The sequence below is a fragment of the Nocardia heshunensis genome (assembly GCF_054782115.1).
In genome coordinates this window covers 397,571-621,722 of record NZ_BAAGTC010000007.1, presented here as the reverse complement: position 1 = coordinate 621,722, position 224,152 = coordinate 397,571, and the positions used below count along the sequence as shown (strand labels likewise).

Below are 224,152 nucleotides of genomic sequence, written 5' to 3'. Positions count from 1 at the left end.
GCTGGTGTCGGCCGCGGCCGGCGCGACCGGATCCCTAGCGGCCCAGATCGCGAAAGCCATGGGCTGCAATGTCATCGGTGTCGCGGGCGGATCGAAGAAGTGTTCCTGGCTCACCGACCACGCGGGCTTGGATGCCGCCATCGATTACAAGCACGACGATGTCGACACCAGCTTGACTCGCCTGGCCCCCGACGGCATCGATGTGTTCTTCGACGGCGTCGGCGGCAGCATCCTGGAGCACGGTCTGGCCCACCTTGCGCGCAACGCTCGCGTTGTCCTCGCGGGCGCCATCTCCTCGGGCTACGACGGCTCCGATCCGCCATCCGGCCCACGCAACTACATGCGGCTGGCCCTCGACCGAGCACGGATGGAGGGGTTCATCTTCCTGGACTACCTCGACCGTTTCCCCGAGGCGTTCGCCGCCTTGCGTGATTGGCATGACCAGGGGAAGCTCACCGTCGCCGAAACCATCAGCAGCGGACTCGAATCCGCACCGGACGCGCTGCGTTCGGTCTTCGAAGGCCGCAACCTCGGCAAGCAGCTGGTCGAGATCGCCGATTTCTGACGCCCCGGAGGGGCGGCTCCGGTCACGAGATCGACCGGAGTCGCCCGTGGGGTTGGCGGAGCTGTTCGACGACCCGCTCCGTGTGTTCGTCGGTCGGATGGAAGACGACGAGTTGTTGTGCGTCCGAAGCGAGTTCGAGTGTCTCCCGGAGCAGCCGAAGGGTATGGCCCGCGGGGTGCTGGAGGCGGAGAACGCCCCGTCGCGGCACCGTGTGACGGTTCAAGCGGTCGGTGAACTCGGAACCGGCGACCGGCGCGAGTTCGGCGGTCAGCCATTCCAGGTTCTCGATAGACGGTGCGAGCCACAGATCGAAGGTCTGCTCGTCGGCGATGTCGTCCCAGTCGAGAAAGAACGTCCGGGCCCGGGGGTCGGTGAAGACGTAGCGGGTGAGATTCGGGACGACATCGTCGAGCACCCCCGTTCCGTCGGTGATCGACGCGAAAGTGCTTGTGTGAGCGAGGATATCGCCCAGCCGATTGGTCACGACTGCGATGCCCGGCTCCAGGAGGACGAGCGTCTTCAGCACCGCGGGCCGCACCTCCCGCGAAGGCGGTTCGGGCCGCACCTGGATGGCGCACACGCCACCGGTGATCTTCGCGAGATAACTCAGGTGGTTGCGTTCCGAGGAATCGAGCACGAGCGCGTCGGCGATCGCGGTGACCACGGCGGGCGACGGATTACGGTCGCGGCCTTGCTCGATCCGGGTCAGGTATTCGACGCTGACGTCTGCCCGGGTCGCGAGATCTTGGCGGCGCAGACCCGGTGCCCGGCGGCGGCCGCGACTCGGGAGGCCGAGGGACTCCGGCTGGATTCCGTCTCGCTTGGCCCGAATGAAGTCTCCCAGTGGCGTCCCCATGTCCTGCAGCATAAGACGATTCGTCGCCAGGGCCGCCGCGCATAGCGTGGCCCTCCGGGGGCCAGCCTGAGCATGGCCTGGTTGGCGGCCCGGTGCGGCTCGATCGTGATGGGCATGGAGAAGTCGAAGTCGTATTCCGGCCGTGCATTAGTGGTGTGGGGCCTCCTGGTGGTGGCGGCCAATCTGAGAGCGAGTCTGACCGGTATCGGGCCGTTGCTCGATCGTCTGCAGGCCGATCTGCACTTGTCCTCGGGCGCTGCCGGCATGCTGAATACGCTGCCGCTGTTGGCATTCGCGGTCCTGTCCCCGCTGGTGCCGCGTCTGGCGGCACGGTGGGGATCCGAGCGGGTTCTCGGCGGCGCGCTTGTCGTACTGAGCCTGGGGATCGCGGTGCGGTGGCTGCCGTCGGCACTCGGTCTTTTCGTGGGTACGGTGCTGATCGGGGCGGGCGTCGCCGGGGGAAACGTGCTGCTGCCCAGCCTGATCAAGCGTGATTTCCCGGCCAGGATCGGCCTGCTCACCAGTGCCTACGCGACCGTGATGGGCGGTGTCGCGGCGGTGGCTTCGGGGGTGGCGGTACCGATCAGCCAGCATGCGCCGGGCGGTTGGCATACCGCACTGGGCTTGTGGATCCTGCCCGCGTCGATCGCCATCGTGCTGTGGCTTCCACAGATGCGAGCGCCGCGGACGGTGCAAGGCACGGTGCGCCGACACCGGTTGCCGTGGAGATCACCGGTGGCGTGGGCGGTCACGGCGTTCATGGGATTGCAGTCGCTGGGTTTCTACGCCGTCGTCACCTGGTTGCCGCAGGTGTTCCAGTCCCACGGCGTCAGCGCGACCGCGGCCGGGTGGCTGCTGTTCCTGTTCCAACTGGTCGCGGTGCTCACCAGTCTCGCGATGCCCGCGCTGATGCGTAGGACGCGCGATCAACGCGGGCCAGCGGCTGTTGCCTCCGCGGTCCTGCTCCTCGGTTATCTGGGGCTGTTGGCGGCACCGGGCTGGGCATTGTTGTGGAGTGTCGTGCTTGGGCTGGGCGGCGGCGCATGCCTGGTGCTGGCGTTGGCTTTCCTCAGTCTGCGCGCCGAGGATGCGGCCGGGGCGGGCGCGCTCTCGGCGATGGCACAGTCGATCGGCTACCTGCTGGCTGCTGCCGGTCCGGCGCTCTTCGGCCTGCTGCACACGCTCGGTTCCGGTTGGCGCGCACCCATTCTCATGCTGTGCGCCGCAGCGGCCTGCCAGATTGTCGTCGCGCTGGTTGCGGGCCGGGGGACGGTGCATACGCCCGAGGACCGAACCTCCGACTACTCGGCGGGCGGAATCACCCAGCGGGCGTAGGTGTTTTCGGGGCTGACGGTGATGATGTCGGCGATCTCGACGAGATCGTCGGGAATCCGACCGCCGAGGTGGGCGAGGCTCGGCACGATCACCGCGTCGGCCTCGAGGCGCGAGAGCACGGTGCGCACACGCAGCATCGGGCGATCGGTCTCGGGGCCGAAGATGAGGGTCTTGCACAGGTCGTAGCCGAGGCGGCGGGCCAGATGTTGAATCTGGGCCTCGTCCCACTGCTGTTGCGCCCCCGACACGTCGTGCCGGAGAAATCCGATGGCTGCCGGTTGTGGCCGCATCTCGCCGCTCTCTTGACTGATCCGCTTCGCGCCGATGTCAACGCTACGGCGAACATCTCGGGCGCATAGGCTGATCCGCGGAGAAATTCGGTGTCGCAAACGTGTCGCGAACCACGTGTCCCACGTCACCACCCGGCCATTCGCAGCGAAAATTATTGGTATGCAATGCATTACCTAATTTCGGTGAGCCTTTCTTTGCTGGCGGGAAATCGTGTGAAGCATTACCGTTCCCCTGGTGAGGGACGATTTCGAGGGGTCGGTGGCCATTGCGCATCCGGCCGAGCCGCATGCCATGGGACTGGCGACGCGATTGAACTGGCTACGCGCCGGCGTATTGGGAGCGAACGACGGAATCGTCTCGGTGGCGGGCATTGTGGTCGGTGTGGCGGCGGCCACCAGCAATAGCACCGCCATCATGACTGCGGGCGTGGCGGGGCTCGCGGCAGGCGCGGTGTCGATGGCCCTGGGCGAGTACGTTTCGGTGAGCACGCAGCGTGACAGCGAACGCGCTCTGCTGGAGACCGAACGCCGTGAACTGGCCGAACAGCCGGAAGCCGAATTGGCGGAGTTGGCCGCCATCTACCGCGCGAAAGGCCTGTCGGCCGCGACCGCACAGACCGTCGCGGAGGAGCTCACCGCCCGTGACGCGTTCACCGCGCATGCCGAGGCCGAACTGGGCATCGACCCGGACGAGCTGACCAATCCGGTGCATGCCGCGTTCTCGTCGGCGCTGTCGTTCACCCTGGGTGCGTTGCTGCCGTTGCTGGCAATCCTGACGCCGCAGGCGATTCGGGTGCCGGTGACCATGGCGGCGGTGCTCGCCGCGCTGGCGATCACGGGAGCCGTGGGCGCGCACCTGGGCCAGGCGCCCGTCGGCCGGGCGACCGTGCGGGTGCTCGCGGGCGGTGCGCTGGCGATGATCACGACCTATGTGATCGGTCATCTGGTCGGCGTCGCGATCTGAACCGTTGTCGCGGAGCGACTCTCAGCCGATCGGCGTGGGGGAGTCACCGGCGAGCAGCACCTGCGGCACCTGCGTGAAGTTCCAGCCCGCGCCACTGCGGGTGAAGACGTAGACGATGTCGAAGCGATCATCGGGCCAGGACTTGGGCGGGGTCGGGGTGACGGTCCCGAGCTGACCGATGATCGCCCCGATGTTCTCGTGCTGCCAGCTGATCAGGACCGGCCCGGCCGCACCCCCGAGGGCCGCGACCAGTTGCGCCTCTTGACCTTTGGGATAGCGGCTGTCGATCGTCAACTCGAGCGCGGCGGCCAGTGGCGTCACCGTCTGTCCGGGTCGCTTGCTGCCGTGGCCGCCGGGATCGGACGCGAAAATCGTGGCGGGCTTCGACAGTCCGGGCCGCAGCGCGGTGGGTTTGCCGTCGGAGCCGCGCGGGTCGAACAGGTCGACCAGCGCGCCCGCCCGTGTCCAGCCCCGGACCGTCAGCGATTCCTCGTCGCGTTCGCCGTCCTCGGTGATGCCGTACGGCTTGCCCGAGCCGGTGGGCTTCTCGGCATGACGGATGATCATGACCGTGTCGGGCAGCGGCCCGCCGGTGGGCGGCGGGGCGGCCGGGGCCGTGGTCGGCTTGTCGTGCTTCTTCTTACCGCCGCCGCACGCGGTCAGCACGGCACTCACCGCGACCGCCGAACCCAACCCCAGCAGTGATCGTCGCCCCAGCTCTGCATCCACAAGAGTCGAACATACGGGAGATGATCACCAAGGCAGCGGACCGTTGATGTCGAAGTAGCCGCCGGTCGGTCCGTCCGCGCCGATCTGAGCCATCCGGACGATGATCTCCGCGGCCTCCTCGACGGTCTGGTGACCGCTGTTCAAGTTCAGGTCGGTCTTGGTGTAACCGGGCTCGACCGAGTTGATCCGGAACTTCGGGAACGCCTTGGCGTACTGGATGGTCAACGCGTTGACGACGGTCTTCGAGGCAGGGTAAGCGATACCGGGGTAGCGGTGCGCGGAGGTTCCGGGCTGCGCAGTCAGCGACAGCGACGCCAGTCCGCTGCTCACATTGACGATCACGGGCGCGTTCGATTCCTCCAACACCGGCACGAAGGCGTGCAGCACCCGAACGGTCCCGAATACATTGGTCTCGAAGGTATTCCGCATGATGTCCGCGGTGAGATCCGCCGCCCCGATCACCGCCGCATCCGCGCTCATCTCCGCCTGAATGCCCGCGTTGTTGATCAGCACATCCAGCCCGCCCTCGGCCCGGATCCGCGCCGCCGCCGCATCCACCGAGGCGTCGTCTTCGATATCGATCTGAATAGCCGTGGCCCCCAACTCCTGTGCGGCCTGCTCGCCGCGCCCGGCATCGCGGCTGCCGAGATAGACGGTGTGCCCCTCGGCGATCAACCGCCGCGCGGTCTCGAAGCCAATCCCCTTGTTGGCTCCCGTAATCAAGATTCTGCTCATCCCTCAACCGTAGATTTTGGAGTGCACTCCAGGTCAACCCCCATTTTGTGGGGCAGGCGCCGGGAACATCCGGCGGTGTTGGCTGGTTGGCCAGACGAAGAGTTTCCGACTGTGAAGGTGTCTGATGAGTGTCGATTCGACGGTGTCCAATGTCCGCTACGACCGCGGCATGGAGTTGCTGCGCTCCGTGGGCGGTGAGACGGCCGACGCGGTGATCGACGGTCTCGCCGAGATCGCCCCCGACCTGGCCCGCCTGACCGTCGAATTCGGTTACGGCGACATCTACCACCGGCCCGGTCTCACCCTGCGTCAGCGTCAGTTGATGAATGTGGCGGCCCTGGCGGCGATGGGTACGGCCGCGCCGCAGCTGCGCTTCCACATCAACGGCGCATTGCATGTCGGCGTCACTCCCGCCGAGGTCGTCGAGGCCATCATCCATATCAGCATCTATGCCGGAATCCCCGCCGCGGTGAACGGATTGACCGAAGCCAGAACGGTTTTCGCCGATCACCCCGAGGCGGCGAGCCCGGTGCTGGTCGCTCCCGTCGCTGCCGACGAGACCGCATCGCAGCGCTACAGTCGCGGCCTCGCAGCCCTCGAGCGGATCGACGGCGAGGCGGGCCACCAGGTCATCGCCGCCCTGGCCGATATCGCCCCCGACCTGGCCCGCTACATCATCGAGTTCTCCTTCGCCGACGTGTACTCCCGCCCCGGTCTGGACCTCGTCACCCGGGAACTGGTCACGGTCGCCGCCTGCACCGCCCTCGCCACCGCCGGACCTCAGCTTCGCGTGCACCTGCACGGCCTGCTGAATGTCGGTGGCACCCGCGAAGAAGCCATCGAAGCGATCACCCAGATGGCCGCCTATGCGGGCTTCCCCGCCGCCCTCAACGCCATCACCGCCGCCCGCGAGGTATTCGCCCTCCGCGACGCCGAGGGCAAGGCCGTGTAACCGTCACCGCCCCTGCGGAATCGGTGTGGTTCAGCGCTCGCTGACCGCCTCGGAGGTGGTCAGCGAGCGGTGCCGCCGTTGCTCGAGCTCGATGAATCCATCGATCAACGTCGTGTAGGCCCGCTCGACGATGTCCGGGTCTGCGCCGTTCTGCACCGCCAGTCCGCGCAGCCGGTCCATCATCTGCGCGCGGCGCTGCGGCGCCCGCACCTCTTCCTCGTTACGTTTGAACGCGGCCGCGCGGATCACCAATTGCTGTCGCGCTCCGAGCAATTCGACGATCCGGGCGTCGATCCCATCGATCTCGCGCCGGATTTCTTCCAAAGACATGTCCTCGACCCTATCGGCGCGGCACCTGGGATGGCACGGGGTGGTCGGGATCGAGTGCGGGCAGCCCGTCGATGCTGCGCCCGTTGTCGCCGATGATGCGGCCCGCGAACTTCTCGTCGGGCTGTTTGCCTTGGTGCGTATCCAATACCGGGCGTTCGCCGACGAATTCGTAATAGGGTACCGCGTATCCGCAGGCATCGGCGATGCGCTCGAGGTGGATCACAATCACCGCGCGGATGCCCGGATGCTCCAGCCCGAAATGCGTTCGCAGATCCATGAATTCAGCGTCATCGGGACGCACCACGCGCCCCGTGCCGAACAGGCGCAAGATCCGGGAGTTGCGGGTGAACGAGCAGAACATGAGGGTGATCCGGCCGTTCTCACGCAGATGCGAGATCGTCTCGACGCCGCTGCCGAACAGATCGAGGTAAGCCACGGTCCGATCGTCGATCACCGCGAACGTGTCTTGATATCCCTTGGGCGACACATTGACTCGCCCGCCCGTGGTGGGTGCGGTGGAAACGAAGAACATCGCCTGCGCCGCGATGAACCGCCGCAATCCCTCGTCCAGATGCGAGAACTCCTTGGCCATGGGCTCCCCTTCCCAATCGCTACACCGTCAACTCAACCATGTCGGGAGAGGAGGATGTCATCAAGTGGGACCGATGTGCCGGGACTCACGCCTTCCTCGGCGAACCATTCCCAGCGAAGTAGTCGAGCCTGGATCGGTGGGGGAATGCGGCGCAGAGTGCGGGCGATCGTCGCGAAACGGCTGTGGACCGGCCTGGGCCAATTTCGCCAAAGTTCCGCCGGTGAGGGTGATCTCGTCGTCAGGGTGGGCATGCAGGGCCAGTACTGTCGCCATGTACCCAGTTTCGCGCTAATTGGGATTGATGACCTCGTTGGGGAAGTCTCGGTCCGGGGTCACGGTGTGACCGTCCGCGCCCAGGGTGAGGGTGACGACCACTGGTCCGCCGGTGGGGCAGCAGCTCGGATCTTTGGACCCCAGCCAGCGGTATTGCACCTGCACGCTGCGATCGGACGAGCCGACGATCTGCGTGTAGGCGGTCCAATGCTTGGTCGCTGTGCCCAGGAATCCGGCGTGGTTGAACAGCATGACGTGCCAGGGTGAGCTGGCGGTCCCGCCCTTGGTTTCGGCCAGCACCCACATCAGCGCGGGACACGAGCCTACGGCCGCGTCGGTTCCGCTGTACGCGACGAAGGCATTGCCGCCGACACTCGGACCGATCTTGGCCAGTGCTGCCGTGACCACGGAAGACTCGAGGTCCACGCACTTCCCGTTGCCCGCTGTGGCGGGCGCGCCGTCACCGACCGCAGTGGTACCCGGTGCCTGCGTGACAGCGCTCGGCTGTGCCGCCGCCGGTGGTGCCGCGGTCGTAGTCGTCCCCCCGCCGGACTGAGGCACCGACGCGCCGTCCTGGCACCCGGTTGCCAACGCCAACCCCACAGCCGCAATCAACACTCCCGCGACCCGCTTCATGAGCTTTCCTCTCCCCGTGCCTTCCACGAGTAATTCGCGAATCGGCCGCAAACCGTTGCACTCCGCGCCGTATCAGCATCACACCAATTGCAGCTCCGAAAGCCGAAACCGGCTGTACACGCGGCTGGCCGTCACCATCGGCGCGTTCGAAGGACGCCGGTCAGCATCAGGAGGGTGAACTCGCCGGTGGCTGTCTCCGGACGGCCCGCCAGGAAAGCACGGATACGACCGAGCGTGACCTCGCGCTCCCGATCGGGCATCACCAATATCCCTGCGCGCGTGGCGATTGTCGCGACGAGGGAGTTCGCGGTGCGACGCTGCGCGTGCGCGAACTCGGCCTGCTCGGCCCCGCCGAACCGGGTCGCACCCGAGCTGGGAAGGTGCAGGCCCGCCGTCGCGCCACGCCAGCTACGGAAGGTATCTCGCGGGCCGATCGCAGCAGTGCCACCGACGCGTTCGAGCTCACCGACCCAGTCGATCCGATCGTCCATCAGATTCCACAAACCGGCCAGAACGCCACCCGGCACAAGGACTCTGGCGATCTCGGGCCCGGCCACCGCCATATCGAACCAGTGCAGAGCGTTTCCGGCCAGAACGGCATCGACGGAGGCACCCGGAAGCGGTATCGCCTCGGCACTCCCAGAGAGACCGCGAACAGTCGGCAGCGCGCGGCGTAACTCGCTCAGCATCGCAGGGTCTGGCTCGACGGCGATGACATCGGCAGCCAGCGAGATCAGCCCTGCAGTGAGCTTGCCCGTCCCGGCCCCGAGGTCGAGTACTCGCCGACCCGGTGCGGATTCCAACGCCCAGTGCAGCGCCTCGGGCGCGTAATCCGGTCGATGTGCGGCGTAAGTAGCCGCCGCCGCGCCGAACGAGGACGAATGACGTTGCCGCGCATCCCTGTCCATGCATTCACGCTACGACGGTGCGGTCACCTTCGGGTCAGCCGGAGGGGTGGGCCTGCCGAATATTCGGTCCCAGATGATGAAAACGCCGCCGTAGTTCTTATCCGGGTAAGGGTTCTTTGCGCCGTGGTGAACACGGTTGTGGGCAGTGATCTCCAAATATAAGGGCCCGCTGCGGATTCGCAGCGGGCCCGGGGCGGTCGGGTTAGTGGGTGAAGACTGAGGCGTTCTTTGCCAGGTCGAGGAGGGGTTGGGGGTAGATGCCGAGGACGAGGGTGGCTGCGGCGGTTATCGCGATGATGGTGCTGGTCATCGTCGGGTAGACGAGGGTTGGTGGGGCGGTTGGGGGGTCGGTGAAGAACATGAGGACGATTACTCGGATGTAGAAGAAGGCGGCGATGGCGCTGGAGATTACGCCGACGATTACCAGGGTTGCGGCGTCGCCGCCGGTTGCTGCGGCGAAGACGCCGAATTTGGCGATGAAGCCGCTGGTGAGGGGGATGCCGGCGAAGGAGAGGAGGAAGAGGGAGAAGATGGTTGCCAGCCAGGGGGAGCGGCGGCCCATGCCTGCCCAGGAAGACAGGCCCGTTGCCTCGTCACCGTTTTCGTCGCGGACCAGGCTGACTATGGCGAAGGCGCCGAGGGTGCCGAGGCTGTAGACGACGAGGTAGAACAGGACCGAGGAGACGCCTGCGGTGGTGGCCGCGACCAACGCGGTCAGGATGAAACCGGCGTGGGCGACAGAGGAATACGCGAGCATGCGCTTCATATCGGTCTGGGTGACGGCGAGGATCGCGCCGACGACCATGGTGGCGATGGCCACCGCCGCGAGCACCGGGCGCCAGTCATTGCGCAGATCCGGGACCGCAATGTACAGCACCCGCAACAATGCACCGACTGCCGCGATCTTGGTGGCGGCGGCCATGAATGCGGTGATCGGGGTGGGCGCGCCCTGGTAGACGTCGGGCACCCAGGACTGGAACGGCACCGCGCCGATCTTGAACAGCAGTCCGACGGCGAGCATGGCGACGCCGAGAATGGCCAGGATGTGCGAGTTTCCGGCGTCACGGGTCACGGCCTCGGCGATGCCTTCGAGCCGCACGGTGCCGGCGTACCCGTAGAGCAGCGCCATCCCGTAGAGGAAGAACGCCGACGAGAACGCCCCCAGCAGGAAGTATTTCAGCGCCGCCTCCTGCGAGAGCAACCGGCGACGCCGCGCCAGCCCGCACAGTAGGTACAGCGGCAGCGACAGCACTTCCAGCGCCACGAACATGACCAGCAGATCGTTGGACGCCGGGAACAGCATGAGCCCGGCGATGGCGATCAGGGTGAGCGGGAAGACCTCGGTGGTCGCGACTCCCGCTTTGGTGGCGGCGATTTCATCGGAGCTGCCGGGTGTCGAGGCCGCCTGCGGGGCGAAGGCGTCCACCCCGCCGCGCGAGGCGGTCAGGCTCCAGGTTCCCGGTCCTTCGCGCCGCACCGGCATGCGGTCGGCGCGACGTTCGGCGATGAAAAGCAGCCCGAGGATGCCCACCACGAGGATGGTGCCCTGCAGGAACAGTGAAACCCCGTCGATGGCAACGGCTCCCACCACGGCGGTATCGCGCACATCGCGCAGCCCGATCACCGCGCCCAGCGCCACGGCCAGTCCGCCGAGACCCAGCACCAGGTGCGTTCCGTACCGCAAGCGCCGGGGCGCGAACGCTTCCACAAGTACGCCCGCGACGGCGACCCCGAACACGATCAGCATCGGTGACAGGTACCGGTACTCGATACTCGGTGCCGGGACTGTCGCGGCGAGCAGCAGACCTCCACTCATTTGTGGGCACCTCCGGTGTTCGTCTGGGCGGCTTCCGGCTGGACGGCCGGGGCCGGATTGTGCTGGCCGATGGTGGTGAGCGTCTTGGCGACGGCCGGATCGATCCGGTCCAGCACCGGTTTCGGGTACGCGCCGAGGAACAGCAGCGCGACGATCAGCGGCACCACGACCACCATTTCGCGCGGCAGCAGATCGTAGAGGCGCTCGTTGCCCTCCTTGACCGGGCCAGTCATCATCCGCTGGTACATCCACAGGATGTACAGCGCCGCCAGCACCAGCGCGGAAGCCGCGAAGATGGCCGCCACCGGGTAGCGGGTGAATGTGCCGATCAAGACCAGGAATTCACTGATGAACGGCGCGAGTCCGGGCAGCGACAGCGTGGCCAGGCCGGAGATGAAGAAGGTGCCTGCCAGGATCGGCGCGACCTTCTGCACACCGCCGAACGCGGCAATGGCGCGAGATCCGCGGCGCGACACCAGGAATCCGGCGATGAGGAACAGCGCCGCCGTGGAGATGCCGTGGTTGACCATGTACAGCGTCGCCCCGGTCCCGCCCTGCGTGGTGAGCGCGAAGATCCCCAGAATGATGAACCCGAAGTGCGAGATCGAGGTGTAGGCGATCAACCGCATGACATCGGTCTGCCCGATGGCCAGCAGCGCCCCGTAGATGATCCCGATCACCGCGAGCACACTGATCAACGGCGCGTAAGTGGCTGTGGCCGAAGGGAACAGCAGCAGGCAGTAGCGTAGCATGCCGAAGGTCCCGACCTTGTCGACCACCGCCATCATGAGCACCGCACTGGCCGGTGTCGCCGCGACGGCGGCGTCCGGCAGCCAGGTGTGCAGCGGCCACAGCGGAGCCTTGACCGCGAACGCGAACATGAAGCCGAGGAACAGCGCGTTGAGCACCGCCGGTGTCGCGCCCAGGTGCCCGGAGTTGGCGGCCTGCATGACGGTCCGGAAGTCGAAGGTGCCGCCGCCGTCGCTGCCCAGCTTCTCGCGCGCGGTGATGACGTACAGCCCGATGACCGCCGCCAGCATGATGAGCCCGCCGAACAGGTTGTACAGCAGGAACTTCACCGCGGCCCGAGACCGCTGCTGCCGCACCGCCGGATCCCCGGTCTTGGGACCGAATCCACCGATGAGGAAGTACATCGGGATGAGCATGACCTCGAAGAACACGTAGAACAGCAGAATGTCCAAGGAGGTGAACGAGATCAACACCATGGACTCGACGACCAGGGTCAGCGCCACGTAGTAGTGCGCCACCCGCGGCCCGCTGCCGACCTCCCGCTCGTCCTGCCATCCGGCGAGCAGCAGCAGCGGCACCAGTCCGGCGGTCAGCAACACCAGAACCAGTGCGATGCCGTCCATTCCGAGCGTGTAGCCCGCCCCGAAGGCCGGGATCCATTCCCGCTTCTCGACGAACTGGTACTGCTCGCCACCGCTCTTGAACTGTGTGGCCAGATAGATCCCGATACCGAGCGTGCCGACGGACACCAGCAGCGCGAAACTCCGCACCCCCGTACGCCAGCTACCAGGGAACAGCAGTGCCAGCGCGGCCCCGGCCAGCGGAACCGCCCACAGCACAGTCAGCCAAGGAAAGTCGCTCAAAACAACCTCACCGCCAGCAGGGCGGCGACCACCAGGGCCGCGCCGGTGAACATGGACAGGGCGTAGGAGCGCACGAACCCGGTCTGCACCCGCCGGATTCGAGCGGACAACCCGCCGACGATCGCGGCCGTGGTGTTGACCAGACCGTCGATGCCGCGGTTGTCGACGAACACCAGCGACCGGGTCAGATGCTGACCGGGCCGCATGAACGCGGCCTCATTGGCGGCGTCACCGTAGAGGTCACGACGTGCGGCCTCGACGAGCGGCGATGCGGCGGGCGCGGTTTCGGGGATCGGGCTGCTCGCGTACTGGTCGTAGGCGATCCAAATGCCTGCTGCCACTACGGCGAGAGCGAAGAAGGTGATCGCCCAGGCCGGGATGAACGGTTCGCCGTGGTCCACGCCGACGACCGGGGCCAGCCAGTTGGTGAGCGAGGAACCGTAGGCGAACAGCATGCCGGAGAACACCGAACCGAACGCCAGCAGAATCATCGGCCCGGTCATCGAGGCGGGTGACTCGTGCGGATGTGTGCCCTCCCGCCAGCGCTTTTCACCGAAGAACGTGAAGATCATGACACGGGTCATGTAGAAGGCCGTGACGCCCGCACCACACAGCGCCGCGATCCCGGTGACGATGCCCCCGAATCCGCCGTGCGTGAACGCCGCCTCGATGATGCGGTCCTTGGACCAGAATCCCGCGAACGGCGGAACCCCCAGGATCGCAAGGTATCCGAGCCCGAAGGTGGCGTAGGTGACCGGCAGCAGCTTGCGCAGCCCGCCGTAGCGTCGCATATCGGTCTCGTCGTTCATGGCGTGCATGACCGAGCCCGCGCCGAGGAACAGCCCGGCCTTGAAGAAGCCGTGGGTCAGCAGGTGCATGATGGCGGCCGCGTAGCCGACCGGCCCGAGTCCGGCGGCGAGCACCATGTACCCGATCTGGCTCATGGTCGAAGCTGCCAGCGCCTTCTTGATGTCGTCCTTGGCGCAACCGATGATCGCACCGAACACCAAAGTCACTGCACCGACTGCCATCACGGCAGCCTGTGCGCCGGGCGCGAGATCGAAGATCGGATTGGACCGCGCGATCAGATACACACCGGCGGTGACCATGGTGGCCGCGTGGATGAGCGCCGAAACCGGTGTCGGACCCTCCATCGCGTCCCCGAGCCAGGACTGCAGCGGCACCTGCGCGGACTTACCGCAGGCCCCCAGCAGCAGCAACAATCCGATGGCCGTGAGGGTTCCGGTGCTCGCGTGCCCGGCCGCCCCGAACACGGTCCGGAAGTCGATGGACCCAAAGGTCGCGAACATGATCATCAACGCGATGGCCAGCCCCATGTCGCCGACCCGGTTGACCACGAACGCCTTCTTGGCCGCCGTTGCGGCGGAAGGCTTCTCGTACCAGAACCCGATCAGCAGGTAGGACGCCAAGCCGACGCCTTCCCAGCCCAGGTACAGCACCAGGTAGTTGTCGGCGAGGACCAGCACCAGCATGGCGGCCAGGAACAGGTTGAGGTAGGCGAAGAACCGCCGCCGCCCCGGATCGTGGGCCATGTAGCCGACCGAATAGATGTGGATCAGCGATCCCACCCCGGTGATCAGCAGCGCGAAGCAGATCGACAGCTGATCCATTTGCAGGGCGAAGTCGATCTTCAGCCCGTTGACCGGAGCCCACTCGAACAGCGTGTAGTGCACGGCCCGTTGCGCATTCGACCGGCCGAGCATGTCGTTGAACGCCCACGCCGCCACCCCGAACGAGGCCAGCGCCATGAGGGTCCCGAGCAGGTGCCCCCATTTGTCGCTGACCTTGCCGAGCAGCAGCAGGACCACGGCACCCGCGAGCGGCAGCGCCGGCAGCAGCCACAACATCATCTGCGAGGTGTCCACGTCAGTACCTCAGCAGACTGGCGTCGTCGACCGAGGTCGAGCGGCGGGCACGGAAGATGCTCATGATGATGGCCAGGCCCACCACGACTTCGGCGGCCGCGACCACCATGGTGAAGAAGGCGAACACCTGACCGTCGAGGTTGCCGTGCACGCGCGCGAAGGTGACGAACGCCAGGTTGACCGCGTTGAGCATGAGCTCGATGCACATGAACACCACGATCGCGTTGCGCCGCACCAAGACTCCCGCCGCGCCGATGGTGAACAGCAGCGCCGAGAGGTACAGATAGTTATCCGGGTTCACCGCAAGCCTTCCTCGGGGGAGTCGTTGCCGTCACTGTCGTTGTCGCCGTTGCCGTCTCCGACGGTCAGCACCACGGCCTCGGTGTGGGCGCGGTCGCGGCGGTGCCGCAGAATGCTGCTGACCGACAGCTCCTCGAAGGTGCCGTCCGGCAGTCGCGCGGGCGAGTCGACGGCATTGTGGCGGGCGTACACGCCGGGCGTCGGCAGCGGCGTGACCCGGGTGCCGACGCGGAAGCGTTCCTTCGACAGCGTGCGCTGATCGGTTGGGGGCCCGAACCTTTCGCGGTGCGCAAGCACCATCGCGCCGATGGTGGCGGTGATGAGCAGCGCACCGGTCAGCTCGAACGCCCACACGTAGCGCACGAAGATGAGCTCGGCGAGCGCACCGATGGTGTCGTTGCCGCCGAGGCCGGGCCCGGTCTCGGCGACCGACTTGCCGCGGACACCGCTGGCGATGCCGCCGATGAGCAGCATCCCGAATCCGATGCCCACCACGATGACCGCGAGCCGCTGCCCGCGCAGTGTCTCCCGCAGCGACTCCGCGGAATCCACGCCGACGAGCATGAGCACGAACAGGAACAGCATCATGACCGCGCCGGTGTAGACGACGATCTGCACGATGCCCAGGAACAGTGCGCTCTGTGCGATGTAGAACGCCGACAGCGTGATCATGGTGGCCGCCAGGCACAGTGCCGAGTGCACGGCCTTGCGCGCGCAGACCATGCCGAGCGCGCCGAGCACCGCCACCACGGCGAGGATCCAGAACTGCACGGCCTCACCGGTGGAGGTGTGGGTGACGATCTGCTGACCCTGCTGGGCGATGTTGGTAGCCAACGGATCGATCATTTCTTCGTCCCTTCGGCTCCGGCGAGTTCGCTGGGCGCACCGGGGACTTCGCCGCGGTAGTAGGAGCCCTCGTCCGCACCTGGGTACATGTCGTGCGGCGCGGCGACCATGCCCGGCTCCATCGGCGCGAGCAGATCCTGCTTCTCGTAGATGAGGTCGGCCCGGTTGTCGTCGGCCAGCTCGTACTCGTTGGTCATGGTCAGCGCCCGCGTCGGGCACGCCTCGATGCACAGGCCGCAACCGATGCAGCGCAGGTAGTTGATCTGGTAGACGCGGCCGTACCGCTCACCGGGCGAGAAGCGTTCGTCCTCGGTGTTGTCGGCACCCTCGACGAAGATGGCGTCGGCCGGGCAGGCCCACGCGCACAACTCGCAACCGATGCACTTCTCGAGACCGTCGGGATGCCGATTGAGCTGGTGCCGCCCGTGGTAGCGCGGCGCGGTCGGCGTCTTGACCTCGGGGTAGAGCTCGGTATTGGGCTTCTTGAACATGGTCGACGCGGTGACATAGAACCCGCCGAGGGGTTCCAGCAGACCGGGTTTCGGCGTGGCCGCCATCGGTTCGGCGGGCATCGGCGGCACCGGGAAGTCCGAGTACGCCTTGGTGGAGTCGGGATCCGGCGACGCCTTGGAGCGATCGTCGCCCGCGTGCCCGGCCCGGATCACCAGACCCAGCATCACGACCGAGACGACGATGCCGCCGATCACCATGCCAGCCGTCTGGATATGGGTCCCGTTGTCCTGCAGCACCTTCAGGGTTGCCACGAACATAACCCAGGCCAGCGACACCGGGATGAGCAGCTTCCAGCCCAGGTTCATGAACTGGTCGTAGCGCAGTCGCGGCAGTGTGCCGCGCAGCCAGATGAATACGAACAGGAACGTCCACACCTTGGCGACGAACCAGATCATCGGCCACCAGCCGGAGTTCGCGCCCGCCCACAGGCTGATCGGGAACGGCGCGTGCCAGCCGCCGAAGAACAGCGTTGTGGCCAGCGCGGAAACCGTTGCCATGTTGATGTACTCGGCCATCATGAACATGGCGAACTTGAGCGAGGAGTACTCGGTGTGGAAGCCGCCGACCAGCTCGCCCTCGGCCTCGGGGAGGTCGAAGGGCGCGCGGTTGGTCTCACCGACCATGGACACCGCGTAGATCAGGAACGACGGCAGCAGCAGGAACACATACCAGGTTCCATACTGCGCCTTCACGATTCCCGAGGTGGACATGGTGCCCGAGAGCAGGAACACCGCCGCGAAGCACAGCGCCATGGCGATCTCGTAGGAGATGACCTGCGCGGTGGAGCGCAGCCCGCCCAGCAGCGGATAGGTGGAACCCGACGCCCAGCCCGCGAGCACGATGCCGTACACGCCGACCGAGGCCATGGCGAGGATGTAGAGCACACCCACCGGCATATCGGTCAGCTGTAGCGGGGTGCGGTGTCCGAACATGGTCACCGTCGGCCCGAACGGGATGACTGCGAATGCCATCACGGCCGGGATCAGCGAAATGACCGGCGCGAGAATGAAGATCGGCTTGTCGACGATCGCCGGGATGATGTCCTCTTTCAGGAGCATCTTCACGCCGTCGGCAATCGACTGCAGGCTGCCGCGCGGCCCGACCCGGTTGGGTCCGACGCGCATCTGCATGAACGCCACGATCTTGCGTTCCGCGTACACCGCGAGCATCGGGATCAGCAGCAGGAAGACGAAGATGCCGATCGATTTGACCAGCACCAGCCACCACGGGTCGTGGCCGAACATACTCAGATCACTCACGGTGGTCCTCCCGTCGGATGCGCACAATGTGGCCGGGCGTGGTTCCGAGCTGCACCAGCACGTCGGAGCCGGGGGAATTCATGGGCAGCCACACCACGCGGTCGGGCATCTCGGTGACGACCAGTGGCAGCGTGATGTGACCGTGGTCGTTGCCGACCGTCACCGGATCGCCGGTGGTGACGCCGATTTCGGCGGCGGTGTGCGAGGACAGCCGGACCACGGGGGTGCGGGCCGTCCCGGCCAGGTTGGGTTCGCCGTCCTGCAGTCGACCGCGGTCGATGAGCATGCGCCAGGAGGCGAGCACCGCGGTGCCCGGATTCGGCTGGGCGATCGGGTGCGGGCGGTGCACGGGGGTCGCGGCGGCCGGGCCGTCCCAGACCCCGAGATCGGCCAATTCGGCACGGGCACTGGCCGCGTCGGGCAAGCCCAGGCGCATGCCCATGTCCGTGGCGATGGCGTCCAGGACCCGGTATTCCGGCATGGGCGCGGCCTCGCGGCGCACGGTGGAGTCGCGCAGTGCGGCATCGAACTGCCGGTGACGGCCCTCCCAGGTGAGGAAGGTGCCCGCCTTCTCCATGGCCGAGGCCACCGGGAAGACGACATCGGCGCGGTCGCTGATATCGCTGCGGCGCAACTCCATCGACACCACGAAGGAGGCGGCGTCGATGGCGCGGAGCGCGGCGTGCGGGTCGGGCATATCGCCGACCTCGACACCGCCGATGAGCAGCGCGCCCAGCGTCGGTGCGGCCGCCAGGATGGCGGAGGTGTCGCGGCCCGGGGTCATCGGCAGGTCACCGATACCCCAGGCGTCCTGAACCTGTTTTCGCGCAGACGGATCCGCGACGGGACGGCCACCCGGCAGCAGCACCGGCAGTGCGCCCGCCTCCAGCGCACCGCGCTCACCGGCGCGACGCGGAATCCAGGCCATGGCCGCACCGGTTTCGTCGGCCAGGCGGGCCGCGGCGGACATGCCACCGGGGATACCGCCGAGCCGTTCGCCGACCAGGATGAGCGCGCCCGGCTCCCGCAGCAGCGACGCCACCTCGCCGAGGCGGGTGTAACCGGCTGTGGTCTCGTCGGTGACACCCGTGCGGATGGATTCGAGCACGTGCGGCTCCGCGCCGGGCGCGGTCAGCAGCAGCGTCCCGGACATCCGCTGCAGGCCGCGGGTGACGTACGGGGCCAGCGAGTAGATCGGAGTTCCGTTGCGGCGCGCGGCTTTCCGCAGCCGCAGGTACACCATCGGGGATTCCTCTTCGGCCTCGAAGCCGACCAGCAGCACGAACGGCGCGCGTTCCAGGGCCGCGTAGTCGACCGTGACGCCCTGTCCGGCAATGCGGGCGGCCAGGAAGTCGGCCTCCTCACCGGAGTGCTCGCGGGCGCGGAAGTCGATGTCGTTGGTGTTCAACGCGACTCGCGCGAACTTCGAGTACGCGTAGGCGTCCTCGAGGGTGACGCGGCCGCCGAGCAGGACACCCGCATTGCCGCGCGCCGAGGCCAGCCCGCGCGCGGCCGCATTGATCGCCTCCGACCAGGACGCGGATTGTAGCGTCCCGTCCTTCCAGCTGCGCACCATCGGGGTGGTGAGGCGGTCGCGTTCGGTGACGTAGGCGAACGCGAAACGGCCCTTGTCGCAGTTCCATTCCTCATTGACCTGCGGATCGTCACCGGCCAGGCGACGCATCACCTTGCCGCGGCGGTGATCGGTGCGCTGCGCGCAACCCGACGCGCAGTGCTCACACACCGCCGGGCTCGACACCAGGTCGAAGGGCCGCGCACGGAAGCGGTAGGTGCTGCCGGTGAGCGCGCCGACCGGGCAGATCTGCACGGTATTGCCGGAGAAGTAGGAGTCCATCGGCTCCCCGGCGGCGATCCCGACCTGTTGCAGCGCACCGCGATCCATCAGTTCGATGAACGGGTCACCGGCCACCTGCTGCGAGAACCGGGTGCAACGCGCGCACAGCACGCAGCGCTCACGATCCAGCAGCAGCGCCGACGACAGCGGAATCGGCTTCGGGTAGGTGCGCTTCTCGCCGTCGAAACGGGATTCGGCGCGACCGCTGGACATGGCCTGGTTCTGCAGCGGGCACTCGCCGCCCTTGTCGCACACCGGGCAGTCCAGGGGGTGATTGATGAGCAGCAGCTCCATCACCCCCTCCTGAGCCTTGGCGGCGGCGGGGGAGGAGAGCTGGGTGTGAATCACCATGCCCTCGGCCACGGTTTGGGTGCAGGACGCGACCGGCTTGCGCTGGCCCTCGACCTCGACCAGGCACTGGCGGCACGCACCGACCGGATCCAGCAGGGGATGGTCGCAGAAGCGCGGGATCTGGGTGCCGATGAGTTCGGCGGCCCGAATCACCAGCGTCCCCGGTGGCACGGAAACCGTTGTGCCGTCGATGGTTACGGTCACCATGTCGGAGGGCGTCACCCCGCCGCTGGTACTGGAGCTCACTGTGGATGTCATCGCGCTCCTTCGGCCCAGACGGTGGAACGGGCCGGATCGAACGGGCAGGCGCCGAGGCGGATGTGCTCGGCGTACTCGTCGCGGAAGTACTTGAGGGAGGAGAAGATCGGGCTGGCCGCACCGTCGCCGAGGGCGCAGAAGGACTTGCCGTTGATGTTGTCGGCGATATCGGCGAGCTTGTCCAGGTCGGTCTCGTGGCCCTGGCCGTGCTCCAGCCGCTCGAGCAACTGGACCAGCCAGTAGGTCCCCTCACGGCACGGCGTGCACTTGCCGCAGGACTCGTGGGCGTAGAACTCGGTCCAGCGCAGCACCGCCCGCACCACACACGTGGTGTCGTCGAAGATCTGCAGCGCCTTCGTGCCGAGCATGGAACCCGCCGCCGACACTCCCTCGTAGTCGAGCGCGACATCGAGGTGCTCGTCGGTGAAGATCGGGGTGGACGAACCGCCCGGGGTCCAGAACTTCAGGGTGTGGCCCTTGCGGACGCCGCCCGCGTATTTCAGCAACTCCCGCAACGTGATTCCGAGGGGCGCTTCATACTGGCCCGGTCGCGTCACGTGACCCGAGAGCGAGTAGAGGGTGAACCCCGGCGACTTCTCGGTGCCGAAGGACCGGAACCACTCCACGCCGTTGGCGAGGATGGACGGCACGGACGCAATGGATTCCACATTGTTGACCACGGTCGGGCAGGCGTAGAGGCCGGCGACCGCCGGGAACGGAGGGCGCAGGCGCGGCTGACCGCGACGACCTTCCAGGGAATCCAGCAGTGCGGTCTCCTCACCGCAGATGTAGGCGCCCGCGCCGGCGTGCACCACGATCTCGAGGTCGAAGCCCGAACCCTGGATATTGCGGCCGAGATAGCCTGCGGCATAAGCCTGTTGGACCGCGGCCTGCAAGCGCCGCAGCACCGTCACGACCTCGCCGCGCACATAGATGAACGCGTGCGAGGCGCGAATCGCGTAGGCGGCGATGATGACACCCTCGATGAGGGTGTGCGGGGCCGCCAGCATGAGCGGAATGTCCTTGCAGGTACCGGGTTCCGACTCATCGGCGTTGACCACCAGATAGTGCGGCTTGGTGACGCCGTCCGGGCCGGGACCCTGCGGGATGAAGCCCCACTTCATGCCGGTCGGGAAGCCCGCGCCACCGCGTCCGCGCAGACCGGAGTCCTTGACGGTGGCGATGACGTCGTCCGGCTGCATCTTCAAAGCCTTGGGCAGCGCCTTATAACCGCCCTGACGGCGGTAAGCCGCCAGTGTCCAACCGTCCGGATCGCCCCAGTGCTTGGACAGGACGGGTGTCAGAGCAGTCGTCACCGAGCACCTCCGGTCGAATCCTGTTCGGAGACCTGCAGACCGGCGAGCGTGGCGGGTCCCGCCGCACCGTCGGTGGCTCCGGGCCGCTGGTCCTCGTAGCCCGCCAGAATGCGTGCGGTCTCCCGGAAGGTGCACAGCGGAATCCCGCTGCGCGAGCCGGTGACCTGTTCGCCGCGCCGCAGCGCATCCACCATCGCCTTGGCCGACTCCGGCGTCTGGTCGTCGAAGAACTCCCAGTTGACCATCACGACGGGCGCGTAATCGCAGGCGGCATTGCACTCGATGTGCTCGAGGGTGACCGCGCCGTCGGCGGTGGTCTCCCCGTGCTTGATCCCCAAGTGCTGCTTCAGTTCCGCGAAGATCTGATCCCCGCCCATGACTGCACACAGTGTGTTCGTGCAGACACCGACGTGATAGTCACCGGTCGGCGTGCGCCGGTACATCGAATAAAAGGTCGCGACCGCCGTGACCTCGGCATCGGTCAATCCCAGCTGCTCGGCACAGAATTCGATGCCGGTCCCCGAGACGTACCCCTCCACCGATTGCACGAGATGCAAAAGGGGAAGCAGTGCCGAACGCGAATGCGGATAGCGTTCGATGATCTCCTGGGCCTCGACTTGCAGCCGGTCGCGGACCTTCTCCGGGTAGGGGATGGGCCGCACGGTCAGGTTGAGCAGGATCTCGGTCAACGGTCGACACCACCCATCACCGGGTCGATGGAGGCGACGGAGGCGATCACGTCGGCGACCAGGCCGCCCTCGCACATTGCCGCCACCGCTTGCAGATTCGTGAAGGAGGGGTCGCGGTAGTGGACCCGGTAGGGCCGGGTGCCGCCGTCGCTGATCATGTGCACGCCCAGCTCACCGCGCGGCGATTCGACCGCCACGTACACCTGGCCGGGCGGGACTCGCAGGCCCTCGGTCACCAGCTTGAAGTGGTGGATGAGCGCCTCCATCGAGGTCCCCATGATCTTGCCGATGTGCTTGGGCGAATTACCCAGGCCGTCCGGCCCGAGCTGCAAGTCGGCAGGCCATGCAATCTTCTTGTCCGCCACCATGACCGGGCCCGGCCGCAGCTTGTCGAGGCACTGCTCGACGATCTTGACCGACTCCTTCATCTCGTTGACGCGGATGAGGTAGCGGCCGTAGCAGTCGCAGCCGGTGTCGACCTGGACGTCGAATTCGTAGTTCTCGTAACCGCAGTACGGCTGGGTCTTGCGCAGATCGTGCGGCAGGCCGGTGGAGCGCAGCACCGGACCGGTGATGCCCAGCGACATGCAGCCGGTCAGGTCCAGATACCCGACATTGCGGGTGCGGGCCTTCCAGATCGGGTTCTCGTTGAGCAGCAACTCCATGTCCCGCAGCCGCTTCGGCAGCAGATCGAGAAGTTCGCGAACCTTCTGCACGCCGTCGTCCGGCAGATCCTGGGCGATGCCGCCGGGGCGGATGAACGCGTGGTTCATGCGCAGACCGGTGATGTTCTCGAAGACGTCCAGGATGAGTTCGCGCTCGCGGAAGCCGAACAGCATCGGGGTGAGCGCACCCAGTTCCATGCCGCCGGTGGCCAGCGCCACCAGGTGCGAGGAGATGCGGTTGAGTTCCATGAGCAGCACGCGAATGACGCTGGCGCGCTCGGGAATATCGTCGGTGATGTCCAGCAGCTTCTCGACCGCCAGGCAGTACGCCGTCTCGTTGAAGAACGGCGACAGGTAGTCCATGCGGGTCACGAAGGTGGTGCCCTGCACCCAGCTGCGGTACTCGAGGTTCTTCTCGATGCCGGTGTGCAGATAGCCGATGCCGCAGCGGGCCTCGGTGACGGTCTCACCCTCGATCTCGAGAATGAGCCGCAGCACCCCGTGCGTGGAGGGGTGCTGCGGGCCCATGTTCACGACGATGCGCTCCTCGGCAACGCCGTCGAGCGCACTGCGAATCTCGTCCCAGTCGTTACCGACGACGGTGACCGCGCGTTCGGGTCGTTCCTGTGTGGCCGGCTGGGACTTGGTGTCGATGTCATTCATTACGAGTACGACCTCCGCTCATCGGGCGGTGGGATGCGCGCGCCCTTGTATTCGACCGGGATTCCGCCGAGCGGATAGTCCTTGCGCTGGGGGTGGCCACGCCAGTCGTCGGGCATGGCGATGCGGGTCAGCGAGGGGTGGCCGTCGAACAGGATGCCGAAGAAGTCGTAGGTCTCCCGCTCGTGCCAGTCGTTGGTCGGATAGACCGAGTACAGCGACGGCATGTGCGGATCTGCGTCCGGCACCGAGACTTCCAGGCGCACTCGCCGGTTGTGGGTGATGGAGAGCAGGTGGTAGAGCGCGTGCAGTTCGCGCCCGGTGTCCTCCGGATAGTGCGCGCCGCTCACCCCCAGGCACAGTTCGAAACGCAGGGCCTCGTTGTCGCGCAACGTCTTCGCCACTCGCACCAGATGCTCGCGGCGGATGTGCAGGGTCAGTTCGTCCCGGAAGACGACGATCTTCTCGATCGCCTCCTCGAAGGTCTTGGCCAGCGCCAGCCGCAGGTGCGCGATGATCTCGTCGAAAGCCGGGCCGTAGGGCGGCGGCGTGCTGCCGGGCATATTGATGGTGCGCACCAGGCGGCCGTAGCCGGAGGTGTCGCCGGTGCCCGAGACCCCGAACATGCCCTTGCGCACGCCGATGACTTCCTCGGCGGGCGCGGTGGGTTCGCTGGATTCTGTTGTCCCTGCGGTATTTTCGGGTGGTTCCACGGCCGCCTCCGGGGGGCTCTCCGTGCCGGTGGGTGCATCGAAACTCATCGCAGCAGCCCCTTCAGTTGAATGGTCGGGGTGCTGGCGAGCGCCGCGCGCTCGGCCTCGCGAATCGCTTCCTCACGATTGACGCCGAGCGGCATTTCCTGAATCTTCTCGTGCAGCTTCAGGATCGCGTTCAACAGCATTTCCGGCCGTGGCGGGCAGCCGGGCAGGTAGATGTCGACCGGCACGATGTGGTCGACGCCCTGCACGACGGCGTAGTTGTTGAACATGCCGCCCGAGGATGCGCAAACACCCATGGCGAGCACCCATTTGGGTTCGGTCATCTGGTCGTAGACCTGGCGCAGGACGGGAGCCATCTTCTGGCTGACCCGCCCGGCGACGATCATCAGATCGGCCTGACGCGGGGAGGCGCGGAACGCCTCCATGCCGAAGCGGGCGATATCGAATCGCCCGCCGCCGGTGGCCATCATCTCGATCGCGCAGCAGGCCAGGCCGAACGTCGCCGGCCACAGCGAACTCTTGCGCAGATAGCCGGCCATATCTTCCACCGTGCTCAGCAGGAACCCGCTGGGCAGTTTCTCCTCGAGACCCATGTCGGACTACATCTCCCGGATCGGGACGCCCCGGCGAGGCCGGGGCGTCTTGAGTGAATTGGCTTTTGCGCCAATCAGTCCCAGCTGAGCCCGCCGCGCCGCCATTCGTAGGCGTAGGCGACGGAGACGTTGAAGATGAACAACGCCATCGCCGCCAGCCCGAACACTCCGAGCGCATCGAAGTGCACGGCCCACGGGTAGAGGAACACGATCTCGATGTCGAAGATGATGAACAGCATGGCGGTGAGGTAGTACTTCACCGGAAAGCGTTGGCCCGCAGCATTTCCCGGCCCGCCGCCGACGGCGTGGGGCGTGGGTTCGATGCCGCACTCGTAGGCTTCGAGCTTGGACCGGTTGTAGCGCTTGGGGCCGATGAGGGCCGCCAGGAATATCGAGAACACCCCGAACGCGGCGGCAACCGCGCCGAGGACAAGGGTCGGCACTTCTATGTTCACAACAGAACTACCCCTCCTGCGAGCTGGACAACGCACGAACGGATGGCAGCAGCGAGTGAGGCGGCGGCGTCATTGATACCGATGTCCATTGATACCGAGGCCCGCGCTCGTGTGAGCTACGGCACAGATTACAACCCGGACCAGAAGATACATGACGATTGGCGATTGCGTTTGATCGAATTCGGAACGGTCTTTTATGACCGAATCGACGCAATCGCCAATGTCACGTGACATGGAAACGCCCTGATCACAGGGCGAAGGAAGATCGGCCTGTGATCAGGCCGCGAAGCTACTACCGAGCACACCCAGCACGGCGTCGGTCAGCCGGATCGGATCGATGGGGTGCGAGACCGCCGCCTCGGCGCGCGACCAATTGGCCAACCACGCATCATCGGGGCGGCCGGTGAGCACGACAATCGGTGGGCAGTCGGCGATTTCGTCCTTCAGCTGCTTGGCCAGGCCGAGACCGCCGGTCGGGGCCGACTCACCGTCGAGGATCAACAGATCCAACCCCCCGGCGTCCAGGCGCTCCACGACGACCGGACCCGTGGCCACCTCGACGTACTCGATGGGTGGCAACTCGGGGTGCGGCCTTCTCCCCAGCGCCAGCATGATCTGGCTCCGAGTATCGGCGTCATTGCTGTAGACGAGAACCCGCACCGCGGCGGGACGTTTGGCATCGGCCACGTTCCGCATGCTACGTGCCTGGTGGGGGACCGCGGGTCAGCTTCGCCCGAACTGGTGCGCGCGTCGCCTCGTCGCCTGTCCGGCAATAAGTCGATGGCAGTCGATCGGTAAGACGTGACCGGTAGCATCCCGCGAATGAGGGGAGACATCACGCAACGCCTCATCGAAACCGACGTCTGGACTGACGAATTGGTGGGGCAGGCGGGGATTCCGGTGATCGATGTGCCACTGGTGACGGTGGGCAGCGGGCTCGGATCGTTCACGTTGTTCGACGCGTTGCGGATCTACGGGGTACCGGGACAGGCGATGGCGGTGCTCGGGCCGCAGGAGGTGCCGTGGGGGTCCTACGAATACCTGACCCGGGTGTCGCAGATTCCGCGATCGGAACGGCTGCGCAGTGATTCCGGGGGGATGCCGGACAATCTGTGGGGGTTTCCGTCGTATGCGGTCAGAGAGGCGATAGCGGACAAAACGCTGAAACCACTGTGGAATGTGTTGGTGGAGCCCGTTTTCGCCGAGTTCTACACGCCGCGCGCGGGGCAGGTGTTCACCGCGTTGGAGCGGGAGTTCCATCGGGTGGACTTCGCGCGATCGTTGCATCGAGGGCAAGTACGCATGGTGCGCAGGCGTTACGGCGGCGGCTACTTCACCATCCTCACACCGCCGGAGGGGCGCTCGGCCACCAAGCGAATCGCGTTCCGCAGCAGCTACGTTCATATCGCCGTCGGCTATCCCGGGCTGCGGCTGTTGCCGGATCTGCAGGAGTACCGCGAGCGCTATCGCGATCCCACCCGGGTGGTGAACGCCTACGAACCGCACGAGCACGTGTACGAGGCGCTGCAGCGGCGGCCGGGCACGGTAATGGTGCGCGGCAGCGGCATCGTTGCCAGCCGGGTACTGCAAAGGTTGATCGACGACCGGGACCGGTTGCGGCTCAATACCCAGATCCTGCATCTGTTCCGGAATTTCGTCTCGGGGCCGCACGGTCCCGCCGGGCTCGCGCGCCGACCGGGCGGCGACGGGTGGGCGTATCAGGCGTTCAATTTTCCCAAGGCCAGCTTCGGGGGTCAGCTCAGACAACGGCTCCGCAATCTCGAGGGACGCGAGCGGGCCGAGGCGCTGAAGACCATGGGCGGCACCACGACACCGCCGCACAAGACCTGGCAGGCGCAGCTGGCGCGCGGGCGGGCGCAGGGGTGGTATCAGGTGATGGTGGGGTCGGCGCGCAACCTGCGGCCGGATCGGGGCAGGCCCGGCGTGGTGACGACGGTGGTGCCGGAAGTCGATCCGACGCTGCGGTTTCCGCTGCCGGATCGTCCGATCGACACGCACGCCGACTACATCATCGACTGCACCGGACTGGAAGCCGACATCCGCGAGCATCGGCTGCTGGCCGATCTGCTCGATCACGCAGGTGCGGGGCGCAATCCGCTCGGCCGGTTGGATGTGGACCGGACCTTCGAATTGCACGGCACGCGTAGTGGCAATGGACGCATGTATGCCTCCGGCAGTGCCACACTCGGCGGATACTTCGCCGCGGTCGACTCGTTCCTCGGCCTGCAATACGCGGCACTCGAGATCGCCGACGATCTGGCGGCGCTCGGTTTCTGCGGGCGGCTGACGGCCTTGCGGTCACTGCGGCAGTGGTGGCTATGGGTCAACAATCGAAAGATTCCGGCATGACCCCGACACTCAGCGGCCGCATCCAGACCCGCGTCCTGGTACTCGCGATCATCGGGGTGCTGGTGGCGCTGCTCGTGACACCGCTGCTGCCGATGGGGCGGATGTCGCTGCTACAGGGTTACCGAGTCACCCTGACCGTCCTGATCGCGGTGATACTGGTGGGTGTGGGGTGGGAGCTGCTGTATCACGCGCTGCAGCAGTTCCGGTGGGACAAGGACTGGCCGACGCTGTTCGGTCTCGTGACCATCGTGAACGAGGGGCTGCTCATGTGGGTGCTGGTGCGCTACACCGGGATCGTGTTGCCACACGGCCTGCGGCCGTCCGCGCTCGCCTTCGGCATCGACTTCACACTGACCTGGCTGGTGTTCTGGCTGTTCGTCAACGGCCCGATCCGGGTGCTGCTGCCACGCTGGCGGTTCCGCGGGGGCCGGGTGATATGACCGGTCGGGTGGAGGTGGTGCCCGGGCGGCACCTGGTGGCCAGCATCGACGGGGTGGTCGTGGTAGTCGCGCACCGGGATTCGAGCCTGCTGACCGCCGACTCCGACGCCGTCGCGGTGCTGGACAAGATTCTCGAAATGGTCGCCGAGGCGGCGTCACGGGAGACACGGCGGACCGGGCGCACCTTCGCGCGACTCGTCAGCACCTGGCTGATGGCCCGCGAGGACGAGGAACGGGTGGAATTCGGGGTGCTCACCCCGGGCAATCGCGGCCTCGCGGTGTTCCTGCACGGGCAGGTGACCGCCGTGCTCGAAGGCAGTGAGTATCGCGAGGTATTGCGCGGGCGCGACGCCGGATTCACCGTCGACCGGGTCGTCAGTCCGGGCCCGGCGCGGGCGGCGGCGCTCTTCGTCGACGAGGAGGGCGCGCGTGACGACCTGCCACCACCGGGCGTGTGGTCGCTGCGCGACGGTCGGATGCCCGGCTCGGGAGCGGTGATGTGGCTGGGCGAGCGGGCCGAAAACCCGTCCCGCCCCAGCGGATCCCCGCGGCCGGAGCCCAGGCGGCGACCGACCGACCGCCGAAACGGCCGCGCGGCACCCGATTCCGGCATGAACCGCAAAGTCGCAGCGCCTGCAACACCCAAGACCGAGGTCGTCGTGCACGGATTCAAATGCGCCCGTGGCCATCTCAACGACCCCCGCGGTTCCTTCTGCACGGTCTGCGGAATCCGCATGGAACAGATGACCTGCGTGCTCACCGAAGGCGTCCGCCCACCCCTGGGCGTCCTCCTCCTCGACGACGGCACCTCCTACGTCCTCGACACCAACGTGGTCATCGGCCGCGAACCCGAACGCTCCGAACACGTCCGCCAGGGCGCCCACGCCATCCGCATCCCCGACGCCTCCGGCGGCATGTCCCGCGTCCACGCGGAGATCCGCTTGATGGAATGGGATGTGCTGGTCATGGATCGGGGCTCTGCCAACGGCACCCACATTCGGCCACCCGGCCGAACCGACTGGGTCCGAGTCGACCCCGGCCGCCTCACCGTCCTGGAACCGGGCACCCAATTGCTCCTCGGGGGCCGAGTTTTCACCTTCGACTCGCAGCACGGTCGCTGAACTAGTCTGGGGGCGGATGGGAAGCGGCGTCCGCTGGACGTAGCGAGGGGAGACGATCCGATGGTGCAATTGCCGAGTGTCCTATGGCGCGATCCGGAGCACAGAACCATCGTGCCGCCCACTGCGACTCTTGTTTCCGACCTGAATCTCGAACGCATCTTCGCCGAGATCGCGGTGCCGGGTAGCAGCGCATCGGTCGACCGCCTCCTGCGAGCGCCACTCCTGCACAGCGAGGATGTCGAGTACCGGCGAGAGGTCTTCGAGGATCTTTCCTCGCCGACCCTGCGCACGCCGCTGGAGTCGTTTTCGCGGGCGATCAGCGAGATCCGGCAGCGCCTTACCGAACTGTCGATGGTCGACCACTCGATCCTCAGGTGCAGGCGTCGTCTTGATGTCTTGAATACCTACTGCCAGACGGTGTTGGCCCTGCATCGGAGTCTGGATGGAATCGCACCCGAGTCGCGCGGGCTGAAATCGTGGCGAGACTACCTGAACACCTACGTCGACCGAGCCGAGTTCCAGGGACTTGTCTTGCAGTGCAAGGAAACCCTCGCCGACCTTGGAAGAATCCGTTACTCGATGCGGATCGACGACCACAGGATCGTGCTCGACGAGGCCAGCGGCGCACCCGATTACACCGCGACGGTCGAGAATCTGCTCGCGCCTTTCACGGACGGCTGGACACCGCCCGAGCAGGACAGCATTCCGTGGTCAACGAGCGTGCACCCGGTCGAAGAGCGGGTTCTCGACGAGCTCGCTCAGATGTTCCCACTGCCGTTCGGCCGAATGATGAGGCACGCGGACTCCGGTAGCGGATTCATGGATCCGGTGATCGAACGTGTCGCGGATGAACTCCAATTCTATTTTTCCTATCTCCGACTGGTCGACAGATTGTCGGCCCGCGGCTTGGAATTCTGCCTTCCCGAGGCCACCGACTCGTTCGAGGGCATTCGAGTGCAGGGTGCGTATGATTTGGCGCTCGCGGTGAAGCGTGCCGACGAAGGAATCCTGCCCGTCACCAATGACTATCGGCTCACCGGCAATGAACGCATCATTGTCGTCACCGGACCGAATCAGGGCGGCAAAAGCACCTTCGCCCGAATGTTCGGTCAGGTGGCTTATTTTGCGGCACTGGGCTGTCCGGTTCCGGCAAGACAGGCCAGGGTCATGCTCGCCGATGGAATAAGCACTCACTTCGAGAGGCGTGAACACTCTTCCGACGCCGCCGGCAGGCTACAGAGCGAACTGGCGGCGATCAGTGAGACACTCGAGCACTCGACAGAGCGCACGATCATCATCCTGAACGAGAGTTTCAGCTCGACCACGTCCGTGGACGCTCGGCAAATCGGGGAGAAAGTCTTGCGCCGAATCTCGGAACGGAAATCCATCGCCGTCTTCGTGACATTTCTCGACGAACTCTCGAGGCTCGACGGCATCGTGAGCATGGTCGCGGGCATCGGCGGCGATCCGACGCTGCGGACCTTCAAGCTGGAACGAAAGCCCGCGGACGGCAGGGCATACGCGGCAGCCCTGGCAGATCGGTTCGACCTCTCCTACGACGCGATCGTCGGCCGGGTGACGCGGTGAGGGTGAACCTGCTCGGTCCGGACGGATGGGGTTCGTCCCCGGTTGGAGACAATGGCACAACCGTCGCCGACGATCTCGAATTGTCAATCATGTACGGCGCGATGGCAGGTGGTGACCAGTTCATCCGGACCGTCGCCGCCGAGGTCATTCCACGATCGTCGAACGACCCCGATGTCATCGCCTACCGGCAGCGAGTGGTGGCCGATAGCTGCGCGAATCCGGCACTGGTTCGGGAGCTCTACGCCATTGCCACCCAAGCCGCGGGCACGCGACGCTGGATGGTCGGTCGCGACCGCGGGGCGCGTGGAAAGCTTTACTTATCACTGGAACCGCTCACCAAGCTGATCGGTTTCCTGCGTCGGTTGCGGACCACGTGTGAGCTGCATTCCTCGAACTTCAACTCGGAGGGATTCTCTGGGTTGGCGAAGAGGCTGACCGACACATTCGGCGAAGAGTATCTGACCGAAGTAGAGCGTCATCTGGAAGTCCTTCAGTTCGAACATGGATACGCGATCAGCGCAGAGCTCGGATCCGGCGGCGGAATCGCCAACCCCGTCTTGCACGAACCGCCAACGCCCTCTGGACTCCGGCAATCGGTCTTCGGCGCCCGCGGACGGCGTGTCGTAGCGGTCTCCGACACCGACGAGAGCGCGAAGAAGTACCTCTGGCGTCTCGTCGGAAACAGCCTCGATCGCGTCGCCGACGTGGTCTCCCACGCCACCGAGACGATCGACCGTTTCTTTCGAGATCTACAGACCGAACTGGCCTTCTACGTCGGTTGCGCGAACCTCTTCGAGCGCCTGCAACGGGACGGGTATGCCGTCTGCTTCCCTAAGCCTTTGCCGCAGGGCAGCGGTGCATCGTTCAGCTTCCGCTCATTGCGCGACCCGGCGCTGTGTCTGTCGGCCGTCTCGGTGGTGGAGGCAAACTCGATCGACGGTCGGGGCAAGCTGCTGACCATGATCACGGGCGCCAACAGCGGCGGGAAATCGACCTTCGTCCGCAGCCTCGGCGCCGCCCAGATCATGATGCAGGCGGGCATGTTCGTCGTCGCGGAAGCCTATGAAGCAGACATCCGCGACGGAATTTTCACCCACTTCCGCATCCCGGATGACTCCTCGATGACCTACGGCCGGTTGAACGAGGAGTTGGTGCGGATGCGCGACCTGACGGGTCGGATCACACCGACATCCCTGGTGCTGTGGAACGAGCCCTTCTCCTCGACCAGCGAGCGGGAGGCCGCCGACATACTGACCCCGATCACCGAGGCGCTGCTCGACTCGGGCGTGAAAGTCGTTGTGGTGACCCACTTGTACGATTACGCCTCCGGACTGTCGGAGCGCCGGCGATCCACCGACCTGTTCCTCCGTGCGAAGCGACTACCCGATGGCTCGCGCACCTTCCGACTGGAAGTCGGTGCACCCGCAACGACGAGTCACGCCATGGATATCTACCGGCAAATATTCGATCGATCGACACCGGTGAGCGGCAGCGGCACGGATTGATGGCAGCATCGGCACGGAGTCCGAGCCGTACAACGAAGGAGAGCGTGTGCCTGCCGAATCCGTGGACGTCGTGGTGATCGGGATGGGGCCCGGCGGTGAGGATGCCGCTACTCGGCTGGCTCGGGCCGGGCTTTCGGTGGTAGGGGTCGAGGGGCGGCTCGTTGGCGGTGAATGTCCTTACTACGCTTGTGTGCCCACCAAGATGATGGTGCGGGCGGCGGGGTTGGTTGCCGAGGCGCGGCGGGTGGACGGCATGGCGGGATCGGCGACCGTGCAGGCGGATTGGCGGCCGGTGGCGGATCGGATCCGGGACGAGGCCACCGATGATTGGGATGACACGGTCGCGGTCGAGCGGTTCGAGAAGGCGGGCGGCACCTTCGTGCGCGGGTGGGGGAAGCTCAGCGCGCCCGGTGAGGTGACGGTGACGACTCCGGACGGGGAGCGGGTGTTGCGGGCCGGGCGGGGCATTCTGCTGAATCCGGGGACGGCTCCGGCGATTCCGCCGTTGGACGGGCTGACGGGGACGCCGTATTGGACCAATCGGGAGGCGGTGACGGCCACCGAGGTTCCCGAGTCGCTGATCGTGCTCGGCGGGGGCGCGGTCGGCGTGGAGTTCGCGCAGATCTTCGCGCGGTTCGGGGCTCGGGTGACAGTGGTGGTGCCGCGTCGGCTGTTGCCGCAGGACGAACCCGAGGCAGGGGAGTTGCTGGCCACAGTGTTCGCGGGCGAAGGGATCGAAGTGCGTAGCGGGGTGCGTGGTACCGGAGTGCGGTACGACGGGCAACAGTTCACGCTCGCGCTCGACAACGGTGACTCGGTACGCGGCGCGCGGCTGCTGGTGGCGACCGGGCGGCGAAGCGAGCTGTCGGCGTTGGGAATCGGGGCGGTCGGGCTGGACGAGAGTGCCAAGTCAATCCCGGTGGACAACCGGATGCGGGCGGCCGACGGGGTGTGGGCCATCGGGGATGTCACCGGCGCGGGCGCGTTCACACACGTGTCCATGTATCAGGCGCGGATCGCGGCGGCCGACATTCTCGGCGAGGGGTCGGAGGTGGCGCAGTATCGCGCGGTGCCCCGGGTGACATTCACCGATCCGGAAGTCGGGGCGGTCGGTATGACCGAGGCGCAGGCCCGCGCGGCCGGGCTGAACGTCCGCATCGGATACACCGAAGTGCCCGCCTCCGTGCGCGGTTGGATCCACAAAGTGGGCAATGCCGGATTCATCAAACTGATCGAGGACGCCGATCGCGGGGTGCTCGTCGGGGCCTGCTCGGTCGGCCCGCAGGGCGGCGAGGTGCTCAGCGCGCTGGCCGTCGCGGTCCATGCCGAAGTCCCGACCGCTGTACTGCGACAGATGATCCTGGCCTACCCCACCTTCCACCGGGCGATCGAATCCGCCCTGGATGCCCTCGCTTCCAGTTAGGCATCCGTTCGTAATCTTTGCTGTTCACGCTCGGGTATCAGCGGCATTCTGGTAACCATCTCTGGTCCCGAGCTTGGGCGGTGGACATATGCGGATCTCGGAAATCCTGCGCCGTAAGGGCAGCGGCGTCGTCACTATTGCACCGGATGCCACGGTGCGTGAACTGCTCAGAGTCCTGTCGGCACACAATGTGGGCGCGGTGGTGGTGTCGGCCGACGGCGCCGCCATTTCCGGCATCGTCTCCGAACGAGACATCGTGCGCCGGCTACACAGTCAGGGTGCGTCGCTGCTCGACGCCCCGGTTTCATCGATCATGACCGCCGCGGTCCACACCTGCTCCCCGGACGATCAAGTGGAAACCCTCAATGCCACCATGACCGAGCACCGCATCCGGCACCTGCCGGTGCTGCAGGACGGCCGGATGGTCGGGGTCGTGAGCATCGGCGATGTGGTCAAGAGTCAGATCTCCGAACTGGAGACCGAACGCGAGGCGCTGGTGCGTTACCTGCACGGTTAACATCCCACTGTGGAGTCCGAAAACCTAACGCCCGATGACACTCTCGCCGATTTCGACCGGCGGGTGATCTCCCTCGAGGGCGACGACAAGACCGTCTACGTCGCGGGTTCCGGCCCCGCCGTCATCGTCATGCCCGAGATGCCCGGCATCAGCCCCGACGTGCTGCGGTTTGCGCGGTGGGTGCGCGATGCCGGGTTCACCGTCTACGTCCCGTCCCTGTTCGGAGTCGACGGCGCCTACCCGACCCTCGAACTGGGTGAGCCGATCGCCCGGAAGACCTGCGTCAGCAAGGAGTTCCGCGCCTTCGCGGGCGGCGGCACGAGCCCGGTCGCCGTCTGGCTGCGCGCCCTGGCCCGCCTGGCGCACGCGGAATCCGGCGGACCCGGGGTCGGCGCGGTGGGCATGTGCTTCACCGGAAACTTCGCGCTGACAATGACCCTCGAACCGGCCGTCATCGCCCCGGTCATCAACCACCCGTCGCTGCCGCTCGACGACCCGGCCGGGCTGGAACTATCCCCGGAGGACGCGAAGGCGATCGCCGAGCGCTTCGAACGCGACGACCTGCGCGCCCTCGCCTACCGCTTCGACAACGACAAATGGTGCACCGGTCAACGTTTCGCCGCCTACAGCCAGTTGCTCGGCGACCGCTTCGACGGCCGCGTCCTCTCCGGCGAGCACGCCAACCCCAAGCCGCCGCCCTTCTTCGAGCATGTGGTGCAGACACCACACAGTGTGGTCACCGCCCACCTGGTCGACGAGGAAGGCCACCCCACGATGCAGGCCCGCGACGAGATCCTTGCCTACCTCCGCGACCGACTCCAGACGGATCAGATGGTCCAGTCGATCGGATAGTCGACGATGGGGGCGAATGTCAACGCACCGAGCGCGGTGAACTCACCGCGCGCGGTTTCGACCATTTCCTTCAGCGTGCCCATCTGTTTGGCGTGTTCCTCGGTGTCCCAGATGCTGATGTTCACGATGGAGCCGATCGGCGAGACCGCCGTGAACCAGTGCAGCAGGCCCGGCAGAGCCTCGATGGCCGGGATCAGGTAGTCGGCCTGTTTCGTGGCCAGGGCGTCGACCTCCGCGAACCGGATCGGGTCGAAGCTACCGCGAGCGACATGGATGACCGCGGGCGACGTCGACTCGTTCACGGTGGGTTCGATGGTCCAGTTGATGGGGTAGTTGATGATCGGGCGCTCGAAGATGCCGCCGATCGCCTCCATCTCCCCGCGGGCGACGACCGCCATCTGCTCGAGCGTGTCCATCTGCTTCGCGTGGTCCTCGTTGTCCCAGATGCTGACCTGGACCGTCGTGCCGTCCGGCGAAACTCCTGTGTACCAATGCCGTAGGCCCGGCAGTTGCTCGATGGCCGGGATCAGGTAGTCGGCCTGCTCGGTGATCAGGGCGTCGAACGCCGCGAACCCGGCCGGATCGAAGCTGGCGCGGCCGACGCGGATGACCGCGGTGGACGGCAAGGACTCGGTCATGGTGATTCCCTTTCACGGAACTGTTCGAACTCGCGTGAGGATCCTCGACCGGGCTGGCAGTCCGGCCGAGGACGCCGCACGGCGACGCCCGTGTTCGACATACCCGGCCGATTTCTCATCGCAGGAAACTAAGGTGAACATGATCGGGTGAAACGTGTTGTCTGGCAGGGACGGGTAGGTCGCGGGGTTTGAAGTCGGAAACGAAACACTCGTTCTCGCGCAGCACGTTCCTGCGAGGTGCGCTCGGAATCGCGGTCGCGGGTGTCGGTTTGGCCGGGGCGACCCGGCTGTCGGCCTTCGACACGGCGGCCTCCGCCGCCGGTGCGGACCGCAGGCCTCCGATCGCCCCATCCCGGTCTGCAGGCGGCGAGCCCGACTGGGCCGGGCTGCAGGGCAAACTGCGCGGACGCGTGCTCACGCCCGCCGACCCGCGCTACGCGGATGCGAAGCAGGTCTTCAACACTCGGTTCGAGGATCTGACGCCGACGGCGGTCGTGCAGGTCGCCGACGCCGAGGATGTGGCCACCGCCTTCGGGTTTGCGGCGGACAACGATATGCAGGTGGCGGCGCGCGCCGGTGGGCATTCCTATGCCGGGTTGTCCACCGCGACGGGCACTCTCATCATCGACGTGCGCGGGATTCGCGGGGTGACGGCCGACGCCGGACAGGCCGTTGTCGCGCCGGGCCATACCCTCTACGAGGTCTATCAGGAGCTCGACCGCAGCGGGCAGAGCCTGCCGACGGGCATGTGCCCCAGCGTCGGCGTCGCGGGCCTCACCCTCGGCGGCGGCTACGGCTCCGACGCGCGGGCACACGGACTCACCTGCGATCGGCTCACCGCCGCGACCCTGGTGCTGCCCGACGGGACCATCACCGACGTGTCCGCCGCCAACCGCCCGGACCTGTTCTGGGCGCTGCGCGGCGGCGGCCCGCTGTTCGGGATCGTCACCTCGATGACCTTCGACACCATCCCCGCATTGACCAAAGACGTGGTGCGCCTGACCTTCTCGGGCGATGACGCGGGCAGTGTCATCAACGGCTGGCAGCAGTGGTTGCGCGACGCGCCGCGCGAGCAGTGGGCCGATGTCAGCGTGGACGCCAACGGCGAGGGCGGTCTGCACTGCTGGATGCAACTGGTCTGCCCGGAGGGCACCGCCGACACCGTCACCGCCGCACTCCTCGACGCGATCGATGTCGCACCGATCGCCACCGACCCCCGCACCCTGACTCACCTCGACACCGTTCTCTATCTGGCGGGCGGCACCGCCGATCAGCCGCGCGCAGCCTTCACCAACGGCTCCGACATCGTCTCCGCCCTGACCCCCGACACTGTCGGCCGCATCGTCGATGCCGTGACCCGCTTCTCCAGCGTCGGCGGCACCGGGTGGGTGCAGCTCAACACCCTCGACGGCGCGGTCCGCGACAAATCATCCGCGGCCACCGCCTACCCCTGGCGCAATCACGCGGCCATGGTCGAATGGGGTGCCTACGAACCGATCCCGCACTCCGCCGCCCTCGACTACTTGGCCGACGCCCACGCCGCCCTCACGCCCGAATCTGTCGGCGCCTACGTCAACTACCTCGAGCCGGGCGACCCCGTCTCTCGCTACTACGGCACCAACCACACTCGTTTCGCCGCCCTCCGCAACCGTGTGGATCCGGATAGCCGGATCCACACGGTGCTGAACGCCTGACGAGGCCATCACCACCAGCTGTCACCGCCGTCGTCGAAAACATCCTCGAGGACATCGGCGGCCAGGATGCCCCCGCCGATACCCACTGCGATCTGCGCTGCCCCGGAAAGGAATTCACCCACCCCGGATCCCGACTCCGCACGGTTTCCACGCTGTTGGAGACTGGCCAACTGCTGCCGCAACTGCGAATTCTCCTGCTGTAGCTGGCCGATCAGCTGATCCTGCCGCCCGACCCGCTCCATCAGCGCGCGAACCGTCTGCTGCGTCTGCGAAGTATCCATTGCCGATTCCTTCCGTGTATTCGATGGCCGCTCATCCGGCCCGAGTACACGGTCGCGCGCTCCGCTGACACCGCACCGACAGCCGACCGACATGGCGCTGTCAGTGGTTGCCATGCTTTCCCGGTGCAGCACTGCCTTGGTACTCACCCAGATCCGAGACCAGTTGGGCGACTTCGGGGTAGTTGTCGTAGCGCCGCTGGTGCAGCGCGGCGATCTTCGCGCCCAGCTCGGGGTCGGGGTCGTCGGTGATGTCGAAGGAAACGAACTTGTCCACCAGCGGGAGGCCGATGTGATCGGTGTGCAGGTGGGCCGGGTGAATGAGGTACTCCCAGTAGCCGTCGAGGTCATCGATGACATACGTGGCGCCATAGTCGAATTCGCCGCCGTGGTCCGGCCCGACGATGAAGTGCCGCACCGAGGGGATCTGGCGGCCCTGGTTACGCAGGCTTTCGAGTGCTTCCGCGAGCTGATCGGCAGGGGTGCCAGGCTTGATGGTGAAGCGATTGCCGTGGTAGATCATCGTTTTCAACCTTTGCGAATGATGTTGTGGCACTTGACAGAAGAGAGTGTGTGACTGGCCAATCACTCAACATGAGTGACTGTACACTCACCACCATCCGGCAACAAGAGAGGGAGCTCTCAGCGCGGGGAATCGGACGAAATTCCGCGGTGAGAGCTCCCTGATCGTGGAGCGCTAGTGGTCGAGGGCCTCGATGAGGGTGTCGAGGCCGGATTGCAGGGCTTCGCGTTGGGTGGGAGCGAGGTGTTCCATTGCGGCGGCGAAGCGTTGGATACGGGCGGAGGTGAGGCCGGTGACCAAGTCGTGGGCCGCGGCTGTCGCCGTGAGGAGTTGGGCGCGGCCGTCTTCCGGGTCCGCGCCCCGGGTGAGGTAACCGGCCTTCTCGAGGCCGGTCACCATGCGCGACATGGTCGGAGCGCTCACCCGCTCGAGGTTCGCCAGGTCGCCGAGGCGCAGCGGGCCCGAGCGGGCGAGCGAGGCCAGGGCCGAGGCGGCGCCGGGGCTCAGGGAACCGAGATCACCGGAGTGGCGCAGCAGGCGCAACAGGCGGCCGATGGCGTGGTACAGGTCGGCGGCCTCGGTGAGCTGGTCGGGGTCGGCGACGCTCGTCGGCTCGGGCAGGACGATCTCCTCCGTTCAGATTCCCTCGCGGGCGGCTTCTCGCAGTTCGGCGGCTTCGTCCGCAACACGCGGGCGACCGGCGAACCAGGAGGCCACCGCGCCGATCAGCATCATAATCGCGGCTCCTAGGAAGACCACGACCAGACCCGAGTGGAACGGCCCGGAGATCAAGTGCGGGAAGAACTCCTGACCCGTGAGGGTCTCCTTCTGCACGCCGGGGTGGTCGAGGATGCCGGTCGGACCCAGCAGCGCCTGGATCGGATTCACGCCCAGGAAGGCGGCGAACAGGCTACCGACCGGGGGCAGACCGGAGATCTCCCCGGCGACGTTGGCGGGCACACCCTGCGCCTGCAGACCCGAATTCATCGCGCTGGGCAAGGTATTGGACAGACCGATGATCATCAGCGAGAAGAAGACGCCGATCGAGAGCGCCATACCGCCGTTGAGCAGCGTTCCGCGCATACCCGACGCAACACCGCGCTGCGACGCGGGCACCGCGGACATCACCTCGGCGGTATTGGGGGAGGCGAACATGCCCGAGCCCAGCCCGTTGAGCGCGATGACCACAGCGAAGGCCCAGTAGGAGAAGTCGACCGGCAGCACCACCAGCAGCACGAACGTGACCGCGGTGATCGTCATGCCGAGCGTCGCGAACAGACGCGGGCCGTATTTGTCCGACAGCTTGCCCGAAACCGGTCCCGCCACAAGGAATCCCACCGTCAGCGGCAGCAGGTAGATACCCGCCCACAGCGGCGTCGACTCGTAGTCGAACCCGTGCAGCGGCAGCCAGATGCCCTGCAGCCAGATGATCAGCATGAACTGCAGACCACCGCGACCCAGCGACGACATCAGACCCGCCAGGTTGCCGAGCCCGAACGCGCGCACCTTGAGCAGCGACAGATGGAACATCGGCTGCTCGACCCTGGTCTCGATCCAACAGAACAGCGCCAGCACCGCGATGCCGCCGAACACCGCGGTCAGCACCCACGGGTTGGACCAGCCGGTATTCGAATTGCCGTAGGGCTGAATGCCATAGGTGATACCGGTCAGCAGCGCGGTCAGGCCGACCGCGAAGGTGACCGTGCCCGGAACGTCGAGCGAGCCCGCATTGCGCTGGCCGTTGTCGTGCAGCGACCGGTACGACCACACGGTGCCGAGAATGCCGAACGGCACGCTCACCCAGAACACGGCCTTCCAGTCCCACTGCGCGAGCAAGCCGCCCAGCAGCAGACCCAGGAACGAACCGGCCACCGCCGCAACCTGATTGATGCCCAGCGCGAATCCGCGCTGCTCGGCCGGGAACGCGTCGGTGAGGATCGCCGCCGCATTGGCCATCAGCATGGCGCCGCCGATGCCCTGCACCACACGCCAGCCGATCAGCCAGACCGCGCCGCCGCCATGCGTGAACGGATCGAACGACAGCAGGATCGCGGTGATCGTGAAGATCACGAACCCGTAGTTGTAGATCTTCACCCGCCCGACCATGTCGCCGAGTCGCCCGAACATCACCACCAGCACCGCGGACGCGAGCAGGAAGCCCATCATCATCCACAGCAGGTAGCTCACATTGCCCGCCGCCAGCGGGTTCAGATCGATCCCCCGGAAGATATCCGGCAGCGAGATGATCACGATCGACGAGTTGATCGTCACCATGAGCATGCCCAGCGTCGTATTCGACAGGGCCACCCACTTGTAATGCGGATGATCGTGCTCGATCCGGAGCCGCCTCCGAATGGTCTGGACATCACCGGGATCCACGCCGGTGGTTGGGGCCGCAGCCATCAGAGCCTCCCACAAGTCAACAAAAGAACAACGTGCACAAATATAGTTGCATGTCGCTAACTAATGAAATCGTGGGATGTGCCACTCAGCGGACTTCGGCGAGCCAATCGGTGAAGATCGTGACGTCACGGGGACGAAGACCGGCCACGGAATCGACCTGATACAGGAGAGCCGGACCGTCGTGATGGCCCGATACCCAGGCGCGGTCGTGGTCGCCGATTTCATCGTCGACCCAGATGAACGGGCGGCCCGCCGCCCAATCGACCAGGGTGCGGGTCTTCCAATGCAGACCGAACCAATCGTCGATCTGGGTGTCCGTGCGATCCGGCCAGTCCACGACCGGGAGGGGAGGCAGGCCCAGCACTGGACCGATGGAACGGTTCGCTTCGTGGGTCCAGGTTGTCGCCCACACCAATTGGCAGGGCAGGGCCGACAGCAGGGGGCCGAGGGTGGGGTCGAGTCGTGGCGTGCCGAAGGGGATCAGTGGGCCGTCGATGTCGAGGAACAGCAGTGGGCGGGAGTCGAGCACCCGCACAGCGTAGGAGTGGTGTGGGAACTATCGGTCGATATGCGTTGCCGCGGCTTGATATTCGGCGTCGCTGACGTGGGCGGACCAGGTGACGTCGTCACCCTCCCAGAGGGCGAGGTGGCTCATGAAGTTCTCGGGTGCGGCACCGTGCCAGTGTTCTTCGCCGGGCGGGGTCCAGACGGTGATGCCCGGGCGCAGAACTATGACGGTGCCGTCGCGGCTGACCACCAGGCCGAGGCCCTCGGTGACGCACAAGGCTTGACCCAGGGCGTGGGTGTGCCAGGCGGTACGCGCACAGGGGGAGAAGCGGACGATGTTGAGGCGGGCTCGAGAGGGTTCCTCGCCCCGGAAATGGACGTCGAACCAGACGTCGCCGGTGAACAGCGCTGCCGGGCCCTTCGTGGTGGGCGGCTTCTGGATCGACTCCATGGTTCTCCTCGGAAGTGCGGTGCGGCGGTGCGGGTTTCGATCAAGGCAACAGTAGTGCCTTGATCGCGCGGCGTTCGTCCATGGCGGCGTAGCCTGCGGCGACCTGGGCGAGGGGGAGGGTGAGGTCGAAGACCTTGCCGGGGTTGATGTGGCCGTCGAGGACGCGGCCGATGAGGTCGGGGAGGAAGCGCCGGACGGGGGCGGGGCCGCCGCGGAGGCCGACGTGGGTACGGAAGAGTTCGCCGCCGGAGATCTCTACGCCGTGTGGGACGCCGACGAAGCCGACCGTGCCGCCGACCCGGGTGGAGTGGCGGGCCTGGATCATCGACTCGTTGGTGCCGACGCATTCCAGGACCGAGTCCGCGCCGATGCCGTCGGTGAGGTCCTTGATGCGGGCGACGCCGTCATCGCCGCGTTCGGTGACGATGTCGGTGGCTCCGAAGTCCAGCGCGAGCTTCTGCCGGGCCTCATGCCGACTCATGGCGATAATCCGCTCCGCCCCAAGCTCTTTGGCGGCGAGCACGCCACACAGCCCGACCGCACCGTCGCCGACCACGGCTACCGTCGAGCCCGCCCGCACCTCGGCGGCCACGGCCGCGTACCACCCGGTGCCCATGACGTCGGAGAGCGTCAGCAGGCTGGGCACCAGCTCGGCGTCCGGCTGCTCGGGCAGTGCGACCAGCGTGCCGTCGGCCTGGGGGATACGGATCAACTCGGCCTGGCAGGCCCCCATGAACCCGCCGTGCAGGCACGCGGACTGAATGCCGTAGCGGCAGTTCGGGCAGGTGTTGTCGGAGTAGGCGAAGCCGCCGATGACGAACTGACCGGGCCGCACCGAGGCGACCGCCGGGCCGACCTCCTCGACGATCCCGACATACTCGTGCCCGATCGGCCGCGCCTCGGTGACCGGGTTGACGCCGCGATAGTTCCAGAGGTCGGAGCCGCAAACACAGGTCGCGGCGGTCCGCAGAATCACATCCGTCGGCTCCTCGATCCGAGGATCGGGCAACTCTTCGAACCGAATATCGAACGGGGCGTGTAAGACGGTGCCGCGCATGAGATCTCCTGTTCTCCGTAATGCGGACGGCGGAAGACACGCCCCCACCATCGTAGCTATTGATTAGCTACCTGCGGTTACGGGTTGGCATCCAACCACCGCAGCACTTCACTCGCGTGCCGGTCGGGCGGGAACACCGGATAGAAGACATGCTCGATGACGCCATCCCGAACGATCAGGGTCAGCCGCTTGTAGAGGGTCAGACCTGCGGCTTCGAAGGTCGGGAGCGACAGCTCGGCGGCCAGTCGCAGCTCCGGATCGGACAGCATGGCGAAGGGCAGGTGAAGACGGTCGACTACTTCGCGTTGATAGTCCGAGTCCTGACTGGAAAGCCCGAAGACCGCGGCGGCTCCGGCGGCGAGCAGTTCGGCGTGATGGTCGCGGAACGCACACGCCTCGGGAGTGCAGCCCCGGGCGCCCGGGATCTCATTCCAACCGGACGGAACGTCGGCATCGGGTCGACCGGTCAGCGGATAGGCGTAGAGAACGGTCCGGCCCGCCGGAAGCGCCGAGAGGTCGACGCCGTCTCCGCTGGTGGATTCGAGAGTCAGCGCCGGTAGCCGCAGGCCCGGAAGATGCTGGGCCGCACCGTCATCGGCAGGTTCCGGCAGGTCCGAGGGCAGGGTCACCAGGTTCACGCTCCGACCGTAACCGGTCCCCCCGGGTCAAGGTCAACCCGTTCACACACCGCGGAAGGCTTTGTCGCCGACCCTTTCCGGGTCGGTGATGTGGGAGAGGAAGAGGCGGGCGGTGGGGGTCGGGGTGCGGGTGGTCACTACGTGCCAGGGGCGGGTGAGGGGGGTTCCGTCCACTTCGAGGATTTCGAGGTGGCCCGCGGCCAGGTCGGTGGCGACGGCGTCGGAGTGGATGAGGGTGATGCCCAGGCCCTCGCGGGCGGCGGCCAGGGCGGCGCCGTGGGTGCCGAGAGTCAGGGTGGGTGGGCGGATTTGGAGGCGGTCGAAGAGGGCGAGGGTGGTGTCTCGCGTGCCGGAGCCCTTGCCGCGCAATAGCCAGGTGGCCTCGCAGGGGTCGGGCCAGGTTTTGGGGGAGCCGACGACGACCAGTTGGCAGGGGCGGCGGGCTCGGGTGATCAGGCCCGCGTCGCGGGGTGGACGGCCTGCCACCACGAGATCTGTTTCGTGGTGGGTCAATTCGAGGAACAGCACATCGCGGGGCTGGATCGAGAGGCCGAGTTCGATGGCGGGGAAGCGGTTGTGGAAGGAGGCGAGCAGGCGCAGCAGCACGTATTCGCCCGCGGTGGCCACGACTCCGATGCGCAAACGGCCGGTCTCGGCCTCGCGGACGGCCGCGTGCGCCTCCTTCATCAAGCCGAGGATGCTGCGGCAGTAGTCGGCGTACACGCGTCCGGCCTCGGTGAGCGCGATGCCGCGCCCCGATTTGGCCACGAGTTTGGCCCCGAGTTGTTTCTCGATGTGTGCTACGGCCGCCGAGGCCGCCGCTTCGGTGATGTGCAGCTGTGCGGCGGCGCGGCGAATGCTGGAGTGTTTGGCAACGGCGAGAAAGGTTTCCATGCGCACCGCGCTCACCGTACCCATACTTCACGGTAGCAAACTCGACGAAAAGGTTGAGCGAGACGAGGAACAATCGAATTGTTTGTCGTTAACGACCCCGTCATCCTGGGAATCGCAAGTAGCCCAACCCGGTTCGCAGGAGGAAGAATGGCCGGATCTGTCGATGATCAGCGCAGCCGGTGGGATCCGGGTGTGCAGTCGTACGCGTCGATGGGATACTACGCGCCCGACTATCAACCCAAGGACACCGATGTGCTGGCGGTTTTCCGGGTGACACCTCAGCAGGGTGTGGACCCGGTGGAAGCCTCGGCGGCGGTGGCCGGCGAATCCTCCACCGCGACATGGACGGTCGTCTGGACCGACCGGCTCACCGCACACAACCGCTACCAGGGCAAGTGCTACCGGGTAGAGGAGGTGCCGAACCGGCCGGGCGAGTACTTCGCCTATGTCGCCTACGATCTCGACCTGTTCGAGGAGGGCTCGATCACCAATCTCACCTCCTCGGTCATCGGCAATGTCTTCGGCTTCAAGCCATTACAGGCTTTGCGCCTCGAGGACATGCGTATTCCGGTCGCTTATGTCAAGACCTTTCAGGGGCCTGCGCACGGAATCGTTATGGAGCGCGAATATCTCAACAAATACGGCCGCCCGTTGCTCGGCGCCACGGTAAAACCGAAATTGGGGCTTTCCGCGCGCAACTACGGCCGGGTGGTGTACGAGGCCTGCAAGGGCGGTCTCGATTTCACCAAGGACGACGAGAACATCAACTCGCAGCCGTTCATGCGCTGGCGTGATCGATTCCTGTTCGCCATGGAGGGCGTCAACCGCGCGACCGCCGAAACCGGTGAATTGAAGGGGCATTACCTCAATGTCACCGCTGCGGACATGGAGGACATGTACGAGCGCGCGGAGTTCGCCAAGCAGCTCGGCAGCGTGATCATCATGATGGACCTGACGGTCGGCTACACGGCCATGCAGTCCATGGCCAAATGGGCACGCCGCAACGGCATGCTGCTGCACCTGCACCGGGCGGGGCATTCCACCTACACCCGGCAGAAGACGCACGGCGTGAGCTTCCGGGTACTGGCCAAGTGGTGCCGCTTGATCGGCGTGGATCACGTGCACGCGGGCACCGTCGTCGGCAAGCTGGAAGGCGACCCGCACACGGTGCGCGGCTTCTATGACACGTTGCGCGACGGCTACATTCCGATGAATCCGGCCAACGGCATCTTCTTCGATCAGGACTGGGCCAGCCTGCCGGGCGTCATGCCGGTGGCTTCCGGCGGCATTCACGCCGGGCAGATGCATCAACTGCTGGACCTGTTCGGCGACGACGTGATCCTGCAGTTCGGTGGCGGCACCATCGGCCACCCGATGGGCATCGCCGCCGGCGCCGAGGCAAACCGGGTCGCGCTCGAAGCAGTCGTCAAGGCGCGCAACGAAGGTCGCGATCTGCTCAAGGAGGGCCCGGACGTGCTGCGTCGTGCCGCCGAGATCTGCCGCCCGCTCGATGTCGCGCTCGCCACCTGGGGTGATGTCACCTTCGACTACACCTCCACCGACGCCCCCGACGCCGTTCCCACGGCTACTCGCTGAAAGTCGAGGAACTACCGTGCATTTGCGCCAAGGCACCTTCTCGCACCTGCCGGATCTCGACGACGCCGAGATCTCCGCCCAGGTCCGCTACGCGCTGCTGAACAACTGGCCGGTGTCGATCGAGTACACCGACGACCCGCATCCGCGCAACAATTACTGGGAGATGTGGGGCCTGCCGCTGTTCGATCTGGACGAGCCCGACGGGGTGCTCGCCGAGATCAACGCCTGCCGGGCCACCTTCCCGCGCCACTACATTCGGGTCAACGCCTACGACGCCTCCTACGGGCGGCAGACCACGGCGTTGAGCTTCCTGGTGCAGCGCCCGGCCGACGAGCCCGGCTTCCGCCTGGACCGCACCGATTCCGACGATCGCCGTCAGCACTACAGCCTGCACGCCTATGCGCTCGACGACCGTCCGGGCCAAAGGTATGGCGGCTGAACGCCTTTCGGAACGGGAGGATATCGTGAGCGCGGAACACCCCGCGGTACCGGGCGGCCGGCAACCTGCTGCCGACCGCCCGGCGGGCGGGTTCCAGATGCATCGACCCGGGGTCACGAGCCCCGCGTCGATGCGCGGTACGGCCGTCGATGTTCCTCCCCGACCGGAGGATGCGGCGGCCGACCACCTGAACCCGCTGGCCGATGACGCATTGCTGGATCTGTCGACCGATGTCGCGGGCAAGGACGTCGAGGACACCCTGTCGCGGCTCGACGCGGAACTGGTGGGTTTGGCGAATGTGAAGCGCCGCGTGCGGGAGATCGCCGCGCTGCTGCTCATCGATCGCGCCCGTCAGCGCTTCGGGCTCCAGGCTACGCGCCCGACCATGCATATGAGCTTCACCGGCGGGCCCGGCACCGGCAAGACCACCGTCGCGCTGCGCATGGCGGAGATGCTGCACGCGCTGGGCTACATCCGGAAACCCAAGGTGCACACCGTCACCCGTGATGATCTGGTCGGCCAGTTCATCGGGCACACGGCCCCCAAGACGAAGGAGGCCCTCGCCAAGGCCGCCGGGGGAGTGCTGTTCATGGACGAGGCCTACTACCTCTTCCGCCCGGAGAACGAGCGTGATTACGGGCAGGAGGTCATCGAGATCCTGTTGCAGGAGATGGAGAACGAGCGCACCAGCCTGGTGGTCATCTTCGCCGGATATCCCGATCGCATGGAGACGTTCTTCTCCGCCAATCCGGGCCTGTCGTCGCGGGTAGCGCACCACATCGAATTCCCCGATTACACCCACGGCGAGCTGATGGCGATCGCCGAACTCATGGTGTGTCAGGAGAATTTCCGCTTCGATCCCGCTGCCGCCCAGTCGTTTTCGCGCTATCTGGAACTGCGCATGGCGCGCCCCCGCTTCGCCAATGCCCGCAGTGTGCGCAATGCGCTCGACCGCCTCCGGCTGCGTCAGGCCAAGCGCCTGGTGGAGCTGCACCGCCCGGTGGGCCGCATGGATCTGATCACCCTGACGGACAGCGATGTCCTCGGCAGCAGTGTGTTCGCGGACGCCCCCGCTGACGAGGGGGCAACTCCATGACGAAATGAGAGCGATTGTGCCCGAAGGACTGAAGACCCTCACCCGCTACACCATCGAGTCGGAGCATCGCCAGCCCGGCGCGTCCGGAGAGTTCTCGGCGCTGCTCAACGTGCTCGCCACCGCCACCAAAATCATTGCCAATCAAGTCACCCGGGGTGCGATCGTCGGCTCCCTGGGCGCCTCGGATGCCGAGAATCTGCCGGTCACCGTGCACCGCAAGATGGATGCCATCGCCAACGACATCATGGTGGCCGAGAGTCAGTGGACGGGGCCGCTCTCGGCGCTGGTGTCCGAGCAGATGCGCGGCTGCCATCCGGTGCCGAGCGAGTACCGGCGCGGGAAGTATCTGCTGGCCTTCGATCCGCTGGACGGATCCAGCAATATCGACGTGAATCTGCCCGTCGGAACGATTTTCAGTGTGCTGCGCGCACCCGAGGACGGCCGGGAGGCCACGGGCGACGACTTCCTGCAGCCGGGCGTGCAGCAGGTGTGCGCGGGTTTCACCCTGTACGGGCCCGCCACCATGCTGGTGCTCACCACCGGTAGCGGGGTCGACGGATTCACCCTCGATCGGGAGGTGGGCGCGTTCGTGCTCACCCATCCGCGCATGCGAATCCCCGACGACACCTCCGGTTTCGCCATCAATGCCGCCAACGAGCGGTTCTGGGAGCGCCCCGTGCGCCGCTACGTCCACGAATGTCTGCAGGGCCTCGACGGCCCGCGCGGTCGCGATTTCAATATGCGCTGGGTCGCCTCGCTGGTGGCCGACACCTTCCACATCCTCACCCGCGGCGGGCTCTACATGTACCCGCGCGACACCCGCAATCCCGAACGCCCCGGCCGGGTTTCGCTGCTCTACGGCGCGAATCCCATCGCCTTCATCGTGGAACAGGCCGGGGGCGCGGCCATCACCGGGCACGAACGCGTGCTGGATGTGCGGCCCGAGGAGCTGCATCAGCGGATTCCGTTCATTTTCGGATCCCGCAACGAGGTCGAACGGATCGAGCGGTATCACCGCGAGCCGGACGAGGGGCCGAGCTTCGATGCCTCCCTGTTCGGTTCGCGGTCGCTGTTTCGCGCGGCCCGCCATTGATGAGCTTCCCGATACTGAAGAGAGGTGCCATGTCGGTCAAACATCCCGTGGTCGCGATCACCGGGTCGTCCGGTGCGGGGACGACCAGCGTCACGCGGACCTTCCAGGAGATCTTCCGCCGCGAGGGCATCAATGCGGCCATCGTGGAGGGGGATTCGTTTCATCGCTACGACCGCAACGAGATGAAGCTGGCGATGGCCGAGGCCGAACGGCAGCGCAACGAGACGTTCTCGCATTTCGGTCCGGAGGCGAACCTGCTCAGCGAGCTGGAGTCGCTGTTCCGCGAGTACGGGGAATCCGGGGTCGGCGGGGTGCGCCGCTATCTGCACGATGATGACGAGGCCAAGCCCTTCGGCCAACCCGCGGGCACCTTCACGCCCTGGGACGAACTCGCACCCGGCAGCGATCTGCTGTTCTACGAGGGCCTGCACGGCGCCGCGGTGTGCGAGGACATCGATGTGGGCCGCTACACCGACCTGCTGGTGGGTGTCGTGCCGATCATCAATCTGGAGTGGATTCAGAAGGTGCACCGGGACAAGACCGAACGCGGCTATTCCAGCGAGGCCATCATCGACACCATCCTGCGGCGCATGCCCGACTATGTGAAGCACATCTGCCCGCAGTTCTCGCGCACCTATGTGAATTTCCAGCGGGTCCCGACGGTCGACACTTCGAATCCCTTCACCGCGCGCACGATTCCGACCGCGGACGAGAGTTTCGTGGTGATCCGCTTCGCCGATCCGAAGGTGATCGACTTCCCGTATCTGCTGTCCATGCTGCACGATTCGTTCATGTCGCGGCCCAACAGCATCGTGGTGCCGGGCGGCAAGATGGATCTGGCCATGCAGTTGATCTTCACGCCGCTGATCCTGCGGTTGATGGACAAGCGACCCAAGCGGCTGCGTTGAAAGTCATTCTCCAGCAATAGAAAACGGCGACCGCCCAGAGTGGGCGGCCGCCGTCGGCTATTGCGTTGTCAGACGCCGGTCGGGACGTTCTTGGCGTTGCTCTTGACCTGGAAGGCCGAGATCACCTCGAACACACCGATCGCGATCAGCCAGCAGCCCACCACCACGACCAGCGCGGTGATCGAGCGGAACGGCTCCACGATCAGCAGACCGCCACCGACGATGAGCAGGATGCCGAACAGGATCTGCCAGCCGCGACCCGGGACCGCATCCGACATCGCCGCCACCAGCACCGCGGTGCCACGGAAGATCCAGGTGATGCCGATCCACAGCGCCAGCAGCCCGATGGCCTGGAACTCATTGCGGAAGCAGAAGAATCCCAGGATGAACGACAGGATCGCGGTGATGAAGCTCAGCACCCGCATCCAGGTGCTGACATGTAGCCCGAAGGCCGCGATCAGCTGGAAAACACCCGACACGAGCAGATAGATGCCGAACAGGACACCGGCGACGACCAGGGTGGGTCCGGGCCACACCAGCACCAGGATGCCCAGCACCACCGAGAGAATGCCGGTGACCAGGATCGACTGCCACGCACTGCGGGCCAGCGCATGAACCGGCCCTTCATAACCCTCTTTGGTGGTTGTCATATTCAGCAGAATAGGACCGGTTCGGGGCATTTGCGCTTAATTAGCCGAGTGTTGCGCGGCTGTGACGTGACTCAATCCTCGGCCGCGCCGACCTCGATCTCATTGGCGCTGCGCCGGACATGGCGCCGCACCCAGCGAATATCGGCGCGCCAGGTGTAGCCGGCCACCAGCAGTGAACCCATGAATGCGGCATCGAGCATGTAGGTGCCCGAGACCAGCAGCGACACCACGCCACCGATGACCGCGCCCAATGCGAACGAAAAGTATTGCACCGCATAGCCGAGCCAGTCGCGGGCATTGCCGCCCCCCGCGATGTGCCGCTCCACGCCCTGCGCGAATTTCACCAGCGTGCCGGTGACGTAGGTGACCGGCACGGACACTTCGCCGTTCTTCACGAACGAGGTGTTGATCGCGCCCATGCCGATGGCCACGAACAGGATCGGAATCAGTCCGATGCCACGCTCACCCAGGATGTTGTCCACTGCCGCAGCCACGAACAGGGCTCCGGTGGTGAGCATGGTCGCGCCGTGCGGGTGATTGGTCCACCAGTAGCGCCGGCACAGTGACGCCACGAAAACGCCTGCCAGGAAGCAGCCGATGATCGCGGCCGCACCCAGGGCCAGGGTGTGGTCGCCGACGAAGTGGCCGAGGATGGCGCGCTCGGTATTACCGGTCATGAAGGTCACGAAGTAGCCCTCGGAATGGGCGTACGCGGCCGCGCCGATGAATCCCGCCAGCACGGACAGCACCGCGGACAGCCGCATCTCGAGATGCCAGAACGGTTCGTGGTTCGGAGTGCTGGTCGCGGTCACAGCAACAGGCTAGCAATCTGAATCACGGTGTCTGGGAGGTGAAAAAATGCGCGGCTGACGGGCGCGCCTCGGTGCGGTACAGTGCTTATGTTAACCGCAATTCACCTTTGGTTTGCATCGTGAGAACAAGGAGAAGTCATGACTTCCGCTGTCGTCGTCGACGCCGTGCGCACTCCGTCCGGAAAGGGTAAAAACGGTGGCGGCCTGTCGGAAGTCCATCCCGCAACGCTGCTCTCCGGGGTCCTGGAGAGCCTGGTGTCCCGCACCGGGATCGATCCGGCGCTGATCGATGATGTGATCGGCGGTTGCGTCTCGCAGAGCGGTGAACAGGCATTCAATATCTCGCGGACGGCGGCGCTGGCGGCCGGTTTTCCGGAATCCGTACCCGCCACGACCGTCGATCGGCAGTGTGGATCGTCACAGCAGGCCGCGCACTTCGCCGCCCAGGGCGTGATCTCCGGGGCCTATGACATCGCCATCGCGTGCGGTGTCGAATCCATGTCGCGGGTGCCCATGTTCTCCAGCGCCCAAGGGCAGGATGCCAATCGGGGTCCGCTTGCGCACCGCTATCCGGACGGCCTTATCCAGCAGGGCATTGCGGCCGAGGTGATCGCGGCGCGCTGGAAGTTCGACCGCGCCGCCCTCGACGAATTCGCCGCCCGCTCCCACCGATTGGCCGCGGCCACCGCCGCTTCCGGCGGCTTCGACCACGAAATCGTGCCCGCCGGGACGCTCACCGCGGATGAGACCATTCGTGCGAGCACCACCGTCGAGGGGCTCGCCGGGCTGCGGCCCGCATTCGTGGATGCCGAGTTCAAGGCGCGCTTTCCGGAGATCGAATGGTCGATCACGCCGGGCAATTCGTCGCCGCTCACCGATGGCGCGTCCGCCGCGCTGATCATGAGCGAGGAGAAGGCCACGCAGCTCGGTCTGCGGCCGCGCGCCCGCTTCCACTCCTTCTCGGTCGTCGGTGACGATCCGCTGCTCATGCTCACCGCCGTCATTCCGGCCACCCGCAAGGTGCTCGCGCGGGCGGGCCTGACCATCGACGACATCGATGTCTACGAGGTGAACGAGGCGTTCGCGCCGGTGCCGCTGGTGTGGGCTCACGAAATCGGCGCGGACCCGGCCAAACTCAATCCGCGCGGCGGCGCGATCGCCCTGGGCCACCCGCTCGGCGCATCGGGCACCCGCATCCTCACCACCATGCTCAACCACCTCGAGCAGACCGGCGGCCGCTACGGGCTGATGACGATGTGCGAGGCCGGTGGCCTGGCCAACGCCACCATCATCGAACGGCTTTGAGCGATGGCCTGCGACATCGCGGGTTGTGTCGGACTGCGGCTTTAAGCTGGTCGCGGTCTCGCGGGTGGCGCGGGCCCAGGTGTGGGAGGCGCTGTGCGGGTTTCGTGGGAGCAGGTGTTCGGCTGGCGGGTGCGGCGGCAGTTCGTGGATCCGCGCACCTCGGGGGATACGGTTGCCGTGGTCGAGCGGCTGTGTGGCGTGCAGGCGCAGGTGACCTCGGCCGCGGAAACTGCTGTGGCGCTGCGCCGTTCGGCAGGGCAGCCGGGGGCGGTCGGGGCGGCGCTGGGGGAGGGTGCGCTGATGAAGACCTGGGCCATGCGGGGGACGCTGCATGCGCTCACGCCGGGGTTGGGGGCCGCGGCGCTGTCGCTCATGGGGTCGGCGCGGACGTGGGAGAAACCGGCCTGGACCAAGGCGGCCGGGGCCACCCCGGACGATGTTGCGGCACTGGTCAAGGCGGTCGGCGAGATCCTGGACGGGCGGGTGCTCACCCGGGACGAGTTGGTGCGCGAGCTCATCGCCGAACCTCGATTCCAGCCGTTGGAGGCGCATCTGCGGTCGGGCTGGGGTTCGATGCTCAAGCCGCTGGCCTGGCAGGGAGCCCTCTGCTATGGGGAAAGTCGCGGCACCGCAGTCACATTCACCCATCCGACACACGTGATCCCCGGTTGGTCTGGCATCCCGGACCCGGATGTCGCCGCAGCCACTGTCATCCGCGCGTACCTCGGCGCCTACGGTCCGGCGACCCCGGAGATCTTCAACAACTGGCTGACCCGCAATTTCTTGAGCAAACCCACTGTGCGCCGCTGGTTTTCGGAACTGGGCGACGAGCTCACCACCATCGACGTCGAAGGTCGCACCGGCTACTTCCTCACCGAACACCTCGACGACCTGGCCGCCACCGAGCCCAGCGCCGCGGTCCATCTCCTCGGCCAGTTCGACCAGTACGTGCTGGGTCCCGGGACCGGCGACGCCGCACTGCTGCCCGGCGACCATCGCGCCAAGGTCAGCCGCACCGCGGGCTGGATCTCCCCGCTGGTCCTCATCGGCGGCCGCATCGCCGGAACCTGGGAACTCGACAAGGGCGATCTGGTGGTCGCGATGTTCGACGGCGCGCCCGTGCCCACCGCGGAGATCACCGCCGAACTCGCTCGTATCGCCGACGCCACCGGTCAGGCGGTGAAGGCCGTGCGCCCGGCGTGAGGCCGATAAACCACTCGTCCCACCAACGCTTTTGGTGGATTATCGACGCGTGCAGTCACGCCGGGGGGCGGTCGTCGCGCGACGTCGGCCGAATAGAATAACGTCACTACGCCAACCAGATACGACTCGAACGCGATTTCGCCGGGTCACCCACGCGTGTGTCAGCTGGGGCGGCTGGTCGAGGCTGGCGTCGATCACGACCACGATCGCCGCGGTCACGGCCCTCTGGTTCACCAGCCAGTCCCTGCACGCGACGAATGATCAGTACGGTCTCGCCCGGCAGACAGCCACCACCGAACGGTATGCCAAAGCCGTTGAGGAGCTGGACAATCAGGGCTTGGATATTCGGCTCGGCGGAATCTATCTGCTGGAACGCCTGGCCAGCGATTCGCCACAGGACCGCTCGTCCATCTTCGAGATACTGAGCGCTTTCCTCCGCACGCATTCACCGAATTCCGGCGACTGCGGCCGAGACCACGACCCGGGCCTTTCCGCGGATGTTCAAGCCGCACTGCGCGTCATCGCGCGCCGTTCCGCCAGTGGACCGGAATCCATCGACCTGCGGGGTACGTGCTTGGCCGATGCCGACCTCACCCAGGCCAACCTCCAGGGCGTCAACCTGGAACGCGCCAACCTCATGAACACGAAGCTGGACCGGGCGAATCTGCGCGGCGCGAAGCTCGAATTGGCCAACCTGAACAATGCGTCCCTGCGTGAAACGGATCTGACAGGGGCGGTACTCGCCAAGGCCAGTCTCGTCGGCGCGGACTTGACCAGCGCGCCCTAACGCTTGCCGGGCAGGAGGTTCGGGTCGTGCGCGCCCGGTCCGAGTTGCAGCCGCATGTCGTGATAGCCGAGCTGGTCACCACATTCGTGGCAGACCGGCTGCACGGTCGTGACCTGACCGCAGCCCTTGTGCACGGTCTCCACCGGCGGGCCGTCGGGGGCGGCCCATTGGTCGCCCCATTGCCGCATGGCGGCCAGGATCGTCCAGAGTGAGCGGCCCTTGTCGGTCAGCAGGTAGTCGTAGCGGACCGGGTTGTCCTGGTAGGGCGTCTTTTCCAGGAACCCTTGGGCGACAAGGTGTTCCAGACGCTGGGTAAGGACGTTGCGGGCGATGCCGAGGCGGGAGCGGAAGTCGTCGAAGCGGGTCACGCCGAAGATGGCGTCGCGGACGATGAGCAGGGTCCACCACTCGCCGACCACCTCCAGGCATTGGGCGATGGAGCAGTTCATGTCCTCGTAGCTGGTTCGCCGCATGCACCCAGCATAGTCGGTTGCTTGAAGGGACTCACTACCCTATGGTCCGTCCTATGAAGCAACTCACTTGGCGGGAATGCGGCACTATCGGGGGAGCGCGATGAGTGTCGATGTCGCACAGCAAGAACGGCGGAGCGTCGATTCTCGGGTGGTGCTCGGCATCGTCGCGGTGGCGGTGCTGTTGTCGAGCCTGGATCTGTTCATCGTCAATGTGGCGCTGCCACGGATCGCAGTGGACTTCTCCGGTGCGCGGATATCGGGGCTCTCCTGGGTGCTCAACGCGTACTCGATCGTGTTCGCGGCATTGCTGGTGCCCGCGGGACGGCTCGGGGATCGCAATGGGAACAAGGCCACCTTCCTAGCCGGGCTCGGCATCTTCGTTCTCGGGTCGGCGCTGTGCGCGGTGGCGTGGAATACCGGTGCGCTGGTGACCTTCCGGGTGGCGCAGGCGGCGGGCGCGGCGCTGTTGACGCCATCCTCGCTGGGGCTGCTGCTGGCGGCCACGCCTGCCGAACGACGCGCGACCGCGGTTCGACTCTGGGTCGCCTTCGGTGGTCTCGGCGCGGCGCTGGGACCGGTGATCGGCGGTGTGCTCGTCGAATTCGATTGGCGTTGGGTGTTTCTGGTGAACGTGCCGCTCGGCCTCATCGCGATCGCGGTGGGACTGCGCCTGCTGCCGAAACCGGCAGGCCACGGTGGAGCCCTGCCGGACGGAGTCGGCGCGCTCATGCTCATCGGCGCGGTGGCATCGCTGATCCTGGCGGTGGTCAAGGGCCCGGATTGGGGGTGGGGCTCGGCGGGGGTGATCGGCGCGTTCGCCGCGACGGCGATCTTCGCGATCGCATTCGTGGTCTCGTCACGCAGCCACCACAGCCCGGTAGTCGATCCCGGCCTGCTGCGGGTGCCGAATTTCGCTCTGATGCTCGGTAATTCGCTGCTGTTCAATATCGCCTTCGCGGGCATGCTGCTGTCGGCGGTGCTGTGGATGCAGAACGTGTGGGTGTGGTCGGCGCTGAAGACGGGGCTGGCGATCGCACCCGGTCCACTGCTGGTGCCGATCGTGGCGGTGTCGGCGGGCAAGCTCATTGCCCGGGTCGGTGCCGGGCCGGTACTGGCGCTGGGCGGACTGTCGTTCGCGGGCGGAATCGCCTGGTGGGCACAGGCGGTGACGCTGCATCCGAACTACGCGGGCGGCATGCTGGGCGGGATGCTGCTGACCGGGCTGGGTGTCGGGCTGACCATGCCGACCGGTGTCGCGGCGGGTACCGCGGGGCTGCCGCCGCAACAGTTCGCGACCGGGTCGGCGGTGCTGAGCATGGCGCGGCAGATCGGAATGGCCGTCGGCGTGGCGGTTCTGGTGGCGACCCTCGGGTCACCGACGAGTCCGGGTACGACGCTGGACGCGTTCCATCACGGGTGGTACGTCATCGTGGCGGCCGCGGTGGCGGCGGGCGTGCTGGGCCTGATCACCCGATCGGGCGCACCCACACCCACCAGCCGCTCTCGGCAACCGTGACATCCAGCCGCTGTCCCCGCACCCACACCTGACCGGCACCGGGACGGTCTCCACGACCGTAGGCGTAACGCAGACCGTCCCAGTCCTGACCACAGCCAAGGAAATAGATGGCGTCATGATCCTCGGGCACGATGGAACCGCCTGCGCCGGAGCTCATCCCGGGGACCCACCGGCCGTCCGCTTCGCGGAACAGCTCGTCGATATCGACTTCCACACCGTCACCATTGGTGTCCACGAGCGCGAAGGCCACCGCACCGTTACCCGCGACCGCGAGTACCCGGGCATAGCGGGGACTCCAGCGGCCGACTGCGATCACGGTCTCCGGATCGGGCGACATCACCGTCGTGCACGCTGCCGCAGGGGAGTCCAGCCCATCACCGAGAACACCGCCACCGAGGCCAGCGTGGCCACCGCGAACAACTGACTCCAGTGCTCGATATGGTCGAAGTTGATGATGTAGCTGGTGGCGCTGGCCAGCAGGAGCAGCACCGAAACACCTATGGCGACCAGGGACCGCCAGGTCCAGCCCGATCGGCGTACGTCCGTCACTCGAACCCCCGAAGTCTTTGAACGGGAAACATTTCCGCCCCTCACCGAATCTTACCGATTGTCGGGGTGGATTCTCAGGGATGCTCTCAGGGGTTGTCCGGATGTCCCGGACGGGTGGTCGTCCCTACCGTCGAGGTATGCGAATCGGGCTGATGGCGGCGGTGCTTGCGGTGGCGGGGACGGCGGGATGCGGAACGGTGAGTAGCACGACTCCGCAGCCGGTTTCCACGACGCCGATGGCGGTCTCACCGCAGCGGGTCGAGCAGATCCGCGACGATATCGACGGCCTGGTCCGGGGCGGGACCACCGGGGTGATCGCGACTCTCACCGAGAACGGGCAGACGGTGACCCTGACGGCCGGGGTCGCCGACCGCGCCACGGGCGCACCGATTCCCCTGTCCCCGGCACAGCAGGTGCGCATCGGCAGCATCTCGAAAACCTTTGCCGCGGCGATGATCATGCAGTTGGTGTCGGAGGGCAAGGTGCGGCTCGACGAGCCGATCGACACCTACCTGCCGAGCCTGCTCACCGGCAACGGTGTGGACGGGCGCGCGATCACCGTGCGACAGATCCTGCAGCATCGCAGTGGATTGCCCGAGCTGTCGGAGGATCCCGAACTCGACGAGGTGAAGGCCGCCGCCGACCATCGCACCTTCACTCCCGCCGAGGAGATCGCCATCGCGCTGCGGCATCCGGCGCAGTTCCCACCGGGGCAGCGGTTCCAATACACCAACACCAACTTCATCGTGGCAGGCATGCTGGTCGAAAAGGTGACGGGCAGAGCGTATTCCGAGGAGCTCGCCGCCCGCATCACCACCCCGAACCGTCTCACCGACACCTACCTCCCCGGCCCTGGCGAAGTCGACTTCCGAGGCCCCCACCCCCAGGGTTACACCACAGTCGACGGCCACCCCACCGACGTCACCCGCTCCGAACCCTCGATCCCCTGGAGCGCGGGCGGCCTCATCTCCACCGGCCCCGACCTCAACCGCTTCTACATGGCCCTGCTCTCCGGCAAGATCATCACCGCCGCCACCTCTCACGACATGCTAGCCACCCAACCCGAATCCCCCGCCAACCCCCTCGAATACGGCCTAGGCATCGGCTACACCCAACTCTCCTGCGGCGCAAAATACTTCGGCCACACCGGCGGCATAGCGGGCTACACCACCATCTCCGGAGCCACCCCCGAAGGCCGAGCAATAACCCTCGCCCTAACCGACTCCACCGACATCCCGAACTACCCCACCCTCCTAGCCCACGCCCTCTGCCCCTAACCGCCCCACGAGAATGCACTGACGCAGACAAACGCCGAAAGGCTATCTGCGTCAGCGCATTCTCGCGGCTGGCGGGGGTGCGGAGTTTCCGATCGGGGTGTGCCACGCGGGCGGGATGGGGAAAGTGGCGGCATGGGGATCGAAGAGTTGATCTGCGGGAGCAGGGCGGTGCGGGACGGCAGGGTGAGCAGGCACGAGTTGCGGATGGATTATCGGCGGCTGCACCCGGACGTGTACTTGCGCAAAGGGGCGGTATTCGATGCACAGACTCGTATGCGCGCGGCCGCGTATTGGGGCGGGGATGACGCTGTCCTGGTTGGATTCTCCGCACTCGTGATGCACGGGGCCGAGTGGTTCACCCATGAACCCGCCGAGGTGGCCAGGCGTGGAATCACCCGAGCGCCTGTGGGAATCATTGCGCGCCAGTACGACCTGTGGCCGGAAGAGGTCGACTGGATTGACGGGGTGCAGGTGACCTCGGCAGTGCGGACCGGGTATGACCTGGCGCGTCTACTCGGGGTGGGGCGGGCGGTCGCAGCGGTGGATTCGCTCTGCCGGGTAACCGGGCTGGATACCGCGGCGATCATCGCGCTCGGTGCGGACCATCCGGGGGCCAGGGGAAGTCGCCGACTTCGGGAGGTGCTCGACTTCGTCGATCCTGGAGCCGAGTCACCGCAAGAAACGGCGACGCGCCTGCTCCTGGTGGCCGCCGGATTTCCGCGTCCCGCGACGCAGATCCCGGTCTTGCGCCGCGACGGCAGCTTCGTGGCCCGTCTGGACATGGGTTGGCCGGAATGGAAGGTGGCCGTCGAGTACGACGGCGCTCAGCACTGGACGGATTCCGGCCAGTACGCCCGTGACATTGATCGCCACGCCGAACTGGCCGCGATGGGCTGGGCGGTGATTCGGGCCTCCGCCGCACACCTCCGCTCCCGTCGCCTCACCCTCCTCACCCGCACGGCCGCCGCACTCCGCGCCGCCGGTGCGCCCATCCCGGATGAGAATGCGTTGCGGCAGGCAAACGTCGCGGGGTCACCGAGAATGCACTGGCGCAGGTGAACGCCGAGAAGCGTGCTGCACCAGTGCATTGTGGGGATCAGGCGGGGGTTAGGTGGGTGTGGTTGCGGCGGATGGTGGTGGCGGCTATCAAGGCGAGGGTGAGGAGGGTGGTGGCGAAGGTGGTGGCGGCGGTGGCGAGGGTGGTTAGGTCGCTCAGGTAGCCGGTGGCTACGGGGAGGAGGCCTGCGGGGATGTAGCCGCCGATGTTGAAGGCGGCGTTGGCTTCTGCGAGGCGGGCGGTGGGGACGGTGGCGCTCAGGAGGGAGAGGCCGCCGAGTTGGCCTAGGCCCTGGCCTGCTCCGGCTAGGAGGGCCGAGGTGATCAGGAGGATCGGGGAGTGGGAGTACACGGCGATCACCAGGGTTGTCATGGCGAGGGCGGTCGCCGTCGCGGAGACGGTCATGGTTACGGCTCGGGGGAGGGTGCGGGCGGCGAACTGGACGGCGGTGGCGGTGAGGAACATGGCGAAGGCCATGGCGCCGGCGATGATTCGGCTGGTGGTGCCGAGCAGGGTGGAGAGCAGGGTCGGGCCGAGAGCCAGGACGAAGGAGGTCGCGGTGATGCCGGGGGCGAAGACCGCGATGCCGAGCAGGAGTTGCCGACGGTTCTCGGCGGGGACGCGGGGCACGCGGATCCAGGATCCGGCACCGCGGTCGGCGGGCCGGGTGACGGGCATGCGCAGGACCGTGATGAAAGCGGTTGCGATCAGGGCAATCTCGACAACGAAGACGGTCACCGTCGGAGCCGGGGCGGTCTCGGAGAGAACACCCGACAGCAGCGGACCGACACCCGCGCCCAAGACCATGGCGGTCGAGGCGAACAGTGCGCCGAGATGCTTGCGTTCGGCCCCGGCGACGTCTGTCACGGCCGCCATGCCCGCCGATACCGCCGCGCCGACCGCGATGCCGGTCAGCAGTCGGGCGATCATCAACGCGATCACGTTCGGCGCGGTCGCGAAGATCAGGCACGCGGTCACCGCCAGCGCGAGCGCGGGCTGCAGGATCGCCTTACGGCCCAATCGGTCCGACGCGATGCCGGAGACCAGCAGGGAACCGAGCAGCCCGACGATATAGAACGCGAAGACGACCGTCATGGTGCCCTTCGAGAATCCGAAGTCCCGCTGCCACAGCCCGTACAGCGGTGTCGCCGCGTTCGAGAGCACGAAGATCGCCGTCACCGGCCATGCCGCCAGCAGAATCCACCACTTCGGAGCCACCCGTGACGGGCTCGCGAGGTCGGCCGTGTCCACCGGACGGGATTGTGTCGCAACCACTTCCACTACCTCCACTCATAGTTCGAACTAACTCGAACTAGTACGAATGAAGTCGAACATAGCATGCTGTACGATCAAAGTCGTACAAGTGCTGACAGTGAGGAGTCCGACATGTCGACCAAGGTGCACCCCGCGCCGAAGTTCACGCTCCTGCCGGAACCCGACGCCGTCCCGGAACCGCTGCCCGAACCCGACATCGACGACCTGCGCCTGGAAGCCGTCATGGGCGCACTGAGCGACCCGCTGCGCCTGTTCATCGTGCAGAAGTTGCTGCTCGACTCCGAGGCCTACGACCACCCCTGCGGCTGGTTCGGCATCGACCGCCCGAAATCCTCACTGACACACCACTTCAAGGCCCTGCGCGAGGCGGGCGTCACCCGCCAGCGCCAGTACGGCCTCGAACGTCGCAGCCAGGTCCGCATCGAGGATCTACAGGCACGCTTCCCCGGCCTGCTCGACCTCGTCGCGGCGTGGCGGCCCGCCGACTGAGGCCCGCTAGGCTGCGCGAATGCGGACGGAGCGCGAGCAGCGACTGATCGACACGGTGGCGTGGGTGCGGATCGAGGACGGCAAGATCCTGTGCGCGCGACCGCGCGGCAAGGACGTCTTCTATATCCCGGGCGGCAAACGCGAAGGCGCGGAGACGGATCTACAGACCCTCGTCCGCGAGATCCGCGAGGAACTGACGGTCGAGATCGCACCGGAATCGGTCGCGCACGTGGGCACCTACGAGGCCCTGATCCCCGACGCGGTCGTGCGCATGGCCTGCTACACCGCCGAATACTCCGGCACGATCGCGGTGAGCAGCGAGATCGAAGAGATCGCCTGGTTCACCTACGCCGATCGCCCGCACGTGCCCCCGGTGGATCAGCTGCTGTTCGACGATCTGGTGGCCGACGGCCTGCTCGCAGACTGACACGCTGCGGAAACTGAAACATGTACGCAAACCGTACTCGCCGGTAATCATACACACCCTGGTCAATTTGTAGAACGTGTTCTAGTGTGGTGAGCACAACGTTTCCAGTGCCGGAAAGTTCAGAGGAGCCCACCACACATGCGTACCGAGATCTGTGATCGCCTCGGCATCGACGTGCCCATCTTCGCCTTCACCCACTGCCGCGATGTGGCCGCCGCGGTCAGCAATGCGGGCGGTCTGGGTGTGCTCGGCGCGGTCGGTTTCACCGCGGAGCAGCTCGAGGTGGAGTTGCAGTGGCTCGACGACCACGTGCAGGGCGTCTACGGCGTGGACCTGGTCATTCCCTCCAAGTACGAGGGCAAGGGCGTCGAGGGCCTGAGCCCCGAGGAGCTGGAAGCCCAACTGGCCAAGCTGGTTCCGCAGCAGCACCGCGACTTCGCGGAGAAGATCCTCAACGACCACGGCGTGCCGCACCTGCCGCCGGAGGAGAAGCACAACCAGCTGCTGGGCTGGACCGCCACCACGGTCGCCCCGCAGATCCAGGTGATCCTGAAGCACCCCAAGGCCAAGCTGGTCGCCAACGCGCTGGGCACCCCGCCCGATGACGTGATCAAGGAGATCCAGGACTCCGGCCGCCTGATCGGCGCGCTGTGCGGTTCGGTCAAGCACGCGCTCAATCACAAGAACGCCGGGCTGGACTTCGTGGTCATGCAGGGCACCGAGGGCGGCGGCCACTGCGGCGAGATCGCCTCGATGGTGTTGTGGCCGCAGGTCATCGACGCGATCGGCGATATGCCCGCCCTCGCCGCGGGTGGCATCGGCAACGGCCGTCAGGTCGCCGCCGCGCTGGCCATGGGCGCGGCGGGCGCGTGGACCGGTTCGCTGTGGCTGACCGTCGAGGAGGCGAATGTGCCGCCGGCACAGATGCAGACCTACATCGACGCCTCCAGCTCCGACACCGTGCGTTCGCGGTCGTGGACCGGCAAGCCCTGCCGCATGCTCAAGAACGACTGGACCGAGGCGTGGGAAGCGCCGGAGAACCCGAAGCCGCTGGGCATGCCGCTGCAGATGATGGTCGCGCTCGACGGCGTGAAGCGCGGTCACCGCTACCCGGAGCAGGCCAAGGACGTGAACTTCAACCCGGTCGGCCAGGTCGTCGGCATGATGAACAAGATGGAGCGTTCCGCCGACGTGGTGCAGCGGCTCATCGCCGAGTACCTGGAGTCCTGCGAGCGGTTGAACAAGCTCAACAACGGCTGACAGACAGCACAATTCGGCGCGCCGGGCAGGGCTACCCCGGCGCGCCGAGTCGTATCCGGGGTGCGGCACGGGCCCGTCGGCTACCGGGTCGGACGCTCGACCAGGGTTAGTGTGGGGGCATGGGCAAGGTCGAGCGGGTGCTGCGGTCGGCGTACTTCGCGCTGCTCTCGCTGCAGGTTGCCTTCGCGCCCACCGGGGTTCGGGCGCGCGTCATGCGACGGATGTTTCGCGCGCCGTTCGAACTGCGGGAACCGGGACCGGTCCGCTCGGCCGTCCACACGGTGCTGGCGGCCGCGGTCGCCATGGTCGCCTGGTTCGCCGCCTTCCTCATGATCATGGCCGCCGTGCGCGGCATCTTCTACCCGCTGATCGCGGCGCACGACTATCAACACTCCTGGGGCGGGCCGACATTGGCGGGCGCCTGGGCGGTCCATTTCGCCGGGGGCGCGCTGCCGATGCCACTGTGGGTGCTGCTGATCGCCGGACTCGGCCTGCTCGAACAGCGTCTCGCCCAACGGTTGCTGGCCCGCACCGGCCCGTGGTGGCCGGTGCCGGTCGCCGTCGTACTGTGCGCGGGCGGCGTCGCCTTCTTCATAGCCTGGTGGCATCAGATCTGATACGACACCCGCGACGCGCCGGGTTTCGGCCGGAACTGCCTGCACCGTCGTTGTTTTCGATCTTGCCGCGCCTCAGCATGGAAGAGCGGAGTGTGACACCCGTCTCCGAAACCCTCCTGTGGCTTGCTGTTTCGGGCCACCGATTGCCAAGGTTTGCGGGATATGTTGCAGAAGCTACGTTCGTCTCCCGCGCTACGCCGCGCGCTGAAAGCGGCGCTCTCGCTCCTGTTCGTGATCGCGCTGGCCGTGGTGACCGTGCTGCTCGAAAAGCACACGGGCACCACCAAACCGGAGTCGAACGGACCCCCGGCCCCCTCCGGCCCCGTCCAACCGGCGGGCTCGGCGAAGGAGATCAGCGCCCTGCTGGGCAAGCTGAAGGTCGCCGACGAATTACCGATGACCGGCTATTCGCGCGACCGATTCCCGCACTGGGACACCGAGAAACCCGAACACGGATTCGGTGACGCCTTCGCGCAATACAGCCGCTGCACCACCCGCGATGTGGTGCTGCTGCGCGACGCCACCGGACCGGTGAAACTCGACCCCGCCTCGTGCAAATTGAGTGTCGGCAGCAATGGCGGCTGGCACGACCAGTACGGGGTCATGGACAAGAAGACCAATGCCCTCAAGCCCTACAAGTGGACCACCGATTCCTCCGCCCTCGACATCGACCACATCGTGGCATTGGCCGAGGCCTGGCGCTCTGGCGCGTCGAAACTCGATGACGACACCCGGCGGCACATCGCGAATGACGCACTGAACCTGGTGATTTCCGATCCCACGGCCAACCGCTCCAAGGGAGACCAGGATCCGTCCACCTACATTCCGCCCGGGAATTTCCGGTGCGCCTATATCGGGCACTACATCCAGGTGAAAGTAAAGTACGGATTGAACGTCGATACCAAGGAGCAGGCCGCACTGCAGACCGCGGTGCAGGATTGCGTCACCAAGGGAGGCTTCACATAGTAGCCATCGTCGAAATCCGCAGCGAGACAGCCGTCATGACCCGGGAAGAGGGAACGGTCTCCGGGGATCTCGATGTGACGCTGGATTATTCGGGGCACGGGCTGGTGCGTTATCGCGGCACCGCCACCTGGTACACGATCGGCAATTTGGAGGATGAGGAACCGCGCAGCTGGAGCAGCGTGCAGGACCTGGTCACCGCCATCGAAACCGAGAGCGGTGACCGCGACGCCGCCGGCAATGTGCAGCCGTTCGAGGCGTGAACGCTAGTCGCGCACGGCCTTCAGGGCCTCGGCCCGCGTCTTGACGGCATTGGTCATACCCTCGAACCCGGTGGTCAACGCGCTGCCCAGCAGTCCGGAGACCACCGGGGCGAGGGGACCGTTGAGCTGGAAGTGCGACAGGTAGCGGGTGCGACCGTCGTCGAGTGCGGTCACGGTGTGCGAGCGCTCGCTGCTGAGCAGGCCCAGCGGCGCCGGCTTCATGGCGTAGCTGAATTCCACGCCCGGGGTGTGCGTGCGGATGAATTCGCGCTGCTGCTTGGGTTTCGGACCGACCAGCCGCACCTTCATGTCGATCGGCGAACCCGGTTCGAGGGTGGTCTCGCACTCCAAGCAGAAGGGATTCCATTCCCCGTACTTGTCCACATCGGTGAGCACTTGCCAGACCAGCTCGGCGGGTGCGTCGATTTCCACGGTTCTGTCGATGACGAAGGCCATGGGAGAACCCTACTGAAACCCGTTCTAGAACGTCGGATCGGGCGTCGGATCGGCTCTCCCGCTACCGTCGACGCATGACGCTCGCCGACCGCTATCCGCTGCTGCACGCCCCCGCCCGCTGGGAGTGGGGCGGCCTGGACGTCCAATTCTCCACCGAACTCCCGCCCGACGAGCTCGTCACCAATATTCACGTCGTCTGCTTCGTCGGCGACCGCATCGTGCTCTGCCGCGACGCCCGCGACATCTGGTTCCTCCCCGGCGGCACCCGCGAAGCGGGAGAATCCATCGAGGACTGCGTAATCCGCGAACTCATCGAAGAGGCGGGCGCCGAACTCACCGGCCCCATCCATCCGATCGGCGCCCACTACGCCACCACCGATCACCCCACCCCTTACCGCCCCTGGCAACCGCATCCCCACAAGGCCTGGCTCTGGTGCACCGCCGACGTCGAACTGACCGGTCCGCCCACCAATCCCGATGACGGCGAGACCATTCTCGAAGTCGGCCTGTTCACGTTGTCGGAGGCCCGTTTGCGTGCCGCCAGGGATGGGTCCTATGTGCCCGATCTGATCGCGTTGGCCGCCGAGTTCCACCGCCCATGAATTCGGGGGGAGAGGAATTGGGGGGACCGGAATCGAGCGGGCGAGCGAAGACGGTGCTTAACTCCCCACAGGATGAAAGCGTTTCGTTTCAGTGTATTGACCCTGGCCGCCGCCGCTTCGATCAGCGTGACCGGAACGGGTGCGGCGGCTCCGGCCGACGGTAAAGAACTTGTGGTGCTGGGCGATTCGTTCAGCGCCAATGCCTGGATGGTCGATGATCACGCCGTCGAATGTCGCCACGGTGACACCTCGTGGCCCACGCGATTGAGCACGCTGATGGGCGTTGCGGGCACCCCGAGTTATGCCGACCTGTCGTGTCCGGGCGCATCCCTCGACACCCCACCCAGCTACACCGCCGCCACGGAAGCCCAGCAGGCCGATCAGGCGGGCGCCTTCGGGTCGCGAACCAAGCTGGTGGCCTTGCAGTTCGGATTGAACGACCGGTGGGGCACCAATGACGCGACCATGTGGTACTCGCTGCAACACTGCGTGCTCGATCTGATCGGTGGGTGCGGGACCGATGCCGCCGCGCAGAACCGGCTCGCGGACTCCGATGCACTGACCGGTCAGAAGTACGCCGAACGCCTGCGCAGTGTGATCACCTACATCAAGTATTACGCGCCGAACGCCCGCATCGTGCTCGTCGGATATCCGGAATTCTTCCCCGCCGGGCAGGACTCGGTGTGCTTCAACGCCTTCGGGGTGGTGCGATTCGTCCAGCCGCGCGGACAGGCGGCCATCGATGCGATGGATCGCCTCGACCGGGCCCAGCGGGAGGCCGCAGCGCTGCTGGGCGTCGAGTTCTTCGACTCCCGCGCGGCGACCGCGGGCCACGGACTCTGCACCGACGAGCCCTGGCTCAACAACTTTCAGGATCCGCGTGATCCGAATGCCATTCCGTTCCATCCGACCGCCCGCGGGGACGAAGCGGTCGCCACGGGAATCCGGACTCAGCTCGGCGGCTGACGGGTCGGGATCGCCTGGGCTATCAGGAGGTCCACGGCGCGGTGAACGCGGGTGGTGTCATTGGTGATCCACCAGTCCTGAATGAGGCCGCGCATGCCGGAGATGAGGAGGGTGGCGGAGGCTTCGGGGTCGGGGAGGGTGGGGTCTATTCGGGTGAGGGAGTTCGTCATTGCGGTGACGAGGACTTCGATGGCCTCGGTGGCGTAGGTCTTGAACGGGCTGTCGGGGATTGTCGCGGCGCCCAGCACCTGCAAGAGGACCGGGAGGCTGGTGGCGAAGCTGCCCTCGGTGTTGATGGCGAAAGACGCCGAGAGGCGGGCGCGGAGAACTTCGCCGGAGTCGATACCGGAGAACAGGGCGGGGATGTCGGGGCGCTGGGTTTCCAAGGCGGCGATCAGCATTGCCTCCTTGGTGCCGAAGTAGTGGATGAGCATGCGGGAGCTGGTGCCCAGATACTCGGCCAGCGGGCGCAGCGAGAGTTCGGCCAGGCCGTATTCGGCGATGTAGGCGATGACGCCCTCGAGGAGTTGGGCGCGGCGGGCATGGTCGAGTGGGCGGGGCACGGGTTGACTGTAGCGGGTGCTACAGGTATCCATGTCGACATGAGTGTAGCGATCGGTACAGAAACTCGGCGGAATGTCGTGGTGACCGCGATGGCGGCCACCACCAGCCTCGGGGCGGACCTCGAGTCCACCTGGATGCGACTGCTGGCGGGGGACAGCGGGATCGGCGTGCTGACAGACGATTTCGTCACCGAGCACGAATTGCCCGTGCGGATCGGCGGGCGACTGGTCGCGCAGCCGGGGGAGCAGCTGACGCGCATCGAGCAGCGGCGGATGTCGTTCGTGCAGCAGCTCGCGCTGGTGCTGGCGCGGCAGGTTTGGCGGGAGGCGGGGACGCCGGAGGTCGAGGCGGAGCGGCTCGCGGTGGCGGTCGGCACCGGGCTCGGCGGCGGGGAATCGCTGGTGCACGCGGTCGACGTGATGCGGGCGGGCGGGTACCGGAAGGTGCCGCCCATGACGGTACCCATGGTCATGCCGAATGGCTCAGCCGCCACCGTGGGACTCGAGATCGGCGCGAAAGGTGGTGTCTACGCACCGGTTTCGGCGTGCGCGTCCGGTGCGGAGGCGATCGCGCACGGCTGGCGGCTGATCACCACCGGAGAAGCCGACGTGGTGGTCGCAGGCGGCGTCGAGGGCCACATCGACGCGGTGCCGATCGCCAGCTTCGCCATGATGAGGGCCATGAGCACCCGCAACGACGAACCCCAGCGGGCCTCACGGCCTTTCGACAAGGACCGCGACGGATTCGTCTTCGGCGAGGCCGGTGCGCTGCTGGTGCTGGAATCCGAGGCGCATGCCCGCGCCCGGGGTGCCGAAATCCTCGGACGCGTACTCGGTGCGGGCATCACCTCCGACGGCTACCACATCACCGGCACCGCACCCGACGGCGACGGCGCGGCCCGCGCCATGCGCAAGGCCCTGGCCACCGCCGGATTGAGCGGCGCGGAGATCGATCACATCAACGCTCATGCCACCGGCACCCAGGTCGGGGACGCTTCGGAAGCCAAGGCGATCATGGCCGTCGCCCCACATGCCTCGGTGTACGCGCCCAAGTCGGCGCTGGGCCACTCGATCGGCGCGGTGGGCGCATTGGAGGCGATGCTCACCCTGCGCACGCTCAATGAGCAGATCGTTCCGGCCACACTGAATTTCGAGACCCCGGACCCGGATACCGATCTCGATATTGTCGCCGACAAGCCCCGCCATCAGGAACTGCGCTACGCGCTGAGCAATTCGTTCGGCTTCGGCGGCCACAATGTGACCCTCGCGCTCGGTCGCGCCTGAAACCTGTTGTGCCGCAGCTGCTCAGGGCAGCTTGTCGGTCTGCACCCGCGGATCCAGTTTGCGCAGGGTATCGGGCCGGTCGGTCAGGCAGGGCCAATCCCGGCTCACCGCTTCGAGAGTCGCGTGCCCGGCCGGGATGAGCGCGTCGGCGTCGGGCCGATCGGCCAGGGTGTCGCCGAGATGGTCGCTGGCGGGGCGGTCGAGGGGCTGGATGACCGTATTCGGCAGATCCAGCAGCACCGAGAGAATGTCGAGGCGGCCCGGGGGAATCAGCGCGCGGGCCGCGGCGAGGGCGGTGGCGGGAACGATGATGGTGTGCCCGGCATCGGCGGTCGCCCAGACGACGGATTGCACGTAGGCCACGCGGTGGGCCCAGGCGGTGAGCGCGGCCGTGTCGAAGACGACGCCGCCCAGCGACGGGGCGGCGGGGCTCATGCCGCGCCGGCGCGGTCGCCGGGATCCTCCTCATCGGATAAGGGTGGCAAGCCCTGCACGGCACGAGCGCGATTGATCAGATCCAACGGTGGCCTCCCGCCGAGCGCGTTCTCGAGCCGGGCCAGGGATTCGGCGCGGTCGACACGGGCCTTGACGGATTCGGCGACGAAACCGGAAATCGAGGCGATGCGACCGGAACTGCGCCAATCGTCGAGGGTGGCGGCTATCTCCTCCGGCATCGTCACGGTGATCTTGCGGGTGCGACGCTGTCTAGCCATACCAGGAGGGTAATCCGGTATGGCCGCGGGACGCGAGCTGACAACGCCGAGGCCGCATTACCGTCTCCGCGCGCATCCCGGGCGGAAACCGGGCTATTCGGATTGTGCTGATCCGAAACCTGCCGGTCAGGCGTCGATCCGGGTTCGATACGGTGGAGTGTGTCCACGGCCGTGGGCGCTGCCGCAATTCTTCAGTCAAGAGGACACAAATAGATGGATCAGAGTTCGATCGCGTGGGCCGACGGTGCGCTCGTCACCATCGACCAGCGGGCGCTGCCGCATGAACTGCGGGAGCTTCGGATCACGACGGTCGACGAGGTCATCGAGGCGATCAAGACATTGGCGGTGCGCGGGGCGCCCGCGATCGGGGTGTGCGGTGCGTTCGGTGTGGTGATCGCGGCGCGGGCCGCCACGACCGACGACGTGGTGGATACCGCGCGGGTCGAGGCCGAGGCCGCCCGGATCGCCGATGCCCGGCCGACCGCGGTGAATCTGGCCTGGGGTGTGCAGCGCACGCTCGCCAGGCTCGCCGACGGGGTGGCCGCGATGGAGGCCGAGGCGCTGGAGCTGCTGGCCGAGGACGGCCGCGTGAATCTGGCCGCCGCCACCGAGGCCGCCGATCTGATTCAGCGGCTGTGCGGCGATCGGCCGCTGCGGCTGCTCACCCATTGCAATACCGGTCGGCTCGCGACCACCGCGTGGGGCACAGCCATCGGTGCGCTGCGGGTGTTGAAGCAGCGCGGCGCGCTGGCCGAGGTGATCGTGGACGAGACCCGGCCACTGTTGCAGGGTGCACGGCTGACCGCATGGGAGATGGCCGAGGCCGGTATCCCGCATCGGCTCACCATCGATTCCGCCGCGGCCTGGGCCATGGCCACCGAGCAGGTGGACGCCGTCGTGGTGGGCGCGGACCGCATCACCGCGGACGGGGCCGTGGCCAACAAGATCGGCACCTACATGCTGGCGATCGCCGCACGGCATCACGGGATTCCGTTCATCGTGGTCGCGCCGGAATCGACGCGCGACATCTCGACCGCGCGCGGATCCGACATCGTGGTGGAGCAGCGGGCAGCGTCCGAGGTGACCGGATTCGGTGGCGTCGCAACGGCTCCCGAGGGAACCAAGACGTTCAACCCGGCCTTCGATGTCACTCCGGCCGAGCTGGTCACCGCCGTGGTCACCGAGTACGGCGTGCTCGCCGACCCGGCCACCGCGCGCACCTCGGCGTCGGATCGCTTCACCGAGCCGTCGGCACTCACTGCCGGGGCCGAGATCGCGGACATCGCGCGCGGCCTGTACGCCAGCGGCTGGATGCCCGGCACGGCGGGCAATATCTCTGTGCGCCAGGGCGATACGGCCGTCATCACCGCCAGCGGGCTGTCCAAGGGCGAGCTCACCGCCACCGATATGGTCACCGTCGCGGTCGTCGATTCGAAGCGGGTCGACGAGTCCGGACGCAAGCCGTCGGCGGAGACCACGATTCACACGGCCGTGTACCGGACCCGTGGCGCGGACGCTGTCGTGCACGTGCACCCGCCGCACGCGACCGCCTCCTCGATCAAGACCGCTGGATCCGGTGTCACCACCGCACGTTTCGCGGGCTATGAGCTGATCAAGGGTCTGGGTTCGGCCCGCCCGGATGTCATCGATATCCCGGTGTTCCCGAATCACGCCGACGTGCCGCAGATCGGCGCGGACATCGAGAAGTACCTGACCGAGCATCCCGATGCCCCGCCCGTGCTGTTCATCGCCGGGCACGGCATCACCGCCTGGGGCGCGACCCTGGCGCAGGCGCGGGACCGGGCCGAATGCCTCGAGGCCATGTGTGAACTGACCACCTTGACCGGACACCGTGAGATTCCGTTGCGCGACAACTAGATCCGAGAAAGGATCCCCCCTATGACTCTGTTGCAGATCATGTCCGACAAGGACGCGAGCGATGTCGTGCTGCGCACCTCCGATGACGCGGTGATCGCCGCCGAGCTCGGTAAGCGCGGCATCACTTTCGAGCGCTGGCCGCTGCTGGAGGGCTTCTCCGCCGCGACGACCACCGACGAGCTGCTGGCCGTATACCGGTCGCGCATCGACGAATTGAACACCGACGGCCGTTACAAGTTCATCGACGTCGCCCGCATCCACCCCGATGACGCCGACCCGGAGTGGCCGGCCAAGGCGGTGGCCGCGCGCACCAAGTTCCTCGACGAGCACCGCCACGCCGAGGACGAGGTCCGCTTCTTCGCCGCCGGTGCGGGCTGCTTCTACCTGCACCTGGGCGATGAGGTCCTCGCGACCGTGTGCACCGCGGGCGATCTGGTGTCGGTCCCGGCGGGCACCCTGCACTGGTTCGATATGGGCACCCGGCCGGAGTTCGTGGCCGTGCGCTTCTTCGAGGAGGAAGACGGCTGGATCGGCGACTTCACCGGCGACAAGATCTCCGGTGGCTTCCCGACCCTCGACGAGCTGCTGGCCCCGGCATGATCAAGGTGGTCGTGCTCGATATCGAGGGGACCACCAGCCCGACCAGTTCGGTGCGGGAGGAGCTCTACGGCTACACCCGTGACCGGTTGCCCGGCTGGCTGGCCGAGAATCAGGGCGGCGCGGCGGATTCCATCATCGCCGCCACCCGCGCCCAGGCCGACCGGCCGGACGCGGACGCGGCCGAGGTGGCGCAGATCCTCATCACCTGGCTCAACACCGACGTGAAGTCCGAGCCGCTCAAGGCGGCGCAGGGCATCATCTGCGCCGAGGGCTTCCGCAGCGGCGCGCTGCACGGCGAGTTCTTCCCGGACGTGCCACCGGTGCTGCGCGCCTGGCGCGACGCCGGACTCGAGCTCTACATCTACTCCTCGGGTTCGGTTCGCAACCAGAAGGATTGGTTCGCCTTCGCCCGCGGCGGCGACCTGTCCCCGCTCATCAGCGGCCACTTCGACCTGTCGACCGCGGGCCCGAAGCGCGAAGCCGCCTCGTACGAGAAGATCGCGAGCGCCATCGGCGTTCCCTCGGAACAGATCCTGTTCCTGTCCGATCACCCCGACGAGGTGGACGCCGCCGTAGCAGCAGGCTGGAACGCCATCGGCGTAACCCGCCCCGGCGAACCGAACTCCGCGCGCGGACCGCACCGCTGGATCAGCGATTTCGCGGACGTCGAACCCAATTGATTACTGCGGCAAGCCATTCCGGCTGAAGCCCGCATCGCCCCGCCGAATCTCATGTTCGGCGGGGCGATGTCTTTTAACCCGCCCGGCGGTATAGTCGAAGTCGACTAGCCGACTTCGACTATAGGGGCAGAATGGCGCCGCGCATGTTGCGAACTCCGGTGACGCTGGCCGTGCTCGGCCTGCTGGCGGAGCAGCCGCGTCACGGGTACGAGATGCGGGCGGTCATGCGCGAACGCGGACACGACGCGGTGCTGAAGCTGAAGAACGCGTCGATGTACGACGCGCTGCCGCGGCTCGCGGCCGCGGGCCTGATCGAGGCGGGAGCGGCTGCGCGGGATGGGAATCGACCCGAACGCACGGTGTATCGGATCACCCGGTCGGGGCTCGACGCCCTCACGCAGTGGCTGCGGGAGCTGATGAGCGACCCGGTCCACGACCACGCGGCCTTCACCACGGCCCTGCTGTTCATGTTTGCCCTGCCCGAGCCGGAGGTCATCGACCTGGTGACGCTGCGGGCGCAACGGATCGACGGCCGGATCACCGCGATCGACGCGGCCGTCGCGGCCGCCGGTGACGTCCCGGCGATCTTTCTGACCGACCAGACCTACGGGCAGACGCTGCGCCGCGCCGAGCGCGATTGGCTGGTCACCTTCGCGGACGACCTGCGAACGGGTCGTTTGATCTGGCCGAAAGGGATTGATTGACATGGCTATCGAGGACACCAACCGGCTGCTGGCCCGAACGATCAATATCGGACTCGAGCTGGGGGCCGACATCGAACAGGGGTGGACGATCCCGGTCGGGGAGCGCGAACTCGACCTGTGCCGGGACGCCGGATTCACGGCCGTCCGGCTGGGGGTCTGCTGGGCCGCCCACACCGGGCCCGAGTTCCGAATCGACGCGGCGGCGCTGGATCGGGTGTCCGCGCTGGCGGAGCTGGCCACCGCGCGCGGACTCGCCTTGGTGGTGACCAACTTTCTCGATCCGGACCTGATGGCCGACCCGCCGCGGCATCTGGACCGGCTGCTGTCCATCACCGGCCAGGTCGCCAGCCGGTTCGCCGAACATCCCGGGTCGATCGTGCTGGAGCCCATGGCCGAGCCCCGCGGCGCGCTGGACCCGCTGTGGAACGATTACGTCGTCCGCATGCTGGCGGTCCTTCGGGAGGCCGATGCCCAGCGCGGCGTCATCATCGGTCCCGGCGCCTACAACAACGCCCGCACCCTCCCGCAACTCCAATTGCCCGCCGCCGACCGCGATCTCATCGTCACCGTGCATCAGTACTGGCCGCTCACCTTCACCATGCAGGGCGAGGAATGGCTCGGCCCGACACCCTTCGGCGAACCGAAGTCCTGGCTGGGCAACACCTGGGACGGCACACCGGCGCAGCGGGCCGAACTCACCGCAGGCTTCGACGGGATCGCCGCCTGGGCCGCCGCCGCGGATCGCCCCGTCTTCCTCGGCGAATTCGGCACCTCGGTGCACGCCGATACGGCCTCCCGCGTCCGCTGGACGGCCTTCAATCGCGCGCTGGCCGAGGAGCGCGGGTTCTCCTGGGGCGCATGGTCGTTCGGTCCGACCTTCGCCCTGTACGACGCGTCCTCCGGTGGCTGGAACAAGCCGCTGCTCGACGCGCTCACCGGTGATGTCCGGCCGAGCCCGACTCGACCGGCACCTGTCGGACCCGGCCGCTAAGGTCGCGCATGTGACCGATCGCGAGACCTTCGCTCCACTGGTGTTCTTCGAATACGACCACAAGCCGGGCCACTTCTGCCTGCTGCTGTCGGACCATCACATGCTGGCCACCGAACCCGTCTTCGCCGAATTCGGCTACGACGGAAACGGTTACGGCTGGGCCGGAGTCGCCCGCTCCGTGGTGGCGACCCAGGAGATCGGATTGTCGGAACGCCTCAACTACGACCCCGAGGCCGGAACCTTCGTCGCCTACGGCGAAGACCCCGAGGCACTGCGCCGTCTCGGGACATTGCTGCACGAGGCGCTCCAGGATCCCGCCATGCTGCGCAGACTCATCGCGGCGGGCGATCCGGAATGGTTCGACTGACCTGCCCTCGACGAAACGAGAATCGCGCCCGTCCGGACATCCGGGCGGGCGCGATCATCGTTGGGGGAGTGGCGAATCAGACGCGCGCGGCACCGGTCGATGCGGCGCGGTCGATCAGGTACTCGACCAAGGTCATGAGGACGTTCTTGCACGAGGCGCGGTCTCGGGCGTCGCAGAGCAGCACCGGGATGCGCTCGTCGAGGTCGAGGGCGTCGCGGACCTCCACCGGCGTGTAGAGGGGCGCGTTCTCGAAGCAGTTCACCGCCACGGTGAAGGCAACACCGCGGCGTTCGAAGAAATCGATGGCGGCGAAGGAGCTTTCGAGGCGGCGGGTGTCGGCGAGGACCACCGCGCCCAGGGCGCCGCGGGCCAGTTCGTCCCACAGGAACCAGAAGCGGTCCTGGCCGGGGGTGCCGAACAGGTAGAGGACCAGGTTCTGGTCGATGGTGATGCGGCCGAAGTCCAGGGCCACCGTCGTGGTGGTTTTACCCTCCACGCCACGCAGATCGTCCACGCCCGCGGACAACTCGGTGATGAGCTCCTCGGTGCGCAAGGGGGTGATCTCGCTGATCGCCCCCACCATGGTCGTTTTGCCCACGCCGAAGCCGCCTGCGATGAGAATTTTCACCGAGGCGGCCATGGGCTGGGCGGTATCAGAGTTTTCGAATGCCATCGAGTACCGCTCGCAAAATGTTGAGGTCACCGGGCACGGTCTCAGGCGAGGCCGGGGCCCGGAAGTTGAGTATGTTGTCTGAAATCAAATCCCCCACCAGGATATTGGTCACCGCCAGCGGCAGCCGCAGGGCGGCCGACACCTCGGCCACCGACAGCGGTAGCCGGCACAACCGGACGATTTCCGTGTACTCCGGTTCGACACGTCGCAGCGGCGGCGCCGCATTGGGCACCACTACCACCGTGAGCATGTCCAGATCGTGTCCCGCGCCCATGGTTCGACCACCGGTCCGCGCGTACGGGCGTACGAGCGGACCGGCAGCGTCATCGAACCACTGTTCCCCCGGCCCCGGCATCATGACAGTCGGGGGTTGCCTTGTCCGGCCAGGTTCTGGCGGGGCGTGGTGGACAGGTAGTTGCCGACGCGCTGCACGGTCAGGTTCATCTCGTAGGCGACCATGCCGAGGTTGGCCTGTTCGGTGGCCTGCAGCGCTAAGCAGGCGTGGCTACCGGCGGCGGTCACGAACAGCACCGCCCGCTCGAGTTCGATGACCGCCTGGCGGACGCCGCCGCCGTCGAATCGCCCACCCGCACTGCGTGCCAACCCGTAAAGGGTGGAGGACATGGCACCGAAGTGCTCAGCGTCCTCGCGGCTCATGGCGGAGGAGCGGCCCAGCAGCAGCCCGTCGGTGGAGTGCACCACCGCGTGACGGACGCCCGCGAGCCGGTCGACCAAATCATCGAGTAGCCAGTTGAGATCACCAGCGTTTGAGGTGGTCACCGTCGCCTTCCTGTCGTTCCGATGCTCGTTCGTAAATAGCCTGCGACTCGGACGCGAACGAGCCGGGGTCGGCCTGGCGACCCTGTCTGGTTCCGTTCTCGATGGCGGAGAAAAGGTCTCGGGCCTGCTCGGCCGTCCGGTTGGCCGGGACCGACGACTCGGCCGTCGCCTGTTCCTGCGCCAATTCCGGTGCGAGACTTGCCTGCCGACGCCGACGCGGGAGCGCGGGCCGGATGTCGGAGCCAGTGTAATGGGAACGTCCGAAATCGCGACCCCGGAAACCGTTATCGCTCGGCGGGATCTGCTCGGCGGGCGGCACCTGCCCGTTCGCCGGGGCCGGGCGCGGGTTGGTCGGCGGATCGAACGGCGTTGCGGCGCCGAAGGACATCACCGGCGGGACGAACGACCCGGTCGACGGCCCGAACGGCTCCGGCTGCTGTTGCGGCGCGGGCGGCGCGGCCGGGGTGTACGGCGCGGCGGGCGGCTCGGGTGCGGCCGGACGCTCGTAGGACTCATAGGACTCGTAGCCGACGATGGGCAGCTCGTAGTTCGAGATCATCGACGGCGGGGTGGCCGGGGCCGCCGGGAGCTGCGGCAGCGCGGCCACCGCCAGGGCCGCGGCCGACGGCTCGCCGTAGCTGGCGGGCGCACCGGTGGGAGCGTCGAGTTGCCGTGTCACGATCGGGATTTCACCGGTCCGGCCGGAGGCGGCCACGGTGAGGCTGGTGGGCACCAGCACGATGGCGCGCACGCCGCCGTAGTCGGATTCGGTGAGCCGCACCGAGATGCCGTTGCGCGCGGCCAGCTGGGCGACCACGAAGCGGCCCAGGCGGAAGTCGTCGGGCAGCATGCTGGCACCGAAATCCGGTGCGTCGCGCAGGATCTCGTTGATCCGCGCGAGCTCGTCCTCGGGCATACCCATGCCCTGGTCGATGACCTCGATGGCGACGCCCTTGCCGACGATATTGCCGCGCACCTCCACCTGCGACTGCGGCGGGGAGAAGTGGGCGGCATTGTCGACCAGCTCGGCGAGCAGGTGCACGAGGTCGGCCACGGCGCTGCCCGCGATGGACACCTCCGGCAGCCGGGCGATCTTGACCCGGGTGTAGTCCATGGTCTCGCCGACACTCGAGCGCACGATCTCGAGCAGCTGCACGGGATTGCGCCACTGCCGTCCGGGCTGTCCGCCCGCGAGAATGATCAGGTTCTCGGCGTTGCGGCGTTCGCGGGTGGCGAGGTGGTCGAGGCGGAAGTAGATGTCCAGCAGCGCCGGATCCTCCTGCTGCGACTCCGCGGAATCGAGGATCTCCAGCTGCCGGTGCACGATCACCTGGCTGCGGTGGGCGATATTGAGGAACATCGCCTTGACGCCCTCACGGGTGCGGGCCTCGGTGACGGCGGCGGTGACCGCGGCGGCGTGCGCGTGGTTGAACGCCTTTGCCACCTGGCCGATCTCGTCGCTGCCGAAGTCCAGCACGGAGGCCATGGCGACCGGATCGACCGGCTTGCCCTCACGCAGTTGGGCCATGATCTCCGGCAGGCCCTCGTCGGCGAGCACCAGCGTCTCGTTGCGCAAGCCCTTGAGGCGGCGGATGATCCGGTTGGCCAGGACCAGCGAGACCAGGAACGCCAGGCCCGACACCGCGAGCATGCCGCCACCGGCGAGCGCGGAGTCGCGGGCATTGCGGTCGCCCTCGGCACCGGCCAAAGCCTCGTTGTGCTTGCTCATTTCCTCCCACAGGTGCAGGACCTGGGTGTTGAGCCGGTTGACGGTGTCGCGCCATTCCTGCGCGGTGAAGGTCAGCGGCGCCTGTTGCAGCGGGGCGCCGGGCTTGCTGGGCGGAATCGTGATCGGATCCAACGCCCGCGAGATGAGGGTGTTCTCCATCATGACGATCTTGGTCCAGTCGGGATCGTTCATGAGGGCTTGCATGTCCTTGTCGCCGGTGCCTCCGTCACCACCGGCCAGGACGCCCAGGTTCACGCGGTATGTGCCTGCCACACGGGAGAATTCGATGGCCAGCTCGGGCGGCAGCGTGCCGCCCGCGATCAGCACCTCGGCCGCGGCGGCCTCGCGCGACAGCATGTCGGAGGACTGCACGACCTGCAGGCCGTTGGCGACCTCGAGCGCCACCTCGGACGTCGGCGCGTTGTCGGCGACCATGCGGGTGCCGATCCAGACGACCTCGAGCAGCTTGCCGTAGAAGTAGTAGACATCCGCGACGGGGATGGCATTGGAGTCGACCTGCGTGCGCAGACTGGCCAGCTGGGTGCCGAGGGTGTAGACGCCGCCGACATTGTCGCCGATCCCGGAGGGGCCGAGCTTGGCCATGGTCGGCGCGATCGCCGACAGGCCCTGGAAGGCCTTGTCGAGCCGAACCCGCGCCTGCGCCAACGTCTTCGGGTTCGCGTCGTCGCTGCCGGCCATCTGGGCCATCGACAGCTGCCGTTCCTGCTGGACGGCCTCGATCAACTCCATGGAAACCGGGTTGGCGTCTTTCAACGCTTCCGCCCAATCCCGTGCGTGCTTGCCCTCGACCACCAGGTACCCCGCGCCACCCACACCGATCGCGAGCAGCGCCAAGCTCGGGACGAGTGCGATGGCGAGCACGCGGGTTCGGACCCCGAGCCTCGCTCTGAACATCGGGCAAAGGTAACGGGACGTAGGTCACATACGCCCCACGGGTTCCGTTGAGCGGGACTGGGATTGACGAGACGATTCATGTATGCATGCGGTGACGCGGAGCCGTCGACAGAAACGAGCCCACCCGCTGCACCGTCAGGTTCATTTCGTAGGCGACCATGCCCAGGTTGGCGTCCGCGCCGGATTGCAGTGCCAGGCAGGCGTTCGCGCCCGCGGCGGTGACGAACAGGACCGCGCGATCGAGTTCGATGACGGCCTGCCGCACCCCGCCCGCGTCGAATCGATGTCCCGCACTGCGGGAAAGCCCGAACAGCGTGGAGGACATCGCGCAGAAGTGCTCGGCGTCCTCGCGACTCATGCCGGCCGATCGGCCCAGCAGCAGCCCGTCGGTGGAATGCACCACCACGTGCCGCACGCCCGCGAGTTTGTCGACGAGATCGTCGAGCAGCCAATCGAGATCACCAGCGTGGGAAGTGTTCACCGTCGCCTTCCTGTCGGGATGGACCGGCCGGGGGCGTGCCGGGATCGGCGAGGCGTCCCTGCCGGGTGCCGTTCTCGATGGCCGAGAACAGGTCTCGCGCCTGCGCGGCGCTGCGGTCGCCGGACGGTGCGGGGGCGGATTCCCCGGCGGTCGGCTCCGCCAATTCGGGTGCCAGGCTCTCCTGGCGACGTCGGCGCGGCAGTTCCGGCCGCGCGTCGGCCGGCTGGGCCGGTTCCGCGACCGGGTCCGGTGCGGCGGTCGGTTGCGGGCGGCGGGGTGCGGTCGCGGCGGCGATCTCGTGCGCGCCGGTGTGGTGTGCGGCCCAGTCGTCGAAGCTCGCGGCGGGGTCGGTGCGGGGTGCCGGTTCGAGGGCCGGAGGGTGGAAGTCGTTGTCGCGCTGCGGTACCCGGTTGTAGGTGCGGGTGTCGGCGACGCTCAGCTCGCCCTCGATGACCGAGGAGGGGATGAGCACAATGGCGCGGACACCGCCGTAGTCGGAGTCCGACAGGCGCACCGAGATCCCGTGCCGGGCGGCCAGCCGCGACACCACGAACAGACCCAGGCGCGAGTCGGTGGACATGCTGGTGACGGCGAAATCCGGTGGGGCGCTCAGCAGCTTGTTGAAGCGTTCCAGGTCGTCGGGTGGAATGCCCATGCCCTGATCGCCGATCTCCACCGCCACCCCGCGACCCACCGACGCGCCGGAGATCTCCACCCGCGACTGCGGCGGGGAGAAGCTCGCGGCATTGTCGATCAGCTCGGCCAGCAGGTGGATGACGTCGGCGACCGCCAGACCGGCGATGAAAGCCGAAGGCAGACGCGCGGTTCGGACCCGGGTGTAGTCGGCGGTCTCACCGACCGCGCTGCGCACCAGCTCGAGCAGCGGGACCGGATTGCGCCACTGCCGTCCGGGCTGTCCGCCCGCGAGAATGATCAGGTTCTCGGCGTTGCGGCGTTCGCGGGTGGCGAGGTGATCGAGGCGGAAGTAGATGTCCAGCAGCGCCGGATCCTCCTGCTGCGACTCCGCCGCGTCGAGGATCTCCAGCTGCCGATGCACCACCACCTGGCTGCGGTGGGCGATATTGAGGAAGACCGATTTCACGCCCTCGCGGGTGCGGGCCTCGGTCACCGCGGCCGAAACGGCAGCCGCGTGGGCGTGCCCGAAAGCCTCGGCCACCTGACCGATTTCGTCCCGGCCGAAGTCCAGGGCGGGTGTCTCCACCTCGATGTCGAGGTGCTCGCCCGCGGCCAGCCGCCGCATGGTCTCGGGCAACTGCTCGTCGGCGAGGGCGAGGGTGCGGTCGCGCAAACGCCTGAGCCTGCGGATGATCCGATTGGCCAACGCCAGCGCGACCAGGATCGCGATCACGGCCACCACCACCATGCCCGCCCCGGCCCACAGTGAATTGCGGGTGGTGTCGGAGGCGGCGGAACTGGCCAGGTGCTGTGCTTCGGCGTTCTCCGACTGCCACAGTTCGGCCAAACCGTGGGTGACCTCGTCGGAGCTGCGCTGCCAGTCGGCGACCGAGATCGGCAACGGCTGCGAGGCAGTCCGTTTCGCGGTGTCGGTCTGCGGCAGGGTGCGCTGGGCCAGCACCGGTTCGATCACCCCGAGCCGTTGCCAGGCCGGGCTGGAGACGAGCGCCTTCGCGGCCGCGGACTGCTGCCGGTCCGGCGCGGCGACGATGGTGTCGATGCGGGTGCGGTAATAGCCGACCAGGCTGAGGTATTCGGTGCCGAGTTCGGGGGAGAGGTTGTCGCCGTCGATCAGTGATGCGCCCAGGGCGTAGGCGCGGCTCATGGCCTCCAGGCTGTGCAGGACATCGGCGGCCTGGGTCAGTTCCACCGTGGTCGCGGCATCGGGTGCGGTCTTCTCCGCGATCTCCACGCCCGCCATCACGCTCTGCGGGATGCGGTTGTAGAAGGCGTAGGCGTCGGCAAGGGCGACGGTGCCGGCGTCCACGCCGGTGCGCAGTTCGGCGAGGTGCTTGCCCACGTCGCTGATGGCGTCGGTGGCCTGCCCCATGGATTCCGGTCCCATCCGCGAGAGCGCGGACTGGGTCGGGGCGAGCACGCGCAGCGCGCTGTCGAGCCGCTGCCGGGCCGAGGTCAGTTGGCGCACATCGACATCCATGCCCGCGACCCGCCACAACGTGAGCTGACGTTCGGCCTGCACGGCCTCGATCAGTTCCCGGGTCGGCGCGATACCGGCCTGCATTTCGTCGGCCCAGTTGCGGGCCTGATGGGAGCGGTCCACCAGCGTTCCGGCCGCACTGACACCGAGGATTGCGAGCGCCAGGCTGGGGACGAGCGCGATGGCCAGGATCCGGGTGCGGACCCCGAGCTTCGGAAAGCGCATCGCTGCAACGTAACTGCGGTCCGGCTGCAGCCGCGCTACGAGTCCTTTTGTGCGGGACGGGATTTGACACCTTCGATCGAATTCCCGTAAGCCGGGTAGTTGCCGGACTTCTTCCATCCGAAAATAGTTACGTTCACCTGCGAGTCGGCTGGGAGTTTCCTGTGAGTTGCATGCCAGCAAACCTGTAGCACTACCTTCGGCCCCGCCCGGGACAGCGGGCCGCACCCGGTGCCCCGGGGAGCGAGGACGGAGGAGACGAAGTGCAGAACGGAAAGCGCGCCTGGTTGAGCGCGATCGCGGCCGTCACGGCCGCCGTGGCCGGAGCGTCGCTGGTCGCCGGATGCGGCTCGGACAAGAAGGCCGACAACGAGGTTCGCAATGTGATCTATCTGCTCGGCGACGGCATGGGCCGCACCCATGTCACCGCGGCCCGGCACCGTTTCCTGGGCGCGAACGGCCGCCTCGCCATGGAGCAGCTGCCCTATGTGGGCGCGGTGGCTACCTACGCGGTCGAGCCGGGCAGCGCCAAGCCGTCTCTGGTGACCGACTCGGCCTCGGCGGCGACGGCCTGGGCCTCGGGCGTGAAGACCTACAACGCCGCCATTGGCGTGGACGCCTACGGCAAGTCGGTGCCGACGCTCATGGAGCAGGCCAAGGCGGCCGGCTTCGCGACCGGCAATGTCAGCACCGCCGAGATCACCGACGCCACCCCCGCCGCCATGTTCAGCCACACGCTGCTGCGTGGTTGCCAGGGGCCAACGTTCAGCGAATCGTCGTGCCTGCCCAAGAAATCCGACGGCAGCTTCGAGGCGCAGCCGTCGGACAAGACGCTGGTCACCCCGATCGCCGAGCAGATCGCCCGCAACGGCACCGCCGACGTCATCTTCGGCGGCGGTCTGGCGCGCTTCGAACCTGACGACCAGAAGGCCATGCAGGACAACGGCTATCAGGTGCTGGGCAGCATGGGCGATCCGGCATTGAAGGCGCAGACCCCTGAGAGCCAGAAGGTCGCGACCGCCGCGGATCTGAAGTCGGTGACCGCGTCCAAGGTGATCGGCCTGTTCAATCGCGGGAACCTGACGGTCACCAATGCCCGCAACGCGCTACCGGATTCGGCTCCGCAGAAGCAGGAGCCGACGCTGGCCGACATGACCACCAAGGCCATCGACCTACTGTCCGCGCGCAAGGACGGCAAGGGCTTCCTGCTACAGGTGGAGGGCGCGCAGATCGACAAACGCTCGCACGCCAACGATGCCGCCCAGACCCTCGACGAGGTGAAGGCCTTCGACGACGCGGTGGCCGCGGCCACCGACTTCGCCAAGAAGGACGGCCACACCATGGTGATCGTGACCGCCGACCACGAGTGCGCGGGCTTCAACATCATCGAAAAGAGCACCTTCACCAACGCCGAAGCCGTTGCGGGGCCGACGAATGTGGATGCCACGAACCCGGCCAACACCGGCAAGCCGTTGCGTGAGGCCAAGGACAATGTGAAGGATCCGGCGCGCTCGACCGGGCCGCTCAATGGTGCGGGACAGGCGGATCCGCGCAACTTCGCGCCCGCGACCTTCCGGACCCCGGACGATCCGGCCGAGGTGAAGGACGGTTCGCCCGAGGCCAGCCTGTGGCTGACCTACCTGTCGGGCAATCACACCGGCGCGGACGTGATGATCTACGCCTACGGTCCGGGTGCGGACGTGTTCGCGGCCAGCCAGGACAACACCTCGCTGTACACCAAGATGCACAAGGCCCTGCTGCCGTGAGGTCACGGGCCGGGGTTCTTCTCGCCGGGGCGGTGATCGTCGGTCTGGCGGCGATCGTGGGGTGTTCGTCCACGCCACCCGCATCGGCACCCGTGCAGACGGCACTGCCAACAGCCACGCCTCGGGCGGTTGAGGCGCCCGCCGCAACGGTGGCGGTCACGCCCGGCGAGGTGCGGCTGACGCCCGGCCCGTTCACCGATCGGGTGCGGCTCAGCGGCACCCGGCTCGAGGGCGCCACGGTCAGCGGCACGGTCGCGGTCACCTCGGATGTGAGTGATCTGCTGGCCCTTGAGGTGCGCGCGGACTTCTACGACGTGAGCGGCCATTTGGTCGGCAGCGGGCGTTTCGAGCACGCCGACGGGGAGTCCGCCGCGGGCAGCCATGCGGGCGCCGGTCACGTACCGAGCAATGACGGAGTCGCGTTCACGATCACCTCGGCTCCCACCGACGCCACGATCACCGCGGCGGTGCTGTCGATTCCGGTGCTGGTGAACGAATAGAGCTGGGCCGCTCCGGATTCCGACGATTCCGGCAATCCCGCATCCGCACCCCTCGTGCGGATGCGGGATCGTGGCCGGATCTCTCGGCGCTGCCGTCGCCGCCGGATCCCTGTCCCGAGGTAGTTCTGGCTGTTTGTCGTCACACGGGCCCGATCGGTTACAGAATTCGCAGCTAGAAGCCCAAATTGCGGCAATAAGGGCAATTCCCCGACGCCCCTCGGGCCGTGCCGCCCGGGGATCTGGCAGCTATCGCCACCCGGCTGTCGGAAAACGTCGATGCCCGCGAACCGGGTGCCGCCTAGCGTCTTCGACTGGGCGACATCGGGGTCGACCTGCACGGTCCTGCCCCCGCGCGCGCGGCGCGGGGGTAGATTGTGTGTACCCGCAAGTTACTCGTAAGTAGGAGGCGATGATGCCGGTGCCGGCTGCCGCGGTGTTCGAACGACTGCGCTCGTTCGCGGGCGTGGATTCCACCCAGGACCATGCGACCCGAGCGATCACCGAGGTGTTCACCGGGGAGACCCTGGGCGAAGTGCCGGTCGGAACCGCCGCCGATGTCGCCCTCGCCATCACCAAAGCCCGTGCCGCTCAGGCCGAATGGGCCGCCCGCACGCCCAAGCAGCGGGCCGAGGTGCTGGAGCGCTATCGGGCGCTGGTGGTCGAGAACCGCGATTTCCTGATGGACATCGTGCAGGCCGAGACCGGCAAGGCCCGGTGGGCGGCGCAGGAAGAGATCATGGGCCTGATGTTCGCGGCCCGCTACTTCTCCCGGGTGGCCCCGCAACTGCTCGCCCCGCACAGCGTGCCGGGCGCGTTCCCGGTGCTGAACAAGGCTTCCGTGCGCGCGGTGCCCAAGGGTGTGGTCGGGGTGATTGCGCCCTGGAACTACCCGATGCTGCTCTCGGTCGGTGACTCGATCCCGGCGCTGCTGGCCGGTAATGCGGTGGTGGTCAAGCCCGACAGCCAGACCCCGTACTCCTCGCTGGCCAATGCCGAGCTGTTCATTCGCGCGGGACTGCCGCGCGATCTGTACGCGGTGGTGCCCGGTCCCGGCACGGTGGTCGGCACGGCCATCGTCGAGGACTGCGACTACCTGATGTTCACCGGTTCCTCCGCCACCGGCCGCACCCTGGCCGAGCAGTGCGGTCGCCGCCTGATCGGCTTCTCCGCCGAGCTGGGCGGCAAGAACCCGATGATCGTGGCGCGCGGGGCCGATCTGGACAAGGCCGCCAAAGCCGCTGTGCGCGCGTGTTTCTCGAACGCCGGGCAGCTGTGCATCTCGATCGAGCGCATGTATGTCGAGCGGTCCATCGCCGCGGAGTTCACCGAGAAGTTCACCGCCGCGGTCAAGGCCGCGAAACTCGGTGCCGCCTACGATTTCTCGGCCGATATCGGCAGCCTGATCTCCGAATCGCAGCTCGAGACGGTCAGCAAGCATGTGGCCGACGCGGTGTCCAAGGGCGCGAAGGTGCTCGCGGGCGGCAATGCCCGCCCGGACCTGGGCCCGCTGTTCTACGAGCCCACCGTGCTCGCCGATGTCACCGACGCCATGGAGTGCGGCCGCAACGAGACCTTCGGCCCGCTGGTGTCCATCTACCCGGTCGACTCGGTCGACGAGGCCATCACGCGTGCCAACGACACCGAATACGGTCTCAATGCCAGCGTGTGGGCGTCCAGCAAGGCCGAAGGCCAGCGCATCGCCGAGCAATTGCACGCGGGCACAGTCAATATCGACGAGGGCTACGCGCCCGCCTGGGGTACCACCGGCGCTCCGATGGGCGGCATGGGCATCTCCGGCGTGGGCCGCCGTCACGGTCCCGACGGCCTGCTCAAGTTCACCGAGCCGCAGTCCATCGTCATCACCCGCATCCTCAACCTCGACCCCCCGTCCTTCCTCCCGCAGGACAAGTGGCAGCCGTTGTTGATGACGCTGGCGCGCGCGTTCCGGTTCCTGCCCGGCCGCTGAGGTCCCCGGTTCGACCACCCGGCCCGGGTGCGTACGCTGTACCCGACGGAAGGGTGGTCGAATGCCGGAGAATCCGCTTGCCGCGCCGGGGGCGTGGGATCAGGTCGCCGAGGGATACGACGCGGTCGTGTCGGAGATGATGCGGCCGTTCGCAATTCACGCGTTGAACATGGCCGAGTTGAACGGCCGCGACCGGATCATCGACGTGGCCGCCGGGACCGGGGTGCTGGCGCTGGCCGCCGCGCCCCGGGTCCGTGAGGTGGTCGCTGTCGACTTCTCTGCGGACATGATTCGACGGTTGCGGCTGGCGGTCATGCAGGGCGGCATCGGGAATGTACTCACCGGCGTGGGCGACGGGCAGCAATTGCGGTATGCGGCAGGCACGTTCGATGCCGCGTTCTCGATGTTCGGGGTGATGTTCTTCCCCGATCGCGACAAGGGGTTCGCGGAGTTGTACCGCGTGGTGCGGCCCGGCGGCACCGTGGTGGTGTCGAGTTGGGCTCAGATCACCGAATCACCGTTGATGACGCTGCTGTTCGAGGCGTTCCAGGCCGGTATTCCGGGATTTCCCGCACCCCGGCCGAATCCGGAGAGCCTCGAGAATGCGGACGTGTTCGAAAAAGAAATGCTCGCCGGGGGATTCGAGGATGTCGCGGTGCACGCGCACTCGGAAGCCTTCGCCTACGACAGTGCCGAGCAGATGTGGGACAAGCTGACCCGGGGGAGCGCGCCGCTGCAGGCCACGCGGCGCAAGACCGACAAGGACGTGTGGGCCGCGCAGGAGCAGGTCATGATCGAGTATCTGCGCGAGCACTACGTGCCGGGCACCGAACTGTCCACGACCGCCTGGATCGGCACGGGACGCGTTCCGCAGTAAGGCTTTCACCTCGACAAGTTTTGCGATGGCGCGGCCGACCCGGAGAAACCGGCCGCGCCACCTTCCTTCATCCGGCCAGCTCGTTGCCTCGGCGCGGAGCGGGAGCCGCTTCCAGCACCGCAGCCTCGGCATCGGTGAACAGGCGTGACCGGATGACGAATCGGACTCCCTCGGGGGCTTCGAGGGAGAAACCACCGCCGCGGCCGGGGACCACGTCGACGGTCAGATGGGTATGGCGCCAGTATTCGAACTGGTCGGCGCTCATCCAGAACGCCGTATCCGGGAAGATGCGGCCGACCAGCACATCGGCTGCGCCCACCCGGAATTCGCCGAGGGGGTAACACATCGGGGAGCTGCCGTCGCAGCAGCCGCCCGATTGATGGAACATCACCGGACCGTGGTGGTCGATGAGCCGTTGCAGCATGTCCGCCGCGGCTTCGGTAATGGTCACTCGGGTGACGGATCCTGCCTTCATCACGCTCCTCGCAGACTTGCGGCTCGTCTGATCTGGGAAGGGCTGGTGGTTCAGTAGAATCCGAGCTTCTTGGCCGAGTAGGAGACGAGCAGGTTCTTGGTCTGCTGGTAGTGGTCCAACATCATTCTGTGGTTTTCGCGGCCGATACCGGACTTCTTGTAGCCGCCGAACGCCGCGTGCGCCGGGTAGGCGTGGAAGCAGTTGGTCCACACCCGGCCGGCCTTGATGGCCCGGCCCATCCGATACGCGGTGTTCCCGTCGCGACTCCAGACGCCCGCACCCAATCCGTAGAGGGTGTCGTTGGCGATGGTGACCGCTTCGACCTCGTTGTCGAAGCGGGTCACCGCTACCACCGGACCGAAGATCTCCTCCTGGAAGATCCGCATGGTGTTGCGGCCCTCGAAGATCGTCGGTTCGATGTAGTACCCATTGGGGAAGCCCTCCACCTTGCGCATCTCACCGCCGCTGAGCACCTTCGCGCCCTCTTTGCGGCCGATGTCGATGTAGGAGAGGATCTTTTCGTACTGGTCGTTACTGGCCTGCGCGCCGATCATGGTCTCGATATCGAGCGGATTGCCGCCCTTGATCGCCTTGGTGCGTTCGATGGCCAGGGCCATGAAGTCGTCGTAGATGGACGAGTGAATCAGCGCCCGTGACGGGCAGGTGCAGACCTCGCCCTGATTGAGCGCGAACATCACGAAGCCCTCGACTGCCTTGTCCAGGAAGTCGTCGTCGTGGGCCATCACATCCGGGAAGAAAATGTTCGGGCTCTTGCCGCCCAGCTCCAGCGTCACCGGGATGATGTTCTCGCTGGCGTACTGCATGATCAGGCGGCCCGTGGTGGTCTCTCCGGTGAAGGCGACCTTGGCCACCCGCGGGCTCGACGCCAGCGGCTTGCCCGCCTCGACGCCGAATCCGTTGACCACGTTGACAACTCCGGGCGGCAGCAGATCGGCGATGAGCTCGATCACCAGCAGCAGCGAGGCCGGGGTCTGCTCGGCGGGCTTGATCACCACGCAGTTGCCCGCGGCCAGCGCGGGGGCGAGCTTCCAGGCGGCCATGAGGATCGGGAAGTTCCACGGGATGATCTGGCCGACCACGCCGAGCGGCTCGTGGAAGTGATAGGCGACGGTGTCGGCGTCGATCTCGGAGATGAAGCCTTCCTGCGCGCGCACCGCCCCGGCGAAGTAGCGGAAGTGATCGACCGCCAAAGGCAGGTCGGCGGCGAGGGTTTCGCGCACCGGCTTGCCGTTCTCCCAGGTCTCGGCGACTGCCAGCTGCTCCAGATTCGCCTCGATCCGGTCGGCGATCTTGTTGAGGATGTTGGCACGATCCGTCACCGACGTGGCACCCCACGCCTCGGCCGCCCGGTGCGCGGCCTCCAATGCCATATCGATATCCGCGGCACTCGAACGCGCTACTTCGCAGAAGGTTTCGCCGTCGATCGGCGAGGGATTCTCGAAGTATCTGCCCTCGATCGGCGCTTTCCAGTCACCACCGATGAAGTTGTCATAGCGGCGGTCGAAGCTGACGATGCTGCCGTCGGTGCCGGGTTTGGCATAGATCATGGCGCGGCTCCCCTGATCGCGTACTGCGGTGACGGGGGTCACTATGAACCGGGAAGGTTGGCGGGAGGTTGGCGTCCGGTTGGCGAAACGTTGCTGAGTCACTGCCTGCCGATTCGGCTGTAGGACAGGACAATCCAGCCAGATCCGGTGCGTTGACCTTACGCGTGCAACGCGGTGTGCAGACGGCCCGTCGCCAGGGCTCGGCGGCTGTCGCCGTGCGGCAGCAGGCGCAGGGCGTGCTCGTGAATCTCGATATCGTCGGGGCAGCGCTGGCCGAAGCGCAGCGCATGCTCGGGGTTGCGGTCGGCCAGCACGGCGGTGCGCAGGCAGACGTCGAGTTGCTCGCGCCACTGCACGATGCCCGGGACATCCGAATCCGGCAGCAGCGGACCGCGATACAGGCGCACGGCGGTGGTCAGATCGCCCGCCTCGAGCGCGGCCAGCAGTTCGGCGGCATCGCAGGCGAGGGGTTCGGTGAGCATGTAGCGGCGGTCGGCGATTTGGCCGTCCGTGGCGGCGCGCAGGCGCGAGACATCGGCCTTGAGGGTGCTCGAGGACACCGACCGCTCGCCATAGATGGCCTCGTGCAGGCGTTCCGGGGTGAAACCCTCCGGCTCGAGCGCCAGCAGCGTCAGGATCTCGATCTGGCGCGGGCGCATCGAGACCTGTTTGCCCGCCTTGTACAGCCGTGGCACACCCAGCGATTCCAGCCGGGTATTACTCGACGGGCGGGATTGTTCGAAGTGCACTCGGGCTTCGATGGCAGTCACCAGGGCTCGGACCGTCGTGAGGATGAGGGGGTGTGAGCGATCCCAGTACGTCGATAGATCCAGCACGCCCAACTGGCGGCCGTCGGCGGCCCGGATGGGCGCGCAGTAGCAGACCCAGCCGTGCAGCGCCTCGACGAGATGCTCTGCGGCCCAGACCGAGGTGGGTCGACCGCTGTGCAGTGACAGTGCCACGCCGCTGGTGCCCATGTACGGTTCGTCCCAGCAGCCGCCCGGGGCGAGGTTGACCGATTCCGCCCGCCGCCGGACCGACCGGTCGCCACAGCTGAACAGCACCGTCCCGGTGTCGTCCGTGACCACCGCGACCATGCCCGAGTCCTCGGCCAGCGCCCGCAGTTCACCCGCCATCTCGGTGATCGGGGTGCGCAGCGGCGATTCGGCCCAGCGCGAACCCAATTCGTCACGGTCGGTGGCGGGGGCGACGGCGCGGGCCGGATCGACCGTGCGCAGCGACCGCTCCCAGGACTCCACCACCTCGTGCCGCAACACCACCTCGGCGTTCGCGGGAGCCGGTCGGGAGCCGGAAGTCCAGCGCGCCCATGCCTTCTCCAACTCCGCACGCTGATGCGCCGGGGCGGGCAGCTTCGTCATGGCGCAAACTCCTCGCGGTGCGTCCGGACCGAGCGATATCCCATGATGGCGCGCGGTTCCGTCGCGCGGGCCGCATTCGCCGCAGTCCGTGCGTTAATTCATTCCGTGCGGGTTCGCAGCCTTCGCCGCACGCCGGTTCCGTGCCCTACGACGGTCCGGATTCCACTGGTAGACAAGAACTCATGGTCCTCCCTTTCCGCTTCGGCGTGAACCTCATGGCACCGTCCTCGCGCACCGAATGGATCGAGAAATGCCGTCGCGCCGAGGCGCTCGGCTACGACGTCATCGCCGTCCCCGACCATCTGGGGCTCCCCGCACCGTTCCCGGCGCTCATGCTCGCCGCCGACGTTACCGAGCGGCCACGGCTGACCACGTTCGTGTTGAACACACCCTTCTACAACACGGTGCTGCTGGCCCGCGACGTCGCCGGACTCGATCGGCTCACCGGGGGACGATTCGAGCTGGGACTCGGCTCGGGCTATGTGAAAGCCGAGTTCGACGCCGCCGGAATGCCGTTCCCGTCCGCGGGCAGCCGGGTGACACATCTGGCGGAGACGGTCGCGACATTGCGCCGCCTGTTCGTGGATCCGGAGTACCGGCCGCAACCGGCCCAGCCGGGCGGGCCGCCGCTACTGATCGCCGGATGGGGCGAACGCGCGCTACGTCTGGCCGCCGAGCACGCCGATATCGTCGCCTTCACCGGCGCGGGTGCGGCCGAGAGCGGCCTGCTCACCCTCGCCGACGCGGCGACCACCGCGAAGAAGACGGACTACGTGCGCGGGCTACTCGGGAACCGGGCCGGGACAGTCGAATTCAATCTGCTGGTGCAGGGCATTGCCGCGCCGTCGGAGCGGGCGGCAGCGGCGGCCTACCTGACCGATCATCTGCCGTTCGACTTCGGCGGTGACATCGAGGACCTGCCCGTGATCCTGGTCGGCACCACCGCGCAACTGGCCGACACCCTCCGGGAGCGTCGGGAACGCTTCGGCTTCAACTACATCACGGTCCTCGAGCACAACATGGACAAGCTGGCCCCGCTCATCGAGCTGCTGCACGGGGAGTGATCAGCTGGTGGGCGGTATGGCATCCGGCGCGATGAACATGTAGCTCTTCTCCTCCACCCGCTGCTGGATGCGCCATTCGCCGTCCACCCGCTTGAAGGTGTCGTGGTACCACAGCCCACACAGCATCAGCCGGCGGCTGCCGTCGCTGGAGGTGACCAGCATCGGGTTGTGGCACATGGTCCGCGCGGTGGCGTGGTCGCCGTCCACCCGGATCGAGGAATTACTGATCATGTGCTGGAACGCCGAGAAATTGGGCATCACGGTGGCGAGGAATTTCTTGGTGGATTCCACGTCACCGGCGGGCCCGCCCATCGCGGTGTAGTCGATATGGGCGTCGGTGGTGAAGAGCTCGTCCAGCAACTCCCATTGGTGGGTGTCCACGGCGTGGGAATACCGGACCATGAGGTCCTCGATTTCCAAGCGGTCCGAAATCTCCTGCAGGGAAAGCATGGTGCCTCCGAGTCGTGCCGATAACTGTTCTGGGACGGTGGGCCACCGTACAGCGCAGCAGGCTTTGATCTTGCCGTTTCCGAAAACTATGGGGATGCAATAGATCTCGTTCGGACCGGTTCGTCAGCACCGGACCCCGAAAACGGGGTCTGTCCAGGTCACGCGACCCGGCCGTCGATTCGGTAGTCCTTGGCGGCAATAGTGCGTGCCACTTTCTGCGGTGCACCGCCGATCAGGCCCCGCCACGGCAGGTACGGCAGCAGGCGCACATTCAGATTCCGGAAGGCGATCATGGCCTTGCTGTTCGGGGCGTACCACCCGCCGACGCCTCTTGCGAACTGCTGACAGGCGTCGACCATCGGCCGCATCTCGTACTCGTACCGGGCGAAGGCCACGGTGTGATCGCCTGCCGCCGCCGCCAATTCACCCGCGAGCACGTACGCGCCGACCAGCGACAGATCCGCGCCCTGCCCCGAGAGCGGGGAGGCACAGTATCCGGCGTCCCCGACCAGCGCGACGCGCCCCTTCGACCAGGAGTCCATGCGAATCTGGGCCATCGCGTCGAAGTAGAAGTCCGGAGCATCCGGCAGGGCCGCGAGCAGTCGAGGCGCTTCCCAGCCCTCACCAGCGAAGGCATCGGCCAGGATCCGGCGCTGAGCGTCAGCGTCGCGGTAGTCGTAGTCCAGCGGCTCCGAGGCCCACGCGAAGATCGCCTTGGCCTCGGTGTTGTTCCGCGCGCTGTAACTTCCGGCGATCTTGCCCGGGCTGTTGTAGTCCTGCTCCCAGTGATCCAGGTGCAGCAGGTTCGGGGTCGTGAAGATCGAGATGTAGTAGCCCATGTGATGCAGGAACTCCGCCTCGGGCCCGAAAACCAGCTTCCGCGTGTGGGAGTGGACGCCGTCCGCGCCGATGACAAGGTCGAAGGTGCGGGCGGGGGAGTGCTCGAAGGTGACGTGCACACCGTTCTCGTCCTCGACCAGCCCGGCGATCGAGTCACCGAAGAGGTACTCGACGTCCGCTCGAGTCGCCTCGTAGAGCACCTCGGCCAGGTCGCCGCGCTGAATCTCGGTGTCGCCGTTCTCCCCGACGCCGTTGAATACTTCGCTCGAAATGCTGGCGCGGACCTTGCCCTTCCCGTCCACATACGAGGTGCCGCGCTTGCCGGTGCTGCGAGCGTGCACCTGCTCCAGCAGCCCCATGCGGCGCACCACCTCGGTGGCGGTGCCGAGCACATCGATGGCCTGCCCACCGGGCCGCAGGGTGGGGGACTTCTCGACGACGGTCGGCTCGAATCCGTAGCGCTTCAACCAGAAAGCGAGGGCCGGGCCCGCGATGCTCGCGCCGGAGATCAGGACGGTCTTGGAGCTCATCTGCTGCATGTCCACAACGGTACGACCGAGTTGGGCAAATGCGCAAGACATACGTCTCAGGCGTATGCGCTAGAGTGCTGGACATGGGAAATCGTGAGGATCTGCTCGCCGGAGCCCGGAAGTGCCTGTTCGACAAGGGCTATGCGCGCACCACCGTGCGCGATATCGCCACCGCGTCTGGCGTGAGCATGGCGGCCATCGGCTACCACTTCGGATCCAAGGAGGCACTGCTCACCGCCGCCCTCGCCGACGCGACCAGGGAATGGGGCGAGGAACTCGGCGGGGCCCTCGGCGAGGCGGACGACCGGGATCCGGATCCTTTGCGGCGCTTCGCCTCCCATTCGGACGCGATTCGCACATCCGTCGTCGGCAATCGCGGCGTGTGGGCGGCGACCTTCGATGCGCTCGCGCATCCGGAGATGCGAAATCGACTGGCCGCCCAGAACGACGAGTCCCGGGCGGGGCTGGCCCGGCTGTTCGAGGGAGCCGAGGAGGGGGATGCGGAGGCCGGTCGGACCGTCGGTGCGCTCTATCAGGCGCTGCTGATCGGGATCGCGGCGCAATCGCTGATCGATCCCGAGAACGCCCCGACGGGAGCCGAACTCGCGGAAGGGCTGCGGCGGGTCGGTGGGATGCCCGCGGCGTCCGCATAGGGTGGGGCGGTGCCCAGCATTGTCTTGGACCGAGTGAGCCTCGGACACGGAGCGACATCGGTGCTCAGCGACGTCGAGGCCACCTTCGCGACTGCACGGTGTACCGCCGTGGTCGGGCCCAGCGGGGCGGGCAAGACGACTCTGCTGAGGCTGTTGAATCGGTTCGGGGAACCCGACAGTGGGCGGGTGCTGTTCGACGGGACACCGGTCACCGAAATGGATGTGCTGGCGTTGCGGCGGCGAGTAGGGCTGGTGCCGCAACGGCCGGTGTTGCTCACCGACACCGTAGGCGAGGAAGTCGTAGTGGGGCGGGCGGTGAGCGCGGAGCGGGTCGATGAGCTGCTCGCGGTGGTCGGGCTGCCGGACGGATTTGCGGTGCGGCGCTGCGGTGAGCTGTCCGGTGGTGAGGCGCAACGGGTTTGCCTGGCGCGGGCGCTGGCGGTCGAGCCGGAGGTTTTGCTGATGGACGAGCCGACCTCGGCGCTCGACGGAGCGTCGGCGGTGGCGATCGGCGAGTTGATCCGCGCACATGTCGGATCGGGCGGGAGCGTGGTGCTGGTCAGCCATGATCCGGGGTTCGTGGCCGAGGTGTCGGATGAGGTGTGGACATTGGCGGGTGGACGGCTCACCCGGGGTGCGGAAGCGGGGAAGTAGCTATGACACAGGGGCTTTCGGTTCCGGACTGGACCGGCGTCGGCGCGTCGCTGATTCTGGTGGCGTTGGCGGCAGTGATCGCATACCGGCAGCAACTGCATTTGACGCGGGAACTGCTGATCGCCTCGGCACGGGCGGGAGTGCAACTGATCGCCGTGGGCGCTATTCTGCTGATCCTGTTCCGGCACACCGGATTGCCGGGGGCGCTGGGGTGGGTGGTGCTGATGGTCGTGATCGCCGGGCAGGTGGCGGGGCGGCGAGGAGCGGGGCTGCCGTATGCGCAGCGGTCGGCGACCATCGGGGTGGCGTTCGGGGCGTCGATCACCTTGGGGTCGTTGATCGTGCTGGGCATTATTTCCACGCAGGCGCGGGTGGTGGTGCCGGTGGGCGGGATGATCGTGTCGTCGGCCATGCAGTCGACCGGGATCGCGTTGCGGCGGCTGGTGGAGGATGCGCGGCGGGCTCGTGATGCGGTGGAAGCGCGGCTGGCGCTGGGGCTTTCGGCGCATCAGGCGTTCTTGCCGAATCAGCGCTCGGCATTGCGGACCGCGCTGATCCCGGCCATCGACTCGACCAAGGTGGTCGGTCTGATCAGTCTGCCGGGGGCGATGACGGGTTTGATTCTGGCGGGGGTGGATCCGCTCACGGCCATCCGCTATCAGATCGTGGTCATGTATATGCTGCTCGCAGCCACCACCCTGGCGGCGCTGGCGGCGACCCGGGTGGCCGAGCGCACGCTCTTCGACGGGGCGCAACGGCTTGTCCCACTACCGAATTGACGACCGACCAGCCCGCAGAATCCTAATGAGTGAGATTTCAGATGCGAGCGCAACCGTCCGAAATGCCGTTATCGCTACGATGTCCCCGATACGATGGCCGGGGGATAGGTAGTTTCGTATGGAAGCACTCGACATCTTCATGCCGTTCGATGCCGCGGGGCTCAACCCCGCGGAATCCGAAGCCGAAGCGGGCGTTTGGTCCTGGTTACAGGCCTACAACCTGATCCCGACCGAACCCACCCGCCGCCGCATGGAGCGTACCCGGCCACACCGGATGTACGCACTGTGGTGCCCGCGCGCAGGCGCGGCGGAGCTGACCTTGCTGAGTCAGTACACCGCCTGGGCTTTCACGGTGGATGATCAGTTCGATATCGAAATCCCCGATCCCCGGCGGTGTTTGGCGGCGATCACCGCCATCGAAGCCGTACTGGACGGTATCGCAACACCTTCCGGGGTGCTGGCGGTCGCCTTCGCCGACCTCTGGAAGCGACTGTGCGCCGGCCGCTCGACGGCCTGGCGGGAATGCGTGCGCGGCGAGATCCGCGACTGGCTCTGGACCTACTACACCGAAAGCGTGGGACGGCTCTCCGGCGATCTGCCCGACCTCGAGACCTACCGCGCGCATCGGCGAAACGGGGTGGCACTGTACGTATTTCTGGATATCAGCGAACGCGCCGAGGGCGTCGACCTGCCCGCCGCGGCCCGCAACCTGCCCGCCATGCGTGGGCTGCGCGAAGCCGCCGTGGAGCACATGGGTCTGTTCAACGACGTGATCTCGGTAGACTCGGACGAGGCCTCCGGGTACCTCTACAACTCGGTTCTGCTCGCGCAATTCCATCACGGGCACAACCGAGCTCAGGCCCAGCAACTGGTCAACGGCATGCTCTCGGACTGTGTGCGGCGCGTGATCGACGCCGTCGAGCGCCTGCCGACCGAACTGACCGACGCCGGAATCACCGGCCGCGAGCGTGCGGACATCCTGGCGACCGCCCGGAACTACACCGTCTACATGCGCGCCAACCACGATTACCACTATCAGGCGGCCCGCTACATGAGCGCACCCGTGGAAGCGCTCGAGCACGGACTGCCTCTTACCTGAAGAAACGAAACCCGGCGCCGTTGCCGAACTGGAATCCGCAGGCAACCCCCAGGTTTCGGGTTGTGATGGGACTATGAGCTTCTTCTAAGCATGGCTGCCGAGCTTCCCACCAGGTGGCTGTGGCATCCGTGTCCGAGAGAGCGGGGCCGATTATGCGAGCGTCGAAACCGATCAAATTCACCGTCGGACAACATCTCGAGGGCAGACGGCGGTGGGGGCTGTCGCGCCCCGTCGCGACCGCCCTGGCCGGGCATGACGAAACCTGCGCCCGCGCCACCGAATCCATCTCCCGACCGCTCGACGCCCCGACCGAACGAAGAGCCCGCCGCCGCCTGACCGAGGCCAGATCCGCCATCGAACCGGTGCTGCGGTCGGCCGTCGGATCGCTGGCGGACCCCCTGGACCGGATGGCGGGGTACCACTTCGGGTGGTGTGATCCCGACGGTGTGGAAATAACGGGTGTGCAGGGCAAAGCGCTGCGACCTGCCTTGACCTTCGCCGCCGCGACCGCGTGCGGGGGTGACGTCACCACGGCGGTGTATGCGGCGGCCGCGGTCGAGCTGCTGCACAACTTCTCGCTGGTGCACGACGATGTCATGGACACCGACCCGTTCCGGCACGGCCGCCCGACGGTGTGGCGGGTGTGGGGCGAGACCAATGCGACGCTCCTCGGTGATGCGCTGCAAGCCCTCGCGCTCGGCGTGCTGTGCGACGGCGCGCCCGAAAGCGTGGCCTCCGAGGCGGTCATCCGCCTGTCGCGGGCCACGGTGACCCTGTGCCGCGGTCAATACGAGGACTGCGCCTTCGAAACCCGGCCGACCGTCAGTGTCGACGAGTACCTCACCATGGCCGCGGGCAAGACGGGTGCGCTGCTGGGCTGCGCCTGCGCGCTGGGCGCGTTGTGCGCCGGGGCCGATCATCGGGTGGTGTCCGCGATGCACACCTTCGGTACCGAACTCGGCCTGGTGTTCCAGCTGGTCGACGATTTCATCGACATCTGGGGCGATCCGGAGATCACCGGAAAACCGGCCCACAGCGACCTGATTCACCGCAAACAGTCGTTCCCGGTGGTGTGTGCACTCGAATCCGAGACCCCGGCGGGCCGGGATCTGGCCCGGCTCTACCAGTCCCGCCATCCCATGACGGCGGCCCGCGCGGCGCGGGCGGCCGACATGATCGAGCAGGCCGGTGGCCGCCAGTGCACGCTGCATCGTGCCTCGACGGCGTTGGACGCGGCGTTCGAGGCGCTACCGGACGAGGACGTCGCCATGGATCTGGCCGCCCTCGCCCAGTTGGTCGCGCACCGGGATCACTGAGGACCCCGGATCGCCGCACGACACAAGCGGTTTCACCGCTCGCACCGGGACGTCAGCCCGACGTCACCGGTGCGGTCGTGGGGCTGTCGGAACTGCCGAACCGAATTCCCTTGGCCTCCTTGCCGATCGAGGTGAGGATGGCGACGGCCAGGAACACCGGCACCGCCGTCACCGCCAGCGCGAAGGGGTAGCCGTGCGATTCGGCCAGGCGCTCCTGGATCGGCAGGTTGAGCGAGGCCAGCAGATTGCCGAGCTGATAGGTGACGCCCGGGTAGAAGCCTCGAATCGCATCCGGCGACATCTCGGTGAGGTGCGCAGGGATCACACCCCACGCCCCCTGCACGGCCACCTGAATCAGGAACGACCCCAGGCAGAGCATGCCGGCGGTGTGGGAGTAGGCCCACAGCGGCACGATCGGCAGGCCCAGCAGCGCACAGAAGATGATCGTGTAGCGGCGGCCGTACTTCTGCGAGAGGCTGCCGAAGACCAGACCGCCGATGATCGCGCCGATGTTGTAGATGACCGCGATCCACTTCGCGGCGACCGTGGACAGGCCCGCACCGCCGTGCTGGGTGGCGGACAGGAACGTCGGGTACACGTCCTGGGTGCCGTGGCTCATCCAGTTGAAGGCGGTCATGAGGATCACCAGATAGATGAACCGACGGACGATCGCGGGATTGGTGATGATGTCGCGGAACGAGGTTCGCGTCGAGCGCAGCCGCTCCCGGGTGGATTCCCAGACCTCCGACTCGCGCACGCGCGCCCGCAGAATCAGGATGATCAGTGCCGGGATGATCGACAGCGCGAACAGCCAGCGCCACGACAGGCCGAGCCAGTTGCTGACCAGTAGTGAAGCGAGGGAGGCGAGCAAATACCCGAAGGAGTAGCCCTCCTGCAGCAGTCCGGAGAAGAATCCGCGGCGTTCGGCGGGGATCTTCTCCATGGCCAGCGCCGCGCCCAACCCCCATTCACCGCCCATGCCGATGCCGTAGATCATGCGCAGGATCACCAGCACGGTGAAGTTCGGCGCGAACGCGCACATGAAGCCGACGACCGAGTAGAGCGCGACGTCCACCATCAGTGGGATGCGCCTTCCGATCCGGTCGGCCCACAACCCGAAGATCAGCGCGCCCACGGGTCGCATGATCAGGGTGGCGGTCGTGATGAAGGCGACCTCGCTCTTCTGCATATGGAAGCTCTTGGCGATGTCCGCGTAGACGAACACCACGAGGAAGTAGTCGAAGGCGTCCATCGTCCAGCCGAGCTGCGCGGCGATGAACGAGTTGCGCTGGTCGGGGGTGAGTCGGGTGCGTATCGCCATGATGCTGCGATCCTGTCCTCGGGAAACCGAACCGGCTGCGCTCGGCGGCGAGAACCCGACCGGTCCCCACCCGGCGCAGCAAGACAATCAATACTGCGCGCCCGGTCCTGATCTCTGTGCGGATTTGAGGCAATTCCATGATCGGCGCAGGTGTTTCGGCTCCTCGCGAACGAGCGCGCCGATGACAGGGCAGGCCCGTACGCTCTCACGAATGAGTACGCCCTCTGCCGCGGCCACATCTCCGTGGACACCCTTGCGCATCAATACCTTTCGCGCATTGTGGATCGCGTCGATCGCGTCCAACATCGGATCGTGGATGCATCTGGTCAGCGCGTCGTGGCTGATGACAACGCTGACCGGGTCCGCGGCACTGGTGGCTCTCCTGTCCACGGCCAGCGCATTGCCCAGCTTCGTGCTGGCCCTGCCCGCGGGTGCGCTGGCCGACATCCTGGATCGGCGGCGGCTGATTCTGTTCACGCAGGCGTGGCAGCTCGTGGTGGCCGTGCTGCTCGGCGCACTCACGTTGGCGCACACCGTGAATCCCGCACTGCTGCTGACAGGGACCTTGCTGCTGGGCATCGGCGCGACGCTGGGGATGCCCGCCTTCAGCTCGATCACGCCGGAACTGGTGCCGACGTCGGAGTTGCCGGCGGCGATCAGCCTCAACTCGGTGGCAATGACGGCCTCCCAGGCGATCGGTCCGGCCATCGGGGGTGTGCTGGTGGCGGCGGTCGGATCCGGGGGCGTTTTTCTGCTGAATGCTGCGTCATTCCTGGGAGTGCTTGCGGTGGTGTACATCTGGCGACGCGAACCCACAGCGAGCAACCTTCCGCCCGAGCATTTGACCACCGCGATACGCACGGGTCTGCGCTATGTCGCCAATGCGCCGGAATTGCGTGCCGTGCTGATCCGTGCTGCGGGGTTCGTGTTCTGCTACGCCGCGTTGCCGTCGCTGCTGGCCGTGGTCACCCGCGTCCGTTTGCATCAGACGGCCTCGACCTACGGCCTGCTGCTGGGAGTGCTCGGGGTCGGCGGGGTGTGTGGTGCGCTCGCGCTGCCACGGGTCCGCAAACGCTTCTCGCCCGATCGCATCGCGCTGGTCTTCAGCCTGGTCTACGCGGCCTGCCTGATAATTCTTGCCCAGTTGACCGCTTTTCCGCCCGCGTTGCCGGTGCTGTTCATGGCTGGAATGGCGGGGATGGGTGTCATGTCGACGCTGAATATCGGCGCACAATCGGTGCTGCCCAGCTGGATTCGCGGACGTGGCCTGGCGGTGTTCCAGTTGGTGTTCCAGCTCGGGTTCGCCATCAGCGCCGCAGGATGGGGTGCGGTGGCCAGCGGTGCGGGGCTACCGGTGGCGCTCACAGCGGCCGGTCTCGCGCTCGCGGCGCAGACGGTGCTCGGAATCTGGTTCCGGCTCTCGGCGGCCGAACTGGTCGATGTCCAGTCGGCACATGTGCTCGAACCGTATGTACCGATCACGTTGGCCCCCGATGACGGGCCGATCATGCTCACCGTCGAGTACCGCATCCCGGGCGAGAGCCTGCCGGAGTTCCATGCGGCCATCCCGGACCTGCGCCGGTCACGCCGCCGTGACGGTGCCATGCACTGGGCGATGTACTCCGATCCGATCGATCCGGGCAAGCATGTCGAGACGTTCATCAGCCCGTCGTGGGTGGAACACGAGCGGCTCAGCGAGCGCACCACCGGGACGGATGCGGTTGCGGTGCAGCGGATTCGGGCGTTGCACGTCGGGAACGAGGATCCGACGCTACGCGCCCTGGTGAGCGATCGGGTGCGCCGGGGCTGAAAACAAAAGTACCTGTAACCGGCGGTTACAGGTACTTTGTCTTTTCGAAAATATTACTGATGAGGTAGCCGCACTCTATCAGAGCCTCCGGATGCGTGCCATCCAAGCCGCGACATCGACCAGGCCGGTCTCGGACACGTCGAGAGCGGCGGCCTGATCAGCGACAACCGAGGTGACGCGGCCGCGGTAGCGGGTGGGTTCCAGACTCTCCAATTCCCAACCGTCGCTGAAGGATTCCCTGATCACCGAGTCGCTGATACGGGGCCCGAAGCCGGGTTCGACGTCCGAGAGGGCGAGCACGTGCACGATGCCGCCCGGCTTGCACACCGCGTGCAGGCTGCGGACGTAGGCGGCGCGGGCTTCCGGCACGGTGCCGAAGACGTGGAACAGGGCGCTGTCGACGACGGTGTCGAAGGCTGCGGTGAAGTCGGCGTCGTCGCCGAGGGTCAGGGCGTCGGCAACCTGGAAGCGGACGTTGGGGACATCATGGGATTCGGCGTTCGCGCGGGCGTAATCGATTGCGCTGGGGGAGAAGTCGACGCCGAGGACGTCGTAGCCGAGTGCGGTCAACAAGATGGTGTGCTCGCCCGCACCACAGCCGGGTTCGAGGACGCGGCCGCGGATCTCGCCGGCGCGTTCGAGCGCCACGATCGCCGGTTGCGGTTCGCCGATCACCCAGGGGGCGGTGTCTTCGTCATAGACGGTGTTCCATACTTCTGCCGGTCGAGTCATGGATTCAGCTTGCAACCTCGAGTGGGCTCGAGGTCAATCCCTCGATTGATGTCAACCCGGGCAGGCGGAGCATCGACAATGTGGGGATGCCCCAGTCTTGTCTGCTGTTGCAGCTGCGACCCGAGCAAGCGGCCTCCGATCAGGAGTATCAGGCGATCCTCGACGCGGGCGGGCTATCCGCCGCAGAGGTGACCCGTGTCGAGATGAATCACGGCATGCCGGACGTCGACCTCGACGACCACTGGGCCGTCATCGTCGGCGGCGGACCGAGCAATGTCAGCTATCCCGAGGCCAAGAAGTACGACTATCAGCGAGTGTTCGAGCCGGAGCTCAAGAAGCTGCTCATCGAGATCGTGCGGCGAGACTATCCCTACCTCGGAGCGTGCTACGGACTGAGCATGCTGGCCGAGGCGTTGGGCGGGGTTGTCAGCACCGAGCGGTACGGCGAGACAGCTGGCGCGACGACCATAGAGCTCACCGAGAATGCCGCGAAAGACCCTCTGATGCACGGGCTTCCGGAGTCATTTCGGGCATTCGTAGGCCACAAGGAATCCTGTCAGGACGTCCCGCCGGGTGCTGTTCTCCTCGCCCGCTCAGCCGCTTGCCCCGTGCAGGGTGTCCGCGTCGGTGAACACGTCTACGCAACCCAGTTCCATCCCGAACTCGACGGACACGGACTGGCGCTTCGGATCGAAATCTACCGCCACGAAGGCTATTTCGATCCCAACGAGGCCGATCTACTCACCGAGCTCGGCCACCGGGAGAACATCACCGTGCCGCAGGAGATCTTGCGACGGTTCGTCGAGCGTTACCGGCCGGCGTAGCCAAAGACAAAGAGCCAAAAGATNCTTCGTCGAGTGGCACATCCTGGAGGACAAATCGCCCACAGCCCTCCAGGATGTGCCACTCGACGGTGAGGAGGGTGGGGTGGTGGGGGAGGGAGGCCGGTTTGGGGGTCTTTTGTCGTTGTTGTGTTGTTTTGGTTTGTCGTTGAAGGTGATGCGTGTGGTCCGTGGGCTGGGATCGGCGGGTGCGGCTCCCGGCTTGGCGTCAGCCCAGGTCCGGTAGGGCAGGCGGCGTGCCCCCACTTCGTCGTTTGCTCTGCGCACGCCCGGGATACACGAGCGGTCCGGGTCAGGCCGCGCGGGGACCCCACTCCCGGCAGCGTGCGGCGATGCTAGTGGCGACCAGCGGCCCGACGTGATGTTTGTCGTTGACGCGCACCGTGCCCGAGGGATCAATCACTGTGGGCGCGATCCAACCCACGCGGCCGCGATGGGGTGAATCTTTGCCGAGCATCACGGTTTTCCAGCCCTGGGGGCTGTCGTTGACGAGCGCGTGGTGGTGATCGCACACCAAGGTCAGGTTGGTGAGGTCGGTGGGTCCGTTGTTGGCCCAGTCATTGACGTGGTGTACCGCGCACATGCTCGGTGGCGCATCGCAATCGGGGTGGGTGCAGCCTTTGTCGCGGGCAACCAAAGCGATGCGTTGGCCGGGGGTGGCGAGGCGGGGGCCGCGTCCGAGGAACAGTGGGGTGCCGTCGGTGTCGAGGACGGCGATGTAGGGCTTGGTTCCGGCGGCCATCTTCAAGGCTTCGTTGATGGAGACGTGCCCGCCGGTGGCGGTGGTGGCGATCCCGGTGCCGCGCTCCATATCCGCGACATCGATCGTGAACAGCACACCCACGGGCAGACCACGGTGGGTGCCCAGCTTGGCGAAATCCACACCCGGCTGCAGCATTGCGGCGAACGCGTCGTGCACGCGCTGTCCGGCGTCGCGACGGTCACGACGCGCGGCAGCCTCGAGCACGTCGGTGTCGATGACCGGCGTAGTTGCGGTCGGGCTCTCGGCGTCGTCCGGGTTGCACATGCCGGGGCGCGCGAACTTCGCGAGGAACGCGTCGAGCAGAGCGCGCAGTTCCGGGGTGAGCCAGCCTTCGATCCAGCTCATGCCGTCCACGCCGGGACGGCCCAGCACAATGCCGCGGCGACGGCGACGGTCGGCGTCGTTGAAGACGGTGCCATCCGGGTCGACGCGGGCCATGATCTCGCGCCCAATCTTGGGCAGGTCATCGGGAAACAAACCTGCACACGACTTCTCGACCAACAAGGCCTCGGCCTCCGCGCGTGCTTCAGCAGGGATGTCGGCGGGCAGGTGCTTGACGATGTCGACGATATTGCGGGCATGATCACGCGAGATCTCGCCCGCCTCGAATGCTTCGGCGGTCGCCGAGAGTGCGGCGGGGCGCAGGTGTCCCGTCGGTTCGGTGAACTCCCCGCACTCGCGGGTGATCTTCACCCGCACCGACGCATCATGTGCCGAGAGTCCGAGGGTGTGGCGCAGGAACGGGATCAGCTTGCCCGCACCGGAAGTCTCGGGCAGCGAGCGATCCGACGCCTCGACGATCAGCTTCGAATCCAACGCCGACAGCTTGCGCTTGCAGGTCTCCAGCTGCTGCATCAACGCCACCACATCGGCGTCGGCGAACTGGTCCAGCGAAGCGTGAGCGAGGGTTTCCGTCAGGGAGTCCACCGCGGCCGCCAGTCCGGCGATGCCGCAGTTGTCGAATGTCACTCCAATCGAACCCATGTGCTAATTTTATCAATAACTTCACCCACACGGAAGTGAATTACTATGTTGCACAACGGTATTCAGACTCATTGCTGGGTCTGATCCAAACCGTGTGCACCGATGGTGGCGGCCTGGGCCGCCGCGAGGCGAGCGAGGGGGATGGCCTCCGTGGTGACGCCTTGGTTCGCGGCCACCCACGCACGCGCCAGGTTCGCCTGGGATTCGAAGAGCCCGACGGGATTCGCGACGGCCTCGAAATTGGCCAGCTGTCGCAACGCCTCCTCGGTCTGCCCGGTTTGCGCCGCGGTGATGAGGTCGATGTAGGCCACGATGACGCTGGCCCCGGCTCATCGCCTCTTTCGAGCGCATCCTCCTCCACGAGTCATGCCAGCAGTTCGAGGTCGAGGGGTTCGCCGACGGCGAGGACGTCCACCACCTCGTGTAGTTCCGTCGACAACGTGCCCATTCGGGTTTCGATCCGTTCGCGCAGGGTGCCCGAGACGGCGGGGCCGTCCGATCAGCTCCACAGCTCGTCCCGTTGCGCCAATCGCCCCGCGTCGAGTTCTTGATCGACGAGGGTGCCGCAGGTACAGGACGTTGCCACGGGTCAGATTCCAGAGTTGTTGTGCCGCATTGGGATCGACCCGACCTCCGAGGCCGAGGCGACTGCGGTTCGAATTGTGTACCGAGATGGCAGTGCCGCCAAGGCTTCTCGGGCCAAGCGGCTCTTGCCCACGCCGGGTGGCCCGGTGAGCAGGATGCCCGCCGAATCGGATCTTGCCTCTACCGCCTGGCCGATTCTGTCGAGCTCTGCGGCGCGGCCGGTCATCGGCCACACGTTCACCATTCGCTGATGGTAAAGCTGCCGGTTACCCCAGACGTGCGGAGAGGGTTTTCGCGGCGGCGTTCACGGCCAAGCCGAATTCGGGTTCGGTTTCCGGGGTGAGGCGGCCGATGGGGAGGTTGACGCTGAGGCTGGCGATGGGGGCACCGTCGGGGTCGAGGACGACCGCTGCAACCGCGCCGACGTCGGAGCGCCATTCGCCGCGGTTGACGGCGAAGCCTTGGGCGCGAACGAGATTCAGTTCGGTGCGGAGGGCTTCGGGGTCGGTGATGGTGGTGTCGGTGTAGCGGGGGAGATCGTCGCGCAGGAGGTGGCGGAGGGTTTCGGGTGGGGTGTGGGCGAGGACGGCCTTGCCGTTGGCGGAGGCGTGGTAGGGGAGGGCGTGGCCGAGGGCCATGCTGGTTCGGACGGGCTTGTCGGTCTCCAGTCGTTCGATCAGGACCATCTTGCCGTTCTCGGGGATGGTGAGGTGGACGGTTTCGCCGGTGAGGCGGCGCAGGTCCTCCAGGACCGGGAGGGCGGTGCCGCGCAGGCCGAGGTCGCCGCCCGCACTGCCGCCCACCGCAAGGGCTTTCGTGGTGATGACCCAGCGGGTCACCTCGCCGGCGGCGGGGCGGATCCAGCCTGCCGTGTCGAGGGTGACGAGGGCGCGTTGCACCGTGCTCTTGGGGAGGTCGAGGACGCGGGCCAGTTCGCCGACGCCGATGGGCTGGCGAGCAGCCACTTCCTCCAGAACTCGCAAGGTATTCAAGACATTTCGCAAGGTATTGACTCCTTCGTGGCGCATCCCTACCCTTGCTGCACCTTTTCACGGCACAGTGTGCCATATCACGGCACAGGACGGAAGTTCCAGCTATGACAGCCCACAGCGGACGGCATTTCCTGCAGATTCCCGGCCCGACGAATGTCCCGGATCGAATCCTGCGGGCCATCGCGCAACCGACCATGGATCACCGCGGACCCGACTTCGCGGATCTGACAAAGGATCTGCTGCAACGGCTGGAGCCGGTGTTCGGCACCAGCGGGCCGGTCGTCATCTACCCGTCGTCGGGCACCGCGGCCTGGGAGGCGGCGCTGGTGAACACGCTGTCGCCTGGTGATCGCGTACTCGCCTTCGAGACAGGGCATTTCGCCACGCTATGGCGGGAGATGGCGCAGCGCCTGGGCTTGGAGGTGGAGTTCGTGCCCGGCGATTGGCGGCACGGCGCGGACCCGGCGGCGGTGGCCGAACACCTCAGCGCCGATACCGCGCACCGCATTTCGGCGGTCATGGTGGTGCACAACGAGACCTCCACCGGCGTGACCAGCCGGATTCCGGAGATCCGGGCGGCCATCGACGTGGCCGAGCATCCCGCCCTGCTGTTCGTCGACACCATCTCCTCGCTGGGATCGATCGACTATCGGCACGAGGAGTGGGGTGTCGATGTGACCGTGGGGTGCTCGCAGAAGGGTTTGATGCTCCCGCCGGGCCTGGGCTTCAACGCCATCAGCGAGAAGGCGCTGACCGCCTCCCGCACGGCCAAGCTCCCGCGCTCCTATTTCGAATGGTCGGCGATCCTCGACGCCAACGAGCACGGTTTCTTCCCTTACACGCCCGCCACCAACCTGCTCTACGGCCTGCGTGAAGCCTGCCTCATGCTCGAAGAAGAAGGTCTGGCAAACGTTTTCGCGCGCCACGACCGGCATGCGATGGCCACCCGCGCGGCGGTGCGTGGCTGGGGCCTCGAAGTTCTGTGCGCCGATCCGCGCGAATACTCCAGTGCCCTGACCGCCGTCCTGGTCGGCGGCGCGCACGATGCCGACAAGGTGCGCCGCATCATCCTCGAACGCTTCGACATGTCGCTGGGCACCGGCCTGGGCAAGCTCGCCGGGCGGGTATTCCGGATCGGGCACCTGGGCGACTTCAACGATCTGACGCTCGCCGGAACCCTCTCCGGCGTGCAGATGGGTCTCGAACTGGCGGGCGTCACGGTCGACCCGAGCGGCCTGCAGGACGCCCTGGCAGTGCTGCGCGGCGAGTGACTCGCCGACCACCGAAGTTCTTTTCTTTCCTCATCTTTTATTCGCTCCCTGCGCAGATGCTCCGCTCCGAGCGATTTCCTACGAGGAGGTAGGTCGTGATCGAGCGGACTTCCCCTGTCCGACGTCTGTCCCATATGAAGCGCTGGACCTATATCTTGCCGGTCGTCGTCTTCATCTACGTCATCTGTTATATCGACCGCACCAATATCAGTTTCGCACTGCCACACCTGAAAACGGATATGCATCTCACCGGTGCACAGCAGGGTCTGGCCAGCGGGATCTTCTTCTGGGGCTATCTGCTGTTGCAGATTCCCGGCGGATACATCGCCGAACGGTGGAGCGCTCGGCAGTGGATCGCCATCCTCATGGTTTTGTGGAGTGTGGCGGCCATGGCCTCCGGCTTCACCCATTCGGTCGGGCAGTTGCTGCTGGCGCGGTTCCTGCTCGGGGTGGCCGAGGGCGGGGTGCAACCAGCACTGATGACCACCATTCGCGCCTGGTTCCCGTTTGCCGAAAGAAGCCGGGCCTTCGCGATTTTCAAGCTGTACACCCCGATCGCCGCGATTGTCGCGGCGCCGTTCTCGGGCGTCATCCTCACCTATTTCGACTGGCGATGGATGTTCATCATCCAGGGTGGCGCTCCGCTGATCGTGGGACTCGTCGCCTGGCTGGCGATCGTGCGCGACACCCCGGCCAAGGCAGGCTGGCTCTCGCAGATCGAACGCGACTACATCGAGAACGCCCGCATCCAGGAGGGCGAGCAATTGCAATCGCGCGGAACGTTCAAGGCGGCCTTCACTTCTCGGATCGTGTGGCAGTTCGCGCTGATCTACACGCTCACCCAGATGGGATTGCTCGGCTTGACGCTGTGGATGCCGAGCGTGCTGAAGAAGGCATTCCACACCGATCTGACGGTCGGGCTGGTCGCGATGCTGCCGCAGCTCGCGGCCGGTGCCGCCATCATCCTGGTCGGGCGGTCGGCCGATCGCCGCGGCGGGCACGTCGCGCACATGTCGGTGGTACTCGGCTCGGCAGCGCTGATCCTGGCGGGCGCGAGCATGGTGTCGGCACAACAGAAATGGCTCGTGCTGCTGGCGATGATCCTCGGCACCGCAGCCTCGATTGCGTGGTACGGGCCCTTCTGGGCGACGGTCACCAAGCTAACGCCGGTGGCCGCGGCCGGGGCGGGCATGGGATTGATCAATGGCGTCGGCAATCTGGGGAGCTTCTTCGGACCGTATATCGGCGGCTGGCTCAGTGATCTCAGCGGCGGCGGATACGCACTCACGCAGGTCTTCTTCGGGATCGTGTTCGGCATTGCCGCGCTGCTCGTGCTCACGCTGCGCAAGCAGTTGCGGATAGCGACCCAGGGTGAGCCGGTCGTGGCGCAGCCGCCGATGCACCCGATAACTGTGGACAACAAGGACTTTCAATGACCAGAACATTGACGATGGCGGACCGGCTCGAGGAAGCCCTACGCACGGTCATGGAGGGCGAGATCGCCTTCGACGACTACAGCCGGCATCTGTTCTCGCGGGACGCCAGCATGTACTCGATCATGCCGCTGGGCGTGGCGTTTCCCCGCCACGCCGAGGATGTGGCGGCCGCGGTCGAAGTCGCGGCGGAGCTCGGGGTGCCGGTCGTGGCCCGGGGCGCAGGGACGAGCCTGGCCGGGCAGACGGTGGGACCCGGCCTGGTGCTGGACATGTCGCGCCACATGAACCGGATCATCATCGACGCCGAGAGCCGCACCGCGCTCGTCGAGGCCGGCGTCGTGCAGGATCAGCTCAACAAAGCCGCGGCCGCGCACGGGCTCATGTTCGGGCCCGACACCTCGACCAGCAATCGGGCCACCATCGGCGGGATGATCGGAAACAATTCCGCCGGAAGCGGTTCGCTGACCTTCGGCATGACCATCGATCACGTGCGGGTGCTGGACGTAGTGCTCGCCGACGGGTCGCGCGCCCGTCTGGAACCCGTCGACGAGACCGAGCGGCGGCAGCGCGCGGCGGCGGACACCTTGGAAGGCAGGATCTATCGGGAACTGCCGAAGCTGGTCATCGCCAATGAGGAGGCCATCCGGTCCGGGATGCCGCTGTTCTGGCGGCGGGCGGGCGGCTACCGGCTCGATCGGCTGGTCGGGTTCGGCAAGGGCCAGCCGTTCGATCTGGCCAAGTTCGTGGTCGGGGCCGAGGGCACGCTGGTGATCGCGACCCACGCGCTGGTGGATCTGGTGCCCAGACCCGCGCATACCGTCTATGCCGTAGGACATTTCGACGATACGCACAGCGCCATCGCAGCCACCACGGACGCCCTGAGCTGCGATCCGCATCAGGTCGAGTTGATGGATCGCACGATTCTCGAACTGTCCCGGCAGAAGATCGAATACGCCGAACTCGGCAACATCCTGGTCGGCGATCCGGGTGCGCTGCTGTTCGTGTCCTTCAGCGGGGACAACGAGGCGGCGTTGGTCACCAAACTCGAAGAGCTCGAGGCGCGTTGGCGGCGCGGCGGGCACGGCTATCACATTCTGCGCGCTGTGACGCCCGCCGATCAGAAGGCGCTGCTCAAGGTCCGCAAGTCCAGTCTCGGGCTGCTCATGGCCGCCGGTGAGGGCACCAGAAGGCCGCTGGCATTCGTCGAGGACACCGCCGTCGATCCGGTGCACCTGGCCGCATACACCAAGCGGTTCAAGGAGATTCTCGACGAGCACAAGCTCGAGGCGGGCTTCTATGGGCACTGTTCGGTCGGATGCCTGCACATCCGGCCGTTCGTGGATCTCACCGATCCCGAACAGGTCGTGAAGATGCGGACGGTGGCCGAGGCGGTCAAGGATCTGGTTGCCGAGTACGGCGGCGTCAACTCCAGCGAACACGGCGACGGACTGGCGCGCAGCGAGTTCAATCGCGAGATCTTCGGTGACGAACTCTACGAGGCCATGCGAAAGGTCAAGCGGCTCTTCGATCCCGCCGGGATCATGAACCCGGGCAAGATCGTCGACGCGCCGCCCATGACCGAGAACCTACGCGACCGCGACGCGCTGCCACCCGCGCCGACGCTGAAGACGACCTTGAAATTCGAGGTCGTCGGCGGCATGCGGGGCGCGGCGGACAGGTGCATGAATATCGGTCTGTGCCGCAAGGCCGGGCCGGGGGTGATGTGCCCGTCCTACATCGCCACCCGAGAGGAGGAGCATGCCACCCGCGGCCGGGCCAACGCCCTGGTGAAGGCGCTCTCGGAACCGGATCCACATGCGGCGCTGGGCGATGAACGCCTGCACGAGATCCTGGACCTGTGCCTGATGTGCAAGGCATGCAAGAGCGAATGCCCCATGAGCGTGGACATGGCCTCGCTGAAGGCCGAGGCACTATCCCATCACCACGAGATCCACGGGACGCCGTTGCGGTCACGGCTTTTCGGCTCGATTCGCGTGCTCAACCGGCTCGGCTCGGCGACCGCGCCCCTGTCGAATGCGCCCGGCCGGATCTGGCCGCTGCGGCGGCTGCTGGACCGGACCCTCGGTATTGCGGCGGCCCGTCCACTGCCGGTCTTCCAACGCATCAACCTGATTCGCTGGTTCGGTAGACGCGACGTCGTCGGCCTGCCCGCGCCGCTGGGCACGGTGAACTGGCTCGCCGACTCGTTCACCACCTTCACCGAACCGCATATCGGCCAGGCCGCCATCGAACTGCTCGAGCAGGCGGGCTGGCATGTGGAGCTGGCCACCGGTGGCTGCTGCGGCCGCTCGAGCATGTCGAAGGGCCTACTCGACGACGCCCGGAAAAAGGCTGCCACACTGGTGAATTCGCTGAACGAGACCACGGTGCCGGGCTCGCCGATCGTAGGTTGCGAGCCGTCGTGCCTGTTCATGCTGCGCGATGAGAACACCGCGCTGCTACCCGACACCTGGGCGGCGACCGCCGTGGCCGCCCGCGTCCGGCAGGTCGAGGAACTGCTGGTCGAGGCCATCGACGCCGGGCGGCTGCGATTGCGCGAGGATTCACCGTTCGCGGAGCGGCGCATCGTGTTCCACGGGCACTGCCATCAGAAGGCCGAGGTGGGCACGGCCGCCACCATGGCCCTGCTGCGCCGGATTCCGGGAGCCGTGGTCGAGGAGATCGACTCCGGCTGCTGCGGCATGGCCGGTTCCTTCGGGTTCGAATCCGAGCACTACGACATGTCACTCGCGATCGGCGAGGACCGGCTGTTCCCGGCACTGGCGGCTGAACCTGCCGACACGGTGGTGGCGGCTACCGGGGTGTCGTGCCGTCAGCAGATCTTCCACGGTGCCGGGCGCACCGCATGGCATCCGGTCGAACTGATCAGGGAAGCACTGGCCGACGGTTAGGCAGGCGGCGATTGGGTCATGACTCGGCGAAAACTCGTGAATCGGACTGGACATCGTGCTCCATTGGATTGATGACGGTCAGGATTCTGCGAGCCACGATCCGGACGACGGTGGGGGTGATCCTGTGCGCGCTGGCCAGTATCACCACACCCGTGGCGCGGGCCGACGGTCCGCCCCTCGATCAGGTCGCGCACCTCGATCACGTCTCGTGGATGGACGCGAACCAAATGACCGTCGGTGTCTATTCGGCGGCCATGGATCGAGTAATCGAGCAGGACGTGCTGATTCCCGACGGCGGTAGTGCGGGCCGCCCGACCGCCTATCTGCTGGTCGGTGCGGCTCGCGACGATCAGATCGTCTGGCAGACCATGACTGATCTACCGACGTTCGCGCCGGGGACCGGGGTCAATGTCGTCATCCCGCACGGCGGTGAGTCCAGCTATTACACCGATTGGCAGCGCGACGATCCGGTGCTCGGCCGCAACAAGTGGGCCACGTATCTGACCTCCGAACTGCCACCGATCATGGACGCTGTGCTGCATGCCACAGGCCGCAATGCGATTGTCGGGCTGTCGATGTCGAGCACGGCGGCGCTGGCGCTGGCCGAGGCCGCACCCTCGCTCTATCAGGCGGTCGGTGCGTTCAGCGGATGCGCGGAGACCAGCAAACTGCCCGGGCAAGCATACGTTTACGTGGTCACCGACATCCACGGCGGCGGCAATGTCGAGAACATGTGGGGCCCGTTCGGCTCTCCCGCCTGGAGTGAGCACGACCCTTATCTGCACGCCGATCGACTACGCGGCCACACCCTCTACATCGCCAGCGGCACCGGATTCCCCGGCACCCACGACAATCTCGGCGATTACCGAGTCGGCGGCGACGTTCCCACCCTGCTGAACCAGCTCATCCAGGGCGGCGCGATCGAGGCGGCGGCAAGCGATTGCACCGCCCACCTAGCGGCCCGACTGGCCGACCTCGGCATCCCGGCCACCTATCGGTCATATCCGGGCACGCATTCGTGGGGCTACTGGCAGGACGACCTACACGATTTCTGGCCCGTCATGGCAGCGGCCATCGGAGCCTGATCGAGGCTGGGCGAGGGTGGTCGCAACGCGTTATTCGATGGTGTAGACGCGGTAGGCGATGTGGGTGCGGGACATTTCGGCGAATCCGACATTGACGGTGCGGTTGAGCCAGGCGTAGCGCTCGGCTCCGGTCTCGAAGACGGGCAGGGTCCGCGCGTGAATGTCCGGGCCGCGCAGGGTTTCGCCGTCCAGATACCGTTGCAGCGCAGCGGGATCGGTACGGGTCGCCCTCACCAGGCTGGCACGCACGTCGAGCCGACATCAGATAGAGGTATTCACCGTCGTCGGTGCTATAGCTAGATGAGTTGCGGCTCGGAAGCCCTCTGCTCGGTGCGCAGCCGGAGCGCGATCGCCGCGAACAGGGCGAGGGTCAGCCAGATGTAGGCGTTGTGATCCAGCACCGCGAAGTGTCCGGTGGTCGGGAAGTCGAAGACGCTGCCGTAGTGCAGGTCGAACAGGTCCATGACACCGCCGGAGGTCACGGCGGCGACGATCAGCAGGCCCGTGATCGTGATCGGATCGCGGTGGCGAATTGCCAGGTGCACCAGGTAGATCAGCAGCGGAGCCAGCCACACCCAGTGGTGGATCCAACTGTAGGGGGAGATCACGGTGCTGGTCAGGCCGCACAGGGTGACGGCGGGCAACTCCCGGCCGGTGGCCCACAGGCGACGGGCGAGCAGCAGGCAGGCTACAGCAATCGCGATAGCGGCAGCCAGCCACAGCAATTGCAGGCCCGCGCCCGCCCCGAGGGTGCGGGCGATCATGCCGCGCAGCGATTCGTTCTGCGGATTCTCCGGGACACCGACCCGGGCCGGATCGGCGAACGCGCCGCTCCAGAAGGTCAGCGAATCCTTGGGCAGCACAGCCAGACCCACCACCATGGTGGCGGCCAGCGCGCCGAACGCGGTGGCAGCGGCCCGGAATCGACGCGTCACCAGCAGATACAGCACGAAGAACACCGGCGTGAGCTTGATTCCGGCCGCAATCCCGGTCAGCGCGCCCTTCCACCGCGACGAGTCGGGCAGCGCCATATCGGCCAGCACCAGCAGAAGCAGCAGAATATTGACCTGGCCGAAGCCCTCGGTCTCGCGAATCGGCTCGCACAGCAGCAGCATTGCCGCGATCGAGGGACCCATGAGCAGCAGGCGACGATCGTGGCGATAGCCCAGCACCGACAGCGCCGCCCACACCGATCCGGTGAGCAGCGCGAAGTTCACCAGCCCGCCGACCCAGGTGAACACCGCACCGTGCATCCAGGCCAGCGGCAGGAACATCAGCGCGGCGAAGGGCGTGTACACGAATTCGAAGACACCGCGCGTGTGCCCGCGCAGCGGACTGTCGTAGACCGAGACGCCGTGCGCCACCCGATCTCCCGCGACCTGATAGGCACCCAGGTCGACCAGGTGCATCATCATGCGCGGCGCGGCCGCCACCTGGCCGATGTAGTACCAGCCCGCGAGCGCGCCCAGTACCGCGACGGTCCACACCACCGGCAGTGGGATGGAACGCCGCGGCGGCGCACCCTGATTGGTGACCGATATCTGACCGAGTGCCGTCACCGGCATGCTCACCCCCACACGTTGGGCTTCCCGATTGCCCGCCCCACCGTAGTGACCACGCCCTGCTATCGCCACTCCGACGACCTGCGCGAACCGACCGGTCCTGGCGTTATGGCCGCCGATCATGTTGCCGCGCAATGGTTTTCAAGTGTTCGATCATCGACGCGGGCACAATAGCGACAATGTACGAGTATCAGCTCGATTGGAAATACGCCGCCGCACCCGACAAGCGTCCGCGACCGCAACCCTGCGGATACCTGGTCGCCTTGCAGGTCGACGCGAATACGAAACTCAGCCCGGACCTCACCTTTCCCGCCACGTATGTCGGCAACCCGCAGTACCCGGGCATCGGAAAGGCATACGATCCCGCCAATCAGCAGATGCACGTCTGCGGAATCATCGAGAGTCTGCGCTGGGACGGCGGTCTCGAATCGCCGATGCAGGCGAGCTTCTACGTCAGCCAGCACAGTCAGCAGCAGCTGGAAGATGTCCTGCACCGCACCAGGGAGCTGACGATCGAGGACTTCAAGTTCTGGATCGTCGGCTACGAATATCCCTCGCAGTCCGGCAAGCCCGGCGTCTGGTACGAGGCCGCGTATCCGATCGGCCCGACGGGCAGGGGTATCCCGGGATCCGTGCGCGGCCCGATCACCTCCCGTGGCGCCACGTTCGATTTCACGGTCTCCGACATTCCGTCCCCGATCGAGCCCACCGGGGTGAAGGTGTTCGAGTGCACCATGCGAATGGCGCCCGCGAGAGACGAATCCTTCACCCTGTTCAAGGCGGACTCACCGACCGACAAGCAAGTCCAGCCCTGGGGCGTCCACGTCGGGTGATCGGCTACTTCGCGCCCACCCCGTCCTTCAGGAAGTCGCCGAGCTGTTCGCCGAACGGTTTGGCGATTTCCTGCTGATAGTCGTCCCAGCCCTGCTGCTGGGCCTGGCGCAGCGAATCCGGTAGCGCCTGATGCAATTCGGCATCGACTGCCGCATCGTGCAGGCGGCTCATCCGGTCGTGCAGATCACCACCGGCCGCCGCGATATTGTCCAGTTCCAGCGCACCGTCGCGGGTCGAGTAGTCGTAGAGCTCGAATTCCTCCTGCTCGCCGGCATCGATGCGGGCCGAACCCGGCACCCAGTGCGAGTAGCGCACGTACTTCGCGTCGGGGGTGCGCAGCGCGATCAGGTGGCCCGGGGCGTCGGCATTGAACCGGACCGCCGCCTCCTCGATCGAGTGCTCGTCGGTGGTGTGGAGAATCCACGGGCGGCCAGGCGCATTCGCGTCGCGGGCGATCGCGGCGATATCGTGCCGACCGGCGAGATGCGTGTAGCGGTCCGCACTACGCCAGGCGTTGCCGCCGGTGGCGAGGGTGAGCAGTAGGGGCGTCATGTCCACGCTGGAGGTCATCTGGTCGCGGGTGCCGGGTGCGGGCGTGACCTGGCCGCGCGGGTCGTGGATATAGAGCGGGACGCGGATCGCCTCGTCGTAGGCCGCGCCGCCCTTGCCGTGCAGGCCGTGCGAGCCCGCGTAATCGCCGTGGTCGGAGGTGAACACCACCACCGTGTTGGCCGCGACATCCGGATGCGTCGCCAAAGTGTCGAGCACCCGGCCGATCTGGATATCCACTTGCTGCTGGAACCACAGGTAGAGGTTGCGCATGTCGATCCATTCCCGGTCGGCCTCGGGCGTGCCGTAGGGAGCGAGGCCGAAGGTCAGTGCCGACACCTGCACCAGCGCCGTCTGCAACTTCGGCTTGCGCGCGAGCTGTTCGAGCGTCTCGTGATTGCCGGGTAGGTCGTCGATCCAGCGCGGAATATCATTGACTGCCAACGTGCGTCGAGTGAAACGCGGCCACCACTGGATATCGTGCGGATTCACCAGCGACACCGTCGTGCACCACGGGCCCTGCGCCGCATCGGAATCCAGCCAGCCCACGAACTGGTCCACGATCCGGCCGTCCATCTGCAGGCCCTGCGAGGGCGCGCCGTTCGGCGACGGGTAGGTGCCGCCGTCGAAGCCGAAGCGGTCCAGGCCGCCCGGGTTGGTATCGGCGTCGTGGCCCAGATGCCATTTGCCCCACCAGCTGGTGTGGTAGCCCTCCTCACGCAGCAGGGTGCCCCAGGTCGGGAAGCCCGCCGCGAGTTGCGAAGTGGAGGTCGACAGGCAGCCGGTCTGATGGGAGTACAGCCCGGTCAGCAGGGTGCCGCGGGACGGGGTGCAGTCGTTGGCGGCGGTGTAGTGCTGTTCGAAGGACACCGACTTGCGCCGCAGCGCCGCGATATTCGGCAGGATGGTGTCCAACACGTCCTGCTCGGGGAACCAGACGGGCGCCCGCATCTCATCGACGATCACCACGAGGATGTTCGGCTTGTCGGGGTGGGTGTCCATGCGCGCCAGGGGAGAAGCACCGGCCTTGCCGGTCGCCATGGCCGCGGTGGCGGCCGTGGCCGCCAGGGCGCCGCTGCCGAAGAATCCGCGTCTGCTGATCGACACGAGTGGTCCGCCTTTCGGTGGGAGTGAAAGCTAATGCGCCGGAGTGGCGTCGATGAGGTCGTTGACGACGGCGGCGAGGCCGGGACCGTTGTCCTCCTGCAGGAAATGGCCCGCGCCCACGATCACCGGATGCTGGCGTCCGGTGGCGCCGGGGATCTCGCGCTGCAGGATCTTCTCGCCGCCCGCGGTGATCGGATCGCCATCGGAGAACGCGGTCACGAACGGCTTCTCGAATTTCCGAAGCTGCTGCCAGGCCGAGCGATTGGCGGCGGCCGCCGGATCCTCGGGCGAGGTCGGTACGAGCGAGGGGAACGAGCGCGCGCCCGCCTTGTAGGTGTCGTCCGGGAACGGGGCGTCGTAGGCGGCCAGCACCTCGGGGGAAAACGAAGTGCGGCAGCCACCTTCGACGATCGAGCCGATCGGGAACACCGGGGACTCCTGGGAGAAGCGCTGCCAGGCCGCGAAGGCGTCGGTGAGCGCGGTGTCGCCGGTGGGGAGTCCGGTGTTGGCGGCGACGACCCGCGCGAACCGGTCGGGGTGTTCGCCGACCAGGCGCAGGCCGAGCAGGCCGCCCCAGTCCTGGCAGACCAGGGTGATCCCGGTCAGGTCCAGGTGGTCGAACAGGGCCGCGCGCAGCCATTCGACGTGGCGGGCATAGGTGTAGTCGGCACGGTCGGCCGGTTTGTCGCTGCGGCCGAATCCGATGAGATCCGGGGCGATGCAGCGCCGGCCCGCCGCGGTGAGCACCGGGATCATTGTGCGATACAGGTAGCTCCAGGACGGTTCGCCGTGCAGCAGCAGGACGACGTCGCCGTCGGGCGGGCCTTCGTCGAGGTAGTGCATCCGCAGGGCGGTGTCGTCGTCCACGGCGGTGACATCGACGTAGTTCGGATCGAAGGGGTAACCGGGCAGGTTCGAGAAGCGTTCCTCGGGTGTCCGCAACACGTGCATGCTGCGACGGTAGAGTTTTTGCATCTTCCGTGCAACTTGTTAGAGTGAATGCGATGGACGGACGCACCGCTCGGGCGGCACGAAACCGTCAGGCGGTGCTCGACGCCGCACTGACGCTCATGGAAGAAGGCATCCTGCAGCCGACCGCGCAGGCGGTGGCCGAGCGCGCGGGGGTGGCGACGAGATCGGTCTTCCACCACTTCTCGGATCTGGAATCGCTGTACCTCGATGCCGCCCAGACCCAGATCGAACGCCACTGGCTGCCGCTGCTACGGCCGGTCAGCGGCGAGCTCGAGGAACGCATCACCGCCCTGCTCGAACTCAGAGCCGAACTCTACGAGCGCATCTCGGGCACCCGGCGGGCCGCGCAATTGCGCGAACACGAATCCAAGGTGCTGGCCGAGCGATTGGCACAGAGCCGCGCGGCCCTGCGCGCCCACCTGCGTGAGAACCTGCCCGAACTCGAATTCCTCGACCCCGCCGCCCGCGAGGCAGCGCAAGCGGCCGGATCTTGGGAAACCTGGGAGGTGCTGCGCCGTCATCAGGGCCTGAGCGTCCCGGCGGCCAGGGCCGCCGTCGCCGCCATGCTCACCGCACTGATCGCCACTCGAAAGTAGGCCCCACGCATGGCCGTAGTCCCCAACCCTGACCAGTTCGCTCGATTCGCCGCGGCCACCGACCCCGGTCCAGTCGTCATGCTCAACCTCATCAAGTTCAGCGACCGCGCCGAGTACGAGACCTACGGCGACCGCGTCCTGCACATGGTGCACGAGCAGAAAGGCCGGCTGCTCTGGCACGGCGAACCCCGCCAGACCCTCATCGGCGACGCCGACTGGGACTATGTCGCCCTGGTCGAATACCCGGACCGCCAAGCCTTTCTGGCCATGGTGACGGCACCCGAATACCAGCGCATCCACGCCCACCGCGAGGCCGGTATCGAGCACACCGTGTTGCTCGCCTGCGATGCGCTCAGCGCGCCGGTGACCGGCGGGTAAGACTGTCCGTCAGCGCCCTTCGGCGCTCCTCCGGCACGCATGTCACCACGGCCCCGGGCCAGGGCGACATGCGGACGGTGAAGACGACCGGGCTATCCCGCTCGACCGATCTCGACGGCCGCGACCATCGGGAAAACGGTCGGCAACAACCGAAAAATACGGCTTTCATCTCGATCCTCCCTGTACACCAAGGGAATCCGAGCAATGCTCCGGAACTCGTGAAATAGCGCGCTCGATTTTACGCCGTACCCCCTTCAGAATCGTTCGTAGATACCGGTGAGTTTGCCTCGGGCGAGCACGTGTCCGGTGATCGTGGGGAGGGTCGCGGAAAGGGTTGCGCTGGTGGTCGATCCGCTGAGGCGATCGAGGGCCAGCAATTGGAAGACGTAGCGGTGCGGGCCGTGGCCCGGGACCGGGCGCGGACCGGCGTAGCCGCGGCGGCGGAAGCTCCCGAGACCCGCGACTACGCCCGGGGTGTCGATGCCCGCATCGAGTGCGCCCTCCGGCAAACCTGTGTTGCCGGGATCGATTCCGGTGAACAGGCCGTGCACGACCGGGCGGCGGAGGGGTGCGTCGGGGTCTTCGATGATCAGGATCAGTTCGGTGGCCTCGGGTGGCACACCCGACCAGTGCAGAGCTGGGGAGAGGTCGTCGCCCACGCCTGCACCCGCGTGGCGGCGGGGGATGGGGTCGCCGTCGGTGAAGGCGGGGCTGCCGATATGCAGGGTCTCGGGGATGTCGCGCAGGGATGGATGAAACCATGCGGTGGAACTCATTCCGGCGCGCACCGGGCGGAGCAGGCGTCCGATCGCGGCGGTCACGGCAGGAATCCCTGGGCGGCCAGACGGGGGAGGATGCCGCCGCTGGCGATGATCTCCAGTAGTAGGCCGGGGAGGGGGCGGGTCGTGGCCGTCTCGCCGGTGGTGTCGTTGCGGTAGTCGCCGGTGGCCAGATCGAAGGTGCCGATGTGCCCGTCCTGGAACATGCTGGTGACACCGGGCGCAGTGAGCGCGGGTAGTCCCGCGTTGACGGCATTGCGGAAGAACAGCGAGTTGAAGCTCTCCGCGATCAGGGCGGCGACGCCGAGTTGCTGGAACAGCGAGGCGACCGGTCGGGACGAGCCGACGCCGAAATTCGTTCCGGCGAGCACGATGTCGCCGGGTTCGACGAGATCGGTCCAGCCGGGGCGGAGCTGGTAGAAGATGTGGCGGGCGGCCTCGGGGAGGTCGAGTTTCATGGCGTAGGCGGGGTACATGGCGTCGGTGTCGACGGAATCGCCGAAGACCCAGACGCGGCCGGTGGTGGTCATGCGGTCACGCTCCGGGGGTCGGTGATGTAGCCGGTGACGGCGGAGGCGGCGACGGTGGCCGGGGACGCCATGTAGATGTCGGCCTCGGTGCTGCCCATGCGTCCGGTGAAGTTGCGGGTGCTCGAGGTCAGACAGACCTCGCCGGGACCGACCACGCCCATGTGGTAGCCGAAGCAGGCGCCGCAGGTCGAATTGGTCACCACGCCACCGGCATCCGCGATGTCCTGCAAGTAGCCCAGGCGCATGGCGTCGCGGTACACCTGTTGGGAGGCGGGGGTGACCAGCAGCCGGACACCCGGTGCGACGGTCCGGCCGCGCAGGATCTCGGCGGCGATCTTCAGGTCTTCGAGTTGGCCGTTGGCGCAGGAGCCGATGAACGCCTGATCGATGCGCCGGGGCTCACTCTGCGAGACGGGAATTCCATTGCGGCTCACCGTTCCCGGGCGCGCCACGTACGGTTCCAGGCCGGACAGGTCGAGGGTGCGGACCTCGGCGTACTCGGCGTCCGGATCGGCGTCGGCGGCCACGAAGTCGGTCACGCCGCGCTCGGCGAGGAACTCGCGCAGGATCTCGTCGACGCCGAAAGTGGCGAAGTCGGCGGAGATTTCGGCGGCTTGAGTGGCGATGGTGCGCCGATCGTTGAGCGGGACCGTCGCCAATCCCGGACCACCGAATTCGAGGTTCTGGTTGGTCGCGTCACCGTATCGGTCGGCTAGATAGAGGAAGACATCCTTGCCGCTGATCCCGGCGGGCAGGGCGCCGGTGAGTTCGTAGCGGACGGTCGGGGCGAGCTCGAACCAGGTTTCGCCGGTGCACAGGATGGAATACAGCTCGGCCGGGCCGAGTCCGCGCGCGGCGGTGTTGTAGGCGCCGCCCGCGCAGGTGTGCGAGTCGGTGCAGGCCAGCACCTCGCCGGGACGGGCGAGCCCGTTCTCGGCGACGACCTGGTGGCAGATGCCGTGCCGGCCGACATCGAAGAACTTCTCGATACCGAAGTCGGCCACGAACTTTCGCGCCTTCGGGCCGCCCGCGGCGTCCTTGAGCGAGGGAGCGGGTACCGCGTGGTCCATCACGACCGCCACCTTGCGCGGGTCGTGGATGCGGCGGGGCTGCTGCCACAGGGTGGCGAACTGCAGGTCGATCAGGACGCACAGGTCGACCTCGACGGTGACGATGTCGCCGGGCCGGACCCGTGGCACGCCCGCCTTGCGGGCCAGCAGGTTCTCGATCATGGTCATGCCCATGGGGTTCAGGCTCCTTCGCGGTAGCGTTCGCCCAGCTCCGACCATTCGGCCAGACCGACCAGGTTGAAGAACTCGGCGGGGTGGGTGGGTAGCAGCGGGCCGGGATCACGTCCGGCGAGGGCGGCCAGGCCGGTCAGCATGGCGTAGGCGGCGGCACCCAGGGGGAGCGATGGGTGAATCGCGATCGAATAGCCCAGTTCCCTTAGGCGCGTGCCTGATTCGAGTGGTGTGAGGCCGCCGATGACCTGGTTGATCAGCAGGGGAGCGCTGACTTCCTGTGCGATCCGCTCGATTTCGGCGGTGCCCTGCGGCGCTTCGACGAAGATCACGTCCGCGCCCGCCGCCGCGTAGGTGTTGGCGCGGTCGATGGCGGCGTCGAGACCCAGCGGGCCGCGGGCATCGGTGCGGGCGATGACGAGCAGGTCCGGATCGGTGCGCGCCTCCAGGGCGGCCGTGAGGGTGGTGACGAACTCGTCGGCGGTGATCAGTTCCTTGTCGGGCAGGTGCCCGCATTTCTTGGGGAAAGCTTGATCCTCGAGTTGGATCGCGGCGACACCGGCGGCCTCGTATTCCCGCACAGTGCGAACGACATGCAGCGCGGTGCCGTAACCGGTGTCGGCGTCGGCGATCAGCGGGATGTCGCCGAGCACACCCACCAGCATGCGGGCGCGCTCGACCATTTCGGTCTGGGTCACCAGGCCGATATCGGGGAGTCCGAAGCCGCTGGCGGCCACGCCCGCGCCGGTCAAATAGGCGGCGGTGAAGTCCAGACGCCGGACCAGGGACGCGGAGAGGCCGTCGAATACCCCTGGGGCGACGATGATTTCGGCGGAATCGGCGAGGGCGGCGCGGAGGCGGGCGCGCGGTGGTGTGGTCATCGGGTGGAGTCCTGGGTGTCGAGCGCGCCCGCGACCGGTGCGGCGAGCAGGTCGGTCAGTTCGCGGAGATCGGTGAGGGTGTCGAGATTCAGCACCGCCTGCTCGATGGCGTCGAGTCGTTCGGGCGCGATGAGCGGGCCGACGAGGGAGCGGTATTTGGCGACGAGTTCGGCATCGGTGACGGGGTCGGCGGGACCGCCGTGCGGCTGGACGATGCGTCGTTGCAGCAGCGTGCCGTCGGTGAGCGTGATGGCCAGGTCGGTGGCGAAACGCTCCTGGACCGGGCCGTTCTGGATGTTCTCGTCGAGTTTCACCTCGACCTTGCCGAGCAGCTCCCAGACATCGTCGGCATCGAGGCGGTCGGGGGTGAACTGCGGTGGCAGCACCTGGCCGTCGAGCAGTGCGACCGCCGCGGCGTAGCCGAGGTTCATCTGCGCGCCGATGGCCGTCAGCGGGCGTTGCGGCTGCCACCAGCCGTGGTGATAGACGGTGTGACCGACGCGAATCTCGATGTGCGCGACGGATTTCGGGTCGATGTGGCGCTCGTTCCGCAGTTCGAGCGCGGCCTGGATGGTGCCGTGCAGGCCGCCCTGCGCCGCGTACGACTTCACCATGATCAGTTCGGTGTGCCAGCCCTCGCCGAGTCCGGCGATCACCTGGGTGGGGTCCGGGTCGTGGCCTTCACCGAACACCGACAGGTAGCCGCCGTAGGGGCGGTCGAAGACCTGCTTGATCCCGGTGTAACCGGCGGCGGCGAGACCGGCGGCGTAGTAGCCGTTGCGGGCGGCGAAGCCGTGCTGCATGCGCTTGGACATGGCCTCGTACTGGGCGGCCATCAGACCGGCGGACTGGGTACCGGCCATACCGAGCGCATCCTCGAGCGCGGCGGTGTCCAGCGCCCGCAGTTTGCCCGCAACCATTGCGGCGGTGTGGGTTCCGAACACGGGTCCGCTGTGCCAGCCGCGGGAGAGCATCTCTGCGCCGTGCAGGGCCAATCCGACGCGCGGGCCGACCTCGAACCCGGCTATCGCGGCGGTCAGGGCTGCAGCGCCCGAGATCCCGTGCTGCTGCTGGGCGGTTGCCAGCAGGACCGGCACGATCAATGAGGTGCTGTGCAGCGGGGCCAGCGGATGGAAGTCGTCGAGCTCGAAACCCTGAATGAAGGTGCTGTTCAACAGGACCGCCGCCGGACCACTCGTGGTCGCGCCGGTCCCGATGACCGTCGCGTGGCCGTCGCCTTCCAGGTCCAGGACCGCCGACGTGGCCACCCGCGACCACGGCAATTGCGCACCCACCAGACCGCAGGCGACGCCGTCGAGCAGCAGGTGCTTGGCGCGCGTGCGGACACGCTCGGGGATCTGGTCCAGCGTCAACTGCTCGACCCACCGTGCCAGCGGCACCGTAACGCCTGACGTTGTCGTTTCGCTCATGTCCTCAGTGAACGGCAGCGCACCCTGGCCACCCGCAAATTGCGGCAGAGTTGAATACTGGAAGAGGTTGCTGATGGAAATCGACAGAACAGGTGTCCCGAATGCGTGAGACTTCCGGGCTGGATGAAGTCGACCTGATGCTGCTCGACGCCCTGCACGCCAATCCGCGGGGCAGTTTCGAACGTCTCGGCCCGGCGCTCGGCATCTCGGCGGCGACCGCGGCGCGGCGGTGGCAGCGCCTCTCGGAGTCTGGGCGCGCCTGGGTTTCCTCGGTGCCCGGCCCGCAGGTGGCCCTCGTCGGCGCGGTATGCGAGGTACGGGCGCAGCCCGGGCAGGCCGTGCAGGTCGCCGCGGGGCTGGCCGCCCTCCCACAGGTCATCAGCGTCTACGGCACCGACGGCGACTTCGACCTGCACACCTTGGTGCTGTGCGACAGCCCGGCCACGCTGGGCACCCTCCTACTCGAAAACCTGCCTGCCGTAACGGGAATCGCGCGCGTGCGCTCGACGGTGGCGTTGCAATGGTTCAGCGGCATCCATTGGCGACTCGGCGCGATCGACAGCGACCAGCAACGCTCGATCCTCGACGAGAACGGTAGCGAACCCCGAAAACCCGTGCGCGACCGCACCTTCGAGCCCGCCGACCGGGCCCTGTTCCTCGCCCTCCAACACGACGGCCGCGCCCGCTACCGCGACCTCGCCCGTGACCTCGACACCACCGACCACCTCGTCCGCCGCCACCTCGACGCCCTCACCCGCCGCGGCATGCTCGCCTTCCGCACCGACTTCACCCGCGGCGCGGGCGGCTGGCCCACCGAATACGTCCTCTGGCTCTCGGTCCCGCACCCCGACCTCCCCACCGCCGGAACCGAAATCGCTTCCTGGCCCGAAACCCGCATCTGCCTCTCCACCGTCGGCCGCACCAACCTCATGCTCATGGCCCAGGTCCACCGCCCCGCCGACCTCACCACCATCCTCGACCGCATCACCACCGCCCTCCCCACCGCCACCGTCCACGACCAACGCCTCGTCCTCCGCCCCTTCAAATCCTGGGGCCGCCTCCTCACCCCCACCGGCCACGCCACCGGCATAGTCCCGGTCGACCCCTGGGCCGCAACGGCACTCAGCTGACAAGGTGTTCGGCGACGTCCTCCGAGTCGGCGGCCACAGGTCAGATGCTGCTACCTATCCCTGCAACGTGGTGTGACAGCTCGGGCACGGCGGGGGCGGAGGCGGCGGGGGCGGCATGTGACAGGCCCGACAGCCCGGACCATCCTGATACATCGGCGTCACGTCGGCCAAAGCCACCGACGAACCCACCGAGCCAACCAGACCGAATATCGCGATTGTGGCGACGAGCAGGCGTTTGCGCATCGTCTCACCTCTTTCGAGAGAAAGCGGGCCCGCTCATACGGGTCCCACAAATACCTATGCGCACGGGTTACACCGCGACCGGGCTGACTTGCTTCCACCGGTCGGTCGGGTAGTGGCGCTCGCCGTATTCATTTTCGCCGCAATGCTTCTCGCGGGATGAGCGCACGACAAGACCGAATCGTGATGGATCAGCTGACGAGGTGGACGCGCAGGATGTCGCCGCTGCCGGTGGTGACCATCAGGTCGCGGTCGGAGCCGGGGGTGGGGACGACTGCCGAGAGGGGGCCGGTGGTGAGGAGGGTGCAGGTGCTGTGGGTTCGGGGGTCGACGCGGACGAGATCGCCTGCGGTGGTGGCAATGTAGAGGTGGCCGTCGGTACCGGCCGCGAGGTCGTCGGGCAGGTTCAGGTCGGTGGCGACGGTGCGGTCTGCGGGGGCGTCGATCGGGATGCGCAGGATCTGACCGCGGGTGTTCAGGTAGAGGGTGGTGTAGAGCGAGTCGCCTGCGATGGTTATGCCGTTGAGGCCGAACAGCTTCGACTGGGCGGACCAGTCGTTGTCGATGGTGGCGTCGGGGCGGACGCGGAGGATGCCGGTGCCGGTGTCGGCGATGTAGAGGTTGCCTGCGGGGTCGAAGGCGGCGCCGTTGGGCATGGTCAGGCCGTTGACGAAGACCTCGGGTATCGGTGCGGGGGCGGTGGGGTCGAAGCGGACGACACCGGCGTCGTGGGGGCCGGGGAGCAGATTCATCGAGTTGTCGCCGTAGACGACGTACAGCTGGTGGTCGGGGCCGAGGCGGATCGCGCCGGGGGAGGCGACCGGGACCGTCGCGGTGACCTGGCCCGCAGTGTTGTAGCGCTGCACCTCGTTTCGGTAGAGGCGGGACACCCACAGGTTGCCGTCGGCGTCGTAGCCGAGGTTCTCGGCCCAGTCGTAGAACGGGACGGTCGCCGTGGCGAGGGTGGTCGTGGTGACGGTGCCGCACGGCACCGGGTCGGCGTGCGCGGGTGCGGCGGCGCCGACGGCCGTGAGTGCCAGGAAGGCCGCACACGACGAGGCAAGCCCGCGTGGCCGGAAGCGGTTGTGGGGACGTGAGTCGAGCGAAGGCCGCGGGTCCGGCACGAGTTCTCCTGCATGACGTGAGGGTTGCTGCGAGTGGGCTCGCGGTGGGCTCATGCATGGTAGGTACGGCCGTGCGTGTCGCGCCTGGGTGCGATACACCCAGGCTTCGCCGGTCAGCCCGAGCGACTGCTGAGCCGGAGCAGGGCATCGACGGTGGGTCCGGGCTCGGGCTGGTAGAGCATCAGGCGTTGGCCTGTTGCGGCGCGGACGTCGAAGGATTGGTAGGTCAGGCGTAGCAGGCCCACGTCGGGGTGGATGAATTCTCTGGGTTCCGAGGTCGCGACACACAGCGTGTAGGAATGCCATAGGTCGGCGAATTCGGTACTGGCCGTGTTGAGTTCGTCGATGACGCTGTGTAGTCGCGGGTCGTCCGGGTAGAGCGTAATCGCCTGCCGGAAGGCTGCCACCAAGGCCTGGCCGGTCCAGATCCAGTCGACGCAGAAGTCATGGCTGAGCGGTTCGAGGAAGGTCATGCGTGCGAGGTTGTCGATGCGCGGGTACGCGGAGAAGAACGCGTCGGCCATGGCGTTGGTGGCGAGGATGTCCATCGCGGGGTTCATTACGAAGGCCGGTGCGGACGAATAGGTTTCGAGCATTTGCCGCAGCACCGGGCTGACCGCTTCCACCGGCAGGGCGGTCGGCGCAACCCCTGCCAGCCGGAAGAGATGCTCGTGCAGCGCATCGGTGAGCAGCAGTGTCCGGCTCAAAGCGGCGAGCAACTGCGCGGAAGGATTCCGCTCACGTCCCTGCTCGAGGCGGGTGTAGTAATCGGCGTTCATTCCGGCCGACTCGGCGACCTCCTCGCGGCGCAGTCCGGCGACGCGACGGCGACCGTACGAGGTCAGCCCAAGGTCCTCGGGCCGCACCCCGGCCCGACGCGCGCGCAGAAAATCGCCGAGTTGGTTGTCTGTCACCCGCCCAGGCTAGGCGGGCGCGCTGAGCTGCTACGGGCTGGGCTGCGGCAGGTCGCAGCTGTGCACCTTCGGATTGAGTCCGGTGTAGTTCAACGGACCGGCGACGACGGTGACCGCGATGGTCGCGAAGTCGGCGCACTCCTGGGTGACATGGGTCAAATATCCGCGCTGCCCGGACGCGACCGCGCCGATGATCAACCACGCGAACATCAGCAACGAAATCAGCCGCATCACCGCTCCTTACGTTCGTCGACGACAAGTTCGTCGATACACACGACGACCGCCATGGCCAGCGGGACATCGGGGTGATAGATCTCCACACCATAGGTATCGCGGATTCGGAACCATTTGCGCGAAGTCGAGGCCACCACCCCCTGCGGACCCTCGAGCGTGTAGTTCTTCTCGATCAGATCACCGCGTGCGATCCACTGCTCACCGCCTGCCAGTCTGATCGAGAAGCTGTGCCGGATCGGGCTGAACAGTTTCTTCCGCACCGTAGCCACATGCGCCCCACCGGATTTGATCACCATGGTGTCACGCAGCGCGAAGAACTTCTTCCGGGCGACGACGTAAACCTCTCCCCGAGGCCCCTTCAACTCGAAGGCCTGCCGGAACGCCAGCACCTTCCCATCCACGAGAAATGCCTTGTTCCCCGCATCGTCCTTGACCCAATAGTCATCGCCGAAGCTCAACACCCGATGCCGCATCACGTAACGCACCAGCCCAGTCTGCCCGAGGCCCAATACTGGTTGCTTGACGGCGGGTTGGAGTCATCTGAGACCGATTGGGCGGTGGCTACCGGGCTTCAGCGACGAGGAAGCGAGTTCCGCCTAGTTCGCGCAGGCGCAGGCCCGCGATGCGGGCGAGGATCAGGCCGATGGCCAGGGCGGCGATCGCGGATATTGCGCCGCCCGCGGCGAAACCGATTCGCGCGCCGTAGGTGTCGGTGATCCAGCCGACCAGCGGGGCGCCGACCGGGGTGCCGCCGGTGAAGACCATCATGTACAACGCCATGACTCGGCCGCGCATGGCCGGGTCGGTGGCCATCTGGATCGAGGAATTGGCGGTCACGTTCACGGTCAGGCCGAACATGCCGATCGGTATCAGCAGCAGCGCGAACAGCCAGAACGACGGGGTCATGGCGGCCACCAATTCGAGGAATCCGAAGATCACCGCCGCGGCGACCAGCACCCGTAATCGGGACGTACCCCGGCGGGCGGCCAGCAGGGCGCCGGCCAGCGAGCCCGCCGCCATCAGGGTGTTGAGCAGGCCGTATGTGCGTGCGCCGGAATGGAATACGGTGTCGGTGAAGGCGGTCAGCCAGATCGCGAAGTTGAAACCGAAGGTGCCGATGAAGCCGACCAGCACGATCGGCCAGATCAATTCGGGACGACCCGCGACGTAGCGCAAGCCTTCGCGCAGCTGTCCCTTGCCGCGCGGTGCGGGCTCGACCGCGCGCAATTCGGCTGTCCGCATGAGCAATAGCGCCGCGATCGGGGCCAGGAACGACAGTCCGTTGAAGACGAAGGCGTAGCCACTGCCGACCGCCCCGATCAGTACGCCCGCGACCGCCGGGCCGACGAGCCGCGCGGATTGGAAGTTCGCGGAGTTCAGGCTCACCGCGTTCGACAGCTGGTCGGGGCCCACCATTTCGGAGACGAAGGTCTGCCGCGCCGGATTGTCGACGACGGTGACCAGGCCCAGTACGAAGGCGGTGGCGTAGACATGCCAGACCTGCACCTGACCGGTGAGAGTGAGCACGCCGAGTGCGAGCCCGGTCGCACCCATGGCGGCTTGGGTGCAGATCAGCAAGGGCCGCTTGGGCAGCCGGTCGACGAGGACGCCGCCGTAGAGTCCGAACAACAGCATCGGCAGGAACTGCAGGGCGGTGGTGATGCCGACGGCCGCGGCGGATCCGGTGAGGCTCAATACCAGCCAGTCCTGCGCGATCCGCTGCATCCAGGTACCGATATTGGAGACCACCTGCCCGGTGAAGAACAGGCGGTAGTTGCGTATATGTAGTGACCCGAAGGTGCGGTGTGGGGGAGTGTCGCCGGGAGTGTGTCGAAGATCGGACTGGGGCGGGGCTACAACTCCTGGGCTCACAGATTTGCCTCCTCAGGTGCGACGGACTCAGGTGTGCGGGTTTCGCTCCCTGAACCGCAACCGCCCGGAGGGGGTGAATACAGCCGACGCCGGATACAGATCGCGGCGGGCGAGTGGGTGCGCGAAGCGCAGACGCTCCGACTGGAGGGCAGACCTACGACGTCATCGGCGTGGCCGAGAAGCCCAACACTTTTCTTAGGCTAATCAATTTGCTGCGCCGATGCCAGTCATTTTCGGGTGTGATCCGCCATAGCGGTAATGCGGGAAGCACGCTCATGCCTCGTTCACCAGGCTCTCCGTGGCGATATCGTCGGCCAGCGGGGCGATGATGTGCAGGACCGCGCCTATGAGGTGCAGCTGGATGCCGGCCGAGCCGAGCGCGTTCGCCAAGTAGCCGGTGGCGAGGGCGAAGTGGACGAGTCGGATGTGGCGGCCGGAATGGACTTGGCGCATCGACGGGCCCACATAAGGGCCGGGTCCACCAAGGGCCGCGGTGAGGAAGGCGAGTTGGCGATCCTCCAGCCGCTCCAGGTCGGAGTCGGCGAAGAACGGCGCGAGCCGCTGGTCGTCGAGCATCAGGCGATAGAAGTCGCAGACCACGCTGCGGAGGACCGGGCCACCGCCGATCTGCTCGTAAATGCTTGTCGTATCGGACATAACTGCCGCCCCCGGGTCGATGCCATCCGAATCTCGGGACCCCTCGCGCGAGATTCATTCGGCGATGCCGTTGAGACCGCCGTTATCGAAGATTAGGGCCCGCGCAGTGCCCATCGCGATCCGATTCGCGCGAGCGGCAGCCGATTTGCGCAGGGTGTCCGACGGCAAGGTGTCGTAGCGCAGCCGGTAGGCCCGCGCGAATCGGCTCGTGTGCGTGAAACCCCACCGGTAGGCAATATCGGTGACGCTGGTGTAGGCCGGATCCGCGGCGGCGAGTTCCGCGTGTGCGCGCTCCAGGCGCAGATTCCTCAGATACTCCATGGGGGAGCAGTCGAGGTGCGTGCGGAACGCCGCCTGGAGTGTGCGGATGCTGACGCCCGCGGTCTCCGCGAGATCGGCTGCGGTGAAGGGATATTGGGGCGTGGCGTGCATGGCATCGATCACTCGCGCGATGGCGGGCGGGCGGCAGGGCGGCCCCGGTCTGAGCAACTCCTCGTGGTGCTGGTGATCGGCCGCGGCCAGCAGATGGGTGAGCATGCTGTGCCACAGCGGTTCACCGATGATCTCCTGCCGGGTCAGTGGTTCCGGTTCACCGATCTGCCCGGCCAGCAGGCGGGCCAGATCCCGGACGACCCGCCCGTAGCCGCTGGTCAGATCCATCGAGGGGGCCAGACGGAGCGGTCCGCGGATCGGGCGTTGCAGCAGCCGCTGCAATTCCGATTCCAGGGCATCACGGCGGATCTTGATGCAGAGGATGCGGCTGTGCGCGCTCCAATGACTCAGTTGCACATCGCCGGTCGGCCCGTACAGCACCGCGCGCTGCGGAATCGCCTCGACTTCGTGGCCGAGATTCTTCGATATCAGCGATCCCGACAGCGGAATGTTGACGTGATAGAAGTGGCGCAGTTCGGCGAAGTCCATTCGAATATCGGCGTCGAATCGGCAGTCGCCCACCAGGATCGCGCCGAGTTGCATGGCGTCGATCGACATTCCGAACTGTTCCCCGCGGCCCAGGACCCGCATTCGGAGTGGGTAATAGGTCTCGCCGCCCTGCTCGCTGGCCTGCTCGACATCGAGCGTGTGGGTGCTGAACCGCCATGGCAGCGCAGGAACCGCCGCCTCGAATGAATCTGCCATGATGCCGCCAGCGTGCCGTGCGATATTCGACGCTCCCCGCGCCGAAATCCAGTCTGCCACTGACGGTTTACATCATGACGGAGATCGTGGGCGGTCAGGCCAGGATTGCCATGACACCGCCGATCGAAATCAGGGTGTACAGGGTGATCGCGCCCATCGCCAGCCAGCCGATGGTGCGGGAGGCGTCGTCGGTTTTGGCGCGCAGCCAGCGGGGCAGGCTGATGAAGCCGATGGTGGCGATCACGGCGGTGCCGATCGCTCCGGCGGGGCCCCACCACGCGCTCGGATTCAGCCACAGCTGCAGACCGATGGCCAATACGGCCAGCACCGAACCGATTACAGGCATCCACCGGAACCGGTGCATCACCGCCAGCACGGTCAGGACCGCGGTCATTCCGCCGACGACTCCGATGCCCGGCCCGAATGCCGCATAATTCCTGATCGTCCACATGATGGCGGCCGTGCCGCCCAGCAGCGAGGCCAGGAAGATCGCGGCGTACCGCGCCCGGCCGAACAGGGCTTCGCCGAAATAGCCTACGGCGCAGCCGAACAGCGTCGTGAAAAGCAGATACCCAGGGCTGCCGGCCATGAAGCCACCGGTCAGGATTCGCCATACCTCGCCGTTGACGACCGATCGGCGGCTCAACATCAGATCCGCGTACACGCGTGAGTGCTGCGGGGTCGGGGAGAAGCTGTGGGCTTGCCACGCGGTGACCACGTAGGCGAGCACGCACAGGCCCATCAGCGCGAAGCTGACGTAAGGGAGGGCGCTCGCGCCGGAGCGGGCAGGCAGGCCCATTCGCGCGCGCACCGCCGCGGCGTAGGTGCGCAGGCCGAAGGGGTCGAATCGCCGTGGTGAGTCGTCGGATTCGGGGGAGTCGGACATGTCTTCGAGCAGTCGTAGCGCGCGATGCGGGTAGCGCGCCGTAGCGGCGGTCAGGGCGCCGACGACGTCCTCGTTCTCGCGCAGGTCGAGCAGCACCTCGTACGCACCGTCGGTGGGGACCCATGCGAGTACCTCTGCGGCGCTCCGCATCTCGTTCACACCGGAGGCGGCCTCCGAGAACCATTCCGAGAGTACGTCGAGGCATTCGGGACCCAGTTGCACCAGCATGCTGTACAGCTGGTCGATCTCCACGAGCATCGGTTCGCCGACCGCCGCGTGGAAACGCTTGTACTGGTCGGGTCGGGTCAAGCACGTGGCCAGCATCGATACCGAGTGGTTGTAGCGCGACAGTCCTTCGAGAGCCAGATCGGCGTCCACCCAGTCCTGCCGTTCCGGCATCAGGTAGGAGGTCGCGAGCCTGGCCCATACGGTGTCCAGGCGGGTGCGTACCCCGGCAAGGTGCGCGGCGGCCTGCCGGTACATCGGCTCGGGCGCGAACGCGAGGTGCGCGCGGATACGGCGGCTGATGTCGTCGGATTGGGCTGGGCCGCAATCGGTCCGACGCAACGCGGTCAGGGTGCCGTGCGGAAGTCCCGACTCCACGTTCAAGCCCCGGGCGAGCACGACGGTCTCGGCAGCGAAGGCCAGACCGAAACTGGTCAGCCAGCTGTCGACGAAGCGCGGCAGGATGTCTCGCTCCACGTGATCCATGTGGGGGAAGGAGGCGCCGCAGCATTCCCAGTAGTCCTCGGCGACCAAGACCCAGATGGCCGCGGCGCCGAGCGGGGAGGCGGTTCTGGCCGGTGCGGCGAGATAGGCCGCGGCCGCATCGGCAATGGCCACCAATCCTTTCCCGCGGGTTTCGGCCAGCATCTCGGTCAGGCGGGAGCGGCAGGAGTCGAGGATGCCGATCAGCGCCTCGGTGGCGCGGGGGTCGACGGGCGGTGGCGGGGAGCCGGCGCGGCCGCGGAAACCTTCTGCGCCGCTGCGCCACTGCGGCGGAATCACCCAGCGGTCCTCGTCGGGGACGGCGGTCGTGCCGGTGCGGATCGCGTCCTGGGCGATGGTGGCGAGGCGGCGCAGGAAGTCCCTGTCGTCGTCGAGTGTGCGTTCCCATGCGCCGTGCGCGCGTGCGGATGCGCCGGACCGGGTCGGGCGAGCGGGTATCCGGATGTCGTCGTCCGCGTCATCATCGTCGTCCGAGCCGTAGTAGTCCGGATCCTCTTCGCCCCAGTCGATCTCATCCTCTCCGATGCCGAATCGGACATGGCTGACCAGCTGCGGCGGCTGTGTTGCTTCGGCCTTGACCTCCAGATCACCGGGCGACTTCGCCGCGCTGTCACGCAATGCGGCGATGGTGAGCTCGGCGATCTTGCGGCCCGAGTCAGCGCCCGCCGGGTACATGCGCTGCTCCCACCGGCCGCCCCGCATCAGTTCCAGCATGCATCCGGTCGGCGAGAACCAGCCGCGGGCGAGGCCGTCGGCCGCACCCACCTGTTTGATGGCCCAGGCGACTTCGGTGCCGTACGGGTCCAGTACCGGCAGATCCATGGCCAGTGAGGTAAAGATCTGCTCCAGATTCCAGCCGAGTTCATCCCAGTCCTCGGCGTCCGGCTCCGGGTAATGCATCGACCCGCCCAGTGCGGCGGTGAGACCGGTGTCGGGTTGCAATTCCCAGAGGTGCCCGACCCAGTCCTCGCCGTACTCGCCGTATTCCTGGTTGCGGCCTTCCTCCCATTCGGCGGCGTGGGTCGGCAGGACGGTCAGCGTGATATCGGCCGAATCGCCACGGTCACGGGTCAATTCGATGGTGGTGTCGGTGTAGCGCCATTTCGCGAAGGCGTCGGGCCCGCCGACCAGGTGGGGAGTACCGAGTAGTCGGACGCATTCCCGCAGGGCGGCTCGATACGCGTCGTCGGCGGCCTCGTCCGGGAGGTATTGCACCAGCAGGACCGAACTGTATTCGCCGTAGTCGTAACGCTTCTGGTACTCGGCGGTCGCGCCCGCCAGCACCGTCAAATGTGGCGGGCCGTCGGCGTGGATACCGTAGGACTGTTCCTCGGCGGCCCAGCCCAGATCGCGGCACAGCTGCAGGATTTCGGCCCGTGACCACGAACCCGTGCCGCCTCGACCGAATTCCTGACGCTGCTGCGGGCGCGGCTGCGCCTCGGGGCCCGAGCCTGGAACGCGGCGTGGGCCGAAGCCACGGCCGAAATCGGCGGCCAGCACGATCGCGATCCGATCCGCGAATTCCGTGCCGGCCCTGGCCCGCTCGCTCAGATCGGCCCACTGATCGGTTTCGGCGCGATCGGCTGCGGCAGGCTCGCGACGATGAACCGGATTGACCAGCCGCAGGTCCACCGAGTCGCCGCGGACCAATTGGATCAGCACGTGGGGCAGCGCCCAGATCACGCTCGGCACGACCAGGGGGTCGACGGATCGCTCGGTGGGCTCGCCGAAGACCGACCGGAATCGGTTCACGAATTCCTCGAACACGTCCTGCGGCACCGGACCGTACCGTTGCGGCCGCTCATCGGTCACCTGCAGCCACGCCAATTCCAATGCGCCATCGGCGCCGACCACGAAAGTGACCTCCGGAGTGGAGACGCGAAGCCCGGTCCGATAGGTGAGAAATACATCCCCCGATTCCGAACCTCGCGTCTGCGCTCCCTGCGGCGTACTCCAACCGACCTGCCACGCGAAACGACCGACATCCTGTGCGGTCCAACTCCACTCGAACTCCGCCGCGGCCCGCGCGATCTCGAGCGCGCCGACGACGTCCACCCCGAATTCCTTACTCACGCGAAGGAGGTTACTGGCCATCGGAGAATCCGCACGGCGGGGGAGTGACCTCGATCTTTCACCCCCGACCCAGCACTCTCCGACACCACCTCACCATTCCAAACAGCCCGTACCGCCATCACCGTCTCCCTTTCCACGAACCTTGGTGGCCCGCACCCCTATAAGTGCGACCGGAGACGAAAAGGATTCAGCCGCGAGGCATCAGGAGCGGATCGCGCGCCGTAAAGAGATGCCGAAGACGAGGGCGACCGATATCGGGAGTAGCCACCACGCATTGATGCCGAGGTGGACGAGGGCGGCGGTTGCCAGGAGGGCTAGTAGGACGCCGAGGGCGGAGAACCAGTCGTCGCCGACGATGAAGTCGTACCAGAAGGCCAGGAAGGTTCGGATGGCTTTCATGAGGTTGCCTGTGCTGGTCGGGGGTGAATTCGCTTCAGGGCGAGGGTGGTGGCGAGGGCGGCTGCGGCGATGGTGGGGACCAGCGCTAGGAGGGCGGCGTCGGTGTGGGGCCAGGTGACTCCTGCGCCCTCGCCGGACCAGAAGATGCCGAATGCTGTCAGCATGACGCCGACGGCGAACTTCATGGTGTTCTCCGGGACGCGGGCGAGGGGCTTGCGGATGGCCAGGCCCAGGAGCGCGACCATTGCCACCGCGACTGCGGCGCCGGCCACGGCCAGTGGGATGTCGTGTTGGTTCGCGCCGAAGGTCACGACGATGAACACGACCTCCAGGCCCTCGAGGACAACGCCTTTGAACGACAGCGTGAATCCGTACCAGTCGTCGACGATGCCGCGTCGACCGCTCGAAGCCGTTGCGGCTGCGGCGATTTGCTTCCGGAATGCCACTGTCTCGTCGTGTAGCGCGCGGTATCCGGAGCCGCGCAGTACCGCCTTGCGCAGCCACTGCAGCCCGAAGACCAACAGGAGCGCGCCGACCACCAACCGGAGCGAGGTCAGTGGAATGAATCGGACCGCCGGGCCGAGTACCGCGATCACCACGGCGAGCATCAGCAACGCGGCAGCGAGGCCCTGCATCGCCGATCGCCAGCCGCGGGTTGTGCCCGCGGCCAGCACGACGGTCAATGCCTCGACGGCCTCCACCGCGCAGGCGAGAAACACCGTGAGCGCGAGCGCGAATCCGCCGCCGCTCATCGGCCGCCACCCGGGACGGGCATGGAACTCGATGCGAGATTCGTGTGTCCTCCAAGGTCATCCGAGCCAACGCCGCTATTGCCACAGTATTCGGTTGTGGAGTCGGAACGTACACACCCGTGCAACCGTGATAGTTTGGCGACACAGTGTCCCCAAGATTTCGAAGGTGGTCGTCAGCCGCGATGCCGAGGATCGATGCGCCCACGGTTGCCGAGCACCGGGCCAATCAAGAACGGGCCCTGTTGGATGCGGCGCGTGAGCTGTTGCTCGACGGCGGGGTGGATGCGGTGACTCCGGCGGCAGTCGGGGCGGTCGCCGGGCTGGCACGCAGCAGCGTCTACAAGTACTTCCGTTCCGGGGACGAGATTTTGGCGCGTGTGGTGGCCGACGGTTTCGCGGAGTGGGGTGCGCGGGTGCGCGAGGCGGTCGGACGTTACGAAACGGCGGATGGTCGCGTCATGGCCTACCTGCGGGTCACGCTCGAACTCGCGGCCGCCGGTGCGCATCGGGTCGCGGTGCTGGGCGGTGGCATGCCTGGTGATCCTGCCGCGCGGGCGATACTGACCCGCCATCACCATGACCTCACAGCACCCTTGCGGACGGCGCTGACCGATCGCGGCGACCCGGATCCGGACCTGACCGCCAATCTCGTCGACGGTGTACTCGGGCGGGCCATCGACCGGCTCGACGCCGGCGATCCGGTCGACTACGTGACTCGCGAGACCATCGAATTCCTCTGTCGCGCACTGCAAATCACCGCAGTAGACCTTTGATTCACCAGGAGAAGCCATGTTCGTCGTCATCAATGAGCTCTTCGTCGCGGCCGAGAATCGCGCCGTCTTCGAAACGAACTTCGCTGCCAGCATGCAGGGGACCATGCAGGAGGTCGACGGATTGCGCGGCGCACGCCTGCTACAGCCCACCGAACCCGACCGCGGCTACCTGTCGATCCTCGAATTCAGCGACGAGCGAGCATATTCCGCGTATCTCGAGTCCGATGCGTTTCGGGCGGCCCACCACTGGCCCGACCACGCACCCATCGACGGCAACCGGCTCAGCACCTATGAGGTGCTCACCGACGCGGTTACCGTGGAGGCATGACAATCGGAGGGGACCCTGTCGACTGGGTTCCGGACGCGTGCACGCTGCCGACCCCCGAGCAGCCCATGCGGGTGGCGGAGTTCGATCAGTTCTTCGCCGATGTGGTGCAGCGCGTCGAACGCCCCGACCGCACCCGGCTCGATCTGCTGATCGAGCCGGGAGCCGAATCTCGGGGCCGTGAGCTGGCCGCCCGGGAAACCGCATGCTGCTCGTTCTTCACGTTCGACTTCGAGACAACCGCCGGTGGCTCGGTGATGCACATCGACGTTCCCCCCGACTACGTCGACGTTCTCGACGCACTCGCAATCCGGGCCGGAGCCGACTCTCGATGAGGTGGGACCGGAAACGTTGCAGCGCAGGGCTTCAGCCCAGGTCCAGGGCGGTTACCGGGACACCGTAGGGCAGGAATCGCACCCGACGGCGTTCGTCGGTGTTGTCGCTGTGGGCGCGCAGGGCCTCGAGTTCGGTCGGGAAGACCTGCTCGACCCAGGCCGCGCCCGCATCGTCGATGCTGTAGATCACCCAGACACCGCTGCCGGTCTCACCTGCGGTCGCGCCCTCCGATTTCGGTGGGCGAGTGCGCTCGGGCTGCACGAACTGGCCGAGCAACGACGCCAGCGTTCCCACGCTTGCACGATCGAAATACTCACCGGCCTTGCCGAGGAGGTCCCGGAACTCGATTCCCGCCTCCCGCAACGCACGCTCGAATTCTTCAGGGTCGATCCCGAACGGGTTTTCGCCTGCCATTGCATCGCTCCTGGAGATGGACGCGCCTTGCGGCTATGCCCCCAGTGTCCCCCCGCGGCCGCACCCGCGCCACGATCGATCCACGGCTGCGGCCGAATTCGGTTCAGAGGCCCAGTTGGCTCAACAGCGGGCCGATGATCGGCAGGGAGTCCGCACTGCCGGTGCCACCGCCCGTGGTCGGATTGCAGCTCTGCCCGGCGGGGGCCTGGTCGACGACGGTAACCGTCTGCGGGCCGATGAAGCCGCCGCCACCGGGCTGAATGCCGCGCCACCACAGGGTGTGGGCGCCGCTGGTGGTGGGGGTCCAGGTGACCGTCGCGTCCTGGCCGTGCTGGATGGGCTGCTCGCTGCCGATCATGGTCGCGCTGTTCAGGCTTGGTCCGTCCAGGAAGTAGTAGGACGAGATACCGGTCTGGATGTGCGCGGCGGCCACCGTGAGTGTGTACGGCTGGTTGACGCACTGCACGGTGCCCGACACCTGGATCCAGTTGTCGGCGGAGGCCGGTGCGGCCATCGAAACCGTGGCCACGACCGCGAGACCGGCGGCGCAGGAACCCAGTCGGGTCAGGCTGTGACGCTTCAAGTGCACTCCTCATTTCGGGGTAACTCACCAAATGCGTTGTTGCACTGAGCAGATCGGATCATCCGATGACCGTGTTACAACCGGTTCTCATTCGCGCGCAGGGGTGCGCCGACATGGTGGAGGTGTTGCAGCGCCTCACGATAGGAGGTGAGCAGGCTCGTTTCGTGGTAAGCGACATCGATTTCGGCGCAGTAGTCGCGGACGATCACCTGGGCGCGGCGCAGGTTCGGGGTCGGCATGCTCGGGAACAGATGGTGTTCGATCTGATAGTTGAGGCCGCCGAGGGCGAGGTCGGTCAGGGTACCGCCGCGGACGTTGCGGGACGTCAGCACCTGGCGGCGCAGGTAGTCGGGGCGATCGTCGCCGGTCAGGGTCGGCATGCCCTTGTGATTGGGGGCGAAGATGCAGCCCATGTACAGGCCGAAGAGCGCTTGGTGGACTGCCGCGAAGGCGATCGCCTTGTCCGGCGGCAGAATCACCAACAATGCTGTCACATAGGCGATTACGTGAACGAAGAGCAGTGCGCCCTCCAGCCCGCGGTGCTTGAGGGAGCGCTTGCCGAGCGCACGGAAACCAGCCACATGGAGGTTGAGGCCCTCCAGCAGTAGCAAGGGGAAGAACAGAAATCCCTGCGCCCGCCCGATGATTCGGGCCAACCCACGACTGTTCCGCGCCTGCCGCTGCGACCAGACCAGAATGTCGGGCGCGACATCCGGATCGAGTTCCTCATGATTCGGGTTGGCGTGATGGCGAGTGTGCTTGTCCTGCCACCATCCGTACGCCAACCCGATACCCACGTTCCCGACGATCCGCCCGACGATCTCCGTCGTCCGCCGCGTCCGAAACACCTGACGGTGCGCCACATCATGCATGACGAGCGCAACCTGCGCGAACGTCACGGCCATCACCGCCGCCACCGCGAGCGACCACCACGAATCGCCGACGAGCACCAACGCCACCCAGACCGCCACGAACGCCAACCCGACCGCACCCAGCCGGAACACGTAATAGCGCGGCCGCCGCTCCATCAGTCCGGCCTCGGAGATCCGGCGCAACAGACGAGCGTAATCACCGTCGCCGCCGCGTCGCGGAGACGGCGCGGACGGGTCGGGAATCAAGGCAGAGGTCGTCATAGGATCTTTCCTGAGTCGGCGATGCCACCGTCGTCCGGAAATCGGCGCGGGGGCTGACGATTTCGACGCTATCGACCGGATTCTCGTTGGATGTAGTACCCCGGTATGGCCTGTCGTGGCACCGTGGTGTGATAACCCGAAGGTGGTGTGCCGTGGGAATTTTGGCGAAGGTCGGCAGCGGGATGAACCTGGTGTACGACAGGCTGCGGGATCGCGAGGCGTTCACGATCAGTGAATCGGGTGCGACGGCGGGGGATTTCGAGGGGTTGCGCGGGCATCGGCACGCGGTATTGGTGACGTTCCGGCGCAACGGTGAGGCCATGCCTTCGCCGGTCTGGTTCGGGATCGACGAGAAGGGGATCGTCTATGTCTTCACCGAGCGGAAGTCGGGCAAGGTCAAGCGGATTCGGAATAATCCGCAGGCGTTGATCGCGCCCTGCAATGTGCGGGGGAGACCGCTCGGTCCCGCGGTGCGGGCGACCGCGCGGGTACTGGACGAGTCGGAGTGGGCGCATGCGGAGGAGGCGCGCAATTCGATATACCGCCTCTGGCCTCGACTGTATGACCGATTCTTCTTCGGCGGTGTTCCGGAGGAGACGGTGTACCTGGAACTCATCCCACGGTCCTCCTGACCCCGAATTCGAGCCGAACAGCAAGCGCCCCTGAGTATTCTGAGTCTTTGGCGACCGCAGTCGGGACGCCCGCGCCGGTCGCTCACCTCGATCGGAAGGGGCTGCCGATGCCCGCCCTACCCTGGTCCGCCGGAGTCCACCGACCCGCCGCCGACGCGCAGTTACACGTCCTGACCACCAATCTGCCGCTGAACCGCTACCGGGACATTCCCCGATTCCTGCGCTGGACCGTGAAGATCCGCACCCAGTTGAAGTCCGCCCCGGGCTGCGTCGGCTTCACCATGGACGCCAAGCCGTTCACCAAAACCTTCTGGACCCTCTCGGCCTGGTCCGACAAGGAGGCCATGGAAGTGTTCGTGCACACCGGCACCCACGCGGAAATGCTGAAGGACATGGCCGGCCGCCTCGGCAACCCCCACTTCGCCGACTCCACAGCAACATCCGCCGACATCCCACTGTCCTGGCCCGAAGCCCGCATCCGCATCCAACGAGCCCCCTGATCGCCACCGCCGGATCACCCGTGCGGCCGCCGGTCCCGCGCAGTTGGTTCGGGGCGCGGATCTGCACCGGGTTACGACCGGACTGATTGGTTGCTTCTTGTCGAGTTCGATCGCCCGGATGGCCCGGGCGTGTTCGTTCGAGCAGAAGGTGACGATCACGATGCCCGATCTGGACCCGCCTATGACTCGTCCGCTCTCACCGACCGAGCGCAGCACGATCCGGCGTGATGCGCAGCGTGCTCGAACCGACCGCTCCGAGCTCTATGCCCTGCTCGACAAAGCGCTCGTATGCCACCCTCGCGGTGATCGCCGACGGAGCGCCGCTAGTACTGCCGACCACCTACGGGCGCGACGGCGACACCCTGTATCTGCACGGCTCGACCGAAGCCCAAAGCTTGCGACTCGCCGGGGCGAACGACGTCTGCCTCGCGGTGACCCTGCTCGACGGCGTGGTCTACGCGCGCACCCCCAAGGACTTCTCGCTGAATTATCGATCCGCGGTGATTCACGCGCGCCCCTCCGAGGTCACCGACGCTGACGCGAAGATGCACGCCCTGCACACCATCGTCGAGCACTGCGCGCCGGGCTCGTGGGACTACGTTCCACACCCGTCAGCGCACGATCTGAGCTGGACAGAGGTTCTCGCCGTGGATCTCACCGAGGCGTCGGTCAAGGTCCGCAGCGGCGGCCCTGTCGATTCCCCCGCCGACATCGCTGCGGGAGGCGTCTGGGCAGGCCAACTTCCGTTGCAGACGACGTGGGGTACCCCGATCCCATCCTCGGACCTTGTCGGGGACAAAGCCCTACCCGACCACATCGCGCGGCGCCGGTAACCGGGTTGGCGAGTCGGTCGGATCGCGTTCGACGCTGGTTGCGGCTCACCATGCCCGGTCGCATCGGGCCTGTCCCCGCACCCGCGACGGTCCCTGGTTCCGTTGCGGCGGATCGACAATGGACCCTGGAGCTGGCCGGGCTGCTGAGCGAGTTCGGCGCGGAACTGCTGCGCGCGGGCAAGCGCACCGCGTCGGTCGAAGTCGATCTGAGCGAAGTCGCGGCCTGCTATGGCATGCGGGCCCGCAGTTTCATCGTGCCCACCGGGCTGTTCGTTCGCGTCGACCAGCATTCCTCGGAAGCGGACGGCGAACTCGATTTCGCGCTGGTGAACGGACCCGACCTGAGACTCGATCAAGCCCAGGCGCTGGAGAGCCTGATGGCCCGCCTCCGTACCGAGCCGCTGCCCTTCGACAAGGTGCGCACCGCGTTGGCGGAGATGCGTTCGATGCCGCAGAGCGTGCGGCCCGTCACCTCGGTGCTCGGATACGTGGTGGCGACGCTCGGGCTCGGCCTGATGCTGCATCCGACGGTCGCCGCCATGCCTGGCTACGCGGTGCTCGGGCTGGCGGTCGGACTGCTGCGAGTGCTGATCGCGCGCTATTGGCCCGCACTCGGACCGATCCTCCCGGTCGCGGCGGGCGTCCTCGCCACCGCCGTGGCCCAGCGCTTCGCCGGACCGCTGCTGCACGAGGCGCCACAGAACCTGTTCATCCCGCCGCTGATCGCGTTCCTCCCCGGTGCGGCTCTGGTCCAAGGGTCCATCGAGCTCTCGCTCGGCTACACGCTGTCCGGCGTGTCTCGATTGGCCGGGGCCGCAAACACTTTGCTGTTGCTCGCGGTGGGCATTCTGGTCGGCGTGCAGGCCGTGCCCGCCGCTGCCGCCGCGCCGCCGACGCCGCATCTACTGGGAGCCTGGGTCGGCTGGATCGCGGCGGTGCTGTTCCTTGTCGGGTTCGCTCTGTTCTACTCCGCGCCCGCCAGCACGCTGCCGTGGCTCGTCTTCGCGCTGCTGTTGGAACGTGCCGTGCAGACCGTGGGGCAGGCGGTCGGCGGAATCGCGTTGGGCGCCTTCGCGGCCGGCATGCTGCTCCCGCCCCTCACGGCCTGGATTCAACGCCACCATCAGATCCCGGACCTGTTGATTTTCCTGCCCTGTTTCTGGGTGCTGGTCCCCGGTGCGGCCAGCCTGCAGGGTGTCTCCGATCTGCTCACCCACCACAGCACCGCGGACACCGTGATCAACACGGTGGTCACCCTCGTCACCATCAGCCTGGGCATCCTGGTCGGCGCACGGATGGGAAGCCGGCCCCGGGTGCGTCTGGACTCGTCCCCTCAGAGAATGGAGTTGCATCCGTGAAGAAGACAGCTGGCCCCAACGCCTCTGATCACGAGATCTACGACAGCAGCATCGTTATCGATGGTTGCGCTCCGGTATTGATGCAGGACCTGTTGGAGTGGAAGCGTTTCTACAAATCCGGCGTCACCGCGATCGTCGCGACCGTCACCACCTCCGACGATATGCCCGGGACGATCGCGAGCCTCTCGCAGTTCCATCGGTTGATCGAATCGAACCCCGAGGAACTGCTTCTCATCGAATCGGTCGACGATATCCGGGAAGCCAAGCGCAGCAAACGCCTCGGGCTCGCACTGCAATTCCAGAACGGTCGCCCGCTCGGCCGCGATGTCGGCATGGTCGAGGTGTATCGACGGCTCGGCGTCAAGACGATCCAGCTGTGTTACAACTACCGCAACAACATTGGCGACGGGTGCCTCGAACCCGCGAACAGCGGGCTGTCGGTCTTCGGTCGCGCCGCGATCCGGGCGATGAACGAACGCAACGTCCTGGTCGACCTATCACACACCGGTGAGCGCACCACCCTCGAAGCAATGGAAATCTCCACGCGCGTAGACGTTTTCACCCACGCCAACGCCCGCGCCGTCCGCGACCACCCCCGCAACCTCACCGACGAACAGATCAGAACGGTGGCCGAGAAGGGCGGCGTCGTAGGCCTGTGCGGCTTCCCCGACTTCATCAGCACCAAGCCGAACCCCACCATGTCCGACGTCATGGCCCACCTCGAGCACATGGTCGGCCTCGTCGGCATCGACCACGTCGCCTTCGGCACCGACTTCTTCCACGGCTCCGACTGGGCAAAATACGTGGAAATCGGCAACTGGAGCCGCGACGACTACCCGCCGCCGCCCTGGAACTACCCCCTCGACGGAACCAACGCCATCGAATTCGTTCCAGCACTGCGCGAACGCGGCTTCACCCCCCACCGACATCGCCAAAGTCCTCGGCGAAAACTTCCTGCGCGTCTTCACCGCCGTCTGGTAGGCGACAGCGCCAGGCGCCCCTCCTTCCGGACTCAGCCCGGCAGGTTGTATCTGTAGTGCTCGAACTGCGCTTTGAGCAAGTACAGGCCGCGGAGGATTCGGGGATTCCAGTACAGCAGCCACAGCCAATAGCCGACGGCCGCCACGGTAATGACGGCCTGAACTGAACTCCGCTGCAGGACAGCGAAGGTCGCGCTGAGGAGAGCGGCGACCGCAAGCGGCCAGTAGCCGGGGTATCGAGTCCGCTCACGACGGGCCGATTCCTCGTCGAGCAGTTGGCCGTACACACTGACGTCCAGTGCCGTGCGCAAGTGCGGAAGCCGGTGGGTGTACACGGAATCGAAGAAGTGCCGCATCAACTCTCGTCCGCCATAGCGTTGCCGAACGAGGATGATGCCGACGGCGGCCGCAACAGCGGAGATCGCGCCGGGAATGAGGCCGATCAGTGCGTCCCAGCCATCGAATTCCCTTGTGGTGAGGGCGGTGAACCCGATATGGATGAGGGCGCAGCCGAACCCGATCAAGAGGCTGAGCAGCCAGGTGGGACCGTAGCTCCACCGGCGTACCTGCTGCATCAGGCGATCGAGATTGCCCATGGATTCACCGGCTCCCGGTCAATGCGGTGGGGATGGCCGTCATGCCGGGCGCAGGCCGGTGCCTACGCCTCCGCTCGCGTTGATGGCCTGCAGAATGTCTGCGATGGGCGCGAAGTAGGCTGGGGCGTGGAGCGGGAACGCCGCGTCGAGGCATTGCAGGTTCACTCCACCGGGCTGGAGGTGGCCCTGGTTCATGCCGACGAGTTGATCGCCTAGGGTGACCGGACCGCCGGAATCGCCAGGGACCGAGCAGGATTGGTTGAGTACCCGGGCACCGTAGGGTCCCCATACGACTCCGCAGTCGAACCCGCTGGAGCGCCCGTCGGTGCAGACCGAGGCCCCTGGCGTGGGTGTGGCGCCGTAGCCCGCGATGGTCGTTCGCCCGACCGTACGGACTGGGGCCACCTTCGACGGGTCGAATTCGATGACCGCGTAGTCCAGGCCGCGGCCTTGGTCCGAGAACACCACGGTGCCCACCACACCGGCGGCGCGATTCTGTTCGGCCCGGATCGGCGAGCCGGCACCGCCACAATGCCCGGCAGTCAACCCGACAAGTCGTGCGGCGTCGTCGTAGCCGATCGTGGTCAGTGAGCAGACTCCGTTGGCGTTCAACAGGATCCCCGACGCTCCGCCCAGGACGGCGGGGCCCGGTTCCGCCGCGGCGGTTCCGGCCGCGGCGGCGGTGGAGGCGATGGCCGCGCAGCAGATCGACACGGCCAGCCGACGGAATCTCTTCATGGGTCTACCCCCTGCGATACCGGACGAAAGTCCACATTTGAGTGGAGTAAGTGAACATCAACAGCAAATATTCGGCAATCTCAACGGTGCGCCCATTGACCACCGTGATCGCGCGTTCACCCACTGGACACCTCGGATGCCCCGCTCATCGCCGCCACCGAGCCCCGTCGGAAGCCTTCTGTTACCCACCCCACATGCCGACCGTGACCTGTATCGGCGTTGGCTCGCACCGACGCGACTCGACCCACCGGAAGACAAAGGGGCACAAGCGATGACCGCCGCATGCGAGTGATTGTCCGAGAACCAAGCAGTTGTTAGGGTTCCGGGATGGGGTACTCCGGTCCGGTCGCTGGTTCGATCAACCTGATCTCGACGTTTTTCCCACTGTCCGATGTTGGCTACGTCGCCGAGGAATACATCCTGTCCGGCACGGCCGGGTCCTACCGCTTGATCGGTTCGGCCGGCGACGATGGTGAGTGGGCGACCGAGCCGGATAGCTTCGCGCCGTTCACGACCCGAATCGTGGTGTACCGGCCGGTTGAGGGCTATTGCGGGACGGCTGTTGTGGAATGGCTCAACGCATCCTCCGGGGCGGATACGCCGCCGGTCTGGCTGTTGGCGCATCGGCAGTTGATCCGGGCGGGGATGGCGTGGGTTGGGGCTTCTGTGCAGTATGCGCCGATCCATGGCGGCAGTGTGATGGCCGCAGCAGCCGAGGGGGATGACACCTGGAACTCGGTGCTGCTGCCGCCGTTGAAGCAGACGGATCCGGTTCGGTATGCCGAGCTTTCGCATCCTGGTGACGCCTATTGCTATGACATCTACCGGCAGGCGGGGGAGTTGGTCAGGACGCTGCTGGCCGGGACTCGGCAGCTACTCGCCGCCGGGCAGTCGCAATCCGCGGCGACGCTGGTGACGTTTGTGAATGCTGTTGCGCCGCATGGCTCGCCGTACGACGGGTACCTGATCGACGGTCGGCCCGGCTACCCTGCCACGCTCACCGGGTGGGGAGAACCAGACACGCTCGACAGCGGCACGCGAGTGCGTACCGATACGACGGCACCGGTGCTGGTGCTCCAAACCGAAACCGACGTAGTCGGATTCATGCAGTCGATCAACTCCCGCCAGCCCGACTCCGACCGATACCGGCTCTGGGAACTGGCCGGTGCCGCGCACGCGGACACCTACACCGTGAGCGCATCGTTCACCGACTCCGGTTCACTGACCGCGGCGGAACTCGCCGCGTTGATGGCGCCCCGCCGCAATCCACTCGGCGTCGATTTCCCAGAGCCGATCAATTCCGGTCCCCAACATCACTATGTCCTGCAGACAGCCATCGCGGTGCTGTCCCAATGGGCTGGTGGCGGTCCCGCTCCCGCGCATGCCGATCGGCTCGCGGTCTCGGAAGGACAGCTGGCACTGGACCACCACGGCAACGCACTCGGCGGCATCCGCACGCCGTGGATGGACGTACCACTCGCGGTACTGTCCGGCCTAGGCCAGGAGGGCGGCGGCCCGGCCATCATGTTCGGCTGCACGCGACCACTCCCGGGACCCCCTCCGGACAACTACCTCGAAACATTCAGCGCGGCAACCGACAAGGCGGTAGCCGCAGGCTTCCTCCTCGCCGAGGACGTGCCGGAAATCCTCGCCATGGCGGCCGCCCAGCCGGGTCAGATCGAGCGCGTGACGTAGCCGGTGATCAGGGTGCCCAGGATGTCGGTCAGCGAGGGTTCGACATCGACGATGGCGTGGGCCAGTTCGGGTTCGGATTCGTAGAAGGCACGCAGATGTGTGCCGGGGGCCGCCATCTGCCACATGGCACCGGCCATCGAGGTCGCGGTCGCAACCACTCTGCGCGCCTGGTCGAGACCGAGAGGCGTGACCGTGCAGAGCGCGGCACCGATCTCGGCCACCGCGGCCAGGGCGCGAATCTTGAACGCCTTCACCTTCTCCTGGGAGACATTGCGCTCCAGGTTCAGTGGCGTTTGGGCGAGCAGGTCGCAGAACAGCGGGCGAGTCACCAGAGTGCGCGCGAGAATCGCGGCAGCGTCATCGGCGGCGGAGGGGTTCCACTCGCGGCGTTCGCCGGTTGAGCGGGCCGCGAAGTCGTCGATCTCCGCCCGCACCGCCAGGGACCATTCATCCCACGCGTCGGCTGCCAGCTGGAGGAAAATGTCCTCGCGAGTTTCGAAGTAGCGCAACATCGCCGACTTGTGCATGCCGACCTCGTCGGCGATCGCACTCGCGGTCACCTCCCGCACGCTGCCGACCGTCGCCAATCGAGCCGCCGCGGCCAGGATCGTGTCCTGCCGTGCGCGTTTGGCTTCGGGGGTGCGGGCACGTGCGAAGTCGAAGTCACTCACCGTTGCAGCCTAGTCTAACGAAACGTGGTTGCGGTAATAACACAACCATGTTGTACTAAGTTCATGAGCACGCAGCCGAACACCTGGTTCATCACCGGTTCCACTCGCGGCTTCGGTCGCTCCCTCGCGACGGCCGCGCTCGAGGCCGGAGACAATGTCGTGGCGACCGCCCGCAAGCCCGAGCAGCTCAGCGACCTGGTCGCGAAGTACGGCGAGCGGGTACTCCCGGTCGCGCTGGATGTCACCGACCCAGCAGCGGCTTCCGCCGCACTCGCCGAGGGCTTCGACCGATTCGGGCGGATCGACGTGGTGGTCAACAACGCCGGCTACGCCAACCTCTCACCCATCGAAACCACCGACGAGGCCGACTTCCGCCGCCAGTTCGAAACCAACTTCTGGGGCGTCTACAACGTGTCCCGCGCAGCACTACCACTACTGAAGAAGCAGGGCGCGGGCATCGTCATCCAATTCTCCTCGGTAGGCGGCCGCGTCGGCCACACCCCCGGACTCGGCTCTTACCAAGCAGCCAAATTCGCCGTCGACGGCTTCACCCGCGTCCTGGCCGCCGAGACCGCACCATTCGGAATCCGCTACCTCGTGGTCGAGCCCGGCGGTTTCGCCACCGACTGGGCGGGTGCCTCGATGCAGATCGACGACATACCCCAGGACTATCGCGAAACCGTCGGAGCCCTAAGCGAATTGCTGCGCAACGGCACCGCACCCGGCGACCCAGCCCGAGCCGCCGACATCCTCGTCCGCATCGTCCACGAAGACAACCTCCCCAGCCACCTACTACTCGGCGCCGGAGCGGCCCAAATGGCCCTCGACTACTCCCACTCCCAAATCACCGAAGCCACAGCCTGGCAACCCATCTCAGCCTCCGCCGACACCGCCGCCCCCTACCCGATCGACCTGCCCCTCACCCGTTGAGCCACACACGAACTGCGGATTCCATGGGTTCAGGACGCGAATTCCTTTGCGCCGTACCACCGCCCAGGGCTCTCATCCAGCTCGCAGCGCCTCCAACTCGCGGATCACCTCGGACGCGGTGACGGGGCCGAGGGCAGTCGGGTCGGTGTCGATGAGGTCGACGCTCGTGATGAGGTGGGTCGAATGCCGCATCAGGTCGCGCCATTCGAGGCTCGGATAGATCCGCAGCTGGACCGAACCGCCGGTGAACAGCGGCCGCACGATGCGATCGATGGCGCCGTTGGAGGTCTGTCGTGTCCACCCGTTGCGCGCCAGTACCAGCAGTCGACCCGGCGAGGTTTGGAGATGCCGGTATCCGCTCAGGCCCGCAGCGAACGCGGATGAGTCCATTGCCCATACTGCTCGGTCGAGCTGCGAAAATGGCTGCAGAACAGCAGCATCCGCGAATACCGATGCCCAGCGGGCGGCGGCCTCACCGAGCTGTAGCGGATGGACGATCCCTACCTCGACGTCCTCGGCGATGCTGACGGCGTCGCCGTTGACGTCGGCGAACGTGAGATCGTCGGCAATCCGGAAGGACTGCTGAACGATGCCATCGGCACCGAGGGTGGCCCACACCAGGCGGCGGGCGAGCTGATACAGCAACGGATGGTCGACGAACAGCTCCCGATACACCTGCGCCGACCAGCGTCGATCCTCGACCATGGCCTGCTCCAGACGCCGAATCTGTTCGCGGGCAACTGTCTTTGCGCCTTCTCGCAGCGCGGTGAACCGCTCGTGGGCCGCGGTGGCGATGGCGCGGTCGTCCTGTGTGGCGGGCTTGGGCAGGGTCCTGCGGAGTGGTCCGGCAGTCCACGATCCGTCTTTTGCGCGGTGGCCGTCGAAGACGATCGGTTGGAGTTGTTCGTCGAGGTCGATGACGAAGCCGCGCGCACCGTAGTCCAGGGTGAGTCGGCCGTCCCTGCCCAGACCGAGGTCCGGAACGGAGCGGTCTGCCAGTTCGTCTGTCGTCATGCGGCGCTGCTCGGCGACAGCATCGAGTTTGGCCCGCACTGCCTTTCGGAATCCGCGCTGTCTGGTGCGAAGGCCAATGTCGTGCAGGTGCCCGAGGGCGGCTGGAGTACCGATATCGGCCAGTACGTCCAGGGCTGCTACCGCGCGGGCCGAGGCCGATTGCCGCGGCCACTGCAGGATCAGTGGGACCAGCAGCCGCGCGGCTTCGTCGTCACCGAACAGCCCCACTGCGCGCAAAGTCCAGATTCCACCTGTTGGGTATTCGGCGAACACCCACGCTTGAAACAGGCCCCACGCGAAGCTTGCCATCGACATCGGATCGAGAACGGCCGAAATCTGTTCGATCGCCGCGCGATCCGGTGTGCGCTTGGCCAACAAGGCGCACACCACCTCCGCCGCTGGCGTCGGCAGGGCTTGCGCGGTGTTGCTCGTCAGCAGCGGCGGCAGCACCGGCAGGATCAACCAGGACGGCACGGCGGCCGGTTTCCGGCGTGGTCGAAACACATCGGGCAACTCGGTGGGTTCGACAACCGGCACATCGGGCAGTTGGACACCGAACTCCGCAGCCAGGTGCGGATTCCGCCAGGCATGGATCCGCAGTAGTGTGCCGACCGCCGAAGACCGCTCGGCGCCGGCTGACAGCAGCCGCATCGCCCGGCGCGGGAAACGTTGCGCCGCGGCCATTGCCGCAGTCGGAACCCCATAGCGGTCCAGATTATGTAGCAGCAGGCTGAACGCCTCATCCGTGGGCAGATACGACAGAATCTCGGCCAGGTCCCACGTATCCTCCCGGGTCCAGCTGGTCACGTGATCCACGAAGGCCACGGCGGCAATCGTTTCGGCTGCCTCCGGACCGACACGGGCGACCGCGCCGATGTACCCGGCTGTCTTCACGTCACTACGATTCGCCGGACGCAGACGCGCGATGAAGCTCTTCAGTTGGGACGCGGTCGTCACCGCTGTCGCGAGGATCGCGTACATGGTGTGAACCCAGTAGCTGTCCTCCACCGGTTGATCGATGTCGGCGGCGACCCACGACTGCTCTGTTGGCACCAAATAACTCACGGCCACACGAACCGGCAATGCTCCTGTTGCCGAACGTATTTCGCCGAGACGCACGATGGCGGCGCGGTAGCGGTCCTCGGTGGCGGCAACCAGGTGCTCGCGCGCTCGCGGCAACGCGGCCATCGAATGAAAACTGTAGAAGTACCGCCCGGCAGACCATGGCGTCAGGTCGTAACCGCGACCGCCCGATACCTCGCGGGAGACACGACTCATCGTAGTCGCGATAATTGCGGCCTCGGCCGCAAACACTATGCCGCGCTGGGCCACCCACGCGTCGACCGTCATAGCCCAGTAGTCGACGGTTTCGTCTTGCCGCCGTTCGTGTCGCCGTTCGCCCTCGGCCACAATCGCCAACGCAGCCGCCCCCAGCGGCGTCGCCGATGTCGGATCGGCCAACGCGACCGCTCCGGCCTCGGACACTGCTGTCGGCCACGAAGCCGCCAACGAGGGATGCAGGTAGTCTCGATTGGCCGCAATCACCTTGTCGTACAGTTCAACAGCGTTCTGAATCGGCGTGAACGATCGATAGTGGGCAAAGCCGCGGACCGGAGGTCCCACGTCGCGCCATGCGGCGGGAACCTCCCACGCGTCCTCGTCGAGCCCGTCACGATTGCGCTCTGCGTCAGTGGCCATCGGCCCCCCTCTCGAGTACTGCAAACAACTGCCAGTATTCAAGCAATCACGACCGACAACCGACCGTCGCGGCCCCCTTGGCGCCGGTACCGACTACCGGTCGCTCCGCCCGCCATCTGGGGATGAATTACAGGTTCTTGGTGAAGAATTCGGTGAGCTTCTCGGCGACCTGGGGAACGTAGTCGGGCTTGTAGTACAGGTCGATGTGGGAGGCGCCGGGGATGAGGTGGAGTTCCTTGGGCTCGTTTGCCTTTCGGTAGGCGTTTTGGCTGAAGTAGAGGGTGTCGGCTTCGGAGCCGGCGATCAGGAGCAGGGGGCGTGGGGAGATCATTTCGATGCCTTCGAAGGGGAAGAAGGCCATTTGCTGGCCGAGGCTGGAGAGGGCGAAGGCACCCATGGCACGCGGGTGGGGTGCCACGTTCGAGTAGTACTCGTAGCCCTCTTGGTAGAGCTTCGGGATGGTGGACAGGTCGTTCATGTCGAAGGCCGGGTTGTCGTTGATCAGGGAGAACATCTCGACCTCGCCGCCGGCGGCTTCGCGGGTGCGGGCCTGGCCTACGCGCTCGAGCAGACTGTTGCGGTACTCGATCGACTGGGTGCCGCCGACGCCGTCGCGGCGGGCGGAGCCCAGGTCGAAGGTGCTCACGCCTGCCACCGCCTTGATCCGCATCTCCGTCTGCGCCACGTTGACGCTGTAGCCACCACCGGCGCAGATACCCAGTGCGCCAATGCGTTCGGCGTCGACGGACGGTTCGTTGCTGAGGAAGTCGATCGCGCAGCGGATGTCCTCGACGCGCGAGGCGGGGAATTCCGAGAAGTGTGGCTCGCCACCGCTCTCGCCTTGGTACGAGGCATCGAAGACGAGGGTGATGAAGCCTTGGGCGGTGAGCAGTTCGGCGTAGGTGGTCGAGACCTGTTCCTTGACCGCACCGAAGGGGTGGGTCACGACGATCGCCGGGTACTTGCCACCTTGCTGAATGTCCTTCGGCTTGAACAGGTTACCGACAACGGTATTGCCCTTGTTCTGGAAGGTCACGCGTTCCATGTCTGTTCTCCTTTGCCGAATTCAGGGGCGGATCAGGACTTTGAGAGCCTCGCGGTCGTTCATGAGCCGGTAGCCTTCGGCCACGTCCTCCAGGCCGACAGTGCGGTCGAAGACGCGGCCGGGATGGATGTCGCCATTGAGGATGTGCGGCAACAGTTCCGGGATGTAGGCGCGGGCGGGGGCGACGCCGCCGGTCAGGGTGAGGTTGCGCATGAACTCGCCGAAACCGAAAGGGATCGCGGGGTATTGCGGCGCGCCGACGCGGCTGATGACGCCACCGTCGCGAACCACCCCGGCCGCCTGGGTGACAGCGGCCGCGAGGCCGACACATTCGAGTACCCGGGCGACACCTCCGCCGGTCAGTTCCCGGACCGCCGCGACGCCCTTGTCACCGCGGTCGGCGATGACGTCGGTCGCGCCGAATTCGCGGCCGAGGTCGGTGCGTGCGGTGTGACGGCCCATCAGGATGATCCGTTCCGCGCCGAGCAGTTTCGCGGCGATCACTGCGGACAGGCCGACCGCGCCGTCACCGATCACGGCCACTGTGTCGCCGGGCCTGACACCGGCGGTGTGGGCGGCGTGATAACCGGTGCACAGCACATCGGACAGCGTGAGCAGATCCGGCAGTAGCGGGGAGTCCTCGGCGACCGGGAGTTTGACCAGGGTGCCGTCGGCATACGGGATGCGTGCCGCCTCGCCTTGGCCGCCGTCGACGCCGCCCACACCCCATTGCCCGGCGTGGACGCAGGAGGTCTGCAGGCCGAGTCGGCAGTACTCACAGGTGTTGTCGGAGTAGGTGAACGGGACGACGACCAGGTCACCGGGTTTGACGGTCACCACGTCGGCGCCGATGTCCTCCACCACGCCGAGGAATTCGTGCCCCATATGGCGAGGGTTGTCGGTGCGCGGCGCGGACTTGTAGGGCCACAGATCGCTGCCACACACGCAGGACACCACGATCCGGATCACCGCGTCGGTGGGGTTTTGAATCTTCGGGTCCGCGACGTCCTCGACCCGAACGTCACCGGCCTGATAGAGCAGGGTTGCGCGCATTGCGGAAACACCTTCCTTCGAATTTCCGTCCGGAATGCCTGAGCGACAGCCGGGTGAAGCGAGCTGGGAACGTTCCTGCGCTGCTCAAACTATGACCCACCGCGGCGGACACGCACCACGCCCCGCTGTTCGGGGGAGCCGCCAGCGGGGGTGCGACACGGCCCCCCACGGATACGGCGCACCCGACGCGATCGGGTCAGACTGGACGTCATGGCAGATCAGCGGCCTCGCGACGGCGGCACCGAGTTGGGGCGATTCCTGCGCGCCCGCCGCACCCAGGTGTCACCGGCTGACGTCGGATTCAGCCCCACCACGGGCATTCGCCGCACCCCGGGACTGCGCCGCGAGGAGGTCGCCGCCCTGGCCGGGGTCAGTATCGATTACTTCACCCGCCTCGAACGCGGCAAGGAAACCCGCCCCAGCCCGGCGGTCGTCGATGCCCTCGCCCGCGCCCTCAAACTCGATCCCGAAGAGCACGAGCACCTCATCGACCTCGCTGCCCGAGCCGCCCGCCACGCACCCCAACCGCCGCCCGCCCCGAGCCGGACCGTGAGCCCCCAGGTCAAACTGCTCCTGGAGACGCTGCGCCCCAACCCGGCCTACGTCACCAGCCGCACGCTCGATGTCCTCGCGTCCAACCCCGGCGCGGCCGCCCTCTACGCCGGTCTCGACGACTGGCCGATCAAGCAGCGCAACCTCGCCCGCTTCCTGTTCCTGCACCCCGCCGCCCGCGACCTGTATGCCAACTGGGACACCCAGATTCGCGGCTGTGTCGCCCGCCTGCGCGCCCTCGCCGGAACCGACCCCGACGCCCCCGACCTGGCGGGTCTCGTCGGCGAACTCCTACTCAAGAGCCCCGACTTCGCCACCCTCTGGGAACGCTACGACGTGACCAAACGCGCTCACGCCCAACCGAAGACCTTCCACCACCCCCATGTCGGCACCCTCACCCTCGAATTCCAGGGCATGCAACTGGAGAACACCCCGGGTCACCGCCTCGGCGTCTACGTCGCCCGACCCGACACCCCCGACCACGACGCCATGCTCTTGCTCGACATGACCGTGCAGCGACAGAAGCCCCTGTTGGACAGTGGAATTGATTCTGACGCACCGACTGCAATGTGATTCCGGCAACCAGGTCAAGCCCCAATATCCGTTGGGGCACAACGGGTTGCGCGATGAACCGTATCGGACACGTGACCAGGATTTAACGACATTTCGGGCATGAGTCGCGGAAATCGGCGTAGCGTGCCTTGAACATTCACCGGGGTTCCCCGCGATGAGAACTTCGGCAGGCAAGCTGTCGCAACCACCGACCCGGTGTCGGTGTGTAGCCAGAAATATGATGGCGGACAACGTGATTGATGATTCGACATCTGCCCCGACAACACCCGTCACGCTGGCGCTGTCCGGCGGGGATCCGGTCCGGCGCACCGCTTGGCCCACCTACGATCGGGGCGCGGTGTGCGTGCATCCCGAGGATGAGGAAGCGGCGCTGCGCGCGCTGCGCAGCCACCTCTACTTCCGGTACGACCACCGCCCGCATCATGAGACCGAGTGCGCGCAATTCGAGGCGGAGGTGTGCCGCTACTTCGGGTCCGGGTACGCGCTGGCCACCTCCAGCGGCACCACCGCACTGACCCTCGCGATCATGGCCGCCGGAGTCGAGCCCGGGAGTCTGATCGCTTGCCCCGGTTTCACTTTCGCCGCCACGCCCAGTTCCATTCTGCTCGCCGGATGCACGCCGTTCCTCGTGGATGTCGACGAGAATCTCCACCTGGACGTGGCCGATCTGCGCAGCCGGTGGACGCCGCGGATCAAGGCGATCGTGGTGGTTCACATGCGCGGCTTCGCCGGAGACATAGGGGCATTGCTGCGCTTCGCCGAGGAGCAAGGGGTGCCGGTCTTCGAGGACGCGGTTCCGGCGCTGGGCGCGGAGCTGGAGGGGCGCAAACTCGGCACCTTCGGCCTGGCGGGGGCATTCAGCACCCAGTCGGACAAGTCGCTCAACAGCGGCGAGGGCGGTTTCCTGATCACCGACGACGCCACCCTGTTCGCCCGTGCCACAGTGCTTTCCGGTGCGTACGAGGGGCGGTTGCGGCGGCATTTTCCGGACGGTGACCCGCCGATCCCCACCGATCTGGAGCTGCCGTTGTTCAGCTTCCGGATGGACGAGATCCGGGCCGCTCTGTTGCGGTCCGAACTGGGACGGCTACCGGATCGCCTGGCCGCCTTTCGCGAGAACTACGACTATGTGGCCGCGGCGCTGGCCGACCTCGACGGCATTCGAATCCGTCGACCGGTGGCCCCGGGCGCCTATCTCGGTGAGGCATTCATCTTCCGGGTTCCCGACGGCCGCGCGCACTGGTTCGCGCGGGCGCTGTGCCGGGAGGGCGTCGACGCGCGCAATCTCGGCTCGGACGACGATCACAATATCCGCGCCTTCTGGAACTGGCGATTCCTGTTCCGCGGCATGGACACCGCCGCGGTCAAGGCGTCCCTGCCGAACGCGACCCGTTATCTGCAAGAGGCGGTGGACATTCCGCTGTCATCGACCCTGACTCGGGCCGACTGCGACGATCTGATAGCGGCCGTGCGGAAGGTCGCGGCCGTTCTCACGGCGGAATCGAACGCGACGTGGACCGGCCACCGATGACCGCGCCCTCCGACACCGGAACGCTTCCGCGGCTAGCGCTAGCCGGAGTGTTCGGCGGATTGTTCTGCGGGTATCTGGGTCTGTCCGCAGCCATTCCGGTGCTGCCGGACCACGTCCGCAGCCAGTACGGCGCGGGCGATCTCATGGTGGGTGTCGTGGTGACGGCCACCGCGCTCACCGCGCTGCTGACGCGGCCGGTATTCGGTGGGCTGGCCGACCGGCACGGCTACCGATCGGTCATGCGGTTCGGCGCACTCGCCCTCACGGTCGGCGGGCTGTTGTACTTCCTGCCGCTCGGCCTGGCGGGTCTGATCGCGGTACGGCTGCTGGTCGGCGTGGGCGAGGCTGCGCTCTTCACCGCGGGAGCAGCCTGGACCGTCCTGCTCGCACCGCACAACCGGCGCGGCCAATTGATCGGGCTCTACGGCGTAGCCATGTGGGGTGGGATCTCGCTGGGGACGGCACTCGGCGCGGCGCTGCGGCATTTCGGGATCGATGCGGTCTGGACACTGTGTGCCGCAATGCCTTTCGCTGGACTCACGCTGATCAGCATCGTCGCCCCCGAGCCACAGGTGGCGCGGTCCGGTGGAGGTCGCGGGCTGATGCTGCGACCGGCTGCGCTGCCCGGCCTGGCCCTGGCTCTCGCGGCCGCGGGCTACGTCGGACTGGCCGCGTTCATCATCCGCGACCTGCAAGTGCGTGGAATTGGCTCCGGCGCAGTCGTTTTGAGCGTCTTCAGCGCCGTCTACGCCGGTACGCGCCTGGTCATCGGCAAGCTGCCCGACCAGCTCGGGCCGCGTCGAGTCGGCACCTGGTCCGGGATCGGTGAGGCGGTCGGGCTGCTGATCGTCGCCTGGTCACCGAATCTGCCGGTGGCGCTGCTCGGTGTCATCGTCATGGGGGTCGGGTTCTCACTGCTGCATCCCTCCCTGGCGTTGATGGTCATGAACAGCACCGACAGCGCCAAACAGGGTGCGGCACTGGGTGCTTACACCTCGTTCTGGGATCTGGGCCTGTTCGTCTGGGGTCCGGCGACCGGGGCCATCGCGAGCGGATGGGGCTATCCCGCCGTGTATCTGGTCGGCGCGGGCTGTGCGCTCATCGCGGCGGGGATGGCCGGGACGATTCGACAGTCGACCGCCCCGCTCGAGAAGGGAGTCAGCGGATGACGAGCGCATCGCCGGTCAAGGTCCTGTCCATCATCGGATGGTGCCGCAACGGCAGCACCATCCTCGGCAATATCCTCAATGAGATTCCCGGCGTCTTCCATGTCGGGGAACTGCATTTCCTCTGGAAGAACGCGGCGGGCCGCGGCGTGAACGAGCTGTGCGGCTGCGGGGACAAGCTCGTCGACTGCCCGTTGTGGTCCACGATCCTGCCGGTCGGACGGCCCGCCGGCACCACGCTGGAAGCCCACGCCGACATGGTCATCCGGCATCAGCTCGGCTATGTCCGGACCAGGCACACCTGGCAGGTGCTCGGCCGCGGTCTGCGCAATGGCGAGATTCGCGAGCACGCCGAGCTGTTGACCGGGGTCTATCGGGCGGTCGCGGAGCGCACCGATTCGCGGGTGATCGTGGATACCTCGAAGATGCCGGGGGAGGCGGCGCTGCTGGAGTACATGGAGGGCATCACGCCGTACTACGTCCATCTGGTGCGTGATCCGCGGGCTGTCGCCCAATCGTGGAGCAAGCCAAAGGAATACGTGTACGCCATGGGGCCGGCGAAGAGCACCGGCTACTGGACCGGCTTCAATCTCGCGTCGCACGCGATCGCCCGGCGCTATCCGCAACGGTCGATGTTCCTGCGCTACGAGGACTTCATCGCCGACCCCGCGGCGACGGTCGACGACTTGCTGCGGTGGTGCGAGCTCGACCCGGCGGCCAATCCGATGACCGATCGAGCGGTGGAGCTGCACGCCAATCACACGGTCACCGGAAATCCGGACCGCTTCAACACGGGGGTCACCGTGATCCGCCCGACCGACGACACCTGGCGGAAAGCACTGCCGTCTTCGTCCAAGTGGACGGCGGAGCTGCTGTCCTGGCCGTTGTCGCTCCGGTACGGGTACCTCAACCCGAGCGCAGACGGAAGGGGCTGAGCGACAATGGATCTCGGATTCACAGACAAGGTCGCACTGGTCGCGGGCGGATCCAGCGGCATCGGGCTGGCGATCGCTCGCGAACTGGCCGCCGAGGGCGCGCATGTCGCCATCGGCGCGCGCGACCCGGACCGGCTCGCCGTCGCCGAGCGGGGGATCAAAGCGGTGGCGCGCGGCCGGATCCATGCGACTCGCGTGGACATCACCGACTCTGCCGCGGCGCGTCGCTGGGTCGACGAGGTGGCCGCCGAGTTCGGCGGACTCCATATCGTCGTCGTCAGCGGCGGCACACCACCGACCGGGAGTGCGGCGACATTCGCGCCGGGCGCCTACCGGGAGGCGGTCGACACGGTGCTGATGCCAGCGGTAGAACTGGCGCTCGCGGCTGTGCCGCACCTGCGTGACGCGCACTGGGGCAGGCTGCTTTTCGTGGCGTCGGAGACGGCGGCGGTCCCCATCAGCGGACTGGCCCTGTCCGGGGTGACCCGGGCGGCCATCGTGCGGTTCGCCCAATCACTCGCCGCCGACCTGGGCCGCGACGGCGTGACCGTCAATGTGCTCGCACCCACCGCTACCCGCACACCGCTGCTGGAACGAGTCCTGACACAAGGATCCACCGATGGCGGGCTGGAGGATCAGCTGGCGGCCGTCGGTCGAAACACCGCCATCGGGCGGGTGGCGCGTCCCGACGAAATCGCCGCCCTGGCAACCTTTTTGGCCAGTCAGCGAGCCGCCTATATCACCGGCACCGTCCAGCTGATCGACGGCGGTTCGAGCGTGCTCGGCGCGTCCTCATCGCACTACACCGTTTCCCAGGAGGGGACATGTTGAAGGCAGACACCATCAAACCCACACTGGCGCAGGTCGTCGCCGACCGGAAGCAGGAAATGTCGCCGGGCCGCAGGTTTGTCGAGGCCTGCGCGGAGCACGGGCTGGACGCGGCGGTCGAGTACGACGTGACCATCACCGATTCGCTGACCAGCTCGCGACGCAAACCGCGCAATCCCGCCCGCAACATGCTCAAGACGGTCGATCTTTCCCGCGATCCGCGCCAGTTCTATTGGCACGAAAGCGCTCCCGAGGCGGGCGGTATTCCAATCGAGGGTGCGGAGGTTCGACGGGAGCTGGCCAGTCGCTTCGGCAAATCGCCGATTCCGGAGCTGCTCACCACCACGGCGTGGGTGCAGGTCCCGCCGGATCTGTGGAAGGATCCCGAGACCTTCGAGACCTTCATCAACTACCGCTTGATCGTCCGGCTCTGCACAGCCGAGAACGTCACGATCATCAGCGGCGAAGGCGGGCTGCTGAACCTGCCCGGGATCGAGAGGATGACGTCGCCGGGGCCCTTCGCGTCGACAATCCTGCGCGCCTGCAACGAGATCGAGCAGATGGGCGGCACGGCGGACGGCATGATCATCAACCCGGTCGATTACTACCGTGCGATGGGGACCGGCCGGCTGATGGACGATCTGGAACAGAACGGGGTGTTCATCGTCCGGACGCGGCTGGTCGAGCCCGGCTCCGCCATCGTCGGCGATTTCGGGCACGGTGCACAGCTTTTCGACGCCGGACGCTCGGTGATCCGTTTCGCCGAAGCGCCCGAAGGCACGTTCACCGAGCCCGGTATCGCGCTGAAGGCGGAGATCTACGAGCGGGTCGTGGTCAATCTGCCGACGAACTTCTTCGTCGTCACCGTCTAGGTCGACGTCGTGACGCCCGAGCGGGACGGCCCCGAGCACCCGGATGTGGTGGTCATCGGCGGGGGAGTCGTCGGACTGTTCTGCGCCCATCAGTTGCGGCAGCGCGGGGCGACGGTCACGGTGCTCGAGCGCGGCGCGCTCGGCGGGCCGCAGTCGTGCTCCTATGGCAACACAGGTTTCGTCGGCACCCACGGCGCGGCACCGCTGGCCGAACCCGGCATGCGCGCGCTCGCCGTTCCCGGTGCGACCGACCCCGATTCACCCTGGTACATCGAACCGCGGGCGGACGCCGAATTGACGCGTTGGCTGGAGCATTTCCGGCGCGCCTGCTCGGCCGAGGCGGCCGCGGCCGGATTCCGGGCGCTGATCGCCATGAAGAAGCGCAGCCTGCAGCTGCTGGTCGAGCTGTGTGCCAGCGAGCGCATTGCCGCGACCTTCGAGTCCCCGGGCATCGTGCTGGCGTTCAAAACCGAGCAGGGCTTCGACGAGGCGAGACGAGCGGTCGAGCGGACCGTCGCCGGTGGTGTACCGCTGTGTGTGCTGCCGCCGGGCGAGCTCGAGGAACTCGAGCCGAAGACCGTGTTCGATATCCATGGCGCGCTGTACAACCCGGAGGGCGCGTATCTGCACGTTCCCGAATTCCTCGTCGAATTCGGTCGCGTGCTGAGAGATTCGGGAGTGGAGATCTGCGAGGGTGCGGAGGTTACCGCGTTCGAAGTGCAGGATCGAAATGTAGTGCGCCTCAGTACCACTGGCGGAGAGCTGCGTCCCGGCACCGTGGTCATCGCCGCAGGCGCATGGTCGGGCGAGTGCGCCCGTTTAGCGGGCATCGATCTGCTGCTGCAACCGATCAAGGGCCACAGCGTGACCATGCCGATGCCGCCGGGCGCGCCCAGTCGGCCGGTCCTCCTCAGCGAGGCCAAGGTGGCGATGGTCGCGCTCGGCGATCGGCTGCGGATCGGCGGGCAGCTCGAACTGGCCGGAATGAGCACCGAGATCTCCGAACGCCGAGTGCGGGCGATGCTCCGCACCGTGCGCGATTACCTTCCCGCACTGGAGGAAACGCCGACCCTGCAAACCTGGAGCGGATTACGGCCGTGCACGCCCGACAGCCTGCCGCTGATCGGTCCCGCGGGCGATCTCCGCAACGTGCTCATCGCCGCCGGGCACGGCCATATCGGCATGGGCCTCGCACCCGCTGCCGGCGAACTCATCGGCCAAATCCTGGCGGGCGAGCGACCCATCACCGACCCGATTCCCTTGCGGCCGAATCGATTCAGCACCCCAACCTGAAACGGCGACGACATGGCAGACCGAACGGACATCAGGATCGGCGTCCTGTGTCTCGACACCGCATTCACCAAATTCCCCGGCCACATCCGCAATCCGGCGACCTTCGACTTCCCGATCACCTATCAGATCGTCCACGGCGCAACCCCGCGCCGCGTGGTCACCGAAGCGGATCCGACGCTGCTCGAGCCGTTCATCGACGCCGCCCGCAAACTCGAATCCGAAGGCGTAGCGGCCATCACCGCCGCCTGCGGCTTCCTGGTCATCTTCCAACAGCGCCTGGCCGACGCCGTCCGCATCCCGCTCTACACCTCGAGCCTCATCCAATTGCCTCTGGTCCACCGCATGCTGGCCACCGATCGCCCGATCGGCCTCCTGGTCGCCGACGAAAAGTCCCTCACCCGCCGCCATCTGGCCGCGATCGGCGGTGAAACCGTCCCGATCCGCGTCGCCGGAATGTCCGCCCACCCCGAATTCCGCGAGGTCATCCTCGAAGGCGGCCGCAACAACCTCGACCCCGACCGCCTCGGCCGCGAAGTACTCACCGAAGTCCACCGACTAGCCACCCACAGCCCCGACCTAGGCGCACTGATCATCGAATGCACCGACCTGGTGCCCTACCGCCACACCATCCAACAACACCTCGGCATCCCCGTCTTCGACATAGTCACCCTCACCGAGATGGTCCACCAAACCCTCTCCCACCAGCCCTTTCAATAGGGAACGGTAGTCGTTTCGGCAGCGTATGCCGAGATCAATGCCGTTGCGGCCGTTGCGGCTTCACGTCTGGCCTCGGCCAGTGGGTTCGGGAGGTCGGCGAGGACGCCTTCGGCGAGGAATACGGCGTGGCCGTGCGCGCTGGCTGCGATGGCCAGGATCAGCCTGCGGGCTTGCCGGTCATCGCCGCATAGTGCGCGGGCGGGTTCGGACAGCTCCCCGAGGAGCGCTTGTCCGGCTGCGGCGAGTTCGGGGTAGCGGGCCTTGTCGAGTCCGGCGGCGAACGTGAGCTGGAACAGTGCGGGATGATCGGCCGCGAATTGGACGTAGGCCGCGGCGAAGGCCGTCAATTGTTCGGACGGGCCGGGGGCCTGCGCCATCGCGGCGCGGTAGAACTCGCGTTGCTCGCTGAAAGCGCGCTGGACCAAGGCTGCCAGGAGGGCGTCGCGGTCGGTGAAGTGCTTGTAGGGCGCCGCGACACTGACGCCTGCCTGCCGACTGACCTCGGCCATCGTCATCCCAGCGACACCCTTGGCGGATACCAGGTCCAGCGCGGCTTCCTCGAGCACGCGGCGGAGGTCGCCGTGGTGGTGTCCGCTGCGACGTTTGACTTTCTCCGGCATGCCCCTAAGGTTAATGACACTAACCAGGTTAATGCAATTAACCACGAATCCGGAGGTCACCATGTCCGATGTCGATCTCGGCCTGGATGTACACCACACGAGCCTGTCGGTCGCCGATCTCGACGCCCAATGCGCCTGGTACCAGCGAGCTCTCGGGCTCCACGAGGTCATCGAGGAGTTCCGGCTCGAGGAACCGCCCGTCCGGACCGTCGTCCTGCGGTCGGCGACCGGGGTGTGCCTCGAACTCATCGAACGCGCCGGGGCAAGTCGCGACCGCACCTACACCGACCCGCTCGACGCCGCGAAGACGCTGGGATTCGGCCACTGGGCGGTAGCGGTCCGCGATCTGGATGCGGCCTTCGCCACGATTGTGGCCGCGGGCGGTAGCGCGGTGTGGCCGCCCGCCGACGCGGTGCAGCCGGGAGCGCGCTTCGCGTATGTCAAGGACCCCGAAGACAATCTCATCGAACTGATCCAGCCGACGGTGAGTCGTCCGATCCACCGGTCGAATTCATAACTGGTTGTTCCACATTCGGAACATGGAGCATTTGCCGCGCAGATCGAAGGTGACCGTCCATAGGTTCGCGAAGTCACCGAGTTCGGTGTATCGGCCGACGCCCTGGATTGCGGCCGTGTCGCCGGTGATCATCAGAATCGACCAGTCGAACGTCCAGCCGCCCTGCTGCCAGGCCAGTCGGCCGCGCCAACCGTCGACGATGGCATCGCGGCCGACCCAATCAGTCTGGTACGGCCATTCGTGATACTCGGCGTCTTTGCTGAACAATCGGGCGATGTCCTTGGCCGCGTTGGTATTCCACGCGTGCACGTAGCCGTCGACCCAGACCCCCACCTGCTCGTCGTCGATCATGATCAGCCCTGCCGTGTCGGCCGAACGACAATTTCGTTGACGTCGACCTCGGGTGGTTGGCCGATCGCATACTCGACGGCCGCGCCGATCGCCTCCGCCGGCATCGCCACCTGCATGCCCGCGTCGATCGCGGCGCGAATGTCGTTGTCGCCGATGCCTTCCGCGAGCTCGCTGCGGGTGAAGCCGGGGCTGATCACGGTGACGCGGATATCACGGCTCTCCTGCCGCAGTCCTTCCGAGATCGCGCGCACCGCGTACTTGGTGGCGCTGTAGACCGCCGCGGTGGGGTCGACCCGATGCCCGGACACCGAAGCGAGGTTGACGATGTGGCCGGTGCCGCGACCGGACATGAACGGCAGCACCGCGGCGATGCCGTGCAGGACACCGCGAATATTGACATCGATCATCCGATCCCAATCCTCGACCGCCAACGCGTCCAATCGCGACAGCGGCATCACACCCGCGTTGTTGACCAGGACATCGATCCGGCCGTACCGCTCGTAGGCCCGCGCCGCGAACGCACGCATCTCCGCCAGGTTGGTGACATCGAGCGCGTGAGACTCGGCGCTACCGCCAACCGCACGAATCCGTTCCGCCACTTCCGCGATGCGATCGGTCCGGCGGGCTCCCAGCACCACCCGGTGGCCCGCCGCGGCCAGCACTCGCGCGGTCACCGCACCGATTCCACTGCTCGCCCCGGTAATCAGCACAACCTTGCCCGACGCCTCGGTCACAATGACCCTCTCCGCTCGATCGATGGGCGCAGGGGTTCCACCGCCCGTCCTCGAGCATGCTGGCGATCCCTCGGTAAGCCCAGGTCGTGGCTTCCTGGGTGTGCGGGAACCCAGGAACACTCGACGTAGGCTGACGGGATGACCGGCAACGAATTCGGCGAGTTTCTGCGCGTGTGCCGATCCCGACTGACTCCGGCCCACGCCGGTATGCCATCCGCCGGGCCGCGCCGCGTCCCCGGACTGCGCCGCGAGGAAGTCGCGGTACTGGCAGGAGTCAGCGCCGACTACTACACCCGGCTCGAACAAGGCCGCGAAACCAAGCCGTCCACGCAGGTGGTCGATGCCCTGTCCCGGGCGCTGCACTTGGAGGGCGATGCGCATTGGCACCTGTTCCGGCTCGCGGGACTCCTCCCCGAACCCGGGCCCGCGACCACGGATGAGGTCGCACCCGAGCTGCTCCGCCTCATGGACGCGTTCCCCACTGCGGTCGCCTATATCGTCAACCGCCGCTTGGAAATTCTCGCGGCCAATGCCCTCGCTGACGCGCTGCTCGCCCCGTTGGCCGACCGGCGCAACATGATTCACTCGCTGTTCCACGATCCCGCCGCACGAACGCTGTTCGCGGACTGGCCGACCGTGAGCCGGGACACGGTCCATGCGTTACGTCTGGCAATCGGCTACCGCGACGACCCCCGCACCGCTGCCCTCATCGACCAACTCCGCAGCAGCAGTACCGAATTCGAAGCCCTGTGGCGCGACAATGACGTGCGCGGTATCGGCCGCAAGACGAAGACGTTCGACCATCCACGCGTGGGTCGGCTCGAACTGACCTATCAAGCCTTCGATGTCCAACATGCGCCCGGCCAGCAACTCCTGGTCGGCACCCCCACCCCGGACAGTGCCGACGCCCTTTCGAGGCTGATCCCAACCGCCTCGGATCAGACGGAAGAGGCTGCGAGGCAAGCTATTCAATCGATGGGACTGGTTGGCGCTGCTTCCCGCGCAGCGACTCCCAGCCCCTGATAGAGCCCGTCGTAGTAGTGGATAACCAGGGGTCGGGTGAGCATGGCCTCGAAGGTGGCGGTGAATCCGTTCGCGGTGCGCCAGGCGAGGTAGTCGGTGTAGTTGTGGGCTTCGGTCCACTGGGTCAGGCCCACGACGTGGTCGGGGTCGGCCTGGTCGCGCAGGATGCGGATCTCTTCGCACCCTTCGTGTTTGCTGCTCTCACCGAGAATCTCGAGCAGGAGGTTCGCGACGTCATCGCCACGGTCGGGCTGTGCGAAGAGCTCGGCGATCACCAGTGCGCTCATGGGTGTGCTCTCCGTTCAGTGGGGTGTGGTCCGCACTCGATACGTTGAGTGCGACAGCTGGGGGAGGGTCAAGCACCGGTTGTGTGCTGGACCCTCCGGTAAGGGAAAGGTTGATACTGGCCGCATGGACACAGGTCTGACCGTCGGCGAGTTCTCCCGTGTCACCCATCTGAGCGTCAAGACGTTGCGGCACTACCACGACGTGGGACTGCTCGCGCCCGCCGATGTCGACCCCGCCACCGGCTACCGCTACTACTCCCTGGACCAAGTGCCCACCGCGCAGGTCATCCGACGCTTACGCAACCTGGAAATGCCGGTGGCGGACGTGAAAGCGGTGCTGGCCGCCCACGATGTCGGCACCCGCAGCGAGCTGATCAACGCGCATCTCGCGTGCCTGCAGGATCGGCTCGCGCAGGTCCAGAACGCCGTCGAATCGCTGCGTGAACTGCTCGAGCGACCCGATCACGGGCCTGCCATCGAGTACCGCACCGTCCCGGAACAGCAGGCGATGGCGATCCGCGAAGTCGTCGACCGACAGGATCTGGTGAGCTGGTGGCAGGGCGCGCTCGGCGAACTCCACGGCTTCGCCACGGCACGCGGCCTGCGGCGCACCGGCCCGATGAGCGGTTACTTCGCGAGCGAACTGACCTCGGCGGAGCACGGCGAGGCAGTCGTGTTCATCCCCGTCCAGGCGGATGCGCGCCCGGTCGGCAGGGTCACCGCGCTGGTCGTGCCCGGCGCCGAACTGGCGATCGCCGTGCACCGCGGCCCGCTGCACACCATCGACCTCACCTACGCCGCCCTCGGCACCTATGCCGCACGCCACGAGATCGGCGTCGACGGCCCGCTCCGCGAGAACTACCTCCGCAGCCCCCTCGACGTCGACCACGAGCGTGACCTGGTCACCGAAGTCGGCTGGCCCATCTTTCGCGCCAACGGCTGACATAGACCAGTGAATCTTGTTGCGCTGGACAAGCTTCCGCGACCATCGCGATGCGGCAATCCTCAGGGAGTACTGGGACGGGTATCGGTCCAGTCGACCATGAGTTTGCGCTCGGCAAACAGCCACACCCCGTCCTGCTTGACCATCGTGTCGAGGTAGCGGATCCAGGCGGTCATGATGGTGCGGGATCCGTCGGTGTTCTCGGTGAGGTGCTGGGCCATGCAGTAGGCGACACCGGTCGCGCGATCACCGGACAGCTCGATCGTGCTCTGACCGTTGAAGTGCATGGTGGCGGCATAGGCGTTGAGGGCGTCGAATACCGGCGCCAAGGACTCGCGGCCGTCCAGCTCCTGCGACGGCTCGGGATTGCGGGCATCCATGAAGACGACGAAGTGCGTGTCCTCGGTGAAAAGGGCCATCTGTCCCTTGGCGTCGCGTCGATCGGCGCAATGCGCGTAAGCGTCGATGAGTTCACGGATCGCAAGCCGATCCGCGACTTCGCCCCCGGTCATCTGAGTGTGCGTTGCCATGTCGAGAGCTCCTTCGGCTGGTGTCGTCCCATTCCGTCGACCGCGCTCCATCAACTCGATGCAAGGCTAACCCAGGCAACCAGATCGGAATTCGCAGCGGCAGACGGTGGGCGTCTCCGACGGTTCGTCAGTTCACGCAGGGCACTCCGCCGCCCGAATTCGAGGTCACCGGGGAGCCGTTGGGTGCGTCGCTGGCAGGGCCGGAGCCGGGGTCTGCGGTGGGCGCGACGGAATCGCCAGCGGTCGTGGATTTCGCGCCGTAGAAGGTGGATTGGATGATCGCGCGGATGTTGTCCGGGTCGATGCGGTTGGCGTCCTCGCCGTTCACGGTGTAGAAGCCTTCGATCGGGAGCGTCTGGAAAACGATGTTTCCGCCTGTGAGCGAACGCAATTGCGTTGCCATCGACAGCGCGTTCCATCTGCTGTCGAGAACGACATCCCGTTTCGCGGCGTCGGTGATGCTGTTCATCCGGAACGGGTTGAGGATTGTGCCGAGGCCGCGGATGTTGTGCGACGCCGACGCCAGGAACGCCTGCTGGCGGTGCGTGCGGTCGAGGTCACCGTTGGGTAGTCCATGGCGCTGCCGCACGAATGCCAGCGACTCCGCGCCATTGAGGGTCTGCGTGCCCGCCGGGAAGACCGCGCCGGAGTAGGCCGAATCGTCCACCGCATTGTTGAGACAGACCTGCACGCCGCCCAGCGCGTTCGCCAGATCGTAGAAGCCCGCCAGGCTGACCTCGGCAAAGTGGTCGATGGAGACGCCGGTGAGGGTGCGAACGGTCTGCAGTGTCAGTTTGCGCCCGGCTTCGCGGCCGATGGACTCCAGCCGATGCGGGTCCGTCACACCCTTCTTGGCCGCAGCATCCTCGGCGTCGGCCTTGGCGTTGCCATAGGCCTCTTTGATCTTGAGGGTGCCGTAGCCGGGCACCTGCACCGCGTCGTCGCGAGGAATCGAGAAGGCCTGCGCCTTGCCGCCGCCGGACGGAATGTGAATCAGGATAAGGGTATTGGTGTTGTAGCCACCCTCGTTCCCGTCTCCCGCATGCAGCGCGGTCAACACCGCATCGGGAAGCTGCTGACCATTCTGGTCCTTGCGGGTGTCCAGGCCCATCAACAGGATGTTCGTACCGTTGGACGAGGTGGGTGCGCCGTCCAGCGCATTCGAGGAAGCCATCGCGCTGGACGTGGTCGCGAGCAGATAGACGTAATACCCGGTCAGCACCAGTGCCAGCACGACGATCAGCGCCAGCACTCGTCGAATGATCCGCCACCATCGCCGTGGTGACCGGCGCGGCGGGGGACTCTGGGGCGGCACCGCGCGCGGATTCGAAGGCGGTGGCTCCCAGCCACTTCCACCCGACTGCGACCAGTCGCGGCCCATCAGTTCCTCCAAGTCACGCTGAATCGAATGCTCCGGCGCAGGTTACCGACCATTCCTGTGCGATAACTGAAGGAAAATACCGACCGTATGTGGTGGCAAAGGTCTCTCGCGGTGAAGTAAGTTCGAAATCGGTTCTGGACGACAAGCTTTGACGGCATCGGCGTTGGAGGTCGCGATGGAGAGTCTCTACGAGCACGCGGGCGGGGACGACGCGATCCACCGCTTGGAGGAGATCTTCTATGCCAAGGCGCTGGCCGATCCCGTCTTACGCGAGGTGTTCCCCGAGCGGGTGCCGACTCACGTCGATCATTTGACGTGGTTCACCGCCGAGTCGTTCGGCGGACCGGACCGATTCACTCGGAAACTCGGGTTCTCCCACATCATCGATGTGCACCGGGGACTCAAACTGACCGAGGAGCAGCGTCAGCGCTTCGTCGATGTGTATGTCGAGGCACTCGACGAATCCGGGCTGCCCGACGATCAGCCGTTCCGTTCCGCGGTCATCTCGCATGTCGAATTCGGCTCCCACGTCGCGATGCAGAACTCGCACGCCGAGACCGACGAACAGTTGCACCCGCTCCGCGAGGTCCCGCGCTGGACCTGGTAGGTGATTACTGCGGGTAGTACAGCCGGCGGTGGTGGTTGTCGCCGAGAGAGGACAGGCGGTGGGCGTCGCGGGTGTGGGGTTCGGCGGTGAACAGCATGATCTTGAGATCGGTGCCGGGAACGGTCAGGGCGTTGGCGTCGAGGGTGATGGTGCCGACCCCGGGGTGATGGGTGATGCCGCGGGTGCCGCCGAGCTTGGTGGGAGCCGCGGTTGTCCAGAGTTCGTCGAAATAGCCGTGGGCGGAACGTAATTCGGCGGCGAGTTTGGCGAGGTTCTCGTCGTGCGGGTAGCGGTCGGCGGCTTCGCGCAGGTCGGCGACCAGGGAGGTTTTGAACTGGTTGGCCTGGGCGTCGGATTCCCAGACGAAGTTGGCGGGTTCCATGAAGAACCGCCACGCCATATTGCTGCCGTGGCTGCCGTAGGGCGCTGGTTCGCCGAACAATCCGACGCCGGGGGAGTTGTAGGCCAGTAGGGTCCAGCCCGCGTCATAGATCGCGGCGGGCATGTCGAAGCGCTCGAGCAGTTGACGGGTCGCGGTGTCCACGACGTGCGGTACCGCGCCGGGCTGCACGATCGTGTGCCCGGCCAGGGCGCACAGCTGCTCGTATTCGGCCTGCGAGAGGCGCAGCACCCGGGCGAGCGCGTTGATCACCGAGGCGGATGCGCGGCTGCGGCCCTGCTCCAGGCGTTTGATGTAATCCGCTGAGACGCGGCTCAATTCGGCGAGCTCCTCGCGACGTAGGCCCGGCGTGCGGCGGGTCCCCAAGGTCGTGAGCAGGCCCAGATCCGCCGGTGACACGCGGGCACGGTACTCGCGCAGGAGTGGGCCGAAGCTGTGCGTTGTGGCCATGGCGATTCCGAGTCTGTCGCGGTGTGAAGGCTGCGCGAGGAATCCACTGTACTCCTGGGGATCTCGTCCCCGCAGGCGGAAAAACCGCTGGTCGTGGGTGGGACAGGTCGGCCCTGGCTGCATATCGGTGATCGCGGGACTCTCGATTCAGCAGGTCTACCCCACCACGAAATGAGATTCCGATGTCCCACACGACAATCCACACCGTGACGCCCGCCGGGGACGGCCCGGTCGAGGTGACCGTCACCGAATACGGTGCCGGGCAACCGTTTCTGCTGCTGCACGGCGGTGGCGGCCCGCAGTCGGTGCAGGGCTTCGCCGAACTGTTCGCCGCCCGCGATGCGGTGCGGGTGCTGGTTCCGATCCATCCGGGCTTCGGCGGGACGCCCCGGCCCGAAACACTCGACAGCATTACGGGGTTGGCGGCGCTCTACGATGCGCTGCTCGCCCGGCTCGACCTGACCGACGTCACCGTGATCGGCAATTCGGTGGGCGGCTGGATCGCCGCCGAGATCGCGCTGCGGAAGAATCCGAGGGTCAGCGGGATCGTGCTGATCGACGCCGTCGGCTTGGCCGTGGCCGGGCATCCGGTCGCCGACTTCTTCGCACTCACCATGGACGAAGTCTTCACACTCGGCTTCCATGACCCCGACAGGTTCCGCATCGACCCGGCCACCCTGCCCCCGGCCGCGCAGGCGATCGCCGCAGGCAACCAGCAGGCGCTGCGCGTCTACGCGGGCACGGCGATGACCGATCCCGGTCTCGCCGAACGACTGGCCGGCCTGGAGATTCCGACGCTGGTGTTGTGGGGCGACAGCGACCGGATCGCGGACGTCGACTATGGCCGCGCCTACGCCGCCGCTATCCCGTTGGCCCGCTTCCAGCTGCTGCCCGCCACCGGACACTCCCCGCAACTCGAAACCCCCGAGCTGGTTATGGACGCGATCTGGGATTGCGCCGACACCGACTTCGCCGCCTTCGCGCACTGACCTTCGAGAGGACCTGATCATGTCGAGCATCGCCGTCACGCGCGTCACCCACAGCTGCCATCTCATCGAAATCGGTGGCCGCACCTTCCTGACCGACCCGTGGTTCAGCACCCGGCCCGGCTACTACCAGGGCGAACCGATCGCCCTGAGCATCGATGAGCTGCCGCGGCTGGACGCGGTGCTGATCAGCCACGACCACTACGACCACTGCGATCTGGAAACCTTTGCCGCCTACCGCGATCATGCGGTCCCGTTCGTGGTCGCCGAGACCGTGGTCGAGCATGCCCATCGGACTGGATTCACGAACGTCACCGGACTCGAGGAGTGGCAGGAGACCGAGATCGGCGGCGTCACCATCACCGCGGTTCCGGGCAAACACGGCGTGCACGAGGTCACCTTCGTGCTGCGGGCCGGGGCGGACGCGGTGTATTTCGCCGGGGACACCCTGTTGATCCCCGAACTCGCCGAGATCCCCGAGCGGCTCGGCCACATGTCGCTGGCGCTGTTGCCCACCAACGGTTTACATGTGCGGCCCGCCCACAACATGCAGGTCGTCATGAACGCCGAGGAGGCCGCGCAACTGACCGCCATCCTCGCCCCGGAGGTGGCGATCCCGCACCACTACGCGTTCACCAAGGGCTGGCTGGGGGACCGGCTCATTACCAGCAGCGACCGCGACCCCCGCCACTTCCTGGAAGCGGCACGGAAGCTGGCCCCCGACACGACGGTGCGGATCATCGAACCCGGTGTGCGAGTGGAGCTGTGACGATGGACGACTTCCTGACCGAGACCCTGAGCCACCGCAATCTGCACGTCGACCTCGGCGACCCGACCCCGCGCCCCATGATCGCGATCCTCGACGCCAAACCCGGTCTGGCCGACGCCTTCCGGGAGCGGATCGTCGAACTCGTGCGCGCCGTCCGGACAGAACCCGGCTGCGTCACCTTCACCGCCTACGAGGCCCGCGACCTGCCCGGCCGCTTCTACCTCTACGAGATCTACACCAACGCAGCCGCATTCAACGCCCACCTGCAAACCCGCCACGTCCACGAATTCATCGCCTCAATCCCGGCATTGAGCACCGGCGGCCCCGCCAGCCTCATCCAACTCGACGAAGTCCCCGTCATCCAGATCTAGGGTCGCTCACAACGCGATAGGCGCGAATCCTCTGTACCGCAAAGGATTCGCGCCTCTCTAGTGAGAACTCCCTGGCAACTTGATCGGCTTGACGGGCGAGGCTATTCGCCGTGCCATAGGCTCGGGCGTTCGGGGACGAACGGGGGACCGGATGCGATGGTCGCTGTGGTGGCGACGGACATGGATTGCCGGGCTGGCTGTGGTGGGGCTTGTTGCCATTGTGGTTGGCGGAATTGTGGTCGGGTTGCGGCTGGAGTATGCGGGGACGCCGACTGCGCACACTCGGGGTCGGGACGCGCTGTGGCTCGGGCACGAGTGGATCGATGGTCGCAAGGACGAAGGCGACGTCGCTGCACTGAAGGCGCAGTTGGCCGATAGCGGCATCAAAGACTTGTACGTCTTCTCCGGTCCGCTCGACTCCGATGGCAGCCTCCCCGACGACCGGCATCCCAACGCGTCATGGTTTATCGATGCCGTGCACCGCGAAATTCCCAATGCCCGGGTGCAGGCCTGGTTGGGGAACTTCGTCGCCCCGGAATACCCGGACGAATTGCATCTCGACGCCCCCGATGTGCGGGCAAATATCCTCGCGTCGACCGGACAGCTACTGGATCTCGGATTCGACGGTGTGCATTACGATTTCGAGCCGATCCGCTCGGACACCGCCGATTTCCTCACCCTGCTGGACCAGGCCCACGCCCTCACCACGGGCCGTCACGCCCTGCTGTCGATCGCCGCTCCCCAGATCGACCCACTACCCGGATTGCACGCCCCCTACCTCGCCGCTGTCGGGCATGAAAAATGGTGGTCGCAAGCGTATTTCGCGGCGGCGGCACGCCGGGTGAATCAAGTCGCCGTGATGTCCTACGACACGGCCATGCCCTACCGGTTCATGTACGGCGGCTACGTCGCCCAACAAACCACACTCGCCCTACAGGTGACGCCCGCATCCGTCGACCTACTGATGGGCCTACCGGCCTATCAATGGGATAGCATCGCCCACCACAGCTCAGCGGAAACCGTCGACGTAGCAATCCGAGCAATCCGCCTGGGCTTGGGCCGCACCGACCCCAACCGCCCCGCTTTCGGTGTAGCTATTTTCGTCGACTACACCGCCACACCCCAAGACTGGGCCGCCTACCGATCAAGCTGGGCGACCCCCGCACCGACCAGGTGATCCAATGCGCTTTGAAAGAAAGCGGCATGGATTCCTCTGCTATGCAAAGAGATCCACGCCAGGTGTGTCCGGAGAGGGCGACCTGCCAGAAAGTTTGACGCGATATACGCCGATGTATACGAATATATGTTCGATTATCGGGCAGCAGATATGCATTTCCGCCGGTGGAACGCGTGTGCGTAGTGGTCGTGTCCCTGTTCGCGCTCTGGACGGATCGGGCCAGGAAGGGGTCTGCCGGTGGCGAGAAAGCGGCGGTCGAAGATTCCGATCGAGGACGAGGTGCGAGTGGTGTTGCCGGTGCTGTTCTGGGAGATGAGCGCCCACTGAGGCCGCTTTCCGTGCCGACCACCGGCGTTTATCTGGTGCGTTGCCGATGGTGGAGACGTCTAATGTCTCGGCCATCGGCGGGCGATCCGCGAGGCCAGACTTACTGCATTCAACTTCCGGTCGATGCGGAACAGGTATCCGACGGGCGAGGTACGGATCGCGTCGCGACGTTGGCTGCGCCACTGAAGCGGGGCGGTCAGCACACATGCAGCAAGGACGGTCGGGATGGTGATCTCGGCCGCTATCCCTAGGTAGTCTGCGGCACCCGCTGCGGCCGGCGGGAGAGCGAGGGTCTTTACGTTGGCCACGGACCTTGCCGATTGCATACCGAGGCTGTGAAGTCGTTCTTCGAGGTCCCGCAGTTGCGCTGACACACGGGTATGAACCTCCGTATGTAGATGCTCGCGGAAAACAACTATGTCGCGGACATCTTGAAGCCCAGCGAGGAGTTGCGCTTGCTCGCTGATATTGGTGCGGAACGCATCGAATTCGACTCCGTAGCGACGACGGACCTCAAGGATTCGCTCGATAGGCACATCGGCGATCCCGGACGGCATCACAGTTTCGAAAGCCACGTAGACGAAGGCGTCCTGTACTTCTGGGATTTCGCCGTTCAGGTCCGCGCATAGGCGTGGATCGGCCAGCAGAACCCGCGCCAGCCGGTCTACCGTCCAGGCACCTGATGCCGTATAGGGATCAGCAGCGCGGCAGAGTGCCGCTCCGGAACAAACCGTTGCCGTCCACGTATCCGCCGTATGTCCAGCCGACCCAGTCTATTTCGGTGCCGATGCTGCCGTACCACTCTGCGATCGTGCGGTACCAGATGTTGCCGACGTTAATTGACTGGCCAACAATCCAACAGGTGGCATAGATGCCGTCGTGGTTTCCCGGAAAAAGGTCCGGCGCGCCGACTTTGCCACCGCTCGTGTTGTATTGGTTGTAAAGGCCTACGCCGTATCCTGTGTCGAGGTAGGTCCACGAAGCGGCGGCCGCAGAGCCTGTCGAGAGGATCATCGCGCTGCAGGTGAGCAGGGTGGCCGCCGCGAGCACGGAAACCCGCTGTACGTTCTTGGTCCGCACGCCCGGGTGTCTGCGATGGGTTCGGCTCGGAGTCTTGTCTTGCGTCAGCGATTTTCGCATGGGATTCCTGTCGTGGAGCGGTGTATGCGATCGAGTCAACGACCGGGCTGAGTTGGACGGTAGGCGCTTCGCGGCTTCGTGAGCTCAGGCGCGGATTCTGCGGGTATGTACGAAACCCCTGGTCGATCCGTCGTTCCGGTCCGGAACATCGCCCACCGGTCCGGACATGTGGTCGATGCAAGGTCCGCGCGACTGCCGTCGACCGCAAGTGCGATCGGCAGGAGTTCCGCTCGGAGGTGAGTCGCCGGATCAGCCTCCGGGTAAGGAGATCTACTGCTCGTCCGGTGGCCGCGTCGCTGTTGAGATCTGCTCTAGGTAGCTCGTGGCGGTGACTATTTCGGTCGCCGCGCCCACGTGACGGAAAATCTCGATGGCTTCCACCATCAGTGAAATCGTGCGAGTGCCTTCGGGATTCGGGTAGGAACGAGCGATTCCTTCGAGGGCTCGGGCGTGCTCGAATCGGCTTCGAATCGTGCGCGCCAACGCGAGCGCGTCGGTGAAGATGGCGCGTGCCTCATCGAATCTTCCGGTATCGATGAGCAGTTGGCCGATTTCGTTGAGTAACTCTGTTTCCGCATAGCGATTTCCGAGCGTTCGGAAGCATGCCAGCGCTTGCTCGAACAGCTGGTCGGCGGTCTGGAACTGGCTGGCGTCGCGGTGCAGGATACCTGTGCAGACACTGACGGTTGCCTCACCGTCGAGATCGCCGAAGTCACGGAAGAGCGTGCGAGCACGCTGGAACTGCTCGGCCGCGGCGGCGCTGTCTCCGCCGCGGCGGTGGACGTTCCCGAGATGGACCAGGCTGAAGGCCTCACCGATGTGGCTGCCAATCTGCCGATGCCGGATCACGGCCTGCGTCAGATCATCGATGGCGCGTGCATCGCCGAGTCGGCCGCGAAGTATTCCCAGGTTGGTCAGGCAGGAAGCTTCACCGGCAGCGCCGCCGGTCGCGCGATGCACTTCCAGGACCTCCTCGTACAGTCCCGCGACGCGCGCGTAGCTGTCGGTGAACCACCGTGCCAGCCCGACGAGTGTCAGGCCGGTCAGCTCACCCGCGGTGTCGCCGATCTCGCGACGCAAGTGCAGGCCTTGCCGGAGCAGTCCGATACCCAGTTCCTCATCGCCGGCCAGCCAGTGGGCGATCGCGAGGTTGGTCAGCGCGACTGCTTCGTGAAACGGGTCTCCGACTGCGCGGAAGTGCGCGAGGGCCCGCGTGCAAAGTCTGATCGAATCCTCGTAGTGTCCGGTGCGCCAGCTCATCGCACCGAGATTGAGCATGGATGTGGCCTCGCCGATCTTGTCGCTGCTCTCGGTGAACAGGGTCAGAGCACGCTCGTAGTTGACGGTCGCGGCGCGGTAGTCGCCTGTCAGCGAGCGCGTATAGCCGAGATTGATCAGACCGGCAGCTTCACTGACACGATCTCCGAGGTCCGCGGCGGTCGCGATAGCGCGTCGGTGTAGCGCTTCGGCGAGTGGGCGGGGTCCTTCACGTTCGAGCCACGCGGTCATCGTCTCGACCATCGCTGTGAACCATGCGGGTCGATGGTGTTCGGCGTAGTCCAGACACGCGAGCAGATTCGCGCGCTCGAGCCGTATCCACTGTATGGCGTCTTCCTGGCCAATGAATTTGTGCGATACGGGGGCTGTGTGGTCGGTGAATGCCCGCAGCGGATAGCCGGTCGGCCGGAATTGGTGCGCGCACGCCGCTGTGGCAACGCTGAAGTAGTAGCCGAGCAGTCGGGCAAGTGCCTGTTCTCCGCGACCCGCTGGATCTTCACTGGCTAGCGTCCGGGCGTATTCGCGCACCAGATCGTGCAGCCGATAGCGTCCGGCTTCGAACTCGTCGATCAGATGTACGCTGTAGAGGGCATCGAGCTGCCGTCGTGCGGTCGTAAGCGATAGATCGGCCAGTGCTGCCACCGCATTCACACTGAGGTTGGCGCCGGGCGCCAGTCCGATCCACCGCAGCAAACGCTGTTGTTCACCGGATAGATTTCGGTAGGACGTCGTGAATCCAGCTCGGACCGCGCGATGACCGGCTTGCAGTTCTCCCAGGCGGTCCTCGGCAACGGCGAGCTCTGCGGCGAGACCCGCGACGCTCCAGGCCGGGTGGTGAGCCAGCCGGCCAGCGGCGAGCACGATGGCCAGTGGAAGATGTCCACACAGCCTGACGATGTCGTCCACCGCCGCCATCGTGGATGTGTCGAGCTGTCGATCGGCGAGTTCGCAGAACAACTCCCGTGCGGCTGCGGGCTGAAGGGGTTCGAGTGAGACGCGCTTTGCTCCATCCAAGGCGATCATCCGGCGGCGGCTGCTGATCAGGGTGAGGCATCCAGGGCCAGGCGGGAGTAACGGTTCGACTTGCTGCTCGTCGCTGGCGTCGTCGAGCACCAATAGGACGCGCCTATCGGCCAGCCAGCTGCGCCACAGGTCGCGGCGACCTTCGAAACTGCTTGGAACATGGCGCGGTTCGATGCCGACGTCATTGAGCAGGAGCCCGAGGACGTCAAAGGCGCTGGTCGCATCCACGCCCGGTGCGTGACCGTTCAATTCCACGAATAAGCATCCGTCACGGTAGTCGCTGCGCAACAAATGCGCGGCTCTGGTAACCAACGCGGTCTTGCCCACACCGGCCATGCCATCAACGACGAAAATCGATCTCGAGTCTCCGGTCTGTGAAAGACAACGAAGGTCGTCGTCGCGTCCGATCAGCACAGCCACGTCCCGTCGCAGGGCGACCGTGGCGCGTGGTGGCAGACCATGGTCGCCCGGGATCGCACGGCGTCGCTTGGCCCTGCGAGCGTCGCCCGGTTCGGAAGCGGCCTCCCAGGTTCGCCTCCATATCGATGGATCCAACAACAGGCTGGCGCGCTCATCGGTGGGCGGCGCAACCAGGTCGATCAGCGTCAGCATGACGGGCTCGAACGATTCGAACTTGGCTGGCACGTTACGGCCAGATCGCCAGTCGCTGATCCGCTGCACCGTGGCCACCTCGCCCTGATTCACTCGCCGCGCTGCCCGCATTCGTTTGGCTGCAGCGTTCGAGATTCTGCTCAACGTTGGATTGCCTGCCGCTACGAACAACGCCTCCAGCCGGGAGGCGAAAGCTTGTCGCGCCGTGGCTGATTCATCGCTGACACCGTTCGAGCGTCCCACCATGTCATCTTATGGAGGGCGAGCGGCATCCGGACCGGAGATTCGTGATCCGGTCCGGAAAACCCCGACGACCTGCCAGTTCGCATCGGCCACCCATCTCCGAGGCCAACGCCAGATACGCAGGCCGCGTTACGGTGTCCGTCGAATCCTGATGGCCGAGGGGATCATTGCATGCCGCAACACATTCTTCGATCAATCCGACCGGCCGCCGTTGTGCCGTCCGTCCAGCCCGAAATGCATTGCACTGCATTGCGACTGCATTTGGCCTGTGCGTCCGGGCGGCGACGTGTCCACTGATGACGACGTCACCGGTTCGCCGGTACCGGATGCGTCCGCTCGACCGCGATGGTCGCGGCTCGCACTTCCCCGATCTCGCTGGTTGATTCCGGTTGTCGTGGTGCTGGTGGTGGCGATCGTGAGTTTCGCTATCGTGTCGACGAACCCGCGTCCGTCGGGTGACGACCAGTTGTTGACCGGCGATGGTGCGCGTGCGGCTCTATCAGATCTTGCCACCGCCATGGATCGGACCGCGGGCCTGCATGTCACGGGCATAGCTCTACCGACGCAAGGGAAGTCAGTCCCTGTCGATGTCTGGGTTACCCATCCTGGCGATGCTGTCGGCACTTTCCCGATCGCTGATGGCAAGTTCATCGACTACGTCGCCGGCGGCGGCACATCGTTCGTCAAAGGCGGACGATCGGCATGGAAGGCGTTGGGTGTCACCGACGAGCCGGCATCGGGTACGGACCGGCAATGGTCCGGCAAGGGCATGTACGCGGACCAGTCGATCACTCCTCCTCCTGAACTGCTGCCCGACGGGGACGATTTGGCAGCGACCTACTCGCCGCAGGCGCTCGCTCGGTCGTTGAGACCGACCTCGGACAATGACCGGACGATCTCGGTCGGCAAGCCGATCGACCTCAACGGCCACCGCTCGCAGCCGGTCCACATAGGACATCTGACGGTATACCTGGGCAGTTCCGTCACACCGACTGACGGCCAGGTCGTGACACACGGATTACAAGTCGACAGAATCGACATGGCAGATCCGGACGCGACGGACCCGACGGCGCCCGCGATATACGAACTCACTGCCGCAGCGATGACGATCGACCAGGTCCGGAATTTCTACGACTACATTCCGCAGCAAGCCTTTTGGGCCGTCATCGACCCGAGCGATCCGCGGATTCGACTCACGACCAAAGACCTCACTCCAAACCCGTGTGGCGAGACCTCATGTGTGCTGCAGTGGCAGCTCACCAATGCCATCGACAACGATCGGCGCGGCGAAATCAAACAGGTTTCAGTCGGTTACAACGTCTCTGCGCAGGCAAACGGCGCCAGTTCGAACTGTGGAAGTGTGACGAGCCCGATCTCGATCACCATGGCGCGGGACAGTTCGGTCATGATCTCGTGTCCGATCACGTATCCCGGATCCACCTCTGGCGGCAAGATCACTGTCGATGTCTATGTGAGAGCGGCGATCTTCACCATCGCCGATAAGGAGAAGTTCGACAAATCATTTGCCGCGAACCGTGATGGGGTTGTGGCTCTGGCGGCGGCGACCCCGTCCAGCACGGCGCAACCACCGTCTTCGACATCGCGAATCAGCACGAGCACGGCTGCGCCACGCGGACCACCTATCCCGCGCCCTGATGTCCTCGACGAGGCCACGTGGCAGATCCTGTCGAAATCGCCCACCCTGATGCGTGATTGGCGCACCCTGTTCAGCGACAAAGGATGGAAACTCGTAGCGAACGATGCTGGTGCCGGGTCACGAACAGTCAAGGGCGTCGAGAAAACGATCTGGCTGGATCCGGACCTCAAAGGTCACACACTCGGGCAGGCACAAACAATCGTCCACGAGATCGGGCATGCGATGTATGAGGAAGGCGTGCTCGAATACTCATCGAGAGAGGCATACGTCGCCTCGGTGCTCAAGGACGAAGGAGCGGCCACCCTCTACAACATCGTTGTCGCTCAGGAGATTCGGAGCGTGATGGGTCCTGATATCGGCATAGTCGGACAGCCCGCCTTCGAAGGACAGTTCCAGTCATATGCCTTCTATTCGCGCACCGCATCGGAGCCGGATCGTGATCGCTACATCAACGAACTTTCCAGGAGCTACGTGAATCTGATCGTCTCAGGAACAACGAAGACCTACCCGCAATATTACGGCGACTTGTATGACAAGTGGAGGGCGAGTTGGTGAGCAGGACCGCACGCTTCGCGAACAGTGCCGTCGCGGTGGCCGGGATACTGGTAGCGATGATGGCCATGGTGGGCTGTACGCACAAGGACGAACGAATGCGGGCACAAGATATCTGGGACTTCACCGAGCAGATGTCGAGGCAGGCACCACTGACTCGCTCCCGAGTCGAAACACTGCTCGGCGTGCCCCTTCGGGCGGTGACAGAGGTTCGGTCCGAAGGCGGACCGGCGACCCTGGGCCCGAACGTGACGGTGACCCGGGCGATCGCGGCGGACAACAACACCGGATGGATCTTCGCAACATTCGATGTGACTACACCCGACTGCGTCACACTCGGCGATATCCGGCAGCGCTACCCCAACGTCGAGGTGGCCGAGGGCCCCTCCCCCTTCGCCCCAGACCCCGCAGGTGTCTGGAGTTCTCAACAGCCTTGGGGGAAGCTGCGATTCGCAATTACAGTGACCACCAAGTGTTTGGTCTCGATCGAGTTCGTTCCCGGCACCACCACCTAGCCATTCTTTTGGCGCCTCCCAGGATCAGTTCACGTATCAGTCATATCGAATGCCGGGCGGGTATCGGCATGGTGCAGGCAGGCGCGCGTCATCAACTACCCTCACGCACCGGGCCACCCAACTCGGCTGCGGCGGTCGATGTTTCGACGCATGCATCTGGACGGTGAATCGGGCCAGTGCGAGCTGCCCTCCGCACGAAACGAGATTCGGGTCGTCGAACCTGACCGTCGTCCCGGTCGGCGCATGAAACAATCACACCTGCGAAGTGGCCTTCCCCTGGAAATTTTCGAGCCTCGACAACTCGTATCTTCCCTGATCGGAGGGCACTTCCTTCATTTCAAACACGGACACCAGACCAATTTCACCAGTGGATCAAGGCTGAGGCCGTGATGCTGTGGCTCAACATAGTGGGACTGGGTCGGATGTCCGCGATACCCAGCTTTCCCACTCGGTGAGGGTGATCGGGTTCGTGAGAATGGAACACATCTTCTTGGCGCCGTCTGGAATGATGGGAATGGATCTGACTTTGCCCGTATTGGATGCCAGTACAAGCGATTTGGCCTTGCTATCGAAAGCGGCCATGACATCGGGACTCGGGCCGACCCATGAAACCGGAACTGCAACAGTCTGGTTCGGATCGGTGCTCCACATTCGTATGCTCCCGCCGACCTCGGCAGCGATCCATTGTCCGTCGTCACTGACTGCTATGTAGGGTGCGTTGTATCCGCCCGTATCCGGCAGTCCAGCGGTCGACATGGTGCGCACAGCATGGGTGGAGGTGTCCCATAATCGGACAGTCCCGGCGAAGTCGCCGGAAGCGACCCAGCGCCCGTCCGGGGAGATGGCAAGCCCATCGATTGAGGCAGTACCGGGGGTTGGCATGACCATTTCGGCATTGGTCCATAGATCCCAGAGATAGACAGCACCGCCGTTTTCACCCGCTGCGACCCAGCGACCGTCACGGCTGATTCCGACGCTGTCGATCGCGTGGGAGCCGTCAACGGGCAGATAGCCGCCTGGTCTAGCCAGCATCCGTACTGTGTCGGAGGATGTATTCCATATCTGGATTTCTCCGCTGCTGTCGTTTGTCCCGACCGCTATTTGACGTCCGTCACCGCTGATGGCGAGGCGGATATCGCCGTACTCGAGTGATGTCGGCATGACGAGGTGTATCTCTGATGTGGTGCTCCACAAATTGATCAACTGTGGATGTGGATAGGTCCCAGTTGTTGCGGCAAGCCATTTGCCATCGTCACTGACTGTGGTCGAACCCATGATTCCGAAATCCGGTCGGGTTATAGTGCGGGTCGTTCCCGTCGCAGAATTCCATAGACGGATGTCCGAACTCGCGTCGCGTATGGCCACCCATTGGCCGTTCGACGCGATGTCCCATTGTGTGTTTCTCGGGGTTAGGCCGTCCGCGATGGACGTTGAGGGCGCCTCCGCCGGCCATGCTCTGACGATTCCATCGTCGTCGGACGAGATGATGCGCTGGTCGGAGCCGAAGACAACTACCGGCTGAGGACTGCGGTTCGCGTTTTCCACCGCGGGAAGTGCAATGCTGGTGTCTGACTGAGTGTTCCATTCGCGGAGGTCGGCGGTTTTGTCACCGATAGCGACCCGTTGCCCATCGGCACTCACAGCTATTCCGCTGATTTCGGCCTTGCCGGGATTTGCCATCGAGCGAATCGAGTTGGAGGCCACGTCCCACATGCACACGGCACCGCTCGTATCGCCGGCCGCGACCCAGAGTCCATTTCCGTTGACGGCGATGGCGGTGATGTCTTGCGCTGAATTGCCGATGATGGCGGTGTGAGGGCTGGTTCGAATTACGTTGGCGGCGACGTCCCACAGTTCGATCCCGCCACCCGCGGTGCCAAAGGCGACCCACCGACCGTCGGGGCTGATGCTTGCCGTTCGAGGCCAGACAGGTGTGTCTGTGACGGGCGCCCTGGTGGTGGTGTTGGTCGTGGTATCCCAGAGTTCTGGCCAGTCACCGCCGTTGACGGCGAGGACCCAGCGACCGTCGGGGGTGATCGTGACCTGGTCCGCCATCGAGATTTCTGTGTTGGGCAGGGCTCGAATCGCATCGGTGGTCGTGTCCCACAGGCGTACGGGATGTCCGAGGCCTCCATTGACGACCACCCGATGGCCATCCGCGCTCACGGCGAGTTCGCAGTTGACGACGGTGTTGGTCGGCGGCATCGTATGGGCTTGACCAGTCGTGGTGTCCCACAGCCGGACTTCGCTACGTACGTCGCCGGTGACTACCCAGCGCCCATCAGGGCTCACCGCGGTCCCGCATATTGCACGGGCATCGAGGTCGAGGATCCTCGTGACGAACTGCGTTCGAAATTGCGCGGCGAGGACACCGGCGTCACTGACCTGCGGTGCCAATTTGTTCGCGGCGAGTGTTTCGAGGACCGCGCGGCGTTGGCTGCCAGCATCGCCTGATCCGAACTGTTGTTGGGCATCCCCGATGAGTCGGGCGGCGACATTCTCCGCTGCAATCGTATTGGCCCGCTGCTGGGCGCGCACGGCAACGAAGGCGACGACGAGCGCAACGACGGTGAGCAACACCAGGGCGCTACGCAAGCCGACACTGATCCACCGGTTGCGTGTACGGTCGCGGCGGGCGGCGTCGAGGAAACCGGCGGCGGTGGCTGAGACTGCGACGGCACGCGCGGCTTGTTCGGCGATGGTCAGGCGCGCACCACGGTAGAGCATCGATTTCTCGCGCCCGCGCTGAGCCCAGTCCTCAGAGTCGATGGACAGGCGTTGGCGCTCAAGGATGCCGAGCCAGTCCTCGGTGATCCAGGTGCGCAATTGTGGCCAGGCTTTCAGCAGCGCGTCGTGAGCGATCTGGGCAGTGTCGCCATCGACGGTGACCAAACGGCTGGACGCGAACACCGTGAGCGCGCGGTGCATGCTCGCTGGATCTGGCCCGCACATGAGTTCCGCAACTGTCAGGGTGCGGCGGGTGTCCTCGGCGTCGAAGCTGACCTGGACCATGCGCATGAACATCGTACGGGCGGCCGCTTTGGCGGCAGTATCGAGCTGGGAGAATGCGGCTTGCGCGCGCGTGGCGACCGCGTCCCAGACTCCGCCGGTTCGCTGGTAGCCAGCCAGGGTCAGCATGTTTTGGTCGCGATACTCCCAAGTCAGCTGTAACGAGAACGACAGCAGGGGGAGATTGCCTGCCGGGGATCCGAGTTTGGGTCCGTTGGGCTGGCGGGAAGATTGGTCGGCGTTGTGACCAGGCGAGACGAGAGCGTTGAGGTCTTGCAGTAGCCGATCGACGAGTCCGTGCTCGAGTTGCAGGCCGACTGCCTGCGCGGGATCAGCAATCGCAGAACGAAGTTGGTGCTCGGTCATAGGTGCCACCAGGAACTGGCGGTGCTGAATCGACTCGCGTAGTGCGGTGTAGGGGTGGCAGTAGGGGACGAAGTCGGCGCGGATCGCCAGCACTACCAGCACCGGCCATGTGCTGAGCTCACACAGTGCCGTTATGAAAGCACGCCGTTCGAATTCGTCGCGGCAGTTTGTGAACACCTCCTCGAACTGGTCGACGATCAGCAACAGTCCACCCGCAGCAGGGCTCAAGCCAAGGTGGCCGGCGGCAGTAGCCGCTGCATATTCGGGGGCGCGCTGCAGATTCTCGCGGACCACCTCGGCTGGGTCTTCGGTGAGAGGCGAGAGAACGGTCGCCAGTTCGCTGAGCGGGTATTCACGTGGCCGAATCACGGCGCGCAGCCATTGGTTAGATCCAGACGCAGTCAGTTCGCCTCGTGCGACGGCGGGAACCAGACCAGCCTGCAGCAGAGAGGATTTGCCGACACCGGAAAGTCCGGACACCAGCACTGGTCCACCCACCTCGTCGAGCGCATCGATGTGTGCAAGCAGATCAGCCAGGGTCTGGCCGCGGCCAAAAAAATAGCGGGTGTCATCTTCGGTATAGGACTCCAATCCGCGGTAGGGACACGGATGGTCTGCATCACCGGCAGTACCGAGTGCGGTCGGGGAACGTGTCGGCGTTACTGCGATGCTGCTCGGATTGTCGGCGAGGATCAGCTGCCCAGCTTGGCCACTCAAATGCCGTTGAGGCCCAGGAAGACCGCGTTCGAGCAGCCGACGACGCAGCAGTGCATAAACCGCTTCGAGAGTGATCTGAGGGAGCGCAGTGCGGTCTCCATGTCGCAGCAGCGAGATCAGCTCCCCAGAAAATGCGGTGTACTGCTCGCCGGGTGGGGCCATGGCTTGCTCGGAGCCTGATGCCGCAGTGAGTAGATATGTTCCGCCGAGCCAAACTCGCCCGAACGCATCGGCGGCCGCGGGGGTAATCGGACTCTGTGCTCGGCCCGCGTAACAGCAGTCCAGGATCACTATGGTTGAGTTGGCTTTGCGGTTCTTGAGGACCTGACGCACGTCGCGAAAGGCCACCGATGTAGCGACCAACGTCTGCCAACGGTCGTCTGTAGCGGCCGTGGCCAAGTACAGATCCTGGTCGACCAGCCCATGACCGACGAAGTAGACCAACAGAATGTCGCTGGCCTGCAACGACTCGGCCGTTAATGCACGCACGACCTCGTCGCGCCCCGCGGGATCCACGATCGTACGAACCGCCGACGCATCGACACCGCAGCGCTCGATCAAGACCGCTTCGAGGGCAGCGAGTGTCCTTGCGACGGAGGGTATGTCGGGCAAGATGGACCCGGCGGCATGGGTGCCCGTTCCGACCAGCAGAACTCTCGTGCCGGGCGAGCTCAATGCCAGCGGGCGTGGCTTCTCACTGCTCATCACGGTTCGGTTGCTCGAGCTGGGCTGGGGCCAGCATGCCGGTCAGGGTCGCTGTTAACGCGGTGACCTCGGATTCGGACATTCGGTCGGTGTTTGAGGCTGTGTACTCGAACCCAGAACCGTCGCTTCTGGTCACTTTCACTGTGACAGAGCCGGTTTGGCGGCGAATCCAGGCGATCAATACCGTGGAAAAGGCGGTGAATCCGGCCGCGACAGCACCACCCTGGCCGAGAATCACACTCAAGCTCTCGGTGACCGCACCCATCTGCCCATCGCGGGGTGGGGCCTGTGCCAGGTTGAGGTAACCCTGGAGGTCCGGTTCGACGATCAACCAATCCCACAGCATCCTCAGAGCGTCCGTGTCGCCATTGCCCTCGATTTGAACCGTGACTTCCACCATGACCTCCCACCTGAAACTCGATCTTCGCATGCAGCCAGAGATGCTGCGGGGCAATCGGTTTAGTCGACCCTGACGGAGGTCTGCGACTACGGCCTACTACCAGCTGCTTCAACGCCCGCTGAGGCCGCTTAGCGTGCTGTGCTGGTACAAGCTGGCAGCCGAACGACTGTGCACCGCAGCACTTTCGGCTGGGCAGTCGGCCGACATGATTGCCGCACGAATCTCTTTCATCGACAACAACTGATGGAGCAGCGATGACCACCCGCCCGCTCGTATGGCGGAAATCCAGGTACAGCGGCAACACCGGCGGCAACTGCGTCGAGGTCGCGAGCGATGGAGTCCAAGTCTTCATCCGGGATAGCAAATACCGTCGCGATCCTCTGAACGATCCGCTCGCCGAACCGATCATCACCGTGACAGCCGAGCAGTGGAACCTGTTCATAACCGTTGTCGTGGGCAACTTGGTCGTAGCCACTCAACCCGCCATCCAGGCTCAAGACCTGGGCGGTATCGAACTTCGTTCGCCCGTCGGACCTGGTCTGCAATTCACCTCGGACGAGTGGAGCGCGTTTGTATCTGGCGCGGCGGCTGGGGAGTTCAATCGCGACAAATGGGCCGCTTGACCATCTGTAGGGTCTCAAAATGATTGGCCACTCGATGGCCAATTGGCCACCGTTTTGAGACAGATCCGCTGTGCAACTGCACCTCCGCCGAGAAGCGTGAGACGGCTCACGAATCAAACCAGGAAGTCTGCGCACCCGGTCGCATCCGCAAGTGATCATGGATTGTTTTGTGTACGTTGACGATTCATGTCACTGGCGTCTGGTACAAATCGCGCATGTAGGGCGACACCCGTAGCCCAACTCTGGCGGGGAAGTATCTATGGGATCGAAACCGGCGACCACAGCATTGCGCGCGGCGCTCAGATTCGCCCGCGACAAACCGGGACGGTGCGACGAACGCGCCATCGAGTCGTTGCTGTGGGGTGCTTTGCGTGAGTCGCCAGATTTAGCGGAGGCGTTGACAGGTCATCGTGACCTGGACTTCTACCTCGGGATGCCCGATCACGCCGACGTCGTAGGCTTCGAGGCCGGGACCGCTGAACACGCGATCGCAGTGATCGAGGTGAAGGTACGAGCGGCATTCCACTGGCGAGAGCCCTCACAAAAGTCACAGCTCGACGCCTATGCAGAGAGGAGCCCAGACGCGTCGCTGATCCTGGTCGCCTCAGATAAATCGATTGAGAATTTCCATTCGCGGGGAACCGGCACGTTCCACCCCGATGGACTGCGCGAGTTCGAGTCCTACGACCGTTGGGCTGCCAACATCGTGCCGCTCGACAGGCTCTACGAGTTGCTCGATGCTGCGCTAGAGGGCGTACCGCCCGACGCGTCGGCCGAGACAATTGGGTGCATCGTCGCACGACAAGATGTGTGAGCATCACCGTCAGACTCCGTCAAACTCGCAACCCGCTCGTGCGCTGGACATTCCAGCTAACGCAGCCTCTCCCCATCGAATGAGGCGAGGGCGATCACAGTGCTATCCATGTCATGACTGGAAGGGCCTGGACGGGGAACCATTCCAATGCTGAGCACAGACCTGGCTCTTTGATCTGAGGATGCCCGGTCCACGAACTGGCAAGGTAGGTGTAGACGTCGCGAGCGCCGCCGTCGTGCGATGAATCCAACGACACGACCCCGGCGAGATCCGCATCGGTCAGTTGCGGTTCGACTCCGACTTCCTCACGGGTTTCGCGGTTAGCCGCGGTGACGAAGTCTTCGCCGGCCTCGATGCATCCTCCCGGCGCTGCCCAGCATCCGTTGCCAACGCGCGTGTTGCGGCGCCGCATTAGGAGGACTTGGCCGTCACGGACGAGCAGGGTTTGAACACATGCCTCGACCTCGGCCATAAGCCAGCCTCCATGGGGGTCAGGACGCCTGGGCGTTTCAGGGTTTCTGCTATTCGTCACCCCAAACTAGTTCAGAGCCAGGGTCTGCCAGGCGTCCCTTGATGAACGCGATGGCATCGACGAGTGCTCGGTCCCGCGCGTCGGATAGCAGCGTGTCGTGTCCGATCCCGAGTTGTCCGTTCGCAGATTCGATGTGCCGATCGGCCAGTGCCATGAAATCGAGGTCGGTGTAGCGGGGCTTTGTCGGTTCCAAGTGGAGAACCCCCAGCCCTCTCCTACGGTTGGGGGTTCTCCCGGGGGTTCGTCACCAGGATCAGAATCCCTTGGCACGGTTGCGGCTGGCCGAGGGTATTCGTTCATATGCGTTGTGGAGCAACGCATTAGGTTGTCTTGAGTCGATGCTTGTATTGACCGCCCCCTCTCTGTGTTGCCGAGCATCAGAGTGGTTTAGGCGCTGCTCTTGGGATCTCCGGACCCCATGCCGATTCGAAACTGTTCGATATGGTCTGGGATCAGCTCAGCGAAGACGTACCGTGTGGTGACCGCGAACGCTGCACCTATCCCCATCAGGCCGGCGATCGCCGCAAGCGATTCGCCAATCTGCTCCGTCCAGAACACCGCATTGTTCTTCTGCACGGCTACGCCTCGTTCGCCTTCCTCGTGAGCGGCAGGTCCCGGAGTGGAGGCATCGCCCGCCGCGCGTATGTCGATTCAGGATGAACGGTGACGACGTCGAGCTTCTGCACCAGGGCGCCAGGCACTTCCCCTTCCTCGAAGTGCTCCAGCGACGGCACGAACACCGCTTCCGCATTCAACCGGGTCGCCTGGGCCTTCAGCCGAGCCAGCGGTGGACGCCCCGAAGCCGGGTCATAAAGAACCATGTCCGCGAAGTCGTACCCGTACCTCGCTGCAAGCCGGCGGATCTCCGTCTCATCCCACTGCTGGCTGACCCCGGACACGTCTGTCCGAACGTATCCGAGAGCCGTTGGCTTGTAACGCATTACCGCCCCTCTGTCTTCGTGGCCGTCGAGCGCAAGGAAGTCGTGGTGCTGGAGGTAGAACCCCTCGTAGTCCTCGGAGTCGTCTCCGGCGCTTTGGAGTTCGAATACACCACCAGGGAACTGGTAGAGCCGTACGCGCGGTGCTGCCGCCGCGTCTGGTTCATCGGTCACGACCGCCCCTGTCGCCGTTGGTAGGGCAACTCAGAGGCGGGGTAGTCAGCCGCCCCTGAGCGCCTGAGCCAAAGCTAGAGACCCAGGTGGGACGAGATCTACCACCTTGCTCCAACTTGCTTAGTGAGGTCTGTTCTGGCCCGGAACCCACGCAAACGAGGGACCATGGCTTCTGTGGGTTGAATGCCCACGCACAATTCATCGAGAAGGCTTAGGACTGATCATGATTGAGTCATTACGACTGCTGGGCCGCAACGGATCACCCAACAACGGCTGCCCGGCCCTCTACGAGGCTGATCCGGGCTCGTTCTTGATTGTGGGCTGGGTGACCCGCGCCGAGGGAACGGTCGAAATTCCTCATGTGCTACTGGGATTCGCCGACGCTCGCGAGTTCATCGGTGCCACGCTGACCGACACCGGGCGGGGCACGTTCACCCTTGACGGCGAACCCGTCACTGATCCTGCTGACACCGCTCGGCTAGAGATGGCGGACGACGAGACGGCGATCATCGTCCCGCGTTGCGAAAGGAAGTATTTCGGTGCAGCTGCTTGACAGCGACGGCCTCAACAGCCTGATCAGGGGCAGCAAGACGGAGGCGTTCCACCTGGAGCTGCTGGACGACTACGAGTCACCCGAAGGCGACGCGGTGTTCCGCAACTGGCTCGGAGGAGGGCCGGAGGACGACTTCGCCTGGTTCCAGGAATGGGGCGACCTCATCGGCGAGATCACCGCCCGAGGCGTGCTCGTTCGCCGCGCTCGGGTTGTCACGGTGCCCCTGAGCGACTACCAGCATTGGATGCTGGAGATCACCCAGCGCAACGTAGACGCCGGAGAGCAGGTTCGGTACCTGCCAAGGCATTTGGCCGACTCGCTCCACCTGACCGCCGATGACTGGTGGCTGCTGGACGACGCGACCGTGTCGTTCACCACCTTCGACGCGGCTGGCCACTTCCTCGGCGGGACCGTCACCACGGACCCGCGGATTGCCGCCATCTGCCGGGAGGTGAGGGATTACGTGTGGGGGCTGGCGGTGCCCTACAACGACTTCCGTGAAGTCGATACGCAGTGACCCATGGCGGCGCTGCGCACGAACAACGGGAAGCTCTCGGGGTACGTCTCCGGGAGCTTCGCCGTGATGCTGGGCTGACCGGGCGCAAGCTCGCCGATCAGGCCGGTTGGCATGAATCTAAGGTCTCGAAGATCGAGTACGGCAAGCAGACGCCATCGGAGGCCGATCTACGGATCTGGTGCAGGCTTACCGGCGGTGCTGATCAGTTCCCGGATCTGGTTGCCTCGCTGCGGAACATCCAGGTGGCGTACATGGAGTACCGCAGACTGCTCGGCACGGGCACGAAGCGGCGTCAGCGGATGGTGTCCCACATCGAGGGTGGGACCGAGGTCATGCGGCTGTTCGAGCCGACGATCATCCCCGGGCTGTTGCAGACGCCGGACTATGTCGAATGGATTCTCGGGAAGGTGATCGACTTCTACGGGATTCCGAACGACCTCGAGGAGGGCGTAGCCGCCCGGCTGGAGCGGCAACAGGTCTTGTACCGGGGTAAGCGCCGCTTCTCGTTCCTGATCGGAGAGAAGGCGCTGTACACGACTGCACGCGATGACTCGGTGATGATCGAACAGCTGGATCGGCTGCTGACGGCGATGGTACTGCCGCGCGTTCAGCTGGGGGTGCTGCCACGGGCGGCACTGTACGAGGCTCCGATGACGAACGGCTTCATCTTGTACGACAACAGGTTGGTGCTCGTCGAGACCGTGACGGCCGAACTGACGATCACTCAGCCGCGAGAAATTGACCTGCACGGCAGGTTGTTCGATCTACTTGCGAGCCAGGCCGCCTACGGCGAGGCGGCCCGAAGCATGATCCGGAAAGCGATCGACGAGCGAAGCTAGGGTCGTGAAATCTCCAGATCGGATGTCGCAAACGGGGGGTCTCCGTGCAGTACACGGATGACCCGAACACAGGAATCCGCCTTCGCTGGGGCTACCAAGGAGCACACGGATCGCAGGGCGCGGATCGTCGTCATCCCTCCTGGAGGCGACTTGACAGCCCCGCGCGAACGACGCGTTGATAGACCCCATTGCGCCGAACGCCGTCCCGGTCGAATCCGATTCTCGATGAGGAGCATTGATGGCCAGTCACTCAACGCCACGACGCCACGATCCACCACGGATGGCTGCCAAGCAGCCGCATAGGGAGACGAACGAACTGGATTCGGCGACTGATGATGTCGCTGTGGTTGTGCCTGATCATCCGCCGACGCTCACCCCTCTCGCCGCGGCTCGACTTCTGCGGGTGATCCGGCAGGCAGCCAAGGCCGGCGATCCTTCGAGCGATCGGAGAGCCGCGTGATGAGTGCACGATTCGCGTTCCTCGGTCGCGTCTCGACCGAGGACCAGCAGGACCCCGTTGCTTCGAAGAACTGGCAACTCGGGCGGGCGGAAGGTTTGGTCAGCCGCCACGGCGAGGTCGTCGCCGAGTTCTTCGACATCGGGCAGAGCCGTGCAATCCCGTGGAAGCGGCGACCAGAAGCAGCCAGGCTTCTCGAGCTCCTGAAGTCTCCCGACCGAGGCTTCGATGCGGTCGTCATCGGTGAACCACAACGTGCCTTCTACGGCAACCAGTTCGGGCTCACGTTCCCGGTCTTCGTGCACTACGGCGTGCCGCTGTGGGTCCCTGAAGTCGGCGGCCCGATCGATCCGGAATCGGAAGCCCACGACTTGATCATGTCGGTCTTCGGCGGCATGTCCAAGGGTGAACGTAACCGCATCAAGATCCGTGTTCGAGCAGCCATGGCCGCCCAAGCTCAGGTCGAAGGCCGCTACCTCGGAGGGCGCCCCCCGTACGGGTACTGCCTCGAAGATGTTGGACCACACCCAAATCCAGGGAAAGCCGCCGACGGGAAACGACTGCACCGGCTCGCGCCCGACCCCGTCACGGCCCCGGTAGTCCAACAGATCTTCAGCGACTGCCTTTCCGGGATCGGGATATTCGCCATCGCGCAGCGCCTCACCGACGCTGGAATCCAATGCCCCTCCGCCTACGACCGGAAGCGCAATACGCATCGTGACGGGGTGGCCTGGTCCAAGAGCGCGGTCCGCGCGATCCTGGGCAATCCGCGCTACACCGGCCACGAGGTGTGGAACAAGCAGCGCAAGCAGGAACTGCTCATCGACGTCGACGACGTCGCGCTCGGCCACGAAACCCACCTGACGTGGAATGCCAAGCAGGACTGGGTGTTCTCCGACCAGATCGCACACGAGCCGCTGATCAGCAAAGACACCTTCGAGCAGGTCACTCTTCGACTTGCCAGTCGTGGTCCGAAATCGACCGGCCGCACCACAGTGCGCCGCGAACACCCCTACGCCTACAAGGGTTTGCTCACTCACGACGACTGCGGGCGCCGGATGCAGGGCAATTGGAACCACGGCAAAGCGCACTACCGATGCAGGTACCCATCCGAGTACGCCATCGCCAACAAGCTCGACCACCCGCTCACCGTCTACCTGCGCGAGGATCAACTCGCCGGTCCGGTCGATCTCTGGCTGGCCGAGGTCTTCCACCCCGACCACATCGAACACTCGCTCTCTCAGCTCGAAGCGGCGCAGACACAACGCAATACGCCCGCACTGGATACGTCACGGGAGACCCTGCTCGAATGTGATCGGAAGTTGGCCCGCCACCGTGCTGCTCTTGAAGCCGGCGCCGACCCCGCACTCATCGCCGCATGGTCGCTCGATGTGCAACGCGAGCGCGAAGCAGCCGTGGCTCGAATCGCCACTCTGGAAGCACAATCCGTAGTCGAATACCGATTGACACGCGAGGAGATTCGCCTTCTGGTGGATTCGCTCGGAGGCATGGTCACGATCCTCAAGAACGCCGACCCGAACGACAAGCTCGAGGTGTATCGGCAGTTGGGCCTGAAACTGACCTATAACCACGAAACACGGGTGGTCGTGGCTGAAGCTTCTCCACGACCACCCGTGTGCGTAGTGACTGTGTCCGGAGGGGGACTTGAACCCCCACGCCCTAATACGGGCACTAGCACCTCAAGCTAGCGCGTCTGCCATTCCGCCACCCGGACCGGTGATGCTGGACAAGATTAGCGGAGGGGTTGGGGGAAAGGGAAATCGGGGCTGGAGCAGGCGAAATGGGGTGTGCCCGGGGAGGATTGAGGGCTAGTGGAGGATGCCGAGGAGGTTGGCGTTCTTGATGGGGGTGTCCTTGTTGGCCTGGACTTGGCAGAGGCTTTGGACGGCGGCCATGGAGAGGTCCACCTGAGTGCCGGGGGGCTCGTTGTCCTTGCCGGTTTGCTGCTTGATGAATTTGGTGATGGTGACGCGCTGGGTGTCGGCGTTCTGGGCGAGGTAGTCGCTGCACTTGGTGTCGCCGCCCTTGTTGAGGGCTTTCTCGACATCCGAGCAACCGGACAACAGGGTTACGGCGAGCGCGGCGGCCGCGACGGCCGTCCATCGCGCGGACTTCATCATGCGTGCGTTTCCTCGTGGGTCGTGCGCGGTGGGGGTGTCGACCGCGATCGACCGCCACTGTAGATGGGCGCGACCGTCCGGCAATCAGGGCTGGACCCGGAAATCCGGCCCAAGGGTATGTGAGTTGAGTCACATACCAGGCTGAGATTCGGCCGCGCTGGCTGCCCGCCAGACCCTTGCTTCACTGGCATTGCCGCGGCGGGTGAGGAGTTCGGCGAGACCCGCCATCGCCCGCGGGTCGCCGTGCGAGGCGGCGGTGCGCCACCAGTGCTCGGCCTCGGAGTAGTCACCGCGCCGGTAGCGGACCACACCCAGGTCGTAGGCAGCCGCCAGATGACCGAATTCGGCTGCCTGCGTCCATAGTTGGCACGCCTGGTCCTCCTCCCCGCGACTCTGCATCGCCACCCCGAGCTCGTAGAGCGCGTGCTGATAGCGGCTCGCCTCGGTCGGCGGTTCGGGCGGGGGCGGGGTGAGCGCGAGGGTCAGTTCGACCACGAGCTCGCCGAAATCGGGCGGGCCGACGCCGGTGCTGCAATGCAACACGGTCCGGGTGGGCTCGCGGGTGACGAGCAACCCGTAATTGCCGGTCCAGGACACGATGCTGTCGCTCTCGTCCACCCAGACGGGTGTCAGCGTGATGGCGGCGTCGGCCTCGGTGGGATGGATCTCGAGCTCGATGCCGCCGGTCATGGCATCGCTCCACACGTCAACCCCCCTGAGCTGGCGGCCGTCCAGCAACACGTGCCCGCGGTCCACTGCGAGCCCGATGCCGAGGCTGCGCACGCCGGGCCGTGGGGCGGCAGTGCGCAGCGCTAGTCGGACGGTCGTGGGGGAGACGCCGATGCTCTCCGAATGCAGGGGGTAGACCTGGGCTCCGTTCCAGGTCACGGGGTCTGCGCTGTCGTATTGCTCCGCCAGGGGAGGTGCGGTCGCAGCCGGCTCGGCGTACGAATACGACCCCTTCATCTGCCCCGCCTCTCGCCGGTGCCGTGTGATGTTCGGGCATACCGTAGTACCGATGGCGTCGCCGGTGTCCCGTATTTGCCAGCTAAGCCATCCCAGCAAACACCTGGTCATGTGACCGGTGCCCGAAGTGCCCGCGAACGGGTGCTGATATCCGAATTTCGCCGGTCGCTCGACGTGTCGGCCACGTCCACGCGGTGTGTCGTACTTGCAGAGACGCCGGTGTCCTGTTGAATCGTCGGCGAAATACCAGCGAACGAGTGAAAGGTAAGGACATATGGCTCTGCCCACCATGACCCCCGAACAACGCTCCGAGGCGCTGGCCAAGGCCGCCGCGGTTCGTAAGGCCCGCTCGGAACTGATCGCGCAGGTCAAGAAGGGGTCGGTCAGCCTCGCCGACGTGCTCAAGCGCGCCGACGCGGAAGACTTGGTCAAGAAGACGAAGGTGGCGGCGGTCATCAAGGCGCTGCCGGGCATCGGCCCGGTGAAGGCGGCCAAGCTGATGGACGAGGCCGAGATCCCCGCGGACCGTCGCATCGGCGGCCTGGGTTCCCGGCAGCGCGCCGCGCTGCTGGAGGCACTGAAGGTCTAAGGATCGGGGGGTGGCCTGCCGGGTCGCGAAATCGACCCGGCGGCAACCACTCCCACCGCCTCCGTTTGCTCGGCAAACACGCAGGACAACGGCCGATTTGGTCCAGGCGGTCGGATCCGATAACCTTGCTGAGCACCACCGGTCCGGGTGGCGGAATGGCAGACGCGCTAGCTTGAGGTGCTAGTGCCCGTATTAGGGCGTGGGGGTTCAAGTCCCCCTCCGGACACCAAGAAGAAGGGCTCCCCCTGTAATCAGGGGGAGCCCTTCTTCGTTCGAGCCCAGCGGCCGAGCAAGCCTCGACCCATTCCGGATCGATCATCACCGATCGCTGACCGAAGGGGTTATGCGAGCCCGTCGAAGCGGGTGCGGGCGGCGTCGAGGTCGTGGAGGTAGCGGTGGGTCCAGTCGCACATGCCGTGGACCAATTCGCGTAGTGCGTGTCCGGATTCGGTGAGGGTGTAGCCCACCCGTGGTGGCACGGTTGGATACACCGTTCGCTCCCTCTCGATGAATCCAGACCGCGGCGCTGACCCCGATGGCTGGGCCCCGCGCCTGAACGGGACCTGCAACGGCCGCTGGACTATTCGGCGATGAGGTACACGCCTCCGCAGGCTTCGGCGAGGGTTGAGCCGAAGAGTGCTGCCGGGGTGTGGGCGCCGGGTTTGCCATCGCCGGCGAGGAGGCGGCGGGCGATTTCGGCGGGGACGGCGCCGGTGTAGGTGTTGGCCGCGCCGACGCGTAGCCAGCCTTCGCGGGTGGTGCCGTCGGGCCAACGCAGGTGTGCGTGGCCCCAGGAGTGTTCGCGAGGTGGCTTGCGGCCCTTGACTTCTACGCGCGCGAGGCGTTTCTTGGCGAAGGCGCGGATCGGGGCGATGGACAGTAGCGAGGTTGCCAACGGCAGGATCACGCGGATGATCCGGGATGACGGCGCTTCGCTCGACGCGGCGGTCACTGCGGCAGCACCGCTGGCCCGTTGGGCCGCGATCAGTTCACCGAGGGGGACGCTCGCGGTCGTGGCTTCGGAACCGTCGGGCAGCGTGAGGTGTTCGGGGTCGCCGCCGATGCGCGCCGACACCAGACGCCCGCCCGCGTAGCGGCGTCCCTGGTAGCGTCCGCCGCCCTCTACACCCGGCAGACCGTCGAGCAGAGTTCCGGCGAGGGCGTCGCCGATCGGTCCCGGCTCGATCTCGACCGCGGGGACCATGTCGACCCGGACCATGGACGGAGTGGGACGGCCTTCGCACAGCTTGACGACGACACTCTCGGTGGCCGTCACTCCGAACCCGGCACCCGTCACCAGCGTGCGGCCGGTTGCGGCGGCCGCCTCGGTCATACCGAGTAGGGCGGATACGGCGGCCACATCGTTGGCCAGGTCGATGTAGTGGCTGCCCGGCAGGCAGGCGGCCACAATCGGCGGTGCCGTCTCGGTAAAAGGCCCGACGGTGTTGATGACGACGGCCGGTTGCTGCCGCCGGATTTCGGCCGCCATCATCTCGATCGAATCGGCGATCACGGTGCGGCCCTGGCCGATTCGCGCGACGGCCGCCGCCAGGCGGGTGGCGTCGCGGCCGACCAGGACGGGGGAGATGCCCCGATCGATCAGCGCCGTCGCGATTGCGCGTGCGCTGCGGCCGGTTCCTCCGAGAATCCAGACCTCGGTGTCCATCGTCATTGCCCCTGTTCCGTTGTGATGATGAGCTTGCCGCCCGGGAAGGTGCCGACTTGTTCGAGTTCGGTCAGCGCCGGGATCGCGGCCGCGAGTGACACCGTGCGCGCGATCGGCAGTCGCAGCGCGCCCTGACCGGCGGCCCGTGCGACCGCTTCGAGATCCGCGGTGACCGGTTGGGTGATCATGACCCGGAAGGGTCCCGGTAGTGCGCTGCGCGCGAATTTCACCGGCGTGGGGTTGATGTCGATGATGCGGCCGCCGGGCTTCAGGAGCGTCCGCGCCACCTTGGCGGAAAGCGTACCGGCGGTGTCGAATACGAGGTCGAAGCGTCCGCGCAGCGGGGCGGGGTCGAAATCGAATGCGACGATCGGGTCGACGCCGAGGTCGCGCGCATCCTGCGCGGCGGTGGCGCGGCAACTTCCGCCGACCGTCGCGCCGTGTGCCAGGGCGAGCTGGACTGCGGCCCGGCCTACGCCGCCGAGGCAGCCGTGGACGAAGATGGCTTGTCCCGCTTGCAGATTCGCCTTGCCGATGAGCGCCTGATAGGCGGTCACACCGACGGTCGGGATCGCCGCGGCGGCTTCGAAGGAGAGTTCCGCGGGTTTGGCCACGACGCCCCGCTCGTTGGCGAGGGCCATCTCGGCGAAGGCCCCCGGAGTCCCGATCGGCGCCGCGCCGAGCACTTCGTCGCCGATCTCGAGCCTGGTGACCCCCTCGCCGACCGCCTCGACGACGCCCGCGAAGTCATGGCCCATGCCGCGGGGGAAGCGGCGGCCGGTCACCAATCTCATTTGCCCACTTCGGATTTTCCAATCCATCGGGTTGGCCGCCGCTGCGCGGACGCGGATCAGGACTTCGCCGGCACCGGGCCGCGACGGCTCGAAGTCCTCCAGTCGCATGACCTCCGGACCGCCGTAGCGGTGGTACTGAATGCGTTTCATCGTCATTGCGAACCCCACGAGACGTTGATGTCATTAGGTGACATCACACTAGCACGGTGATGTCACCTGATGACATGCCTGGTGTCATCGAGTGACATCACTGCCGGTAGACTCGCGGCATGGGACGGTGGGAACCCGGGGCCGGCGGCCGATTACGCGAGGCGGCACTCGCGCTGTATCTGGAACGCGGCTTCGAGCAGACGATGGTGGCCGACATCGCCGAGCGCGCCGGAGTCACCGCCCGCACCTTCTTCCGCCACTTCGCCGACAAGCGCGAGGTGCTCTTCGACGGATCGTCGGCGCTGGAGGAGCAGGCGCTCACCGCCCTGGAGACGGTGCCGGAGTCGATGCCGACGCTGGACGCCATTGCCCACGCACTCGACGCGGTGGTCGAAATGATCGGCGGCGACCGCGATTTCGCGCGGCGGCGGCAAACGGTGATCGCGGCCAATGCCGAGCTCCGCGAGCGTGAGCTGATCAAACTGGCGTCGATCTCGGCCGCCCTGGCCGAGGGCTTGCGTCGGCGCGGCGTCGGCGCACCCGAGGCCAATCTGGCCGCGGAGACCGGTGTCGCCGTCTATCGAGTCGCTTTCGAACGATGGATCAAGACCGACGAGGAGGGCGACCTACGCGGCGCCGTTCGCGAGTCGCTGGGCCAATTACGGGCCCTGACCGCCGCCTCCACCGTCGAGTGACGGCGTACGCACCGTTCGCTGCCACGACTGCGGGTGTATCACTGGCGACGCAAGTTCAGGCGTCGAGTTCGAGATCGGTGGTGGGGATGGCTTGGCAGGTGAGGCAGGAGTCCTCGTCCAGGTGTTCGGTGTCGACGTGGTGGCCGACCTTGCCGGTGTGGACGCGGACCAGGCAGCTTTCGCATTGGCCGACGCGGCAGCCGCTGGGGAGGTCGAGGCCGGCGCGTTCGGCTAGCTGTAGGACGGTGCCGTCCTCGTCGGTCCAGACGAGTTCGCGATCGGAGCGGCGGAAGCGGACGGTGTGGCGGGCCTTGCCTGGCCGTGGGGCGATCGGTTCGGGGGCGGTGAAGCGTTCGGAGAAGATCTCCCACTTGGGGACTCCGCGGGCGCGGAGGTCGGCGGTGAGCGCGGTGAGCATGGGTGCGGGGCCGCAGAGATAGCAGCGGGCGCGGCGGGCGAGCAGACCTGGATCGATGTCGGCGGCGGTGAGCCTGCCGTGGATGTCGAAGTCCTGGCCGAGCATGTCCTTCTCCAGAGGCTTCGAATAGTGCGTGACGATGCGCAGCCGCGGGCCGATCGCGGTGGCCAACTCGCGCAGGCGATCCCGGAACGGGTGGTCGGCGGAACTGCGGACACCGTAGTGCAGCACCACTTCTGGAACGGTGCCGCCGGTCGCCGCGAGGGTCTCGAGATAGGACAGGAACGGTGTGATGCCGATGCCGCAGGCGATCAGGACGACCGGGGCGTCGGAATCGACCGGGATGACGAACGCACCCGCCGGATTGCCGATTTCGAGCCGATCGCCCACCGTCAAGGTCTCGTGGACATATCCGGAGAAGACCCCGTCCGGGATTCGGCGCACGGCCAGCCGGTAGCTCTCGCGGCCGTCGACGTGCGCGGGGCCGGTGAGCGAGTAACTGCGCGTGCAAGCCTCCCGGACCGATCGAACCGTAAGGTGCTGTCCGGCACGATAATCCGGCAGCGGCTCGCCGTCTTCGGGCACCAGGTGCAGGGCTCGGATGCCGGGGCTGATGGCATCGGCCGCCGCGACGCTGAAGGTGCGGGTGCCCTGCCAGGTGTGGTCTGCGGGCGCGGGGGTGACCTCACAGATGAACGAGCGCAAGGGAATCGAGCCCGAGAGCGGGTCGATGCGCTCGTCATCGATCAGCAGGTTGAAGTTGCTCCCGGCGGCGGTGAGCGGGTCCAGGGCGGGTAGGCCCAGATCGGGAGCGCCCTGCCACCAACCGTATTCGGCGACCACGACGCCCGGGTGCAGGGTTGCGTCGATCCGCGCCCGCATGCCCACGCTTCCGTTCCGGGTGGCGAGTGCGACCCGCTGTCCATCCGAGATCCCACGCTCGGCGGCGGCCTCGGCGCTGAGATCCAGCCGCGGATCGGGGGAGCGGCGGCGCAGGGAGGTGATCTGGCGGTCCTGGCTGTGCCGGAAGTAGCCATTCTTCGCGCAGGTCAGCACCAAGGGGAAGGAGGAGTCAGGCGCGATGGGAGCGGTGAATTCGGGTACCGGCGAATAGCCGTGCGCGGCAAGTCGTTCGCTGTAGAACTCGACACGGCGGGTCGGGGTCGCGAAGCCTATGGTGGTGTACTTGCGATACTCCTGCGGCAGTTGCACCCGCACCCCGCCGGGCTGCTCGCGCAACCGATCGACGGTCAGGCCGAGCGGCCGCAACTGGTGGTCCCATCCGGCCTCGACATCACCGCCGAAGAACAGCTCGCTCATCCCCATGTGGGTGGCGAGGTCGAAGACCACCTCGGTGTCGGAGCGCGATTCCCCGGCCCGCTCGACCACGCGGGTGCGCAGCTGCACATGCTCCTGGGCGCGGTGATCGACCTCGAACCCGATACGCAGTGACTCCCGTTCCCACGGGCTATCGGCCGGGAGCAGAATGTCGGCGTAGCGGGCAGTGGGGTTGTCGAACAGGTCGATGTGAACCTGAAACTCCAGCTGGGCCAACGCCTGCGCCGTTCGCGCCGAATCAGGCTGGGAAACAAGCAGATTGGATCCGAAGCCGATCAGTGCGCGAACCCGATACGGGTCGTGATCCAGTACCGAACGGCACAGGTCGCGCGCCGTCACCCAGCCGCTCGCGGCGGGCCCCAGCGGGCGCTCGGCCAGGCCGAGGGCCTTCTCGATCTGCTGCGGCGCGAGCAACGCGGCGCGATTAGCGATGTTGTTCGCGGGTTGGGCCGGTAGCACCACATTGCCGCCGGGCGCATCGAACGAACCGGTCAGCGCGAACAGGGTCGCGATGGCTCGATCCGTCTGCGCCGCGTTCGCGTGCTGACCGATCCCGGTCCAGCCGTAGTAGGAGACCGACTCGGCCGCGGCGATCTCGTTCGCGAGCGCCGTGATCCGGTCCGGCTCGATCCAGGTCTCGCGCGCCACCCGTTCCACCGGCCATTCGCGGCAGGCCCGCGCGTAATGCTCGAACGCGGGCGCGCACATGACGAAACCGGCCCGGGTCGCGATGCGGCGTGCGCCGGACAACGCGAAACGTTGGGGTGCACCGGCAGGGAATCGAGTGTCGTACGGCACTGGCGCGCAATCGATTTCATCCCAGGCGACGTACCCGGTCAGATCCGGCCAGATCTCTTCGGCCCGCAAGAAACGTCCGGTGTCCGCACGCACCAGTAGCGGGGCATTGCTCCACGCCCGCACGAACTGCTCGTCGAATCCACCGGTATCGAGTAGCTGACCGGCCAGTCCGAGAGCGAGCGCGGCATCGGTGCCCGGTCGCACACGCAGCCAGTGATCCGCACCTCGCGCGCTGGTGGAGTGTCGCGGATCGATGACCGCGAGCCGGGCGCCGCGAGCCTGTGCCTCGGCCAGCGCGGTGGACTGCGACAGCCAGGTCTTGGCCGGGTTGAACCCCCACAGGACAGCGAGATCGGTGTTGGCATAGTCCGGCACCGGCAGCCCGGTCCCGAAGGTGAAGGAGTGTGCGACGTCCTTGTGCCAGTTGCAGATCTCGGTGCTGAACACGACGTTCGGGCTGCCGAACCCGTAGACGAAGCGCTGGATCCACTCCATGCCGTCAGCCACGCCGGTGCCCGAGGGTGTCGCCAGGGCGAACGCGACGCTTTCCGGGCCGCTCTCGGCCGCGATGGTGGTGAGCCGGGCGGCGATCTCGTTCAGGGCCTCGTCCCACCCGATGGGTTCCCAGCCCGGATCGGGATCACCTTTCGGCCTGGTCCGCCGCAGCGGCCGGGTGAGCCGGCGTGAATTGTGTGCGATCTCGGCGGCGGATCGGCCTTTGGGGCACATGGATTTACCGGTCGGATGCTCTCCGTCCGGCCGGACCCCGACGATCCGCCCTTGCTCGACGGTGTAGACCGCGCCACACCGTGACTTACACATCGTGCAGAAACCGGAGATCTCCACGTTTCGAAACTATCCGCCGGGGCAGCACCGAACCATTGACAGATGTCCCGCGCCTCGTGCCAGCAACTTGCCAGGGGTGGTGGCGAGACTGCGCTGTGTGGTGACGAATTTGGGCTCGGATGCGCAGCTGGCACGGTCATTGCCGGGAAATTTCGATAGTTCGCACGCCGAGGTGAACGGTGTTGTCCTGCACTATGTGGCGGGAGGTGAGGGGGAGCCGCTCGTATTGCTGCCCGGGTGGCCGCAAACCTGGTGGCAGGCCCGCAAGATCATGCCGTTGCTGGCGCAGCAGTTCCGGGTGATCACCGTCGAGATTCGGGGCATGGGTTCTTCGTCCAAGCCTGCGGGCGGTTATGACAAGAAGACCATGGCCGAGGATATTCACCAGTTGATTCGGCAGTTGGGTTATGACTCCGCATTCGTGGCGGGACACGATATCGGTTCGATGGTGGCGTTCAGCCTGGCCGCCAATCACCCGGAGAGCGTCCGCAGATTGGCGCTACTGGAGGAGCCTCACCCGGATGAATCCCTGTATTCCTTTCCGCTGCTTCCACATCCGAGCGAGCGGGCCCGGCATCGTTGGTGGTTCGCCTTCAATCAGGTCGCCGAGGTTCCTGAGCAACTCCTCGAGGGCCGGGGGCGGGTTCTGGTCGACTACCTCTGCGGCCGTAACCTGCATAATACCGCGGCGATCGACGATCACGCCCGCGAGATCTATGCCGCGGCCTATTCACGCCGCGAGAACATCCGGGCTGCGACCGGCTGGTACCGGGCCTTCCCCGAGGACATCGCGGACGGCATGAAGTACGGTTCACTCGAAATGCCTGTAGCTGCCCTCTATTTCACCGGTCACACGGACCTGCCCGACGCTCTCGCGACCCGAGCCACCGATGTCACCTGTTACGAGATCCCCGATACCGGCCACTATCTGGCCGAGGAACAACCGGACGCGGTGGCCGACCGCCTGATCGAATTCTTCGGCCGGTGAACGCTCCACGCCGAGCCACCTGGTTCGAACTGTTCGGGGACCTGGTTTTCGCCGCCGCCATCGGGCAGCTCACCCGCCTGGTCGGAGCGCATCCGACCCTCGAATCCATTGCCGCGGCATCGGGACTGTTCGTGCCGGTGTGGTGGACCTGGGTGCTGTACGCGGTGCAGGCCAACCGCACCGATCGGGATACCGCGGCGCATCGGCTCATCGCCATGGCCGGGTGGGCGGGGGTCATCGCGATGGCGATGTGCGCCGACGGGGTGACCGGCTCGGCGGGCGCGGCGGCGGGCTTCGTGGGTGGATATCTGTGGGCGCGTGCGGGTGTCGCGGCGCTGTATGCCTGGGATGCTCGCGGCAACGTCGCGTTGCAGCCGGTGCTGCTGGCCTATGTGCGCGGCTCGCTGTTCAGTGGCGCGGCATGGCTGGGTGGTCTGATCCTGCTGCACGGTGCGCCGCGTTACCTGCTGTGGACGGCCGCCATGGTCTGCGAACTCCTGCTGCCCCTGGTCGCGGGCCGATCCATCGCCCGGGTGTCGCACGAGGCCGAGCATCTACGGGAACGGTTCGGCGCCTTCACGATCATGGTGCTGGGGGAATCGGTGCTCGGCTTCACCGGCGGGCTGACGCACGCGCAGCTGACACCTGCAGAGGGACTGACCGGTATCGCGGCGTTCGGTCTCACCGCCTGCCTGTGGTGGACCTACTTCAATGCGGGCGGCACTCGCCCCGGCGCGCACGCGGCGCTGAATCGCGGCGGAAAACTGTTGCACGCCTACACGTTCGGCCACCTGCCGCTGCAGCTCGGGCTGGCGTTGACCGGAGCGACGCTCGGTATCGCGGTCGCCGGTGGCAGTGCACATCTCGACATCACCTCGGCCGCCTGCCTTCTCGGCGGAGTGATCCTCTTCCTCGCCGCGAGTGCCCTGACCCGCGCCGCCTTCCTCGGCTTCGGTGAAGGCGTCGTGGTTCGCCGCCTACTCACCGCAACCTTGATCCTGTCGCTGCTGCCACTGGCCCCGCACGTCCCCTTCACCGCCGTGCTGGCCGTGCTCACCGCCGTGCTCGCTGTCGGCGCGACCCTGGAAGCGCCCGCCTACCGGGTCCGGGGAAGTGTTGAACAGCGAGTCGGCGGCGAGTGAAACCCTCGAACCTGCCACGCACTATCGGCGAGGGCGCTGGCAATGACCTGGCATCGTGTCGGCTCACAATTCGCGGGCGTGTCTTCGGGGGAGCTGGTAAACCTTTGAGAGGGAGGACACTTCAATCTTGGGGGAAGAATGAGCGAGCTTTTTCGTGCCGCGGCGCCGACGGCGATTTCGATCGCGGATCTGGGGCCGTTGCGGGATCTGCCGGGGACCTGGATGGGGTCTGGGTTCAGTTTGGTGGAATTGCCTGCGCGCAACGGGGATCCGTTTCGACTGAAGCTCACCGCTACCAGGGAGACGGTGACGTTCACGGCGATCGGGTCACCGATTCCCAATCGGGGGAGCGCGCAGGACGACATCGTCTTCCGTGGGGTGCATTATCTGCAGCACATCAGTGATGCGGAGACCAATGAGGCGGTGCATGTGGAGACGGGGATGTGGCTGTTCGTTCCGGCCACCACCGCGCCCGCGGCGGGGCCGACGATCGTCCGGATGGCGACCATCCCGCACGGTGACGCCTTCATGGCGCAGGGTGCCGTGGTGCCGGATATTACTGGGGCGCCGACCATTCCGGCCCTCGACTCGACTCCGAGCGGATTCACTTTCGGTGGCGGCTACTTCCCGCCGAAGGGCGCTCAGCTCCCGGTGGGGATCCCTGACGGGGCGTTGCAGGACCCCACGGTGCTGCTGACCGCGGCGCTCAAGGAGCAGACGGTGGTCAACACGACCACCCTCGATGTGCGGACCGGCGCCGGCGATATCCGCAATATCGGTTTCGTATCGGCCAATGCCGATGCGATCATTCTGCACTCCACCTTCTGGCTGGAGACGCTGCAGGGCCCGGACCAGTCCGAGCTGCTGCAGTTGCAGTACAGCCAGCAGTCGATGCTGCGATTCCCCGCAGGACCGAATCCGGACCCGAGCAAGCCGATCGACTGGCCGCATCTGCAGGTTGCGACCTTGCTCAAGCAATAGCAACGGCACCGCAGGCCCCCGATCAGACACTGATCGGGGGCTTTTTCGCGTGCGGAAGAACAGCTTTCGACCGATCGGGAGATACGATACGCTCAGTATCGGAACTAGTGGTTTCGATACTGTGTTCGTTGGAGATCGGAGAAGCTCATGCATGCCACCGCGGTCCCTGCAACCTCCCTCGCACTGGCCTCGCTGCCGGTCGTCGACTACGCCGACGAGTTCACGCTGTCGACGAATGTCCAAGCGTCACCGGAACAGTGGGCGCGAGCCATGTTCGGTGACGTCCCGAACCGCGCCGAGCGGTTCATCTGGCAGGTGCTGCTCGGGCTGCGACTGACGCCCGGACGATCGCGCTCCACCGTCGCCGGTTGGCGAATTGCCGACGGTGGAACGGATTGGATCCGCCTCGAAGCATCCGGATCGATCGTCGGAAACCTGGTGGTGCGCACGGCGTCCGAGCAGGTGTCGCTGACCACGCTGATCCAGTACGAGCGGGGACGGGGCCCGCTCGTGTGGCCGCGATTGTCTGCCGTGCACCGGCGACTGGCACCGGGATTGCTCCGCGACGCCGCTACCGCGATCGCCACGGACCCGGCGCAGTTCGGCCTATCCGAAGGCGTAGGTGTGGAACAGTAGGCCGTCACCGAGTTTTCGGGTGTCGACCAGGCGCAGCGGCTTTTCGGCGGTGGTCGCGTCGAAGAGCCGCGTGCCCTTTCCCAGCACGGCCGGGAACACCACCAGACGCAATTCGTCGGCCAGGTTCTGTGTGATCAGTGTGCGGATGAGCTGGTAGCTGCCGTAGACGAGGATTTCCCCGGCCACGGTCCGCTTCAGCTCCGAAATCTCTTTTGCCGCATCGCCGTTGAGGATCACGGTGTTGTTCCACGGTTGATCCGCGAGCGTCGACGACACGACGTACTTGGGGATGCTGTTCATCTTGTCCGCCCATTCGGGGCTGACCCGGACCTCCGCGCCTTCGCTCATGCGGGACGCGAACCACTCGCTGCTGCGCCTGCCCAGCAGTAGCGCATCGGCCCCAAGCGCTTCCTCGGTCTCGCGAACGGCCCACGCCTGGAGGTCCTGTCCGCCCGCGGATTGATGGAACCATCCGCCCAGTTCGAAGCCTTCCTGGCCGTCCGGGTCCTGGACCACGCCGTCGAGGGTGGCGTTGGTGCTGATGACGATCTTTCCCATTTCCGTGCTCCTTGGACAGTGTTGTCGGCTAGCACTGGTGGAGACGCCGCGGCATCGGGAAAGGGGGCGCGCCCCGTTCGCGCCCCGGGCGGCGTCCATACAGCATGGAACTGCACACGGTGAATCAGCTTGCGGGAGTGACGTTGGCGCGAACGGACCTGATGTCGAGGGCGCGGGCCGGTGACGGCGAGGCGTTCCGCGCGCTGACCGAGCCGTATCGACGCGAGCTACAGGTGCACTGCTATCGGATGCTCGGCTCGTTCCAGGATGCCGAGGATGCGCTGCAGGACACCATGCTCGCCGCGTGGCGCGGTCTGGAAGGCTTCGACGGGCGCGCCTCTCTACGCACCTGGCTCTACCGCATCGCCACCAACCGCTGCCTCGACGCGCTGCGCGCCGCGCGCAGACGGCCGGCCAAACAGTGGGATATTCCGGGGATCGAGCCGCCGGAACCCACCAGCCTCGGCGAAATCCCTTGGCTCGAGCCCTATCCCGACGCCCTGCTGGACGGTGCGATCACGGTGCCGCTCGGTCCGGAGGCACGGTATGAGCAGACCGAATCTATTTCCCTGGCCTTCGTGACCGCCTTGCAGATTCTGCCGCCGCGCCAGCTCACCGTGCTGATCCTGCGCGACGTGCTCGGGTTCCGCGCGAGCGAGGTGGCCGAAATGCTGGACACGACCGTCGATTCGGTCAAGAGCACCCTCAAGCGCGCACGGGCCGGATTGCAGCGCGGGCTGCCGGTAATCGGCGAGCAGCCAGGCGACTCACCGGCGGAGGAGGAAATCGTGGCGAAGTTCGTCACCGCCTATGAATCCGCCGACATCGACGCGCTGGTGGCGCTGTTGACCGATGACGTCTTCATGTCGATGCCGCCGATTCCGCTCGAATACCAGGGCCGAGACATCGTGGCTCGTTTCTGCGCACTGGTTTTCGACACCATGCGAAGTTTCGCGCTCGTGCCGACGCGAGCCAATGGCCAGCCCGCCTTCGGGGTCTACCATCGCACCCCGACCGGCCGAAGCGCAGCGGCGTTGCTCGTCCTCACCCTCACCGGCGATCGAGTCGCGGCGATGACCCTCTTCGAGAACACGCTGTTCCCCGTTTTCGGCCTGCCGCTGCAGTACTAGGCGGTCTCGGGTGGCACGACTCCCGCGGACAGGGCATCCGCGACCATATGCGCGATGACCCGCGCGAGTAGTGGTGTGCGCGAGGGATCTTCATCGAGCATGATCTGCCAGGTGAACAGCGGTCCGAGCAGGAGCCCGTGCACGAGCGCCGGGTCGGGGCGGTTGGGCAGTTCGCCGCGCTCCATGGCGCGGTCGATGACACCGGTGACAATGGATCGCTCGACCGCGAGATAGGTCTCGGTGAACCGGGTTTGCAGCGCGGGGTCGGCATAGATGTCGGCGAGCAGCCCCACCATCACCCCTGCCTGGGTATGCACGAGCCGGTCCCCGAACCATGTGGCGAGCGCCGCCACATCTCCCCGCAGGGACCCGGTATCCACCGGCGGCGTCTCACCCATCCCGTGCAGGATGACCGCGAAGATCATCTCCTGCTTACTCGAATACCGCCGATAGATCGCCGCCTTGCCCACTCCCGCCCGCGCGGCGACGGCATCGACGGTGATCATCCCGTACCCGTCCTCGTCCAAAATGGCCCGAACCGCGACAGCAATGGCCTCATCCACCCGCCCCTCCCGCGGCCGCCCACCCGCCTGCCCCTGCTTCGCCATCCCGGCATCATACGAGACTGCCGGTATCGGCACTCCGCGTACCGTATCGACAGCGGATTCCGCCGACATGAATTTCCCCACGTCAGTCCTCACGAATTGCCGAATGGCCTGCGTGTTATTGTCTCGGTTTGATCGTGACGGCAATCGGGCCGATGTGAAGTATTCGTAATCGGATGTGCAGGGGGTGATGACGGTGTTCGAAGTCGGACCCGCAGATCTGCACGTGGTTGGGGCATCAATTCGCACCGCGTCCACCGATGCCACGGATGCTTTCGCGCAGCATCACAGCAATCTGGAGGACTTCTCCGGAAATATGTTGAGCGCATCCCGCGCCGCGCTCACCACCCGGGTCGAGTCGTGGCGGCAGGCGGTGGGCGTACTCACGCAGAACTCCGATCGGCACGGGCAGGATATCCATACTGCGGCTGCGGCTTTCGCAGTGACCGATCAGGCCAATGCCACCGTGCTGCGGGAGTCGACAGGAACCTCGTCGTTGGATCTCTGACGCGATGGTGACATTCGGTGAGGTGCTGAAGTTCGATCCCGAGCAGCTGCAGGAGATCTTCCGGATCTGCACGTCCGCACACGGGACGTGCACCACATTCGGCAATTCACTGAAGGGCCTCGACACGCTGCACACCTGGCAGGGTGCCGCGTCGGATGCGGCTCGGACAGCGGTCGGCCGGACCCGGGTCGATATCGACTCGCACGGGCAGGAGGTCGCACAGGTTGGCAGGGCAGCCGCCAACTGCTACGACGAGGGGGTCGCACTGAAGAAAGCTGCCCTGGATTGTCAGCGCACCGCCGACGGTGAGCACTTCACCATCGACCCCGACACCGGGAAGGTCTCCGATCCGAATCCGCCGGATACCGCCGGTTGGACAGCGGCGAAAGTCGATGAATATCGCCGCAGGATCACCGATTTGCAGCAACGGGTCGACAATGTCGTTCTCGACGGTGCTCGATTCGATCAGGATCTGGCCACGCTGATCAATGGCGCCGACGGACAGTTGCCCTTGAATTCTTCCAAGGGCGACAACGAGATCGATCGTCGCGCGAATCAGATCGCAGCGTTCCGCAATGTCTATCACCGTGATCCGGCGACGGAGAACGAATGGCGGATGGCCGATGCGCTGGACCCGCACACCTACGATCCGAAATATCGTGGCGTGGAATCGAATGTGGTTGTGGCGAAGTTCAATCCGGTGCCGGGAGGCGGCGTCTACCGGCAGAACCTCTACATTCCCTCGCCGGAGGTGCAGAACATGGATACCAATCCGGCGGATTGGGTGGACGGCCGCATGACTCCGCACGATGTCGGTGACAACCGTGGGCCGTCCGCGACGGTACCGGCGGAGGCGTCGCGGGTGTCGGTGTTCGCGGATCTGGACAACGGTGTTCTCGTTGCCCGCCAGAATCCTTCGATGTCCACCGACGGTAAGGACGCAGGCGCGGGAAGCCCACGGGTCAGTGCGGTGCAGGGCGTCGACGGCGCGATGGAGATTCACTACTCCGCCGCCGACCCGTTTGCACCGTCACTGTCCAAACCGGTCGCGCAGGTGGCCGGGACCATGATGCTGACGCCATTGAGCGGAGGCAATCTGGGTGTCGACGGGATGGTGACGTCGTATCCGAGCGCGGAGGGCTACCAGTACAAGCCCGACGGCAGCACGGTGCAGTTGTTCAATCAGGAAGCGACGATGTCACAGGCCGGGCCGATGACCAATCTGCCGTTCGGAGAACGCAATCACGTCGGGAACTACAGCGGCGTCAACAGTCTGATCTATCCGGCCGAGCCGACCGACGGCAGTCCGCTGCGGCTGGTTCCCGAGCAGCACCCTACGCTGCTCGGGTCGGCGGACGCGCCGCCGAAGATCTCGGTGGCGCCACCGTATGTGCCCGATCCGCCGCCGTCGCCACCCGGCCCGCCGCAAGCCGCCACCACCGGTGTCGTTCCTACTCCGCCGCCGCTACCGGCCCACTGAGCGAAAGGATTCCACGATTCATTCGTCTGTGATGCGCACGCGCCTGGATTCGCCTGCCTGGTGGGCGTTGGCCACCTTCCTCATTCCGATCTCGCAGGCGGTCGCGCAATTGGTGGTCGCTGCCTTCGACGCGAAGGGTGTGGTGACCGGTTCGTCGGGTCACCGCTATCTCGCGATGGGTGTGCTCGCCGGTCTGGCGATCGTGCTGTCGATGCTGCCGTGGCGGGTCGCGCGGGCGGGCGCTATCGGCGCGGCCGGGATGTTGACCGTGTATCTCGTGGGATGGATGGTTCATGGCCTTTCCTGATCTGTCCCGAATCTTCGTGCGGCACAGTCGCGGTTGTCCCAGCAGCGGCGGGTACCGCCCGCAGCACGGTGCCCGGACCGTGGATCCGGGGCACCTCACCACCGCCGCGGAGTGCCCCCGCTGCCGGATGCTGGCCGAACGTCGAGCGCGCGACGTCGATTCCGACCGTGTGCAGGCCGGTCCCGATGCCGAGTCACCGAGTTTCTCGCCGTGGTCTCCGGTGCTGGGTGTGCTCGGCTTCCTCGTGGTGATCCTGGTCAGGCCTGCCGGGTTGGCGGCGCTGATCGGTGTCGCCGGTGTCGCGATCGCCTTGCCGTTCCCGCGTTATCGCAAGGTCGTGCCCTGTGCCTGGGCGGTGCTCGGCGCGGGGTTCATCGTCTACGGCCTACTGATCGCGCTGGTGCCCGCCGCAGTGGCGGGAATCTTCGGCTGACCGCCGCCGGGCACCCGCAGTACTGGAACAGGTTCATCGAATAGTGGAGGGCGCTCCGAGGGCCGCGATGACCCCGACATCGAGGGATGATGCGTGTTAGCATCACGCGCCGCCAATGTTGTTGCGGCAACGTGTTCTTCAGGAGGGTGGGGGGCTCGGCGTGCGAGTGGCCGTCAGTCGGGACAAGTGCATTGCCTCGGGTCACTGCGTCGCGCGCGCCGATCGGGTTTTCGATCAGGGCGATGACGATGGGGTCGTGGTTCTGCTCGACGCGAATCCGGTTGCGGGGATGGCGCATGCGGTGCGCTCGGCCGCCGAGTTCTGTCCCGCCCGAGCGATACAGATCGAGGATTGACCCTGAACATGACTGAACCGACCTTCTATCCCGGCCGTCGCTCGGCGACCTGCCCGTTCCGTCCGGCCCCGGAGATCGCCGAACTCGCTGCCGCGGGACCGATTTCCACGGTTCGCACCTGGGAGGGCAAGCGGCCCTGGCTGATCACCGATTACGCGGTGGCGCGGGAGTTGTTCGCCGACGTGCGGGTCAGCGCCGACAATCACCACCCGAACTACCCGCACATTCACGAGGGTATGAAGGCGGTCGCGGAGATGAGCCCGCGCACCATGTTCAATACCGACGGCGCGGAGCATGCCCGCTATCGGCGCATGCTGGCCAAGCCGTTCACACCCAAGCGGCTCGAAGCGATGCGGCCCAATATTCAGAAGCACATCGACGAGACCATCGACGCCATGCTCGCCGGTGGCAACGAGGGCGATCTGGTGACGCTGCTGTCGCTGCCGGTGCCGTCGCTGATGATCTGCGAATTGCTGGGTGTGCCGTACGAGGATCACGCGTTCTTCCAGCAGGCGACCGAATTGGGTTTCGGCGGGCAGGCTTCCGCCGAAGAGCAGCAGCAGTCGACGTTGGAGATGCTGGGGTTCCTCAACAAGCTGATCGAGACCAAGACCGCGAATCCGGCCGAGGATCTGCTCTCGGATGTGGCCGAGCTGGTGAATTCCGGTGAGCTGCAGGTGTGGGAGGCCGCGCTGCAGGCGGTCGGCATCCTGGTCGCCGGGCACGAGACCACCGCCAACATGATCGCGCTGTCGGTGATCGCGCTGCTGGATCAGCCCGAACAGCTGGCGATCATCCGCGACACCGATGATCCGGCGGTGCTGGGTAATGCGGTCGACGAGCTGATCCGCTACATGACCATCGTGGACACCGGTCTGCGCCGGGTCGCGGCCGAGGACATCGAGGTCGCCGGGCAGACGATCGCCGCCGGCGACCCGATCGTATTCGATCTCGCGTCAGCCAACTTCGACGCAAAGGCGTTCGCTGACCCGGAGCAGCTGGATGTGCAGCGCGAGAACGCCGGGGCGCACTTGTCGTTCGGCTCGGGCCGCCACCAGTGCATCGGATTGCAGCTGGCCCGCCTCGAACTGGGCATGGTCCTGCAGACGCTGTTTCGCCGCGTGCCGTCGCTGCGGTTGACCGCGCCGGTCGAGGAGATCGAATTCAAGTGGGACGCCATGGTTTACGGCGTCGTATCGCTGCCTGTCGCCTGGTGATCTCTGCTCGAGTGATTCTGCTGTGACATAAGCGCATTGGGCACGGAACATGACCTCGACCTGGCCGGTCGAGGTCAACACACTTGCCTCGAATGCCTGCGCCGGATACGGTGCGGGGCAGGGGTCTCGATGCGCTACAAGGCATCTGAGAATGGGGAGGGGTAATCATCTAGCAGGGTATTCTCTTTGGCGGCCTGATTGTGGTCTGCCTCGCCTTTTACTTGGGCAGGTTCTTGGTCCGAACCACCAAGACCAATTCCGACTACAACCAGGCGCTGCACTCGGTCAGCAAGGTCGACGGCTGGAGCGGTTGGCCGACGCCCACATGGCTGAAAGCCAATAGAAGCGCGCTGAGCCTGGGTGGGTTCGGTTCGATGAGCCATCCCATCACCGGCGAGATCGCAGGCCGGATGTGGACCAGCTTCCGCGCGAAGCATGACGTCCGCCACGGGTCCGGGACGACGACCTACTACTACACCGGTTGCTTCGTGGACGGTATCGACCGCAGCCATCCGGATATCGATTTGGTCGCTCCACAAAGCAATCTCGTGAGACAGGGCTTGACGTACTACGTCGCTTCGGTAGACGACCCATCTTTCGAACGCGCCTTTCAGACGCGCGTCGACGACCAGTCACACGTCCGCGCAGTGCCGTTGGTTCTGACAGCTCCGATGAGATCGGCCGCGCTCGAGTTGGCCCAGCAGGCACCGGTGCAGCGGATCCGAATTCACTGCGGCAAGGTCGTGTGCTGGATGGGCGGGAACGGGGACGCTCGCAACGAACCGTGGTTCCCTGCACTACTCGCCGGGATGGCGGCGATAGCCCAGGCGATGGAGCCCTCGGTCCGGTAGCCGAACAGGACAGCTAGGGCAGGGCATGTAGCCAGAGTCTGCTGCGGTCGTCGTCGGTGGTGGCCAGCAGCAGACCCGCACGCAATGTGGTCATGCGCGCGATGGGGGAGCTGACGGGCAGCGGAAGCTGTTGCCAGTCAGCGCAATCGGCGGTGACGGACTGTAGTTGGACGGTGTGGTCGAGGGCGACCAGGCTCAATACTCGGGTACCGGCGGGCATTACCTGTAGGACGTCGACGGATCCGGCGGCTGGGCCTGAGACCGGGTCGGCGGTGGGGGAGCCCCAGCACAGGACATGCGGGGTCGCACCGATGGCTTGACCGAAGACCGTGCATGCGGTTGCTCCGCAGCCGATGCCGGTGGCGGCGGCGCTATTGCCCGCGAGTTCGTGACGCTGCCAGGTGATGCCGTCGGGTGAGGTCCACTGCAGCGGGTGGATGACGGTGTCGCGCAGGGTTTCTCCGACGATCACGAAGCCATCGGGTCCGGTGGTCACCGCCGCCGCTCCGGTTTGTTCGCCGGGTGCCGAGGACAGGGCCGGGTCGTCGGCGTGCCGGATCCAGTCGGCACCGTTGGCCGAGGTCCAGAACGCCGCCCCGTAGCGGCCGCCGGGCCCGTCCCAATCGCCGATCAGCAGATCGGTGCCACGTAATGCGGCAGCCGCACTCACCGCGATGGCATGCGGGCCGCCGAACATCTCCATCGCCTGCGGGTATTCGGTCAGTTTGCTCGCATCCCCGCTCCAGATGGTCATGCGTGGATTGGCGTGCGCGCCCCCGAAAGCCTGGCCCAACACCACCGTCTGATTGCCGACTCCGGCCGAGATGAGTTCCGCGAGTTTGGCGTACGGACTTTCGCCGTGGACCGGCACGGATTTCCAGTGACTGCCGTCGGTCGTGGTCCAGGCCGCAGGAGTGCGGCCGTCGGGGACCGGGATCGAGCCCAGCGCGAGCACTCCGTCGGCGGTGGGCACGAATTCCAGCACGCGTGCGTCGTGCTGCGGTGCGGACAGTTCCCGCCAAGGTGAGTCGGGCGCGTGGGAAGCGCATCCGGCGGTCAGTGCAAGTACCGCCGCGAACACGACCGACCACCTCATTCCGAATACTGTGCCAGAAACCGGACCGATGGTGCGCCGGAACGGTTCCCGGGGCTGCTCATGATCCGGCCGGTCACGGCATGGTTCCGGGAGTCGTGGTCGCCGCGCCGAGGCAAATCCGAAAACGAGACCATTCGGTATGCAACGATCCGGGATCGTGACAATCCGGGCAATACGGATGTGGTTTCTGGTGGCACTGGCGACAGCGCTGGTGCCCGCGTCCGCGCATGCCAATCCGCTGCTGGATCTCATTGCGCCGCAGCATGATCTGGCCGCCATCATGCCGACGCCGCGAACCGATCCGTTCTACACGCCCAAACCAGGCTTCGAGACGAAGCCGCCCGGGGCCTTGCTGGCAGTCCGCACCGCCGGTGGACTGTTTCCCACCGCACGCTCCCTCGAACTACTGGTGCGCTCCACGGACTCCCACAATCAGCCGGTCCCGGTGGTCACCACGCTGCTGCTGCCGAACGCGCCGTGGCGCGGGTCGGGTCCGAGACCGTTGGTGTCCTACAACATTCCGATCTCCTCGGTCGGGCATTCGTGCGCCCCGTCGACGGAGTTGAAGCGCGGCGTGTCGGCCGATCTGCTGGCGATTCAGCTGCTGCTGGCCAAGAATTACGCGGTGGTGATCCCCGATCATCAGGGCCCGCGTCAGGCGTATGCGGCCGGACTCATGGGCGGACACGCCGTCCTCGATTCGATCCGGGCGGCGACTCGAACGCCGATGCCGGGGTTGAGTCCGGATACGCCGGTGGTGCTGACCGGATATTCCGGCGGCGCGATCGCAACCAGTTGGGCCGCGCAGCTCGCTCCGGCCTACGCCCCCGAGATTCGCTTGGTGGGCGCGATGATCGGGGGCAATCCGGCGGATTACGAGTTGCTGGTGCCACGCATGGACGGGGTGAATTTCGCTTCGGGCGTGCTGCTGGCGGCGGCGTTGGGGCTCGGGCGCGAGTATCCGGAGTTGCTGGATCTGCTCAATGACAATGGCTGGCGGGTGGCGAAGCTGTTCCGCGACATCTGCATTTCGCAGGAGACCGCGCTCGGGGTGATCGCGCCGCTGCGGGCCGATCAGCTCTCGGATGTGCCGGATCCGACGAAACTGCCGATGGTGCAACGGATTCTGCGGGAGAACCGGCCGGGTGCGGTCGCCCCGGCCGCGCCGGTGTTCCTGTTCCACGGGGTCAATGAGATCTGGATTCCGTTCGAGGGCGCGCTGCATCTGTTCGACGAGTGGTGCGCCCGCGGTGCGCGGGTGCGGTTGCAGCCGTTTCCGGGTGAGCATTTCCTGGTGGGCGCGTTGTCGATTCCGCTGACCAATGGCTGGATCGAGCAGATGCTCGCCGGGCGACTGGTGCCGTCGGGTTGTACCGGCCCGGGTCACTGATTGGGTCACCGTGATTTGGCTAACAGTTAGCTAAGTTCATGCGGCGTCGCTTCGATTGAGTCGAGTTCATTTCACTTAGCATCCGACATGCTCGGACAGTCGGATCCTGATGAATGGACAGCGATGACCGCCGATATGCGCAAGGCCACGGCCGCGGCACTCACCATGATGGTGTTGTCGATATCGGGCACCGGCATCGTACGGGCCGATCCGCCCATCGAATCCGCCATTGCCGGGGTGCGCGACCTCGGCCCGCACCGATCACAACTTACGGTGTATTCCGCGGCCATGGACCGGACGGTCACCGTGGATGTGCTGCACCCAGCCGACGACGGACCGCGTCCCACCTACTACCTGCTCGACGGTGTGGATTCCGGTGCGGGGGAGACGAATTGGACGCAGAAGACCGATATCGTCAGCTTCTTCGCGGACAAGCGGGTGAATGTGGTGCTGCCGGTCGGCGGGCGCGGCAGTTTCTATTCCGACTGGGAGCGGCCCGATCCCGGGCTGGGCGGGGTGCAGCGCTGGGAGACGTTCCTGACCCGGGAACTGCCGCCGCTGATCGACGCGCGGTTCGCGGGCAACGGCCGCAACGCCATCGGCGGGCTCTCGATGGGCGCGCTGTCGGCGGCGACGCTGACCACCCGGTATCCGGAGCTGTATCGCGGCTTCGCGTCCTTCAGCGGCTGCCTGGACACCGTGAGCGCGAATGCCAAACTGGCCATTCGCAATTCGGTCGGCTGGGTGGGCGGCAATGCGGACAATATGTGGGGTCCCGACGCCGATCCGGCCTGGGCCGATCACGATCCGCTGGCCCGCGCGGCCGCGCTGCGCGGCAAGGCCGTCTACATCTCGGCGGGCAGCGGAACGCCCGGACCGGAATCGCTGACCGATCCACTCATGCCGCAGGCGGTGACCTTCGGCGCGGTGCTGGAATATCTGGTGCGCGGCTGTACCGAGACTTTTGTGCAGCGACTGCGGGAACTGGACGTGCCCGCGACGGTCGTTCTACATCCGGAGGGCACGCATTCCTGGCCGTATTGGCAACAGGATTTGCACGATTCGTGGCCGCTACTGGAATCTGCGCTGACGGATTGACGCGGCGGAATTGACGCGGGGCGATTCCCGCCGCGGAGGAATTATTGGAACGTTCGGCGTGTCGCAAACGGTCAGGCTGCCGGGAAGCCCGACAGTTATCGGCAACTTCGTAGCGACCCGCTGGAGGTATGTATCCCGTGATGACCGCCGTGATTCGTCGCGGCGCGGCCGGTTCTCGCGTCCGCCGTCTGATCGCGCTCGGTGCGCTGCTCGTCTTGCCGTGTGCACTGCCCGTTCTGCTGGTTTTCACCGCCACCACCGCGGGCGCATCACCGCTCTACCCGACACCGGATCCCGATCCGTTCTATCAAGCCTCGGCCGATATCGCCGCCGCCGCACCCGGCGACGTGCTCGCGGTGCGAGCCATGCCGTCGCTTCCGATCTTCCCGGGTGTCACCGTGACGCTGGTGAAGTTCCGCTCCACCAATTCCGCGGGCAACCCCATCGCCGCGACCACCACGCTGCTGCGCCCGGCCTCCGCCGCCCCCGGCGCGCCGTTGCTTTCCTATCAGCACATCATCAACGCCCTGGGCGCCAAATGCGCTGTATCCCATGTGCTCTACACCCAGGACCCGAATCTGGCGGTGCGTGAGGCCCCGATCCTCAACGGCCTGCTGCTGCGCGGCTGGTCGATCGCGCTGCCCGATCACCTCGGCCCCACCATCGCCTACGGTGCGGCGCGACTGGGCGGCATGATCACCCTCGACGGCATCCGCGCCCTGCGCCGCGTCCACGAGTTCAGCCTGGAGGCGAGTCCGGTTGCGCTGCTGGGCTATTCCGGCGGCGGCATGGCGACGGCCTGGGCCGCGGCCCTGCAACCCCGCTATGCCCCGGAGTTGCGGTTGGCCGGAGCGGCGGCGGGCGGCGTCCCGATGAATCTCGTCAAGATGATCGAAGCCCTCGGCTACCAACATCATCCGGTGTTCGGGCTGGCGGCGGCCGCAGCGATCGGCCTCGAGCGTGAATACCCCACCCAACTGCCCATCGGCGACAGCATGAACGCCGCCGGACTGGCCATGCGCAACGCCATCGCCAATGGCTGCACCAATGAGATCCTCGTCGCGGGCGCGGGCCACAGCGCCCTCGACTTCGCCGCCTCCACTTCGCTGGTGCAGGATCCGATCGCGCGACATGTGGTGGAGGACAACAGCCTCGAACTCTCCGACGCCCTCCCCACCACCCCGATCTACGAATGGCACTCCCCGCAGGACGCCCTGATCCCGGTCGATGCCATCACCAACACGATGCACCGCTACTGCGCCGCCGGCCTCACCGTGCAGTCCGAATTGTTCCCCTGCCCCGACCATCTCACCACCGCGGTCCTGGGCGCTCCCGCCGCCGTCAGCTGGATCGACGCCCGCTTCCGCGGTGAACCGGCCCCCTCGAACTGCTAGGGCCGTAGTTCGGTGTGGACCGAAAGATCGGCGTCGTAGCGTTGGGCATGCTGAATTTCCCGGTTCCGAGTGTTCCTGAGGCAACGGATGGTGTCGCGTGGTTGCGGGCGAGTGTCGTGCGGTTCAGTGAGGGGGAGGCGCACAGGCGTCGGCGGGCGCTCGTCGAGGCGGAGTTGCGGGGTGTGGATGTCGAGGCGTTGCGAGGCGGTGGGGGAACGCCGACCGCGAAATTGGCGGTGGCGCTGGGGTTGTCGCCGACTGTCGAGGCGGACGTGGCACTGGTCGCGCCGTGTTATCAGCCGCATATGAGCGTCACTCCGGAGGCGGATCTCGCGGTTGCTCGTCTGGTGGCGGCGTGCGGTGGAGTAGCCGATGAGGTCACGGCCAACCGGATCGGGCTGCTCGTGCAGGCACACGGGGCAACCTTGGCGTTGATCGAGGGGCGAAATCCGCCGGTGCCCACCACCCGTCGGGTCGCGCCGTCGGGTGAAGTCGTGGAAGTCGATCTCACCGGGAGACCGTTCGGCGAGGGTCGGCATGCCTGCCCGGGACGCGAGCATGCGTTGGCGTTGGCCGCGGGCGCGGTGACCGCCTAGGGATTCGGTCGGGCGCCGCGGCGGTGGCGCGAGAGTTGCAGTTCGAGCAGAAGGCGGTCGGCGGGGTCGTCCAGGTCGATGCCGGTGATGTCCTGGGCGCGACGCAGGCGGTAGCGCAACGTGTTCGGGTGGATGTTGAGGGCGGTGGAGGCGGCGCGGACGTCACCGTGGTGACGCAGGTAGTGAGTGAGGCTGGATTCGAGTTGGGCGGCGTGGGTGGTGTCGTAGTCGAACAGGGCGGTCAGGCGGGGGTCGTGGAGTTCCGGCCGGGCGGCGATGAGGTCGAGGATTTCGCCGAGCAGCACGGCGGTGCGAGATTCGGCGAGGGTGGTGACGCGGTCGCAGGGGAAGGAGGCGGCGGTGGAGTCGAGGACACGGTCGACCTCGAGCCGGGCGCGGGCAACACCGGCGAGGTCGGGGACGGGAATCGCAATGGCAGCCCGCAGGATCAGGGCGCTGGCGGATTCGAGCTGGTCCACGAGCTGACGGGCCCAGGCGGTGACCGCGCGGGCGGACTGATAGCGCGGCAACAGGATGTAGGCGCGATCACCGATCCGGGTCGCCAGCGAGTCGCGCCGAAATGCCCCGGCGCGCAGGCGAAGTGCGCTGCCGAGGGTGTCGCGGTCCCGGGCGGTGGGGGTGTCACCGGTGAGGGCGAACCCGATGACGGCGGCCGGTCCGGTGACGGGGATGCCGAGCGCGCCGGCCACCGAGGGCACGTCAACGCCATCGCCGTGCGCGCCGAACAGTCGCTGGATCAGCAGCGCCTCGGTCGAGGGTGCGTCCAAGCTGCGGGTGATGATGCGAGCCGCGATGGCGGACGCGCCGCGCAACACCTCGGCCGCACCGGGTTTGAACGGTTGCTCACCCTCCTGCAGCCAGATCGAGCCGAGCACGCTGTCGTCCCCGGGCCGCCGAATCCCCACGGCCAGCCGGTGTTTGATGTCGAGTTGAGCCGGGACATCGATGACCTCGTCGGTTTGCCGCAGGCGGTCGAAGACGCCCCACTGTTGCAGGATGCGCAGATAGTCGCGGGGCCCCTCCCGCCCGAGGATGGATTGGATCCGCATCCGATCGGCGGCCTCGTTCGACGCCGAGTAGGCCAGCACATGTGACCGCGCGTCCTCGATGCTCACCATGCCGCCCGCGTTCTGGGCGATGATCTGCGCTAGCCCGAAGAGGTCCGTATCCGCGCCCAGTAAATCCTGATCCGCGCTGTCACGCGCGCGGTCGGTGCGGTCGAGCATGCGCCGGATCAGCGGATACACATGATCCCAGCGCGCCCGCGGATGCACCGCGACGATGGCGACGCCCACCCTCGCCGCCGCCTGCTGGAATGCCTCCGATTCGGCTGCGGTCTTGGTCAGGACGACGCGTGGGCGCTGCCCAGGTGCCCGGCTCTCGACCTCGCCCAGCCAGCGCACCGCCTCCGCCTCGGCAATGCCCACCTGCAGGTAGATGTCCGACATCGGTGCGTTCGCAACAGTTTCCGACGCCAAATCCGAGCTGTCGACCAACGCCACCGAACGCACCGCCACCTCGTCCCCGAGCGGGGCGTGGACGAGCTCGACCAGGGTCGTGCCGAGCGCGCCGATCAGATCGCACAGGGCGACGCCGGTCGGCGGGGATGCGGTTTCGGTGTGGGCCACGATCTTGCCTCCGATGCTCCGGCCTGGTCGACGGGATGAGGGTCCGGGCGCGGGGCTTCGAGCCTGGCGAGATCCGCCGTTCAGCCGAACGTACAACACATTGGGTGGGGCTTTGGCCGATCGGCTCAATATTCGTGGGCCGGTTCGGGGTTGACTCGGCGTCATCGCTGCGTGGCCCGGGCCACTGATCGCCAGGAGGATGTCATGGACGCTGTCACGGTCACTCCGACACCGGTGAACGAACCGGTGGGGACATTCGCGCCCGGGAGCGGGGAGAGGAAACGGCTACAGGACAAGCTGGCCGAGCTCGCCGGGAGCGCCGTCGAGATCCCGCATGTGATCGCGGGCAAGGAGCGGCGCGGCGCGGGCGAGGTGGTCGATGTGGTGCAGCCGCATCGGCATTCGGCGGTGCTGGGGACGATCACGGTGGCCGAGGCGCGGGATACCGCGGAGGCGATCGAGGCGGCCGCCGCGGCGGCACCGGCGTGGCGGGCGCTGTCGTTCGACGAGCGGGCGGCGGTGTTCCTGCGGGCGGCGGATCTGTTGTCGAGGCCGTGGCGGGAGACGATCGCCGCGGCGACCATGTTGGGGCAGTCGAAGACCGCGTATCAGGCCGAGATCGACGCACCCTGTGAGCTGGTGGATTTCTGGCGGTTCAATGTGCACTTCGCGCGCGGGATTCTGGCCGAGCAGCCGATTTCGGTGCCCGGGGTGTGGAATCGGGTGGAGTATCGGCCGCTGGAAGGGTTCGTGTATGCGGTCACGCCGTTCAACTTCACGGCCATCGCGGGGAACCTGCCGACCGCGCCCGCGCTGATGGGCAATACCGTGGTGTGGAAACCCTCTCCGACCCAGGCGCTTTCGGCCTACTGGACGATGCGGCTGCTGGAGGCGGCGGGCCTGCCGCCCGGCGTGATCAATCTCGTGCACGGGCACGGTCCGGAGGTCTCGGCGGTCGCGTTGGCCGATCGGCGGCTTGCGGGAATCCACTTCACCGGATCGACGGGCACCTTTCAGCATTTGTGGCGGTCGGTGGCCGAGAACATCGCCGGGTACGACACCTATCCGCGGCTGGTCGGCGAGACCGGCGGCAAGGATTTCGTAGTCGCGCACAGCTCTGCCGACCCGAAAGTGTTGAGTACCGCGCTCATTCGCGGAGCGTTCGACTATCAGGGTCAGAAGTGTTCGGCGGCGTCGCGGGCGTTCATCCCGAAGTCGGTGTGGTCGCGGATGTCGGGCGACTTCCTGGCAGCAGTGTCGGAACTGACCTATGGCGACGTCACCGATTTCACCAATTACGGTGGCGCGCTGATCGATCGACGCGCCTTCGAGCGCAATGTGGCCGCCCTGGATCGGGCCAAGGCGACCCCGAGCCTGACCGTGCTCACCGGTGGCCGCGCCGACGACAGCGTGGGCTATTTCGTGGAACCGACCGTGCTGCTGGGTGAGGATCCCACCGACGAGGCCTTCCGCGCCGAGTATTTCGGCCCGATCCTCGCCGTGCACGTCTACGACGACGCGACCCCGGACGGGTTCGAGAACGTCCTGGGCCTGGTGGATCGCGGCTCGCCCTACAGCCTCACGGGCGCGGTGATCGCGCAGGACCGGGCGGCAGTCGCCACCGCGACCGAGCGACTCCGCTTCGCGGCGGGCAACTTCTACATCAACGACAAGCCGACCGGCGCGGTCGTCGGGCAGCAGCCCTTCGGTGGTGCGCGGGCCTCGGGCACCAATGACAAGGCCGGGTCGCCGCAGAACCTGCTGCGCTGGACCTCGACCCGGACCATCAAGGAGACCTTCGTGCCGCCGACCGAGCATCGGTATCCGCATCAGGAGGTCGCGACGGAAGTGGGGGAGCGCTGATGTTCACCACCGTTATGCGGCCCGCCCTGCTGGCGGCCTCCCGGTCACCGCGGGTGGAACGCACCGTCACCTCGATGGCCACCACCCGGAAGATGGTGCGGCGCTTCGTCGCCGGAGAAACCGAGGAGCAGGCGGCCGTCGTCACGGCTGATCTGCTCGACTCGGGCCGGTACGCGAGCATCGACTATCTGGGCGAGGACACGACCGATATCGAGCGGGCGCGCGGAACCGTCTCGCACTACCTGGCCTTGCTGGGGACCCTGGAGGGTTTGCCGGGGTCCACGGGAACGGTTCGCCCGCTGGAGGTTTCGCTCAAGCTCTCGGCGCTGGGCCAGTCCCTGCCCCGAGACGGGCACGCCATCGCCCTCGAACACGCCCACAAGATCTGCACGGCCGCCGCGGCCGCGGGCGTATGGGTCACCGTGGATGCCGAGAACCACACCACCACCGATTCCACGCTGGGAATCGTGCGCGCGCTGCGGGAGGATTTTCCCTGGGTGGGCACGGTGTTGCAGGCGTATCTGCTGCGCACCGAGGGCGACTGCCGCGATTTCTCGGGGCCGGGATCGCGAATCCGCCTGTGCAAGGGCGCATATCGTGAACCGGCCGAGGTGGCGTATCAGGACCGGGACGCGGTCGACGCGTCGTATCTGCGCTGCCTCGACGTCCTCATGGGCGGCCTGGGCTACCCGATGATCGCCACCCATGACCCGGTCATGCTCGAAGCCGCGGCAGGCTACCTGCGTTCGGGCCGCCGCGGCGTCGACGGCTTCGAGTTCCAGATGCTCTACGGCATCCGCGACGACGAACAGCGGCGGCTGGTCGGTACCGGCGCGCATCTGCGCACCTATGTGCCCTACGGCGATCAGTGGTACGGCTATTTCATGCGCCGCCTCGCCGAGCGCCCGGCCAATCTCGCGTTCTTCCTGCGATCCTTCGGTCCGGGCGCACGACGGTAATCGGTTGTGTCACACCGCGATAATGCGGGTCACACCATGATCAGCAGCGGGTCGAGGCCGAACTTGTACTTGCCGTACATGTCGTAGACCTTCTCGGCTTCATTGGTGGCCTGCACCCGGGCCGCGCGCGCGTCCCGGAACAGCCGCTGCAGCGGCGTGCCCTTGGCCAGGGCCGCCGCTCCCGCGGATTCCATGAACACGTCGATGGCGGCAACACAGCGCTGGGTGGCGCGCACCTGGTCGCGGCGGGCGTCCAGACGGGTGTCGATGCTGGGTTCGCCACCGGCGAGGATGGTTTCGTACTCCTCGACAATGTGGCCCGACAGCTGCCGCCACGAAGCATCGATATCGCTGGTCACTCGGCCCACCCGCTCGGTGACATACGGATCGTTCTTGGCCTGCTCGCCCGCGAAGGCGATCCGCCAGCGCTCGCGCTGGTAGTCGACGTAGATGTCGCGCGCGCCCTCGGCCATGCCCAGCACCGGGGTGGAGATGCCGGTCGGCATGATGGTGCCCCACGGCATCCGGAAGACCGGCTCGGTATTGACCTGCACGCCCGGCATGGAGCCGTCGTTCATCGCCTGGAAGCTGAGGAAGCGGTGCTCGGGGACGAAAACATCCTGCACCATCAGGGTATTGGAGCCGGTTCCGGCCAAACCGAAGGTGTCCCACACATTGTCGATGGTGAAGTCCGACTTGGGGATCAGGAAGCTGCCGAACAGCGGCAGACCGTCGATCATGATGGGTGCACCATCCGCGAGCACCGGGCCGCCGACGAGTGCCCAGTCGGCATGGTCGCAGCCGGAGGAATAGCGCCACGCGCCGCTGAGGCGGAAGCCGCCCTCGACCTTCAGGCCCGCGCCCATCGGGGCGTAGGACGAGCAGACCAGGGCCTCCCGGTTCTCGCCCCAAACCTCCTGCTGCGCTTGCTGATCGAACAGCGCGATGTGCCAGGGGTGGATGCCGAGCACGCTCGAGACCCAGCCGGTGGACCCGCAGGCGCGAGACAGGCGGCGGATGGCGTCGTAGACGATCACCGGCTCGGCAGCGAAACCACCCCACTGCGTGGGCTGCATCAGTTTGAAGAATCCGGTCGCGCGCAGGTCGGCGATGGTTTCGTCGGGGATGCGCCGCAGATCCTCGGTCTCCTGCGCGCGCTCGCGCAGCACGGGTAGCAGCTTCTCGATTCGGTCGAGCACCTCGTGCTCGTACACGCCCAGGGTCACGTGGACTGAACCCCCACCTTGATATTCGAATGGAACACGTTTCGGTTTCGAAGGTTAGAGCACCTGCTCGGGCTTCGCCCACCGAAACCGCGCCGCCACAAGATGTTCCGCGCCCGACCACGACTTCGGGCTGCCGCGACACGCCCGACCAGCCGATTTCGAGTGCTTTGGCCGGTCGGACAACGATTCTGAACTTTATTTAACCAATCGCCCGATCACAGCCCCATACATGGTCCGATTAGCTGATCTAGCTCGAGTGTGACCTGCGTTACTCGCATCGGCGCGGGACGCAGCGGAACGAAAGGATCCCGCATGTCCATTGCGGAACTGCGCGGCCAGATCTTGCGTCGCAAACCGATCACCGAGGTCGAGGACGACACGCCCGCCGACGAGCGGCTGTCCAAACACCTCGGCCTGTGGCAGCTGACGGCCATCGGGGTGGGCGGCATCATCGGCGCCGGCATCTTCGCGCTGGCCGGGTCGGTGGCCAACAAGACCACGGGGCCTTCGGTTCTCATCTCGTTCCTGATCGCCGGCGTGGCCAGTGCGTGCGCGGCGCTGTGCTACGCGGAATTCGCGGGCATGGTCCCCAAGGCCGGATCGGCCTACACCTACGGTTATGTGTCGCTCGGTGAACTAGCCGGATGGTTCATCGGGTGGGATCTGCTGCTCGAGTACGTGGCGGTGGCGGCGGTGGTCGCCATCGGGGTCTCGGGGTACTTCAACTTCCTGTTGGATCAGATCGGAATCACGTTGCCGCACTGGATGCTCGGCGCGGCCGGGACCGGTGACGGGCACAAGGTCGACGTGTTCGCGATCCTGTTCTGTCTGGGCAGCGCGTGGGTGCTCTCGCGGGGGATCCGCAGTGTGGGTCGGTTCGAGACGGTCGCGGTGGGGATCAAGGTGGCGATCGTGCTGCTGATCATCGTGCTCGGGGTATTCAAGATCAATACCGCGAACTATCACCCCTACTTCCCGTACGGGACCGGCGCGGTCTGGACGGGTGCGGCGACGGTGTTCTTCGCGGTGTTCGGCTACGACGCCATGAGTACCGCGGCCGAGGAATCCAAAGAGGCGAAAAAGCATCTGCCCAAGGCGATCATCTACTCCCTGGCCATCGCCATGGTGCTCTACGTGCTGGCCTGCCTGGTGCTGACCGGCATGCAGAAGTACACCGACATCAGCCCCACCAGCGGCTTCTCCACTGCGTTCAAGGCTGCCGGCATGGGCAGCGTCGCCAACATCATCGCGATCGGCGCGATCGTCGGCATCATCACCGTGGTACTCACCTTCATGCTGGGCGTCACTCGCGTCTGGTTCGCCATGAGCCGTGACGGCCTGCTGCCCGCCTGGTTCGCCAAGACCCACCCGGTCCGCAAGGTGCCCACCCGCGTCACCTGGATCGTCGGCATCGGCTCGGCCATCCTGGCCGGACTGCTGAAGATCAATGTCGTTGCGGAACTGACCAATATCGGCATCCTGATGGCGTTCATCGTGGTCAGCGTCTCGGTGATCGTGCTGCGCTACACCCGCCCCGACGAACCCCGCGAATTCCGCCTGCCCCTGATGCCGGTCGTCCCGGTCGTAGGCATCGGCTTCTCCATCTACCTGATCTGGTCCCTGCCCTGGGAAACCTGGGTCCGCTTCGCCGCCTGGCTGGTCATCGGCCTGGTCATCTACTTCGGCTACTCCCGCTTCCACTCCCGCCTGGCGCAACCGGCGGCCATCGAAAACATCTGAGCCCCACAGACTCCGGGCGGCGCACCGACGCCAGCGCCGCCCGGAACCCACACGCGGGCTGCCTCGCCTCGGACGCCGTCAACTCCGCTGATAGACGTCGATGAGGTGGGCGAGCAGTCCGCGTGTGCGGGTGCAACCCTGGTATCTGGTCTCCACCGAGATCTGGTCGTAGGGCGCGACCGTCCCACCCTCGGCAGCCGGAGCCCGGTATCCGAGATAGGCGGTGAAGCGGCAGTCGCTCCCTTGCTCCGTCGTGACCGGAACCGCACCGATATCGTCCCGAACGCCCTTGATCGGCGACGTGGACACACCGAAAAACACCATGATGTATTC

At 66.3% G+C, this 224,152-nt stretch carries 227 protein-coding genes, 2 tRNA genes and 3 pseudogenes (2 of these 232 cut by a window edge); 116 read left to right on the top strand and 116 right to left on the bottom strand.

Annotated elements, in window-relative coordinates; genetic code table 11:
• Positions 1–565, top strand: partial view of an NADP-dependent oxidoreductase gene (locus ACYVN4_RS26070; RefSeq protein ID WP_460724613.1) — the 3' portion only. The gene continues 458 nt to the left of window position 1, outside the view; the window shows 565 of its 1,023 coding nt (coding positions 459–1,023); the start codon falls outside the window, past its left edge; it ends in the stop codon at positions 563–565.
• Between the two features lie 22 nt (positions 566–587).
• Here the strand turns inward: ACYVN4_RS26070 and ACYVN4_RS26065 are convergent, their stop codons facing one another.
• Positions 588–1,421, bottom strand: coding sequence for a helix-turn-helix transcriptional regulator (locus tag ACYVN4_RS26065; protein ID WP_460724612.1), 834 nt, complete (start codon positions 1,419–1,421; stop codon positions 588–590).
• Between the two features lie 114 nt (positions 1,422–1,535).
• On the opposite strand from ACYVN4_RS26065, the gene ACYVN4_RS26060 reads away from it, so the two are divergent.
• Positions 1,536–2,756 (top strand): CynX/NimT family MFS transporter, encoded by a 1,221-nt coding sequence (locus ACYVN4_RS26060; RefSeq protein ID WP_460724611.1) that lies wholly within the window; start codon positions 1,536–1,538, stop codon positions 2,754–2,756.
• Here the strand turns inward: ACYVN4_RS26060 and ACYVN4_RS26055 are convergent.
• A complete protein-coding gene (locus tag ACYVN4_RS26055; RefSeq protein WP_460724610.1) occupies positions 2,723–3,046 on the bottom strand; it encodes a hypothetical protein in 324 nt (107 codons plus the stop codon). The two genes, ACYVN4_RS26060 and ACYVN4_RS26055, sit on opposite strands and share 34 nt — an antisense overlap.
• A gap of 292 nt (positions 3,047–3,338) precedes the next feature.
• On the opposite strand from ACYVN4_RS26055, the gene ACYVN4_RS26050 reads away from it, so the two are divergent.
• Positions 3,339–4,010: a VIT1/CCC1 transporter family protein gene (locus tag ACYVN4_RS26050; protein WP_460724687.1), complete on the top strand. Its 672-nt coding sequence runs from the start codon at positions 3,339–3,341 to the stop codon at positions 4,008–4,010.
• Positions 4,011–4,031: 21 nt separating this feature from the next.
• On the opposite strand, the gene ACYVN4_RS26045 is transcribed toward ACYVN4_RS26050, so the two are convergent.
• Positions 4,032–4,739, bottom strand: coding sequence for a hypothetical protein (locus ACYVN4_RS26045; protein WP_460724609.1), 708 nt, complete (start codon positions 4,737–4,739; stop codon positions 4,032–4,034).
• Between the two features lie 24 nt (positions 4,740–4,763).
• On the bottom strand, positions 4,764–5,474 hold the full coding sequence (locus ACYVN4_RS26040; protein WP_460724608.1) for an SDR family NAD(P)-dependent oxidoreductase: 711 nt from the start codon (positions 5,472–5,474) through the stop codon (positions 4,764–4,766).
• Positions 5,475–5,598: 124 nt separating this feature from the next.
• On the opposite strand from ACYVN4_RS26040, the gene ACYVN4_RS26035 reads away from it, so the two are divergent.
• On the top strand, positions 5,599–6,426 hold the full coding sequence (locus tag ACYVN4_RS26035) for a carboxymuconolactone decarboxylase family protein (RefSeq protein WP_460724607.1): 828 nt from the start codon (positions 5,599–5,601) through the stop codon (positions 6,424–6,426).
• A gap of 30 nt (positions 6,427–6,456) precedes the next feature.
• On the opposite strand, the gene ACYVN4_RS26030 is transcribed toward ACYVN4_RS26035, so the two are convergent.
• The 18 genes and pseudogenes from ACYVN4_RS26030 to ACYVN4_RS25945 form a co-directional block, all read right to left on the bottom strand.
• The gene (locus ACYVN4_RS26030) at positions 6,457–6,756 is read right to left on the bottom strand and encodes a chorismate mutase (protein WP_460724606.1); all 300 of its coding nucleotides are present in this window, start codon (positions 6,754–6,756) and stop codon (positions 6,457–6,459) included.
• Positions 6,757–6,766: 10 nt separating this feature from the next.
• Positions 6,767–7,348: a pyridoxamine 5'-phosphate oxidase family protein gene (locus ACYVN4_RS26025; RefSeq protein ID WP_460724605.1), complete on the bottom strand. Its 582-nt coding sequence runs from the start codon at positions 7,346–7,348 to the stop codon at positions 6,767–6,769.
• A gap of 186 nt (positions 7,349–7,534) precedes the next feature.
• Positions 7,535–7,621, bottom strand: a pseudogene (locus ACYVN4_RS26020) (PIG-L family deacetylase); the annotation flags it as partial.
• 15 nt (positions 7,622–7,636) lie between these two features.
• Entirely contained in the window at positions 7,637–8,257 is a 621-nt protein-coding gene (locus tag ACYVN4_RS26015) for an LppP/LprE family lipoprotein (protein ID WP_460724604.1), read from the bottom strand.
• A 131-nt stretch (positions 8,258–8,388) separates the two neighbouring features.
• Positions 8,389–9,165, bottom strand: coding sequence for a class I SAM-dependent methyltransferase (locus ACYVN4_RS26010; RefSeq protein WP_460724603.1), 777 nt, complete (start codon positions 9,163–9,165; stop codon positions 8,389–8,391).
• Between the two features lie 202 nt (positions 9,166–9,367).
• A complete protein-coding gene (gene nuoN / locus ACYVN4_RS26005; protein ID WP_460724602.1) occupies positions 9,368–10,981 on the bottom strand; it encodes an NADH-quinone oxidoreductase subunit NuoN in 1,614 nt (537 codons plus the stop codon).
• Positions 10,978–12,594, bottom strand: a complete 1,617-nt coding sequence (locus ACYVN4_RS26000; RefSeq protein ID WP_460724601.1) for an NADH-quinone oxidoreductase subunit M — start codon at positions 12,592–12,594, stop codon at positions 10,978–10,980. Before ACYVN4_RS26000 ends, nuoN begins: the two co-directional genes overlap by 4 nt.
• On the bottom strand, positions 12,591–14,465 hold the full coding sequence (gene nuoL, locus ACYVN4_RS25995) for an NADH-quinone oxidoreductase subunit L (protein ID WP_460724686.1): 1,875 nt from the start codon (positions 14,463–14,465) through the stop codon (positions 12,591–12,593). Before nuoL ends, ACYVN4_RS26000 begins: the two co-directional genes overlap by 4 nt.
• A gap of 16 nt (positions 14,466–14,481) precedes the next feature.
• Complete coding sequence (nuoK, locus tag ACYVN4_RS25990; protein ID WP_379352020.1) at positions 14,482–14,781, bottom strand: NADH-quinone oxidoreductase subunit NuoK; 300 nt, start codon at positions 14,779–14,781, stop codon at positions 14,482–14,484.
• Positions 14,778–15,626, bottom strand: coding sequence for an NADH-quinone oxidoreductase subunit J (locus tag ACYVN4_RS25985; protein ID WP_460724600.1), 849 nt, complete (start codon positions 15,624–15,626; stop codon positions 14,778–14,780). The genes nuoK and ACYVN4_RS25985 overlap by 4 nt, the downstream gene beginning before the upstream one ends.
• Positions 15,623–17,398, bottom strand: a complete 1,776-nt coding sequence (gene nuoH / locus ACYVN4_RS25980; RefSeq protein ID WP_460724599.1) for an NADH-quinone oxidoreductase subunit NuoH — start codon at positions 17,396–17,398, stop codon at positions 15,623–15,625. The genes ACYVN4_RS25985 and nuoH overlap by 4 nt, the downstream gene beginning before the upstream one ends.
• Entirely contained in the window at positions 17,391–19,862 is a 2,472-nt protein-coding gene (locus ACYVN4_RS25975) for an NADH-quinone oxidoreductase subunit G (RefSeq protein ID WP_460724598.1), read from the bottom strand. Before ACYVN4_RS25975 ends, nuoH begins: the two co-directional genes overlap by 8 nt.
• Positions 19,859–21,178, bottom strand: a complete 1,320-nt coding sequence (gene nuoF, locus ACYVN4_RS25970) for an NADH-quinone oxidoreductase subunit NuoF (RefSeq protein ID WP_460724597.1) — start codon at positions 21,176–21,178, stop codon at positions 19,859–19,861. Before nuoF ends, ACYVN4_RS25975 begins: the two co-directional genes overlap by 4 nt.
• On the bottom strand, positions 21,175–21,867 hold the full coding sequence (nuoE, locus tag ACYVN4_RS25965) for an NADH-quinone oxidoreductase subunit NuoE (RefSeq protein ID WP_460724596.1): 693 nt from the start codon (positions 21,865–21,867) through the stop codon (positions 21,175–21,177). Before nuoE ends, nuoF begins: the two co-directional genes overlap by 4 nt.
• Positions 21,864–23,195: an NADH dehydrogenase (quinone) subunit D gene (gene nuoD, locus ACYVN4_RS25960; RefSeq protein WP_460724595.1), complete on the bottom strand. Its 1,332-nt coding sequence runs from the start codon at positions 23,193–23,195 to the stop codon at positions 21,864–21,866. The genes nuoE and nuoD overlap by 4 nt, the downstream gene beginning before the upstream one ends.
• The gene (locus ACYVN4_RS25955; protein ID WP_460724594.1) at positions 23,195–23,953 is read right to left on the bottom strand and encodes an NADH-quinone oxidoreductase subunit C; all 759 of its coding nucleotides are present in this window, start codon (positions 23,951–23,953) and stop codon (positions 23,195–23,197) included. Before ACYVN4_RS25955 ends, nuoD begins: the two co-directional genes overlap by 1 nt.
• Entirely contained in the window at positions 23,950–24,504 is a 555-nt protein-coding gene (locus ACYVN4_RS25950) for a NuoB/complex I 20 kDa subunit family protein (protein ID WP_379352028.1), read from the bottom strand. Before ACYVN4_RS25950 ends, ACYVN4_RS25955 begins: the two co-directional genes overlap by 4 nt.
• A 74-nt stretch (positions 24,505–24,578) precedes the next feature.
• On the bottom strand, positions 24,579–24,959 hold the full coding sequence (locus ACYVN4_RS25945) for an NADH-quinone oxidoreductase subunit A (protein ID WP_452398095.1): 381 nt from the start codon (positions 24,957–24,959) through the stop codon (positions 24,579–24,581).
• A gap of 42 nt (positions 24,960–25,001) precedes the next feature.
• On the opposite strand from ACYVN4_RS25945, the gene ACYVN4_RS25940 reads away from it, so the two are divergent.
• The gene (locus ACYVN4_RS25940; protein WP_460724593.1) at positions 25,002–25,190 is read left to right on the top strand and encodes a hypothetical protein; all 189 of its coding nucleotides are present in this window, start codon (positions 25,002–25,004) and stop codon (positions 25,188–25,190) included.
• A 45-nt stretch (positions 25,191–25,235) separates the two neighbouring features.
• On the opposite strand, the gene ACYVN4_RS25935 is transcribed toward ACYVN4_RS25940, so the two are convergent.
• Positions 25,236–25,655 (bottom strand): Rv3143 family two-component system response regulator, encoded by a 420-nt coding sequence (locus ACYVN4_RS25935; protein WP_460724592.1) that lies wholly within the window; start codon positions 25,653–25,655, stop codon positions 25,236–25,238.
• Positions 25,656–25,781: 126 nt separating this feature from the next.
• Here ACYVN4_RS25935 and ACYVN4_RS25930 point away from each other — a divergent pair, with 126 nt between their 5' ends.
• The 8 genes from ACYVN4_RS25930 (at position 25,782) to ACYVN4_RS25895 (ending at position 34,774) form a co-directional block, all read left to right on the top strand.
• A complete protein-coding gene (locus tag ACYVN4_RS25930) occupies positions 25,782–27,329 on the top strand; it encodes a hypothetical protein (protein WP_460724591.1) in 1,548 nt (515 codons plus the stop codon).
• Complete coding sequence (locus ACYVN4_RS25925; protein ID WP_460724590.1) at positions 27,326–27,769, top strand: hypothetical protein; 444 nt, start codon at positions 27,326–27,328, stop codon at positions 27,767–27,769. The genes ACYVN4_RS25930 and ACYVN4_RS25925 overlap by 4 nt, the downstream gene beginning before the upstream one ends.
• Positions 27,766–28,890, top strand: a complete 1,125-nt coding sequence (locus tag ACYVN4_RS25920) for an FHA domain-containing protein (protein WP_460724589.1) — start codon at positions 27,766–27,768, stop codon at positions 28,888–28,890. The genes ACYVN4_RS25925 and ACYVN4_RS25920 overlap by 4 nt, the downstream gene beginning before the upstream one ends.
• 60 nt (positions 28,891–28,950) lie before the next feature.
• Positions 28,951–30,477: a MutS-related protein gene (locus tag ACYVN4_RS25915; protein WP_460724588.1), complete on the top strand. Its 1,527-nt coding sequence runs from the start codon at positions 28,951–28,953 to the stop codon at positions 30,475–30,477.
• Positions 30,474–31,982 carry a MutS-related protein gene (locus ACYVN4_RS25910; RefSeq protein WP_460724587.1) on the top strand — a complete coding sequence of 503 codons (1,509 nt, stop codon included), beginning with the start codon at positions 30,474–30,476 and terminating at the stop codon, positions 31,980–31,982. Before ACYVN4_RS25915 ends, ACYVN4_RS25910 begins: the two co-directional genes overlap by 4 nt.
• Before the next feature lie 46 nt (positions 31,983–32,028).
• The gene (locus ACYVN4_RS25905; RefSeq protein WP_460724586.1) at positions 32,029–33,405 is read left to right on the top strand and encodes a dihydrolipoyl dehydrogenase family protein; all 1,377 of its coding nucleotides are present in this window, start codon (positions 32,029–32,031) and stop codon (positions 33,403–33,405) included.
• Between the two features lie 88 nt (positions 33,406–33,493).
• Positions 33,494–33,922: a CBS domain-containing protein gene (locus ACYVN4_RS25900; RefSeq protein ID WP_460724585.1), complete on the top strand. Its 429-nt coding sequence runs from the start codon at positions 33,494–33,496 to the stop codon at positions 33,920–33,922.
• A 9-nt stretch (positions 33,923–33,931) separates the two neighbouring features.
• Positions 33,932–34,774: a dienelactone hydrolase family protein gene (locus ACYVN4_RS25895; protein ID WP_460724584.1), complete on the top strand. Its 843-nt coding sequence runs from the start codon at positions 33,932–33,934 to the stop codon at positions 34,772–34,774.
• On the opposite strand, the gene ACYVN4_RS25890 is transcribed toward ACYVN4_RS25895, so the two are convergent.
• A complete protein-coding gene (locus tag ACYVN4_RS25890; protein ID WP_460724583.1) occupies positions 34,750–35,412 on the bottom strand; it encodes a hypothetical protein in 663 nt (220 codons plus the stop codon). The two genes, ACYVN4_RS25895 and ACYVN4_RS25890, sit on opposite strands and share 25 nt — an antisense overlap.
• 188 nt (positions 35,413–35,600) lie before the next feature.
• On the opposite strand from ACYVN4_RS25890, the gene ACYVN4_RS25885 reads away from it, so the two are divergent.
• Positions 35,601–37,106 (top strand): FAD-dependent oxidoreductase, encoded by a 1,506-nt coding sequence (locus ACYVN4_RS25885; RefSeq protein ID WP_460724582.1) that lies wholly within the window; start codon positions 35,601–35,603, stop codon positions 37,104–37,106.
• 8 nt (positions 37,107–37,114) lie between these two features.
• Here ACYVN4_RS25885 and ACYVN4_RS25880 read toward each other — a convergent pair whose 3' ends face one another.
• The 9 genes and pseudogenes from ACYVN4_RS25880 to ACYVN4_RS25840 all read right to left on the bottom strand — a co-directional run bounded on the left by ACYVN4_RS25880 (position 37,115) and on the right by ACYVN4_RS25840 (position 43,881).
• Complete coding sequence (locus ACYVN4_RS25880; protein ID WP_460724581.1) at positions 37,115–37,387, bottom strand: hypothetical protein; 273 nt, start codon at positions 37,385–37,387, stop codon at positions 37,115–37,117.
• 100 nt (positions 37,388–37,487) lie between these two features.
• Positions 37,488–37,907 (bottom strand): Dabb family protein, encoded by a 420-nt coding sequence (locus ACYVN4_RS25875; RefSeq protein ID WP_460724580.1) that lies wholly within the window; start codon positions 37,905–37,907, stop codon positions 37,488–37,490.
• Between the two features lie 174 nt (positions 37,908–38,081).
• Positions 38,082–38,450, bottom strand: a complete 369-nt coding sequence (locus ACYVN4_RS25870; RefSeq protein WP_460724579.1) for a MarR family winged helix-turn-helix transcriptional regulator — start codon at positions 38,448–38,450, stop codon at positions 38,082–38,084.
• Positions 38,451–38,543: 93 nt separating this feature from the next.
• Complete coding sequence (locus ACYVN4_RS25865) at positions 38,544–40,310, bottom strand: MFS transporter (RefSeq protein WP_460724578.1); 1,767 nt, start codon at positions 40,308–40,310, stop codon at positions 38,544–38,546.
• Positions 40,311–40,395: 85 nt separating this feature from the next.
• Complete coding sequence (locus ACYVN4_RS25860) at positions 40,396–40,839, bottom strand: HAD domain-containing protein (RefSeq protein WP_460724577.1); 444 nt, start codon at positions 40,837–40,839, stop codon at positions 40,396–40,398.
• Positions 40,840–40,866: 27 nt separating this feature from the next.
• A complete protein-coding gene (locus ACYVN4_RS25855) occupies positions 40,867–41,268 on the bottom strand; it encodes a (R)-mandelonitrile lyase (RefSeq protein WP_460724576.1) in 402 nt (133 codons plus the stop codon).
• Positions 41,269–41,308: 40 nt separating this feature from the next.
• Positions 41,309–42,325, bottom strand: a complete 1,017-nt coding sequence (locus tag ACYVN4_RS25850) for a zinc-dependent alcohol dehydrogenase family protein (RefSeq protein WP_460724575.1) — start codon at positions 42,323–42,325, stop codon at positions 41,309–41,311.
• A gap of 77 nt (positions 42,326–42,402) precedes the next feature.
• Positions 42,403–42,948: pseudogene (locus tag ACYVN4_RS25845) on the bottom strand (peroxiredoxin); the annotation flags it as partial.
• Between the two features lie 57 nt (positions 42,949–43,005).
• Positions 43,006–43,881, bottom strand: a complete 876-nt coding sequence (locus tag ACYVN4_RS25840) for a LysR family transcriptional regulator (protein ID WP_460724574.1) — start codon at positions 43,879–43,881, stop codon at positions 43,006–43,008.
• 123 nt (positions 43,882–44,004) lie between these two features.
• Here ACYVN4_RS25840 and ACYVN4_RS25835 point away from each other — a divergent pair, with 123 nt between their 5' ends.
• The 5 genes from ACYVN4_RS25835 to ACYVN4_RS25815 are packed head-to-tail and all read left to right on the top strand — an operon-like array spanning position 44,005 to position 48,989.
• On the top strand, positions 44,005–45,453 hold the full coding sequence (locus tag ACYVN4_RS25835) for a form I ribulose bisphosphate carboxylase large subunit (RefSeq protein ID WP_460724573.1): 1,449 nt from the start codon (positions 44,005–44,007) through the stop codon (positions 45,451–45,453).
• A gap of 16 nt (positions 45,454–45,469) precedes the next feature.
• Positions 45,470–45,892: a ribulose bisphosphate carboxylase small subunit gene (locus ACYVN4_RS25830; protein WP_379352053.1), complete on the top strand. Its 423-nt coding sequence runs from the start codon at positions 45,470–45,472 to the stop codon at positions 45,890–45,892.
• Between the two features lie 25 nt (positions 45,893–45,917).
• The gene (locus ACYVN4_RS25825) at positions 45,918–46,988 is read left to right on the top strand and encodes an AAA family ATPase (RefSeq protein ID WP_460724572.1); all 1,071 of its coding nucleotides are present in this window, start codon (positions 45,918–45,920) and stop codon (positions 46,986–46,988) included.
• Between the two features lie 16 nt (positions 46,989–47,004).
• Positions 47,005–48,081: a class 1 fructose-bisphosphatase gene (locus tag ACYVN4_RS25820; protein WP_460724571.1), complete on the top strand. Its 1,077-nt coding sequence runs from the start codon at positions 47,005–47,007 to the stop codon at positions 48,079–48,081.
• 29 nt (positions 48,082–48,110) lie between these two features.
• The gene (locus ACYVN4_RS25815) at positions 48,111–48,989 is read left to right on the top strand and encodes a phosphoribulokinase (RefSeq protein ID WP_460724570.1); all 879 of its coding nucleotides are present in this window, start codon (positions 48,111–48,113) and stop codon (positions 48,987–48,989) included.
• Between the two features lie 68 nt (positions 48,990–49,057).
• On the opposite strand, the gene ACYVN4_RS25810 is transcribed toward ACYVN4_RS25815, so the two are convergent.
• Together ACYVN4_RS25810 and ACYVN4_RS25805 are read right to left on the bottom strand one after the other, a co-directional pair.
• Positions 49,058–49,639 carry an HdeD family acid-resistance protein gene (locus ACYVN4_RS25810; protein WP_379352057.1) on the bottom strand — a complete coding sequence of 194 codons (582 nt, stop codon included), beginning with the start codon at positions 49,637–49,639 and terminating at the stop codon, positions 49,058–49,060.
• A 71-nt stretch (positions 49,640–49,710) separates the two neighbouring features.
• The gene (locus tag ACYVN4_RS25805; RefSeq protein ID WP_460724685.1) at positions 49,711–50,403 is read right to left on the bottom strand and encodes a YoaK family protein; all 693 of its coding nucleotides are present in this window, start codon (positions 50,401–50,403) and stop codon (positions 49,711–49,713) included.
• A 186-nt stretch (positions 50,404–50,589) separates the two neighbouring features.
• Between ACYVN4_RS25805 and ACYVN4_RS25800 the strand changes: the two genes are divergently transcribed.
• The 3 genes from ACYVN4_RS25800 (at position 50,590) to ACYVN4_RS25790 (ending at position 53,746) form a co-directional block, all read left to right on the top strand.
• On the top strand, positions 50,590–51,756 hold the full coding sequence (locus tag ACYVN4_RS25800) for a thiolase family protein (RefSeq protein ID WP_460724569.1): 1,167 nt from the start codon (positions 50,590–50,592) through the stop codon (positions 51,754–51,756).
• 93 nt (positions 51,757–51,849) lie between these two features.
• Positions 51,850–52,959: a winged helix DNA-binding domain-containing protein gene (locus ACYVN4_RS25795; RefSeq protein WP_460724568.1), complete on the top strand. Its 1,110-nt coding sequence runs from the start codon at positions 51,850–51,852 to the stop codon at positions 52,957–52,959.
• A 49-nt stretch (positions 52,960–53,008) separates the two neighbouring features.
• Complete coding sequence (locus tag ACYVN4_RS25790) at positions 53,009–53,746, top strand: pentapeptide repeat-containing protein (protein ID WP_460724567.1); 738 nt, start codon at positions 53,009–53,011, stop codon at positions 53,744–53,746.
• Here ACYVN4_RS25790 and ACYVN4_RS25785 read toward each other — a convergent pair.
• Positions 53,743–54,219 (bottom strand): winged helix-turn-helix transcriptional regulator, encoded by a 477-nt coding sequence (locus ACYVN4_RS25785; protein WP_460724566.1) that lies wholly within the window; start codon positions 54,217–54,219, stop codon positions 53,743–53,745. The genes ACYVN4_RS25790 and ACYVN4_RS25785 overlap by 4 nt on opposite strands.
• 100 nt (positions 54,220–54,319) lie before the next feature.
• Here ACYVN4_RS25785 and ACYVN4_RS25780 point away from each other — a divergent pair, with 100 nt between their 5' ends.
• Positions 54,320–55,735: an MFS transporter gene (locus ACYVN4_RS25780; protein ID WP_460724565.1), complete on the top strand. Its 1,416-nt coding sequence runs from the start codon at positions 54,320–54,322 to the stop codon at positions 55,733–55,735.
• Here ACYVN4_RS25780 and ACYVN4_RS25775 read toward each other — a convergent pair.
• Both ACYVN4_RS25775 and ACYVN4_RS25770 read right to left on the bottom strand, forming a co-directional pair.
• Entirely contained in the window at positions 55,686–56,075 is a 390-nt protein-coding gene (locus tag ACYVN4_RS25775; protein WP_460724564.1) for a hypothetical protein, read from the bottom strand. The two genes, ACYVN4_RS25780 and ACYVN4_RS25775, sit on opposite strands and share 50 nt — an antisense overlap.
• Complete coding sequence (locus ACYVN4_RS25770; RefSeq protein WP_460724563.1) at positions 56,072–56,284, bottom strand: hypothetical protein; 213 nt, start codon at positions 56,282–56,284, stop codon at positions 56,072–56,074. Before ACYVN4_RS25770 ends, ACYVN4_RS25775 begins: the two co-directional genes overlap by 4 nt.
• Positions 56,285–56,421: 137 nt before the next feature.
• Between ACYVN4_RS25770 and ACYVN4_RS25765 the strand changes: the two genes are divergently transcribed.
• On the top strand, positions 56,422–57,561 hold the full coding sequence (locus ACYVN4_RS25765; protein ID WP_460724562.1) for a serine hydrolase domain-containing protein: 1,140 nt from the start codon (positions 56,422–56,424) through the stop codon (positions 57,559–57,561).
• 183 nt (positions 57,562–57,744) lie between these two features.
• Positions 57,745–58,620 carry an endonuclease domain-containing protein gene (locus tag ACYVN4_RS25760; RefSeq protein WP_460724561.1) on the top strand — a complete coding sequence of 292 codons (876 nt, stop codon included), beginning with the start codon at positions 57,745–57,747 and terminating at the stop codon, positions 58,618–58,620.
• 37 nt (positions 58,621–58,657) lie between these two features.
• Here ACYVN4_RS25760 and ACYVN4_RS25755 read toward each other — a convergent pair whose 3' ends face one another.
• A complete protein-coding gene (locus ACYVN4_RS25755; protein WP_460724560.1) occupies positions 58,658–59,869 on the bottom strand; it encodes an MFS transporter in 1,212 nt (403 codons plus the stop codon).
• A 135-nt stretch (positions 59,870–60,004) separates the two neighbouring features.
• On the opposite strand from ACYVN4_RS25755, the gene ACYVN4_RS25750 reads away from it, so the two are divergent.
• From ACYVN4_RS25750 to ACYVN4_RS25725, 6 genes are all read left to right on the top strand, one after another.
• A complete protein-coding gene (locus tag ACYVN4_RS25750) occupies positions 60,005–60,382 on the top strand; it encodes an ArsR/SmtB family transcription factor (protein WP_460724559.1) in 378 nt (125 codons plus the stop codon).
• 19 nt (positions 60,383–60,401) lie between these two features.
• Positions 60,402–60,809, top strand: a complete 408-nt coding sequence (locus ACYVN4_RS25745) for an NUDIX hydrolase (protein WP_460724558.1) — start codon at positions 60,402–60,404, stop codon at positions 60,807–60,809.
• 138 nt (positions 60,810–60,947) lie between these two features.
• A complete protein-coding gene (locus ACYVN4_RS25740; RefSeq protein ID WP_460724557.1) occupies positions 60,948–62,069 on the top strand; it encodes an NAD(P)H-dependent flavin oxidoreductase in 1,122 nt (373 codons plus the stop codon).
• A gap of 119 nt (positions 62,070–62,188) precedes the next feature.
• Positions 62,189–62,686 (top strand): hypothetical protein, encoded by a 498-nt coding sequence (locus ACYVN4_RS25735; protein ID WP_460724556.1) that lies wholly within the window; start codon positions 62,189–62,191, stop codon positions 62,684–62,686.
• A 162-nt stretch (positions 62,687–62,848) separates the two neighbouring features.
• Positions 62,849–63,652 (top strand): HNH endonuclease family protein, encoded by an 804-nt coding sequence (locus ACYVN4_RS25730; protein WP_460724555.1) that lies wholly within the window; start codon positions 62,849–62,851, stop codon positions 63,650–63,652.
• A gap of 35 nt (positions 63,653–63,687) precedes the next feature.
• A complete protein-coding gene (locus ACYVN4_RS25725) occupies positions 63,688–63,912 on the top strand; it encodes a hypothetical protein (RefSeq protein ID WP_460724554.1) in 225 nt (74 codons plus the stop codon).
• A 3-nt stretch (positions 63,913–63,915) separates the two neighbouring features.
• Here ACYVN4_RS25725 and ACYVN4_RS25720 read toward each other — a convergent pair whose 3' ends face one another.
• Positions 63,916–64,368 carry an SRPBCC family protein gene (locus ACYVN4_RS25720; protein WP_460724553.1) on the bottom strand — a complete coding sequence of 151 codons (453 nt, stop codon included), beginning with the start codon at positions 64,366–64,368 and terminating at the stop codon, positions 63,916–63,918.
• Between the two features lie 74 nt (positions 64,369–64,442).
• Between ACYVN4_RS25720 and ACYVN4_RS25715 the strand changes: the two genes are divergently transcribed.
• Positions 64,443–64,970, top strand: a complete 528-nt coding sequence (locus ACYVN4_RS25715; RefSeq protein ID WP_460724552.1) for an NUDIX hydrolase — start codon at positions 64,443–64,445, stop codon at positions 64,968–64,970.
• A 72-nt stretch (positions 64,971–65,042) separates the two neighbouring features.
• Entirely contained in the window at positions 65,043–65,936 is an 894-nt protein-coding gene (locus ACYVN4_RS25710; RefSeq protein WP_460724551.1) for an SGNH/GDSL hydrolase family protein, read from the top strand.
• Here the strand turns inward: ACYVN4_RS25710 and ACYVN4_RS25705 are convergent.
• Complete coding sequence (locus tag ACYVN4_RS25705) at positions 65,921–66,499, bottom strand: TetR/AcrR family transcriptional regulator (protein ID WP_460724550.1); 579 nt, start codon at positions 66,497–66,499, stop codon at positions 65,921–65,923. The genes ACYVN4_RS25710 and ACYVN4_RS25705 overlap by 16 nt on opposite strands.
• Before the next feature lie 39 nt (positions 66,500–66,538).
• Between ACYVN4_RS25705 and ACYVN4_RS25700 the strand changes: the two genes are divergently transcribed.
• Positions 66,539–67,783, top strand: coding sequence for a KasA/KasB family beta-ketoacyl-ACP synthase (locus ACYVN4_RS25700; protein ID WP_460724549.1), 1,245 nt, complete (start codon positions 66,539–66,541; stop codon positions 67,781–67,783).
• A gap of 21 nt (positions 67,784–67,804) precedes the next feature.
• Here the strand turns inward: ACYVN4_RS25700 and ACYVN4_RS25695 are convergent, their stop codons facing one another.
• On the bottom strand, positions 67,805–68,218 hold the full coding sequence (locus ACYVN4_RS25695) for a hypothetical protein (RefSeq protein ID WP_379352077.1): 414 nt from the start codon (positions 68,216–68,218) through the stop codon (positions 67,805–67,807).
• Positions 68,215–68,496, bottom strand: coding sequence for a ribbon-helix-helix domain-containing protein (locus ACYVN4_RS25690; protein ID WP_452401919.1), 282 nt, complete (start codon positions 68,494–68,496; stop codon positions 68,215–68,217). The genes ACYVN4_RS25695 and ACYVN4_RS25690 overlap by 4 nt, the downstream gene beginning before the upstream one ends.
• 213 nt (positions 68,497–68,709) lie before the next feature.
• Between ACYVN4_RS25690 and mtnA the strand changes: the two genes are divergently transcribed.
• The 6 genes from mtnA (at position 68,710) to ACYVN4_RS25660 (ending at position 73,716) form a co-directional block, all read left to right on the top strand.
• Complete coding sequence (gene mtnA / locus ACYVN4_RS25685) at positions 68,710–70,374, top strand: S-methyl-5-thioribose-1-phosphate isomerase (RefSeq protein WP_460724548.1); 1,665 nt, start codon at positions 68,710–68,712, stop codon at positions 70,372–70,374.
• A 21-nt stretch (positions 70,375–70,395) separates the two neighbouring features.
• Positions 70,396–70,974, top strand: a complete 579-nt coding sequence (locus ACYVN4_RS25680; RefSeq protein ID WP_460724547.1) for a 1,2-dihydroxy-3-keto-5-methylthiopentene dioxygenase — start codon at positions 70,396–70,398, stop codon at positions 70,972–70,974.
• Positions 70,971–71,654, top strand: a complete 684-nt coding sequence (gene mtnC / locus ACYVN4_RS25675; protein ID WP_460724546.1) for an acireductone synthase — start codon at positions 70,971–70,973, stop codon at positions 71,652–71,654. Before ACYVN4_RS25680 ends, mtnC begins: the two co-directional genes overlap by 4 nt.
• 143 nt (positions 71,655–71,797) lie before the next feature.
• Complete coding sequence (locus ACYVN4_RS25670) at positions 71,798–72,358, top strand: PadR family transcriptional regulator (RefSeq protein WP_460724545.1); 561 nt, start codon at positions 71,798–71,800, stop codon at positions 72,356–72,358.
• Position 72,359: 1 nt separating this feature from the next.
• Positions 72,360–73,349 carry a glycoside hydrolase family 5 protein gene (locus tag ACYVN4_RS25665; protein ID WP_460724544.1) on the top strand — a complete coding sequence of 330 codons (990 nt, stop codon included), beginning with the start codon at positions 72,360–72,362 and terminating at the stop codon, positions 73,347–73,349.
• 10 nt (positions 73,350–73,359) lie between these two features.
• On the top strand, positions 73,360–73,716 hold the full coding sequence (locus tag ACYVN4_RS25660) for an immunity 51 family protein (protein ID WP_460724543.1): 357 nt from the start codon (positions 73,360–73,362) through the stop codon (positions 73,714–73,716).
• 76 nt (positions 73,717–73,792) lie between these two features.
• Here the strand turns inward: ACYVN4_RS25660 and ACYVN4_RS25655 are convergent, their stop codons facing one another.
• The 6 genes from ACYVN4_RS25655 to ACYVN4_RS25630 form a co-directional block, all read right to left on the bottom strand.
• Positions 73,793–74,389 (bottom strand): GTP-binding protein, encoded by a 597-nt coding sequence (locus ACYVN4_RS25655; protein WP_379352083.1) that lies wholly within the window; start codon positions 74,387–74,389, stop codon positions 73,793–73,795.
• The gene (locus ACYVN4_RS25650; protein ID WP_460724684.1) at positions 74,370–74,744 is read right to left on the bottom strand and encodes a DUF742 domain-containing protein; all 375 of its coding nucleotides are present in this window, start codon (positions 74,742–74,744) and stop codon (positions 74,370–74,372) included. The genes ACYVN4_RS25655 and ACYVN4_RS25650 overlap by 20 nt, the downstream gene beginning before the upstream one ends.
• Positions 74,744–75,169 (bottom strand): roadblock/LC7 domain-containing protein, encoded by a 426-nt coding sequence (locus tag ACYVN4_RS25645; protein ID WP_040808376.1) that lies wholly within the window; start codon positions 75,167–75,169, stop codon positions 74,744–74,746. Before ACYVN4_RS25645 ends, ACYVN4_RS25650 begins: the two co-directional genes overlap by 1 nt.
• Positions 75,147–77,813: a sensor histidine kinase gene (locus ACYVN4_RS25640; protein WP_460724542.1), complete on the bottom strand. Its 2,667-nt coding sequence runs from the start codon at positions 77,811–77,813 to the stop codon at positions 75,147–75,149. The genes ACYVN4_RS25645 and ACYVN4_RS25640 overlap by 23 nt, the downstream gene beginning before the upstream one ends.
• A gap of 76 nt (positions 77,814–77,889) precedes the next feature.
• Positions 77,890–78,294 carry a roadblock/LC7 domain-containing protein gene (locus tag ACYVN4_RS25635; RefSeq protein WP_460724541.1) on the bottom strand — a complete coding sequence of 135 codons (405 nt, stop codon included), beginning with the start codon at positions 78,292–78,294 and terminating at the stop codon, positions 77,890–77,892.
• Positions 78,272–80,653: a sensor histidine kinase gene (locus tag ACYVN4_RS25630; RefSeq protein WP_460724540.1), complete on the bottom strand. Its 2,382-nt coding sequence runs from the start codon at positions 80,651–80,653 to the stop codon at positions 78,272–78,274. Before ACYVN4_RS25630 ends, ACYVN4_RS25635 begins: the two co-directional genes overlap by 23 nt.
• Positions 80,654–80,913: 260 nt before the next feature.
• Between ACYVN4_RS25630 and ACYVN4_RS25625 the strand changes: the two genes are divergently transcribed.
• The 4 genes from ACYVN4_RS25625 to ACYVN4_RS25610 all read left to right on the top strand — a co-directional run bounded on the left by ACYVN4_RS25625 (position 80,914) and on the right by ACYVN4_RS25610 (position 85,759).
• Complete coding sequence (locus tag ACYVN4_RS25625; RefSeq protein WP_460724539.1) at positions 80,914–82,416, top strand: alkaline phosphatase; 1,503 nt, start codon at positions 80,914–80,916, stop codon at positions 82,414–82,416.
• Complete coding sequence (locus ACYVN4_RS25620; RefSeq protein ID WP_460724538.1) at positions 82,413–82,916, top strand: hypothetical protein; 504 nt, start codon at positions 82,413–82,415, stop codon at positions 82,914–82,916. The genes ACYVN4_RS25625 and ACYVN4_RS25620 overlap by 4 nt, the downstream gene beginning before the upstream one ends.
• Positions 82,917–83,328: 412 nt before the next feature.
• Positions 83,329–84,882 carry a succinic semialdehyde dehydrogenase gene (locus tag ACYVN4_RS25615; protein WP_460724537.1) on the top strand — a complete coding sequence of 518 codons (1,554 nt, stop codon included), beginning with the start codon at positions 83,329–83,331 and terminating at the stop codon, positions 84,880–84,882.
• A gap of 61 nt (positions 84,883–84,943) precedes the next feature.
• Positions 84,944–85,759 carry a class I SAM-dependent methyltransferase gene (locus tag ACYVN4_RS25610; RefSeq protein WP_460724536.1) on the top strand — a complete coding sequence of 272 codons (816 nt, stop codon included), beginning with the start codon at positions 84,944–84,946 and terminating at the stop codon, positions 85,757–85,759.
• 67 nt (positions 85,760–85,826) lie between these two features.
• Here ACYVN4_RS25610 and ACYVN4_RS25605 read toward each other — a convergent pair whose 3' ends face one another.
• The 3 genes from ACYVN4_RS25605 to ACYVN4_RS25595 form a co-directional block, all read right to left on the bottom strand.
• Positions 85,827–86,234: a DUF779 domain-containing protein gene (locus ACYVN4_RS25605; RefSeq protein ID WP_379352093.1), complete on the bottom strand. Its 408-nt coding sequence runs from the start codon at positions 86,232–86,234 to the stop codon at positions 85,827–85,829.
• Positions 86,235–86,284: 50 nt separating this feature from the next.
• On the bottom strand, positions 86,285–87,802 hold the full coding sequence (adh, locus tag ACYVN4_RS25600; protein ID WP_460724535.1) for an aldehyde dehydrogenase: 1,518 nt from the start codon (positions 87,800–87,802) through the stop codon (positions 86,285–86,287).
• 158 nt (positions 87,803–87,960) lie between these two features.
• Positions 87,961–89,181, bottom strand: coding sequence for a transcriptional regulator (locus ACYVN4_RS25595; RefSeq protein ID WP_460724534.1), 1,221 nt, complete (start codon positions 89,179–89,181; stop codon positions 87,961–87,963).
• Positions 89,182–89,363: 182 nt separating this feature from the next.
• Here ACYVN4_RS25595 and ACYVN4_RS25590 point away from each other — a divergent pair, with 182 nt between their 5' ends.
• Positions 89,364–90,245: a TIGR03621 family F420-dependent LLM class oxidoreductase gene (locus ACYVN4_RS25590; RefSeq protein ID WP_460724533.1), complete on the top strand. Its 882-nt coding sequence runs from the start codon at positions 89,364–89,366 to the stop codon at positions 90,243–90,245.
• Here the strand turns inward: ACYVN4_RS25590 and ACYVN4_RS25585 are convergent, their stop codons facing one another.
• Together ACYVN4_RS25585 and ACYVN4_RS25580 are read right to left on the bottom strand one after the other, a co-directional pair.
• Positions 90,246–90,695, bottom strand: coding sequence for a nuclear transport factor 2 family protein (locus tag ACYVN4_RS25585; protein ID WP_460724532.1), 450 nt, complete (start codon positions 90,693–90,695; stop codon positions 90,246–90,248). It lies immediately after the preceding gene.
• A 158-nt stretch (positions 90,696–90,853) separates the two neighbouring features.
• The gene (locus ACYVN4_RS25580; protein ID WP_460724531.1) at positions 90,854–92,074 is read right to left on the bottom strand and encodes an FAD-dependent monooxygenase; all 1,221 of its coding nucleotides are present in this window, start codon (positions 92,072–92,074) and stop codon (positions 90,854–90,856) included.
• Positions 92,075–92,148: 74 nt separating this feature from the next.
• Here ACYVN4_RS25580 and ACYVN4_RS25575 point away from each other — a divergent pair, with 74 nt between their 5' ends.
• The 5 genes from ACYVN4_RS25575 (at position 92,149) to ACYVN4_RS25555 (ending at position 96,566) form a co-directional block, all read left to right on the top strand.
• Positions 92,149–92,718, top strand: coding sequence for a TetR/AcrR family transcriptional regulator (locus ACYVN4_RS25575; RefSeq protein WP_460724530.1), 570 nt, complete (start codon positions 92,149–92,151; stop codon positions 92,716–92,718).
• 9 nt (positions 92,719–92,727) lie between these two features.
• Complete coding sequence (locus ACYVN4_RS25570; protein WP_460724529.1) at positions 92,728–93,372, top strand: ABC transporter ATP-binding protein; 645 nt, start codon at positions 92,728–92,730, stop codon at positions 93,370–93,372.
• A 2-nt stretch (positions 93,373–93,374) separates the two neighbouring features.
• Positions 93,375–94,151 (top strand): ABC transporter permease, encoded by a 777-nt coding sequence (locus ACYVN4_RS25565; RefSeq protein WP_460724528.1) that lies wholly within the window; start codon positions 93,375–93,377, stop codon positions 94,149–94,151.
• Positions 94,152–94,269: 118 nt separating this feature from the next.
• Positions 94,270–95,250 (top strand): terpene synthase family protein, encoded by a 981-nt coding sequence (locus ACYVN4_RS25560; RefSeq protein ID WP_460724527.1) that lies wholly within the window; start codon positions 94,270–94,272, stop codon positions 95,248–95,250.
• Positions 95,251–95,402: 152 nt separating this feature from the next.
• Positions 95,403–96,566: a polyprenyl synthetase family protein gene (locus ACYVN4_RS25555; protein WP_460724526.1), complete on the top strand. Its 1,164-nt coding sequence runs from the start codon at positions 95,403–95,405 to the stop codon at positions 96,564–96,566.
• 52 nt (positions 96,567–96,618) lie between these two features.
• Here the strand turns inward: ACYVN4_RS25555 and ACYVN4_RS25550 are convergent, their stop codons facing one another.
• Entirely contained in the window at positions 96,619–97,887 is a 1,269-nt protein-coding gene (locus ACYVN4_RS25550) for an MFS transporter (RefSeq protein ID WP_460724525.1), read from the bottom strand.
• A gap of 211 nt (positions 97,888–98,098) precedes the next feature.
• On the opposite strand from ACYVN4_RS25550, the gene ACYVN4_RS25545 reads away from it, so the two are divergent.
• Complete coding sequence (locus ACYVN4_RS25545) at positions 98,099–99,697, top strand: MFS transporter (RefSeq protein WP_460724524.1); 1,599 nt, start codon at positions 98,099–98,101, stop codon at positions 99,695–99,697.
• A 78-nt stretch (positions 99,698–99,775) separates the two neighbouring features.
• Here the strand turns inward: ACYVN4_RS25545 and ACYVN4_RS25540 are convergent, their stop codons facing one another.
• Positions 99,776–100,429, bottom strand: a complete 654-nt coding sequence (locus ACYVN4_RS25540) for a class I SAM-dependent methyltransferase (protein WP_460724523.1) — start codon at positions 100,427–100,429, stop codon at positions 99,776–99,778.
• A gap of 86 nt (positions 100,430–100,515) precedes the next feature.
• On the opposite strand from ACYVN4_RS25540, the gene ACYVN4_RS25535 reads away from it, so the two are divergent.
• The gene (locus tag ACYVN4_RS25535; RefSeq protein ID WP_460724522.1) at positions 100,516–101,253 is read left to right on the top strand and encodes a glutamine amidotransferase; all 738 of its coding nucleotides are present in this window, start codon (positions 100,516–100,518) and stop codon (positions 101,251–101,253) included.
• Between the two features lie 310 nt (positions 101,254–101,563).
• Here ACYVN4_RS25535 and ACYVN4_RS25530 read toward each other — a convergent pair whose 3' ends face one another.
• The 4 genes from ACYVN4_RS25530 to ACYVN4_RS25515 all read right to left on the bottom strand — a co-directional run bounded on the left by ACYVN4_RS25530 (position 101,564) and on the right by ACYVN4_RS25515 (position 104,607).
• Positions 101,564–103,018 (bottom strand): HNH endonuclease signature motif containing protein, encoded by a 1,455-nt coding sequence (locus ACYVN4_RS25530; protein WP_460724521.1) that lies wholly within the window; start codon positions 103,016–103,018, stop codon positions 101,564–101,566.
• 68 nt (positions 103,019–103,086) lie between these two features.
• Complete coding sequence (locus ACYVN4_RS25525; protein WP_460724520.1) at positions 103,087–103,329, bottom strand: hypothetical protein; 243 nt, start codon at positions 103,327–103,329, stop codon at positions 103,087–103,089.
• A 278-nt stretch (positions 103,330–103,607) separates the two neighbouring features.
• A complete protein-coding gene (locus ACYVN4_RS25520; RefSeq protein WP_460724683.1) occupies positions 103,608–103,829 on the bottom strand; it encodes an ATP-binding protein in 222 nt (73 codons plus the stop codon).
• Between the two features lie 40 nt (positions 103,830–103,869).
• Positions 103,870–104,607 carry an IclR family transcriptional regulator gene (locus ACYVN4_RS25515; protein ID WP_460724519.1) on the bottom strand — a complete coding sequence of 246 codons (738 nt, stop codon included), beginning with the start codon at positions 104,605–104,607 and terminating at the stop codon, positions 103,870–103,872.
• Between the two features lie 92 nt (positions 104,608–104,699).
• Between ACYVN4_RS25515 and ACYVN4_RS25510 the strand changes: the two genes are divergently transcribed.
• From ACYVN4_RS25510 to ACYVN4_RS25495, 4 genes are all read left to right on the top strand, one after another.
• Entirely contained in the window at positions 104,700–105,866 is a 1,167-nt protein-coding gene (locus tag ACYVN4_RS25510; protein ID WP_460724518.1) for a pyridoxal-phosphate-dependent aminotransferase family protein, read from the top strand.
• 95 nt (positions 105,867–105,961) lie between these two features.
• Positions 105,962–107,302 (top strand): MFS transporter, encoded by a 1,341-nt coding sequence (locus ACYVN4_RS25505; RefSeq protein WP_460724517.1) that lies wholly within the window; start codon positions 105,962–105,964, stop codon positions 107,300–107,302.
• A complete protein-coding gene (locus tag ACYVN4_RS25500; protein ID WP_460724516.1) occupies positions 107,299–110,214 on the top strand; it encodes an FAD-binding and (Fe-S)-binding domain-containing protein in 2,916 nt (971 codons plus the stop codon). The genes ACYVN4_RS25505 and ACYVN4_RS25500 overlap by 4 nt, the downstream gene beginning before the upstream one ends.
• Positions 110,215–110,285: 71 nt before the next feature.
• Positions 110,286–111,299 (top strand): alpha/beta hydrolase, encoded by a 1,014-nt coding sequence (locus tag ACYVN4_RS25495; protein ID WP_460724515.1) that lies wholly within the window; start codon positions 110,286–110,288, stop codon positions 111,297–111,299.
• 30 nt (positions 111,300–111,329) lie between these two features.
• Here the strand turns inward: ACYVN4_RS25495 and ACYVN4_RS25490 are convergent, their stop codons facing one another.
• Positions 111,330–111,533: a DUF3237 family protein gene (locus tag ACYVN4_RS25490; RefSeq protein WP_460724514.1), complete on the bottom strand. Its 204-nt coding sequence runs from the start codon at positions 111,531–111,533 to the stop codon at positions 111,330–111,332.
• A gap of 62 nt (positions 111,534–111,595) precedes the next feature.
• Entirely contained in the window at positions 111,596–112,864 is a 1,269-nt protein-coding gene (locus ACYVN4_RS25485; RefSeq protein ID WP_460724682.1) for a glycosyltransferase 87 family protein, read from the bottom strand.
• Between the two features lie 176 nt (positions 112,865–113,040).
• Between ACYVN4_RS25485 and ACYVN4_RS25480 the strand changes: the two genes are divergently transcribed.
• Positions 113,041–113,694, top strand: coding sequence for a hypothetical protein (locus ACYVN4_RS25480; RefSeq protein WP_460724513.1), 654 nt, complete (start codon positions 113,041–113,043; stop codon positions 113,692–113,694).
• A gap of 4 nt (positions 113,695–113,698) precedes the next feature.
• On the opposite strand, the gene ACYVN4_RS25475 is transcribed toward ACYVN4_RS25480, so the two are convergent.
• A complete protein-coding gene (locus ACYVN4_RS25475; protein WP_460724512.1) occupies positions 113,699–115,351 on the bottom strand; it encodes a sulfatase-like hydrolase/transferase in 1,653 nt (550 codons plus the stop codon).
• 30 nt (positions 115,352–115,381) lie between these two features.
• On the bottom strand, positions 115,382–116,302 hold the full coding sequence (locus ACYVN4_RS25470; protein ID WP_460724511.1) for a haloalkane dehalogenase: 921 nt from the start codon (positions 116,300–116,302) through the stop codon (positions 115,382–115,384).
• Between the two features lie 53 nt (positions 116,303–116,355).
• On the opposite strand from ACYVN4_RS25470, the gene ACYVN4_RS25465 reads away from it, so the two are divergent.
• Both ACYVN4_RS25465 and ACYVN4_RS25460 read left to right on the top strand, forming a co-directional pair.
• Entirely contained in the window at positions 116,356–116,919 is a 564-nt protein-coding gene (locus tag ACYVN4_RS25465; protein WP_460724510.1) for a TetR/AcrR family transcriptional regulator, read from the top strand.
• A 9-nt stretch (positions 116,920–116,928) separates the two neighbouring features.
• The gene (locus ACYVN4_RS25460; RefSeq protein WP_460724509.1) at positions 116,929–117,297 is read left to right on the top strand and encodes a DUF1330 domain-containing protein; all 369 of its coding nucleotides are present in this window, start codon (positions 116,929–116,931) and stop codon (positions 117,295–117,297) included.
• Positions 117,298–117,551: 254 nt separating this feature from the next.
• On the opposite strand, the gene ACYVN4_RS25455 is transcribed toward ACYVN4_RS25460, so the two are convergent.
• From ACYVN4_RS25455 to ACYVN4_RS25435, 5 genes are read right to left on the bottom strand one after another with little or no spacing between them, the layout of a single operon-like run.
• Complete coding sequence (locus ACYVN4_RS25455) at positions 117,552–118,118, bottom strand: YbhB/YbcL family Raf kinase inhibitor-like protein (RefSeq protein ID WP_460724508.1); 567 nt, start codon at positions 118,116–118,118, stop codon at positions 117,552–117,554.
• Positions 118,115–118,606 carry a LeuD/DmdB family oxidoreductase small subunit gene (locus ACYVN4_RS25450; RefSeq protein WP_460724507.1) on the bottom strand — a complete coding sequence of 164 codons (492 nt, stop codon included), beginning with the start codon at positions 118,604–118,606 and terminating at the stop codon, positions 118,115–118,117. The genes ACYVN4_RS25455 and ACYVN4_RS25450 overlap by 4 nt, the downstream gene beginning before the upstream one ends.
• The gene (locus ACYVN4_RS25445) at positions 118,603–119,850 is read right to left on the bottom strand and encodes a 3-isopropylmalate dehydratase large subunit (RefSeq protein WP_460724506.1); all 1,248 of its coding nucleotides are present in this window, start codon (positions 119,848–119,850) and stop codon (positions 118,603–118,605) included. The genes ACYVN4_RS25450 and ACYVN4_RS25445 overlap by 4 nt, the downstream gene beginning before the upstream one ends.
• A gap of 5 nt (positions 119,851–119,855) precedes the next feature.
• Positions 119,856–120,728 carry an isocitrate lyase/PEP mutase family protein gene (locus ACYVN4_RS25440; RefSeq protein WP_460724505.1) on the bottom strand — a complete coding sequence of 291 codons (873 nt, stop codon included), beginning with the start codon at positions 120,726–120,728 and terminating at the stop codon, positions 119,856–119,858.
• Positions 120,725–122,158 carry an MmgE/PrpD family protein gene (locus ACYVN4_RS25435; RefSeq protein WP_460724504.1) on the bottom strand — a complete coding sequence of 478 codons (1,434 nt, stop codon included), beginning with the start codon at positions 122,156–122,158 and terminating at the stop codon, positions 120,725–120,727. The genes ACYVN4_RS25440 and ACYVN4_RS25435 overlap by 4 nt, the downstream gene beginning before the upstream one ends.
• A gap of 101 nt (positions 122,159–122,259) precedes the next feature.
• On the opposite strand from ACYVN4_RS25435, the gene ACYVN4_RS25430 reads away from it, so the two are divergent.
• Complete coding sequence (locus ACYVN4_RS25430; protein WP_460724503.1) at positions 122,260–123,288, top strand: Lrp/AsnC family transcriptional regulator; 1,029 nt, start codon at positions 122,260–122,262, stop codon at positions 123,286–123,288.
• Positions 123,289–123,719: 431 nt separating this feature from the next.
• Here the strand turns inward: ACYVN4_RS25430 and ACYVN4_RS25425 are convergent, their stop codons facing one another.
• From ACYVN4_RS25425 to ACYVN4_RS25380, 10 genes are all read right to left on the bottom strand, one after another.
• Positions 123,720–124,652, bottom strand: coding sequence for an SMP-30/gluconolactonase/LRE family protein (locus ACYVN4_RS25425; RefSeq protein ID WP_460724502.1), 933 nt, complete (start codon positions 124,650–124,652; stop codon positions 123,720–123,722).
• A 113-nt stretch (positions 124,653–124,765) separates the two neighbouring features.
• Positions 124,766–125,566, bottom strand: a complete 801-nt coding sequence (locus tag ACYVN4_RS25420) for a helix-turn-helix transcriptional regulator (RefSeq protein WP_460724501.1) — start codon at positions 125,564–125,566, stop codon at positions 124,766–124,768.
• Positions 125,567–125,596: 30 nt separating this feature from the next.
• Complete coding sequence (locus tag ACYVN4_RS25415; RefSeq protein WP_460724500.1) at positions 125,597–125,797, bottom strand: hypothetical protein; 201 nt, start codon at positions 125,795–125,797, stop codon at positions 125,597–125,599.
• The gene (locus ACYVN4_RS25410) at positions 125,797–126,285 is read right to left on the bottom strand and encodes an LURP-one-related/scramblase family protein (protein ID WP_460724499.1); all 489 of its coding nucleotides are present in this window, start codon (positions 126,283–126,285) and stop codon (positions 125,797–125,799) included. The genes ACYVN4_RS25415 and ACYVN4_RS25410 overlap by 1 nt, the downstream gene beginning before the upstream one ends.
• 76 nt (positions 126,286–126,361) lie before the next feature.
• Positions 126,362–127,672, bottom strand: coding sequence for an MFS transporter (locus tag ACYVN4_RS25405; RefSeq protein ID WP_460724498.1), 1,311 nt, complete (start codon positions 127,670–127,672; stop codon positions 126,362–126,364).
• A 273-nt stretch (positions 127,673–127,945) separates the two neighbouring features.
• Complete coding sequence (locus tag ACYVN4_RS25400) at positions 127,946–128,329, bottom strand: group I truncated hemoglobin (protein ID WP_460724497.1); 384 nt, start codon at positions 128,327–128,329, stop codon at positions 127,946–127,948.
• Positions 128,330–128,383: 54 nt separating this feature from the next.
• Positions 128,384–129,466 carry an AraC family transcriptional regulator gene (locus tag ACYVN4_RS25395; RefSeq protein WP_460724496.1) on the bottom strand — a complete coding sequence of 361 codons (1,083 nt, stop codon included), beginning with the start codon at positions 129,464–129,466 and terminating at the stop codon, positions 128,384–128,386.
• 94 nt (positions 129,467–129,560) lie between these two features.
• Positions 129,561–133,154 carry a DUF6301 family protein gene (locus tag ACYVN4_RS25390; RefSeq protein WP_460724495.1) on the bottom strand — a complete coding sequence of 1,198 codons (3,594 nt, stop codon included), beginning with the start codon at positions 133,152–133,154 and terminating at the stop codon, positions 129,561–129,563.
• Between the two features lie 201 nt (positions 133,155–133,355).
• Positions 133,356–133,553, bottom strand: coding sequence for a hypothetical protein (locus ACYVN4_RS25385; protein ID WP_460724494.1), 198 nt, complete (start codon positions 133,551–133,553; stop codon positions 133,356–133,358).
• Entirely contained in the window at positions 133,550–134,305 is a 756-nt protein-coding gene (locus tag ACYVN4_RS25380) for a COG4280 domain-containing protein (RefSeq protein ID WP_460724493.1), read from the bottom strand. The genes ACYVN4_RS25385 and ACYVN4_RS25380 overlap by 4 nt, the downstream gene beginning before the upstream one ends.
• A 182-nt stretch (positions 134,306–134,487) precedes the next feature.
• Here ACYVN4_RS25380 and ACYVN4_RS25375 point away from each other — a divergent pair, with 182 nt between their 5' ends.
• From ACYVN4_RS25375 to ACYVN4_RS25365, 3 genes are read left to right on the top strand one after another with little or no spacing between them, the layout of a single operon-like run.
• Positions 134,488–135,078: a TetR/AcrR family transcriptional regulator gene (locus tag ACYVN4_RS25375; protein WP_460724492.1), complete on the top strand. Its 591-nt coding sequence runs from the start codon at positions 134,488–134,490 to the stop codon at positions 135,076–135,078.
• Positions 135,079–135,094: 16 nt separating this feature from the next.
• Complete coding sequence (locus tag ACYVN4_RS25370; RefSeq protein WP_460724491.1) at positions 135,095–135,406, top strand: antibiotic biosynthesis monooxygenase family protein; 312 nt, start codon at positions 135,095–135,097, stop codon at positions 135,404–135,406.
• Complete coding sequence (locus ACYVN4_RS25365; protein WP_460724490.1) at positions 135,403–135,738, top strand: hypothetical protein; 336 nt, start codon at positions 135,403–135,405, stop codon at positions 135,736–135,738. Before ACYVN4_RS25370 ends, ACYVN4_RS25365 begins: the two co-directional genes overlap by 4 nt.
• Before the next feature lie 31 nt (positions 135,739–135,769).
• Here ACYVN4_RS25365 and ACYVN4_RS25360 read toward each other — a convergent pair whose 3' ends face one another.
• From ACYVN4_RS25360 to ACYVN4_RS25350, 3 genes are all read right to left on the bottom strand, one after another.
• A complete protein-coding gene (locus tag ACYVN4_RS25360) occupies positions 135,770–136,153 on the bottom strand; it encodes a hypothetical protein (protein WP_460724489.1) in 384 nt (127 codons plus the stop codon).
• A gap of 103 nt (positions 136,154–136,256) precedes the next feature.
• Positions 136,257–136,736 (bottom strand): hypothetical protein, encoded by a 480-nt coding sequence (locus tag ACYVN4_RS25355; protein WP_460724488.1) that lies wholly within the window; start codon positions 136,734–136,736, stop codon positions 136,257–136,259.
• 74 nt (positions 136,737–136,810) lie between these two features.
• Positions 136,811–137,869, bottom strand: coding sequence for a fatty acid desaturase family protein (locus tag ACYVN4_RS25350; protein ID WP_460724487.1), 1,059 nt, complete (start codon positions 137,867–137,869; stop codon positions 136,811–136,813).
• Between the two features lie 152 nt (positions 137,870–138,021).
• Here ACYVN4_RS25350 and ACYVN4_RS25345 point away from each other — a divergent pair, with 152 nt between their 5' ends.
• The 5 genes from ACYVN4_RS25345 to ACYVN4_RS25325 all read left to right on the top strand — a co-directional run bounded on the left by ACYVN4_RS25345 (position 138,022) and on the right by ACYVN4_RS25325 (position 142,229).
• The gene (locus ACYVN4_RS25345) at positions 138,022–138,501 is read left to right on the top strand and encodes a PPOX class F420-dependent oxidoreductase (protein ID WP_460724486.1); all 480 of its coding nucleotides are present in this window, start codon (positions 138,022–138,024) and stop codon (positions 138,499–138,501) included.
• Between the two features lie 47 nt (positions 138,502–138,548).
• Complete coding sequence (locus ACYVN4_RS25340) at positions 138,549–139,001, top strand: hypothetical protein (protein WP_460724485.1); 453 nt, start codon at positions 138,549–138,551, stop codon at positions 138,999–139,001.
• Positions 139,002–139,228: 227 nt separating this feature from the next.
• Positions 139,229–139,834 (top strand): pyridoxamine 5'-phosphate oxidase family protein, encoded by a 606-nt coding sequence (locus tag ACYVN4_RS25335; RefSeq protein ID WP_460724484.1) that lies wholly within the window; start codon positions 139,229–139,231, stop codon positions 139,832–139,834.
• Between the two features lie 50 nt (positions 139,835–139,884).
• On the top strand, positions 139,885–141,192 hold the full coding sequence (locus ACYVN4_RS25330) for a threonine/serine exporter family protein (RefSeq protein WP_460724483.1): 1,308 nt from the start codon (positions 139,885–139,887) through the stop codon (positions 141,190–141,192).
• Complete coding sequence (locus ACYVN4_RS25325; protein ID WP_460724482.1) at positions 141,189–142,229, top strand: dipeptidase; 1,041 nt, start codon at positions 141,189–141,191, stop codon at positions 142,227–142,229. The genes ACYVN4_RS25330 and ACYVN4_RS25325 overlap by 4 nt, the downstream gene beginning before the upstream one ends.
• On the opposite strand, the gene ACYVN4_RS25320 is transcribed toward ACYVN4_RS25325, so the two are convergent.
• Entirely contained in the window at positions 142,205–142,768 is a 564-nt protein-coding gene (locus ACYVN4_RS25320) for a hypothetical protein (RefSeq protein ID WP_460724481.1), read from the bottom strand. The two genes, ACYVN4_RS25325 and ACYVN4_RS25320, sit on opposite strands and share 25 nt — an antisense overlap.
• A 39-nt stretch (positions 142,769–142,807) precedes the next feature.
• Positions 142,808–143,506: a S1 family peptidase gene (locus ACYVN4_RS25315; RefSeq protein WP_460724480.1), complete on the bottom strand. Its 699-nt coding sequence runs from the start codon at positions 143,504–143,506 to the stop codon at positions 142,808–142,810.
• A gap of 327 nt (positions 143,507–143,833) precedes the next feature.
• Here ACYVN4_RS25315 and ACYVN4_RS25310 point away from each other — a divergent pair, with 327 nt between their 5' ends.
• A complete protein-coding gene (locus tag ACYVN4_RS25310; RefSeq protein WP_460724479.1) occupies positions 143,834–145,201 on the top strand; it encodes an alpha/beta hydrolase domain-containing protein in 1,368 nt (455 codons plus the stop codon).
• On the opposite strand, the gene ACYVN4_RS25305 is transcribed toward ACYVN4_RS25310, so the two are convergent.
• Positions 145,180–145,872, bottom strand: a complete 693-nt coding sequence (locus ACYVN4_RS25305; protein WP_460724478.1) for a TetR family transcriptional regulator — start codon at positions 145,870–145,872, stop codon at positions 145,180–145,182. The two genes, ACYVN4_RS25310 and ACYVN4_RS25305, sit on opposite strands and share 22 nt — an antisense overlap.
• Before the next feature lie 63 nt (positions 145,873–145,935).
• On the opposite strand from ACYVN4_RS25305, the gene ACYVN4_RS25300 reads away from it, so the two are divergent.
• A complete protein-coding gene (locus ACYVN4_RS25300) occupies positions 145,936–146,802 on the top strand; it encodes an SDR family NAD(P)-dependent oxidoreductase (protein ID WP_460724477.1) in 867 nt (288 codons plus the stop codon).
• Between the two features lie 72 nt (positions 146,803–146,874).
• On the opposite strand, the gene ACYVN4_RS25295 is transcribed toward ACYVN4_RS25300, so the two are convergent.
• The 3 genes from ACYVN4_RS25295 to ACYVN4_RS25285 form a co-directional block, all read right to left on the bottom strand.
• Entirely contained in the window at positions 146,875–149,514 is a 2,640-nt protein-coding gene (locus tag ACYVN4_RS25295) for a DUF4132 domain-containing protein (protein ID WP_460724476.1), read from the bottom strand.
• Positions 149,515–149,641: 127 nt separating this feature from the next.
• On the bottom strand, positions 149,642–150,559 hold the full coding sequence (locus ACYVN4_RS25290) for an alpha/beta hydrolase (RefSeq protein ID WP_460724475.1): 918 nt from the start codon (positions 150,557–150,559) through the stop codon (positions 149,642–149,644).
• A 21-nt stretch (positions 150,560–150,580) separates the two neighbouring features.
• Positions 150,581–151,612 (bottom strand): zinc-binding dehydrogenase, encoded by a 1,032-nt coding sequence (locus ACYVN4_RS25285; RefSeq protein WP_460724474.1) that lies wholly within the window; start codon positions 151,610–151,612, stop codon positions 150,581–150,583.
• 210 nt (positions 151,613–151,822) lie between these two features.
• On the opposite strand from ACYVN4_RS25285, the gene ACYVN4_RS25280 reads away from it, so the two are divergent.
• From ACYVN4_RS25280 to ACYVN4_RS25245, 8 genes are all read left to right on the top strand, one after another.
• Positions 151,823–152,737, top strand: a complete 915-nt coding sequence (locus tag ACYVN4_RS25280) for a helix-turn-helix transcriptional regulator (protein WP_460724473.1) — start codon at positions 151,823–151,825, stop codon at positions 152,735–152,737.
• Positions 152,738–152,969: 232 nt separating this feature from the next.
• Positions 152,970–154,268, top strand: a complete 1,299-nt coding sequence (locus ACYVN4_RS25275) for a DegT/DnrJ/EryC1/StrS family aminotransferase (protein WP_460724472.1) — start codon at positions 152,970–152,972, stop codon at positions 154,266–154,268.
• A complete protein-coding gene (locus ACYVN4_RS25270; RefSeq protein WP_460724471.1) occupies positions 154,265–155,437 on the top strand; it encodes an MFS transporter in 1,173 nt (390 codons plus the stop codon). The genes ACYVN4_RS25275 and ACYVN4_RS25270 overlap by 4 nt, the downstream gene beginning before the upstream one ends.
• Entirely contained in the window at positions 155,434–156,369 is a 936-nt protein-coding gene (locus ACYVN4_RS25265; RefSeq protein WP_460724470.1) for a sulfotransferase, read from the top strand. Before ACYVN4_RS25270 ends, ACYVN4_RS25265 begins: the two co-directional genes overlap by 4 nt.
• Before the next feature lie 6 nt (positions 156,370–156,375).
• Complete coding sequence (locus tag ACYVN4_RS25260) at positions 156,376–157,200, top strand: SDR family NAD(P)-dependent oxidoreductase (protein WP_460724469.1); 825 nt, start codon at positions 156,376–156,378, stop codon at positions 157,198–157,200.
• A 56-nt stretch (positions 157,201–157,256) separates the two neighbouring features.
• Complete coding sequence (locus ACYVN4_RS25255) at positions 157,257–158,069, top strand: family 3 encapsulin nanocompartment shell protein (RefSeq protein WP_460724468.1); 813 nt, start codon at positions 157,257–157,259, stop codon at positions 158,067–158,069.
• Between the two features lie 9 nt (positions 158,070–158,078).
• Complete coding sequence (locus tag ACYVN4_RS25250) at positions 158,079–159,362, top strand: NAD(P)/FAD-dependent oxidoreductase (RefSeq protein WP_460724467.1); 1,284 nt, start codon at positions 158,079–158,081, stop codon at positions 159,360–159,362.
• A 12-nt stretch (positions 159,363–159,374) separates the two neighbouring features.
• Positions 159,375–160,079, top strand: a complete 705-nt coding sequence (locus ACYVN4_RS25245) for an aspartate/glutamate racemase family protein (RefSeq protein ID WP_460724466.1) — start codon at positions 159,375–159,377, stop codon at positions 160,077–160,079.
• Here ACYVN4_RS25245 and ACYVN4_RS25240 read toward each other — a convergent pair.
• Positions 160,073–160,699 (bottom strand): TetR/AcrR family transcriptional regulator, encoded by a 627-nt coding sequence (locus ACYVN4_RS25240; RefSeq protein ID WP_460724465.1) that lies wholly within the window; start codon positions 160,697–160,699, stop codon positions 160,073–160,075. The two genes, ACYVN4_RS25245 and ACYVN4_RS25240, sit on opposite strands and share 7 nt — an antisense overlap.
• 61 nt (positions 160,700–160,760) lie before the next feature.
• Here ACYVN4_RS25240 and ACYVN4_RS25235 point away from each other — a divergent pair, with 61 nt between their 5' ends.
• Positions 160,761–161,216, top strand: coding sequence for a VOC family protein (locus ACYVN4_RS25235; RefSeq protein ID WP_460724464.1), 456 nt, complete (start codon positions 160,761–160,763; stop codon positions 161,214–161,216).
• On the opposite strand, the gene ACYVN4_RS25230 is transcribed toward ACYVN4_RS25235, so the two are convergent.
• A complete protein-coding gene (locus tag ACYVN4_RS25230; RefSeq protein WP_460724463.1) occupies positions 161,211–161,567 on the bottom strand; it encodes a nuclear transport factor 2 family protein in 357 nt (118 codons plus the stop codon). The genes ACYVN4_RS25235 and ACYVN4_RS25230 overlap by 6 nt on opposite strands.
• 2 nt (positions 161,568–161,569) lie before the next feature.
• Positions 161,570–162,301, bottom strand: a complete 732-nt coding sequence (locus ACYVN4_RS25225) for an SDR family oxidoreductase (RefSeq protein ID WP_460724462.1) — start codon at positions 162,299–162,301, stop codon at positions 161,570–161,572.
• Positions 162,302–162,439: 138 nt separating this feature from the next.
• Between ACYVN4_RS25225 and ACYVN4_RS25220 the strand changes: the two genes are divergently transcribed.
• A complete protein-coding gene (locus tag ACYVN4_RS25220; RefSeq protein ID WP_460724461.1) occupies positions 162,440–163,324 on the top strand; it encodes a helix-turn-helix transcriptional regulator in 885 nt (294 codons plus the stop codon).
• On the opposite strand, the gene ACYVN4_RS25215 is transcribed toward ACYVN4_RS25220, so the two are convergent.
• Positions 163,270–163,611 carry a putative quinol monooxygenase gene (locus ACYVN4_RS25215; protein ID WP_460724460.1) on the bottom strand — a complete coding sequence of 114 codons (342 nt, stop codon included), beginning with the start codon at positions 163,609–163,611 and terminating at the stop codon, positions 163,270–163,272. The genes ACYVN4_RS25220 and ACYVN4_RS25215 overlap by 55 nt on opposite strands.
• A gap of 124 nt (positions 163,612–163,735) precedes the next feature.
• On the opposite strand from ACYVN4_RS25215, the gene ACYVN4_RS25210 reads away from it, so the two are divergent.
• Entirely contained in the window at positions 163,736–164,554 is an 819-nt protein-coding gene (locus ACYVN4_RS25210; protein ID WP_460724459.1) for a MerR family transcriptional regulator, read from the top strand.
• Positions 164,555–164,616: 62 nt separating this feature from the next.
• On the opposite strand, the gene ACYVN4_RS25205 is transcribed toward ACYVN4_RS25210, so the two are convergent.
• Positions 164,617–165,084, bottom strand: coding sequence for a nuclear transport factor 2 family protein (locus ACYVN4_RS25205; RefSeq protein WP_460724458.1), 468 nt, complete (start codon positions 165,082–165,084; stop codon positions 164,617–164,619).
• A 127-nt stretch (positions 165,085–165,211) separates the two neighbouring features.
• Complete coding sequence (locus tag ACYVN4_RS25200) at positions 165,212–166,336, bottom strand: LCP family protein (protein WP_460724457.1); 1,125 nt, start codon at positions 166,334–166,336, stop codon at positions 165,212–165,214.
• Between the two features lie 304 nt (positions 166,337–166,640).
• Between ACYVN4_RS25200 and ACYVN4_RS25195 the strand changes: the two genes are divergently transcribed.
• A complete protein-coding gene (locus ACYVN4_RS25195) occupies positions 166,641–167,072 on the top strand; it encodes a group II truncated hemoglobin (RefSeq protein ID WP_460724456.1) in 432 nt (143 codons plus the stop codon).
• Between the two features lie 4 nt (positions 167,073–167,076).
• On the opposite strand, the gene ACYVN4_RS25190 is transcribed toward ACYVN4_RS25195, so the two are convergent.
• Positions 167,077–167,922, bottom strand: coding sequence for a helix-turn-helix domain-containing protein (locus ACYVN4_RS25190; RefSeq protein WP_460724455.1), 846 nt, complete (start codon positions 167,920–167,922; stop codon positions 167,077–167,079).
• 182 nt (positions 167,923–168,104) lie between these two features.
• Here ACYVN4_RS25190 and ACYVN4_RS25185 point away from each other — a divergent pair, with 182 nt between their 5' ends.
• From ACYVN4_RS25185 to ACYVN4_RS25170, 4 genes are all read left to right on the top strand, one after another.
• On the top strand, positions 168,105–168,911 hold the full coding sequence (locus tag ACYVN4_RS25185) for an alpha/beta fold hydrolase (protein ID WP_460724453.1): 807 nt from the start codon (positions 168,105–168,107) through the stop codon (positions 168,909–168,911).
• A 19-nt stretch (positions 168,912–168,930) separates the two neighbouring features.
• The gene (locus tag ACYVN4_RS25180) at positions 168,931–169,677 is read left to right on the top strand and encodes an MBL fold metallo-hydrolase (RefSeq protein WP_460724452.1); all 747 of its coding nucleotides are present in this window, start codon (positions 168,931–168,933) and stop codon (positions 169,675–169,677) included.
• Positions 169,678–169,679: 2 nt separating this feature from the next.
• Positions 169,680–170,048: a putative quinol monooxygenase gene (locus tag ACYVN4_RS25175; protein ID WP_460724451.1), complete on the top strand. Its 369-nt coding sequence runs from the start codon at positions 169,680–169,682 to the stop codon at positions 170,046–170,048.
• A gap of 151 nt (positions 170,049–170,199) precedes the next feature.
• Positions 170,200–171,225: a glycoside hydrolase family 18 protein gene (locus ACYVN4_RS25170; protein WP_460724450.1), complete on the top strand. Its 1,026-nt coding sequence runs from the start codon at positions 170,200–170,202 to the stop codon at positions 171,223–171,225.
• A 386-nt stretch (positions 171,226–171,611) separates the two neighbouring features.
• Here the strand turns inward: ACYVN4_RS25170 and ACYVN4_RS25165 are convergent, their stop codons facing one another.
• The 3 genes from ACYVN4_RS25165 to ACYVN4_RS25155 all read right to left on the bottom strand — a co-directional run bounded on the left by ACYVN4_RS25165 (position 171,612) and on the right by ACYVN4_RS25155 (position 175,848).
• On the bottom strand, positions 171,612–172,196 hold the full coding sequence (locus ACYVN4_RS25165) for a DUF6236 family protein (protein WP_460724681.1): 585 nt from the start codon (positions 172,194–172,196) through the stop codon (positions 171,612–171,614).
• Between the two features lie 52 nt (positions 172,197–172,248).
• Complete coding sequence (locus ACYVN4_RS25160) at positions 172,249–172,632, bottom strand: hypothetical protein (RefSeq protein ID WP_460724449.1); 384 nt, start codon at positions 172,630–172,632, stop codon at positions 172,249–172,251.
• A 330-nt stretch (positions 172,633–172,962) separates the two neighbouring features.
• A complete protein-coding gene (locus ACYVN4_RS25155; RefSeq protein WP_460724448.1) occupies positions 172,963–175,848 on the bottom strand; it encodes an ATP-binding protein in 2,886 nt (961 codons plus the stop codon).
• Positions 175,849–175,999: 151 nt separating this feature from the next.
• Here ACYVN4_RS25155 and ACYVN4_RS25150 point away from each other — a divergent pair, with 151 nt between their 5' ends.
• Both ACYVN4_RS25150 and ACYVN4_RS25145 read left to right on the top strand, forming a co-directional pair.
• Positions 176,000–178,060 carry a hypothetical protein gene (locus ACYVN4_RS25150; RefSeq protein ID WP_460724447.1) on the top strand — a complete coding sequence of 687 codons (2,061 nt, stop codon included), beginning with the start codon at positions 176,000–176,002 and terminating at the stop codon, positions 178,058–178,060.
• Positions 178,057–178,572: a hypothetical protein gene (locus tag ACYVN4_RS25145; RefSeq protein ID WP_460724446.1), complete on the top strand. Its 516-nt coding sequence runs from the start codon at positions 178,057–178,059 to the stop codon at positions 178,570–178,572. The genes ACYVN4_RS25150 and ACYVN4_RS25145 overlap by 4 nt, the downstream gene beginning before the upstream one ends.
• A gap of 399 nt (positions 178,573–178,971) precedes the next feature.
• On the opposite strand, the gene ACYVN4_RS25140 is transcribed toward ACYVN4_RS25145, so the two are convergent.
• Together ACYVN4_RS25140 and ACYVN4_RS25135 are read right to left on the bottom strand one after the other, a co-directional pair.
• A complete protein-coding gene (locus tag ACYVN4_RS25140) occupies positions 178,972–183,369 on the bottom strand; it encodes a caspase, EACC1-associated type (RefSeq protein ID WP_460724445.1) in 4,398 nt (1,465 codons plus the stop codon).
• Entirely contained in the window at positions 183,359–183,769 is a 411-nt protein-coding gene (locus ACYVN4_RS25135) for an effector-associated constant component EACC1 (RefSeq protein ID WP_460724444.1), read from the bottom strand. The genes ACYVN4_RS25140 and ACYVN4_RS25135 overlap by 11 nt, the downstream gene beginning before the upstream one ends.
• Positions 183,770–184,023: 254 nt before the next feature.
• On the opposite strand from ACYVN4_RS25135, the gene ACYVN4_RS25130 reads away from it, so the two are divergent.
• Together ACYVN4_RS25130 and ACYVN4_RS25125 are read left to right on the top strand one after the other, a co-directional pair.
• On the top strand, positions 184,024–184,392 hold the full coding sequence (locus ACYVN4_RS25130) for a DUF397 domain-containing protein (protein WP_460724443.1): 369 nt from the start codon (positions 184,024–184,026) through the stop codon (positions 184,390–184,392).
• A 259-nt stretch (positions 184,393–184,651) separates the two neighbouring features.
• On the top strand, positions 184,652–185,206 hold the full coding sequence (locus ACYVN4_RS25125; RefSeq protein ID WP_460724442.1) for a hypothetical protein: 555 nt from the start codon (positions 184,652–184,654) through the stop codon (positions 185,204–185,206).
• 94 nt (positions 185,207–185,300) lie between these two features.
• Here the strand turns inward: ACYVN4_RS25125 and ACYVN4_RS25120 are convergent, their stop codons facing one another.
• From ACYVN4_RS25120 to ACYVN4_RS25110, 3 genes are all read right to left on the bottom strand, one after another.
• Positions 185,301–185,678, bottom strand: a complete 378-nt coding sequence (locus ACYVN4_RS25120; protein WP_460724441.1) for an NUDIX domain-containing protein — start codon at positions 185,676–185,678, stop codon at positions 185,301–185,303.
• Positions 185,679–186,125: 447 nt separating this feature from the next.
• Complete coding sequence (locus ACYVN4_RS25115) at positions 186,126–186,314, bottom strand: hypothetical protein (protein ID WP_460724440.1); 189 nt, start codon at positions 186,312–186,314, stop codon at positions 186,126–186,128.
• Between the two features lie 2 nt (positions 186,315–186,316).
• Positions 186,317–186,850: a hypothetical protein gene (locus ACYVN4_RS25110; RefSeq protein WP_460724439.1), complete on the bottom strand. Its 534-nt coding sequence runs from the start codon at positions 186,848–186,850 to the stop codon at positions 186,317–186,319.
• A gap of 223 nt (positions 186,851–187,073) precedes the next feature.
• On the opposite strand from ACYVN4_RS25110, the gene ACYVN4_RS25105 reads away from it, so the two are divergent.
• From ACYVN4_RS25105 to ACYVN4_RS25090, 4 genes and pseudogenes are all read left to right on the top strand, one after another.
• Positions 187,074–187,403, top strand: coding sequence for a hypothetical protein (locus ACYVN4_RS25105; RefSeq protein ID WP_460724438.1), 330 nt, complete (start codon positions 187,074–187,076; stop codon positions 187,401–187,403).
• Entirely contained in the window at positions 187,390–187,920 is a 531-nt protein-coding gene (locus ACYVN4_RS25100; protein ID WP_460724437.1) for a DUF6879 family protein, read from the top strand. Before ACYVN4_RS25105 ends, ACYVN4_RS25100 begins: the two co-directional genes overlap by 14 nt.
• The gene (locus tag ACYVN4_RS25095) at positions 187,917–188,759 is read left to right on the top strand and encodes a helix-turn-helix domain-containing protein (RefSeq protein WP_460724436.1); all 843 of its coding nucleotides are present in this window, start codon (positions 187,917–187,919) and stop codon (positions 188,757–188,759) included. The genes ACYVN4_RS25100 and ACYVN4_RS25095 overlap by 4 nt, the downstream gene beginning before the upstream one ends.
• 459 nt (positions 188,760–189,218) lie before the next feature.
• Positions 189,219–190,121 (top strand): annotated as a pseudogene (locus ACYVN4_RS25090) (recombinase family protein); the annotation flags it as partial.
• 745 nt (positions 190,122–190,866) lie between these two features.
• Here ACYVN4_RS25090 and ACYVN4_RS25085 read toward each other — a convergent pair.
• The 3 genes from ACYVN4_RS25085 to ACYVN4_RS25075 form a co-directional block, all read right to left on the bottom strand.
• Positions 190,867–190,951: transfer RNA gene (locus ACYVN4_RS25085), tRNA-Leu, on the bottom strand.
• Between the two features lie 94 nt (positions 190,952–191,045).
• Positions 191,046–191,357 carry a hypothetical protein gene (locus ACYVN4_RS25080; RefSeq protein WP_379352159.1) on the bottom strand — a complete coding sequence of 104 codons (312 nt, stop codon included), beginning with the start codon at positions 191,355–191,357 and terminating at the stop codon, positions 191,046–191,048.
• Between the two features lie 129 nt (positions 191,358–191,486).
• Entirely contained in the window at positions 191,487–192,245 is a 759-nt protein-coding gene (locus ACYVN4_RS25075; RefSeq protein ID WP_460724435.1) for a tetratricopeptide repeat protein, read from the bottom strand.
• 352 nt (positions 192,246–192,597) lie between these two features.
• Here ACYVN4_RS25075 and mihF point away from each other — a divergent pair, with 352 nt between their 5' ends.
• Positions 192,598–192,912: an integration host factor, actinobacterial type gene (gene mihF, locus ACYVN4_RS25070; RefSeq protein WP_379352161.1), complete on the top strand. Its 315-nt coding sequence runs from the start codon at positions 192,598–192,600 to the stop codon at positions 192,910–192,912.
• Between the two features lie 141 nt (positions 192,913–193,053).
• Positions 193,054–193,141 (top strand) — tRNA-Leu (locus ACYVN4_RS25065).
• A 112-nt stretch (positions 193,142–193,253) separates the two neighbouring features.
• On the opposite strand, the gene ACYVN4_RS25060 is transcribed toward ACYVN4_RS25065, so the two are convergent.
• The 3 genes from ACYVN4_RS25060 to ACYVN4_RS25050 form a co-directional block, all read right to left on the bottom strand.
• Entirely contained in the window at positions 193,254–193,403 is a 150-nt protein-coding gene (locus tag ACYVN4_RS25060; protein WP_460724434.1) for a winged helix-turn-helix transcriptional regulator, read from the bottom strand.
• Between the two features lie 89 nt (positions 193,404–193,492).
• Positions 193,493–194,584: a saccharopine dehydrogenase family protein gene (locus ACYVN4_RS25055; RefSeq protein ID WP_460724433.1), complete on the bottom strand. Its 1,092-nt coding sequence runs from the start codon at positions 194,582–194,584 to the stop codon at positions 193,493–193,495.
• The gene (locus ACYVN4_RS25050; RefSeq protein ID WP_460724432.1) at positions 194,581–195,522 is read right to left on the bottom strand and encodes an NADP-dependent oxidoreductase; all 942 of its coding nucleotides are present in this window, start codon (positions 195,520–195,522) and stop codon (positions 194,581–194,583) included. The genes ACYVN4_RS25055 and ACYVN4_RS25050 overlap by 4 nt, the downstream gene beginning before the upstream one ends.
• A 119-nt stretch (positions 195,523–195,641) precedes the next feature.
• Between ACYVN4_RS25050 and ACYVN4_RS25045 the strand changes: the two genes are divergently transcribed.
• A complete protein-coding gene (locus ACYVN4_RS25045) occupies positions 195,642–196,217 on the top strand; it encodes a TetR family transcriptional regulator (protein WP_460724431.1) in 576 nt (191 codons plus the stop codon).
• Positions 196,218–196,272: 55 nt separating this feature from the next.
• Here ACYVN4_RS25045 and ACYVN4_RS25040 read toward each other — a convergent pair whose 3' ends face one another.
• Positions 196,273–199,593: a molybdopterin-dependent oxidoreductase gene (locus ACYVN4_RS25040; RefSeq protein ID WP_460724430.1), complete on the bottom strand. Its 3,321-nt coding sequence runs from the start codon at positions 199,591–199,593 to the stop codon at positions 196,273–196,275.
• A 1-nt stretch (position 199,594) separates the two neighbouring features.
• Here ACYVN4_RS25040 and ACYVN4_RS25035 point away from each other — a divergent pair, with 1 nt between their 5' ends.
• The 4 genes from ACYVN4_RS25035 (at position 199,595) to ACYVN4_RS25020 (ending at position 203,364) form a co-directional block, all read left to right on the top strand.
• Complete coding sequence (locus ACYVN4_RS25035) at positions 199,595–200,605, top strand: alpha/beta fold hydrolase (protein WP_460724429.1); 1,011 nt, start codon at positions 199,595–199,597, stop codon at positions 200,603–200,605.
• Positions 200,602–201,747, top strand: a complete 1,146-nt coding sequence (locus ACYVN4_RS25030; protein WP_460724428.1) for a low temperature requirement protein A — start codon at positions 200,602–200,604, stop codon at positions 201,745–201,747. The genes ACYVN4_RS25035 and ACYVN4_RS25030 overlap by 4 nt, the downstream gene beginning before the upstream one ends.
• Positions 201,748–201,885: 138 nt before the next feature.
• Positions 201,886–202,728 (top strand): heme-binding protein, encoded by an 843-nt coding sequence (locus ACYVN4_RS25025; protein WP_460724427.1) that lies wholly within the window; start codon positions 201,886–201,888, stop codon positions 202,726–202,728.
• Between the two features lie 147 nt (positions 202,729–202,875).
• Positions 202,876–203,364, top strand: coding sequence for a hypothetical protein (locus tag ACYVN4_RS25020; RefSeq protein WP_460724426.1), 489 nt, complete (start codon positions 202,876–202,878; stop codon positions 203,362–203,364).
• On the opposite strand, the gene ACYVN4_RS25015 is transcribed toward ACYVN4_RS25020, so the two are convergent.
• A complete protein-coding gene (locus tag ACYVN4_RS25015; protein ID WP_460724425.1) occupies positions 203,335–203,922 on the bottom strand; it encodes a dihydrofolate reductase family protein in 588 nt (195 codons plus the stop codon). The genes ACYVN4_RS25020 and ACYVN4_RS25015 overlap by 30 nt on opposite strands.
• Before the next feature lie 104 nt (positions 203,923–204,026).
• Here ACYVN4_RS25015 and ACYVN4_RS25010 point away from each other — a divergent pair, with 104 nt between their 5' ends.
• Positions 204,027–205,052 carry a sigma-70 family RNA polymerase sigma factor gene (locus ACYVN4_RS25010; RefSeq protein ID WP_460724424.1) on the top strand — a complete coding sequence of 342 codons (1,026 nt, stop codon included), beginning with the start codon at positions 204,027–204,029 and terminating at the stop codon, positions 205,050–205,052.
• Here the strand turns inward: ACYVN4_RS25010 and ACYVN4_RS25005 are convergent.
• Positions 205,049–205,660, bottom strand: coding sequence for a TetR/AcrR family transcriptional regulator (locus ACYVN4_RS25005; RefSeq protein ID WP_460724423.1), 612 nt, complete (start codon positions 205,658–205,660; stop codon positions 205,049–205,051). The genes ACYVN4_RS25010 and ACYVN4_RS25005 overlap by 4 nt on opposite strands.
• A gap of 187 nt (positions 205,661–205,847) precedes the next feature.
• Between ACYVN4_RS25005 and ACYVN4_RS25000 the strand changes: the two genes are divergently transcribed.
• The 7 genes from ACYVN4_RS25000 to ACYVN4_RS24970 all read left to right on the top strand — a co-directional run bounded on the left by ACYVN4_RS25000 (position 205,848) and on the right by ACYVN4_RS24970 (position 210,808).
• On the top strand, positions 205,848–206,165 hold the full coding sequence (locus ACYVN4_RS25000) for a hypothetical protein (protein ID WP_460724422.1): 318 nt from the start codon (positions 205,848–205,850) through the stop codon (positions 206,163–206,165).
• 4 nt (positions 206,166–206,169) lie between these two features.
• Positions 206,170–207,645, top strand: coding sequence for a hypothetical protein (locus tag ACYVN4_RS24995; protein WP_460724421.1), 1,476 nt, complete (start codon positions 206,170–206,172; stop codon positions 207,643–207,645).
• A 28-nt stretch (positions 207,646–207,673) separates the two neighbouring features.
• Positions 207,674–207,952 carry a hypothetical protein gene (locus ACYVN4_RS24990; RefSeq protein WP_460724420.1) on the top strand — a complete coding sequence of 93 codons (279 nt, stop codon included), beginning with the start codon at positions 207,674–207,676 and terminating at the stop codon, positions 207,950–207,952.
• Entirely contained in the window at positions 207,939–208,385 is a 447-nt protein-coding gene (locus ACYVN4_RS24985) for a hypothetical protein (protein ID WP_460724419.1), read from the top strand. Before ACYVN4_RS24990 ends, ACYVN4_RS24985 begins: the two co-directional genes overlap by 14 nt.
• 115 nt (positions 208,386–208,500) lie before the next feature.
• Positions 208,501–208,740 carry a ferredoxin gene (locus ACYVN4_RS24980; RefSeq protein ID WP_460724418.1) on the top strand — a complete coding sequence of 80 codons (240 nt, stop codon included), beginning with the start codon at positions 208,501–208,503 and terminating at the stop codon, positions 208,738–208,740.
• An 8-nt stretch (positions 208,741–208,748) separates the two neighbouring features.
• Positions 208,749–209,957, top strand: a complete 1,209-nt coding sequence (locus ACYVN4_RS24975) for a cytochrome P450 (RefSeq protein WP_460724417.1) — start codon at positions 208,749–208,751, stop codon at positions 209,955–209,957.
• Positions 209,958–210,190: 233 nt separating this feature from the next.
• A complete protein-coding gene (locus ACYVN4_RS24970) occupies positions 210,191–210,808 on the top strand; it encodes a hypothetical protein (protein ID WP_460724416.1) in 618 nt (205 codons plus the stop codon).
• A 13-nt stretch (positions 210,809–210,821) separates the two neighbouring features.
• Here the strand turns inward: ACYVN4_RS24970 and ACYVN4_RS24965 are convergent, their stop codons facing one another.
• Positions 210,822–211,904 carry a hypothetical protein gene (locus ACYVN4_RS24965; RefSeq protein ID WP_460724415.1) on the bottom strand — a complete coding sequence of 361 codons (1,083 nt, stop codon included), beginning with the start codon at positions 211,902–211,904 and terminating at the stop codon, positions 210,822–210,824.
• Positions 211,905–212,094: 190 nt separating this feature from the next.
• On the opposite strand from ACYVN4_RS24965, the gene ACYVN4_RS24960 reads away from it, so the two are divergent.
• The 4 genes from ACYVN4_RS24960 (at position 212,095) to ACYVN4_RS24945 (ending at position 216,382) form a co-directional block, all read left to right on the top strand.
• Entirely contained in the window at positions 212,095–213,294 is a 1,200-nt protein-coding gene (locus ACYVN4_RS24960; protein ID WP_460724414.1) for a lipase family protein, read from the top strand.
• 123 nt (positions 213,295–213,417) lie between these two features.
• Complete coding sequence (locus tag ACYVN4_RS24955; RefSeq protein WP_460724413.1) at positions 213,418–214,392, top strand: alpha/beta hydrolase; 975 nt, start codon at positions 213,418–213,420, stop codon at positions 214,390–214,392.
• A gap of 140 nt (positions 214,393–214,532) precedes the next feature.
• Positions 214,533–215,786, top strand: a complete 1,254-nt coding sequence (locus ACYVN4_RS24950; protein ID WP_460724412.1) for a lipase family protein — start codon at positions 214,533–214,535, stop codon at positions 215,784–215,786.
• A gap of 116 nt (positions 215,787–215,902) precedes the next feature.
• Positions 215,903–216,382: a hypothetical protein gene (locus ACYVN4_RS24945; protein WP_460724411.1), complete on the top strand. Its 480-nt coding sequence runs from the start codon at positions 215,903–215,905 to the stop codon at positions 216,380–216,382.
• Here ACYVN4_RS24945 and ACYVN4_RS24940 read toward each other — a convergent pair.
• Complete coding sequence (locus ACYVN4_RS24940; protein WP_460724410.1) at positions 216,379–218,031, bottom strand: PucR family transcriptional regulator; 1,653 nt, start codon at positions 218,029–218,031, stop codon at positions 216,379–216,381. The genes ACYVN4_RS24945 and ACYVN4_RS24940 overlap by 4 nt on opposite strands.
• A 204-nt stretch (positions 218,032–218,235) precedes the next feature.
• On the opposite strand from ACYVN4_RS24940, the gene pruA reads away from it, so the two are divergent.
• Positions 218,236–219,894 carry an L-glutamate gamma-semialdehyde dehydrogenase gene (pruA, locus tag ACYVN4_RS24935; protein ID WP_460724409.1) on the top strand — a complete coding sequence of 553 codons (1,659 nt, stop codon included), beginning with the start codon at positions 218,236–218,238 and terminating at the stop codon, positions 219,892–219,894.
• Positions 219,894–220,853 (top strand): proline dehydrogenase family protein, encoded by a 960-nt coding sequence (locus ACYVN4_RS24930; protein WP_460724408.1) that lies wholly within the window; start codon positions 219,894–219,896, stop codon positions 220,851–220,853. The genes pruA and ACYVN4_RS24930 overlap by 1 nt, the downstream gene beginning before the upstream one ends.
• Before the next feature lie 29 nt (positions 220,854–220,882).
• Here ACYVN4_RS24930 and hsaA read toward each other — a convergent pair whose 3' ends face one another.
• Positions 220,883–222,073, bottom strand: coding sequence for a 3-hydroxy-9,10-secoandrosta-1,3,5(10)-triene-9,17-dione monooxygenase oxygenase subunit (gene hsaA / locus ACYVN4_RS24925; RefSeq protein ID WP_460724680.1), 1,191 nt, complete (start codon positions 222,071–222,073; stop codon positions 220,883–220,885).
• Positions 222,074–222,391: 318 nt separating this feature from the next.
• Here hsaA and ACYVN4_RS24920 point away from each other — a divergent pair, with 318 nt between their 5' ends.
• Positions 222,392–223,819, top strand: a complete 1,428-nt coding sequence (locus ACYVN4_RS24920) for an amino acid permease (protein ID WP_460724407.1) — start codon at positions 222,392–222,394, stop codon at positions 223,817–223,819.
• A gap of 78 nt (positions 223,820–223,897) precedes the next feature.
• Here ACYVN4_RS24920 and ACYVN4_RS24915 read toward each other — a convergent pair whose 3' ends face one another.
• Positions 223,898–224,152, bottom strand: the end of a protein-coding gene (locus tag ACYVN4_RS24915; RefSeq protein WP_460724406.1) for a hypothetical protein. 660 nt of this gene lie beyond the right edge of the window; the window shows 255 of its 915 coding nt (coding positions 661–915); its start codon lies off the right edge, out of view; its stop codon occupies positions 223,898–223,900.

Excerpts from the sequence above, each read along its gene's own strand:
- ACYVN4_RS26065 (WP_460724612.1), bottom strand. The coding sequence starts at position 1,421 with ATGGGGACGCCACTGGGAGACTTCATTCGGGCCAAGCGAGACGGAATC.
- ACYVN4_RS26060 (WP_460724611.1), top strand. The coding sequence starts at position 1,536 with ATGGAGAAGTCGAAGTCGTATTCCGGCCGTGCATTAGTGGTGTGGGGC.
- ACYVN4_RS26055 (WP_460724610.1), bottom strand. The coding sequence starts at position 3,046 with ATGCGGCCACAACCGGCAGCCATCGGATTTCTCCGGCACGACGTGTCG.
- ACYVN4_RS26050 (WP_460724687.1), top strand. The coding sequence starts at position 3,339 with ATGGGACTGGCGACGCGATTGAACTGGCTACGCGCCGGCGTATTGGGA.
- ACYVN4_RS26040 (WP_460724608.1), bottom strand. The coding sequence starts at position 5,474 with ATGAGCAGAATCTTGATTACGGGAGCCAACAAGGGGATTGGCTTCGAG.
- ACYVN4_RS26035 (WP_460724607.1), top strand. The coding sequence starts at position 5,599 with ATGAGTGTCGATTCGACGGTGTCCAATGTCCGCTACGACCGCGGCATG.
- ACYVN4_RS26030 (WP_460724606.1), bottom strand. The coding sequence starts at position 6,756 with ATGTCTTTGGAAGAAATCCGGCGCGAGATCGATGGGATCGACGCCCGG.
- ACYVN4_RS26025 (WP_460724605.1), bottom strand. The coding sequence starts at position 7,348 with ATGGCCAAGGAGTTCTCGCATCTGGACGAGGGATTGCGGCGGTTCATC.
- ACYVN4_RS26015 (WP_460724604.1), bottom strand. The coding sequence starts at position 8,257 with ATGAAGCGGGTCGCGGGAGTGTTGATTGCGGCTGTGGGGTTGGCGTTG.
- ACYVN4_RS26010 (WP_460724603.1), bottom strand. The coding sequence starts at position 9,165 with ATGGACAGGGATGCGCGGCAACGTCATTCGTCCTCGTTCGGCGCGGCG.
- nuoN (WP_460724602.1), bottom strand. The coding sequence starts at position 10,981 with ATGAGTGGAGGTCTGCTGCTCGCCGCGACAGTCCCGGCACCGAGTATC.
- nuoL (WP_460724686.1), bottom strand. The coding sequence starts at position 14,465 with ATGATGTTGTGGCTGCTGCCGGCGCTGCCGCTCGCGGGTGCCGTGGTC.
- ACYVN4_RS25985 (WP_460724600.1), bottom strand. The coding sequence starts at position 15,626 with ATGATCGATCCGTTGGCTACCAACATCGCCCAGCAGGGTCAGCAGATC.
- ACYVN4_RS25975 (WP_460724598.1), bottom strand. The coding sequence starts at position 19,862 with ATGACATCCACAGTGAGCTCCAGTACCAGCGGCGGGGTGACGCCCTCC.
- nuoD (WP_460724595.1), bottom strand. The coding sequence starts at position 23,195 with ATGAATGACATCGACACCAAGTCCCAGCCGGCCACACAGGAACGACCC.
- ACYVN4_RS25955 (WP_460724594.1), bottom strand. The coding sequence starts at position 23,953 with ATGAGTTTCGATGCACCCACCGGCACGGAGAGCCCCCCGGAGGCGGCC.
- ACYVN4_RS25950 (WP_379352028.1), bottom strand. The coding sequence starts at position 24,504 with ATGGGTCTCGAGGAGAAACTGCCCAGCGGGTTCCTGCTGAGCACGGTG.
- ACYVN4_RS25940 (WP_460724593.1), top strand. The coding sequence starts at position 25,002 with ATGGCAGCAGCGAGTGAGGCGGCGGCGTCATTGATACCGATGTCCATT.
- ACYVN4_RS25935 (WP_460724592.1), bottom strand. The coding sequence starts at position 25,655 with ATGCGGAACGTGGCCGATGCCAAACGTCCCGCCGCGGTGCGGGTTCTC.
- ACYVN4_RS25930 (WP_460724591.1), top strand. The coding sequence starts at position 25,782 with ATGAGGGGAGACATCACGCAACGCCTCATCGAAACCGACGTCTGGACT.
- ACYVN4_RS25925 (WP_460724590.1), top strand. The coding sequence starts at position 27,326 with ATGACCCCGACACTCAGCGGCCGCATCCAGACCCGCGTCCTGGTACTC.
- ACYVN4_RS25920 (WP_460724589.1), top strand. The coding sequence starts at position 27,766 with ATGACCGGTCGGGTGGAGGTGGTGCCCGGGCGGCACCTGGTGGCCAGC.
- ACYVN4_RS25915 (WP_460724588.1), top strand. The coding sequence starts at position 28,951 with ATGGTGCAATTGCCGAGTGTCCTATGGCGCGATCCGGAGCACAGAACC.
- ACYVN4_RS25900 (WP_460724585.1), top strand. The coding sequence starts at position 33,494 with ATGCGGATCTCGGAAATCCTGCGCCGTAAGGGCAGCGGCGTCGTCACT.
- ACYVN4_RS25890 (WP_460724583.1), bottom strand. The coding sequence starts at position 35,412 with ATGACCGAGTCCTTGCCGTCCACCGCGGTCATCCGCGTCGGCCGCGCC.
- ACYVN4_RS25880 (WP_460724581.1), bottom strand. The coding sequence starts at position 37,387 with ATGGATACTTCGCAGACGCAGCAGACGGTTCGCGCGCTGATGGAGCGG.
- ACYVN4_RS25875 (WP_460724580.1), bottom strand. The coding sequence starts at position 37,907 with ATGATCTACCACGGCAATCGCTTCACCATCAAGCCTGGCACCCCTGCC.
- ACYVN4_RS25865 (WP_460724578.1), bottom strand. The coding sequence starts at position 40,310 with ATGGCTGCGGCCCCAACCACCGGCGTGGATCCCGGTGATGTCCAGACC.
- ACYVN4_RS25855 (WP_460724576.1), bottom strand. The coding sequence starts at position 41,268 with ATGGAGTCGATCCAGAAGCCGCCCACCACGAAGGGCCCGGCAGCGCTG.
- ACYVN4_RS25850 (WP_460724575.1), bottom strand. The coding sequence starts at position 42,325 with ATGCGCGGCACCGTCTTACACGCCCCGTTCGATATTCGGTTCGAAGAG.
- ACYVN4_RS25840 (WP_460724574.1), bottom strand. The coding sequence starts at position 43,881 with ATGGGTACGGTGAGCGCGGTGCGCATGGAAACCTTTCTCGCCGTTGCC.
- ACYVN4_RS25835 (WP_460724573.1), top strand. The coding sequence starts at position 44,005 with ATGGCCGGATCTGTCGATGATCAGCGCAGCCGGTGGGATCCGGGTGTG.
- ACYVN4_RS25815 (WP_460724570.1), top strand. The coding sequence starts at position 48,111 with ATGTCGGTCAAACATCCCGTGGTCGCGATCACCGGGTCGTCCGGTGCG.
- ACYVN4_RS25810 (WP_379352057.1), bottom strand. The coding sequence starts at position 49,639 with ATGACAACCACCAAAGAGGGTTATGAAGGGCCGGTTCATGCGCTGGCC.
- ACYVN4_RS25805 (WP_460724685.1), bottom strand. The coding sequence starts at position 50,403 with ATGCGGCTGTCCGCGGTGCTGTCCGTGCTGGCGGGATTCATCGGCGCG.
- ACYVN4_RS25800 (WP_460724569.1), top strand. The coding sequence starts at position 50,590 with ATGACTTCCGCTGTCGTCGTCGACGCCGTGCGCACTCCGTCCGGAAAG.
- ACYVN4_RS25785 (WP_460724566.1), bottom strand. The coding sequence starts at position 54,219 with ATGCGGCGAACCAGCTACGAGGACATGAACTGCTCCATCGCCCAATGC.
- ACYVN4_RS25780 (WP_460724565.1), top strand. The coding sequence starts at position 54,320 with ATGAGTGTCGATGTCGCACAGCAAGAACGGCGGAGCGTCGATTCTCGG.
- ACYVN4_RS25765 (WP_460724562.1), top strand. The coding sequence starts at position 56,422 with ATGCGAATCGGGCTGATGGCGGCGGTGCTTGCGGTGGCGGGGACGGCG.
- ACYVN4_RS25750 (WP_460724559.1), top strand. The coding sequence starts at position 60,005 with ATGTCGACCAAGGTGCACCCCGCGCCGAAGTTCACGCTCCTGCCGGAA.
- ACYVN4_RS25745 (WP_460724558.1), top strand. The coding sequence starts at position 60,402 with ATGCGGACGGAGCGCGAGCAGCGACTGATCGACACGGTGGCGTGGGTG.
- ACYVN4_RS25740 (WP_460724557.1), top strand. The coding sequence starts at position 60,948 with ATGCGTACCGAGATCTGTGATCGCCTCGGCATCGACGTGCCCATCTTC.
- ACYVN4_RS25735 (WP_460724556.1), top strand. The coding sequence starts at position 62,189 with ATGGGCAAGGTCGAGCGGGTGCTGCGGTCGGCGTACTTCGCGCTGCTC.
- ACYVN4_RS25730 (WP_460724555.1), top strand. The coding sequence starts at position 62,849 with ATGTTGCAGAAGCTACGTTCGTCTCCCGCGCTACGCCGCGCGCTGAAA.
- ACYVN4_RS25725 (WP_460724554.1), top strand. The coding sequence starts at position 63,688 with ATGACCCGGGAAGAGGGAACGGTCTCCGGGGATCTCGATGTGACGCTG.
- ACYVN4_RS25720 (WP_460724553.1), bottom strand. The coding sequence starts at position 64,368 with ATGGCCTTCGTCATCGACAGAACCGTGGAAATCGACGCACCCGCCGAG.
- ACYVN4_RS25715 (WP_460724552.1), top strand. The coding sequence starts at position 64,443 with ATGACGCTCGCCGACCGCTATCCGCTGCTGCACGCCCCCGCCCGCTGG.
- ACYVN4_RS25710 (WP_460724551.1), top strand. The coding sequence starts at position 65,043 with ATGAAAGCGTTTCGTTTCAGTGTATTGACCCTGGCCGCCGCCGCTTCG.
- ACYVN4_RS25700 (WP_460724549.1), top strand. The coding sequence starts at position 66,539 with ATGAGTGTAGCGATCGGTACAGAAACTCGGCGGAATGTCGTGGTGACC.
- ACYVN4_RS25695 (WP_379352077.1), bottom strand. The coding sequence starts at position 68,218 with ATGAGCCCCGCCGCCCCGTCGCTGGGCGGCGTCGTCTTCGACACGGCC.
- ACYVN4_RS25690 (WP_452401919.1), bottom strand. The coding sequence starts at position 68,496 with ATGGCTAGACAGCGTCGCACCCGCAAGATCACCGTGACGATGCCGGAG.
- mtnA (WP_460724548.1), top strand. The coding sequence starts at position 68,710 with ATGGATCAGAGTTCGATCGCGTGGGCCGACGGTGCGCTCGTCACCATC.
- ACYVN4_RS25680 (WP_460724547.1), top strand. The coding sequence starts at position 70,396 with ATGACTCTGTTGCAGATCATGTCCGACAAGGACGCGAGCGATGTCGTG.
- mtnC (WP_460724546.1), top strand. The coding sequence starts at position 70,971 with ATGATCAAGGTGGTCGTGCTCGATATCGAGGGGACCACCAGCCCGACC.
- ACYVN4_RS25670 (WP_460724545.1), top strand. The coding sequence starts at position 71,798 with ATGTTGCGAACTCCGGTGACGCTGGCCGTGCTCGGCCTGCTGGCGGAG.
- ACYVN4_RS25665 (WP_460724544.1), top strand. The coding sequence starts at position 72,360 with ATGGCTATCGAGGACACCAACCGGCTGCTGGCCCGAACGATCAATATC.
- ACYVN4_RS25655 (WP_379352083.1), bottom strand. The coding sequence starts at position 74,389 with ATGGCATTCGAAAACTCTGATACCGCCCAGCCCATGGCCGCCTCGGTG.
- ACYVN4_RS25650 (WP_460724684.1), bottom strand. The coding sequence starts at position 74,744 with ATGCCGGGGCCGGGGGAACAGTGGTTCGATGACGCTGCCGGTCCGCTC.
- ACYVN4_RS25640 (WP_460724542.1), bottom strand. The coding sequence starts at position 77,813 with ATGTTCAGAGCGAGGCTCGGGGTCCGAACCCGCGTGCTCGCCATCGCA.
- ACYVN4_RS25630 (WP_460724540.1), bottom strand. The coding sequence starts at position 80,653 with ATGCGCTTTCCGAAGCTCGGGGTCCGCACCCGGATCCTGGCCATCGCG.
- ACYVN4_RS25615 (WP_460724537.1), top strand. The coding sequence starts at position 83,329 with ATGCCGGTGCCGGCTGCCGCGGTGTTCGAACGACTGCGCTCGTTCGCG.
- ACYVN4_RS25610 (WP_460724536.1), top strand. The coding sequence starts at position 84,944 with ATGCCGGAGAATCCGCTTGCCGCGCCGGGGGCGTGGGATCAGGTCGCC.
- ACYVN4_RS25605 (WP_379352093.1), bottom strand. The coding sequence starts at position 86,234 with ATGAAGGCAGGATCCGTCACCCGAGTGACCATTACCGAAGCCGCGGCG.
- adh (WP_460724535.1), bottom strand. The coding sequence starts at position 87,802 with ATGATCTATGCCAAACCCGGCACCGACGGCAGCATCGTCAGCTTCGAC.
- ACYVN4_RS25595 (WP_460724534.1), bottom strand. The coding sequence starts at position 89,181 with ATGACGAAGCTGCCCGCCCCGGCGCATCAGCGTGCGGAGTTGGAGAAG.
- ACYVN4_RS25590 (WP_460724533.1), top strand. The coding sequence starts at position 89,364 with ATGGTCCTCCCTTTCCGCTTCGGCGTGAACCTCATGGCACCGTCCTCG.
- ACYVN4_RS25585 (WP_460724532.1), bottom strand. The coding sequence starts at position 90,695 with ATGCTTTCCCTGCAGGAGATTTCGGACCGCTTGGAAATCGAGGACCTC.
- ACYVN4_RS25580 (WP_460724531.1), bottom strand. The coding sequence starts at position 92,074 with ATGCAGCAGATGAGCTCCAAGACCGTCCTGATCTCCGGCGCGAGCATC.
- ACYVN4_RS25575 (WP_460724530.1), top strand. The coding sequence starts at position 92,149 with ATGGGAAATCGTGAGGATCTGCTCGCCGGAGCCCGGAAGTGCCTGTTC.
- ACYVN4_RS25565 (WP_460724528.1), top strand. The coding sequence starts at position 93,375 with ATGACACAGGGGCTTTCGGTTCCGGACTGGACCGGCGTCGGCGCGTCG.
- ACYVN4_RS25560 (WP_460724527.1), top strand. The coding sequence starts at position 94,270 with ATGGAAGCACTCGACATCTTCATGCCGTTCGATGCCGCGGGGCTCAAC.
- ACYVN4_RS25555 (WP_460724526.1), top strand. The coding sequence starts at position 95,403 with ATGCGAGCGTCGAAACCGATCAAATTCACCGTCGGACAACATCTCGAG.
- ACYVN4_RS25550 (WP_460724525.1), bottom strand. The coding sequence starts at position 97,887 with ATGGCGATACGCACCCGACTCACCCCCGACCAGCGCAACTCGTTCATC.
- ACYVN4_RS25545 (WP_460724524.1), top strand. The coding sequence starts at position 98,099 with ATGAGTACGCCCTCTGCCGCGGCCACATCTCCGTGGACACCCTTGCGC.
- ACYVN4_RS25540 (WP_460724523.1), bottom strand. The coding sequence starts at position 100,429 with ATGACTCGACCGGCAGAAGTATGGAACACCGTCTATGACGAAGACACC.
- ACYVN4_RS25535 (WP_460724522.1), top strand. The coding sequence starts at position 100,516 with ATGCCCCAGTCTTGTCTGCTGTTGCAGCTGCGACCCGAGCAAGCGGCC.
- ACYVN4_RS25530 (WP_460724521.1), bottom strand. The coding sequence starts at position 103,018 with ATGGGTTCGATTGGAGTGACATTCGACAACTGCGGCATCGCCGGACTG.
- ACYVN4_RS25520 (WP_460724683.1), bottom strand. The coding sequence starts at position 103,829 with ATGACCGGCCGCGCCGCAGAGCTCGACAGAATCGGCCAGGCGGTAGAG.
- ACYVN4_RS25510 (WP_460724518.1), top strand. The coding sequence starts at position 104,700 with ATGACAGCCCACAGCGGACGGCATTTCCTGCAGATTCCCGGCCCGACG.
- ACYVN4_RS25500 (WP_460724516.1), top strand. The coding sequence starts at position 107,299 with ATGACCAGAACATTGACGATGGCGGACCGGCTCGAGGAAGCCCTACGC.
- ACYVN4_RS25495 (WP_460724515.1), top strand. The coding sequence starts at position 110,286 with ATGACGGTCAGGATTCTGCGAGCCACGATCCGGACGACGGTGGGGGTG.
- ACYVN4_RS25485 (WP_460724682.1), bottom strand. The coding sequence starts at position 112,864 with ATGCCGGTGACGGCACTCGGTCAGATATCGGTCACCAATCAGGGTGCG.
- ACYVN4_RS25480 (WP_460724513.1), top strand. The coding sequence starts at position 113,041 with ATGTACGAGTATCAGCTCGATTGGAAATACGCCGCCGCACCCGACAAG.
- ACYVN4_RS25470 (WP_460724511.1), bottom strand. The coding sequence starts at position 116,302 with ATGCACGTGTTGCGGACACCCGAGGAACGCTTCTCGAACCTGCCCGGT.
- ACYVN4_RS25465 (WP_460724510.1), top strand. The coding sequence starts at position 116,356 with ATGGACGGACGCACCGCTCGGGCGGCACGAAACCGTCAGGCGGTGCTC.
- ACYVN4_RS25460 (WP_460724509.1), top strand. The coding sequence starts at position 116,929 with ATGGCCGTAGTCCCCAACCCTGACCAGTTCGCTCGATTCGCCGCGGCC.
- ACYVN4_RS25450 (WP_460724507.1), bottom strand. The coding sequence starts at position 118,606 with ATGACCACCACCGGCCGCGTCTGGGTCTTCGGCGATTCCGTCGACACC.
- ACYVN4_RS25445 (WP_460724506.1), bottom strand. The coding sequence starts at position 119,850 with ATGGGCATGACCATGATCGAGAACCTGCTGGCCCGCAAGGCGGGCGTG.
- ACYVN4_RS25440 (WP_460724505.1), bottom strand. The coding sequence starts at position 120,728 with ATGACCACACCACCGCGCGCCCGCCTCCGCGCCGCCCTCGCCGATTCC.
- ACYVN4_RS25435 (WP_460724504.1), bottom strand. The coding sequence starts at position 122,158 with ATGAGCGAAACGACAACGTCAGGCGTTACGGTGCCGCTGGCACGGTGG.
- ACYVN4_RS25430 (WP_460724503.1), top strand. The coding sequence starts at position 122,260 with ATGCGTGAGACTTCCGGGCTGGATGAAGTCGACCTGATGCTGCTCGAC.
- ACYVN4_RS25415 (WP_460724500.1), bottom strand. The coding sequence starts at position 125,797 with ATGCGGCTGATTTCGTTGCTGATGTTCGCGTGGTTGATCATCGGCGCG.
- ACYVN4_RS25400 (WP_460724497.1), bottom strand. The coding sequence starts at position 128,329 with ATGTCCGATACGACAAGCATTTACGAGCAGATCGGCGGTGGCCCGGTC.
- ACYVN4_RS25395 (WP_460724496.1), bottom strand. The coding sequence starts at position 129,466 with ATGGCAGATTCATTCGAGGCGGCGGTTCCTGCGCTGCCATGGCGGTTC.
- ACYVN4_RS25385 (WP_460724494.1), bottom strand. The coding sequence starts at position 133,553 with ATGAAAGCCATCCGAACCTTCCTGGCCTTCTGGTACGACTTCATCGTC.
- ACYVN4_RS25380 (WP_460724493.1), bottom strand. The coding sequence starts at position 134,305 with ATGAGCGGCGGCGGATTCGCGCTCGCGCTCACGGTGTTTCTCGCCTGC.
- ACYVN4_RS25375 (WP_460724492.1), top strand. The coding sequence starts at position 134,488 with ATGCCGAGGATCGATGCGCCCACGGTTGCCGAGCACCGGGCCAATCAA.
- ACYVN4_RS25370 (WP_460724491.1), top strand. The coding sequence starts at position 135,095 with ATGTTCGTCGTCATCAATGAGCTCTTCGTCGCGGCCGAGAATCGCGCC.
- ACYVN4_RS25365 (WP_460724490.1), top strand. The coding sequence starts at position 135,403 with ATGACAATCGGAGGGGACCCTGTCGACTGGGTTCCGGACGCGTGCACG.
- ACYVN4_RS25360 (WP_460724489.1), bottom strand. The coding sequence starts at position 136,153 with ATGGCAGGCGAAAACCCGTTCGGGATCGACCCTGAAGAATTCGAGCGT.
- ACYVN4_RS25350 (WP_460724487.1), bottom strand. The coding sequence starts at position 137,869 with ATGACGACCTCTGCCTTGATTCCCGACCCGTCCGCGCCGTCTCCGCGA.
- ACYVN4_RS25335 (WP_460724484.1), top strand. The coding sequence starts at position 139,229 with ATGCGCAGCGTGCTCGAACCGACCGCTCCGAGCTCTATGCCCTGCTCG.
- ACYVN4_RS25330 (WP_460724483.1), top strand. The coding sequence starts at position 139,885 with ATGCCCGGTCGCATCGGGCCTGTCCCCGCACCCGCGACGGTCCCTGGT.
- ACYVN4_RS25320 (WP_460724481.1), bottom strand. The coding sequence starts at position 142,768 with ATGGGCAATCTCGATCGCCTGATGCAGCAGGTACGCCGGTGGAGCTAC.
- ACYVN4_RS25315 (WP_460724480.1), bottom strand. The coding sequence starts at position 143,506 with ATGAAGAGATTCCGTCGGCTGGCCGTGTCGATCTGCTGCGCGGCCATC.
- ACYVN4_RS25310 (WP_460724479.1), top strand. The coding sequence starts at position 143,834 with ATGGGGTACTCCGGTCCGGTCGCTGGTTCGATCAACCTGATCTCGACG.
- ACYVN4_RS25300 (WP_460724477.1), top strand. The coding sequence starts at position 145,936 with ATGAGCACGCAGCCGAACACCTGGTTCATCACCGGTTCCACTCGCGGC.
- ACYVN4_RS25295 (WP_460724476.1), bottom strand. The coding sequence starts at position 149,514 with ATGGCCACTGACGCAGAGCGCAATCGTGACGGGCTCGACGAGGACGCG.
- ACYVN4_RS25290 (WP_460724475.1), bottom strand. The coding sequence starts at position 150,559 with ATGGAACGCGTGACCTTCCAGAACAAGGGCAATACCGTTGTCGGTAAC.
- ACYVN4_RS25285 (WP_460724474.1), bottom strand. The coding sequence starts at position 151,612 with ATGCGCGCAACCCTGCTCTATCAGGCCGGTGACGTTCGGGTCGAGGAC.
- ACYVN4_RS25280 (WP_460724473.1), top strand. The coding sequence starts at position 151,823 with ATGGCAGATCAGCGGCCTCGCGACGGCGGCACCGAGTTGGGGCGATTC.
- ACYVN4_RS25270 (WP_460724471.1), top strand. The coding sequence starts at position 154,265 with ATGACCGCGCCCTCCGACACCGGAACGCTTCCGCGGCTAGCGCTAGCC.
- ACYVN4_RS25265 (WP_460724470.1), top strand. The coding sequence starts at position 155,434 with ATGACGAGCGCATCGCCGGTCAAGGTCCTGTCCATCATCGGATGGTGC.
- ACYVN4_RS25260 (WP_460724469.1), top strand. The coding sequence starts at position 156,376 with ATGGATCTCGGATTCACAGACAAGGTCGCACTGGTCGCGGGCGGATCC.
- ACYVN4_RS25255 (WP_460724468.1), top strand. The coding sequence starts at position 157,257 with ATGTCGCCGGGCCGCAGGTTTGTCGAGGCCTGCGCGGAGCACGGGCTG.
- ACYVN4_RS25245 (WP_460724466.1), top strand. The coding sequence starts at position 159,375 with ATGGCAGACCGAACGGACATCAGGATCGGCGTCCTGTGTCTCGACACC.
- ACYVN4_RS25240 (WP_460724465.1), bottom strand. The coding sequence starts at position 160,699 with ATGCCGGAGAAAGTCAAACGTCGCAGCGGACACCACCACGGCGACCTC.
- ACYVN4_RS25235 (WP_460724464.1), top strand. The coding sequence starts at position 160,761 with ATGTCCGATGTCGATCTCGGCCTGGATGTACACCACACGAGCCTGTCG.
- ACYVN4_RS25230 (WP_460724463.1), bottom strand. The coding sequence starts at position 161,567 with ATGATCGACGACGAGCAGGTGGGGGTCTGGGTCGACGGCTACGTGCAC.
- ACYVN4_RS25220 (WP_460724461.1), top strand. The coding sequence starts at position 162,440 with ATGACCGGCAACGAATTCGGCGAGTTTCTGCGCGTGTGCCGATCCCGA.
- ACYVN4_RS25215 (WP_460724460.1), bottom strand. The coding sequence starts at position 163,611 with ATGAGCGCACTGGTGATCGCCGAGCTCTTCGCACAGCCCGACCGTGGC.
- ACYVN4_RS25210 (WP_460724459.1), top strand. The coding sequence starts at position 163,736 with ATGGACACAGGTCTGACCGTCGGCGAGTTCTCCCGTGTCACCCATCTG.
- ACYVN4_RS25205 (WP_460724458.1), bottom strand. The coding sequence starts at position 165,084 with ATGGCAACGCACACTCAGATGACCGGGGGCGAAGTCGCGGATCGGCTT.
- ACYVN4_RS25195 (WP_460724456.1), top strand. The coding sequence starts at position 166,641 with ATGGAGAGTCTCTACGAGCACGCGGGCGGGGACGACGCGATCCACCGC.
- ACYVN4_RS25190 (WP_460724455.1), bottom strand. The coding sequence starts at position 167,922 with ATGGCCACAACGCACAGCTTCGGCCCACTCCTGCGCGAGTACCGTGCC.
- ACYVN4_RS25185 (WP_460724453.1), top strand. The coding sequence starts at position 168,105 with ATGTCCCACACGACAATCCACACCGTGACGCCCGCCGGGGACGGCCCG.
- ACYVN4_RS25180 (WP_460724452.1), top strand. The coding sequence starts at position 168,931 with ATGTCGAGCATCGCCGTCACGCGCGTCACCCACAGCTGCCATCTCATC.
- ACYVN4_RS25175 (WP_460724451.1), top strand. The coding sequence starts at position 169,680 with ATGGACGACTTCCTGACCGAGACCCTGAGCCACCGCAATCTGCACGTC.
- ACYVN4_RS25170 (WP_460724450.1), top strand. The coding sequence starts at position 170,200 with ATGCGATGGTCGCTGTGGTGGCGACGGACATGGATTGCCGGGCTGGCT.
- ACYVN4_RS25150 (WP_460724447.1), top strand. The coding sequence starts at position 176,000 with ATGGCCGAGGGGATCATTGCATGCCGCAACACATTCTTCGATCAATCC.
- ACYVN4_RS25140 (WP_460724445.1), bottom strand. The coding sequence starts at position 183,369 with ATGAGCAGTGAGAAGCCACGCCCGCTGGCATTGAGCTCGCCCGGCACG.
- ACYVN4_RS25135 (WP_460724444.1), bottom strand. The coding sequence starts at position 183,769 with ATGGTGGAAGTCACGGTTCAAATCGAGGGCAATGGCGACACGGACGCT.
- ACYVN4_RS25130 (WP_460724443.1), top strand. The coding sequence starts at position 184,024 with ATGACCACCCGCCCGCTCGTATGGCGGAAATCCAGGTACAGCGGCAAC.
- ACYVN4_RS25125 (WP_460724442.1), top strand. The coding sequence starts at position 184,652 with ATGGGATCGAAACCGGCGACCACAGCATTGCGCGCGGCGCTCAGATTC.
- ACYVN4_RS25120 (WP_460724441.1), bottom strand. The coding sequence starts at position 185,678 with ATGGCCGAGGTCGAGGCATGTGTTCAAACCCTGCTCGTCCGTGACGGC.
- ACYVN4_RS25105 (WP_460724438.1), top strand. The coding sequence starts at position 187,074 with ATGATTGAGTCATTACGACTGCTGGGCCGCAACGGATCACCCAACAAC.
- ACYVN4_RS25080 (WP_379352159.1), bottom strand. The coding sequence starts at position 191,357 with ATGATGAAGTCCGCGCGATGGACGGCCGTCGCGGCCGCCGCGCTCGCC.
- mihF (WP_379352161.1), top strand. The coding sequence starts at position 192,598 with ATGGCTCTGCCCACCATGACCCCCGAACAACGCTCCGAGGCGCTGGCC.
- ACYVN4_RS25055 (WP_460724433.1), bottom strand. The coding sequence starts at position 194,584 with ATGACGATGGACACCGAGGTCTGGATTCTCGGAGGAACCGGCCGCAGC.
- ACYVN4_RS25050 (WP_460724432.1), bottom strand. The coding sequence starts at position 195,522 with ATGAAACGCATTCAGTACCACCGCTACGGCGGTCCGGAGGTCATGCGA.
- ACYVN4_RS25045 (WP_460724431.1), top strand. The coding sequence starts at position 195,642 with ATGGGACGGTGGGAACCCGGGGCCGGCGGCCGATTACGCGAGGCGGCA.
- ACYVN4_RS25040 (WP_460724430.1), bottom strand. The coding sequence starts at position 199,593 with ATGTGTAAGTCACGGTGTGGCGCGGTCTACACCGTCGAGCAAGGGCGG.
- ACYVN4_RS25025 (WP_460724427.1), top strand. The coding sequence starts at position 201,886 with ATGAGCGAGCTTTTTCGTGCCGCGGCGCCGACGGCGATTTCGATCGCG.
- ACYVN4_RS25020 (WP_460724426.1), top strand. The coding sequence starts at position 202,876 with ATGCATGCCACCGCGGTCCCTGCAACCTCCCTCGCACTGGCCTCGCTG.
- ACYVN4_RS25015 (WP_460724425.1), bottom strand. The coding sequence starts at position 203,922 with ATGGGAAAGATCGTCATCAGCACCAACGCCACCCTCGACGGCGTGGTC.
- ACYVN4_RS25010 (WP_460724424.1), top strand. The coding sequence starts at position 204,027 with ATGGAACTGCACACGGTGAATCAGCTTGCGGGAGTGACGTTGGCGCGA.
- ACYVN4_RS25005 (WP_460724423.1), bottom strand. The coding sequence starts at position 205,660 with ATGGCGAAGCAGGGGCAGGCGGGTGGGCGGCCGCGGGAGGGGCGGGTG.
- ACYVN4_RS25000 (WP_460724422.1), top strand. The coding sequence starts at position 205,848 with ATGACGGTGTTCGAAGTCGGACCCGCAGATCTGCACGTGGTTGGGGCA.
- ACYVN4_RS24995 (WP_460724421.1), top strand. The coding sequence starts at position 206,170 with ATGGTGACATTCGGTGAGGTGCTGAAGTTCGATCCCGAGCAGCTGCAG.
- ACYVN4_RS24985 (WP_460724419.1), top strand. The coding sequence starts at position 207,939 with ATGGCCTTTCCTGATCTGTCCCGAATCTTCGTGCGGCACAGTCGCGGT.
- ACYVN4_RS24980 (WP_460724418.1), top strand. The coding sequence starts at position 208,501 with ATGTTGTTGCGGCAACGTGTTCTTCAGGAGGGTGGGGGGCTCGGCGTG.
- ACYVN4_RS24975 (WP_460724417.1), top strand. The coding sequence starts at position 208,749 with ATGACTGAACCGACCTTCTATCCCGGCCGTCGCTCGGCGACCTGCCCG.
- ACYVN4_RS24965 (WP_460724415.1), bottom strand. The coding sequence starts at position 211,904 with ATGAGGTGGTCGGTCGTGTTCGCGGCGGTACTTGCACTGACCGCCGGA.
- ACYVN4_RS24955 (WP_460724413.1), top strand. The coding sequence starts at position 213,418 with ATGACCGCCGATATGCGCAAGGCCACGGCCGCGGCACTCACCATGATG.
- ACYVN4_RS24950 (WP_460724412.1), top strand. The coding sequence starts at position 214,533 with ATGACCGCCGTGATTCGTCGCGGCGCGGCCGGTTCTCGCGTCCGCCGT.
- pruA (WP_460724409.1), top strand. The coding sequence starts at position 218,236 with ATGGACGCTGTCACGGTCACTCCGACACCGGTGAACGAACCGGTGGGG.
- ACYVN4_RS24930 (WP_460724408.1), top strand. The coding sequence starts at position 219,894 with ATGTTCACCACCGTTATGCGGCCCGCCCTGCTGGCGGCCTCCCGGTCA.
- ACYVN4_RS24920 (WP_460724407.1), top strand. The coding sequence starts at position 222,392 with ATGTCCATTGCGGAACTGCGCGGCCAGATCTTGCGTCGCAAACCGATC.